This window comes from Acidobacteriota bacterium (assembly GCA_020853395.1).
Lineage (GTDB): Bacteria > Acidobacteriota > Vicinamibacteria > Vicinamibacterales > SCN-69-37 > JADYYY01.
Genome location: JADYYY010000019.1, coordinates 115,344 through 346,029, shown reverse-complemented (window position 1 = coordinate 346,029; position 230,686 = coordinate 115,344). Strand labels below are relative to the sequence as shown.

The following is a 230,686-nucleotide window of genomic DNA, read 5'->3' as shown; positions in this document are numbered from 1 at the left end:
TGTTCGGCACCACGGAGAACTGGCCCGCCGCGCAGCAATTGCCGGTGGACACGGGCCGGTTCTTCACCGCCGGTGAGGTCCAGCGGCGAGCTCGCGTGGCCGTGTTGGGACAGTCACCGGCCTCGGCGCTGTTTCCGAACGTGAATCCGCTCGGCAAGCCCGTGCGCATCGGGTTCGAGGCGTTCACGGTGGTCGGCATCATGGCCAAGCGGCCGAGCCCGGGCGGCTTCAACGTCGGCGCAGACGATTTCGTCGTCATTCCCGTGACGACGTACGCGAAGCAGTACGGCATTCGGCTGAACGATCTCGCGCGGGGCACGTCGCGCGGCACGATGATCGCCGCGATCCCCCGCGAGGGCGTCGGGGTCGAACAGGTGAAGCGCGAAGTCGAGGAGGTCATGCGCGCCCGGCACGCACTGCGGGTCGATCAGCCGAACGACTTCGATCTCGTGACACAGGACGCCTTCCTGGCCATCTGGGAACAGATCAGCCAGGCCACGTTGCTCGCGCTCGTCGTGCTCTCGTCCATCGCGTTGCTCGTTGGCGGCATCGGCGTCATGAGCATCATGACCATCAGCGTGACCGAGCGCACGCGGGAGATCGGCGTCCGCAAGGCGCTCGGCGCCAGACGCTCGGAAGTCCTGTTCCAGTTCCTGCTCGAAGCGGTGTTCCTGACGTCGGCGGGCGGGCTCATCGGCATCGTGTCCGGCGCGGCGGCCGGGTGGGCCGTGCACTATCTCAGCGGCTTCCCGATTTCGCTCCCGTGGTGGTCGTTCGCGATTGGGATTGGATTCTCGGCGGGTGTGGGCGTGCTCTTCGGCATGCTGCCTGCCGTGCGGGCGTCGCGAATGGATCCCATCGAGGCGCTCCGCTACGAATAGCATCCGTGAGGAGTCCCGGCATGGCGTTGATCGAAGTTCGCGACCTCTGGAAGACGTACCGCATGGGTGAGGAGGACGTGCACGCGCTCCGCGGCACGACCTTGTCGATTGAGCGCGGCGAGTACGTCGCCATCATGGGCCCGTCCGGCTCGGGCAAGTCCACGCTCATGAACCTCGTCGGGTGCTTGGATACGCCGACGAAGGGCAGCTATCTGCTCAACGGCGAGCAGGTGAGCCAGATGACCGACGATGAGCTCGCCCGGATTCGGAACGAGGAGATCGGGTTCGTCTTCCAGACGTTCAATCTCCTGCCCCGGGCCACGGCCCTGCACAACGTGGAGCTGCCGCTCGTGTACGCGGGCGTGCCGGCGCGCGTGAGGGCGACGCGTGCGGCCGAGGCGCTCGAGCGCGTCGAGCTGACGAACCGCCAGCATCACCGCCCGAACGAGATGTCGGGAGGCCAGCGGCAGCGCGTCGCCATCGCGCGCGCCCTCGTGAACACCCCGTCGATTCTGCTGGCGGACGAGCCGACGGGGAATCTCGACTCGAAGACGGGCGTCGAGATCATGGGCCTGTTCGCCAAGCTGCACCAGGCGGGGAACACGATCGTGCTCGTCACGCACGAGGCTGACGTGGCGGCCTACGCGCACCGCACCATTCACGTTCGCGACGGCCAAGTCGAGCGCGATATCCGGCAGGCGGCCTGACCGCTGGCGTGTCTTCACGAAAGTTGACCCGGCCCCCGCGCGGCTCGCGGCGACAGTCGCAAGGACGTAGAGGGACGTTCCCTCCCGTTCCAAGGAACGACATGATGGAACAGTGGCAACCGAGCGGGATCGTCACCCGTCACGAGACCGAATAGCGAGGGGCCGCTGCGTTCCCTGTACGTCCGGATTCTGATCGCGTCGTTCCTCACGGTCGTCGTCTCGCTGGCGGCGTTCGTCTGGATCACCCGCAACGTGATCTTCGGTGCGGTCGGCAACCTGTTCCGCGGCACCTACACGGTGCAGGTCAGTCAGGCGGCGAGCGTCTACGAACGTGACGGGAGGGAGGCGGCGAGCCGGTTTCTGGCGAGCCTGGACGCCGCCTTCGGCGCGGAGCATCACCTGACCGACAGCGCAGGACGCGACGTCACCACGGGCGACAATCGGCTCGAGGTCCTGGACGCGCTGCGGCGGGCCGGCGACGGGCCGGTGCCTCTCCGCGGCCGCTTCGCGTACGGGCGCGCGTCGCCCGACGGCCGCTACTGGCTGCTGGTCCTCGACGATCCGCCGTTCACGATGCGCAGTTTCGCTCCGTTCTACCTGCTGATCGTGTCGGCGGTGCTACTGATCTCGTGGCTGGTGACGATCGGGATCGCCTCGCCGCTCCGGACGCTCGCGTCGGCGGCGGACCGGTTCGGCCGCGGCGACCTCGACGTCAGGGTGCCGTACCGAGGACGGAGCGAGATCGGCACGCTGGCGTCGTCGTTCAATCAGATGGCCGATCGCATCCAGACGTTGCTGACCGCCGAACGACGGCTGCTGCAGGACATCTCGCACGAGCTGCGGTCGCCGCTCGCGCGGCTCAGCTTCGCCGCGGAGCTCGCCCGCACGGCACCGGACCGTCAGGCCGCGATCGATCGCCTCCAGCGCGACATCGACCGGCTGGCGGGTCTCGTCGGCGAGCTGGTCGAGATCACACGAGCGGAAGGCGACCCAGAGGCGCGCGACATGAGGCGGTTGGCGCTCGCGCCGCTCGTCACCGACGTCATCGACGCCTGCCGGCTGGATGCGGAGGCACGAGGTTGCAGCATCGTGTGGACCGGCCGCGCGGAACAACCGGTGATCGGCAATCCCGAGCTGCTGCGGCGGGCCGTCGAGAACGTCCTGCGCAACGCCATCCGGCATTCGCCCGCCGGTGCTCAGGTGCAGGTCGAGCTCGCAGAGAGCGACGCGTCGGCAACGGTGTCCGTGCGCGACGTCGGACCTGGCGTTCCTGAGAAGGACATCACGAACGTCTTTCGGCCGTTCTACCGCGTGGACGAGTCGAGACAGACGGACACCGGCGGCGTCGGGCTCGGCCTGGCGATCGTGCACCGGGCCATGCAACTGCACCACGGATCGGTCGCGGCCGAGAACGCGCATCCGGGCCTGCTCGTGAAGCTGACGCTGCCCGTGGCCCCCGAGCGCGAGGACGCGTGAGCATGCTCACTGGAGGTCAGACTCGTGCTGAGAATCGCGCTGCTCGTCTTCGGCGGCCTGCTCGTGCTCGTCGATGCTGTGTGGTTCCTGCAGGGCATCGGGGCGCTGCTGGGCAGCCCGATGACCGGCCAGACGCGATGGCAGATCAACGGCGCACTCGCCGCGCTCGGCGGGCTGCTCATCATCGGGGCAAACGTTCGGCGGCGCCGGCGCTGAGAGTCTGAACACTCGACGAGCGGTTCTTCACGGAGTCGGAAGGTCGGAGACGCCGGGACGCCGCTCTTCGGCGCCCGACGTCCCCGATGTGGTGGTTCAATCAGCGACGCGACGCGGCGTCCTCGAGCGGGTGGATGCCGCGACGTGTTCGCCGTGGAGAGCACGTCACGACGCCCTCCGCAGCAGGTCGTCCGGCCCCTCATCCGGCGCCGGCTTCTCTGCCGCTGCCGATGGCGCGTCGGACGTCTCGCTCGTGCTTCCCTCCGGCGCGACGGCCGGGAGAGCCGGCGGCCCGAGCGCCGGTTTCGGCTCGGCCCTCGATCGGCCGCCGACCACGCGGCGATCACGCTCCCACTTGGCCAGCAGCACCGGATCCTGCTCCAGCGCGTTGACGACGACGATGTCGAGGGTGCGGACAGCGTCGAGGCCGAGCGCCAGCGCCGAGGTGAAGCCGGCCTTCGCGGCGGCCAGGTCGGACCGGCCGGTGCGGCGCCCCCGCATCGCGCGTTCGAACGCGTCGGTGGCGTCGCGGAGCGAGGTGGTGACATCGGGCGGCAGGCCCAGGTACACGAGCCTGTCCCTGTTCGCCTCGACTTCACCGATGAACAGACGTGCGGCCGCGAGCAGCGCCACGTCGGACGAGCGCGTGGGCATCTCGAGGTTGTTCTCCTGGTCGGGCAACGTGCGCTTCAGTCCCCGGCCCGTGCGCACGATCCTGCGCATGATCCGGGTCAGGGCCGCGCGGGCAGCGGCTTTCGCCCTGCGGCCCTCCTTGGCGGCGAGCGCCTTCGACGTCAGGTGCGCGTCGATGCCGGCCACGGCCTGTGCCACGCTGGCGAAGGCCTGCCCGCCTGCGGACGACTCCGGGAACAGCGCACGGTGCACGTTCCAGAAGTCACGGACTCTCAACAGCATTTCGTAACGGACACGATCGATTCTCTTCATGACGACCTCCGACGCGCATCGTCTCGCGTCAGCCCTCGGGAAGTCGTTCGCGCCAATCTGAATTGTTCTGAAAGCTCTGAAAACCGGGTAGCGGCAACCCGTCCGGCTAGCCCGACGGACCCATCGGCAATCGAGATCTCACCGCATCGCGCCTGGCTGCTCACCCGTTTTTGCGGGCCGGCGCACCTATTCGCACGGCTGCGCTCCTCCGTCTACGGCCGCGCGCGCACCCGTCGTCATTGCCCGTCAGACCGATTCACTGGCGGCCGCACACCCACGCGCGATCGCCTTCACACCCCTGTGCCGGCGCGTTGTCCCCTGGTGCCGTTGCCGTCACACCCCTCCGCGACGTCGCGCTCACCCATCGCCCGCGATCCCCTCACGCACAGCCGCGGCTCGATCACCTTGATCGCTTTGAACTTAGCTGGTGCACGTGATCGGCGACCGAACGGGTCCGGCGCAGCAGATCGAAGACCGTGCGCGAATGCGCATCGTCACGACGCGGCGCCGCGATCGCACGGACGCGTCCCTTGATTCCCGGCGCGGTGAGGACGGTGTGGCGATGCGGGAGGAAGGGCACCGGCTCGCGGCCGCACCTGGGTGAGACGATGCACCGATGCGATGGCGGTAGGATTGAGGGCTGCATGCCGCCCAAATCCGCCCGCCACCTGATCCGTCCGCTCGTCCGGAAGCTCCACGCGTACGTGCCGGGCGAGCAGCCGAGGGTCAGGGGGCTGATCAAGCTCAACACCAACGAGAACCCGTATCCACCGTCACCACGAGTGCTCGAGGCCGTCAAGGCGGCCGCGGACGCCAGGCTCCGGCTGTACCCCAACCCGACGAGCGAGCGGCTGAGAGAGAAGCTCGCGCGGCTGCACGGGTGCACGCCGGCGCACGTGATCGTGGGCAACGGGTCGGACGAGCTCCTGGCCCTGGCCACGCGCGCGTTCGTCGAGCCGGCCGCGCGCGGCGTCGCGCGCGCGCGCTCGACCGTCCAGTACTTCACGCCGAGCTACTCGCTCTATCCGGTGCTCGCCGACATCCACGGCGCGCACAGGACCGCCGTGCCGCTCGAAAGCGATTTCGGCCTGCCGGGTTCCGCGGCACGAGCGCGGCGCGGCTGGAATCCGCGCGCGGCCCTGAGCTTCGTGACGACGCCGAACGCGCCGAGCGGGCGAGGGTACGCGACCGCCACGCTCGACGCCCTCTGCCGCACGCACACCGGCATCGTCGTGCTCGACGAGGCCTACGTGGACTTCGCGGACGACCACGCCATGGCGCTGGCGTTGACGCACCCGCACGTGCTCGTCGCGCGCACGTTCTCGAAGGCGTACTCGCTCTGCTTCCAGCGCGTCGGATACGTCGTCGGCCATCCCGATCTCGTCGCGGCGCTCGACAAGGTGCGCGACAGCTACAACGTCAACGGCCTCGGCCAGATCGCCGCGGAGGCAACGCTCGCCGACCTCGCCTACTACCGCCGCAACTTCCGCCGCATCGTCGCCACGCGCGCGCGGCTGTCGCACGCGCTCACGGCGCACGGCTTCCGCGTGCTGCCGAGCCAGACGAACTTCATCCTCGCCATGCCCCCGGGCCCGCCGGCCTCGGACTGGCTGCGGCGGCTGCGCGAACGGAAGATCCTGGTGCGCTGGTTCGACGCGCCCGAGGTGAGAGACGCGCTGCGCATCACGATCGGCACGGATGAAGAGGCCGACGCGCTCATCGATGCGGTGCGGAAGATCCTGGGCCTTCGGTAGACTACCGGGATGCCGCTCATCGAGCCGGGCCGCAAGGCCCCTGCGTTCACCCTGAAGGATCAGAACGGCCGCGCGCACTCGCTCTCGGACTACGCGGGCAAACCGGCCGTGCTGTACTTCTACCCCAAAGACGACACCCCGGGATGCACGGCGGAGTCGTGCGCGTTCCGGGACAACCTGCCGAAGTTCAAGGCCGGCAAGGCCGTCGTCCTCGGCGCGAGCATCCTGGACGAGAAGAGCAAGGCGAAGTTCGCCGAGAAGTACGCGCTCACGTTCCCGCTGCTCGCCGACGCGGATCACGAGGTCGCCGAGAAGTACGGCGTGTGGCAGGAGAAGTCGCGCTACGGCCGGAAGTACATGGGCATCGTGCGCACGACGTACTTGATCGGACCGGACGGCAAGGTCGCGAAGCGCTGGGACAACGTGAAGGTCGAAGGTCACGCCGAAGACGTGCTCGCGGAGGTCAAGGCGCTCGCGTAGCGCAAGGCCGTCCGGCGAACGAAGCTCCGGACCTCACGCGCGGAGCGAGCTCGCGTCATCCGGCCCGGTACCCCATTCGTGTCCAGTCACGGCAGGCGCGCGAGCTCGGCTCGCGCCTGTTCGACCAGGGGCAAACCGGGATCGGCGTCCTTCGCCAGGTCGAAGAACGACTGGTAGGACGCGCGAGCCTGGGCCAGGTCGCCGCTTGCGGCGTAGGCGCGGGCGAGCTGCACGCGCGCGAGCGCGCCGAGCGGATCGGCGAGCAGCAGGCCGCGTCGATCGAGCAGCTTGCGGAGCTCCTCGACCGCTTCGCGCTGCCGCCCGAGCGACGCGAGCGCGACGCCGCGAAGGTACAGCGGATACCGGCCGCCGAAGAACCAGTTGAAGGTGATCGCGGGCGTGGCCCCCTCGTAGGGCCGGTTCGCCTCGAGCGCCTCGAGCGCTCTTGCCGGCTCGTTCGCCGCGAGCGAACGGAATGCGCTCAACACCGGCAGGTAGTTCGTCTGCACGGACGTGTCCTCCGGAAACCGCGCCGCCAGGTCGCCGGCGAGCGGCTGAGCGCTCCGCGAGTCGCCCGAGAGCGCCAGGGCCACGGCCGCGCCGAACTGGACGTCCCGTCCTGTCGCCAGACCGAGCGCGAACCGAGCCCGCGCCCGGGCAGCGTCGGTCCGGCCCCAGACCGCTTCCCACACGGCCTCGCTCACCGCGAAGGTCGCGGCGCTCTCCGCACGGCCGTTCCGCTGCGCGATCTCCGTCGCCCGATGCGAGAGGGTCCGCGCGCGACCGAGCGCGCCGTGCAGCGCCGGCAGGAGCGACTGCACGTGCGCCATGAACGGCGCCGCGTCTCCGGCGGCGCTCGTCGCCGTTTGGTCCGATGCCACCTGGGTCCCTCGCAGGAACGCAATCCAGTGCCGCAGCACCGGGTACTCCGCCATCTGCAGCTTGCGGGCGTCGGCACGGGCCAGCGCGTCGCTCGCTGGTCCGGCCGATCCAGGAAGATGCTGGCGAGCGCGGTGTTGGCGTATCCATACCCGATGTCCGGATCGAGCGACAGGCACTTCGCGGACTCGTCGATCACCTGCTCCAGGCGGCCGGTTCCGTGCGTCGTGAAGCCCCCATAGAGGCAGTGCCCGACGGCATCGCGCGGATAGACTTGCAGCCAGGCGTCGAAGACCTGCCGCGCCCGTTCCAGGTTGCCCGTGACCTGCCGCTCGTACAGCACCGAGATGTAGAAGCGCTCGCGATCCGTCGCCCGGCCGCGCAGCTCGAACGCGCGCCTGGTGTGGAAGATCGAGGCTGCGCTCTCGCCCATCGCGCTGTAGGCCAGGCCAAGCCCGCCGTGCGCCACCGCGAATGCCGGATCGAGCTCGAGGGCTCGGCGGTACATCGGCACGGCCTCGAAGCCGCCCCTGCTCAGGTTGATGCGCTGCGCGGCGCTGTACGCTTTCAGCGCTTCGAGAGATGGGGTCGTCGCCTCGACCAGCGGCACCGAGTACTGCGTCACGGTGGCGAGCGACTCGCCGACGCGGGCGCGAAACGCCGTGGCCACGCGGCTGAGCGCATCCAGCACATCCTCTTTGCGAGCAGCCTGCGTCTGCTCTTCGGCCAGCAGGTCGCCCGTCGCGCAGGTGCGCGCGCGCAGCCCGATCACGTACTGGGTGCCGAGCGACGTGATGGAACCGTCGAGCACGGCCGTCGCGCCCACGCGTTCGCACACTTCGGCAGCCAACTGCGGCGTCACGCGCGCATCGGCCGGCTGCCCCATCTGACCCAACGTGCGACGGATGCGCGCCTCGGCCACCAGGCTGAGGAACGGCGACTGCTGGAGTTGCACCGACAGGCCCTGGCGCAGCGTGTCGTCGAACACCGCATCCCCCGTGGTGTTCGAGAAGTCGGCGAGGACGATGGTGTCGGTGTCCGAGAGCGCGGCGGCGCGCGAGGGTCTCGAGTAGACGAACCCGGCAGCCAGCGCGAGCGCCAACCCGATGCCTGCGGCCACGGCCGTCGTCCATCTCCTGGAAGTCGGCCCAGCGCTCGTCGACACCTCGGCCGAAGGCGCGGTGAGATCGCGTTCCAGCCGCAGCAGATCGCTCCGCAGCTCCGACGCGTGCTGGTAGCGGAGCGCTCGATCCTTCTCGAGCGCCTTGAAGACCACCGCCTCGAGCGCAGGGGGAACGTCGGGCCGGGCCGCACGAAGCGGTGCGGGTTGCCGGTGCAGGAGCGCCGCGGCCACCGCGACGCCGGTGTCACCCGTGAACGCCGGCCGTCGCGCGATCATCTCGTAGAGCACGAGGCCGAACGAGAACAGATCGGATCGCGCATCGACCGGCTCGCCGCGCAGTTGTTCCGGCGACATGTAGGCGAGCGTGCCGAGCGTGATGCCGGTCTCGGTGCGCCACGCGCCCTTCGTGGTCGCGCCGTCCGGCGACTGGTCCACCGGCGTCTTCGCGATGCCGAAGTCGAGGATCTTCGGTCCCCGCGGCGTCAGGACGATGTTGGCCGGCTTGATGTCGCGGTGGACGACGCCGGCAGCGTGAGCCGCCTCGAGCGCATCGGCGAGCGCGGCCGCGGTGTCGAGGACGTGGTCGAGCGGCGGGGGCGGCGAGGCGCGGGCGATCTGCTGCTGGAGCGTCTCGCCCTGGAGCAGCTCCATGACGAGATAGCCGTGGCCGTCTGGCGTGTCGCCGACGTCGTACACGCCGCAGATGTTGGGGTGCTGGAGCGCGGCCACCACGCGCGCCTCGCGCGCGAAGCGCTGGCGGGCCTCGGCCGACTGTGCCCCGGCCGGCAGCACCTTGACGGCGACGTCGCGTCCGAGCCGCGTATCGCGCGCGCGGTAGACCTCGCCCATCCCGCCCGCGCCCAGCAGAGCGGTCAGCTCGTACGGCCCGAAGCGCGAGCCTGGCGGCAACGCCATCGCTCGCGCGATTGTAGGGGATGCGGCCTCCCGGTAGAGCCGTTACCTCGCTACCGCCCGATCTCGAACTGCACGCCGACGGCGCCGGTGGGCCCGCGGAACGCCTCGTTCAGCCAGCCGTCGGCCGACGTCACGCGATAACCGGCGCCGAGGTTCACGCTGAGCGCGCCGGTCAGCCGCAGCGCCAGCCGCAGCTCTGGCTCCACGAGCGCGAACCGATCGCGATAGCCCACGCGAAACGTCGCGCCGCCGCTGGCAAGCGGTGACGGGCCGCTCCAGCGCCCGTGCGGCGGCCGGTCCGCGGTGAACTCGACCACCCGATATGCGGTGGCCGTGCCGAAGCCGGCGAGCGCGCGCGCCGAGACATCCACCCGATCGCTGCCCACGATCCGCGTCCCGAACAGCAACCCGCCGTAGAACATCCGCGCGTCGTCTCTCGGCTGGGTCAAGCCGTAAGCGGCGGCGGCTACCAGCACGCGGTTCTCGATGAGCCTGCCGACGTACGCACCGGCCAGGACCCCGGTCTTGTCGTCGATCGTCGTCACCTTGACGTCCGGTGCGAACACGATCGACGACGTGATGGGCTGAAGCGTCAGCGGCCCGGTGGATTGCGCGCCGGCAGCCGTGGCGGACGCGACTGCGCACGCCGCCGCGATCGCGGCGCCGCGCACGAAGGACGTGATTCTCATGACGCGCCCGCTCTTCACTGCCCGTCGCCGCGGAGCAGGCTGACGTTCAGCGTCAACGCGCGATCGCGGCGGATGAGCACGTCCTCGCGATACGAGGCGAACCCGGCCTTGCGGACTTCGATCTGATGGCGCCCTTCGGCCAACTGAATCGTCAGCCGATCCTGCGTGGCCGGCGCCGACCAGCGCTCGCCGTCGACGAGGATCTCGGCGTCAGCCGGCTGCACGCGCACCGACAGCGTGCCGAAGCGTGCCGGCGCCCGCGCCGCATCCGGCGGCGGCGCGCCCTGGCTCGGCGGCTGCGGCGGCTCCGGTCCGAACGGTTCGTCGAACGGGAAGCGCCCCTGCTCCTCGCGCGGCGTCGTCGGCTGAGGCGGCGCCTCGGACGTCTCGCCCGCGGCGAGCGGCTCCATGTCGAAGCGGATCTTCTGGTCGGACCGCGGCCCGACGTAGATGTTCTGCCTGATGGTTCTATAGCCAGGCTTGTAGAGCGTGACCTCGTGGTTGCCCGGCCTGAGGCGCAGCCGCTGGAAGACGCCGTCGAAGTCGTCGACGCGACCGGCGGAGTAGCCGTCGACGAACACCTCCGCATCGCGCGGCGTGACGTCGACCCGGACGGACGCCGTGAGCTGGTCCTGCATCGGGTAGCCGTAGTAGGGCGGCCCGCCCCACGGTCCCCACGGGTAGCCGAACTGCGGCCACATGCCGTAGTAGGGGTACCACGGGTAGCCGTAGCTGCCGCCGACGACGATGACGGAACGTGCGGGATAGCGGCGGCGCTGCGCTTCCGCCGTCGACGGCCACAGCGCGAGCATCGCCGCGAGAAGCAGCGGCACGGCGATCAGGTTCAAATGACGTCGGGGAATTCTGGACACGTGAAGCTCTCCAGCAGGCGCGCGCCCGTCGTTTGTGCAAGGCAAATGCCACGCAAGCGGCTCGTTGGCGTGAAGACACGAGAGCGCTGGCGCGCAGCGCTGTCGCCTCCTCAGGACGAAGCCTTCGGAGACGCGCATTAGAATTGGGGACTATGCCTTCTCCCCCAGCCCCGGCGTCGGGGACCCGGCAGGACTTCATCCGGGACCTCGTCGCCGCCGATGTCGCCGCCGGCAAGCACGGCGGCCGCGTTGCCACGCGCTTCCCGCCGGAACCGAACGGCTACCTGCACATCGGGCACGCCAAATCGATCTGCCTGAACTTCGGCGTCGCGGCCGACTTCGGGGGCACGTGCAACCTGCGGTTCGACGACACGAACCCGATCACCGAGGACGTCGAGTACGTCGAGTCCATCCAGGAAGACGTCCGCTGGCTGGGATTCTCGTGGGCCGACCGGCTCTTCTACGCCTCCGACTACTTCGAGAAGCTGTACGAGTGCGCCGAGACGCTCATCCGCGCGGGCAAGGCCTACGTGGACAGCCAGAGCGCCGACGACATCCGCGCCGGCCGCGGCACGCTGAAGGAGCCTGGCACCGACAGCGCGTTCCGGACGAGGCCGGCCGAGGAGAGCCTCGACCTCTTCCGCCGGATGCGCGCCGGCGAATTCGCCGACGGCGCGCACGTCCTGCGCGCCAAGATCGACATGGCGTCGCCGAACATGAACATGCGCGACCCGATCCTCTACCGGATCCGGCGCGCGCACCACCATCGGACGGGCGACGCGTGGTGCCTCTACCCGATGTACGACTACGCGCACCCGATCTCGGACGCGCTCGAAGGCATCACGCATTCGATCTGCACGCTCGAGTTCGAGGATCACCGCCCGCTCTACGACTGGCTGATCGAGAACCTGCCGCTCCCGGCCACGCCGCGGCAGATCGAGTTCGCGCGCCTGAACCTGACCTACACCGTGATGAGCAAGCGCCGGCTGCTGCAGCTCGTGAGCGAGCGGCTCGTGAACGGATGGGACGACCCGCGCATGCCGACGATCTCCGGCCTGCGGCGCCGCGGCTACACGCCCGAGGCGATCCGCCGGTTCGCCGACGAGATCGGCGTCGCCAAGCGCGAGAACGTCGTCGACGTCGGCCTGCTCGAGTTCTTCGTGCGCGAGGACCTGAACCGGCGCGCGCCGCGGGCGATGGCGGTGCTCCGGCCCCTCAAGGTCGTCATCGAGAACTACCCCGACGGCCAGGTCGAGGAGATGGACGTCGTCAACAACCCGGAGGATCCGTCCGCGGGCACGCGCCGGGTGCCGTTCTCGAAGGTGCTGTTCATCGAGCGCGAGGACTTCCGCCTCGACCCGCCGAGGAAGTTCTTCCGGCTCGCGCCCGGACGGGAGGTGCGGCTGCGCAACGCGTATCTCATCACCTGTCGCGAAGCCGTGCGGGACGCCTCGGGCGAGGTCGTCGAGCTCTGCTGCACCTACGATCCCGCCACGCGCGGCGGCGACGCGCCCGACGGCCGGAAGGTGAAGGCCACGCTCCACTGGGTGTCGGCCGCGCACGCGGTGGACGTCGAGGTCCGCCTGTACGATCGCCTCTTCCGCGTCGAGCATCCCGGCGCGCTCGATCACGTGGACTTCCGCGCCGAGCTGAACCCGAGCTCGCTCGAGGTGCTCACGGCCTGCAAGGCCGAGCCGTCGCTCGCCGCGGCCGCGCCAGGCAGCCGATTCCAATTCGAGCGTCTCGGCTACTTCGCCGCCGATCCGGATTCACGTCCCGGCAGGCCGGTTTTCAACCGCACCGTCACGCTCAAGGACACGTGGGCGAAGATCGAGAGCCGCGACGGATAGCGCGATGTCGTAGACGTACAGCGTCGACCGGTCGTCTTCCGGCAGGAAGTAGCCGCGAAGGCCGGTTGGCGTCACCTCGAACCAGGACGGGTTCTGGGTGAGAACCGCGCCCGACGCCGTTCGCAGCGCGACCGGCACCTGGTGCACGGGACGATGGTCGTCGAGGCTCACGAGATCGAGACCGCCGAGCCGGAACGAGCCGCCGCCCGCCGACGTCGCGACGTCGGCGACGCCGGTGCACAGCATCTGCCGCGCGCCGGCGTACTTGCAGTCCTGGTAGTCCACGTAGTGCGACGGGTTCGCGACGCGCGTCGCCGGCCGCGCTCCGTCGCGACGCCCGTCGCCCGTCAGCGGCCAGCCGTAGAAGCGCCGCGAGCCCCAGCTCACGCCGTGGAGCGTCCGGGCCTGCGGATCGTAGGCGACGCCGCCGATCGAATCGTCGACGCGCAGCACTTCGACCGCCCGCAGCGACCGCGGATCGACGCGATACAGAATCGAGCGGCTGTCGGGCCGATACTCGGTGAGCGGCACCCAGAGATTCGTCCCGTCGAAATCGAGCCCGCCCGGGTGGTAGATCGCGCCTTCGCCGATCGTGGTCTCCGCGAGCAGCGCGCCGCGCGCGTCGAACCGGAAGAGATGCCCGACGCCCTCGCCGGTGTCGCGGTCGTAGCCGTTCACCGGCTTGGGAAACCGCTTCGTCGGCACCTTGACCTCGACCGACGAGACGACGAACGTGTCGCCGATCTTCACGAGGCCCTGCGGGTGAAACGTCCGGAAGCCGAGCGGCACCGATGCCACGAGCGTCCAGGTGGATTCGCGCGTGAGCGCGCGGACGCGGTCGGCGAGCGGCGACGGGCTGGCAAGCTGCTGGCCTCCGGCGAGCACCACGCCGCCGGCGATCAGGACGACGGCCGACGCCATGAGCCGCGCGGCGCGTCCCATGCCGCTACCGCACGAACGTCGCGTCGTCGCTCGCCGCCTCACCGGAGAGCGACCGGACGGCCGCTCTCGCGGCGAACGCGGCCAGCCCCGCGCCGTGAACGCCGAGGCCGAGCGCGAAGAAGTGGAACGGGTAGTTGCGGTGCGGCCCGATCCACGGCAGGCCGTCGGCCGTCGCCGTGACGGTCTGCGGCCAGGCCTGCGCGATCGGCAACCCCGAGATCACCGGATAGCGAACCGACAGCTCGTACATGAGCTCGCTCGCATGAGCGACGAGCGCCTTGTCGATCTGCCGCGGGCCGATCGCCGGCACGGCGTGGCCGCTGAAGAGCGCGCGGTCCTCGGGCAGCCAGCGCAGCCAGTGCGGCGTGCTGCCCCACTCGGCGATGACGCTCGCGCGGCGGCCCGTCTCGCGGCGCATCGGAACCGTCAGCGGATCGGTGACGACCGCGAAGCGGGTCTGCTGCCGGAAGTGCCGCTCGAGCGGCCCGAAGAGCGCGCCGGGCGACGCCGTCGCGACGAACACCTGGCGCGCGACGATGCGCGCGCTGGCGAGCACGACCTCGGCGCGCCGGCGATCGAAGCAGGTGCGGCGCACGTCGGCGCGCTCGAAGATCCTCGCGCCTCGCCGCTCGGCGGCCTTCGCGAGGCCGAGCGCCGCGCGCACCGGATCGAACGTGAACACGTCGCGAACGCGCATGGCGCCCGACGACTCGGTGCCGGTTTCCGCGGCCGCCCTGGCGGGCGGCATCCACGCGGCATCGAATCCGGCGTCCCGGCGCGAGCCGTGCTCGCGCCTCAACGCGGCGGCATCCTCGGCGCTCCGGGCGTTGACGAGCAGCGACGTCGGGGCGAGATCGCAGCGCACCCTGGTTCGCCTCAGCACGGCGGCGAGATCGAGCGCGCCGTGGCGCGCCTGTCGCCACGCCGCTTTCGCGATCCGCAGCCCATGCGCGGCATCGGCCGATCGGAAGCTGTCGGCAGGCTCGGGCAGGATCACGCCGGCCGACGCCGCGGTCGCGCCGGACGCCAGCCTCCCCTGCTCGAGGAGCACGACGCGAAGCCCGGCGGTCGCGGCGATGCACGCGACCGTGCAGCCGGTGAGGCCGCCGCCGATGATCACGACGTCGGCGTCGTGCTCTCCGCGGCACGTGGGGTACGACTGCCGACGGTGCTGTGCGGTGCGCGCCGCCCAGTACTGCCTACCCTGACCCGACACCCTGTCCTCCGATCGCCTCGAAACCGGCACAGGATACCCGACCCGGTCAGCCGGCGTTCCGCTCGGTCTCGAGGAGGGCGTGTTTCACGTCGAGGCCCCAACGGAAGCCGTGGAGCTTGCCGTCGCTCCCGATGACGCGGTGGCACGGGACGACGAGCGCGATCGGGTTCGTGGCGCAGGCCCTGCCGACGGCCCGAACGGATGACGGCGAGCCGATCGACGCGGCCAGTGCGGCGTAGGTCACGGTGGTGCCGCGCGGGATCGCGGTCAACGCCCGCCACACGCGCCATTGGAAGGCGGTGCCCTGGATGTCCACCGGCACGTCCTGCCGCACATCGCGGCCGAGCGCCACGGCCAGCACCGCACCGGCGATGTCGTCGAGCCGATCCGATGGCGCGCCGGCGATCGCCGCGAGCGGAAACTCGCGGCGGAGCTCTGCCAGGAGCGGCTCGACCGATCGTCCGACTTCGACGAAGCACAGCCCGACATCGGTTGCCGCAGCGAGGATGAGGCCGAGCGGCGACGGCACCGTGGTCCAGGCGATGGACGCGCCGCGTCCGCCGCGTCCGTAGGTCGCCGGCCGCATGCCCGGCAGGCGCAGCGCGCCGTACATCCGGCTCGTCGATCCGAATCCCGCGTCGTACGTGGCGTCCGTCACGGTCTGCCCTTTCCGAAGCCCCTCGAGGAACCGCCGGCGCCGGCACGCCAGCACGTACTCGCGCGGCGAGACGCCGAGCACCGTGCGAAACGCGCGCTGCACCTGCGGCACCGTGCCGCCGCCCGCGCGCGCGATCGCGCCGGCCGTCCACCGGCGGTCCGGCTGGCGGCCCACGGCCTCACAGACGCGGCGCACCCGCGCCGCGGCATCGGACGATGCGCCGGCTGGAGAGCCGGGCCGGCAGCGCAGGCACGCGCGGTACCCGCTGGCCTCGGCGGCGGCCGCATCCGGAAAGAACTCGACGACGCCCGGCGCCGGCTTGCGGCTCGCGCACGACGGCCGGCAGTAGATGCGCGTCGACCGCACCGCGTAGACGAACCGGCCGTCGGCGGCGGCATCGCGCGCGACGACCGCCTGCCAGCGCCGATCCGAGCCGGAATCCTGATGCATGGCCGCATTGTGACGCACCGGCGCCGGCGCGGCTATCCGGTTTGCGACAGCAAAGTCCGGGCGAGCTGCGCGTAGAGATCGACGGCGCGCTCGAGCTCGGCGATCTCGACCGATTCGGCGTCCGTGTGCGCCTGCTCGATCGATCCCGGGCCGATGAGCAACGGCGAGCCCCAGCGGTCGAGGAACGGGATGTCGGTCGTGAACGCGAAGACCACCGGCTCGAAGCCGGCGACGGTCGTGAGCACGACCGGCGGAACGACGAGCACGTCCTCGACGTCCACCAGGGCGCCGAGATGGCGATCGAGCAAGGCCCGAATCGGCCGCCAGTCGCCCACCGTGCGGAACATCGCTTCGGCCACGGCATCGGGCGGCACCACGTTCGGTGCGACGCCTCCCTGCACCAGGCCCACCGTGTAGTGCGTGGCGCCGAGCTCGGGATCGGCGGGCCAACCGATGGCGCGGAGCGCGGCGATGGCGTCCACGATCTTCTCGATCGCGGACTCGCCGAGCTCGGGCAGGCTCGAGTGCGCCGCGCGGCCGTGCGCGCGAAGGCGGACGCGATAGACGCCGCGCGTCGCCTTCCCGAGCCGGTTGCCCGTGGGCTCGCCGTCGATCAGGAACCGCGACGGCCGCGCGATCGTGTTCGCGAGCTTCGCGCCGTCGCTGCCCCGCTCCTCGCCCACGACGTACACGAGACCCACGCGCGTCTCGCCCTCGGCGCGCAGCCGCTCGGCCGCCGCGATCTGCGCGGCGATCGCGCCCTTCGCGTCGGCGGTGCCTCGCCCGTACACCCGCCCGCCTTCCTCGCGGCTCGGAAAGAACGGCGGCACGCAGTCGATGTGCGTCGAGAAGACCACCTCCGGCTCGTCGAGCGAGGCGATCACGTTGAAGCGATCGTGCGACACCGGCTGCCGGAACACGGTGTAGCCGAGGCCGGCGAGCGTCCTCGCCAGCAGATCGGCGGCCTCGCCTTCGCGGCCCGTCGTCGAGTCGACGTCGACGAGCGCGCGGGTGAGGTCGATCTGCTCGCGGAACGTCACGGCGGATCAGGACCGGACGTCGGCGACGATCGGCAGCCCGAACTGCCTCATCACGGCGAGGATCCGCTCCTGCGCCGACGGCCGCGGCGGCACGAGCGGCAGGCGGAACACGTCCTCGCAGAGCCCCATGCGCGCGCACATGAACTTGACCGGGCCGGGATTCGACTCCACGAAGTTGACCTGCATGAGCGGCAGGAGCTTCTCGTGCCACCGCCGCGCTCCGGCGTAGTCGCCGCGCTCGGCCGCCTCGACGAGCTCGACCATCTCGGCCGGCACCTCGTTCGACGCGACCGAGATCACGCCGCGGCCGCCGATCGCCATGAGCGGCAGCGTCACCGCGTCGTCTCCGGACAACACGAGGAACTCCTTCGGCACGCTCGCGCAGATCTCCGCCATCTGCGTGATGTTGCCGGACGCTTCCTTGATGCCCACGATGTTCTGGACGGCGGCGAGACGCGCGACGGTAGCGGGCTCCAGATTGCAGCCGGTGCGGCCCGGCACGTTGTAGAGCACGATCGGCAGCTTCGTGCGGTCGGCAATCGCCGCGTAGTGCTGGTAGAGGCCTTCCTGGGTGGGCTTGTTGTAATACGGCGTGACCGACAGGATGCCCTGCGCGCCGATCTCCTCCAGCTCGGCGACGGCCTGGATCACCTCGCGCGTGTCGTAGCCGCCCGCGCCGGCCAGCACCATCGCGTGCCCTTCGGCTTCCTCGACGACGATTTCCACCACGCGCCGCTTCTCGGCGCTCGAGAGCGTGGGCGACTCGCCGGTGGTGCCGCAGGGCACCAGGAAGTGCACGCCCGCCTCGACTTGGCGCCGGGCGAGCCGCCGGACCGCCGCTTCGTCGAGCGCGCCCTGCGGCGTGAAAGGCGTGATGAGAGCCGTGCCGACGCCGGTGAATGAAAGACGCATCGTGACCTCGTGATCCGCACGGTCCGCGAAGCCGAAGCCTCACGGCGACGGTCGCTGCCCTGCCTAGCTTCCGATCATGTCCTGCATGGTGAACCAGCCCCGGCGGCCGTTCAGCCATTTTGCTGCTTCCAGCGCGCCGTGCGCGAACACCGCGCGGTCCCGCACGACGTGCGTGAGCGTCACGGTTTCCGACACGCCGTCGAAGCCGACCTCGTGCTGGCCCGGGATGTATCCGGCGCGCGTGGCCGACACGTCCACCGGCCGCGCATAGCCGCCGGCCTCCATCGCGGCCTTCAGGAGGAGCGCCGTGCCGGATGGCGCATCCTTCTTGCGATCGTGGTGCTTCTCGTGGATCCAGGCGCCGACGTCGAGCGGCGCGCACATCCGCGCGGCCTGCTCGACGAGCCGGCGGAACACCTGCATCCCGATCGAGAAGTTCGCCGAGGCGAGCACGCCGATGCCGGCCTCGTCCGCGATGCGGCGCAGCGCGGGCTCGTGCGCCTGCCACCCGGTCGTCCCGACGACGACGTTCACGCGCCGCGCGGCGAGCGCCGAGACGTTCGCGAACACCGCGTCGGGCTGCGAGAAGTCGATCGCCACGTCGACGCTGCCGGCCGTCGTCAGGGCCACCGGCAGCGACGGCTCCAGATCGGCGATGCCGGCGACCTCGCAGCCGTGCTCGCCCGCGAGCTTCTCGACGAGCTGGCCCATCCGGCCGTGCCCGATGACCAGGATCCTCACGCCGGCACTCCGAAGAACCGGTCGTGCACGCGGACGAGCGCCGTCTCCAGGTCGGCCTCGCGGATCACGAGCGTGACGTTCCGCCGCGCCGCCGCCTGCGACAGCATGCGGATCGGGACGCCGCCGATCGCGCCGAGCAGATCGCCCACGAACGCCGGGTCGCGCTGCAGGCCGTCGCCGACGGCGCACAGGATCGCCATGTGGTCCTCGCGGGTGACCTCGGCCACCTCGCCGAGCGAGGCCGCGATCTCGGTCAGCCGACGCGGATCGTCGACCGTGACCGAGACGCTCACCTCCGACGTGGTCACGACGTCGACCGACGTGCGGTGCTTCTCGAAGGCCTCGAAGATGCGCGCGAGGAAGCCGTGCGCCATGAGCATGCGCGTGGACGTGATGTCGACGACGGTGACGTTCTTCTTCGACGCGACGGCCGTGATCGGCCGGTCGGTGGCTGGGCGCTCCCGCGTGATGAGCGTACCGCGCGCGTCCTGCGGCCGGCGCGCGTTGAGGATCCGCACCGGGATGTTCCGGCCGACGGCGGGCTGGATCGTGGCGGGATGCAGCACCTTCGCGCCGAAGTAGGCCAGCTCCGACGCTTCGCCGAACGACAGGTGCGGCACGACCTGGACGTCGCGCACGATCCGCGGATCGGCGGTGAGCATGCCGTCCACGTCCGTCCAGATCTGGATCTCGGAGGCGCCGAGGCACGCGCCGACGATCGACGCCGAGTAGTCCGATCCGCCGCGGCCGAGCGTCGTCGTCACGCCGTCGGGGGTGGCGCCGACGAAGCCGCCGATCACCGGGATGCCGCGGTCGGCGAGCAGCGGCGTCATCGCGTCCACGAGCGCGGCGGCCGTCTCGGTCATCAGCGGCGGCGCGGCCGTGTGCTCCGGCCCGGTGACGATGGCCGTCCGCGCGTCGACCCAGGCGCCGGCCAGCCCGTGCGCGTTGAGCGCCGCGGCGACGATCCGGCTGCTCAGGATCTCGCCCGTCGCCGCGATCGCGTCGAGCCAGCGCGGCGTGACGTCGCGCAGCACGGACAGCGCGCCCGTGATCCGCTCCAGCTCGTCGAACTCGCGATTGATGATCGCGTCCACGTCGGCGCGCTCGCTGCTCGTCACGACGCTCGAGATGTCCAGGTGCCGGCGTCGCAGCGCGTCGAGCCCGGCGTGCGCCGCCTCGCCCTCGCCCGCGGCCGCATCGGCGGCGACCTTCAGGAGCTTGTCGGTGGCGCCGCCGAGCGCCGAGACGACGACGATCGGCCCGCGCCAGTCGGCGCTCTCGGGCTGGGTCGCCGTCTGCCGTGCCGCGCGCACGATGCCGATCAGGCGCTCGATGGCCGCCTGGTCCGCGACCGACGTGCCGCCGAACTTCATCACGATCATAGGAGCCCCTCGGCCTTCATCAGCTCCGCGTTGAGCACCGACGCGCCCGCCGCGCCGCGAATCGTATTGTGCCCGAGCGCGACGAGCTTGTGGGTCAGCACCGGACACGCGCGCACGCGGCCGATCGATACGGTCATGCCGGCGCCGAGATCGGCGTCGAGCCGCGGCTGCGGCCGGTTGATCTCGGACATGACGTTCAGCGCCGGCACGGGCGCCGTCGGCAGGCGCAGCTCCTGCGGCTTGCCGCGGAACGCCTTCATCGCGTGCACGACGTCGTCCACCGACGGACGGATCTCGAGCTCGGCCGAGATCGTCATCGTGTGACCGTCGATGACCGGCACGCGATTGACCTGCGCGCTCACCACCACCTGGTGCGGCCCGCGGCTGTCGTCGTCGCCCAGGATCTTGCGCGTCTCGGTTTCGATCTTCTCCTCCTCGCCGCCGCCGATGTACGGGATGAGATTCCCGAGGATGTCGAGGGACGGCACGCCCGGGTACCCCGCGCCCGACACCGCCTGCATCGTCGTCACCTGCACGCGCCGGAGACCGAACTGGCGCAGCGGCGCGAGCGCCATCGCGAGAACGACCGTGGCGCAGTTCGGGTTGGTCACGACGCCGCCCTTCCAGCCCTTCTCGCTGCGCTGGCGCGCCAGCAGCGCGAGGTGCGCCGCGTTGACTTCGGGAATGAGCAGCGGCACGAGCGGATCCATGCGGTGGCTGCGGGCGTTGCTGAGCACGATGTGCCCGGCTTCGGCGAAGACGTGCTCGATCTCGTCGGCGGCCTTGGCGTCGAGCGCCGAGAAGACGATGCGCGGGCCGCGGCCCGGCACGCAGCCGTCGACCTTCATGCCGCGGCAGAACTCGGGCATGGGCGTGGCGAGCCGCCATGGCGCGGCCTCGGCGTAGCCCTTGCCCTCGGACCGCTCGCTCGCGGCCAGCCAACTCACCTGGAACCACGGGTGATTGGCCAGCCGCGCGATGAACTGCTGACCGACCATCCCGGTCGCTCCGAGTACTCCGACGTCGATTCTCTGAGACATGTGCTTTTTCGTTTCTGATCCGAGGGGCTTTCGCCCCTGCGGGCTCCCCTACGGCGCCGCTTGCGGGGGCCCCTTCGCCCCGCGCCGCGACGCCGGCTCGCTTCGCTCGTTTCCTTGCTCCGAAGGCTTTCGCCCTGCGGACTCCCCTACGCCGCCAGACAACAAAAAACCCGCCGTGCGATGCGCATCGGCGGGTTCTGGAAGGCCGCGGTGGCCGGACCGTCAGGCCATCGTCACACGCGCACCGTCGTCACCGCCGCGGCGGAGATCCGCTTGGGATTGAATCGCTTTCGCGCGGAGACGAGAGAACGCATGACCACAGGAAGCATAGTCAAACGGCCGCCGGACGGTCAAGACCTCATGGAAGTAGGCGCCCGCCAAGTCGGCGATTGGAGCAAGAACGCGACGGCGTGATCCGCAGTGAGGTCGACGTCGACAACGTCGATCTGATCGCAGGGCCACCTGGCCGCCGGGTCTTTCAGGCCGCGTCGCGGGCCTCCATACGGCTCGAGAGCGTCGCGGAGTTCTCGGACACTTCCGTGATGGTCTTGCTGATGTCGGCCGTCGCGCGCACCTGCTCGTCGACCGACGACTCGATGACGAACGCGCTCGTGCCGATCTGCTCGATGGCCTGACTGATCGCCGCGAGCCGCATGGTCACGTCCTCGGTCGCGGCCAGCATCCGGACGATCTGATCCTCGATCTCCTGTGCGGCGCGCGCGGTGCTGGTGGAGAGGTCCTTGACCTCGGTAGCGACGACCGCGAAGCCGCGGCCGTGCTCGCCGGCACGTGCGGCCTCGATCGTCGCGTTGAGTGCGAGCAGCTTCGTCTGCCCCGCGACGCGTGTGATGAGCTTCAGGATCCCCTTGATGCGCGCCGCATCGTCGTTGAGCGCCGCGGCGGCCGCGGCGGTTGCGCGGACCTCGTCGACGACCGAGTGCGTCCGCTCCGCCGACTCGCCCACCTGCCGGCTGATCTCGGAGGCCGTGGCACGCAGCTCCTCGCACGCGGCCGCGGCCGACTGCACGCTGGCCGCGGTATCACGCGCGAGGTCCGCCGCCACACCCACTTGCGCGGCACGTTCACGCATCACCCGGCCCGCGCGGTTGATCGTCGCCGCGCCCTGCCGGTACGCGCCCGCCAGCCCGCGCTGCAGGATGGGACGATGGAACCGGTTGCGGCTGCAGTGATCCATGGCCGCGGCGGATTCGCGGACGAACGCGTCGGCCGTGTCGAGCATGCGGTTGACTGCACGGCTCACGGCCGCGTAGGCCGGGTCGGTCTCGAGCCCGAGCACGCGGGCCTCGAGGTCGCCTGCAGCGGCCCGTTCGCAGGCCTCCACGATGATCTGAATCCGGTCGTTCATGCGGACACCTCTTCGAGCGTCGTGTGACGAGACAGGCTGAACACGAACTGGCTGTAGTCCAAACCGGCGGCGCCGAGCTGTTGCACCAGCAGCGCCGTCGAGGCGCGGATCGCATCCTTGCGGTCCGCGTGTTTCCGTTCCTCCGCGCACAGCGCGGCGTAGATGGGCTTGATCTTCGCGATGGCGTCCCCGTGCGGAACGCGGCGATTCGAGTGGTACCCGACGTGGACGCCCCTCGGGTCGAACGACGGCGTCACGTGCGCGAACACCCAGTACTCGTCGCCGGACCGGGCGAGGTTCAGCACGTAGGCGAAGATCTCCTCGCCTTTGGCGATGGTGTCCCAGAGCAGGTGAAACACGCACCGCGGCATGGCGGGATGCCGGATGAGGTTGTGCGGCGCGCCGATCAGCTCCTCCGCCGTGTATCCGGATACGCGCTCGAACACGTCGTTGGCGTACGTGATCCGGCCTTTCAGATCGGTCTTGCTGACAATCAGCTCGTTCTCGCCGAAGCGCACTTCGCGCCCGGTCGGCGTCGGTCGGATGGGGACGATGGCCATGGACTGTCTCCTCTTGCGTGTCGAATCGCGGATGGCCCGGGCTCAGGCCAGTTCTGCCGGCCCGGCAACGAGCGTCACGATGGCCCGGTCGTCGCCGCTCTGGAACGCCACCCGCGTGACCACCTGCGCGGACGCCGGCATGCTCAATCGATGGTCGGTGCCCGCGACGACGGTGGGCAGCCCGAGGTGGCATCGGCCGTCGAGCAGGCCCTTCAGATTGCCGCCAGTCATGTTGGTGATCTCGCCGACGGCATCCTGCATGTCCTGCGTCGAGGCCGGCTGATCCTCCAGCGCGAACATCACCCGCGCGGCACGGTCGGCCAGTCCGATCGGCACCTGCACGACGACGGCGCCGAACCAGTCGCCCGTGATCGCGATGACCCCGTCGAGTGTCGGGACATCGGATGGCGACACGTCCGGCGCGACGACGGGATCGAGGTCGATCCCGAGCGCGGTCTGCCAGACGTCCTGCGTGATACTGACGACTTCCTGTCTCCCTGGCTGCATGTCAGGCTCCGTGCTTGGTGGCGGCACCGGCCGGGCGATAGAAGCCCGTCTTTCCCCACGTCTGCCGCTCGAATCCATCGTGAATCGCCATCGTCGTCTCCACCGACCCGAGGAACAGGTAGCCGTCGGGGGCAAGGATCCGGTGCACGCGATGGAGGATCTCCCGCTTGGTCTTCACGTCGAAATAGATCATCACGTTGCGCAACATGACGAGGTCGAACGGCCCCATCGCCGGCCACGGTTTGATGAGGTTGAGCGGCTGGAACGTAATGGCCTTGCGGAGCGGCTCCTTGATCACCCACTCCATCCCATCCTTGTCGAAGTACTTCGTCAGCATCGCGGCCGGCAAGCCACGGTTGACCTCGATTCGGCTGAACCGTCCCGCCATCGCCCGCTTCAGCACGTCCTGCGACAGGTCCGTCGCGAGCTGGCGCACGTCCCAGGTCGCCACGTCGGCGAAGTGCTCCTTCATGAGCATCGCGACCGAGTACGGTTCCTGGCCGGTCGACGACGCGCCATACCAGACGCGGAGCTGACGCGCGACTTTGCGGCGCTGGATCAGCGCCGGCAGGACGTGATGTCTCAGCGCCTCGAACGGCTCGACGTCCCGGAAGAACGAGGTTTCGTTGGTGGTCATCGCCTCGACGATCGAGGCGCGCAGGGCGCTCGTGGACGATCGCCGGGCGTGCTCCACGAGCTGATCCGTCGAGCCGAACCCTCCCACGCGCGCGACCGGCAGCAGCCGGCTTTCCACCAGATAGGCCTTCGCGTCGTCGAGCACGATGCCGGCTTGATCGCCGACGAGGTCGCGGACGTAGGTGAAGCTAGCGGTCGACAGCGACATGCGGCCTCCCGTTCATCGCGGGCGCCATCGAAACCTGGACGCGACGGTGCCCGAGACGGGCGGTGATTTCGGCAGCCAGACTCTCGAGCGGGAGAACGGCGCTGGCCAGCCCGTTCTGGACGACGAACCCCGGCATCCCCCAGACGACGCTCGTCGCTTCGTCCTGAGCGATGACAGAGCCGCCCGCTTCGGTGATGTGACGCGACCCGGCGAGGCCATCCTGGCCCATGCCCGTGAGCACGACTCCCAGCACGCGCGCGCCGTAGACCTGCGCGACCGAGCGGAACAACACGTCGACCGAGGGCCGGCAGGAGTTCTCGGGCGGGGCCTGCGTGAGCGCGAGGGTCACGCCGGTGCCCTGTCTCCGGACTTCCATGTGGAAGTCGCCCGGCGCGATGTAGCAGTGATCCGGCAGGACCTCCTGTCCAGCGGTTGCTTCGTGCACCGGGAACCCGCACTGCTGATCGAGCCGGTCGGCGAGCAGCTTCGTGAAGAACGGCGGCATGTGCTGCACGATGACGATCGGCACACCCAGCCCCTTCGGCAACGCCGGCAGCATGGCCGCCAGCGCGTTGGGACCGCCGGTCGACGTGCCAATGCAGAGCACGGCCGGCCCACCGGCGGTCGCCGATCGGGCGAACACCGCGGCCGGTGCCGGCGCTCCGGCGGAACGCGCAGGTGAGGGCGACGGCAGCTTCGCCGTTTGCGGATGCCGCCGGCGCGCGGTCAGTGCCCGCAGCTTCGGCACGAGATCCTGCCGGATGCGGTCCAGCGCGGCGGTCACGCTGCCCACGTTCGCCGGCTTGGTGACGTAGTCCGACGCGCCGGCGCTCAGCGCGTCCATCGTCGCGGCGGCGCCGCGTTCGGTCAGCGTGCTGAACATGACCACCGGCAGCGTCGGCCACTGGCGGCGGACTTCCCGGACGGTCGCGATGCCGTCCAGATCCGGCATCTCGACATCCATCGTGATGATGTCGGGGTTGCACTGCGGGATCTTCTGCAGCGCGATACGCCCGTTCGCCGCAACGCCGACGACCTCGATGTCGGCCTCGGCCGACAAGGCGTCGGTCAGCAGACGTCGGACAACGACGGCGTCGTCAACGGCGAGGACTCGGATCTTGGGCACGGATCACCTACACCGGCAACCCCATCACGCGCAGCTTGTCGGCAATCACCTCGCGCGTGAACGGCTTCATGACGTACTCCTGGGCGCCGGCTTCGAGTGCCGTCGACACCTGGGTCATCTCGGTTTCGGTGGTGACCATCATCACCTTGGTGGCCGCATACCGGTGGTCGCGACGCAGCGCCTGGATGAACTCGAGACCGTTCATCTCGGGCATGTTCCAGTCGACCAGCACCAGATCGGTGCTGGGCTGGAGGCGCGCGAGCGCGTCCTTTCCGTGGACGGCTTCGGTCACGCCGAACCCGAGCTCCGTGAGCATGCGGCCCAGGATGAGCCGCATGGCTCTGGAATCATCGACGACGAGAGCGGTCATGGGATTCGATCCTCCGTAGGCACCGGCCTACGCGCTGAGACGTGGCATCGCGCCGATCGCCCGCACGCGGGGACCGGCGGGCACGGGCTTCGCGGCGCCCGCCGACGACACACGGCCGATGACGGCCTGCAGTTCCGCCGCCATGCGTGCCAGCTCGCTCGACGCCCGCAGGGTATCGTTGGCGCCGGACGTCGTGCTGTTGGCCGCCTCGGCGACCGCTGTGATGTTCTGGGCGATTTCGGCGGTCCCCTTCGCCGCTTCGGTCACGTTGCGGCCGATCTCGTTGGTCGTCGCGGTCTGTTCCTCGACGGCGCTCGCGATCGTGTTGGAGATGTCGTTGATCTGGTTGATGATGGCGCCGATCTGGCCGATGGCGTCCACGGCGCTCTTCGTGTCGGCCTGAATGGCCTCGATCTTCTGGCCGATCTCCTCGGTCGCCTTCGCGGTCTCCTTCGCCAGTTCCTTGACTTCGTTGGCGACGACCGCAAAACCTTTCCCGGCCTCGCCCGCCCGCGCGGCTTCGATCGTCGCGTTGAGCGCCAGCAGGTTGGTCTGCTCGGCGATGGACGTGATCACCTTGATGACCTTGCCGATCTCGAGGCTGCTCGCGCCGAGCTTGTTGACGAGCTGGTTGGTCGTCTCCGCCATGCGAACCGCCGCCGTGGCGACCTTCGCCGCCTCGTTGGCGTTCTTCGCGATCTCGCGAATGCTCGCGTTCATCTCCTCGGTCGCGGTCGCCACGGTCTGGACGTTCTTGCTCACCTGCTCGGAGGCTGCCGACACCACGCCGGCCTGCGCCGACGTCTCGGTGGCGTTGCGGGCCATCTGCTGGCTCGACGCCATGAGCTCCTCGGACGCGGAGGCGAGCGTCATGGCGCTGTCGTTGACCTTGACGAGCACGCCCTCGAGCATCGGCGCTTCGTGGGGAGCAAAGGGGGACGCGGCATCGGCCACGGCGGCCGAGCCCTTCCGTCTGGCTGCGGACATGTCGGACTCCTTCTGACGCTGTTGAGATTTCGGGAGCGTGGCGCGCCGAGCCACAGCGGCCGGGCCGCTCCCGGACGTGACGATATCGGGCGCGACGGACGCGACGGTGTTCTTGCGGATTGCAGGCATCACGCGACCCGTTCCCGCGACAGTTCATCGTCCAAGCCGACCGTCCGCTCGACGTCGAGCACGAGCAGCAGACGGCCGTCGAGCTTGTAGACCCCCGTGACCACGTCGCGCACCGGCCGGCCCACCGTGTCCGGGATCCGCTCGAACTGCGATGGCCGAGGCGCCAGCACGTCGCCGATCCCGTCAACCAGCAGGCTGACCGCGCCACCACCCGTCCGCACGACGACGTTCATCGGCTGGGCATCGGCCGCGCGTGACGCCATGGCCAGCCGCTGACGCATGTCAATCGCCGTGACGATCTGGCCGCGCAGGTTGATCAGGCCGCGCACGGTGCGCGGTGCGAGGGGCACAGGCGTCATGGTCTGGAACCGGATGACCTCCTGCACCTGGAGGACGTCCACGCCGTACCAGAGATCGCCGAGCATGAAGGTCGCGAACTGGCGGGACGCCGGTTCGCCGTCGCGCGCCGGAAGACCGGACATGACGAGATTCCTCACGCAGCGGCACCGCCGGACGCCTCGACGAGTTGGTCGAGGTCGACCAGGTCGGTGACCCGCTGCTGAATGACGGCAGCGCCCCGAATGCCGGGACCGCTGAACGAAGGCTCGACCGTCACCGCGCCTGTCGCGATGTCGACGATGCGATCCACCACGAGCGCGAGGCGCCGGCCATCCTTCGAGAACACGATGGCGTGGCGCGACCCGCCGCCAGCCGGCGTGGCCGGGCTGCCGAAGTAGACGAGCGGCATGATCTCGTCGCGGTACTGCACGACGTCGCGGCCGCCAGACCGTTCCAAGACCTCCGGCGAGAACTCTTCGAGCCGGTCGATCCGATCCAGCGGAATCGCCAGCCGGTCGTGCCCCGCGGCGGCGAACAGCAGCCACGAGACGGCGTCCGGCGCCGCCAATGCCGCCGACGCATCGGCGGACGTCTCGCCCGCGCTCCGCGCCTCGGCCAGCACGCCGGCCTGTTGCGCCAGCCCGAACACGTCGAGGATCAGCGCGACGTGCCCGTCGCCCAGGATCGTGGCGCCGGCGAACACGGTGACGTCCTCGAGCAGCTTGCTCAACGGCTTCACCACGATCTCCTCGGTGTCGTTGATCGCGTCGACGATCAGGCCGAACTGACGCCCACCGGCGTTCAGCACCACCATGTTGATGACGTCGTCCGGCGCGCCCGATGCCAACGCGAGCTGGTCGTTGAGGACGACCACCGGCAGGAGATCGCCGCGAAGACGGTGGAAGAGCGAGTCCTGCACGCGCTCGATCCCGAGCCGCGCCTGCTCGCCTTCGAGCCGCACGAGCTCGACCAGGCTGACCTGCGGGATGGCGAAGCGCTCGCCACCCGTCGTGACCATCAGGGCTGGAATGATGGCCAGCGTCAGCGGGATCTTGATGCGGATGGTGGTGCCGTGCCCGACCTTCGTCTGAATGTCGACCGTGCCGCCAATCCGTTCGACGTTGGTCTTGACCACGTCCATGCCGACGCCACGGCCGGACACGTTGGAGATGGTCGCCGCCGTGGAGAAGCCGGGGGCGAAGATGTAGCGGACGATGTCGTGTTCGCTGAGACGGCCGGCCGCCTCGGGCGTCAGCATGCCGCGATCGACGACCTTCCGGCGGACCCGCTCCGGGTCGATGCCCGCACCATCGTCGGTGATCTCGATGTTGATCTGTCCGCCCTCGTGGAAGGCGCGCAGCGTCAACGCTCCTTCCGGGTTCTTGCCCCTGGACTGCCGCACGTCGGGCGCCTCGATGCCGTGGTCCACCGCGTTCCGGACCACGTGTGTCAACGGGTCCTTGATGGCCTCGATGATCGTCTTGTCGAGATCGGTGTCCTTGCCGATCATCTCGATCCGGACGCGCTTGCCACACGTCACCGCCAGGTCCCTGACGACGCGAGGGAACTTGCTCCAGACGTTGTCGATGGGCTGCATCCGCGTCTTCATGACGCCTTCCTGCAGCTCGGAGGTGACGAGATTCAGCCGCTGGGTGGCGCCGACGAAGTTCGAGTCGCGCTGCGTGGTGGTGAACTGGAGGATCTGGTTGCGGGCGAGCACCAGCTCGCCGACGAGCGTCATCAGCTTGTCGAGCAGGCCCACGTCGACGCGCAGCGACGTTTCGGCCACGGCGGATCGGCGGTCGTCGACCTGACGGCGGTCATCGCGGCTGGCGTCTGCCGGTGCCTCGATCTCGGAACTGTGCGCATGAACGGTGGCGGCCTCATGAGCGTCTACCACCGGCTCGGATCCGGGTCGCGTGGCGACCGGCAGCGGGACCGCCGCGGCTGACGGAACCGGCGCCGACGGCACGTCACCTGACGGCTGAGTGAGACGCGTCAGCTCGGCGACGAGCTCGCCGTAGTCCACGTCGTTCTCGGCTTCGGTCTGCTCGATCGAGGCCAGGAGCGAACGAATGGCGTCGACCAGCTTCAGCAGGCCCGTGGTGATCTCTTCGTTCAGGACGAGCACCCCGTCGCGCATCCGGCTCAAGAGGTTCTCGCCCACGTGCGTGATCGACTGGAGCTTGGAGAACCCGAGGAAGCCGCACGTCCCCTTGATGGTGTGAACAGTCCGGAAGATCGACGCAAGGATCTCGACGTCGCGAGGGTTCTTCTCGAGCTCGATCAGCGCCTGGTCCAGACGATCGAGGTTCTCGTAGCTCTCGACCAGGAACTCCTTGATCAAATCGTCGGACATTCGCGTTCATCTCCGAGACGCTGGCCGATGGGTATCGGTCGGGCTGGGGAGTGTGCGGCGGGCACCGGGCTGTTCGGGACCGTCGCGCGGCTGGACCGGTGTGTGACCGGTCATGTTCTGCCGGCGCTATCCCTCGAACTCACGAGGCATCGACGCTAGGAACGCAATCGACCTCGTGGCACGCTCCTTGAGCGGCGGACGCCCGACGCGATGAACACAGGCTAAAAGTTCGTCCCGTCGCTCCGATTCAGGGATGGAAAGAGGAACGAAGCGCGAGGAAGCACGAGAAAGAAGAAGACGGTATGTCCCGTCCACCAGCTTCCCGGCGAGAAGGCTCGGGAAGATTCGAGAGAACTCCGTTGACCATTCTCATCGTCGATGACAGCCGTGCCATGCGCATGATCGTGACGCGCACGCTGCGACAGGCTGGATTCAAGGCCCCCATCATCAAAGAGGCGGAAGACGGCGCCGTCGCCCTCGCCGCCATCCGCGCCGAGCCCCCCGATCTCGTGCTCTCGGACTGGAACATGCCCCACATGTCCGGCATCGAGCTGCTGACGCAGCTCAATGCCGAAGGCCTCAGGGTGAAATTCGGGTTCGTGACGTCGGAGAGCACGGCGGCCATGCGGGAACAGGCGGCCGCCGCCGGCGCGCTGTTCCTGATCGTGAAGCCGTTCACGGTCGAGGCGTTCCAGGACGCGCTCGGTGCGCTCGTCTAGAGGTCGCGATGACGACGACTTCGATGTCCGTGCCCGTCGCCAACGACCTCCGCCGGCTGATCGCCGGCATTCTCGGCGTGCAGGTCACCGTCCGCCAGGGCTCACCGGTCAATCCGCGTTCGTCCAAGCCGGCTGTTGCCGCGGTCTACCGGCGCGACGACGACGAGGTGGCGGCGGTGATGGCCTGCGACCTCGAGCTGGGCACCGCGATCGGCGCCGCCATGACCATGATCCCGGCGCGCGTCGCCGAGGAGATGGTCAACCGGAACACGATCGACGACATGATCTACGACAACCTGCGCGAGGTCATGAACGTGCTGGCGTCGAGCTTCAACAACCAGACCAACGCGGTGCACGTACGGCTGGTCGACCTGCGCCGCACGCCGGCAGAGCCGCTCGACGAGGCCGCCATCGTGGCCGTGCAGCAGCCCGCCGCGAAGGCCGACTTCGAGATCGACGTTCCGCGCTACGGCACGGGACGTCTTTCGTGCTACATGGCTTGAGACCGAGCCTCACGCCGGGAGCGGCACGGATGTCACCGCGCGCGGTTCGCCGCGGCGATTTGCGCTGATGCCTCGACCGTGCTCAGCGCACGAACGAGTTCGGCTCGAGACTCGGTCGCGAGAGCAGCTCGAGTCGACGGTGTCGGCCAAGCGCCGCGACGACGCTCGCCGGCGCGTCGACCGGCACGGTCGGCAGGCGCCGGATCACGGCTTCACCATCGCTCGAAGCTCGGGAAGGTTGGTGCGGGCGATCTCGCGGAGCTTCTCCATGCTCTCGAGATGACGAGCGCCGTTTCCCGTGCGGTTCAGAAAGGCCACGTCCTCACGCTTCACCCTGATCAGAATGTGCTGCGGCGCCGACTTCGGCACGCTGCGGTCGTAGTAGTCGGGGTTCACGGTGACGTAGACTCGGTTCGCCCTGTCCTCGAGCGACGTGAAGACATAGCCGCGCTCAGTGAGCCCGAGCACCTCGGCCTGTTTGATGAACGCGATTTCATCGGTGGCTTCGCCGAGCAGCCGCCGGTAGTACGCCAGCAGTCCGGGGCTGGGACTCGACCTGGATCCCACGATCTCGATCTGCCTGGTCAGGAACTCGCGCCTGGTGACGTAGCGAAACGGCAGGGCGCCTGCCCGGGTGAGCCACCAGACCGTCGTGCCGTCGACGAAGTTGAACTCCTGGATCCCGTCGGCCGTGGCCTGTGGCAGCGCGATCCTGTCCTTGAGCTGATAGTACCCGCGCGGCAGGTAGCTGAAGCCGGCGTACGAATCGCCTCGCTCGGCCTCGCCGACGAAGTGCATGTTCACCTGGACCGAGACGTTGCCGAGCGACACATCCAACGCAACCGGCTTGCCGTTGCGGCACTCGATCTTGTGATTGCTCAGCGTGAAGATGTAGGTGTTGCCATAGCGGTCCTTGTTCGTCACGGCCTGCGGCAGGATGTCGTAGTTCACTTCGTAGTAGCCGATGGCGCCCGTCGGCACGAACGTCGACCTGAACATCTGCACCACGCGCTGCATGATCTTCCGCTCGGCTGCGAGCTCACCGGCCGGAATCCCGCGGGTGTTCTGATCCGGCTCCGACTTCCACACGTTGGTGAGCCCGTCGAACTGGGACGCGTCGCAGTAGACGTTCTGCGCCCTGGCCAGCGCAGTGTTCCAGGTGACCAGCGCGATCAGGAGCAGCAGGGGGCCCAGGCTACTTCGGGCACGGGTTGTCAGCGAAGACCTTGGCACTGTTGTTCTGCTCCTGGGACTCGTGGACGCCGTTCATGGGATCGGCGAGGATCTCGAATCCGTAGCTGGACCCTGGGCCGGACCTGGACCGGGGCTCGGGCCACCAAGCGAGCCCGGCGCCGTCTGGCTCAAACAGTCACCGTCACCCACGAGATGCCCACCTCGCGCGCGACCTGCTGTTTAGGTCCTCAGGCGGCCTACTTCTCGAGCGGCGAACGGATCACTCTTCGAGCGGCGCGCCCAGGCGGTTTGCGCGGCTCCAGTCGGCGATCGAGTGATGGAAGTGTTCCATCCCCGCTGGCACTACGAGGACGAGCCGCGGTGGGGCGATCGCGGGCGCAACACGAGGCTCGGCGGCTGAGAACGTGTCGTTCCGTCTACCGTCGTCAGAGCCTCGTCCTCGAGGGCTTGATCCGACGACGAAGCAGGGCTGCGCCCATCGTCGCCACCAACAGAAGCGACGACGGCTCGGGCACGGGCGTGGTCGAGACGACGAGGTTGTCGATTGCGGAGAATGGGTAGTAGTTGGGCCCGCTGCCACCCGAAATGTCCGGCGTGTAGAAGGCGATCGAGACAATCGGCTGATCGGCGGTGAAGCCCATGAACGCCCGGCCGGGCATCGCCAGCGTGGTGATGGATTGCGTGACGGTCGTGGCGTCGAGCAGCGTGATCGTCGCGAACATCTGCTCGGCGACGCCGCCATTGTCGTAATCGACGATCATCACGTCCGCACCGACGGCGTTCTTGCCTGCCGGCAGCGCCGCACGTATCGGATCGGCATAGTAGTAGCCAATGGCCGTGGCGCCAGAGCCCCAGTCGTAGTAACTGGGGGCGAAGCCCGGATCGATGGCAACCAGAAGGCCCGAGTCGGTCGTGAAGGTCACGCCGCTGATCGTGTCGCCGAAGATGTCGGCGTACGAACCGGCGGGGGCGATGCCCTCGAAGTCGATGTTGGTCGCAGGCGCCACGGCGCTGAGGAACGAGGCGCGATCGGAATAGAAGATCGGTGACGCCTGAGCTGCGCGACCAACGCCGAGCACGATCATCGCCATCGCAACGCAAAGCGACAGTCGCGACAGGTTCTCATGCCGCGAAGAGCGTGGCCGGCAGACCGCGACACGGAAAGCATCAGCATCCCGCTCGTCATGAATCGAGATTGCTCCTGGAAACGAGACCGACATTCCGCGCCCCCCTTCGCTCGCAATGACCGAGCCCAAGCTCTTGCTGCCAGTGGACGAGCTCGCCTTGGCTCGTCTTCTCACCGAGGACAGCGACGATACCTGTCTGCCGGCGTGAAATCCAACAGAAAGACAATCCGACCAGCGCGCAAATCGACGATTCTTTCGGCTCTTCTTCAAGAGTCTGAGTCGCGGCAGACTTTCGCGAACTCGGGCTGACAAAGCTCTGCCGCCGGGCCGACTAGCCTTGCGTGGCGCGGTTCGATCCCGCCGCCGCCACCGTGCTCGACCAACGCGCGCCGGAGTGCTCGCGAACGACGAATCGAGCCGCCGCCTTTTCGACGGAAGCCATACGCCGTGCGCCCGCACTCGGCGGCGGTGCAGGCCGACGATGCTATCATTGCTAGCATGTCGCAGTTGATCGTGAGGAACGTCGCGCCCAGGCTCGTCCGCGCGCTGAAGCAGCGGGCGGCGAAGGCGGGGCGATCCGCGGAGGCGGAACACCGATCGATCCTGGAGTCGGCCCTGTCGCCAGAACGGACTGGCCGGGACTTCAAGGCGTTTCTCAAGCTCATGCCCGGCGCCGGGTCGTTGCGCCTTCGACGATTGCGAGATACCGGAAGGACGGTCGATCTGTGACGTTCCTGCTCGATACGACCATCCTGTCCGAGCTTCGCCGGCCTCGCCCGGCGGCCGGGCTGACCGCGTGGTTCGACCGGCAGGACGCCGATGACCTGTTCGTCAGCGTCCTGACGCTCGGCGAGATCCGCGAAGGCGTCGAACGCCTGCGCACGAAGGAGGCGGCGCGTGCCCGCACGCTCGACGCCTGGCTCACCACGCTGACGACCGTCTACTCGGATCGCCTGCTGCCGGTCGACGAGACGGTGGCCGAGGCCTGGGGACGGCTGCGAGCCGATGTCCGGCGGTCGGTTCCCGTCATCGACACGATGCTGGCCGCCACGGCCCGCGTACACGGCCTGACGATCGTGTCGAGAAATGAGCGCGACTTCGCCGGGCTCGGTGTTCCGGTCTTCAACCCGAAGTAGCCGCTCGCCAACGGCCAATCCAGACAGACGCCCGCCGCCAGCCTTCGGGCCGGCGGGATGCGGAGGCGCGGCCCCAAGCCTGCGCCGCTCTTCAGAAGCTCAGGTTGGTATTGAACGAGATCCGCCTCGTCCCGAACGCCGCGTTCGGCTTCAGGAAGCCGGGCGACGTGACGACCGCGCCGTAGCCGCTGTAGTTCGCGTGGTTGGTGATGTTGTTGATGCTGACGTTGACGTTCAGCCGATAGCGCGGCACTTCCTGCGACGCGATCTGCGTCACCGTGTAGCCGCCCGACGACGAGCCGGAGACGGAGATCCCGCCGCCGCTCTGCACGCGCTTCGTGCCGAGCGCGAAGGCGTAGCTGAAGCCGGCATCCGCGTTGAACGTGCCGGTCGTGCGCAGCGAGTTGCGCCCGTAGCCGTCCGGCCGATCGTTGAACACGAGATCGCCGTTGTCGTCCGTGCCCGTGCGCGCGGTGAGCGGCGGCGCCGAGCTCATCGACACGCCGAACCGCGCGGTGAAGTTCCTGATCGCGCCCGTGAGGATCGACAGGTTCAGTCGGTTCCGGACGTCGCCGAGGCCGGGACCCCATTCCTGCGACAGGTCATTGGTGGCGGGCGTCGAGAACGCGCCGTCGGTGTTGTTCCGAAGATACGCGTGCGTCCAGGTGCCGTTGAGCGTGAGCTGCCGGCGCCCCACGAAGAGCTTGCCGGTACCCGGCACCGGCGGTGGCCCCGGCGGCGCGAGGTTCACGTTGAAGTTCGTCGTCAGCGTGTGCTGGCGCGACCGCCCGAGATCCACGGCCTGGATCACGTTGGCGAACACCGGATCGGGACGAACGCCGTCGATCGGCGCGTTCAGGTTGGCGCCGACGAGCAGGTGCTCCGCGCGGATGTACGCGTAGGTGAAGTTGACCGTCAACGGCCGGCCGAAGCTCTGGGACACGCCCGTGCTGAACCGGTCGCTCCGCCCCATCGTGAGCGTGTCGGCGAGCACGTACCGGTTCATCGGCGGCGTCACGCCGGCGCCGGTTCCGGGATCCGGGTACGCCGGGTCGATGATGTTGATCTCCTGCTGCCGGAAGCCGTCGACCTGCAGCGTCTGGCGATACGTGTTCATGCTCAGCCAGTCGTAGAAGATCCCGGCGCTCGCGCGCAGCGTCGTGCGGCCGCTCGCGAACGGCGCCCAGGTCACGCCGAAGCGCGGGCCGAGGTTCAGGTAGTCCCCGAGATGCGCCTGCGCTTCGTACCGGATGCCCGGCGAGAGCGTGAGGTTCTTGCGCAGGCGGATGTCGTCCTGGATGTACACGCCGGCCTGCAGGCTCCGGTAGCTGACCTCTGGATCGCCGATGCGCCGCGTGTAGCTTCGCGGGCGGCCGGCGAGATAGGCGTCGAGGTTCTCGAACGTGTAGGTGCCGAGGTAGTTGGACGTCTGATCGCTGCGATAGCTCGACCCGTCGATCTGCACGCCGGTTCGGAAGGAATGGATGCCGCGGACGTAATCCAGATCCGATCCGAACGACATCGACAGCGTGCGCGTCCCGCCGCGCTGCTGCGCGCCGCCCATCGTCGTCGCTTCGGTGACGACGATCGTCGGCAGCTCGGCCGCCGACCGCGTCGTCTCGTCGGACCAGTTCATCGAGAGGCGGGTGTTCGTGGCGAACCGCCGGCCGAGCGGGCCCATCTCCTGCGCGTAGAACATGAAGTTGTCCACGTCGGTCGTGTAGGCGCGGCTCACCTCGTTGTAGGCGCCGATGCCGATGTTCTCGTTCTTGAACCCGTACCGGCCGGCCTGCACGCGCAGCAACTGATCCTTCGTCAGGGCGTACTCGAACCCGCCGAAGAACTGGTTGGATCGGTTGGGCGAGCGGACGCTCGAGAGCCGCGTCACGCGCCCCTCCGCCGTGTTCAGGTACTCGATCGGCGTCGAGTAGCTCGAGTTGCCGTAGAGCGAGAGGAAGTAACCGAGCTTCTCCGGCACGAGCGTGCCGCTGAGGTACGTGCTGTACTGCTTGTTCTGCGCCGGCCCCTTGCGCGCGACGAGCGGGTTCACGCCGTCGAGCGCGCTGTCGTAGAAGTTGAAGCTGACGCCGCCGCGGAACGGCCCGCCGCCCGGGTTGGTGACGACCTCGATCCGTGGAAAGCCCGCCTGGTGGATCTCGGCGGCGAACTGATCGCGCGAGATGCGGATGGACCGGATCTGCGACTTGTGAGGGAGCTGCTGCCCCTCGAAGCTATCGACGCTGATGACCGCGTCGGGCCCGGCCATGTCCTGCAACTGGCGGCGCAGCTCGTCCGGGTCCTCCGAGAGCGCGTCGATCTGCTCGCGCGTGAGCACGGTGCCGAACGTCGTCGCCCGCTCGGCGGCCGCTTCCTGGCGATCCAGCTCGACCGTCGCCGAGTCGGCCATGCGGCTGATCGGCAGCACGAGCGTCTGCCGGTTGTCGCCGGCGCGCACGCGCAGCTCCTTGAGGATCGCCTTCTCGAAGCCGGGGAACTCCGCGCTGAGCGTGTAGCGGCCCGGCAGGAGCGACTCGACCGTCGCGATCCCCTTGTCGTTCGCCTTGACGGGCGCCACCGCCGTGCGCTTCGTCGCGTCCTCGAGCCCGACCACCGTGACGTCAGCCCCGGCGAGCACGCCGCCGGTCTGATCGATCACGGTCACGATCAGCTTGCCGTTACGCGCCTGCGCCGCCACACCTCCGGGCACCGCGAGCGCGAGCCAGATCCCGACGACAGCGGTCCACCGGACCAAGGAATCCATGATGTGTTCCTTGGACGATCAATTCGCGATCCTGGTTGGCGCCTGCACCTTCACGTTCTTGCGCTTCGTCGTCACCTCGATGCGATCCGACGGATCGACGCCGTCCGGCAGCAGGTACGAGATCTCGTACTGCGACGTCAGCTCGCCGGCGACCTGCTCGGCGGCTTTGATCAGGGCCTGGCCGCTGAACTCTTCGTAGCGCCCGCCGGTGTCCTTCGACCCGTCGTTCAGCACGGTCTCCAGATCGCGCCCGCGCGTCGCCGCCTCCGAGTTCGCGAGATCCGATCGCGCCTGTCCCGCCGCGCCGCCGCCGCCACCGCCGCCGCTCGACGCCCCGGACGCACCGGTGTTGCGGGCCGCGATGACGTACATCCGGACCCCGCTCTTGCGGAGCGCCTCGCGGACGACGTCGGCGCGAATCGAGCTCGACGCCGAGGGCACCGCCCGGATCACGACGAGCGCCGGGCGCGTGCCCGGCTTCGGCAGCGTCTTGATCGTGTCGTTGATCGCCTCCATGAGCTGGCCGCTCAGCGGCTTGTTCGATCGCGGCGACAGCTTCTGGATGCCTTCGACCAGCTTGTCCACGTCGGTCGTGTAGTCGACGAGCAACTGCGGCTGTTCGACCACGGCCGTGATCGACGTCTCCGTGTTCTCCGGCATCTTCTGGAGGATCGACGCGAGCGCCGGCTGCATGCCGCCGATGCCGCCGTCGGCCACGATGAACGCGAGCCGCAACGGCGAGGCCGCCGGCTTCACGTCGCTGATCTCGCGGACCTTGCCGCCCTCCTTCACCTCGAAGTCGGCGGCCGTCAGGTCCTTCAGCGGCGCGCCGTCCTTGTCGGTCACCGACGCGTACACCGTCCGCATCATTGCTCTCACGTCGCGTGCCGCGCCGGGGGCCCTCACGTCGCGTGCCGCGCCGGGGGCTCTCACGTCGCGTCCGGCGACGGAAGCCGGCCCGTCACGCCCCGCGATCGGGATCGACGTCAGCACCATGCCGCAGACCGCCGCCACGAGAACTGCCAGGCCTTGCCGTACCTTCGTGCTGGATGCCATTGCCGTTGTCCTCCGAACTACTTGCTGGCCACTGCGAACTTGCGCGGATCGATGCGCGTGTTGAGGCGGAAGCGATCGAACGTGGTCTCTTCCGTGGTGTCGGCGCCGATCGCGCGGCGCAGGCGGAACGGGAACTTCACGCCGTCGACGTCCCGATAGTCGGCGTAGTACAGCCGGTGCTCCACCGGCGTGGCCTGCGCTTTCGCGCGCAGCGCCAGGATGTCCTTGGCGTACTTGTCCTTCTCTTCCTGCGTCGCGGTGGCCGGCGGCGCCGCGGGTGCCGTGACGACGACCGCGCCAGGCGCCACGGTCTGCGGCGGCGGCTGCCCCGGCGCCGTCACGACGACGTTCGTCGGCGGAAGCTGCCAGCTCACCATGATCGGCAGGTGCGTCTCGGCGTGGACGAAGAGCCGCATCACGAGGTTGCCGTCGCCGCGCGCCTCGAGCACGTCGGCCTTGCCCTGCGGCGCCTCCGCCTGGGCCACGTACCCGAACGTGAGCGGGTACGCCGGGAAGCTCGCGGCGAACAGGCCGAGCGCGAGGCGCGCGAAGTCCTGCTTGACGGCCGCGCCCGCGCCTCCCCCTGGAGGACCGCCGGGCCGGCCCGGCGCGGGTCCGCCAGGACGGGCCGCGGCTGGCGGCGGTCCGCCCGGTCGAGCCGCTGCGCCCGGCGGCGCAGCGGGAGACGGCGGCTGGATCAGAGTGGCGCCGTTGAAGCCGGTCGCGACCGGTTCGCTCTCCTCGGCGGGGAACTCGTCCTTGCGGAGGTACTTGTCCGGCAATTCGATCGAGATCTCGAACTCGATGGGCTGGATGTTGTTGCCCCGGAGCCGCCGCGTGCGCCCTTCGGCGACGACGGTCTTGACGTTGGCGAGCGCGGTGCCGCCGAGCGCCTCGCGCGCCGCCGCCAGCACGCGTTCGGCCCGCTCGATGGCGGCGGGCGACGGCGGCGGTGGCGGCGACGGTTTCGGCGCCGCCGCTGGCGCGCCTTCCGGCGCAGGGCCTGCTGCCGGTGGCGGCACCGACTGTCCGTGCGCCGTCAACACCAGCGCCACGACGAACGCACTCACCACGGCCGCGCCGTTGGCTCTTCGCATGCTCGTCACCCTCCGGAGCGCCCGACTGCACGCACGCGCCCCCGACCGGCCGCCCGGAGATCGCCCGGCGCCGCACGGCTTCACGACGAACGTGAGGTCGTGATGTGTGTCCTTAGACGTAATAAGACACCGTTCAGATGGTTGTTGCGCCGGGCCGCGCAAAAAACCTTCAGCCATCGCGATGCACGGTGTCGGGCGAGAACGCGGGCACGCACACGGCGACATACTCGGCGCCACCTTCGGCCGGGCTGCTGTAGCGCACCCACTCACCCGGCCGGGTGACGACGGCCTGCCCGGCGTGCACGTCGATCGCGCCGCGCTCGTGCTCCACCCGCAGCATCCCGCGCAGCACGATCGTCAGCTCCTCGAACTCGGGCCGCTGCCCCGGCTCCGTCCATCCGGCCGGCGACACCATGCGCGCGACGCTGACGCTCGCATGGCCCGAGTTCACGCGGCCGACGTACTCCTCGATCTGCTTCGGCTTCGTACCGACGGCCGGCACGACGGTGGGACGCTCGATCAGCACAGGCACGGACGTGGCTCCTTCCTCGCGGCGATCCGGCGATCGATGCGGGAAGCGGACTGGTGATTGTCGATCGGCCGTCCGGCGCTCCGCAACGGCATCCGGCCGTGCAGGCATTCGGCGCGCTCAAGACCTCTCGCCCGCGGCCCTTCCGATCCACACCGCCATCGAGACGGCGTACAGCCAGTAGAGCGCGACAACGGGCCAGCGGTAGGCAGGAAAGATGCTGGTCGGCGCCAGCGCCCAGCCGATCTCCGCGACCGCGAGCGATGCGGACGCGAGGAGCGCCGCGCGGGCGAGCACGGTCGCCGCGGGCCGGCCCTGCACGAGCCACACACCGCTCGTGAGGAGCGCCGCACCGACGAGCGCACGGCCGACGAGCAGCGCGATCGCCACCGGAGGGTAGATCGCGGCGATCGACACGAACCGCGCGAACCTGAAAGCCGACGAGAGACCTTCGACGACGAGCAGCACGCCGGCGAGAGCACGGAAGAGGGATCGGCGCGCGTCGGCACTCATCTGACCCGATCGGGATTCTGCGCTCACCCTACTACACGAGTTGCGCAGGCTCTTCGAACGATCGAACACAGGTCACGACTCGAGGGACCGAGGATCGGCATGCCGCGCACTTGACGGTTCGCAGGGATTGGACGACGTGACGCCACCGCACGACCTGTTGAACGCGCGCGGTGATCACGGTGCACGCCGTCTCCGCACCGAGGTACACGCGGATTCGACGAGCGGAGCACCCGCCATGTGAACGGCCCCACGCCGCCGCCTGACCTCCGATTCGGGCGACGCGACCGACACGCGCGATCCTTCGAGCCTGTCGTGCGGTGCCTTCCGATCGACCTGATCCAGCCGTCGCACGAGGTGTCAGCACCGGCCGGAGTCGCGTTCCGTCGATCTGCAATTGCAAGTGATTGCACCACGGCGGTTCACCTGGCCCGCGCAGGCTCCGTCCTCACTTTCGAAATGTAGTACCCGGGTGGCGGTTCAGCAGGCACGCCGCTCGGTTGCGGAGGTCCGCAGCCGGACAAGGGTGCCCTCAGGCCGGTGATCCGTTCGTCGCGCCGAGGGTTCGAGCGATCCGCGAAATGCTCCGGCAAGTACGTGCGGATCCTATTGCTGTGTACACATCGTCGCACGCCTTCCCCAAGACGTCGTCACCCTGGTGCGCTGGCACGTCAGGCCCTGCTGCAGGCGCGGGCACGGCACCTCCAGCAGATCGTCGGCGCCGACCTCCACGATTCGCTCAGAAGCGTTGGCCGAGCAGGTGTGCGGGTACGTTTGGCAACGAAGCGCCGCCGGCGGCGGGACGGCCTTCCTGCCGGCGTAGACTGATCTCGGCGACATGACTGGCAAGCAGTTCTTCGACTGGCAGACCGGCGGCGGTACCAACGACGTCATGCGGCTGGTGGACTCCCTCGAACGTGCCGACATCCCCTGATGCACGATCGGGGGCGTGGCGGTCAACCACTGGGCGCGCGAGCCGATGGTCACGCGTGACGTGGATTTCGTCGTGTCAACCCCGACGTCGAGCGGGCGGTCGCAACGCTGGAGCAGGCCGGCTTCGAATACGAGCGCTTCCCCTGGTCGGTCGACTTCAAGGGCCGGTCCACGGTCAGCCTGCAGCTCAGCACCGAGGACTTCTACCGCGAGTTCCCTGCCCGCGCCGTGGCCGCGGACGTGCACGGGATCCTGATGCGTGTCGCGTCGCTCGAGGACACGTTTCCGGGGAAGCTCAAAGCCTTGTCGGAGGCGGGCCGCCGGCCCAGCAGGCGCCTGAAGGATCTTGCCGACATCGCGCGGCTGGTCGAGGCGCACGAGGAACTGTGGCCGCACGTGCCGGGCGAGCTCAGGGCCGAGATCCGGAAGCCGTCGTAGCGCTGGATTCGTGCGAGCGACGCGCGGTGGTTCGAGGCCCGCCGCCTCCACTGCCGACCTTCACCTATCGGCGTCTCTCGAGCGCGATCTCGAACACGCGCGGCCAGTACTTGCCCGTGACGAAGAGCCGATCGGCCGCCGCGTCGTACGCGATGCCGTTGAGCACCGCATCGCTGCCGGCGCGCTGGGCGGCCGGGAGCAGGCCGCTGAGATCGATCCATCCCGTCACCCGTCCGGTCGCCGGATCGATCCGGCAGATCTCGTCGGTGTACCAGACGTTGGCGAACACTTCGCCGCGCACGAACTCCAGCTCGTTCAGCCGATCGACCGGCCGGCCCTGGTCGCGCACGGTGATGCGCCGCACCTCGGCGAGCGACGCCGGATCGAGGAACCGGAGCTGACCGGACGGCTGCCCGTCGCTCATGATGAGGTGCGTCCGACTGCGCGTCAGGCCCCAGCCCTCGCCCGCAAACGCAAACGTCTTCACCGGCCTGAACGACGCCAGGTCGTACACGAACCCGACGTTGTTCTTCCAGGTGAGCTGGACGAGCTGGCTGCCCCAGTCGGTGAGCCCTTCGCCGAAGTACTTCGGCTCGAGCTGGCGCTGCTGCACGACCTCGCCCGTCGCGATCCTCACCTTCCTGATCGTCGACTGGCCGTGCTGCCCGGTGCTCTCGTAGAAGTAGCCGTCCCGGACGATGAGCCCCTGGGTGAAGGCGCGGGAATCGTGGGGGTAGCTGTTGACGACGCGATAGCCGTATCGCGGCACGCCGCCCTGCGCGGCGACGCCGCCGCCGGCCGCGAGGCCCGTCGCCGCGACGCCGGCGGCCAACACTCCGAGGAAACAGAACACCCGCGCGCGGCGTCTCAAGAGGCGGTTCCCCATCCAATGATCACCGTATTGTCGCCGAACCGGCGGTTCGGCCCGTCGGGCGCCGGAATCTTGGCACCCTGGCGGCTTTTGCGCGAGGATTGTCCATGACCTCTGCCCGGCGCGCGCTCCTCCTGCTGATCACCGCGGCCTTCGTCGTCTCGAGCTGGCTCGTCGGCACCGCCCAGGCGCCGCCACCGGCCGCGAACCCGGCGGCCGCGGCCCTCACCGACACGATGCCGGTCGATACGCGGATCACGACGGGCCGCTTCCCCAACGGGCTGCGCTACTACGTCCGCGCGAACAAGAAGCCGGAAGGCCGCGCCGAGCTGCGGCTCGCCGTGAACGCGGGCTCGGTGCTCGAAGACGACGACCAGCGCGGCCTCGCGCACTTCGTCGAGCACATGGCCTTCAACGGCACGACCAACTTCCCGAAGCAGGACATCGTCAACTTCGTGCAGTCGATCGGCATGCGGTTCGGCAACGACCTGAACGCCTCGACCGGGTTCGACGAGACCGTGTACATGCTGCAGGTGCCGACGGACCGCGCGCCGGTGCTCGATCGCGCGATGCTGATCCTCCGCGACTGGGCGACGAACGTCACCTTCGATCCGGCCGAGATCGACAAAGAGCGGGGCGTCGTCCTGGAGGAATGGCGCCTCGGCCTCGGCGCGCAGGGGCGGCTGCGCGACAAGCAGTTCCCGGTGCTGCTGCAGGGCTCGCGCTACGCGACGCGCCTGCCGATCGGCACGCCCGAGACGCTCCGGACCTTCCCGCACGATCGTCTGCGCCAGTTCTACAATGACTGGTACCGGCCCGATCTCATGGCCGTGGTCGCCGTCGGCGACTTCGACGTCGCCCAGATCCAGGCGTTGATCAAGAAGCACTTCGAGCCGATTCCCGCGGCGGTCAACCCGCGGCCGCGGCCGGTCTACACGCTGCCCGATCATCCGGGCACGCGCTACGCCATCGCGACGGATCCGGAGCTCGGCGGCACGAGCGTGAGCGTCTACCACACGGTGCCGGCGCGCGATCAGTCCACGATCGCGGCCTACCGCCAGCAGCTCGTCGTCGAGCGGCTGTTCACCGGCATGCTCAACGCGCGGCTCAGCGAGCTGGCGGTGAAGCCCGGCGCGCCGTTCCTCGGCGCCGGCGCGGACATCGGGGCCTTCGTCCGCACGGTGAGCACCACGACGCTGGCCGCGAGCGTGCGCGAGACCGGCGTCGAGCCAGGGCTCGACGCGCTGTTCACCGAGGCGGCCCGCGTGGCGCGCTTCGGCTTCACGCCCTCCGAGTTCGAACGGCAGAAGACGACGATGCTGCGCAACCTGGAGCGCGCGATGGCCGAGTTCGACAACCAGCAGTCGGCGAGCCTCGCGGCGGAGTACATCCGCAACTTCACGACCGACGAGCCGATCCCCGGCCTCGCCTACGAGTACGAGCTGTACAAGCGCTTCCTGCCCGAGATCTCCCTCGACGAGATGAACGCGCTCGCCCGCACCTGGGCCCCCGACAACAACCGCATCGTCGTCGTGAGCGCGCCGGCCAAGGCGGCCGCCGCGCTGCCGACCGAGGCGCGGCTCGCCGCCGTGATGGCCTCCGCGTCGAAGAAGACGCTCACCGCGTACGAGGACACCGTCAGCGCGCAGCCGCTCGTGGCGAACGCGCCACGACCGGGCACCATCGCCAGCACGACGAGGAAGCCGGAGTTCGGCATCACGGAATGGAAGCTCTCGAACGGCGCGACCGTCGTGCTCAAGCCGACGACGTTCCGGCAGGACGAGGTGCTGATGCGGGCGTTCAGCCCGGGTGGCACGTCGCTCGTCCCCGACCAGGACTACATCCCCGCCGAAACGGCCGCGCACGTCGTGGCCGCCGGCGGCGTGGGCGCGTTCAACGCGGTCGACCTTCGCAAGGCGCTCACCGGGAAGGCCGCGGCCGCGGGGCCGTCGATCGGCGAGTACTTCGAGGAGCTGAACGGCACCGCGTCGCCGAAAGATCTCGAGACGCTCTTCCAGCTCGTGTACCTGCGGTTCACGCAGCCGCGGGCCGATCCGGCGATGTTCTCGGTCATCACCGACCAGACGCGCGTCGCGCTGGCCAACCAGCGCAATTCGCCGGAGTTCGCGTTCAACGAGGCGCTGACGAACGCGCTGTGGCAGGGGCACCCGCGGTCGAAGATCCTGTCGGCCGAGGACCTGGACCGCATGGACCTGCAGAAGTCGCTCGCGTTCTACAAGGAGCGGTTCGCCGACGCCGGCGGGTTCACGTTCGTGTTCGTCGGCAGCTTCGACCCGGCGGCGATCGAGCCGCTCGCCGAGCGATACCTGGCGTCGCTGCCGTCGAGCGGCCGGCAGGAGCAATGGCGTGACGTCGGGCTGCGGCGCGCGACCGGCGTCATCGAGCGCACCGTCCGCAAGGGCACCGAGCCCAAGGCGCAGACGAGCATCGTCTTCACCGGACCGTTCCAGTACGACCAGGCGCACCGCGTGACCCTCCGCGCGATGGCGATGGTGCTCGAGGGCGCGTTGCGCAACTCGCTCCGCGAGGATCTCGGCGGGACCTACGGCGTGGGCGTCTCGTCGAGCGCGGCCAAGGTGCCGGTGCCCGGCTACACGCTGTCGATCAGCTTCGGGTCCGATCCGGCGCGCACCGACGCGCTCATCCGCACGGTGTTCGACGACATCGACGCGCTCAAGACGAACGGCCCCGACGAGCGCGACGTCCGCAACATCCGCGAGATCCTGACGAGGGAGTACGAATCGAGCAGCCGGCAGAACGGCTTCCTGCTGCGCGAGATCACGGCGCGCTATCAGAACGGCGAGGACCTGGCCGATCTGTTCGCGCTGCCGAAGTTCTACGAGCAGATCAACGGGCCGGAGATCCAGGAAGCCGCGCGACGCTACTTCAACGCGAACAACGTGATCACGGTGAAGCTCGTGCCGGAGAAGTGACGGGGGCGCGAGCCGTACGCCATCAGAACGTCGTCATCTGCGAGCAACTGGCCTTCGGCGCGGATGCCTGCCCGGCCGACACCGCCGGGTAGGCGACCTCGGCCATCCGGGCGTAGCCCGTGTCGTTCGGATGGAACCCGTCGGCCGAGTACCGGCTCGACTGGTAGAACGACGCGTCGCACATGAGGTCCACGACGAGCGCACCCTGCGCCCCGAACGCGTTGACTTCGGCCGAGAAGCCGACCGCGATCTCCTGCACCACGCGTTTGTCGGTCAACGACAGCCCGGCCGAGTACGGCAGCGCCGCCAGGTTCGGCAGGTTGAACATGACGATGCGCGCCGACGGCGCGCGATCGCGGATGCCGCCGACGAGCGCCTTGAGATCGCGCGCGAAGCTCTGCCGCATCGTCCGGATGTAGCCGCTCACGTCCGATCCGCCGATGCCCGAGCGCGCCGCCCGCGCCACCGCGTTGACGTCGTTGCCTCCGGCGAAAACGGTGACGACGGTCGAATCGGTGGCGACGAAGGGGATCTCGTTGTCGAGGAAGTTCGTCAGGACGTCGATGCCGAACTGCTGGCCGAGCGTCTGGAACTCGCGGCTCACGGTGCTGCCCGGCACGCCGAGGTTCAGCACCTTGACGGTCTTGCCGTCGGCGCGCAGCCGCCCGGCAATGAGCTGGACGTAGCCCTTGCCATTGGGGCAGTCCGTGAACGGCACGCACGTGACGCTCGACCCGTAGCCGATCGCGTCGCTCGCGCCCACGGCCGTATAGCTCACGGCGCTGGTGCCGGGAGCGGTCGGCGTCTCGCCGGGCTGGGTCGGCAAGACGCTCGAGCAGGCGGCCGCCGCCAGCCCGAGGCAGAACAACACGGCGCGTCGAGACATGCGGTACACCACCTCGCCCTTATCGGCACGACCCGGCCGGAGGCTTATGCCCCGCAGTCGCCGGGCTTCACCCTTGTCATCACAGATCTGGCGGCAGCCGGCGAGGGCTACAGCAGGCGTTCCATCTCGTCCATCACGCGGTTCATCGCCGCGATCGTCAGTTCCAGCGGCTCGCCGGTGGTCATGTCGACGCCGGCGCGCGCGAGCAGCGCAATCGGATAGTCCGAGCCGCCCGACGACAGGAACTCGATCATCCGGCGCGTCGCGTCGGCGTCACCGGCCTTGACTTTCTGGGCGAGCGCCTGGGAGGCGGTGAACGACGTGGCGTACTGGAAGACGTAGAAGCTGCGGTAGAAGTGCGGGATGTAGCTCCACTCGTGCCGGATGTAGTCGTCGACGACGGCCACGCCCTGGGCATGGCCGTAGTAGCGACAGGTGATCTCGTAGTACAGCGCCGCCAGCGCCTCGCCGGTGACCGGCTCGCCGGCTTCGGCCAGCCGGTGCATGGCGAGCTCGAACTCGGCGAACTGCGTCTGCCGGAAGACCGTGCCCTTGATGCCTTCGAGGTAGCTGCCGAGGAGCGCCAGGCGCTGCGCCGGGTCGGCGATCGTCCCGAGCATGTGATCGTTCAGCAGCGACTCGTTGAACGTCGAGGCCACCTCGGCCACGAACGTGTGGTAGCCGGCCGTCGCGTACGGCTGCGTCCGGTTCGAGAAGTAGCTGTGCATCGTGTGGCCCAGCTCGTGCGCGAGCGTGCTCATGTCGTCGTACTTCCCGTTGTAGTTGAGCAGCATGTACGGGTGGACGTCGTACGCGCCGCCCTGCGAGTACGCGCCGGAGCGTTTGCCGGCGCTCGGGAAGAAGTCGATCCACCGCTCCGCAAAGGCCCGCCGCAGCACGTCCGTGTACTCGCGGCCGAGCGGCGCCATGGCGTCGACGATGTGCCGCTGGGACGCTTCGGGCGAGTAGGCGAGGTCGACGGACTCGACGAGCGGCGCGTACAGGTCGTAGTAGTGCAGCTCGTCGACGCCCAGCATCCGCCGGCGGAGCGCGAGATACCGGTGGAAGCTGGGCAGGTGCCGGTTGACGCCGTCGACGAGACGCGTGTAGACGGACACCGGGATGTTCGGGCCGTCGAGCGCCGCCTCGAGCGTGGACCCGTACTTCCGCGCCCGGGCGTAGAAGATCGCGCGCTGCAGGTTCGCGCTCATCGTCGAGCCGAACGTCCGGGCGAAGCGGCCGAGGCTGCCGAAGTACTGCTGCATCGCGAGCGCCCGATCGTCGCGATGCCGGCTCGCGCGATGGGCCGCGAACGCCGCCGGCGTCAGCGTGACCTCGCGCCCGTCGTGCAGGCGCACGGCGGGATACGGGAAGTCTGCGTTCGAGAGGATCGTGTAGACGGTCGCGGACGCGCCCGCGACCGGCGCGGCGTCGGCGAGCAGCTTCTCTTCGGCCGGCGAAAGCGTGTGCGCCGCCCGGCGCGCGATGTCCTGCAGCAGGAACCGATAGGGCGCGAGGCGCGCCTCGGCCTCGAGGAATCGGGCGACGGTGCCGTCGGGAAACCGCAGGATCTCCGGCTCGATGTAGGCTGCCTCGGCGGCGAGCGACGCCGCGAGCTGCACCATCTGCTGGCGCATGCCCTCGTGCGCCGCGTCGCGCGTGTCCTGATCGGCGAGCATGCTCGCGTAGACGAATAGCCGCGACAGCTCTTTCTCGAGGCCGTACAGCAGCTCGAGCGCGTCGGCGAGCGTCGCGGCGGACGCGGCCAGCGTGCCGGCGTGCTGGCGCAGGTGCGGGAGCCCCGCCGCGACCTCATCCTTGGCGGTGCGCCATGCCTCGCTCGACGCATAGACGTCGTCGAGCTTCCAGGTGTACTGCTCGGGGATTTCCGATCGCGGGCGGTCGACGGTGGTGGACATCTGATGATTATGGAGGCTTACGACGTGCGGCGTGCGGCAGGGTCACGCAGCCGGCCGCGCTTCGGTCCTTCCATCCGCCAAGGTGCAACGGCAGCCCGTCGTCGCGCGATCACAACGTGCTGACTGGCCGGATCGCTCGTCGTATCCGAATACCGTTTTCGTGAACGCGCAGGCGACGAACCGCCGCTCGCGGCCTCAGCGTTCTTCAGCGCGGAGATTCAGAACGCGCGCCGGGACATTGCTTGGATTGCCACGGGTACGGGCCGCGGCTCGATCACGGGCTTGCAGCCGCACGCTGCCGCAGACGACCGCCGATCCACCCCGCGATGAACTGAGGCAGCGAACAGACGGTCATGAAGACGAGCGCCAGAGGCCAGAGCGAGAGGCCGCTGCCGCCAAGGGCTAGCGCGGTGGCCTGGCCGGCCGCCATGCTCAGAGTCCACCGCCACGGACGGTGCGGATGCCGGTAGGCGAGTGCCAGCACGGCGACGCACATGATCGGGATGCCGACCACGTAGTACGCCGGGTCGTCGATCGCCTCGTTGCGGCGGCTGAGCACGCCGATCGCGCCGACGACCAGGAAGCCGGTGACGGCGCTCACGACGAACGGATTCAGACTCGCGACCGATGTGCCTGTCGCGGAAGTCTCCCCTGGCGCCCACCGCCCGTCTGCCATATGGAGGGTATCGGGCTGAGGGGGCGTTTGGCTTATCGCTGGCTGGGGGCGGGCTTAGACGTACGGCTTAGGGCTCACGCAGGGACTGCCGCCGCTCCGTCCTCGTAGGCGACGGCTTCAGCCTGCTGAATCGACGAAGCGTCGATGGACTCCGCAAGCCTGAAGGCCTGCGGCTACGACGGTTTCCCGTAGGCCGTACGCCGTGAGCCGTGAGCCTCACGCGCGGGTTTGTTGACAGAGCAGATCCGAGGCCGCCACCATGAGCTCGTGCGCAGGGCCGGTGGCGCTTGCCTGATTTCCGTCGCGCTTTCTCTCGTGATCGGGGCCGGACGACCGGTCCCGGCGCAGACGCTGCCGTGGCTCCGCCTGACGGTCTCGGTGCCGGATGCCGACGGGCGGCCGACCCCAATCGCACGACTCGCGCTGCTCGTGAGCCAGATGCCCCCCTCGGCGCCGCCAGCGCGCGTCGTCACGTCGCCGGACGGCGTGGCCCAGCTTCGCGTCCAGCCGGGTACGTACGTGGTCGAGTCCGAACGGCCGATCGTCGTGAATGGACGCGCCTACGAATGGACCGCGACGATCGACGTCGCCGCCGGGCACGACACGACGCTGGAGCTGACGCCGGCGAACGCGAGCACCAGCGCGCTGACGCCGGAGCTCGCGCGCGAGGCGGCGGCCGACAGCCGCGCACGCGTGCCGGTTGCCGCCGCCATCCTCTCCGCCTGGCAGGCGAGCGCGTTCGAGCTGTGGACGCCCGATCGACACGGAGCCGGCTTCCTCGTGGACGGTCGCGGGCTCGTCGCGACGAGCGCGCGCTCGGTCGGCGACGCGACTGCGATGGAAGTCCAGGTCTCTCCGTCCCTGAAGGTGGCCGGCGCAGTGATCGCCGCCGACGCGGCGAGCGACGTCGCCGTCGTGCGCGTGCATCCGTCCGCAATCGACGGCATCGTCCCCGTTGTCGTCGCCTGCGGCGCGGCCGCGGTGCCGACGGCCGAGGGCGACCGCTACGTGATGTCCGTGCCGCTCTTCGGCCCGAAAGACGTCGATACGTTCCCCGACGTCCCGGCCGGTGCTGCCGGTGGGCCCGTGTTCACGGCCGGTGGCGATCTGGTCGGTCTCGCGTCGCCGGTCGAGCCGGACGCCATTCACGGACGCACCGACATTCGCGTCATCGGCCTCGAGAGCCTCTGCCGCGCGCTGGCCTCGGCGAGCGCCACGCTCGCCTCCACGCCGCCGCCGGCGGCCACGCGCCTTCCGGTGGAACGGGCTCGAGGAGCTCAGGCGCGCGCGATCGCCACGCCGGTCCGCGGCACGTTCACGCTCGACGCCTACCAGATCTCGTCTTCCGACTTCGACGTCACCTTCGTGACACCCGAAGTGCTGCGGGCCCTGCGCGGAAAGGACGGGTGGACTGGGGGCCGGGAGGCGGGACTGAGCGGCCGCCGCGTCGCCACGGACTTCGGCGGCTGGAGCCGGTACGTGGCGGATGCGCCGCCGCTGCTGTTCGTGCGCGCCACGCCCAGGTTGGCGGAGGCGTTCTGGACGAAAGTCGCGCGAGCCGCGGCGTCCACACAAGGCGCGACGTTTCCGCCGATCGAGCGGCTGCGCCCCGATTTCTCGCGCATGCGGCTCGTGTGCGGCGACCGTGAGGTGACGCCGATCCATCCGTTCCGCATCCGTACGCGCGTCACCGAGGCGGACGCCATCGACGAGGGGTTCTACGTGTTCGATCCGCTCGCCATCGGACCCGGCTGCGGCACCGTGTCGATCGTCCTCTCGTCGGTGAAGGATCCCGGCAGGAGCGAGACGCGCACGATCCCGTCCGCGATCGTCCAACGCGTCACGGAGGACTTCGCCGGCGTTCGTGCACCGCTCCAACGCTAACGCGTCGAGCCTCGATCGAGCCGCCACCCTCCGTCTGTATGGTAGTATTCCCTCGTTATGCCACGGGCGACGTTCTCGCTCGATGAAGAGACCATCCTCGAGATCAAGCGGACGGCCGCGCGGCTGCGCAAGCCGCAGAGTCACGTCGTCCGCGAGGCGATCGCCGACTACGCGGCGCGGACCGACCGCCTCAGCGAACGGGAACGGCTGCACGTGATCGATGTGCTCGCGCGGCTGCGCGGGACCAAACCCTCGCGCTCCGCGGCCGACGTCGATCGGGAACTGGCCGAGATCCGCGCCGCGCGGCGCGGGGGCGGCCGGCGGCATCGCTCCCCGTGACCGTCCACGTCGACACGTCGGCGCTCGTGGACGCGCTCACCGGCCCACGCCGGTCGCTCGGCGCCCTGATGGACCTCACCGAGCAGGGACACCGCCTCGCGATTTCGACGATCGTCCTCTACGAGTGGCTGCGCGGGCCGCGCACACGGGCCGAACGCGCCGCGCAGGAAGCCCTGTTTCCTTCAGAGCAATCGGCGGTCTTCGGGGCCGCCGAAGCGGCGATGGCCGCGCGTCTGTACGGCGCGCTCGCCCGGCCACGCGGACGTGAGGTCGATCTGGCGATCGCCGCATGCGCGATCGTCGCGGGTGCTTCGCTCTTGACGCTGAATCCCACCGATTTCAAGGACGTCCCGGGCTTGCGGCTGGTGTAGCGCACGGCTTGGGCGCGAGGCTTGGAGCGCGTTTCAGAACTCCCGCGGCGCGGGTGGCGCCGGACGGGGCCGCCCTGCGCGCCGGCGACGTCCGTGATCACGCGCGTTGTGCCGAGCACCACGTGGGGGCTGTCCGGCGACAGGACCCGCGCTCGCAGGGCTTACGGCATGGGCTTACGGCTTACGCACGTTCCACGCGCAGGAGCGCGACGCCGTCGTGCCCTTTGCCGCTCACCGTCTGGAGCGCGATCGCCGTCACGCGCGGCTCCTGAGCGATGGCCTCGAGGAATCGTCGTACGCCCTGCGCGCCGGCGTCGCTCGTGTCTGGATCCGCCACCGCGCCCGCGCGAACGACGTTGTCGGCGACGATGAGCGTGCCGGGACGGCACAACCGAAGCATCGAGCGGAAGAGCTCGGCGTAGTGCGGCCGGTCGGCATCGAGGAACATCAGATCGAACGGCCCGGCCCCTTCGGCCACCAGCCCATCGAGCGCGTCGGACGCAGGGCCGACGCGGAGCTCGATGACGGCCGACATGCCCGCGCGCGCGAAGTTCTCGCGCGCGACTCGAGCGCGCCCCTCGTCGAGCTCCAGCGTCACGACGCGTCCGCCGGGCGCGACGCCGCGCGCCAGCCAGATCGTGCTGTAGCCGCCGAGCGTGCCGATTTCGAGAATCCGGCGCGCGCCCACGATCTGCGCGAGGAGCATCAGCAACTTGCCCTCCATCGCGGGCACGTGGATCGACGGCAGCCCCGCGGCATCGCTCGCGGCACGCACGGCGTCGAGCGACGGATCCGGGCCGATCAGCAGCTCGGCGAGGTAACGATCGACGGCCGCCCAGGTCTCTGCAGGCATGTGCTTCGGCTTCGCGATGAGGGCGTACGGTTCAGGCACGGCCGCCGACGGCTGGCCTGCGCCGCGTCACACCGGAAACGGGTTGCGTTCCGGGAAGTCGCTCTGATGCCAGTACGGATACGGCTTGGTCACCGCGCTCGCCGCGTCGAGCGCCGCGACGTGCTCGCGCGACAGTTGCCAGCCGACCGCCCCGAGATTGTCGACGAGCTGCTGCCGGTTGCGCGCGCCGAGGATGACCGTCGACACCGTCGGCCGCTGCAGCAGCCAGTTCAGCGCGATCTGCGGCACGGTGCGGCCCGTGTCCTTCGCGACGAGATCGATGGCGTCCACGACGCGATACAGGTACTCCTGGTCGACCGGCGGTCCCTTGTCGACGACGATGGGCGTGTGGAGCCGGCTGAGGTCGGGCGGTGGCTGCCCACGCCGGTGCTTGCCGGTGAGCCGCCCCCACCCGAGCGGGCTCCAGACGACGGTGCCGACCTTCTGATCGAGCGCGAGCGGCATCAGCTCCCACTCGTAGTCGCGGCCGACGAGCGAGTAGTACGCCTGGTGCGCGGCGTAGCGCGGCCAGCCGTACCGCTCCGACACGGCGAGCGACTTCATGAGATGCCAGCCCGAGAAATTCGAGCAGCCGATGTAGCGGATCTTGCCCGCACGCACGAGATCGGCCAGCGTGCCGAGCACCTCCTCGACCGGCGTCAGCGCGTCGAACGCGTGCAGTTGGTACAGGTCGATGTAGTCGGTCTGCAGCCGGCGGAGGCTGGCGTTCACGGCCTCGATCAGGTGATGGCGCGACGATCCGACGTCGTTCGGCGACGTGCCGAGGCGGAAGGTGCCTTTCGTCGAGAGGATCGCGCCGTGGCGCCGGCCCTCGAGCGCCCTGCCGAGGATCTCCTCCGATCGGCCGGCGGAATAGACGTCCGCCGTGTCGAACATCGTCACGCCGGCGTCGAGGCAGATGCTGACGAGCTCGCGTGCCTCGTCCGCGTCCGTCGTGCCCCAGGCGGAGAAGAACTCGTTGCCGCCGCCGAACGTCACGGCGCCGAGGCTCAGCACCGGCACCTTCAGCCCCGAACCACCCAGCAGTCGATGCTCCATGGTCACGCGCCGCAGGACTCCAACAAACGGTTTCTTATAAACTGTCCATTTGCCCATGGCAAGCGCCCCGGCCCCCAGCAGCGTTCCCCGCGACATCGTCGTGCCCGGCTCGGTCAGCAACCTCGGCCCTGGTTTCGACGCCTTGTCGGTGGCGGTTCAGGTGTACCTGCGGCTCACGATCGTGCGCGTCAACCGTGACGCGCCGGACGCGCGCGGCTGCCTCGCGTTCAGGTTCGTGGAGGGTCCGCCGCTCGTCGGCGAGAACCGCATCGAGCGGGCGGTGCGGCTCGCGATCGAGCGGTTCGGCGGGGACCTTCCGGGCCTCGAGATCGAGGTGCGAAGCGACATCCCGATGCGCGCCGGTCTCGGCAGCAGCGCCGCCGCGACGATCGCCGGCCTGCGCCTGTACGAAGCGTTCACCGAGCCCCGGCCCGCGTCGGACTGGCTCGCCCTCGCGAGCGAGATCGAGGGCCATCCCGACAACGCGGCGGCCGCGCTGCTCGGCGGCTTGACGGTCAGTTGTCAGTACGAGGACGGACGGGTCGATGCACGGGCCTGGCCCTGGCCGGCGGACCTCAGGCTCCTCATCGTCACGCCGGCGGCCGAGGTCGAGACGGCGGCCGCGCGCAAGGTGCTGCCCGAGACGCTGCCGCTGCGCGACGCGATCTTCAATCTGCAGCGCGCCCTGCTCTTCGTGCGCGCCCTCGAGACGGGCCGCTACGAGGACCTGCGCGAGTCGCTCAAGGACCGCTGGCATCAGCCGACGCGCCAGGCGTTCGTCCCGGGCCTGCGCGAGGCGCTCGCGATCGATCATCCGGCCGTGCTGGGCGTCTGCCTCAGCGGGTCCGGGCCGTCGGTGGCCGTGCTGGCCACGGAGCGAGGCGAAGGCGAGGCCGCTGCCGCCATCACCGACGTCTACGAACGGCTCGGCCTCCCGTATACGATCAGAACGCTCTCCGCCCATCAGCCCAGGTAATCCTCATGACGTTCCGCCTTCGTTGTCATCTCTGCCACACCGAGTACCCTGCGGGTCCGCTCTGGGTCTGCAGCGGCTGTCTCGGCCCGCTGGAAATCGCCTTCGACTACGCGGCGATCAAGGGCAGCATCACGCGGGAGATCGTCGCGTCGCGGGAGAAGAACCTCTGGCGCTATCGCGAGCTGCTCCCGATCGAGGGAGCACCGCGCACCGGGCTGCACTCGGGCTGCACGCCGCTCGTCAAGGCGGATCGGCTCGCGGCCCGGCTCGGCGTGCGTGAGCTGTACGTCAAGGACGACTCGGTGAACCACCCGACCTGCTCCTACAAGGACCGGGTCGTCTCGGTGGCGGCGACGCGCGCCGTCGAGCTCGGCTTCACCACGTTCGCCTGCGCGTCCACGGGCAATCTCGCCGGCAGCGTCGCCTCGCACGCCGCACGGCTCGGGCTCGAGTGCTCGGTGTTCATCCCCGACGATCTCGAGATCGGCAAGATCACCGGCGCCAGCGTCTACCGGCCGAGGCTCATCGCGGTGCGCGGCAACTACGACGACGTGAACCGGCTGTGCACGCAGGTGGCGGATCAGTACGGCTGGGGCTTCGCGAACATCAACCTCCGGGCGTACTACGCCGAAGGCGCCAAGACGTACGGATTCGAGATCGCCGAGCAGCTCGGCTGGCGTCTGCCGAAGCACGTGGTCTCGCCGGTGGCGGGCGGCACGCTGCTGCCGCGCATCCTCAAGGGCTTCGACGAGTTCGTGCAGATGGGGCTCGTGGACGGCCCGCTGCCGGCGATCCACGCCGCGCAAGCCGCCGGCTGTGCACCGGTCGTCAACGCGCTCGCCGACGGCCTCGAGTTCCCCGATCCGGTGAAGCCGAAGACGCTCGCGAAGTCGATCGCGATCGGCAACCCTGCCGACGGCTTCCAGGTGGTGCGCGCCGTGCGCTCGACGGGCGGATCGGGCGCGAAGGTCGAGGAAGACGACATCATCCGCGGCATCCAGCTCCTCGCGGAAACCGAGGGGATCTTCACGGAGGGCGCCGGCGGCGTGACGGTGGCGGCCACCAAGCAGCTCATCGAGCGCGGCGCGATTCCGCGCGACGAGTCGATCGTCATCTGCATCACCGGCAACGGCTACAAGACCGTGGAGATCCTGCAGGGCAAGGGCGTCGCGCCCATTCACATCGGCCGCTCGCTGGCCGACTTCGAGGCCGCGGTCGGCACGACGACGACCGCGCCGGGAGTACCGTCGTGAGCAGCTATCGCGCCGTCTTCCGCTGCTCGGCCGGGTGCCCGGGCGAGTACTCCATCTGGCGGCCGATCTATCACTGCCCGACCTGCGGCGATCTGCTGCAGGTCGAGCACGACCTCGCGGCGCTCCGCGATCGCTCGCCGGCGACGTGGATGCGGCTCTTCGACGATCGCTACAAGCGCACCTCCTGGCCCTACGGCTCGGGCGTCTGGGGCAAGAAGGAATGGGTCTGTCCGGAGTTGCGCGACGACAACGTCGTGTCGATGGACGAGGGCGGGACGAACCTCTTCTGGGCGGAGCGGCTCGGCGAGCAGTACGGGCTCGACGATCTGTGGGTCAAGATGTGCGGCAACTCGCACACCGGATCCTTCAAGGATCTCGGCATGACGGTGCTGGCCTCGGTCGTCAAGCAGATGATGGCGGACGGCGCCGGCATCCGCGCGGTGGCGTGCGCGTCGACCGGCGACACGTCCGCCTCGCTCGCCGCGTACGCGGCGGCGGCCGGCATCCCGGCGATCGTGATCCTGCCGCGCGGCCTCGTGACGCCGGCGCAGCTCGTCCAGCCGATCGCCAACGGCGCCAAGGTGCTCGCGCTCGACACCGACTTCGACGGCTGCATGAAGATCGTCACGCGGCTGGCCGAGGAGGAAGGCGTCTACCTCGCCAACTCGATGAACAGCCTGCGGCTCGAAGGCCAGAAGACGCTGTCGTTCGAGATCGTCCAGCAGTTCGACTGGCAGGTGCCGGACCTGATCGTCATCCCCGGCGGCAACCTCGGCAACGTCAGCGCGCTCGGCGCCGGCTTCGACATGCTGATCGATCTCGGCGTGACGACGAAGCGGCCGCGGATCGTGGTGGCACAGGCGGAGGCGGCCAACCCGCTCTACCTGGCGTACAAGAACAACTGGGAGTTCACGCCGATCGTCGCCGCGCCGACGATGGCCTCGGCGATCCGCATCGGCAACCCGGTCTCGATCCGCAAGGCGATCCGCACGCTCCGCCGGTACGACGGCATCGTCGAGCAGGCGAGCGAGACGGAGCTGGCCGACGCGGCGGCGCGCGGGGACCTCACCGGCCTGTTCAACTGCCCGCACACCGGCGTGGCGCTCGCTGCGCTCGAGAAGCTGCTCGCACGCGGCGAGGTGAAGTCGACCGATCGGGTCATCGTGATCTCGACGGCGAACGGGCTGAAGTTCACCGACTTCAAGGTGGAGTACCACACGGGCCTGCCGCCCGGGCGCTTCGCCAACCCGCCGCTCGAGCTGCCGAACGACTACGACCGCGTGCGGCACGCCGTCGACATGCTGACGGGCGCGGCGGCCGCCGCGCGATCATGACGGCGCGGACGAAACGCGCGCCCCTGCAGGTCTGGAAGTTCGGTGGCGCGTCGCTTGCGGACGCCGACGGCATCCGCCGCGCGGTGTCGCTCGTCTCGGCGCACCACGGCCCGCTCGTCGTCGTCGCGTCGGCGCTCGGCGGCGTGACGGACCTGCTGCTCGAGGGCGCCGGCCACGCGGTCGACGGGCGGCCCAAGCTGGCGGCGCGCCTCGCCGCCGAGTTCCTGCGGCGGCACCGGACGCTCGTCCACGATCTCGTGCCGGCCGGCGCGGCGCGGCGCGCGCTGCTCGCCGACCTCGACGCCTCGGCGCGCGAGTACCGGGACCTCTGCACGGCCATCGGCGTGCTCGGCGTCGTCGAGCCGAGGGCGAGCGATCGGCTGGTCTCCCGCGGCGAGCGGATGTCGGCCGCCATCCTCGCGGCGGCCCTGAAGGCGGGCGGGCACGACGCGCGGATCGTCGACGCGGCCGAGCTCATCCGCACGGACGGACAGCACGGCGGCGCGGCACCGCATCTGACCGAGACGAGACGCCTCGCGCGCCGCGTGCTGCGGCCGCTCGTCGCCGTCGGCGTCACGCCCGTGGTGCCGGGCTTCATCGGCGCGGCGCCGGACGGCAGCGTGACGACGCTCGGGCGCGGCGGATCGGATCTCACCGCGACGCTCGTGGCCAACGCGCTCGGGGCGACCGAAGCCGTCCTGTGGAAGGACGTGCCCGGCATCCTCACCGCGGATCCCAGGCTCGTGCCGGACGCACGCCTGATCCCGCAGCTCCATCACCGCGAGGCCGCGGAGGTCGCGCACTACGGCGCGAAGGTCCTGCACCCGCGCGCGCTCATCCCGATCGCGGGCAGCCGGATCGTCCTGCGCGTGCGGTCGTTTCTCACGCCCGAGAACCCCGGCACCGAGGTGTCGGCGCGGCGCTCCGATCTGACGCACCCGGTGAAGGCGATCGCGATCGTCCGCGGCCAGGCGGTCGTCACCGTGGCCGGCAAGGGCATGGCGGGCGTGCACGGCATCGCGGCACGGACGTTCGTCGCCGTGGACGCGGAACGCCTCTCGGTGTCGACGATCTTCCAGGCCTCGTCGGAGAGCTCGATCGGGTTCACGCTTCCGGCAGGCGAAGCCGACCGCGCGGTGTCCGCCGTCCGGCGCGCGTTCCAGGGAGAGCTGGCGAGCGGGCTCATCGATCAGGTGACCTCGCGTCCCGGCATGGCGGTCGTCGCGGTCGTCGGAGACGGCATGGTGGGGACGCCCGGCGTCGCCGCCCGGGTGTTCTCGGCGCTCGCCTCGGCGGGCGTGAACGTCATCGCAATTGCGCAGGGATCGTCCGAGCGGAACATCTCGTTCGTCGTCAACGACGCCGAGGTCGCCGAAGCGGTGCGCCGCGTGCACGCCGCGTTTCAGTTGTCGAAGATCGGCGGCGGCCGGCCCATCACGATTCCCTACGTGGATGTCGTCCTCCTCGGCTTCGGGCGCGTGGGGCGCGCGCTGGCCGACCAGATCGCCGGCGCGAGCGCCGACGCGCCGCCCGTGCGCGTGGTCGGCGTGCTCGACCGCTCCGGATACCTGTTCGAACCCAAGGGCTTCTCCGCGCGGCGCCTGCTCGAGCTGGCGCGCGAGAAGGATCGCGGCGCGCTCGTGTCGGCGCTCGGCGGCGTCGAGGCCAGGGCCCCGGAGGCGCTGGCGCACATCGCCAGCCACGCGGTGTCACACCCGGTCGTCGTCGACGTCACCAGCGAGGAGAATGGCCCGCTGCTGACCGCCGCGTTCGGTCAGGGGTTCGACGTCGTCCTCGCGAACAAGAAGCCCGTGGCCGGCACGTGGGAGTCCTACGCCGCCCTGATGACCGCGGCCGCACGAGGCGGCCGGCGGATCAAGTACGAAGCGACGGTCGGCGCCGGGCTGCCGATCATCGACACCTACGCCAAGCTCGCCGAAACCGGCGACCGCGTGCTCCGCATCGAGGGCGCGGTCAGCGGCACGCTCATGTTCGTCGTCTCGGCCGTGTCGTCGGGCATGCCGTTCTCGGAGGCCGTCCGCCTGGCGGTCGAACGAGGCTATGCGGAGCCGGATCCGCGCGACGATCTGAACGGACGCGATGCGGCGCGCAAGGTGCTGATCCTGGCGCGCCTCATGGGCTATCGCGGCCCGGCGCCGATGCCGGACGATCTCGTCCCGCGCGCGCTCGCGAAACTGCCGCTCCCAGAGTTCATGAGGCAACTGCCCTCGGTCGACGACGAGTGGCGGACGCGTACCGAGCAGGAAGCCGCGCGCGGACGGGTGCTGCGCTACGTCGTCGCGGCGACGCCGCGGAGCGTGTCCGCGAGGCTCGTGGCCGTCGCGAAGGACAGCCCGATCGGCGCGCTGCAGGGCACGCGCAATCTCGTGGCCTTCACGACGCGGCGCTACCGCACCGAGCCGCTCGTCGTCAGCGGCCCGGGCGCCGGCGCGGCGGTCACGGCCGCAGGCATCCTCAACGACATCTACGCGCTCGGCAGCAAGTAGCAGCGCCGCAGGCGCTCAGCGAGACTCCTGCATCCGATCGGCTCGCTCGCCGCATCTCTTCTCACAGGAGGTCGTATGGGGGAATCGCTGTTCGCCGGAGGCATGCTGTGGCTGTTCCTGGCCCTCGTGATCGTCGCCAACGTCTGGCGGGAAATCGCCGCGCGCCGTGAGGCGCAGCAGACGGTTCGCCTGGCCATCGAGAAGAACTACCCGATCGACAGCGCGCTGATCGAGAAGATGCTGCGCACGCCGGCGCGCAAGAGCAAAACGGACCTGCTGGCCGGCGGCGCCGTCCTCGTGGCGATCGGCCTGGGTCTGCCGCTCATGGGCGTCTTCATCTACCTGGGCGGATCGCGCGACGCGCTGCTGCCGCTCGTCGGGGTCGGATCGATGCTGCTGCTGATGGGCCTGGCTCTGCTGATCGTGGCGCACGTCGTCCGCCCGCGGCAGGCCGCGGACACCGACGCTCCTCGTCTCTGACGTGACCGATGGAGCACGTTCGGCGAGCACGGAGGCGGCGCTCGTGATGCTCGCTCGTGAGGGCGACGATCGCGCCTTCGGCGAGCTGGTGCGGCGGCGGCAGGCGCAGGTCCGGATGCTGCTCCGGCGGCTCTGCGGCGAGCCGGCGCTCGGCGACGATCTCGCGCAGGATGCGTTCGTGCGAGCCTGGCAGTCGTTGCGCCAGTTGCGGGAAGCCGCGGCCTTCGGCCCGTGGTTGCGCCGGATCGCGGTGTCGGTCTGGTTGCAGCACGCCCGCCGCAAACAGGTGGCGATCGAAGCCCTCGACGACCACGACCTACCGGCCGACAGCTCCGCGCCGCCGATCGGCCAGCACCTCGAAGTTCACGAGGCCCTCGCCCGCCTTCGGCCTGCCGAACGGCTCTGCCTCGTGCTGGCTTACAGTGAAGGCTTGAGCCAGACTGAAATCGCGGAAGCCACTGGCCTGCCGCTCGGCACGGTGAAGTCGCACATGACGCGCGGGATGGGCCGGCTGCGACAGCTCTTCGCCTCACCGATCCTGAAAGGAGCGGAGTCGTGACCGACGAGCTCGAGCGTCAGCTCAGGCGACGGCTCGCGCAGGAGGAGGTCCAGCTCGACGATGACGGGTTCGTCGATGAGGTCGCGCGGCGGATCTCGACGACCCGCCAGCGCGCCGGCTGGCTTGCTCTGGAGCGCGCGCTGAACCTCGTCGTCCTGCCGGCGATGATGGTGTTCGCCCTCTGGATCCTCGTGCCGGCGCTCATCGTCGCTCTGGCGCCGGCGATGACGGCCGTCGGCGTCCCGGCTGCCGGCGCGGCGCTGCCGCTGGCCATCGCGGCAGGCACAACGATGTACACGTGGCTGCGATCGTGAGCGACGCGACGCGCTCGTCGTGCCCCGCCGATCAGCCGGCCGAAGGTTTCTGCGGCACGAGCCCCACGAGCATGACGTCGCCGGCCGGCACACGGATCTCCCATCGCTCGAACGCCGGCCCGTCGAACGACAGCACGGTTTCCCCGTTCGCGCCGATCGGGTCCACCACCGTGGCGATGTAAGGCCCGGGCGGGCGCAGGACGACGACCGCGTCGGACTTGATTTCCTGGAGCACGAGGATCGTGCCGGACGGTCCCTGCAGCGACTCGACGCTCGCGCCGACCACCTGCCGCACCATCGGGGCCAGCTCGAGGCCAGCGCGAAGCGTCCACCAGGACATGCGGTTGTAGAACTCGCGAACCCTCGGTTCAGCCGCGGGCGGCCAGGCCGTGTGCTCGAGCGGGTTGCCGGGGCCGCGATCCCGTCCCGGCGCATGGCTGAACACGTACTTTCCGTTCACGAGGTTGGCGTAGCAGAGGTTGCTCACGCACCAATCGGGCAGCGGCTCCGGGTAGCACGGCATGGGCCAGATGTTCATCTTGCGCCGGCCGTTGATCAGGATCTTCTCGCACCCGGACGTCGCCACCGGCACGTTCAGGTCCTCGGTCTTCTGCTGGGATTCGACGAACGTCTGTGGCAACGGGTCGTTCCAGAGTGGGTGCTTCGTCCACAGATAGTCGGCCGCCCAGGTCGGCTCCCGGCTGTTCTGCACGACAACGGGATGGAAGGCGTAGATCGACACGACGGCCGAGGTCACCGCCAGCCCCCACGAACTCCGGCGCCACCACGCGCCGCCGATCCGCGCCGCGCCGCCGACCAGCGGGATCGTCAGCGGTATCAACCACAGGCCGTAGCGGCTGACGCTCGGCGTGCCGCCGTGGTGGTAGTTCACGTTGCGCGCGAATCCCAGCAGGAAGACGACGGCGGCGGCGCCGGCGACCAGCACGTCCGGCTGAACGAGCGCGCGCGGCCGGCGCCAGGCCAGCAGGGCGGCCGCGGCCGCAACGGCGATCGCCAGCGCCGGGAAGTTCGGCAACAGGCCGAGGTTCGGATCGAGCAGCGGCACGAGCGTCTCGGCCATGTCGGGCATGCCGGGCTGCGTCGTGTCGACGAGAGGAAACGGCGTGCGGTATCGCGTCCAGAAGTAGATCACGTGCACCGACGCGAGCGCGATCGCCGCGAGCGCCGCCGCGATCCAGCGGCGATCGAGGAACACGCGACGCCCCTGCAGCACGCCGCCCGCCAGCGTGAGCCCGAGAAACGCGTACGCGACCGGGTTCTGCACCGCTGCGGCGCCGGCGGCGAGGACGGCCCACCACGGCCGTTCCTCGAAGAGCACCATCGCGATCGTCAACATCGCGAACGTGTAGGGCTCGGTGTGGGGCTTGTCGATCCACCAGACGATCGGGCTCGCGAACAGCAGCACCGACACGGGCGTGCCCAGCCGCGGCAGGGCCACCGCGAGCGCCCCCAGCAGGAGCGCGGCGTTGAGCAGGGCGAACCCGTACACGGGCGACGCGCCGACGAGCCGTGTCAGCCAGACACCCGGCACGGCCAAGAGCGAGTAGAACCAGAAGTGCAGGTAGTCGAGCGATCCGCGCGCGCGGCGCATGAACGGGCTCGGATCGAACGACACGATGTCCGGGCGGATCTTCGCGAGCTCCTGCATGTAGCCGGGCAGGTCCCCGGCGGCGATCGACGGCCCCTTCAGCTCGGCGAAGTTGAGCGCGAGCACGACGTACTCGCCGCCGTCGCCCGGGATGCTCGGCGGCGACGGCGCGACGAGACACACGATGAGCGCCAGCGCGACGAGGAGAGGCTTCAGACGATCCACGCGGTCAGGCGATGATAGTCGATAGCCCGGCGGCGCAGATATACTCTCGCCGCTTGCGCTCTGCCTGCGATCTGTCGATCGTGATGCCCGTCTACAACGAGGAGCTCGGCATCGACGCCGTCGTGGACTCGTGGGTCGCGTCGCTCGATCGCCTTCACCTCCGCTACGAGCTCCTGCTCTACGACGACGGGTCGAAGGACGGCACGGGATCCCGGCTCGACGCCATCGCGCTCCGCCACCCCGCCGTGCGCGTCACGCACCAGCGCAATCAGGGACACGGGCCGACGGTCCTGCGCGGCTACCACGAAGCGCAGGGCGAGTGGGTCTTTCAGACCGATAGCGACGACGAGATCCCTGCGTCGGCGTTCGAGCCGTTGTGGCGCGCCCGCCAGGACGCCGACGCCGTGTTCGGCATCCGCACCGGCCGGCCCTCCGGACCGGCGCGGCGCCTGCTCACCGCTGGGGCGTCGTGGTGCGTGCGTCTGCTCTTCGGCCGCGGTCCGACGGACGTGAACGTGCCCTTCCGCCTGATCCGGCGCGCCGTGCTCGAGCGGCTCCTGCCGCGCATTCCGCCGGAGACCTTCGCGCCGAACGTCGTGCTCTCGGGCCTGGTCGCGCGCGATCGGGTGCGGTTCGTCGAGGTGCCGGTGCCGGCCGTCGCGCGGCGTCTCGGAGAGACGACGATCGTCGGCATCAAGACGCTGAAGCTCGGCACGCGCGCCGCGCGCGAGACGGTCGCCGCCGCGCTGGCCGATCGCCGGCGCGGACGATCGCGATGACGACGCCGCGCGCCGACCCCGGCCGCGTGCTCATCGTCGGCGCCGGCCCCACCGGGCTGGGCGCGGCGCATCGGCTCGTCGAGCTCGGGCACGACGACTTCGTCGTGCTCGACCGCGCCGCCGGCCCCGGCGGGCTCGCGGCGAGCGTCGTCGATCCGCAGGGCTTCACGTGGGACATCGGCGGCCACGTACAGTTCAGCCACTACGCGTACTACGACGAGGCGGTGGACCGCGCCGTCGGCGGTCAGTGGCTGACGCACGAACGCGAGTCATGGGTGTGGATTCGCGGCCGGTTCGTCCCGTACCCGTTTCAGAACAACCTGCACCGGCTCGACGCGGCCGACCGCGATCGCGCGCTCGCCGGGCTGGAGCAGGCCCACGCGAGGACACAGACTTCGAAAGCGGCCAACTTCGGCGAGTGGATCGATCGCACGTTCGGCCCGGGACTGGCGGATCTCTTCATGCGCCCCTACAACTTCAAGGTGTGGGGCTATCCGCTCGAGGAAATGGACACCGGCTGGATGGGCGAGCGCGTCGCGGTTCCCGATCTCACGCGCATCAGGGAGCAGGTCGCCGCCGGCAAAGACGACGTGTCTTGGGGTCCGAACAGGACGTTCCGCTTTCCGCGATTCGGCGGCACCGGCGCGATGTGGACCGGCATGGCGCGCCTGCTCCCACGCGAGCGGCTCCGGTACGGCGCCGACGTGGCGGCCATCGACACGCACGCTCGCACGGTGAAGCTCCACGGCGGCGACACGCTCCGCTACGACACGATCGTGACGACGATGCCGCTCGATCGGTGCTGCGCGATCGCGACGCCGATCGATGCGGACGTCCGGCGCGCGGCCGCGCAGCTTCGCCACAGCGCGGTGCACGTGATCGGCATCGGTCTGCGAGGTCCACGGCCAGAGACGCTCGCCCGCAAGTGCTGGATGTACTTTCCAGAGCCCAACAGCCCGTACTACCGCGTGACGGTGTTCTCGAACTACTCGCCCAATCACGTGCCGGACGGGCCCGACTACTGGTCGCTCATGGCCGAGGTGTGTGAATCCCCGGCCAGGCCGGTCGCCCTCGCGTCGCTCGTCGACGACACCGTCGCCGCGATGCGCCACGACCGGCTCATTCCTGAAGGCGCGCAGGTCGTCAGCCGATGGCATCGCCGCGAGGAGCATGGCTATCCCACGCCGTTCCTCGGCCGCGACGACGTCCTGCGCGCCATCGGGCCGGCGCTGGAGGCGCAGCGGGTGTTCAGCCGCGGGCGCTTCGGCGCCTGGAAGTACGAGGTGGCGAACCAGGACCACAGCTTCATGCAGGGCGTCGAGCTCGTCGACCGGCTCGTCTTCGGAGAGCCGGAAACCACGCTCGAGTCGCCCGGCCTGGCCAACTCGGGCGCGTTCCTCACGGCAAACCCTTGGGTGTCCCGACGTGGATGAAGAACGGCCAGATTCCCTGAGCGCCATGCTGCGGCTCATCCTCACGAGCCGCGTGTACGACGTCGCCGTCGAGACGCCGCTCGAACCGGCGCCGCGGCTGTCGCACCGGCTGGGCCGCGAGATCCGCCTCAAGCGCGAGGACCTCCAGCGCACGTTCAGCTTCAAGCTGCGCGGCGCCTACAACCGCATCGCCCATCTCACGGCCGCCGAGCGCGCGCGCGGCGTCATCACCGCGAGCGCCGGCAACCACGCGCAGGGTGTCGCGTACGCGGCCCGCCATCTCGGTCTCAGCGCCGTCATCGTGATGCCGCAGACGACGCCCGACATCAAGATCGACGCGGTCCGCGACCTCGGCGCGGAGGTGGTGCTCGCCGGCGACAGCTACTCGGACGCCCGAGAGCGCTGCGACGTGCTCGCCGCCGAGACCGGCCGCGTCTTCGTTCCGCCCTTCGACGACCCGCTCGTCGTCGCCGGCCAGGGCACGATCGCGAGCGAGATCCTGCGTCATCGCCTCGGCGACGTCGCGGCCGTGTTCGTCCCGATCGGCGGCGGTGGGCTCATCGCGGGCATCGGCAGCTACATCAAGGCGCTGCAGCCGGCCATCCGCGTGATCGGCGTCGAGCCGTTCGAGGCCGACGCCATGTACCGATCGCTACAGGAGGGCCGCCGCGTGGCGCTCGATCGCGTCGGGATCTTCGCCGACGGCGTGGCGGTGCGCGAGGTCGGCGCGCTGACGTTCGCGCTCGCCCGCCAGACGGTGGACGAGGTCGTGCGCGTCACGAACGACGAAATCTGCGGCGCGATCAAGGACGTGTTCGACGACACGCGATCGATCCTCGAGCCGGCCGGTGCGCTGGCTGTCGCGGGCCTGCGCCGCTGGCTCGCGGAAGACGGACGCGCCGACGGCGCCCTGCTCGCGGTGCTGAGCGGCGCCAACATGAACTTCGACCGGCTGCGGTTCGTCGCGGAGCGCGCCGAGCTCGGCGAAGCGCGCGAGGCGCTGTTCGGCGTCACGATCCCCGAGCGGCCCGGCGCGTTTCGCGAGTTCTGCGCCGCGATCGGCCGCCGAATCGTGACGGAGTTCAACTACCGGCTCAGCGGGCGGACGGCGGCGCACATCTTCGTCGGCGTCGCCACCTCGTCGCGCCAGGATGCCGACGCCGTCGCCGAGACGCTCACGCGCGCCGGCTATCAGACCGTCGTGCTCACCGACAACGAGCTGGCGAAGCTGCACGTGCGGCACATGGTGGGCGGCCGCAGCGCCGAGGTCGCGAACGAGCAGCTCTGCCGCTTCGAGTTTCCCGAGCGGCCCGGCGCGCTCATGACGTTCCTCGATCGGCTGAGCGGCCGCTGGAACATCAGCCTCTTCCACTATCGCAATCACGGCGCGGACTTCGGCCGCGTGCTGGCGGGATTCGAGGTCCCGCCGGACGACACGCCGCGCTTCGAGCGCTTCCTCGACGATCTCGGCTACCGATACCAGCGCGAGCGGGAGAACGCGGCGTACGAGATGTTCTTGAAGTAGCGCTCACCGCCTCGGCAACGCCCACGCGATGTGGCCGATGGGCGTGCCGGGCGGCAGCTCCTGCACGGCCGGCTGGCCCGGCGCCGCCGGCGCGCCGCCCGCGACCGCCGCGATCACCAGGTACTGCCGCCCCTTGGACTCGTACATGACGGGCACGCCGCGCGACTGTCCCGCGAAGTCGCCCATCCACAGAATCTTGCCGGTGTCCTCGTCGTAGGCGCGGAGCTTGCCGTCGCCGCCCGCCTCGAACACGATGCCGGCCTTCGTCGGCATGATGCCGGTGCGCAGCGCGAGCCCGCCGGTGTTGCGCGGACCGCCGGCGGCGATCGTCGGCGGATGATCGCCGGTCGGCACCTGCCACTTGATCTCGCCGGTGTTGAGGTCGTAGGCCGTCAGGGTCGTGTACGGCGGCTTCGTCGCGGCCGACATGACCGCGTACTCGCTCATGTAGCGATCCTGCGGCACGATGTCTCTCACCTCGTCTGGATACGGCAGGTTGCCGGCGTTGCCGCCGACGCCCGGAAAGAACGGCCCGACGCCGCGAGCGGGCAGCGGCGGCTGCGGGGCGCCGCCGCGGGCGACGATCGGTCCGGGCGGGAAACCCGGCGCGGCGCTGGCCGCGCCGATGCCTCGGCCCATCGGGTTCGTGCTCGCGAGGTACGCGATCACCTGCGTGAGCTGGTCCGCGGTGACGTCCGACACCGGCCGCATCAGCCCGCGGCCCCCGGTCACGACGGCGCGGATCGCGTCGTCGCTCAGGCGCGACGTGACGCCGACGAGCGACGGCGCGCCCGGCACGGCCCCCTGCAGGTTCGCGCCGTGACACACCTGGCAGTTCTGCATGTAGACGGCACGTCCCTGCGGCACGGCGCCCTGGTTCGCGGCGTTGCCGCTGAGCGCGACACCGCGCGTCTTCACGTCCTCCAGCCTGAGGATCGAGACCGCCTCCATGTTCAGCACGAACACGAGCCCCTTCTCCGGATTCGCGGCGGTCGTGCCCCAGTTCGATCCGCCCATGTTGCCGGGCATGGAGATCGAGTCCTCGCCGACGCGGGTCGGGATGAAGAGACCGCCCTGCGGACCGGGACCGACATGGGCCTTGGCCACGCGCGCCTTGATCTCCTCGTACGCCTGCGGCGTGAGCAGCCAGGGGTTCACGTCGTCGACCGTGAAGGTCTGACGCGCGAACGGCGCGGGCTTCGTCACGTAGGGCTGGGTCGGCCAGGTCATCTCGCCCGGCACGTCGGTCTGGGGCACCGGCCGCTCCTCGATCGGCCAGATCGGCTGGCCGGTCACGCGATCGAAGACGTACAGAAACCCCGTCTTGCCCGCGAGCGCGACGACGTCCACGCGCCGGCCGTTGTTGCGGATCGTGACGAGCTGCGGCGCCGAGACGTTGTCGAGATCCCAGATGTCGTGGTGAATCGTCTGGAAGTGCCACAGCCGGCGGCCGGTCCGCGTGTCGAGCGCGAGCAGGCAGTTCGAGAAGAGGTTGGCGCCGTGGCGATCGGCACCGTAGAAATCGTACGTCGCCGAGCCGGTCGGGATGTAGACGATGCCCCGCTCGTCGTCCACCGACATCGAGCCCCAGTTGTTCGATCCGCCGACGTACTTGTACGCGTCCTTCGGCCAGGTCTCGTAGCCGAACTCACCCGGCTGCGGCACCGTGTGGAACTGCCAGACCTTGCGGCCCGTGACGACGTCGTAGGCCCGGATGTCGCCGGGCGGCGAGATGAACCCTTCTCCCGGCGCGGATCCGAGGATCAACAGGTTGCGCCACACCTTGCCGGGACTGCCCGACTGCACGTTGATGCCGGTCCCCTCGGCTCGCAGCAACCCCTCGCGGAGATCGACGATGCCGTTGTTGCCGAAGGTGAGGATGGACTTCCCGGTCTTCGCGTCGATCGCCTGGAGAAAGCTGTTCACCGAGAAGAGGAGCCGCTTGTCCTTGCCATCGCTGCTCTGCCAGTAGTTGATGCCGCGCGCGTTGATGCCCGGCAGCCCTTCGTGAATCCAGATCTCCTTACCGGTCGTCGCGTCGAGCGCGATCAGCGAGCTGCCCCGCCCGTACGTGTAGATCACGTCGTCGACGGCGACCGGGTTGAACACGGTGGTCGCGTGCGGGTAGAACCAGGCGACCTCGAGGCGGGCGACGTTCGACTTGTTGATCTGGTCCAGCTTCATGAAGTTGGAGCTGTCAGGTCCGCCGAGGTTGTCCCACCACCACTTGTCGCTGCGCGCGGCGCGGCCGACGCTGTGCCCGGCCACCCCGACGAGCGCCACGGTCACGGCTGCGAACACGACACCCGGCAGCCGGCGACGCCAGCGGGAAGGACCCGATCGTACGGACAGAGAGGCAGACAACGACATGGCACGCTCCATCTCGTCCCGGACGCACGTCACGACGTGGCCGGCGACGCGTTCCGTCTTGCTGACAAAGGTGGCGGAGAGTACCACGCCGCGGCGCGGAGTGTCGAGGAGGTTCAGCGACGGCGCAGCTCGGTTCGATTGAGATCGATCTGCAGGCCGATAGCCGTGCCGGACGCCGGCGTGCCGTGGACAGCCACGCCCGGTGCTGACCGCGAGCCCGAATGGTGACCCAGCGAGATTGCGGGCGCCGACGGCGACAACGTGGAGGTGGAGGCCACGTAGATCGTCGCGCCCCGCCACACGCTGCCGATCGACCAGCCCACGACGAAGCCCGCAGCACCGAACTCGGTCGGCGCAGCGAGCCAGGCCAGCAGCGCGCCTTCCTTCTTCAGCGGCGTGTCCGCGTGCGCCGTCGCCACGGCCGCAACGGTTACGCCGGCCGCGAGCCCGATCAGGGTCCCGAGACCGGCGCAGAGGTCGGTGTGATCTCGATGCCTGACCTTGGTCACGGTCGACACGGGGAACCGGCGGTACGCACCGTGCCTCACGATGGAGACCGACTCACGATCGAAGTCGACGAGCGCGCCGAGAAGCGATTCGCGGGCTGTCGCGACGACGACCTCGTCGCCCCGCCGTGCGCGGTCGAGCAGGCGCGCGTAGAGCACGCTGCCTGGACCGCTCGGCTGAACGGCGGACGCCGCCGCGTCGCCGCCGGGCCTCCGTCTCTCGACAATCGCCAACACCGTCGGCTCTCTGGGATCGGACTGCCCGGCGAAGCCGAGCAGCGATCGGCGACCGACGCCTTGAACGACGGCCTGCCCCTCGGCAGGGCCCACGATGGAGTACTCGACGGCGTCGACCGGCTCGGGCGACGACACGAGAAACGCGTAGGTCCGGCCCTCGGCGATCGTCGGCGGGCGCCAGAGACGGAGGCCGTCGGCCGTGCGCGGATTGATCGCGGCGATCAACTGGTCCAGATCCGGCGCCAGTTGCAGCTCGATTCGCGAAGGTTCGTTCCGGACAGACGTCGCGAGGACGACCAGCATCTCGCCCTTGCGAGCGCCAGCCGCGACCATCCGGTATCGGAGCCGCGCCATCTGGCGGACGTCTTCGACTGCGCGCTCGAACGTGCCCCGGATCAGCAGCGACGTTCCCGTGGCGCTGTCGCCCGCTTGCGGGTCGTGCTCGAGCAGCAGGCGCCCGCTCACGATCGCGACCGGCCGGAAGCCCTGCCGCGCCCAACCGTCGATCTCCGGCATGCCGACGGCGGACTTCCCGAACGCGTCGACGACCCGATGACGAACCGGCGGCGCGCCGGGCGACCTGACCATGAGCAGCAGCGCTTCGCTCGGACGGCGCGTTCCCCACAGCGTCGTGTCGCGGTCGCAGGTCTCGGTCGGCGAAATCCCGCCGTCGATCCGGAAACCTTCCGAGCCTGCCGGCTCGAGCGCAGCGGCCAGACGGTCGGGACGGGCGCGCACGATGCGATAGTCGCGCGCGGCCGGCTCCGGCGACTGCTGGGTCACCAGCACGAACCCGCGACAGTCCGTTTCCAGGCTCACGACGCGACGACCGCTGGCTGTCACGGTGTCGAGACCGCTCGCCAGATCCTGTTCTGAAGCGAACCACTCGGCTGGACCCGGCTCCGCCGCCACCGGCTGCGCGGCCGCGGGCGCGACAGCGCACAGGCTGGAGAGGCACAGGGTAATCGCGAGCCGTTCGAATCGCACGGCGTTCCGATGCGACGGGCTGCAATCGACGTACCGCGGTGCAGCACGCCCGTACCTGCCAGCGGGGTACGCGGATTGCTCTCCTACACAGCGGCAGCCGGAGGCACCATGCGTCGTGCGAGATCTTCCAGGGTCGATCGTCTCTGTCGCTGGCTCGTCGTAGCGGCCTGCGTTCTCGCGCACCCGTGGATGGCCGGAGCCGACGAGCGTGTCGGATGGCACTACGGCCTGTTGGTCGGCGGTGCGACGATGCCGGCGAGCGCCGGCGACTTTCGGCTGACGGCCTTCGGCGCCTCAGCGGGCAAGATGCTCGGTCCGAACACCTTGGCGCAGGTCGCGCTGACGAGGGACGAATCGCGCGAGCCCGTCGCGCTGACGGGCGTCATCTTCCTCACGGGCGCCATCCAGCGATGGCTGTCACCGCGCACGTGGGTACGCGGCGGGGTCGGTATCGGCAGCATCGACACGAGCGAGCTCACCGAGGCAGGCCTCGTCACACTCCCCCGCACGCGCGGCGGCTTCGTCGTCTTGGGCGCCGCCGGCGTCGAGCTGGCGGCTTACGAGTTCTCGCCCCAGAACACGCACGGCACCAACCTCATGCTCGACATCCAGTACGAGCACAGGACGCTGCCTTTCACTGAAGGCGCCCCAGCGGTCGGCGCGATCATGATCGGGATCAACTTCTATCGCCGTTGAGCGAACGCCGGTGCTCTAGAGTCCGAGGCTTTCGTCGATGCCCAGGTGTACGTTCATGCACTGGACCGCGGCGCCCGCCGCGCCCTTGCCGAGGTTGTCGAGGCGCGACATGAGGACGACCTGCGATGCCGATCCGAACACGAAGAGGTCGGCGCGGTTGGTGTCGTTGCACCCCTGCACGTCGAAGTACCCGGCCTCGAGCGTCGCCGGGTCGTTGAGCGGCATCACGCGGATGAACCGCTCGTTCGCGTAGCGCCGCTCGAGCGCGGCGTGGAGCGCCTCGGCGGTGGCGCCGGGCGCGAGCTGCGACAGGTGCAGCGGCACGCTCACCGTCAACCCCTTGTAGAAGCTCGCCACCACCGGCTGGAAGATCGGCGCGGCCTCGAGGCCGGAATGGACGTGCATCTCCGGCAGGTGCTTGTGCGCCAGCGTCAGCGCATACGGACGCGGCGACCGCAAGCGCGCATCGTCTCCTGATTCGTACTGCGCGATCATCTTCCGTCCGCCTCCCGAATAGCCGGTGAGGGAGGTCGCCGAGATCGGCAGCGCGCGCGGGATGAGGCCGGCATCCACGAGAGGCCTGACGATCAGCAGGAATGCCGACGAATGGCAGCCCGGGTTCGCGATGCGCTTCGACGCGTGGATGCGCTCGCGCTGCCCGGACATGAGCTCCGGCAGGCCGAAGGCCCAGCCCGGATCCGTCCGGAACGCGGTGCTCGCGTCGATGAGGCACGTCTTCGGATTCGTGAGCAAGCCGGCGGCTTCCCGCGACGCGGCATCTGGCAGGCACAAGAACGCGACGTCGGCCGCATTCAACAGCCGCGCGCGCTCGTGCGGATCCTTCCGCTTGTCGGCGTCGATGCGGAGCAGCTCGACGTCGGGCCGGCTCGCGAGCACTTCGCGAATCCGCAGCCCCGTCGTGCCCTCCTGCCCGTCAACGTAGACGACGAACGTCATTCCAAGAGCATAAAGGAGTTGCTGGAATAAGATGGGGCACGGTCCCTGGTCCGTGGTGCCGGGTCCCGAGTTCGACGAACCCGTCTGGACCGGCGCCATCGTCACTCACTCGTGAGACCAGGACGGAGAAAGCTGGCGCGTGTCTTCCACTTCTTCCACGAACCTGGGACCCAGGACCAGGGACCCGGAACCGTGTTCTCGCGTCCAGCTCCTCGTCACGTGTCTCATCGACCGCGTGGCTCCCGACACCGGCATGTCCGTCGTCCGCGTGCTCGAACGTCTCGGGCTGCAGGTCGAGTGCCCGGCCGGGCAGACCTGCTGCGGTCAACCGGCCTTCAACGCGGGCTACCTCGACGAAGCGCGCGCGCTCGCTCGACATACCATCGACGTCCTCTCGCGCTCCGACGCCCCCATCGTCGTGCCCTCGGGCTCGTGCGCCGACATGGTGATTCACCAGTACGCCAGCCTGCTTCGCGACGATGGCGTCTATGCGCGGAAGGCCGAGGCCGTCGCCGGACGGACGTACGAGCTCACGCAGTTCCTCGTGGACGTGATGGGGACGGCCGACGTGGGCGCGGCCTGCCACGGGCGGCTCGCGTATCACGCGTGCTGTCATGGGCTGCGCGGGCTGAACGTCAGGCGCGAACCCGAAGCGCTGCTCGACGCCGTGACACACGCGACGATCTGCCCGCTCGCCGAGAGCGACGTGTGCTGCGGGTTCGGCGGCCTCTTCTCGGTGAAGCTGCCCGACATCTCGGCCGCGATGCTCGATCGCAAGCTCGATCGGATCGAGGAGAGCGGCGCCGACACCGTGGTCGTCACGGACGTGAGCTGCGCCCTGCACATTGAGGGCGGCCTTCGCCGGCGCGGCAGCACCGTTCGCGTCCGTCACATCGCCGACGTGCTCGCCGAAACGGGGGCGGCCCGATGAACGTCGACGAGCGCCCGTTCGCGCAGCGCACCGCCGAGGCGCTCGCCGACGCCCACCTGCGGCACACGCTTCGCACCGTCACGACCGCCATCCTGGGCTATCGTCGCGCCGGCCTGGGCCGCCTTCCGGCGTCGGACGGCTGGCGGGATCACGCGCGCCGCATCCGCGCGCACACGCTCGCGAACCTCGACCGCTACCTCGACCAGTTCGCCGGCGCGGTCGAAGCGCGCGGCGGTCACGTGCACTACGCCGCCACGGCGGCCGAGGCCGTCGCGTACGTGCGCGATCTCGCGATCGCACGCGGCGTGCGCCTGGCCGTCAAGGGCAAGTCGATGGTGACCGAGGAGATTGACCTCAACGGCCACCTCGAGCGCGCCGGCATCCGCGTCGTCGAAACCGATCTGGGCGAGTACATCGTGCAGCTCGCCGACGATCGCCCATCGCACATCGTGATGCCGATCATGCACATGACCCGGCATCAGGTGGCGGACCTCTTCAAGCGGAAGATCGGCGCGACCGAGGAGGACGTCGCCGACATCGCGTCGATGACGCAGCTCGCGCGGCGCGTGCTCCGCGAGGAGTTCGTCAACGCGGACATGGGCATCAGCGGCTGCAACTTCGCCGTCGCGGAGACCGGCAGCATCACGACCTGCACGAACGAAGGCAACGGCCGCCTGACGACGACGATGCCGCGCATTCACGTGGCGATGATGGGGATGGAGCGCATCGTCCCCACCGTGGCGGATCTCGGCGTCATGCTGCAGGTCCTGGCGCGCAGCGCGACGGGACAGAACCTCACGGTGTACACGAACGTCGTCAACGGGCCGCGCCCGCGCGAGGGCGATCGCGCCGAGGGCGACGGTCCGGACGAGTTCCACGTCGTGATCGTGGACAACGGACGAAGCCGCGTGCTCGCGTCCGGACAGGCCGAGATCCTCTACTGCATCCGGTGCGGGGCGTGCCTGAACACCTGCCCGGTCTTCCACCAGATCGGCGGGCACGCGTACGGCAGCGTGTATCCCGGCCCGATCGGATCCGTCCTCACGCCCGCCATGCACGGCATGGAGAAGTTCGACGATCTGCCGCAGGCCAGCACGCTGTGCGGCGCGTGCCGCGACGTCTGTCCCGTGCGGATCGACATCCCGCGCATGCTGCTCGAGCTGCGCGCGAAGGGCGTCGCGCAGGGCAAGTCGCCGCTCTGGGTGACGGCGGGCATCAGGGCGTTCGTCTTCGCGGGCGTCCGCCCAGGCCTGTTTCGCACGGCTGGCGCCTTGGCGGCGCGCGCCTCGCGGATGCTGGCGCGCGGCGGATGGATCCGCCGGCTGCCCGGGCACCTGTCGGCGTGGACGCGATCGCGCGACTTCCCGGCCCTGGCCGCGACGTCGTTTCAGGAACGGTGGGAGGACGCCAAGACGGCCGGCGTTCGTGACAATCGGGAGAACCCGGCTCGATGACGAATCGCGCGCGCATGATCGAGACCGTGCGAGCCGCCGTCCGGCAAGGACATCTGCCGGACGCGGAGGCGCGACATCCCGGCCGTTTCGACCCGCCGCCGTTCGACGGCGATCTCGAGCAGCGGTTTCGAACGGAGTTCGCCGCGCTCGGCGGCGTCGTGCACGACGCTGCCGGCCGCGACGACGTCACGGCGGTCGTGTTGCAGGTACTGGCCGGCGAGCCGACTCGCACGGTGCTGGCGTGGGACGCTCGATGGTTGCCCGTGCCGGGCGTCCTCGAGGCGCTCGCGGCGCAAGGTGTCGGCGTCCTTCACCAGCGGCCCGACCATGCGAGATCGCAGCCGCATCGTGTCGAGCTCGCGGCTGCGTCCGTGGGCCTCACGGGTGCGGACGCAGGGCTGGCCGAAACCGGATCGATCGTCGTGGCGTCGGGGCCAGGCCGGGGCCGGCTGGCGTCGCTGCTGCCCCGCGTCCACATCGCGATCCTGCGCCGCCGCGACATCGTGGCGTCGCTGCCCGCGGTGATGACCTCGCGCCCCGACCTCGTCACGTCCGGAGCCAACTTCGTCTGCATCACGGGCCCAAGCCGCACCGCCGATATCGAACACGTGCTCGCTCGCGGCGTCCACGGCCCCGGCGACATCCACGTGATTCTCGCCGAAGGATGAGACGCTCGCCGAAGGACCGCCGGACCGCTGGACCGGACCCCGGACCGAGGGACCGCATCGTCGGACCCGGGACCCCTGGACCGAGGGACCGAATCGTCGAACCCGGGACCCCGGACCTGGCACCAGAGGACCGTTCTTTGATATCTAAGAAGGGTATGATTCCCCGTCTGGCCGGCTGTACGACCCCATGTAGCCCCGGCAAGGGCCGGCCTCACGCGCGCGGATCCACGACGATCGAGTAGCACCGGTTCGGATCGCACGCCGCCAGGCCCTGAACGATTCTCGTTCCGGGCCTTTTTCGTGTTGTGAGCCGGAACCGGTGCGCGTCGTATGTGTCGACCGTGGCTGCGGCGCTATCGGCCACGTCGTGTCGAGCGTGTTGAGAGCGTGTAGAGAAGGACAACTGAGATGCCGACGACCGTGTTCATCCCCACCCCCCTTCGTCCGTTCACCGATCAACAGGCGTCCGTGCAGGTGGCCGGCGCGACGGTGGGCGAGGTGCTGCAGAACCTCGTGAAAGCCCACGCCGAGCTGCGGAATCACCTCTACAACGCGGACGGCAAGCTGCGCAGCTTCGTCAACATCTACGTCAACGACGAGGACATCCGGTACCTGAGCAAGGAACAGACGACCGTCGGCGAGAAGGACACGGTCAGCATCGTGCCGTCGGTCGCCGGCGGCACGTCGGCCGTCGACGCGCCGGCGATGCCCGACCTGACGGGCGACGAGGTCCGGCGCTACAGCCGGCACCTGATCATGCCGGAGGTGGGCGTCGACGGGCAGAAGAAGCTCAAGGCGGCGAAGGTCCTGTGCGTAGGTGCGGGCGGCCTCGGATCACCCGCGGCGCTGTACCTCGCCGCGGCCGGCGTCGGCACCCTCGGGCTGATCGATTTCGACACGGTGGACTTCAGCAACCTGCAGCGGCAGATCCTCTACAGCTCGGACGACGTCGGCCGTCCCAAGCTGAAGGCGGCCTACGATCGGCTGCACGGCCTGAACCCGAACATCCGCGTCATCGGACACGAGGTGGCGCTCAATTCGTCCAACGCCCTGGAGATCTTCCGGAACTACGACGTGATCGTCGACGGCGCCGACAACTTCCCCACGCGCTATCTCGTCAACGACGCGTGCGTGCTGCTCGGCAAGCCGAACGTCTACGGCAGCATCTTCCGCTTCGACGGTCAGGTGTCGATCTTCGCGACGAAGGCGGGCCCGTGCTATCGCTGCCTGTATCCCGAACCGCCGCCGCCCGGCCTCGTCCCGAGCTGCGCCGAGGGCGGCGTCCTCGGCGTGCTGCCTGGCGTGGTCGGCACGATCCAGGCGACCGAGGCGCTCAAGCTGATCATCGGCGCGGGGGATCCGCTCATCGGCCGCCTGCTGCTGTTCGACGCGCTGCAGATGAAGTTCCGCACGCTCAAGCTGCAGAAGGACCGCGAGTGCCCGGTCTGCGGCGATCACCCGACCGTCAAGACGCTCATCGACTACGAGCAGTTCTGCGGCATCACGCCTCAAGTGAAGGCGGCCGACAAGGGCACGCTGCCCGCCGAGCTCGAGACGAGCGTCGAGGAGCTGAAGGCGCGGCTCGATCGCGGCGACGTGTTCCTGCTCGACGTCCGCGAGCCGCGCGAGTGGGACATCGCCCACATCGAGGGTGCCACGCTCATCCCGCTCGGCGAGCTGCCGAAGCGTCTCGACGAGCTGCCGCAGGGCCCCGGCGCGCCCGACATCATCGTGCAGTGCAAGTCGGGCGTGCGCAGCGCGAAGGCGGTGAACCTGCTGCGCGACGAAGGCTTCGACCGCGTGAAGAACCTGAAGGGCGGCATCCTCGCCTGGATCTCGCGGATCGATCCGACGCTGCACGGGTATTAGACGGTCCGCTGGTTCCGGGTTCCGGGTCCCGGGTCCAGGGTTCGCGCGCGTCGGTTCCGGGTCCGTCGGTCGCGGGCTGTGGTCCGCGGTTCCGCGGTCCGGTCGACGGGTTCACATTTTCGAGCGCGCGCGTTGGATGACGCCGCACGTGAGATCGGCGGCGATGCGCGAGGGGACTGCGGCCGGCGCGACTTCTCGTCTAGAGCGGCTCGAGCGATTCGAATATCTGGACCGCTCGCTCCTTGGTCAGCGATCGCCCGAAGATCGAGTAGCTGACGCCGTCGGCTTCCCAGTGGAGCGACGAGGTCAGCGGCATCCTCCCTGTCGGATCTGGATCCCAGACCAGGTCCTGCCCATCGGCCGTCACCGTCTCCGTGCGCAGCTCCGGGCTGACGGACCCTTCCGGACCGACGATGACTCGCGAGAACCCCACGGAGAGGCCGTTGCCAACGGGCGCTTCGATCATGAGGACCTCGTTGTCGCCCTCACCGAAGAACGCCATGACCATGCCGTCGGGCGCGACGAAGGCATACGTGAACTCCGCGGGAAGACCGATCGAACCCACTCTGGGTGCGTGGATGTGCACGTCGGACACCCTCGTCAGCTCAGCCACGGTCTCGATGCGCACGGCCTGCGAAGACTTGCCCGGTGGGACGTTGCCTCCCATCCCGACATAGCCGGTGTGCACGAACCAGTGGCTTCCGGCAGCGAGGTCTGAACGAAACCTGCCCAACGTCCTGTCGACCTCTCCGGCATCCTGCGGCCCGAACTGCGAGAGCTCCGTGTGTCCGCCGACGAGCACGGACTGCAGGATCTGCACGAGCGGACGGGCGAACGTCTTGCCGGCACCGGGGATCGCCGTCATCAGCGACACGAGCAGCAGGACGACCCCAGGTGTCGCGATGAGGGCACGATGCCAGAAGAAGGGAACCGCGGGCGGCGCCATGCTCGGGATGGCCTGTCGATGCGCGATGACGAACGTGCCCGCAGCAGCGGGCACATCCGAGGCCCACGCGGCGCTGGCGGCCCTGAGCTCGGCGGCGATTTCGAGACGGCCTGCAAGTCCTGGCGGGCCGCCCACGGGGCCGGCCGCGCCATTCGACAGCGCTTCCTCGAGCAGACGAGCCGCATCGGCATCACGCATGACGCACCCCTTGTCGTTGTTCCAGACGTTGACGGAGCTTTCCGAGAGCACGGTAGACGACCACGGCGACGTGGCTCTCGGAGAGACCCATCAGCGACGCGATCGCGCGATTCGTGAGGCTGCCACCGAACTTCAGCCCGAGCACGTCACGTTCGCGGTCCGACAGCGTCGCGAGCGCTTCGGCGAGGTGCCGATGCTGCTCGCCGTCGATGGCCGTCCGCTCGGGATCGGGGCCGGTGCTCGCTCGATGGCTCAGCCACTCGACGGGCAGCCATCGCCAGCGGCGGCCGGCGCGGAGGTGATCCCGGACGACGTTCCTGGCGATGCCGAAGACCCACGTCTGCATGTCGCCTTTGGCCGAGTCGAAGCTGTCGAGACGATCCAAGGCTTTCAGGAACACCTGCGCGGCGAGATCGTCCGCCGCGCCGCGGCCGACTCGATACCGCACGTAGAGGTGGACAGGCGGCAGCAGCGTGTCGCACGCGTCGCGGAACACGCGCTCGACGTCCGGGCGCGCGGCGGGCGCGCTCCGTGACGTCAGCCCGAGAGAGGGCCCCGCGGTGATGTCTCGACTGAACACGACGTCTCCTCGGACAGATACGTCCGAGGCGGCGAGCTATTACGACGCGTCGAGTGCTGGCCGGTTCGGTTGGCGAACCGATTGGCGGCGAACGGCCGTAGAGAGACGATGCGCGCGCCGGGCACGCGCGGCCGGAGTCGCGCCGCCAGGATGCCCTCCTGGCGTTGTCGCTACGACGCGTCCTCCGCCTGGCCTCTCGGCATCGTCCTCGCCGGGTACGACCCGAAGATCTTGAGCGACAGCGTCAGCTCGGCGAGCTCGTTCATCGCCTGCTGCACGGGCGGCTCGGCGACGTTGCCCTCGAACTCGACGTAGAACAGGTACTCGAACGGCCGCCCCGGACGCGGCCGCGACTCGAGCTTCGTGAGATTCAGGCCGTGGCCGGCGAGCACGTTCAGGCAGGCGAGCAGCGCGCCTTCGCGGTGCTGGATGACGAACATCACCGACGTCTTGCACGGCACGCGCGGATCCCACGGCTCGGGCTCGCGCGCGATCACGAGGAAGCGCGTGTAGTTCTCGCGATGGTTCGCGATGTCGCGCCGCAGGATGTGCAGGCCGTGGAGCGCGGCGGCTTCCGCGCTGGCGATGGCCGCGTGCGTCGGGTCGTGCTCCTGCTTCACCCGCTCGACGCTCATGGCCGTGTCGATGAACGACTCGACGGCGGCCTGCGGCAGCGAGGCGAGAAACGCGGTGCACTGGTAGATCGCCTGCGGGTGCGAGTAGACCTGCCGGATGCTCTCGAGCGGGACGTCGGCCACGCCGATCAGGCAGAGCTCGATCCGCAGCACCTCCTCGCCGACGATGGCGAGGTCGGTGTGCGACAGCGCGTCGTACGCGTCGTGCACCGAGCCCGACGTCGTGTTCTCGATCGGCAGCATCGCGTAGTCGGCCGCCCCGGATCGCACCTCTTCGAGCATGCCGCGAAACGTCTGCACGCCGCGGTACGTCACCGGGCCCGGACGAGGCCCGAAGAACCGGCGCGCCGCGATGTGGCTGAACGCGCCTTCGGCGCCCTGGTAGACGACGGTGATCGGCCTGGCCGGCACGCCGCCCGGGTGCACGCCGCCGAGGTGCAGCTCCTGCGTCCGCACCGACAGGTCCACGATCTCGCGGAACAGCCGGACGACGAACATCTCGTCGAGGCCGTGGGCTCGGGCACGCTCGACGAGCCGGGCCATCTGCTGCGACTCGCGCTCGACGTCGCGGAGCGGCGCCTCGGTCCTGGACTTGACGGCCGCCACGCGCTTGATCGCCTGCTGGCGCCGGGCCAGCAGGTCGACGAACGCGTCGTCGATGCCGTCGATTTCCTGGCGCAGCGTATCGAGCCGGTCGGCCGCCGGCATCTGCCCGTCCTCGTGTGCGTCCATGTCTCTCCGGCGCGTCCTGGCGGCTCAGAATGATTTCAGGCCGGGGTCGGCTTGGCTACATAAATATAAGTGATTCAGATTCCAACATTATTTGATTGTCAAATAGATAGCCGCCCGATATCGTGGACGGAACGGCGGCCGTTGCGTGCCGCAGGAGATCCGATCCGGCATGAGCGAGTCGACGAAGCGCAGTTCGCAACTGGTCGAGGGTCCGCATCGGGCGCCGGCGCGCGCGATGCTCAAGGCGGTCGGGTTCACCGACAGCGACTTGCAGCGCCCGCTCATCGGCGTCGCCAACACCTGGATCGAGATCGGCCCCTGCACGTATCACCTCCGCCATCTCGCCGAGTACGTGCGCGAAGGGATCAAGGCCGCCGGCGGCACGCCGATGGAGTTCAACACCGTGTCGATCTCGGACGGCATCACGATGGGGACGAGCGGCATGCGCATGTCGCTCGTCAGCCGTGAGCTCATCGCCGACTCGATCGAGATGGTGGTCGACGGCAACGAGCTCGACGGCGTGATCGCGCTCGTCGGCTGCGACAAGACGATTCCCGGCGCCGCGATGGCGCTCGCGCGGGTGAACGTGCCCGGGCTCGTGCTCTACGGCGGCTCGATCGCGCCGGGCCACTACGGCGGCCGGAGCGTGACGATTCAGGACGTCTTCGAGGCCGTCGGTGCCCAGGCCGCCGGCCGCATCACGATGGATCAGCTCGTCTCGCTCGAGAACGTCGCCTGCCCGGGCGCCGGGGCGTGCGGCGGCCAGTTCACGGCGAACACGATGGCGGGCGTCTGCGAGTTCCTCGGCATCTCGCCGCTCGGGGCGAACAACGTGCCCGCGGTGGACCCGGCGAAGCCCGACGTCGCGCGGGCCGCGGGCCGGCTCGTCGTCGACCTCGTGCGGCGGGGCCTGACGCCGAAAGCGATCATGACGCCCGCCGCGTTTCAGAACGCGATCGCGTCGGTCGTCGCAACGGGCGGGTCGACGAACGCGGTGCTGCACCTGCTCGCCATCGCGCGCGAGGCGGGCGTGGATCTCGACATCGAGGCGTTCAACCGGGTCAGCGCGGCCGTGCCCTGGCTGGCGGACTTGAAGCCGGCCGGCCGGTTCGTCGCGACGGATCTGCACGAGGTGGGCGGCACGAAGCTCGTCGCCGATCGGCTGTTGAAGCTCGGCGCCATCGACGGCGGCGCCATCACGGTCACGGGGCGCACGCTCGCCGACGAAGCGGCGGGCGCGGCCGAAGCGCCCGGGCAGGAGGTCGTGCGGCCGCTCGACCGGCCGCTGGCGCCGACTGGCGGGCTCGTGATCCTGCGCGGCAGCCTCGCGCCCGAGGGTGCGGTCATGAAGGTCGCCGGCCACAAGCGGCACAGCCATCGGGGCCCGGCGCGCGTTTTCGACAGCGAGGAGGCGACGTTCGACGCCGTCCGCGCCGGGCGGATCCGGCCAGGCGACGTGGTCGTCATCCGCTACGAAGGGCCTCGCGGCGGGCCCGGCATGCGCGAGATGCTCGCCGTGACGGGCGCGATCATGGGCGCCGGGCTCGGCGACACCGTGGCCCTCGTCACCGACGGCCGCTTCTCCGGCGCGACGCACGGATACATGGTCGGCCACGTCGCACCGGAAGCCGCCTCGGGCGGCCCGATCGCGGTCGTGCGCGACGGCGACGTCATCACGATCGACGAGGATGCCCATACGATCGAGCTCGAAATCCCGGCGGCGGAGCTCCAGGCGCGGCTCGCGGCCTGGACGGCCCCGCCTCCACGCGCCACGCGCGGCGTGCTGGCGAAGTACGCGAAGCTGGTCTCGTCCGCCGCGCTCGGCGCGGTGACGGGATGACAAGGGGCGTACGGCTCGAGCCTGGCTTGGGGCTTGAGGCGTAGGACCTGGGCCGACGTACGCCGCTTGCCGTAAGTCGTAAGTCGTAAGCCGTTCTCGAGGAGTTGACATGCCACGTCTGACAGGAGCCGAGATTCTCTGGGATTGCCTGGTGCGCGAAGGCGTCACCGACGTCTTCGGCTATCCCGGCGGCGCGATTCTGCCTGCGTACGACGCGATGCTCAAGTACCCGATCCGGCACGTGCTGGTGCGTCACGAACAGGGCGCGACGCACATGGCGGACGGCTACGCGAGGGCGAGCGGCAAGGTCGGCGTCGCCGTCGCGACGAGCGGACCTGGCGCGACGAACATGGTCACCGGCATCGCCACGGCGATGCTCGACTCGTCGCCGATCGTCTGCATCACGGGCCAGGTCGGCAGCCGCCTGATCGGTTCCGACGCGTTCCAGGAGACCGACATCACGGGCGTCACGCTGCCGGTGACCAAGCACAACTACCTCGTCACCCGGGCCGACGAGGTCGCGCACGCGGTCCGCGAAGCGTTCCTCGTGGCGAAGTCCGGCCGCCCCGGCCCGGTCCTGATCGACATCACGAAGGACGCCCAGCAGTCGTCGTGCGAGTACGACTGGGACGCCGCCGCGCCCGATCCCGACATCGTCCGCAGCCCGGCACATCCGGGCGACGCGCAGATCCAGCAGGCGCTCGAGCTGATCAAGTCCGCGCGCCGGCCGCTCGTGCTCGCCGGCCACGGCCTCATGCTCGGCGGCGCCACCGAGGAGTTCCGCGCCTTCATCGATCGGAGCGGCATTCCGGCGGCCATCACGCTGCTCGGCATCGGCGCCCTGCCGGCCTCGCACCCGCTCAACCTCGGCATGATGGGCATGCACGGCGAGGCCTGGGTCAACACCGCGATCCAGGAGGCCGACCTGCTGATCGCGCTCGGCATGCGGTTCGACGATCGGGTCACCGGCAACCTCAAGACCTACGCGCAGAACGCGCGCAAGATCCACGTGGACATCGACCCGGCGGAAATCGGCAAGAACGTCCCGGTGGACATCGGCATCGTCGCCGACGTGCGCGACGTGCTCCGCTCGTGGCAGCCCTCGCTGACCCGGCTCGACCTGGGCGACTGGATCGCGCGCATCGACGCGCTCAAGGGCGATTCGGCCGTCCGCGACATCCAGAACATGCCCGACGACGGGCACCTGTACGCCGCGCACGTCATCCACGACATCTGGCGCGCCACGCACGGCAAGGCGATCGTCGTCACCGACGTCGGCCAGCACCAGATGTGGGAGGCGCAGTACTACCACCACGACGAGCCGCGCACGCTCATCACCTCCGGCGGGCTCGGCACGATGGGCTTCGCGCTGCCGGCCGCGATCGGCGCCAAGATGGCGTGTCCCGACGCGGAGGTCTGGGTGGTCGTCGGCGACGGCGGCTTCCAGATGACGATGTGCGAGCTGGCGACGATGCAGCAGGAGAACCTCAAGGTGAACGTCGCCATCATCAACAACGGCTATCTCGGCATGGTGCGCCAGTGGCAGGAGTTCTTCTACGACCGCCGCTACGCCGCGACGCCGCTCTCGAGCCCGGACTTCGTCACGCTCGCGAGCGCCTACGGCATCGAGGCGCGGGCGGTCAACACGCGGCATGCCGTCATCCCGGCCGTCGAGCAGGCGCGGGCCCACCGTGGCGCCGTTGTGCTCGACTTCCAGGTCGAGCAGGAGGACTCGGTGTACCCGATGGTGCCGGCCGGCGCCGACCTCCACAAGATGATTCGCCGCCCCACGCCGCTCGCCGAAACGGGCGCGGACCGGTAGGAGCCTCTATGTCCATCACGTACGTCGTCCAGGTCGCCGACAAACCCGGCGTGCTCAACCGCGTGGTGTCGCTCGTGCGGCGCCGCGGCTACAACATCGAATCGCTGACGGTCGGCCACGCCAGCACGCCGGGCATGTCGCGCATCACGCTCGTCGTCGAGGCGAACCCCGACGCGGCGGCGCGGATCGAAGCGAACCTCTACAAGCTCGTGCACGTGCGCAGCGTCCAGAACGTCACGGACGTGCCGACCGTGTTCCGCCACCTGGCCCTCATCAAGGTGGCGGCGACGGCACAGTCGCGCAGCCAGGTCATCCAGCTCGTGGACGTGTTCCGCGCGCGGGTCGTGGACGTGGCGTCCGACTCGCTCATCGTGGAAGCCACGGGCGCCGACGACAAGATCGACAGCCTGCTCGAGGCGCTCCGGCCGTTCGGCGTGCTCGAGCTCGCGAAGACCGGCTGCCTCGCGATGACGCGCGGATCGTCGGCCAAGACCGGCGCGGCCGCCGGCGCGGCCGACAAGACGGTCGAGCTCGACGCCGGCGTGTCGTTCTCGGTGTGATTGGTGATTCGTGGCGTTATGAGTTATGAACTCAGGAGACCTCGTCCTCAAGGAACCCATGGCCAAGATTTACTACGACCGCGACGCTGATCTGTCTCTCATCCGTGCACGGAAGGTAGCCGTCCTCGGCTACGGTTCGCAGGGTCACGCCCATGCGCTGAATCTCCGCGACAGCGGCGTGACCGTCTGCGTCGGCCTGCCGGCCGAGAGCCGGTCCCGCGCGGCGGCCGAGAAGGAAGGGCTGAAGGTCATGACGCCCGCCGAGGCCACGCGGTGGGCCGACGTGATCATGGTCCTCGTGCCCGACACCGCGGCGGCCCAGTTGTACAAGGAAGCGATCGGCCCCAACCTGAGCGCCGGCAAGATGCTGATGTTCGCGCACGGGTTCAACATCCGCTTCGGCACCGTCACGCCGCCGAAAGACGTGGACGTCGCGATGATCGCGCCCAAGTCGCCCGGGCACCGCGTGCGCGAGCTGTACGTCGAAGGCGGCGGCACGCCCGCGCTCGTCGCCGTCCACCAGGACGCCACCGGACAGGCGAAGGCGATCGCGCTGTCGTACGGCAGCGCCATCGGCGTCGGCCGCGCCGGCATCGTGGAGACGACGTTCGCAGAGGAAACGGAGACGGACCTCTTCGGCGAGCAGGCGGTGCTGTGCGGCGGCACGAGCGCGCTCGTCAAGGCCGGGTTCGAGACGCTCGTCGAGGCCGGCTATCAGCCCGAGGTCGCCTACTTCGAGTGCCTTCACGAGCTGAAACTGATCGTCGACCTGATGTACCGTGGCGGCCTGAACTTCATGCGCTACTCGATCAGCGACACGGCCGAGCACGGCGACTACACCGCGGGACCCCGCATCGTCACCGACGACACCCGGCGAGCCATGAAGCAGATCCTGACGGACATCCAGACCGGCGAGTACGCGCGCCAGTGGGTCGCCGAGCACGAGGCTGGCCGTCCGACGTTCAACGCCACCCGCGCGGCGGAGCGCCACCAACTGCTCGAGAAGGTGGGCGCGGACCTGCGCGCGATGATGCCGTTCGTCAACCCGGTCACGGCGCCGGACCAGACGGCCTCACAGACCCCAGCCGCCTCGGGCAAGAAATCGTAGAGAGCGCATCGTGTTCAAGATCCTGACCCTCAACAACATCTCGAAGATCGGCCTCACCAGACTCCCGGCCAGCAGCTACGCCGTCGGCAACGACGTCAAGGATCCCGACGCGATCCTCGTCCGGTCGGCGAACATGCACAGCGGCGACATCCCGGCGACCCTCAAGGCCGTCGGACGAGCCGGCGCCGGCGTGAACAACATCCCCGTCACGCGGATGACCGAGCGCGGCATCCCGGTGTTCAACGCGCCGGGCGCGAACTCCAACGCGGTGAAGGAGCTCGTCGTCGCCGGGCTGATCCTCGGCTGCCGCCAGATCTGCGAGGCCTGGGATTTCGCCCGCAACCTCGAGGGCTCGGACGACGAGCTGAGCAAGGCGGTCGAGGCGGGGAAGAAGAACTTCGCCGGGTACGAGCTGCCCGGGCGCACGCTCGGCGTCGTCGGCCTGGGCGCCATCGGCCGGCTGGTGGCGAACACCGCCGTCTCGCTCGGCATGAACGTCGTCGGCTTCGATCCAGGGCTGACGGTCGAAGGGGCCTGGCAGCTCTCGTCGGCGGTCAAGAAGGCGCGCTCGCTCGACGAGGTGTTCCGGACGGCCGAGTTCCTCACCGTGCACGTGCCGCTCAGCGACGCCACGCGGAAGCTCGTGAGCGCCGAGCGGCTCGCGCTGATGAAGAAGGGGGCCGTGATCCTCAACTTCGCGCGCGAAGGCATCATCGACGATCAGGCCGTGGTGGACGCGATCGACGCCGGCCGGGTCCACGCGTACATCAGCGACTTCCCGACGAACCTCACGAAGAACCACCGGCGCTGCGTGACGCTGCCGCACCTCGGCGCCTCCACCGAGGAGGCGGAGGACAACTGCGCGATCATGGTCGTCGACCAGGTGCGGGACTTCCTCGAGAACGGCAACATCCGCAACGCGGTCAACTTCCCCGAGGTCGTGGTCGCACGGCGGACGGCGCACCGGCTCATTTGCGCGAATGCGAACGTGCCCAACATGCTCGGCAAGATCTCCGAGGTCTTCGGCAAGGCCGGGCTGAACATCCACGACATGGTCAACTCGTCGCGGGGCGAGGTCGCCTACACGGTGGTCGATCTCGACGAGCCGGTGCCGGGCGAGGTCGTCACGGCCGTGGCCGGCATCAAGGGCGTGCTGATGGCCCGCCTCGTGGCGCCGCCGGCGCAGCCGTGACGCCGGAGGATCGGGTCGTCGCGCTCCGCACGAGCGGGGTGCTCGCCGGCCCGATCGCGCGCTGACGGTACCGCAACGATCGCGTGGCCGTGCCACGAGTGTTTGCGGTCGCCGTCGCACGGCCGCCGTGCCGGCGCGACGGGTTGGCTGGCCAGGTCACGTGGCATTCCGTGCAGGACGCGGCGGACGTGCCCGCAGCGCATCCAGCACGTCGTTCACGTCGGGATGGCCCTCCATCCCATACACCTTCGCCCAGCGGACCACGCCGTCCTTGTCCACCAGGAACACGGATCGCTCGGCCAGCCCGTCGTCGCGCAGCACGCCGTAGCGGGCCGCGACGGCGCCCTGGGGATGGAAGTCGCTCAGCGCGTCGTACGAGAGCCCGATCGAGTCGGCCCAGGCTTTCTTCGACGGTCCGGCATCGCTGCTGATCACGAGCACGTGGGCGTCGAGCGCGTCGAACGCCGCGCGCTCCCGCTCGTAGGACTGCCCCTGCGCGTTGCAGATGGGCGTGAACGCCAGCGGGTGAAAGGCGACGACGACGTGGCGGCGGCCGCGAAAGCTCGACAAGGTCACGTTCTGACGATGTTGATTGGGCAGCGTGAAATCTGGCGCGACGGATCCGACGGCAAGCACGATGCGTCCTCCTCCGAGCGGCGCCATCGTCGCACGGCGGGCCGCCCGAACCCACATGATAAGGTTGTGGGATCTGTGAGGAGGCCGTCATGAGGCTGCGGGGCCTGCCGGGATTCCTGCTGCTGATCGTCGTCGCTCTGCTGGTGGTGCCGTCGGCCACCGGCTACTACACGGATTGGCTGTGGTTCCGGGAGCTCGGCTACGAGCAGATCTTCACGCGGACGCTCCGGGCCCAGACGTTCGTCTTCGCCGCCACGTTCGCGGTGGCCTTCTCCATCCTCTCGTTCAACCTGCAACTCGCGCGGCGGCGGGCGGGCTCGCGCCCGCGCATGATCATCGACGTCGGCGGACGGCCCGTCACTTTGGGTAGCCAGGACGTGGGCGGGCTGGCCGTTCCGATCGCCGCGGGCGTGGCTCTGCTGCTCGGCATCGCCGGGGCGTCGAACTGGCTGCGCTGGCTGTCGTTCTTCCACGCGGCGCCGTTCGGCGATCGCGACCCGCTCTTCGGGCGCGATGTCGGCTTCTACGTGTTCCGGCTGCCGGTCTACCAGACGCTACAGCAGCAGTTGCTGTTCCTCTTCATCCTGGCGCTCGTCGGCTGTCTCGCCTCCTACGTGCTGAGCGGCAACTTCGTCCTCGAGTCGCGGCCGGGAGCCGCCTCGTGGCCGCGCGTGCGGCTCGCCCCGTCGGCGCGCCGCCACCTGGCGGCGTTGCTCGCGCTGGTCTTCCTGCTGATGGCCTGGGGCAGTTGGCTGGACATCCCGGCGATGCTCTTGACGCCCACCGACTCGGCCGTGGCGTTCGGCGCCTCGTACGCGGACGTGCACGCCACGATGCCCTTCCTCTGGGCGTCGGTGGCCGTCCTCGTCGTGGGCGCCGGACTGGCCGTGTGGCACGGCGTCGGCGGCCGAGGCTGGCTGGTGCCGCTCGCTCTCAGCCTCTACCTCCTCGTCTCGATTGCCGGCGGCGTCTACGCCAGCATCGTCCAGCGCCTGATCGTCCGGCCGAACGAGCAGAACGTGGAGCGGCCGTTCATCGAGCACAACATCGCGGCAACGCGCCGGGCCTATGCGATCGACCGCGTGGAGGAGCGCGAGCTGTCGGGCGACGCCGAGCTGACGGCGGCCGACATCGTCGAGAACGCCGGCACGATCGAGAACGTGCGGCTCTGGGATCACGGCCCGCTGCTGCAGACCTTCGGCCAGATCCAGGAGATCCGGACGTACTACGACTTCGTGAACGTGGACAACGACCGCTACACGATCGACGGCAAGCTGCGCCAGGTGATGCTGTCGGTGCGCGAGCTGAACACCGAGAGCATGCCGAACCCGTCGTTCGTCAACGAGCGGCTGACGTTCACGCACGGCTACGGCCTGACGCTCGGGCCGGTCAACCAGGTGACCGCGCCGGAAGGGCTGCCCGTGCTGTTCATCCGCGACATTCCGCCGGTGTCGACGGTGGATCTGCGGGTCGATCGCCCGGGCGTGTACTACGGCGAGCTGACGGCGGGCTACGTGCTCGTGAACACGCGGCAGCCGGAGTTCGACTACCCGCGCGGTGAGGGCGGCGCGTCGGCGGACGTGGGCTACGCGACGACGACGTACGAGGGGACGGGCGGCGTCCCGGTGGGCTCGCTGGCGCGCCGGATGCTCTTCGCGATCCGCTTCGGCAGCACCGACATCCTCGTGAGCAACCAGATCACCCGCGAGAGCCGCATCATGTTCCACCGGCAGATCGCCGAGCGGGTGAAGGTGCTCGCGCCGTTCCTGTCGTACGACTTCGATCCCTACCCGGTGCTGAGCGGCGGCCGGATCTTCTGGATCCAGGACGCGTACACGACGACGTCGAACTACCCGTACTCGACGCCGCGGCAGCGTCCGGCGTCCGAGCTCAACTACATCCGCAACTCCGTCAAGATCGTCACCGACGCGTACAACGGCACGGTGGCGTTCTACCTGTCGGATCCGGACGATCCGCTGGCGCAGACGATCGACCGCATCTTCCCGGGCGTGCTCGAGCCGCTGTCGGCCATGCCGCCGGAGCTGCGGCGCCACGTGCGGTACCCCGAGGAGCTGTTCCGGACGCAGGCGCAGGTCTACCAGACGTACCACATGACCAACCCGACGGTCTTCTACAACAAGGAAGACCAGTGGCAGTGGCCCGTGCTCGACGCCGCGCAGCAGGGCAGCACGCCGATGCAGCCGTACTACACGGTGATGACGCTGCCGGGCGGCAAGAGCACGGAGTTCATCCAGATGCTGCCGTTCACGCCGCGGGCGAAGGACAACCTCGCCGCGTGGATGGTGGCGCGGAGCGACGGCGAGCACTACGGCCGCCTCCAGGTGTTCCAGTTCCCGAAGCAGAAGATCGTCTATGGCCCGCGCCAGGTCGTGGGCCGCATCAAGCAGGACCAGGTGATCTCGCCGCAGATCACGCTGTGGAACCAGCAGGGCTCCGAGGTGATCTGGGGCAACCTGCTCGTCATCCCGATCAAGGAGTCGCTGCTCTACGTGCAGCCGCTCTACCTGCGGTCCCCGCAGAGCAGCATTCCCGAGCTCAAGCGCGTGATCGTCGCCTATCAGAGCCGGATCGTCATGGACGTCACGTTGACGCAGGCGCTCTCACAGATCTTCGGCCGCAGCGTGGCGGCCGCGCTGGCGCCGGATCTGCTGTCGAGCACGGCCACGTCGGTGATCGAAGCACCCGACGTCGGTCCCGAGGTCGAGGGCGTCGTCCGGCCGCCGGGCCAGGCGGCGAGCACGCTCGGCGCGCTGGCGGCAGAGGCCAAGCAGCACTACGAGAACGCCGTGAAGGCGCAGCGCGAAGGCGACTGGAGCACGTACGGCGAGCAGTTGCGGCAACTGGAGCGCGTGCTGGAGAAGATGCAGAGCACGCCATGACCGAGACCGGCGACGCCGTCAAGGAGCGCATCAAGACCGAGAAGCGCGAGCCGCTCCTCTACAAGGTCGTGCTGCTCAACGACGACTACACGACGATGGAGTTCGTGGTGGAAGTGCTGATGTCGGTCTTCCAGAAGACGCCGGCCGAAGCCTACCGCATCATGATGCTCGTCCACACGACGGGCCGCGGCATCGCCGGGCTCTATCCGTGGGAGGTCGCCGAGACGAAGGCGGAGACCGTCGTCTCGCTGGCGCGGACCGCCGGCTACCCGCTGAAGGCCGTCACCGAAGAAGCGTAGCGTTCCGTATAATCGGACGAGGGCCTCGTGTTCTCCGCTTCGCTCGAAATCGTGCTCACCATCGCGTACCGCGAGGCGGTCGCGCGCCGGCATGCGTATCTGACGCTCGAGCACCTGCTCTACGCGCTCGCGCACGATCCGGAGGGCGAGCGGATTCTCGAGGCGTGCGGCGCCGACCTGCCGCGCCTCCGCCGCGAGCTCAACGACTACCTCGACTCGTCCGTCGAGCAACTGCGCCGCGGCCAGGAGCGCGAACCGGACCAGACCGCAGCCTTCAAGCGCGTGCTGTCCACCGCCGTGCTCCACGTGCAGAGCGCGCAGCGGGCCGAGGTCAACGCCGGCGACATCCTCGCGGCCATTCTGCTCCAGCCGAAGTCGCAGGCCGCGCGCGTGCTCGAGGCGGAAGGCGTCACGCGGCTGCGCATCCTCGAGTACATCTCGCACGGGATCACGCACGCGGCCTCCGCGGATGCCGCCGGCGCCCGCTCCGGCGAGACGCCCTCGCCCGATGCCGACGGCGGCGCCTCGCCGCGCGATCCGCTCGCGGCGTACTGCCAGAACCTCACCGACCGCGCGCGGATGGGTCTGCTCGATCCGCTCATCGGGCGGACCGAGGAGCTGCAGCGCACAATCGAAGTTCTCTGCCGCCGCCGCAAGAACAACCCGGTGTTCGTCGGCGAAGCCGGCGTCGGCAAGACCGCCATGGCCGAAGGCCTGGCGGCGAAGCTGCTGTCCGAGGACGTGCCGGAGCCGCTGAAGGACGCCGAGGTGTTCTCGCTGGATTCGAGCGCGCTGCTCGCCGGCACGCGGTTCCGCGGCGACTTCGAGGAGCGGTTCAAGGCCATCATCCGCGCGCTCGGCGCGCGGCCTCGCGCCATCCTGTTCATCGACGAGATCCACTCGACCGTCGGCGCCGGCGCCACGGCCGGCGGCACGATGGACCTGGCGACGATGATCAAGCCGATCCTCACGGCGGGCGATCTGCGGATCATCGGGTCGACGACGTTCGAAGAGTTCAAGCAGATCGAGAAGGACCGCGCGCTCGCCCGCCGGCTGCAGCGGATCGTGATCGACGAGCCGTCGATCGAGGAAACCGTCAGGATCCTCACCGGCCTCCGCAGCCGCTACGAGGAGCACCACGACGTCACCTACACCGAGGCGGCGCTCGAGGCGGCCGCGCGGCTCGCCGCCAGGCACCTGCGCGACTACCGGTTGCCCGACAGCGCGATCGATCTGATGGACGAAGCCGGCGCGGTGGCGCGCTTGTCGAAGGCGTCCGTCGTGGACGCGCCAGAGATCGAGGTCACGGTCGCCCGCGTGGCGCGCATCCCGGCCCGCCAGGCGTCATCGTCCGATCGCGAGCGACTTCGGACGCTCGAGGAGTCGCTCGAGCGGGTGGTGTTCGGTCAGAAGGAAGCGGTCCACCTGGTGGCCCAGGCCATCAAGCGGTCGCGCGCGGGGCTCGGCGCGCCGGAGCGCCCGGCCGGCTCGTTCCTCTTCACCGGGCCGACGGGCGTGGGCAAGACGGAGCTCGCAAAGCAGCTCGCGATCCAGCTCGGCAACGAGTTCATCCGGTACGACATGAGCGAGTACATGGAGAAGCACGCCGTGGCCAGGCTCATCGGCGCGCCGCCGGGCTACGTCGGCTTCGAGCAAGGCGGCCTGCTCGTCGACGCCGTGCGCACGCACCCGTACAGCGTCGTGCTGCTCGACGAGATCGAGAAGGCGCACCCGGACATCTACAACATCCTGCTCCAGGTGATGGACCACGCGACGCTCACCGACAACACCGGCCGGAAAGCCGACTTCCGGAACGTCGTGCTCATCCTCACGTCCAATGCCGGCTCCCGCGAGCTGAGCGCGCAGAGCATCGGGTTCTCCGAGCGCGTCTCGGGCGGCGACGAGGGCGCGCGCCGGGCGGCGGAGGGCAAATCGCGCGCGGCGCTCGAGCGGGTGTTCTCACCTGAGTTCCGCAACCGGCTCGACGCGATCGTCACCTTCGGCCGCCTCTCGCCCGACGTGATGGAGACCATCGTCGAGAAGTTCATCCTGCAGCTCGAGGCGCAGCTCTCCGAGAAGCACGTGGCGATCACGCTCACGCCGGAGGCGCGGACCTGGCTCGCCGCGAAAGGCTACGACCCGGTCTACGGCGCGCGCCCGCTCGCCCGCGTCGTCCAGCGCGAGGTCCGCGATCCGCTCACCGACGAGCTGCTCTTCGGCAAGCTCGAGCACGGCGGCACCGTCACGATCGGCGTCGCCGACGACAGGCTGACCTTCGACTACCAGGCCAGGTAGCAAACCGCCGTTTGGGGCGCAGATTGCCAGATGTCGATGTCTGAGTTGAAGGTCACCGATCGCCGGTTCTGGGTACGTGGCGAGGAGGCGGGCGGCGACACCGCCCCCGGCAGCCTGAAGCCCACCTACGTCGAGGAGCTGGAGGCCCGGCTCGCGGCCAAGGACAGCGAGCTGCAGCAGTTGCTGGCGCGATATCGGAGCGCGACCGACGAGTTCGAGCAGGCGCGCGCCAGGCTCCGGAAAGAGGTCGCGAAGGACGTCGAGCGCGGCCGCCGGGCGATGCTCGGCGGCTTCCTGGAGGTGCTCGACAACCTCGATCGTGCGCTCGCCGCGGCCTCCGGCCGCACCGACGAGCCCTTCGTCCAGGGGGTCTCCCTCGTCCGGCAGCAGTTCCTGAACGTGCTCGACGGCCTCGGGATCGCGAGGATCGATCCGATCGGCCAGCCGTTCGATCCGGCCGTGCACGAGGCGGTGGCCAGCACGCCCGCGGATGACTCGGCACCGCCCGGCCGAATCACCGGCGTGATCCGGCCGGGCTACCTGATCGGCGGCGAGGTCCTCCGGCCGGCGATGGTCGCGGTCGCGTCCTGACCGCTGGCCCGTACCACCCCGACTCCTCCTCGCACGTCCGAGACCGTCAGACGCCGAGCACGGCGGTCATTCGATCGGTCTCATGACCCGACGGTCGATGTCCAGTTCGCAGACATCGGTCAGCCGTTGCTGCTCGATCCAGTCGCTGACGTGCGCGAGGTAGCCAGGTTGCTGCGGATTCGCGAGGTTCCAGCCGGTCGGCTGCCATGCGCTGTAGCCGTTCAAGGTGGGCAGCCCGGACCGTAGCGCGATGAAGCCCGCGTCGATCGCGTACTGACCCCACCTGTTGTCGAATCGCGCCATGTACTCCGGCGAGGCGCCCTTCACGTAGAAACTGCGGCACGACGACGAAATCGCGATGGGGGCCTCGACCCATCGCTCGAACACGTCGGCACGCCGATCGAACGGAAGCTGACGTGCGTTCCAGCCCGTCACGACCATCACCAGCGCCACCGCGGTGACGCCGAAGCGCACCAGCCGCCGTGACTCACGTGACAGGAGCACGCCGGCGACGAGCACGGCCATCAGCTCGTACAGGTAGATGATTCGCGTCGGGTCGCGGATGATCGAGAGCCCGGGCATCCATCCGAACAAGACCTGCCACACCGACACGCCGCCGACGGCCAGCGGCGCGGCAGCGGCGATCGCCGACACGCCGACGAACCACCACGCGATGAACCGGCTGAATCGGCTGGTGCCGGGCAGCGAGACCATCGCCGCGAGCACGACGGCGAGCCCGAACGTCCGCGCGCTCTCGTACACGATGAACGTGCGGAGCAAGGCCGGCGGATCCAGCCAAGGAATCCTTTCGACGCGCGTGAGCATCGCCCAGAGATGCTCGTCTGGAAACGCCCGGTGCTCCCGGTAGGTCGGAAGGTAGATCCAGGCGAAGATCGCCGAGCCGACCGCGACGCCTACCACGATGGCCGCGAGGCGGCGGAGTGGTATTCGGTAGGAGACGGCCAGCAACTGCACCGTCGCCCTGACGGCGTTCCGGATGGGGTATCGCAGCGCCACGGCAGCGAACAGCACGGCGAGCTGCACGGCGCGGATCGGGTTCCTGGCCGACAGCCGAAACGGCCCGATCAGCGTGCGATCGAGCGGCGCGACCGCGACGATGAGCGCGGCCGCGGCGCAGGCGAGCGCCGCCATGAGCCAGCGCCGGTCGGCACGCGTGGCCGGACGTGCGTGCAGGCCGCGGCGCACTTCCCGCCACACGCCGCCGATGTCCGCCGACATCGTCGATCGCTCATGGACCGCGACGCCGGCGAGCATCAGCCCGCCCAGCAGGGCCGCGAACGCGGCGGTGTAGAAGTCCTGGACGAACAGCAGCACCGCCGCACAGGCGGAGAGGAACGCCAGGGCATCGCCGGTGCGGCCGGGATGCCGCGTCGCTTCGATCGCCATCCACACGACAGGCGGCACGAGGTACACCGACGCGCGCTGGTTCCACAACGCCAGCGTGTGGTTGACGATGTTCTGCGACGTGATGAACAGCATCGAGAGCGCCGCAGCGCTCACGACGCCGAGCTTCAGGTGCCGGCGCAGCACGCCGTAGAGGCACAGCGCGCCGATTTCGAGCACCAGCAGGAGCATCAGCGTGTTGGCTTGAAACGGCTCGTACCACAGGCGCGCCAGGCTGTAGAACGGCACGAAGAGAATCAGCCCGTGTGAGTACCCCAGCGTGCCCTGCACCGGGAAGTACATCGGCGGCGAGGCCGCGGTCCACGGGTGCGGGAGGCTCAGGTACCAGTGCTCCAGCAGGAAGTTGATGAAGTAGGAGTCCAGCCAGGTGCCGAGGCCGTCCACCGGCAGCCTCCATGAGGACACACGACAGATGTGCTGGAAGTACGCGAGCGATGCGGCGGCGATCAAGACGTTGCGGAGAATGCTCATCGCGCAAAAGACGAAACGCTACGATGGCGTCCACCTCGCATAGCGCAACAAGGTCCAGACGGCCTGCACGGCGTCCTTGAACCCGATCTTCTTGCCTTCCGCGTACGTCCGGCCGTGATAGGAGATCGGCACTTCGTAGATGCGCACGCCGAGCCGGCTGACCTTGCAGGTGATCTCCGGCTCCACACCGAAGCGCTGCGACTGCAGGTCGAGCTTCTTCGCGACCTCGCCCGTCATCGCCTTGTAGCAGGTCTCCATGTCGGTGAGGTTGAGGTCCGTGATCATGTTCGACAAGAGCGTCAGCAGCCAGTTGCCGACGGAGTGCCAGAAGTACAGCACCCGATGACCGCTCGCCGTGCCGAGGAACCTCGACCCGTAGACGACGTCGGCCTTTCGATCGAGGATCGGCTTCAGCAGGACGGGGTACTCGCCGGGATCGTACTCGAGGTCGGCGTCCTGGATCAGGACGATGTCGCCGGTCGCCTCGCGGAACCCGCGGCCGACCGCAGCGCCTTTCCCGAAGTTCTGCGGCTGGAGCAGCACGCGGACGCCGTTGCGGCCGTCCAGCTCACGCAGGATGTCCCGCGTGCCATCCACCGACCCGTCGTCGACGATGATGAGCTCCTTCTCGATGTGCTCGAGCTTCACCGCCAGGACGGCGTCCACGATCTCGCGGATGGTGGCCCGCTCGTTGTAGGCGGGCATCACGATCGACAGCTTCACGGCCGATGATCGTATACCAATGGGCTCGGGCGGCCGGCCTACTGGGGGGTGCCGAACGCGCGAAGCTCCGCGATCGACCAGGCGTAGTCGGCGCCCTGCCGGAGCGTGAACGTGAACCGCCGGCCGCGCGCCGACACGGGGATCGCCATCGTCATCCGCGCCTGGTCGTTCAGCGCGCCCAGGATCGCGAGACCGGCAGTGCGTCCGTCCCAGAGCCGGACGGGGGGATGCCCAGGCTCGGCGAGATCGACTTCGAGCTCGCGCGGGTACTCCAACCTGGACCCGCCGAGATCCAGCTCGAACCGCGCGACGGTCATCGGCCGGTCCAACACGACGATCACCTGGTCGCCGGCGCGCTGTGGGCCGCCGGTCTGCCAGATCGTGCGCAGATCGCGATCGAGCATCGCCTCGAGGCGCAGGTAGTTCGACGCATCCACGTACGAGATCGGCAGCTCGAAGACGCCCGTCTCGGCGGGCGGCTCGGCGACGGCCGGCAGACGGAACAGCGGGCCCAGCGGGGTGCGCGCCACCTCGCGCACCCCCGGCACTTCCTCGACGAATCGGACGAAGCGGCCCGCGGGATCGCGCGAGCGATCCACGGCGACGAGCAACGGACCGCCGCGCTGGAACGCCTCCAGAGCGGCGTCATCGCCCACGGTGAGCGCGTGCTGCAGCACACCGTAGTGCGCGGGGGCGTAGCCGCTGAACCCGTTGATCAACGGATGCCGGTGCATCGTCGATCGAAGCATCGCCGCCGTGTCGCTGAACACGTTCTCCATCGGCAGCTCGAGCAGCGGCAGGCCGCGGTCTTCTCCGGGCGCGGTCACCGTCGCGGGGGACAGTGGCGCGATCGTGAAGTCCGGCATCCAGCCGTCGGCCAGGATCGCCAGGCCGATCGCCGCGGCGATCGGCCTCGCCGCGCGCGTGCGGGCGACGCGGCTGAAGCCAACGGCGGCGGCAGTGGAGAGACAGAGCGCGCACAGCATGCCGAACCTCGCCGGCACGCGGAGCGCGTTGCCGCCCGGCAGCGCCATGAGCCACGAGTACGGCGCGTCGTGCAGCCACAAGGTCCCGAACGCATGGGCCGACGGGCCGAGCGCGAAGACGCCCATCACGAGGGTTGCAGCGGCATAGAAGACGAGAGGCGATCGGCGCCGCCACGCCGCCCGAAGCCGGGGATCGACGAGTGCAGCGAAGACGAGCAGGCAGATGGCGATGCCGAACGTTCTGACGGGACGCGTCAGCGAGATTGCGACGCCGGCGATGGACGTCCTCCATCCGCCGTTCCACGCCGACGCGGCGGCGGCCGCCAGCACGAGGCCGGCGATTGCGGGCACGAGCGCCGGCCAGCGGCGGCCTGCCGTCCGATGCCGATGCCACGAGACCAGCGCGCCGATCACGGTGAGCAGCACGATGACGACGCCGAGATAGAGCTCGGCTTCCGGCCGGGGCGTCCAGGTCCAGTGCGCCGGCAGCCACACCTTCTCGTGAGCGGCCCAGAACGCCGAGACGTCGGCACTGAACGATTGGATCTCTTCGACGGGACGGGAGACGCCGAGTGCGCGCTGATACCGCCGGTAGCCCCACAGCAGAGGCGCGAGCCACAGCGACGCACATGCGAGCGCGCCGCCCACCGCCTGCCAGTCGCGCCGCGTGCGAGCGAACCACAGCATCCAGCACGCCACGAGCACCGCGAAGTAGGCGAGGTAGTAGCCGCAGGTCAGCCCGTTCAAGAGCCAGGCACCACCCGCCATCGCGAGCGCCCGCCAACGCCGCGTGTCGAGATAGCCGTGCAGCGCCCAGAGGCAGAGCGGCATCCAGAACGCCCAGAGCATCTGCAGGTGCGGAATCTGCGAGACGCGGTACGGGTGGAATCCGTAGGCGAGGCCGGCGAGCAGCGCGGCGTCGTGCCGGCCGGTCAGCCGGTAGGCGAGCGCGTGCATCGCCAGGGCGCTCGCGGGATACGAGATCAGGAACGCGATGTTGTACGTCGTGACCGGGCTCGCCCCCAGCCACAGCAGCGGCGTGGTCAGCGGGGTCAAGCCGAGCAGCGTCTCCGAGAGCGCGAGCGCGCCTCGAATCGGAAAGAAGATCGGCGCGTTCCACCAGCCGTCCGTCAGCGGGACGGCCTGCGAGTTCCACCAGAGAATCCACGCGTTGAGAGCGGGATCGCCGGGGTCCTTCGGCAGCGCCGCGGAGATCTCGGGGAGCAGCGGCCACGCGTACACCAGCACGATCGCGGTGTAGAGCGCCGCGAATGCCGCCCAGGGGCGCCGCCGGTCAGCGGCGGTCATCGAGGATCGACAGACGGGGCGCTGGAACGGGCGGGTCGGTCCAGACGGACGGATCCACGCCCGTGAGGCGACGAGGGATGTGATCGGGCCCGGGCGGAGAGGACACGTCGAACACGTAGAACTCGCCCGGGTCCAGGTAGATGGCGAGCGGCGACTGCCCCAGCGCGTCGGCCGCGCGCGTGCCGGCGAACGTCTCGAGGAACTTGTCGCGCTCCCACGACTCGCCGGCGAACACGACGCGGCAGCCGCGCGCGGTCAACCACTCGACGGCGCGATCGATCCACTCGCGTGGCACGTTGTCGTACCGCATCGTCATCCGCCCCCCATAGTAGCGAAGGCTTCCGCTGTGCTGCATCGCGAGCACGACGCTGTTCTGATCCGTCAGGCTGCGGACGAGCGACGCGGCGCGGATGTACCGCCGCTCCCCTTCCCACAGGTTGAAGGCCTCCTCCGTGTGGAACGTGTGGTACTGCGCCACGCCGGCGCCGAGCAGCACGACGACGGCGACGCGACGTCCCCACGGCTCGAACGTCCGCGCGGCCAGCGCGGCGACCGTGCCGATGCCGAGCACGATCGGCGGCCACGATGCGAGCAGGAACCGCACGTACCACCACGCCTCGAACACGAGGTAGAGGCAGTAGAACGCCCACAGGCTCGCCACCATGAGCGCGATGAGCACGAGCACGTGCCGCTCACGGGCGCCCGCCCAGAGCGCCCGCGATGGAAGGAACACGGCCGCGAGCCCGATGAGCGACAGCACCGTCTGCGACTCCACCATCCACGACAGGTAGAGCTCGAGATTGGGAAGGAAGTGGGCCGCCGCGAGCGAATCGGTCAGCCGTCCGTATCCCGATACGAGCGGTGAGCCGAAGAGATGGGCATTGACGATCGCGACGGCCGCGACGAACGGCGCCACCCCCGACGCGAACAGCACCGCGTCGCGGACGGCCTGCCTGCGCCGGTCCCGCTCGATGCCCCGAATCACGTAGTGCAGCCCGGCGATCGCCGCGAGGAACACGAGGTTCGGCCGGATGACGACGGCGGCGCCGAACAGCAGGCCGGCGCCCATCGCACGCCACCCGGACCTGCCGAGCATCGCCCACACGCCGGCCGTGATGAACGCCGCCACGGGGATGTCGGTCATCGTGGCGACGACCCAGAAGATGATCGCCGGGCTCGTCGCGAGGAGCCACGCGCCCGCCAGCCCGGCAAACGGCGAGGCGACCGCCCGGCCGATGCCGTAGGTGGACACGATGAGCAGCATGCCGAGCAACGGCACGACGAGGAACATCGCGTCGTGTCCGCCGATGCGCTTCGCCCCGGCGAGCAGCAGCGGCAGGCCGATCGAGTAGCCGGGCACGAGCGTGCCGTCGGGAGCGCCCTCCTGAGGACGGTACCCGAGCGGCGAGAAGCTCCAGGCCCGGTTGGGCCACGGCATGCCGCCGACGAACGGCTGCTCGACGACGAGATCGCCCTGCAGCCACAGCTCGGCCTGGCTGAGATAGCCGTAGGAGTCGGCGCCGCCCGCGACCTTGGCGCCGTTGACGACGCCAACCGCGCCGACGTAGAGCGCCATCACGCCGACGAGCACCGCGTTGGACGGCCAGAAACGCCCGTCACCCAACCGCTCGACGGCGGCGAAGAGCCGCCTGATGGTTCCCGAGAGATCGCCGCCGAGCAGCCGGAAGATCAGCAACAGCAGGACGCCGGCGATCAGCGGCCGCCGCGGCTCGTTCGTGGTGAAGACGAGATGGCCGACGATCGACACGTCGATGCCGTGGCCGACGGCGAAGAGCACTGCTGCCCAGCCGAAGGCGGCGATGCCGAGCACGAACGACAGTTGCTTCGCCCGCGCGCGCAGGCTCGAGAATGGCGTCATCGATCAATTCTCCGGCGACCGGCCGATCGCTCGTACTTCCGCCATCGACCACATCGAATCCACCGTCGCGCCGGTCAACGTCAGATAGAGGTGACGAGCCCGCACCGGCGCCGGCAGATCGACGCCGACGGTCGTCCGGCGGCGGTCTTCGTACGTCGCGAGCAGGGTGGGACCGGCCAACCCTCCGCTCCAGATTTCGCGTGGCGTCTCGTCACCTTCCGCCACCCCGACCTGCAGGCGTCGCGGATACTCGTGCGCGCGCGCCGCGAAGTCCATCTCGACACGGGTCACCTCCTGCGGCGGGTCGAACGTGAGGACGACGCGATTGCCCGGCTGTTGCGCGCGTTTGCTCTCCCAGTACGTATCCAGACGGCCGTCGATCGCTCGCTCGATCTCGCTCGCGTTCTCCGTCGCGCTGATGGCGGCGATGGGCATCACGGGCGTTCGCTGCACCGGCTGCCACGCCGGAACCCGCTGTGGCGACAACAGGAACACGGGACCGACCGCGCTCGGACGTCCGGCCTGAACTCCAGGCAGCCGTTCGACCAGCTCGACCCACCGCCGATTCTCGTCGCGCCGGGCGTCCACCACCACGAGCAGCGGTCCGAACTGCCTCATCGCCTGCAGGGCGGTCTCGTCGCCGGCGACGAGACCCGCCTGCAGCGGCCAGTAGTGGGACGGGTAGTAGCCGCTGAACCCGTTCACGAGCGGATGCCCGTGCACCATGGCGCGCAGCATCGCGGTCGTGTCGTCGTACAGGTCCCGCGTCGGCAGTTCGATCACCGGAACCGATCGCTCCACGGCCGACAACATGTAGGCGTCGGGCACGGCAGCCGTCGGCAGACGCGGCGCCCACCCGTCTGCCGCCACGACGAACGCGATACCGGCCACCTGCCAGGCGCGCGCGCCGGCCGGCGTGAACCGCGCGAGTGCGAGCGCCGCCGCCTGGGAGGCACACAGCACGAAGAGCATGCCGAAGCGGGCGGGCACCCGTAGCGCATCGCCGCCGGGCAACTGCATGAGCCAGAAGTACGGCGCCTTGTCCATGAATCGCGCGCCGAACACGTGGCCGACCGGCCCGATCGCGAAGGCGATCGTGACAGCGGCGGCGGCGACGTAGAACAGAAACGCCGATCGGCGCCTCCATCCGTCGCGCCAGCGGCGATCGCGCATCACCGCCGCGGCGAGCAGCCAGAGGCCCGCGCCCACGAGGCGATGCGGTTTCGTCACCGACACGGGCACGCCGAGCAGCCTGAACTGCACGCCGCCGGTCAGCCAGACGAGCGCCGCGGCCAGCAGGATGGCCACACCGAACGCCATCAGCCCGCGTCCCACGTGCGGCGCCCAGCGTCCATGGCGCCGCCACGCGAGGATGCCCGCGACCACGACGAGCGCGGCGACCGCAATCCCCGGGTAGAGCTCGCCTTCGGGTCGAGGCAGCACGGTCCAGTGATGCGGCACCCAACTGTGTGACGACGTCGCCCAGATCGCGGTGAGGTCCGCGCTGAACGACTCGATCTCGCCGCGTGTCCGTTCGAGCCCCATGCCGCGCTGGATGCCGGTATAGCCAGCGAGCAGCGGCACCCACGGCAGCGACGCCGCCATCGCCGCGATCCCGACCTCGATCCACTGCCGCCGCGTGCGCAGGAACCAGAGAGACCAGAGACCCGCCAGCACGGCGAAGTACATGAGGAAGTAGCCGTTCGTCAGCCCGTTGAGCATCCAGCACACGCCGAAGACCACGAGCGAGAGACGCCTGCCCCGCTCGGCATAGCGGTGCAGCGACGCCAGGGCGAGCGGCATCCACCAGGACGCGAGAACCTGGAGGTGTGCGATCTGCGCTGTCCGGTAGGGGCTGAACCCGTAGGCGAGGCCGGCGACGAGCGCCACGTCGTGGCGGCGGGTGATCTGCCAGGCGAGCAGGTGGGCACCCATCGCGGCCGCGAAGTAGGAGAACAGGAACATCGCGTCGTAGGTCGCAACCGGATCGAGACCCATCCACTGCAGGGGCGTCGTCAGCGGCGCGAGCCCAAGGAGCGTCTCGGACAACGCCAGAGCCCCGGAGATCGGGTAGAACATCGGCGCGTTCCACCACCGTTCGGTGAGCGGCACGGCCTGCGCGTTCCACCAGATCGTCCACGTCAGCAGCGCGGGATCGCCGAGATCGTTCGGCAGCATCGTGCCGAAGCCCCGGATCACCGGCCAGCCGTACGCGCCAGCCACGAGCGCGTAGAAGGCCGCGACGATCGCCCAGCGCCCCACATTCGATCGACGATGATCCAACGTCATGGCTGGAAGACGAGCCTCGGATCCGGCGCTTTGCCGACCGCCCAGAGATCCCGGTACGTGCCCGTGATCACCTCTGTGTCCGCGTGGCTCGCCCCGGGATCGAGATCGAACAGGTACAACGAGCCGGGATCACGATAGACCGCGAGCGGGTTGCGGAGCGCAGCCTCGGCACGATGGCCGCGAAACCTCTGCTGCACGACGTCCAGCTCCCACGGCTCGAGCAGTAGATACGGGTGCGCGCCGTGCCGCAGCAGCCAGTCGATCGCGCCGTCCACGTCCGGCGGAAACGCGTCGAAGTGCATCGACATCCGGCTGCCGTAGAACCGCACGGGCCCGCTGTGCTGCCCCGAGACAATCACGCTGTTGCGATCGGTGAGCCGCCTGACCATCTGCGCAGCGACGACGTACCGGCGCTCGCCTTCCCAGAGGTCGAACGTGCTGCGCGACTCCGCCACCGAGACCTGCCACACGCCGAGCCCGAACACGCCGGCGACGATGAGCGGCGTCGTCAGCGCCGGCCGCCATCGCATGAATCCCACGAGCAGCGCGCCGGTGCCGACCATGATCATCGGCCACGAGGCGATCAGGAAGCGCAGGTACCACCACGCATCCCACACCGCATACAGCAGGTAGTGCCCCCACAGCGCGCCCACGAAGAGCGCGAGCGTCGTCACCGCGCGCCACGACGTGCGCGGCCACACGCGCAGCACCGGCAGACACAAGGCGAGCAGGCCAGCGACCGGCAGCCAGGTCTGGGTCTCGACGAGCCAGCCCACGTAGTTCCTCGCGTTCGGCCACACGAACGCCGCCGAGAAGAGCCCGTCCAGGTTGCCATATCCGGACCGTCCCGGGCTGCCGTACAGCGCGGTGTTGATCGCGGCAACGGCCACGACGCCGGGGAGCATTCCCGCCGAGAACAGCGCCCCGCGCCGCAGGCTCGCCGCGCGCGTCCGTCGATCGGCGAGCCCGAGCGCGTAGAACATCCCGAGGGCCGGGACCAGCACGACGTGATTCGGCCGGATCAACACGGCGACCGCCGACGCGAGCCCCGCGCCGAACGCGGACGCGCCGGTATCTCTGACGACGAGCCACGAGGCCAGTGCCCAGACCCCCGCCACCGGCACGTCCGTCATCGTCGTCATCATCATGAACAACACGGCCGGGCTCGTGGCGACGAGCCACGCGGCGATGAGCCCCGCGGCGTCGGAGACGATCGCGCGGCCGAGGTGGAACGTGAGGAGCACGAGCACGCCGGTGAGCACCGGCACGACCATGAACATCGCCTGCGTTCCGCCCATCAGCTTGGCGGCAGCGAGAATCAGCGGGAGGCCGGCGGAGTAGATGGGCACGAGCGTCCAGGCCCAACTGCCGTCGCCGGGCGGCGAGTCGGGTGCGGGGCGATAGGCCAGCGGCGTGAACGTATCGAGCGCGTCGGGCCACGGCACGTCGCGAACGAACGGCTGTTCCACTCTGGGAAGACCGTGCAGCCACAGCTCGGCCTGGCTCAGATACCCGTACGAATCCGCGCCGCCCACGGCTTTCGTGCCCCAGATCCAGGCCACGGCCGTGACCGCCGCCGCGAGCACGGCCGCCGCGGCAGCGGGACGAATCGCGCGCAGCCGGCGTCTCGCGCCGCCGAGCGCCGCGCGGACGAATCTCGTTCCACCGGCCACCGCGAGCCCGATGCTTCCGCCGGCCAGGAAGTACACGAGCAGGGCCGCGGCTGCGACGTAGAGCGGACGCACCGGGTCGCGCGCCGTGATGCGGATGCCGAGCGGCGAGACCGCAATGCCGCCGGTTGCGGCGATGACGATCGCGGCGACTCCTGCGAGGGCGGCGGCGATGAGGCTGGCTCGTCGGATGGAAGCGCGCCGGGACATCACCCGCAGCGGATTCGCTTACCGCTCGCTCGGGTCTTCGAGGTACGTGTAGCCGTGGAGGCCGTCTTCGTAGAAGCGGAGTAGCCGCCCCGACTCCTCGTAGTCCATGCGTCCCTCGCGGACCGCGGCCTCCACGCCGTCGCGCAGCTTCTGCACGAGCGTGTCGGCGTCGAACTCCACGTAGTCGAGCACCTCTCGGACCGTGTCGCCCTTGATGACCGATTCGAGGACGACGTTGCCGCCGGCGTCGAGGCTGACGTGCACGGCGTGGGTGTCGCCGAAGAGGTTGTGCAGGTCGCCGAGGATCTCCTGGTACGCGCCGACCAGGAACACGCCCATGTAGTACGGCTCGCCCGTGAACGGGTGGAGCGCGAGCGTGCGCTTCACGTCGCGCCGATCGATGAACTGGTCGAGCTTCCCGTCCGAGTCGCAGGTGATGTCGCCGAGGATGGCCTGGCGGGTGGGCGCCTCGTTCAGCCGGTGGATCGGCATCACCGGAAAGAGCTGCTTGATGGCCCACGAATCCGGGATCGACTGGAACAGCGAGAAGTTGCAGAAGTACGTGTCGGCGAGCGTGTCGTCGAGGCCCTGCAGGTCCTCGGGCACGTCCTCCATCTGCTGCACGAGGCGCTTGAGCTTGGCCGAGATGGCCCAGTAGAGCGTCTCGGCCTGGCAGCGCTGCCCGAGCGGCAGGTAGCCGCCGTTGAACAGGTTGAGCGCCATGTCGAGCGCCTGCTGTGCGTCGTGGTAGCTCTCGAGCGCGTTCCGCGCGGTGAGGTTCTGGTAGGTCTCCTTGAGATCGACGAGCGGCTGCTCGAGGTCCTCGCCCGTGCCGTTCGGCGGGATCTCGGCCTCGCCGAAACCCGACACGCCGAGCACGTTGAAGACGAGCACGCTGTGGTAGGCCACGACCGCGCGGCCGCTCTCCGACACGATCGTCGGATGCTTCACGCCGGCATCGTCGCACACCGATTGGATGTGGTAGACGACGTCGTTCGCGTACTCCTCGAGCGTGTAGTTCACGCTCGATTCGAAGTTCGTCTGCGAGCCGTCGTAGTCCACGCCGAGCCCGCCGCCGACGTCGAGGTACTCGAGGCCGGCGCCTTCGCGCACGAGCTCGGTGTAGATGCGCGCGGCCTCGTTGAGCGCGCCCTTGACGATGCGGATGTTCGGGATCTGGCTGCCGAGGTGGAAGTGCAGGAGCTTGAAGCAGTCCTGCATGCCGTACGATTTCAGCTCCTCGAGGCCCTGCCGGACCTCCGCCACCGTCAGCCCGAACTTCGACCGGTAGCCGCCGGAGGACTGCCAGCGGCCGCCGCCGCGCGCGGCGAGCTTCACGCGCATGCCGATCTGCGGCCGCACGCCGACCTTGCGGGCGTACTCGAGGATCAGGCCGAGCTCGGTGTACTTCTCGACCACCGGGATGATGCGCCGCCCCATCTTGTGGGCGAGCATCGCCGTCTCGATGAACTCCGCGTCCTTGAACCCGTTGCAGATGATCGGCGTGTCATTGCCCGCCATCGCCACCACCGCGAGCAGCTCGGGCTTGGAGCCGGCCTCCAGGCCGAACTCGTACGGACGCCCGAAGTCGAGCACTTCCTCGACGACCTGCCGCTGCTGGTTGACCTTGATCGGGTAGACGCAGAAGTACCGGCCTTCGTACTGGTGCTGCGCGATCGCCGCCTGGAACGCGCCGTGGATGTCGGCGAGCCGCTGTCGCAGGATGTCGCGGAACCGGATCAGGATCGGCAGGCCGATGCCGCGCAACTGGAGATGATCGACGAGCTGCTTGAGATCGATCGCGCGCTCGGGATCCCGCGTCGCGTGGACGCGGACGTGCCCGTTGGGACCGATCGAGAAGAACCCTTTCCCCCAGCGATCGATCTCGTACAGCTCCGACGCGTCGGTTACCGTCCAGGGATCGCCAGGGCGCCACGTGCGCGTAACACGGCTGCTCGTGCTCAAGGTCGCGCCTCAATCATAAGAGAAATTCTCGTTCACGCGCGCCCTTTCTTGACGATCGACGCGCCGCGGCGCGCGCGCGTGCCTCGTCGTGCGCACGAGGAGGCGAGTCGGCACGGCTGCCGCGCGATCCGACGGGCGGTCGCCGGACGAACAGCCGTCTTCGAGCGGCGCGACGGCGGTCGCGATCGCGTGACGCGGCGTGGCGCCGGGAATCAGAAGCGGAGGCTCGCACCGAACGTCGCGCGCGTGCCGCCGCCGACGGCGTGGGCGACGCCGACGCCGGCCTGGATGGCCGTGACGCTGAACCACACGGCGCCGCCGACGCCGGTGTGGAGCGGCTGATCGAACAGGCGGTCGCCGTAGCGCGACGTCGTGCCCGCATCCACGAACGCGCTCACGCCGAGCCGGCCCAGACGCAACGGCGACGAGAGCGGCACGCGCAGTTCCAGCGAGCCGGCCACCAGGCGATCGCCCACGAACGATCCCGGCGTGAACCCGCGCAGGCTGGACCAGCCGCCGAGCAGCGGCTGAAGATACGGCGGCAGCGGCCCGCTGGCGTCGTCGTGCAGCAGGCGCGACACGAGGACAGCCTGCCGCATGAGCCCGAGATAGCCTCGGGCGTCGAGGCTCGTCCGCCACACGGGCTCACGCGCGCTCACGCTCAGGCGCTCGAGCGTGAACGACGCGTACGCCGCATCGCGGGGCAGCACGGGATCGATCCGCGTGTCGAGCACCACTTCCATGCCGCCGGATCGAACCCGATCGTCCAGCTCGGCGAACCGGACACGCCGCCATCCGGCCAGCGCCGCCACCCTGACGGGCCCCGCCCGGCGCTCGATCCGCGCCCAGCCTCCCGATGCGTCGGCCGGCTCGTCGAACGCCGGATTCCGCCGGCTGTCGACGCCGGCGCCGATCTGCACTCTCGTCAGCGGCCCGGCCTCGAACGTCCGGTCGTACTCGAGGCCGGCCCGTTTCCATCCACCCCACGCGAGCGGCACCGAGAGCCGGCCGCGCTCGCCGCCGAGGCCGATCCACGCCAGCCGGACGCCGTACGTCAGGCCGTAGCCTTCTTCTCCGTCGAGAATCGGCGCAATCAGCAGGTTGGCGAACCGGCGGCGCGCGATCCGGACCGTGCCGTCCGAGTCATCATCCGCCACGACGCTCAACGGCCCCTCGTCCACGACGATGACGACGAGCACCTGGGATGGATCGTCGATGGAGGCGAAGCGCTCGAGCACCTGCACCCTGCGGAATCGCCCGGCCGACTCGAGACGCTCGCGGGTGCGGTCGATCGTGTCGGCGCGGAAAGGCGCGCCGATCGCCAGGCCGGCGAGCGCGACCACCTCGCTCTCGGTCGTCAGTTGATTGCCGTGGACGCGAACGCCGGCGACGATCTTTCCGGCGCCGGACGGCGCGGACGGCTGCGCGAGCGCAGCCGCGCTCGCCGCAAGGCAGACGAAGAGCGCGGCCACTGCCGTCCCCGGCCGCGTCATGGCGCCGACAACGGCATCAGCCGCCCGCTGCCGCGCGCCTCGCGATAGTTGCCGTACTCGACGTGGTACCGCAGATCGATCGGGCCGAGCGCCAGCAGAACACCGAGCCGCAGGTAGATCTCGTGCGGCAGCCAGACCCCCGCGAACGCCTCGGTCATCGTCATGCCCGCCTGGAGGTTCGTCACGCGCAGCAGCCACGACGCCGGGAGGAAGTCGAGCGCGACGTTGTCGAACGTGTACTTGACGATCTGGCGCGACGCCGGAATCACCCAGAGCGTCACGAGCGATGCCTTGTTCATCATCCGCTCGCGCGCGGCTTCCACGTCTTCGCCGGCGTCGCGCCGGCCCTCCGCGCGTCGCCGGTCCTGCGAGTCCTGCTCGTGCGAGAACAGCCGGCGGGGGTAGTACTCGATCCGGAGCACCTCGGAGCCGCCGAGCGTCTCGCGCCCGGCGAACGCGTAGGTGCCGGCCTCGAACTTGAACCGCAGGAAGTAGGCGTTGTCCACGAACTGCGGCGCCCGCGACTGCGAAAGCAACCCGCCGAGGCCTGCCGGCGTGTCACCGGACGCGGCCGGCGGCCCGCTCTCGAACGCCCGCGGCGGCGGTATCTCCGGCAAGCCGCCCCGCTCCCTGGCTCTCGATCGTCTCAGGTCGTCGTCCTCGGCTTTTCGGCGATCGGCCTCGGCAATACCCACCCCGTTGGCGGTGAGCGGACTGCGAACGAAGAACCCGTCGCGGATGAACCAGGTGAAGGTGCGTTCGTCCCCCCAGAGCGGCACGCCCGTTGGACCGACCAGTTGGATGCGAGCGCGTTCGTCGAGCAGGTACTGCTGCAGCTTCTTCCAGTTCTCGTCGCGGCGCGCGAGCACCTCGCTCATGAAGCGATCGAGATCGGTCGGCGCCTGCGGCCGCACGGCGCCCAGCCCGGCGAAAGCCGCCACCGCGAGGCCGATCGCCATGAGCGCACGCGGACGATCTCGCATTGGTGGTCTCCAGGCCCGCGTGCTCCAGGCACGTCCCGCGGATCGCAGGACATGACCCGGAAGCGATGAACCGTTTCCTCCATATCATCGTGCCACGGTGCCGCACCTTCCGCTGCTGGCGAACATCGGCGTCGCGCTCGCAACGCGCTCGGGGAGGCCTGGTCGACGCGCTGCGCGGGTGGGCCGCGTCGGCTGGCTCGTCGTCGAGCGCCCTGCGAGCATCGCCAGCCGCGCAGATCCGCGGCCTGAGAATCGGCGACAATCTGCCCGTGTCCTCGTCGGACCTCGCGATCGTCCTGCTCAGCCTCAAAGTCGCGCTCGTCGCCACCGTCGTCAGCCTCCCGGTGGCCATCGCGGTGGCGCTGCTGCTCGCCCGCGTCCGGTTCTGGGGGCGGAGCCTCTTGAACGCGCTCGTGCACCTGCCGCTCGTCCTCCCTCCCGTCGTCACGGGCTATCTGCTGCTCGTGCTGTTCGGTCGTGAAGGCGCGATCGGTGCCGTGCTCGAGCGGACGCTGGGGCTGGTAGTGGCGTTCCGCTGGACCGGCGCGGCGCTCGCGGCCGGCGTCATGGGTTTTCCGCTGATGGTCCGCGCGATCCGCCTGGCCATCGAGCACGTCGATCCGCATCTCGAGGACGCCGCCGCGTCGCTCGGCGCGAGCCGCGCATGGACGATCGCCACCGTCACGCTGCCGCTCGCATTGCCCGGCGTGCTGGCCGGGGCGATCCTCGCCTTCGCGAAGTCGCTCGGCGAGTTCGGCGCCACGATCACGTTCGTGTCCAACATCCCGGGCGAGACGCGCACGCTCGCGCTGGCCATCTACACCTTCATCCAGACGCCCGGCAGCGAGCCTCACGTCTGGCGTCTGGTCGCCCTGTCGATGGCGGTGTCGTTCGGGGCGGTCCTCGTCTCCGAGGCGCTGGCCCGCCGCATGGAGTCCACACGGCGGTGAAGATCCGCGTCGACATCCGTCATCCGCTCGATCGGATCACGCTCGACGTCCGGCTGGACCTGGACGGCGGGCTCATCGCGCTGCTCGGTCCGTCCGGCGCGGGCAAGACCCGCACGCTCGACGTCATCGCGGGCCTGTTCCGGCCGGCCGACGGCTTCGTCGCGGTCGACGAGGCCGTGCTCACCGACACCGCGCGGCGCGTGTGGGTGCCGCCGCATCGGCGTCGCATTGGCTACGTCTTCCAGGACTCGCGTCTCTTCCCGCACATGACCGTCCGGCGCAACCTCGTCTACGGCCAGTGGTTCACCGGGCGCCTGGGTCATCCCATCGCGACGCTCGACGACGTCGTCGGGCTGCTCGATCTCGAGCCGCTGCTCTCGCGCCTGCCGGGACGGCTGTCGGGGGGCGAACGGCGCCGCGTGGCGCTGGGGCGCGCGCTGCTCTCCCATCCCCGGCTGCTGCTCCTCGACGAGCCGCTCGGCTCACTCGACGTGCCGCGGCGCCAGGAGATCCTGCCGTATCTCGATCGCCTGCTGTCCGAGCTGCGGCTCCCGATGATCTACGTCACGCACGACTGGGAGGAGATTCGCAATCGCGCGACGACGGTCGTGCACATCGCCGACGGCAGGGCGAGGACGGTGGAGAAACCGTGAAGGCGGGTCCGCTGCTCAGAGGAGCAGCGTCTCCACGCGGTGCGCATGGACGACCTCGTCGGCCGACGACCACTGGAAGATCGTGAACCGGCCATCTTGTGAGGCGACGAGGGCGGTGGCGTCCGGCTGATCGAAGACGAACTGGGCCGCGGAGAAATGACGCGTGCCGCCGAGCTGCGACGGGGTGAGCACCGTCTTGGCGCCGCCCTCGACGGGCTCGGTGACCAGCACGCGCTCGACGGTCGGGCTTCCGCGCCGCCGCGCGATCTTCGCGCCGAAGGCGAGCAGCTCATAGCGGTCGCTGATGATCGTCGCGCCGTCCACGGCGGTCAGGCCGGCGAGCGCGTCGATCGCGCGCCGGAAATCCTCCTGCCACTCGTGGCCGTCGCGCGATCGCGCCGTGTCCTCGACGAGCAGCGCCAGCTCGGCGTACGGCGGCGAGACCGCGTAGAGCACGGGCCGGACGATCGAGTCGGCCCACGCCTGATCGCCGGAGGGCACGACGAGGAGCGCGCCCCCGCGTCCGTGCGCGCGCATCGACGCGGCGAGCTCCACGAGCACGTTGACCGAGCCGGCCGGCACCCGCGCGATCTCGACGCCGAGCAGCGAGGCGACGAGGCTGGGACAGCCGGGGACGTGCGCGCCGGCCTGATCGACGACCTTGACGGAGTCGCCTTCGAGCGCCGCGACGTTGACGAACTTGCCGAACGACTCGCTGCGGTGCTTGATGACGAGCAGCCCGGACGTCACGACCTCGAGGACGAAGCAGAGCGGCGGCAGCCCGCGCGTCGTGCCCCACACGCCGAGCTCCCCGCGCTCGTCACGCCAGAGGCCGAGATGGATGCCGGGCCGCTCGACCGCCGGCGCCAGCTTCGCGAGGCTCGCCGCCGTCAGCGGCAGCCACGACTCGAACGTCAGCGGATCGTGCGCGGCGGCAGGCGGCAACAGCGCCAGCGAGATCCTCGGCGTGCGCCCCTCCTCGCGCCGGAGGCTCGCCCAGAACGCGACGTCGATGATCGCCTCGATCGACCCCAGATCCGGCTCCGGCGCCAGCCCCGCGCCGCGCCCCGCCGCCAGGATCGGCTGCCGATGCTCGACGAAGTGCCGCTGCACCCGCGCCGCGACGACGCGTGCCGCCGGATAGCCGGACTCGGACATGACGTAAGAGTAGCAACCCTTTCCCCTTCCCTTTTCCCTTTCCCCTCTTTCCTTTGCCCTTTGCCCTCTGCCCTTTGCCCTTGATAAGGTTCGTCCCTCCATGAACCCGACGCCGGCGCTCAACGGCCTGGACTGGCTCACCATCGTCGTGTACTTCGGCGTGCTGCTGGGCGTGGCCTGGTGGGTCATCACGCGCAGCAAGGACACGGCCGCCGACTACTTCCTGGCCGGCCGGCATCTCGGCTGGGGCATCGTGGGCGCGTCGATCTTCGCGTCGAACATCGGATCGGAGCACGTCGTCGGGCTCGCCGGATCGGGCGCGACCGACGGCGTCGCGCTGGCCCACTACGAGCTGCACGCGTGGTGTCTGCTCGTGCTCGGCTGGGTGATGGTCCCGTTCTACATGCGATCGATGGTCTTCACGATGCCGGAGTTCCTCGAGAAGCGGTTCTCGCCGGCCGCGCGCTACGTGCTGACCGTCGTCTCGCTCATCTCCTTCGTCGTGTCGAAGATCGCGGTGGGCATCTTCGCGGGCGGCGTCGTCTTCAGCACGCTGATGCCCGAGCTGCAGGTGGCGATCGGCCCGCTGCACCTCGACAGCTTCTGGACCGGCTCGCTGCTCGTCATCGTGCTGACCGGCGTGTACACCATGCTGGGCGGCATGCGGGCCGTGGCCTACAACGACGCCGTGCAGGTGGTGATCATCGTGATCGGATCGGCGGCGCTGACGTTCTATGGCCTCGACCGGCTGGGCGGCTGGCAGGCGTTGCGCGACGCGCTGCCGTCGGAGATGTTCAACCTGTGGAAGCCGCTCGTGCCTCCCGGCGTCGACGGCACGTGGGCGCCCGTCATCGAAACCGACGCCGGTGGACGGCTGCTGCGGCAGGCGTGGTACTTCAACGGCAACTTCCCGTGGGTCGGGATGCTGTTCTGCGCGCCGATCATCGGGCTCTGGTACTGGTGCACCGATCAGTACATCGTGCAGCGCGTGCTCGGCGCGCCGAACGAGCAGGTGGCGCGCCGGGGCACGATCTTCGGCGCGTTCCTGAAGCTGCTGCCGGTCTATCTGTTCATCGTGCCCGGCCTGGTGGGCTTCGCGCTCGCGAAGACCGGCACGGTTCCGGAGCTGGCCTCGATGGTCGGCCCCGACGGCCAGCCCGTCCGCTCGGTGGCCCAGGCCGCCTTTCCGATGATGGTCGAGTCGGTCCTGCCGATGGGCCTCCGCGGGCTGGTGATCGCCGGGCTGCTCTCGGCGCTGATGAGCTCGCTCGCCGGCGTCTTCAACGCCTCGGCCACGCTCTTCACGGTCGACCTCTACTCGAAGTGGCGTCCCCGCGCGACGCAGCACCAGATGGTGCGCGTCGGCCGGCTCGCGACGATCGGCATGGTGATCATCGGCATCGCGTGGATCCCGGTGATTCGCGGCGCGTCCGGCCTCTACAACTACCTGCAGGCCGTGCAGGGCTATCTCGCGCCTCCGATCTTCGTGGTCTTCTTCCTCGGCATCCTGTGGAAGCGGATGAACGCCCAGGGCTGCCTGGCCGCACTCGTGGTCGGGTTCGTCATCGGGCTCTTCCGCATGCTCGTGGACACGCCGATCACGCTCGGCCTGCCGGGCTACGCCGGCGGATACCCCGAGGGCTCCTGGCTCTGGATCGTCAACAACATCTACTTCCAATACTGGAGCGTGCTGATCACCGTCATCTCCGCGGTGGTGATGATCGGCGTGAGCCTGGCCACGGCCGCGCCGCACGACGCCAAGCTCGAGGGTCTGACGTTCGAGACCGTGAGCGCCCGCGAGCGGCGCGAGTCGCGCGCGAGCTGGGACTGGCGCGACGTGGCCACGTCGGCGATCGTCCTCGCCTGCATCGCGGGCGCTTATCTGTACTTCACGGGATAGCAGCGGTGCGGCCGGTTGTCGGCCTGCGACGCGCGGCATCGTGATGGCGGAACAGCCGGCTGCTGTTCCGCGCATCGCCAATGTCGGCCCTGGAACTGGTGCGGTCTGAAGAGCAGCTAGTCAGCGGATGATGGCAGGCAGCCGGACGAACTCGTGAGGTGCCTAACGTGTGAAGTCGGTTCCAGAGCCATCGCACCCTCAATCTCTGCAAACCGAAGGCCGCAGCCGATATCGAACTCGCGACGCCCGCCGTGCCCATGAAACTGACTGATTGACCGCCAGTTAGCGGTACCACGCCGCGCGGAAGCAGCCGGAAGCCGTGCCGCGCGGCGTCGACAGCCTTGTAGATTCGACGCGCGCCGGTCCACGGCTTTGTCGAAATGGCCGCCTCGCCAGACGAAGGCCGGCTCGTCTCCTCACGCTGAACGTCGCGACGCCGGACACGATTGTCCGTGTCGAGCGTCGACGGACAGGAATGTCCAGACCGCTCCGGTGCGCGTCACTCCGCCCGTGCGGCGAGGTGTTGCGCCAGGCCGGGCGTCTCGCCGGGCGCCACGCGCTCGACGTCGGGCTCGTCCGGGCTGATCCGGATGCAGGCCGCGCGATGTCCGGGGAGGACCTCGACGAGCACCGGATCGACCTCGCGGCACGCCGGCACGACGTGCGGGCAGCGCGGGTGGAACCGGCACCCGGACGGCGGGTTGATCGGCGACGGCACGTCGCCCTGCAGGATGATCCGCCGCCGCCTCGACTCGAGCTCCGGATCGGGGATCGGCACGGCCGAGATCAGCGCCTTCGAGTACGGCATCAGCGGCCGGCGGTACACCGCGTCGGCCGGCGCGAGCTCCACGATCCGCCCGACGTACATGACCGCCACCCTCGTCGACGTGTGGCGCACCGCGCGCAGGTCGTGCGAGATGAACAGGTACGTGAGGCGCCGCTCCCGCTGCAGCCGTTCGATCAGGTTGATGATCTGCGCCTGGATCGACACGTCGAGCGCGGAGATTGGCTCGTCGGCGACGATGAAGTCGGGGTCGGCGGCGAGGGCGCGCGCGATGCCGATGCGCTGCTGCTGGCCCCCCGAGAACTCGTGCGGATACCGGTTGACGAAGCGCGCGCTCAGGCCGACCGTCGCCATCAGCCCGCGCACCCGGTCGGCGCGTTCGGCGCCGCGTGCGATGCCGAACGTCTGCAGCGGCTCGGCGATGATCTGCCCGACGGTCATCCGCGGGTCCAGCGACGCGTAGGGATCCTGGAAGATCATCTGCACGTGGCGCCGCATGCGGCGCAGCTCGCGGCCGCGAAGCGCCGCGAGATCGACGCCGCGGATCGATATGCGCCCCCGCGTCGGCTCGACGAGCCGCAGGATCGCCCGCCCGAGCGTGGTCTTGCCGCAGCCCGATTCGCCGACGAGACCGAGCGTCTCGCCCTGCCGGATCTCGAGCGAGACATCGTCCACCGCGCGCACGACGCGCCGGCGCCCGCCGCCGATCAGCCGGCCGAGCGCGGTGCCGCCGGCCAGATCGAAATGCACCTCGAGGTGGTCGACCTCCACGAGCGGCGTCTCCGCCTGCGACGAGATTGCGGGCGATGCGGACACCGGCGACGCGCTCATGCAGAGGCCGCCTCATGGCGCACCAGCGGCGTCCGGTACACGTCCTCCGCGAAATGGCACAGCGACTGGTGATCGGGTGCGAGCGCGATCATGGGCGGGAACTGCTCGCGGCAGATCGCCTCCGCCCGCGCGCACCGCGGTGCGAACGGGCATCCGGGCGGCAGGTGCGCGACGTCGGGCGGCAACCCGGGAATCTGGTACAGCTCGCTCCGGCGATCGCTCGTCAGATCGGGCACCGAGAGCAGCAGCCCGCGCGTATACGGGTTGCCCGATCGCGCGAAGAGCGCCGGCGTGGGACCGCTCTCGAAGACCCGGCCCGCGTACATGACGAGCAGCCGATCGGTCATGCCCGCCACGACGCCGAGGTCGTGCGTGATCAGCACGACGCTCGTGCCGGTGGAGGTCTTCAGATCGCGGATGAGGCCGAGGATCTGCGCCTGGATCGTCACGTCGAGCGCGGTCGTCGGCTCGTCCGCGATGAGCAGCTCGGGCTCGCAGGACAGCGCCATCGCGATCATCACGCGCTGCCGCATGCCGCCGGAGAACTCGTGCGGGTAGCAGTCCACCCGGCTGCGCGCATCGGGGATGCCGACCATCTCGAGCATCTGGATGGCGTGCTCGTACGCCTGGCGGCGCGTGTGCCCGAGGTGCAGCTCGGTGACCTCCATCAACTGCGTCGAGATCCGCAGGAACGGATTCAGCGACGTCATCGGGTCCTGGAAGATCATCGCGATCCGTTTGCCGCGGACGTTCCGCATCGCCTCGGCCGGGAGGGCCATCAGGTCGTCGCCATCCAGCCGGATCTCGCCCGAGACAATCCGGCCCGGCGGCGAGGGGATGAGCCGCAGGATCGACAGGTTCGTCACCGACTTGCCCGATCCCGATTCGCCGACGATCCCCAGCGTCTCGCCCCGCCCGACGTCGAAGCTGACGTCGTCGACGGCCCGGACGACGCGCCCGTCCTCGTCGAAGTAGGTGCGCAGGTGTCGGACGGAGAGCAGCGGCCCGGCCATCGCTCAGCTCTTCCGCATCTGCGGGTCGAGCGCGTCGCGCAGACCGTCGCCCACGAAGTTCAAGGACAGGAGCGTCAGGGCCATCGTCGCGCCCGGCCAGATGAGCTGCCACGGGAACACCGCGATGTTCTGGATGCCGTCGGCTGCCAGGCTGCCCCACGAGGCGAGCGGCGCCTGCACGCCGATGCCGAGGAACGAGAGGAACGCCTCGAGCAGCATCACCGACGGGATCGTCAGCGTCGCGTACACGATCACGGGCCCGAGCGTGTTCGGCACGAGGTGCCTGGCGACGATCCGCACCGGCGACACGCCGGTGGCGCGCGCGGCCAGCACGAACTCCTGCGCCTTCAACGAGAGCACCTGTCCGCGGACGATGCGCGCCATCGTGAGCCAGGAGACGGCGCCGAGCGACACGAACAGCAGCACGAGCTGCTCGAACGGCGACTGCCCGCCGAACAGCGCGAGCAGGACGATGACCAGCATCATGTACGGCAGCGCATACAGCACGTCCACGAGCCGCATCATCACGTCGTCCACGCGCCCACCGGCGTAGCCGGCGGCCGCGCCGTACGTGATCCCGATGACGAGCGACACGAACGTGGAGATCAGCCCCACCATCAGCGAGATGCGGCCGCCGATCAGCACGCGCGCGAGCAGATCGCGGCCGGCGTTGTCGGTGCCCATGGGATGCGCCCAGGAGAACGACCCGTCGGGCGCGCGAAAGGGCGGCAGCGCCGCGATGAGCGCCGGATCCGCCGGGATGTAGTCGTACGTGTAGCCGGTCGTCCTCTCGATGACGGGCGGCCCGACGATCGACGCCGCGATGATGATGCCGACGACGGCGAGGCCGAGCATGGCGAGACGGTTCTTGCGGAGCCGCCGCCACGCGTCCTGCCAGAGGGACGTGCCCGTCACCGCGGGCGCCGACGTCTCGATGGGCGCGGCCGGCGCGGCCATCAGTAGCGGACCCTCGGATCGAGGAACCCGTAGACGAGGTCGACGACGAGATTGAACAGGAGCACCGCGATGGACGTGAAAGCGACGATGCCGATGATGAGCGGCTCGTCGCGGTTGAGGTTCGCGTTGATGAAGTAGTTGCCGAGGCCCGGCAGCGCGAAGATGCGCTCGACGACGACCGTGCCGGTGATGAGCAGCGCGAGCGCCGGCCCGGAGAACGACACGACCGGCAGCAGCCCGCCGCGAAGGGCGTGGCGAAACAGCACCGTGCGCTCCGGCAGGCCCTTCGCCCGCGCCGTCCGCACGTAGTTGGAACGCAGCACCTCGAGCATGCCGGCGCGCGTGAGCCTGGCGATGTACGCCATGTAGGCGGCCGACAGCGTGAGCACCGGCATGATCAGGTTCACGCTGAAGCCCTCCCAGCGCGCCGGCGGCAGCCAGAACACGGTGAGCGACAGCACGAGCACGAGCACCGGCCCGATGACGAAGTTCGGAACGGAGATGCCGCCGATCGCGAACGCCATGGACCAGTAGTCGAGCGCCGAGTTCTGCCGGAGCGCGGCGAGGCTGCCGAACACCGTGCCGGCGACGAGCGCGAGCAGGTACGCGAGCCCTCCGAGCGCGGCCGAGACCGGCAGCGCCTGCGACAGGATCTCGTTGACCGGCTGCCCGAGATAGCGCAGCGACGATCCGAAATCGCCCCGCGCCGTGTTCGCCAGCATCTTGCCGTACTGCACGTACCACGGCCGGTCCAGCCCGTACTTCTGCCGGAGGTTCTGCTCGATGGCCGGCGGCATCGCGCGCTCGGTGGTGTAGAAGTTCCCGGGCGCGAGCCGCACCAGCGCCCAGGTCAGCGACACGACGACGAACACGGTCGGGATCGTGATGAGGAGACGACGGACGATGAAGCGCAGCATGAGGCGTCAGGGCACGATCGTGACGGGATCGTCCCACTTCGAGGCGTCGTGCTCGATGTAGACGAACTTCCAGGCGTGCAGCGTCTGCGGGTTCGCGAACATGCCCTTCACGTACGGCTTCTTCATCCAGTTCGTGGCGGGCGTCGTGAGCGGGATCACCGGCTGCACGTCGAGCAGCCGCTTCTCGGCCTCGGCGAGCTGACGGTAGCGCTCGTGCGGGTCGGGCTCGCCGTTGGCACGGACCAGCATCGCGGCATAGCGCGGATCGAACCAGCCCGTGCCGTTGTCGCCGCCGACCGTGCTGAAGAGCGCGAGAAACGTGTAGGGGTCCATGTAGTCGCCCACCCAGCCCGCGCGGGACACGCCTTCGTACTCGAGCGCCGCCCGCGTCGACAGGAACGTCTTCCACTCCATGTTCTTGATCGGCACCGTCAGTCCCAGGTTCTGCTTCCACTGCGCCTGGACGAACTCCGCGGTCTGGCGGTTGCTCTCCGACGTGTTGTACGTCAGCTCGACCTCGCCGATCGGGAACCGGGACGAATCGTACTCGCCCGACGGCGTGCGATAGCCGGCCTCGGCGAGCAGCCGCCGCGCACGCTCCGGGTCGAACGGGTCGCCCTCCGGCGCAGGATAGCCGGGGAAGATCGCGGCAGGCACGAACCCGGTCAGCGGCTTGGCCGTGCGCCGATACGCCGCGAGCGCGGCCTTGTCGATCGCCATGTTGAGCGCTTTCCGGACGCGGACGTCGTTCATGGGCGGCCGCGTCGTGTTGAACATGTAGTACTCGATCGTGACCTCGGGCTCGTCCATGTAGTCCTTCTTGCCGCGCAGGCTGTCGATCCACGCGGCCGGCGGCACGTGGTTGTAGACGGCGTCCACCTCCCCCGCCTTGTACAAGTTCATCATCGTCGTCGCATCCTCGAGCGGATAGAACGTGATGCGATCGAGCCTGACGCGGCCGGCATCCCAGTAGCGCGGGTTCCGCACGAGGATGATGCGGTCGTACGGCTTCCAGGTGTCGAGCGTGAACGCGCCGCTCGTCACGATGTGCTCGGGACGCGTCCAGGCGTCGCCGAATCGCTCGACGGCCTCGCGAGGCACGGGACGGAAGAACTGGTGCGCGACGAGCCCGGCGAGAAACGGAATCGCCCGGGCGAGCCGGAAGCGCAGGGTGCGCGCGTCGACGGCTTCGACGCCGATGTCCTCGGCCGTGACCGGCACGAGCTCCTGGCCCACCGCCGCCGCGAGCGCGGGCGCCTTCAGCGCGTCGGCTCTGGCGCGCTCGTCGCCCGGCAGCACCAGCCGGTGCGTCGGGCTGGCCGGATCGGCGAGGAACGCACCGGTCCGGCGGTCGCGCACGAACAGGCCGCCCTCGTTGTACGCCTGCGCGTACTCGATGTCGTACGCCATGTAGGCCGCGCGCGCGGCGAGCCCAGGCGACAGCCCGCGACGCAGGCTGTAGACGAAGTCCTCCGCGGTGATCGGACGGCCATTGGACCATTGCAGCCCGTCGCGCAGATGGAAGACGAACTCGGTGTTGCTGTGGAGGCTCTCCCATCGCTCCGCCATCGACGGGATCGGCTCCGACGTTTCCGGATGCGCCTCGGTCAGCCCGTCGAACAAGCCATACTGGATCCGAGCTTCAGGCTGACCGGTGCTGATGTGCGGATCCAGCGACTCTGGCTCGGATCCCGAGATGTAGCGGAGCACCTGCCCGTCTGGTGGCCGGACCTCGCCGAAGTACGGTGAGGTCGACGATGCGACGGCACACCCCGCCGATGCGAGCAGCGCGATCGCGGCGAGCCGCGTCCACGAAGAGCGAAATGCGTGCCTCACGAGCAGGTTCCTTCAGTTGATGGCCGGCGAACGGTAAAGACGCGCGTGGCGAAGCCGATATCCGGTCCGTGGGTGCCCTCGTAGAGCTCGATCTGCGCAAGCCAGTCGACAGTTCCGACAGCGGCGTATCGGTTTGGAAATCGCTCGCCCAGAACGTGCTCAGGCTCGTCATCGACGGCACGGTCGTGTCCGACAACAAGGACACGGCCGCGCTGCGCAGCGAGCTCGCGGCGTTCCGGGAGACGTTCTCGCGACACCTTCACCCCCAGGAGGAACGCGCCGCCGCCGCCGAGTGCGTGAAGACCTGCGAGCGGTACCTCCACTCGCTGGATCACGACCGGAAGACGCGGGAATCAGAGCTCATGGACATGGTGGCCATCCTCCGGGAAGCCGCCGCCCGGATGCTCGGGGACTCGTCCGATTTTAATTCCAGGCTGGAATCGAGCGCCGACCGGTTCCGCATGATGACGCGGCTCGAGGACATCCGCGACCTCAAGAGCCAGCTCACCTTCGAGGTGGACGCCCTCAACCGTCTCGTCGAGGAGAAGAAGCAGCGCGACACCGAAACCCTGACGAACCTGTCGAAGCGCGTCGTCGTGCTGGAAGCGGACCTCATGAAAGCCGAGGCCGAGGCGTCGACCGACGCGCTGACGCGGCTCGCCAATCGCGGCGCGTTCGATCGCACGCTGGCCGAGCTAGTGGAGCGCTGCCACAAGGACGAGACGCCGCTCGCGCTCGCCATGGTCGACGTGGATCACTTCAAGCAGATCAACGATACGCACGGACATCCGATCGGCGATCGGGTGCTGTTCTGCACGGCCGACTGGCTGCGCAACAGCGTGCGCAGCAGCGACTTCGTCGCCCGCTACGGCGGCGAGGAGTTCGCCGTCATCCTCAAGGGCGCCGATCTGCGGCAGGCCGAGACGCGGCTGACCCAGGTCCTGCGGGAGATCGCGTCCAGAAGCTACGAGTACGAGGTCGACGGCGACGCGCGCTCGGTGCGGTTCACCGTCAGTTGCGGCGTCACGCAGCTCACCGCCAACGACTCGGCCGCCGTGCTGATCCAGCGCGCCGATCAGGCCCTCTACGAGGCCAAGCAGAAGGGGCGCAACCGCGTCGTCGCCCGCAAACCGTCCCGGTTCGCGCGGCTCCTGTCGATGAAGTAGGTCCGACCGCCGGGCGGGCCACGCCCCGCTCGCGCCTCCCCCCTGACCGATCCGCGATCACCGCCCTGCGGACGCAGGCGGATCGAAGACCGTCCGCTCCTTGACGGGCGGCGGGGCCGGCGTCTGTCCTTCGCGCACGGCGGTCTCGAGCGCGGCCGCGACCTGGCTGCGGACGACGATCGAGACCCGGCGGTTGCGCGCGTCGAGCGGCTGGTCCTTGAACCGAAGGTCCGTGTCGGCGAAGCCGCGCACGGCCTTGGTCTGGCCGGCGTGGAGCCCCTGCGTTTCCATGACCCGTCTCGCCGCGTTCGCGCGATCGGCCGACAGTTCCCAGTTGCCGTACTTCTCGCCGCGCGTGTAGGGCGCGCTGTCGGTATGCCCTTCGATCACCACGTCGTTCGGCAGCCCGCCGATCTCGTGCGCGATGATCGAGAGGATCCTGACGCTCTCCCCGCGGAGCACCGCGCTCCCGCTGTCGAAGAAGCTGGATCCGTTGCGTTCGACGAGCTCGATGCGCAGCCCTTCGGCCGTGACCGACAGCTCGATCTGCTCGCGCAGCGCGGTGAACTCCCCCGTGCCCAGCACGGTGCGGATGTGCTCGGCGGCCGACGTCAGCGCGGCCTGCTCGGCCTCCACCGTGCCGGACGGCATCCGCTGGAGCACGCCGGCGCCCTGCGCGTCGATGCCGCCGCGGCCGCTCTCCATGATGCCGTTCGACTGCTCGTGCGGCAGCAGCCCGGGCTGCTGGAAGTACCCGGCGACGGCCGACCGGATCCGGCTGTCCTGCGCGGCCAGCCACATGACGAGGAAGAACGCCATCATCGCCGTGACGAAGTCGGCGTAGGCGACCTTCCACGCGCCGCCATGATGTTTGTGCGCGGCCTTCTTGCGGCGAACGACGATGATGGGCTGCGCGGCGGCTTTCATGGCTAGGCGGCCGCCGCGTGCGCATCGGAGGAGCGGGCCTCGCGGCACAACTGCTCGGTCTCCTCGAACGTCGGCCGCACTTCGTCCGGCACGACCCGCCGCGCGAACTCCACGGCGATGGCCGGCGCGAAGCCCTTGTGCGTGGCCAGCAGCGCCGCCTTGATCGCCTGCTCCATGTGCAGCTCCTCTTTGACGCGATGCTCGAGGTTCGCGGCGAGCGGCTGCACGAAGCCGTACGACAGGAGGATGCCGAGGAACGTGCCGACCAGCGCGGCGCCGACCTTGTGTCCGATCTCGGTGACCGGCCCGTCGATCGCCTGCATCGTGATGACGACGCCCAGCACGGCCGCGACGATGCCGAGGCCGGGCAGCGCGTCGCCGACCTTCGTCAGCGTGTCGGCCGGCAGCAGTTGCTCGTGCTGCCGCAGCTCGAGATCCTCGTACATCAGGCTCTCGAAGTCGTGCGGCGAGATGCCGCCCACGATGATGACGCGCGCCGAGTCGGAGAGGAACGACACCGCGCTCTTGCGGGCCAGGAACTTCGGGTACTTCGAGAAGACCGAGCTCTCGGCGGGGTTGTCGAGATGCGGCTCGAGCGCCATCACCCCGGTGGACTGCGCCACCCGGAAGAGCTGGTAGAGCATGACGAGCAGATCCGCGTACTCCTTGCGCGTGGGCGGCGCCGTGAGCATCCGCTTGAGCTGATGGCTGAGCTCGTGGAGCACCGCCATCGGCGTGCCGATCACGAGCACGCCCAGCGCGGCGCCGCCGATGATGACGAACTCGGCCGGCTGGTTGAGCAGGTGCAGCGACCCGCCCTCCCACAAGTAGCCGCCTGCGACGCCAGCGATGACAACGAGGAACCCGACTGGGACCAGCATGGTGGTCCGGACGGGTCACACGACGCCCGGACAGTCAGAGAATCGGCCATTTCAGGAGCCGCTTGAGCGACAGGGCGCCCGATCCTGCGGCGTGCCCGCGTGGGATCTACGCGGCCCTCGAGCCTCGAGGCCGCTGGAGCTTGTGACCACGGAAGCCATGGACACGGCCGCCCTCGACGTCCGGCGGCACCACGGCGGAGAACCCACGGCGCTTCGTCTTACCGCGGCCCGACGCGCCCGCGTGAGACGACGCGATGCCGGCGGCGCGCGCCTGCACGCTCGGCTCGAAGCCTGGCAGCACGGCGGCGATCACCTCGAGGACGTCGCGATCGCTCGCGCGCGCGGCCGCTCGCGCGAGCCGCGTGACGACGCCGGCGATCGCGCGGGCATGCCCCGTGTCGCGCGCCGCCAGGATCCGGCGATCGATCGTCCGATGGAACGTCAGGCCGGGATCGGCCAGCGTTTCGTTCCGTTTCTCACCTGGACGCAAGCCGATGATCTCGATCCCGGCCGGCGTGTGACCCGAACGGCGCTCGAGCGCGATCAGCCGATCGGCCAGGTCGCCGAGCCGCACGGGCGCACCCATGTCGAGCCAGAAGATCTCCGGCGCGCGCGCCAGCAGGTCCGCGCGGATCACGAGCGAGACGGCCTCGTCGGCGGACATGAAGTAGCGGGTCGCGTCCGGATCGGTCAGCCGCAGCGGCTCGCCGCGGCGGATCGCCTGCCGCATGAGCGGCACCACGCTGCCGCTGCTGCCGATGACGTTGCCGAACCGGACGACGATCGGCCGGAACCGCGCCGTGGCACGGGCCAAGGTCGCCATCTCGGCCAGGCGCTTCGTGGCGCCCATCACGCTCCGAGGATCCGCGGCCTTGTCCGACGAGATCAGCACGAACCGCGCGCCGACCGCCGCCGCGGCCTCGGCCACGGCGATCGATCCGAGCACGTTCACCCGCGCCGCCACCGCCGGCGACCGCTCGGCCATCGTCACGTGCTTGTACGCCGCGGCGTGGTACACCACGTCCGGCCGGCACTCGCGGCACGCGCGGCGCATGGTGGCGGCGTGCGTCACGTCGCCGAGACAGGCGACGAGCGGCACGCCGGGCCAGCGCGCGAGCAGCTCGCGCTCCAGCATGAAGAGGCCGAGCTCGTGGTGGTCGACGATCATGAGCCGGCGCGGCGCGCACGCGGCGACCTCGCGCGCCAGCTCCGACCCGATCGATCCGGCCGCGCCGGTGACGGCGATGCGCTGCCCGGCAATCGCCGCGCGCAGGTCGGCATCGAGGCGAGCCCGCGCCGGCCGGCCGAGCAGCTCCGTGAGCTCGGCGGGCGTGAACGTCGTGTCCATCATCGCGTGGCCTCGTCTGGCCCCCTGCCGACGTCGAGCACGACGACGTCGACCCGGCGGTTGCGCGCACGGGCCTGCGGCGAATCGTTGGGCGTGCGCGGGCGGAACTCGGCATAGCCGGCGGCCGACAGGCGGCTCGGCTCGAGCCCGACGTCCTCGACGAGGAACCGGAGCACGTGCGTGGCGCGCGCCGTGGACAGCTCCCAGTTCGATCGGAACAGCCCGTTCTGCACCGGGTCGTCGTCGGTGTGCCCTTCCACGCGCACGCCGTTCGGGACGCGGCGGAGCGCCTCGCCGACGATCCGCATCACGCGGCGGGCCGCCGGCGTGAGCTCGGCACGGCCGGGCGGAAACGATCCGGCCTCCACGAGCGACAGCACCACGCCGCCGTCGCGCGCGGCGACCTCGAGCCTGGTGTCGCCGACCGCGCCGGCCGCGACGGCCTGCAGCTCGCGCTCGAGCGGCGACGTCGCCGGCGGCGGTGCCGGCGCGGCCTCGAACGGCAGGTGCACGTCCGGCCGCGCGTTCGCGGGGTGCACGGCCTCGGCCGCGTACAGGCTCGCGAAGCAGGCGAAGAGCAGCGTGACGACGTCGGCGTATCCGAACAGCCAGCGATCGTTCGACGCCCGCAGCGCGCGCGGCGCACGCGAGACCGTGTGCCGGTTCATGCGGCCCCCGCGAGCCGCTGCTCGCGCTGCCGCAGGTAGCCCGACAGCCGTTCCTCGACGGCCGTCGGCGACGCGCCATCGCTCAGCGCGAGCACGCCGTCGATCACGAGGTCGCGCCGCAGGGCCTCGATGCGCGCGCGGCTGCGCACGCGGGTGGCCAGCGGCAGGAAGATCAGGTTCGCCGCGCCCACGCCGTAGATCGTCGCGACGAACGCCGCCGCGATGCCGCTGCCCACGCTGTCGGACGAGAACTGCTGCATCACGCGCATCAGCCCCAGCACCGCGCCGACGATGCCGAGCGTTGGCGCGTAGCCCGCGGCCGCCTCGAGGACGGTCGCCCCCTCTTCTTCACGTTCGGCGCACACGCGGGCTTCCAGGACGAGCGCCTCGCGGACGAGCGCCACCGGCAGCCCGCTCGCCAGCAGCCCCAACGCGCGCGACAGGAATCCGTCTTCGGCGCGCGCGGCGTCGTGCTCGATGGCCATCAGCCCGTGCCGGCGCGCTTTGCGCGCGTAACCGATGAACGCCGGCACGAGCGTCTCGATGGGCGTCGGCCGGCTGGTCATCAGATCGCCGGTCGCCCGCACCGCCATGCCGAGCGCGGCGGCCGGAAAGCTGACGAGCAACGCAGCGCAGGTGCCGCCGAACACGACGGCCGATGCTTCCGGCTGCAGGAACGTGCCGAGCGATCCGCCGAGCGACACGTGCGCCCACAACACGACGCCCACGCCGAGCGCCAGCCCGGCGACGCTCAGCCCCATGGTCCCCCGTCGCATCTCATGCCCCCCGTCGAAGCAGGTGCCGGCCGGCCGCCTGCACGAGCAGCGCGTCGGCCGCACGGATCACCGCGGCGAGCGGCGGCGTTCGGCGGCCCCCACCGAGCGCCTCGTGCACGCGCCTGGCGAACGCGAGATCGTCCTCGGTGTCCACGGTCAGGCGCAGGCCAGGCCGGCGCAGCGTCCGCGGCGCCATGGCCCGCAATGCATGGAAGCGGGAATCGCGGCGGATCAGGGACGTCACGTGCTCCCGGTCATAGGCCTCGGTCGCGAGCGCGCCGGCCCGTTCGAGCGCCTCCGCGCTGACCACCTCGACCGCGGCCCCGACCGGCAGCCCGAACTCGACGACGTGGTCCGCGTGGATCCGCTCGGCCAGCGCGAGCGTGCGGCCCGCGCTCTCGCCGTCGACGAATGGATTGTCGGCCGTGGCCCGCACGACGGTCGTGAGACCGAACGCCCGAGCCGCGCCGAGGTATCGCGACAGCACGTCCACCGGATGTCCCCGAAACACCCCGGCGTCGAGCGCCGCCGCCTCGTCCGCGATGACGTCGTCTTCGGCGAGATCCGTCGTGGCGACGATCAACGGCAGCCGCGCGGCGCCGAGCCGGACGATCGCGTGCTCGAGCAGCGTCCGCGTGCCGATCGTCATCAACGACTTGCCCGGCAGCCGCCGGGATCCCATGCGCGCCTGGATCACGATGGCCGTCTGCGACATCAGGCCACCTCCGCGATCGGGCGCGCACCGCTCGAGAACGCGATGCGATCGGCCGCGACGAACACGGACGACTCGTAGTTCGTCATCCAGAGGTCGGCGCGATACCGGCCGATCGCCGGGCGCACGTGGCGGCCGCGCACGAGCTCGACGAGCGTGCGCGGGAAGTCGGCGCCGGCCTCGATCGTCAGCGGGATCCCGCCGGAGAACCGCGCGTTCACCTCGAAGACGACCGGCTGGCCCGAGACCATGCGGCACTGCAGGTTGACGGCGCCGCGGAACGACAGCGCCTCGGCGCAGCGCAGCCCCAGGTGCAGCAACGCCGCGTCGTCGACCGTGCGGCCCCGATCGACGACGCCGGCCCGGATCACGACGCGTTCGCGCGGCACGATCGAGAGCGGCTGTCCGTCGAAGTCGCAGAGGACGTCGATCGTGAACTCCGGCCCGTCGAGGTAGGTCTGCACGACGGGATCCGGCACGTAGCCGAGGAAGAACTCGAGCTCGCGCGCCGTGCGCACGGGATACGCGGCCACGCCGCCGCGGCCGGTCCGCGGCTTGATGAAGAGCGGAAAGGAGAGCGCCGGTGGCAGCTCGCCCGGCAGGTACGTCGACGCCGCGGCAATGCCGTGCGCCGCCAGCACGCGGCACGTGGCCAGCTTGTCGTTGCAGATGCGCGTCGTCTCCGGCGTCGACACGGCGACCTCGACGCCGGCCGCGCGGAACCGTCCCGCGGCTTCCGCGAAGATCGTCAGCTCGTCGTCGATCGTCGGCACGATCAGGCGGATCTGCTCGAGCCGGCAGATCGCGTCGATGGCGTCGAGATACGCCGGGTCGGTGGAGAGCGGCACGGGATACGCGCGGTCCGCGAGGTACACGGTCGGCGACAGCGCGTTCACGTCCGAGACGACGACTCGGCCGCCCCCGGTGGCGCTGACCGCACGCTGAAAGGCGCGGACGAGCGGCACTCGCCGCGATCCGGCCGTGATGAGCACGTTAAGCGACACGGCTGTTCTCCATGAGCGCGTGGCGCTCGAAGTGGGCGGCGACGATGGGCGTGCCGCGCGGCACGGGCCGCGCGAGCGACAGGCCGCACAGCGCGAGCAGCAGTGCGGGGGCATAGCCGGTCGCCGGCCGAAGCGCGACGAGGTCGTCGGGCGTCAGCACGGTGCCGGCCGGGAGATCGCGCGCGGCGCAGAGCGACCGCCGGCTCGCGACGAGGTTGGGCGCCTCCGCCGGGAGGCAGGTCTTCCGTCCGTCGCCGCGGGCGGCCCAGGCACGGCGGCCGTCGGCGATCGCCCGCTCGAGCGCGGCCGGCGTGCTCGACACCGCCGCGTCGGCGGCCTCGTCGTCGCCCTCGAGGACGAGGTGCCGCTCGTAGAGCGATGCCCCGAGCGCCACCGCCAGCGGATACGAGAACGCGTCGCGGCCGTGATCCGACAGGCCGACCGGCACGGCGCACGCGTCGGCCAGCGTCTCGATCGCGCGCAGGTTCTCGCTGCCGGCCGGTACTGGGTACGCCGAGACGCAGTGCAGGAGCGCGACGTCGCGGGCGCCGGCCAGGTGCGCGACGTCGAGCGCCCGCTGCACTTCGCCGAGCGAGGCCATCCCGGTCGACATCACGAGCGGCTTGCCGGTGGCGGCGCAACGCGCGATGAGCTGGTCCCACGTGAGGTCGCCGCTCGCGATCTTGTACGCGTCGACGCCGACGCGTTCGAGCAGGTCGACGGCGCGCTCGGAGAACGGCGACGACATCACCGCCAGCCCGTGCGCTCGCGCGCGCGCGGCGACGGACCGGTGCGCCGCTTCGTCCAGCTCGTAGCGTTCGAAGAACGCGACCATCGAGGCGGCGCCGACGTGCGCGGGGGCGGGACACGCCGGCCCCACGAGATCTCGCGCGACGATGGTCTGCAGCTTGACGGCGTGTGCGCCGGCAGCCGCGGCTGCATCGACGAGCGCGAGGGCCCGCTCGAGCGATCCGCCGTGGTTGATGCCGATCTCGGCGATCACGAACGGCGGCATGTCGGACGCCACCCGGCGTCCTGCGATGGCGATGGCTGGAGAGTTATGCGGCATGGGCACGTCTCGCTCCGAGGACCTGTGCGGCGGCGCCGGGAATCTGCGGCCAACGGCCGACCGTGGCGTGGGCCGCGCTGCGCGCGCTCGAGGCGCGCCAGCGCGTGAAATGGATCGCGCCGAGCCCGGCGGCCAGCGCGCCGCGGACGTCGCACGTCTCGTCGTCACCCACGAAGACGGCGCCGCGCGCGGCGACGTCGAGCTGGCGGAGGATCTCGGCGAACGCGCCGGGATCGGGCTTGCCCGGCCCGTGCTCGGTCGCGAAGACGATGCCGTCCACGCGCGAGCGCAAGCCGAGCGCGTCGACTTTCCGCGCCTGCACCTCGGGCCATCCGTTCGTGAGCACGCCGAGGCGCCAGCCGGACGAGCGGAGCGCCGCCAGCGTGGCGGCGACGTGGGCCGGAAGCGTCAGGCGGGGCCGATGACCTCTGAAGATGGCGAGCAGCGCCGGCAGGCGGCTGAGCTCCAGCCCGTACGCGCAGAGGCACGCCTGCAGCTCCGCGCCGCGGTCGCCCTGGCGCGACGCCCGCATCAGCGTGGCGAAGACGTCGCGGACGTCGAGCTGCGCTGCCGTCGCGAGATGGCGCGCCACGGCGGCGAACCCGCTCCGCACGAAGCGGCGATACGGGTAGACCGTGTCGTCGAGATCGAAGACGAGCGCCCGCGGCTCACGCGGCATGACGTCCTCGTCGTCCGGCGTGCCGGTGACGGAGCGCCGTGATGTGCTGCACGACGCGCGCGACGCCGCGGCCGTCCACGACCTGCTGCGCCGCGGTGGCGAGCGCTGCGGCGCGCGCGGGCGCTGCCAGGAGCGCGGCGACCTCCCCGGCGAGACGGGCCGGCGCGCCGGCGTCGAGCCGGCCGCCGTCGATGGCCGCGCCGCGGGCCGCGGCGCGCCGCGTCGTGACGTGCTGCGCTTCGTTCAGCGCGAGCGTGACGGCCGGCGTGCCGAGGGCCATCGCCTCGAAGAGCGTCATGCCGCCGGCGACGATCACGACCGACGCGACGGCGAGCGATCGCCGCAGCGTGTGCGCCTCGATCCACCGGCAGCCGGCCGGGAGCGCCGGCAGCGTGCCGCCCGTGAACCCCGGCGCGAGATCGACGTGCACGTACGGCGCGGCGCTTCGAAGCCGCTCGGCGATCGCCACGCCGGTGCTGCGGACGTAGGCACCGCCGCCGAGCGCGACGAGCACGCGGTGCGGGTGCCTCACGAGCGGATGGCGCCGCAGGTCGGCGATGACGGGATCGAGGATCGCGAAGGAGGGGCCGCGCAGCTCGGTGCCGTCGGCGCGCGGCGTCACGAACGTGCCGTCGACGGTGAGATCCGCGCCGCCGCCGCTCGCGCCCAGATCGCGGACGGAGACGACCGCGACGCCCTCGGCGCGGGCCCGGCGAACCCAGGCCTCGACCTCGGCGGTGGAGGGATCGTCGACGATGAGCAGGTCGAGCCCGTGGGGACCGAGCCCTCGCAGCACCGACGAGAACGGCCGGAAGACCTGCCAGCCGATCGCGCGCGCATCGCGGCGGGTCGAAGCCGATCCGCGAAGGATCACGCGCGGGCGCACGCGCAGGGCGCCTGCCAGCACGCCGCAGCGCGCCAGGTGCCCGAACCCCAGGCGAGGGCCAGCGGCCGCCGCGAACAGCACCTGAGTCGACGACAAGAGGCGCGCGCTACGCATCGAGCACCTCGCGCGCCGTGCTGATCATGTTGTTCGGCTGGAGGTCTGCGGGCACTGCCGATCGCAGCCGCGCGCGGCGCCGCGCGTTTGCGACGCGACGAGCGCACCGCTGCGGGTATGTCTCGCTGGCGATCGCGTCCGCGATAACGAACGAAGAGACGAAGGACACGGCGGGCGACCAGGCCGTCGCGTTCATGCGGCCCACCCGCCAGGATCCGGATCGCACTGTGGATCCAGGAATGCTTCGAACACGGCACGCCATGCGCGCAGCGCGGGCAGAAGGGCGCGCTCCAGCACGTCGGCGAGCGCGGTCCAGTCGTCGGTGGCCTGGCGTGCGATCAGCTCGTGCACGGCTCGCCGCGTGAGCTCGCCGGCCGCATAGCCCTCGGACTCGTTCAAGAGATCGAAGTCGTCGCCGCGCGCGTCCGCGGCGGTCGTGGCGAGCGCCACCAGCGCCTGAACGCCGTGGATCAGCTCCAGCAGGCCCGTGCGCGCACTCGCGGCATGGCGCCACCGCAAGTCGTGCGCGACGTCGCGCCCGCGCCGCTCCAGGACGGCCAGCGCCTCGAGGCCGGCCACGGCGGTCTCGTAGAACACGGGATCGCTGGCGAGCCGAGGGGTGGACGACAGGCCGGCCGGCGAACCGACACGGCGCGTCCGGTGAGCCGTCACCGCCGGGACGGTGGCGGCGAGCTGACGCGGCGGGAACGCGATCGGAACTGCACGGCGTTGCGCAGGGCCGCGCTTGCGATCGCGGGACGGGACGAACAGCGCGAGCGACATCGCTCCTCCTTGACCGGGACGAAGGGCGAAAACGCTGCCAGCCGCGGCGCACGCTCAAGAAACGTGTCGGGCCCCCGATTACTGGGCTGCGTCCTGGCCCTGGATTCGGCCAGGCCGGCCGGCAAGGACGCCGGTGTGAACCCTTCAGGGAGGACAGTGACATGGCTTCGTTTTCAGTGGTTTCGAACGTCTCGGCGATCAACGCCCAGGCGAACCTGAGCACGACGAACATCGGTCTGCAGAAGGCGCTCGAGCGCCTCTCGAGCGGCTATCGCATCAACCGATCGGGCGACGACGCGGCCGGCCTGGTCGTGGCGAACGCGTACCGGTCGGAGCAGGCGGTGTTGCAGCAGGGCATCCGCAACGCGGGCGACGGCCTCTCGAACCTGCAGATCAAGGACGGCGCGCTCAACAACATCTCCACGCTGCTCGATCGTCTCTCCACGCTGGCCACCCAGTCGGCGTCGGGATCCTCGTCGGTGGACCGCACGGTCCTCGACGCGGAGTTCCAGGACGTCATCGCGGAAATCGACCGCGAGGCGGCCGTGGCCGGGCTCGACACGAGCCAGGGCTTCTCGGTGTTCGTGAGCAACAGCGGTGGCGACGGCGTGATCGGCGGCACCATCGCGGCCGCGAACGCGTCCGCGCTCGGGATCGGGAGCCTGGCGGTCGACACCGCGGCCAACGCGGCGACGGCCGTCGCGACGATCGCCAGCGCCGTGTCGAGCCTCGGGTCCGCCCAGGCGACCGTCGGCACGATCCAGAACCGGCTGCAGTTCGCCATCTCGCTGGCGCAGTCGCAGATCGTCAACAACAAGGCCGCCGAGAGCCGGATCCGCGATGCCAACATCGCGGAGGAGTCGGCCAACATGACGCGCTACAGCATCCTGACGCAGGCCGGCATCGCCGCCCTCGCGCAGGCGAACTCGCAGAGTGGCGCGGTGCTCTCGTTGCTCCGATAAGCACCAGTACGACCGGTGCGATAGGCACGACAGGTCCCGAGTGGACGTCGTCCTTCACTGAACTGCACATGCCGGCGGCGGGCCCTCGGGGCCTGCCGCCGTTCTTCTGCACACCGGCGGAGGAAAGGAACGGCGCGTGAGCTCACCGATCACCTTCAGCGGCTTCAACAACATCGACTTCAACCTCGTGTTGAACGCGCTGATGCAGCAGGCCAGCCAGCCGCTGACGGCGCTGCAGGACCGGCAGAAGGCGCTCCGCTCGCAGGTCTCGAGCTTCGAGACGCTCGACGCGAACGTCTCGACCCTGCAGTCGGCCGCGAGCTCGCTGAGCAGCCTCTCCTCGATTTCGACCCTGGCCGGCCTCTCGTCGGACGCCGCGGTCTCGGCCACGGTGACCGGCGGCGCGACGCCGGGCCAATACAGCATCGTCGTGCACGAGCTGGCGCGGGCGCAGGTGACGGCCTCCGCCACGGCCGCGCCGGATGCCGGCACGACCATCGTGGCGTCCGGCGGCACGCTGACGATTGGCGGCGTCGACGTGGCGATCGCCGGCGACGTCACGCTCTCGCAGCTCGCGCAGGCGATCAACGGCACGGCCGACATCCCCGTGACGGCCGCCGTGATTCGGACCGGCCCCAACGCCTATCGGCTGACGCTCACGAGCAACCTGACGGGCGCGGCGAACGGGTTCACGATCACCAACGCGCTCACGGGCGGCACGGGCCTCACGTTCGGCGACGCCGACCAGGACGGCGTGTCGGGCGATTCGCCGGCGGACAACGCGGTCGGCGCCAGCGACGCGGCCATCACGATCAACAACATCGAGGTCACGAGCACCTCGAACAGCTTCGAGGAGCTCCTGCCCGGCGTCACGGTCACGGTCTCGAAGAAGGATCCGGCCACGACCGTCGACCTGACGATCGCGCCGGACAGCGACGCGCTCGCCTCGCGGCTCGACAACTTCGTGTCTGGATTCAACACCGTCATCAAGTTCCTCGAGACCCAGCGCGTCTCGGCCGGCCAGGGCGACGCGGGCAGCATCGGCCGCGATCCGCTGTCGCGCCAGCTCCGGAACACGCTCCGCGCCGCCGTGACGGGCGCGTACGGCAGCGGCACGTTCACGCGGCTCGCCGAGGTCGGCGTGGAGTTCACGACGAACGGCACGCTCCAGTTGAACCGGTCGCGGTTCCAGGAGGCGTTCGATCAGGATCCCGACGCGGTGCGCTCGCTGTTCGCCGGCAGCGGCGGCGCGTTCCAGGCCGTGCAGTCGGCGCTCGACGACTACTCGGCGACGACGGGGCTGATCTCCGGCATGAAGGATCGGCTCACGCGCCAGATCACGGCGATGGACGACCAGATCGCCGCGCTCCAGTCGCGGCTCGCCCTTCAACGCGCGAGCCTGCAGCAGCAGTTCACGGAAGCCGACGCGGCCATGTCGCGGCTGAGCAGCCAGTCCGGATCGCTCGCCAGCCTCTCCTCGTCGCTCGGAGGACTCTGATCGTGGCCGTGACGACCACGCCCGTCGATCAGGCGGCGCAGCGCTACCTCGCGACGCACGTGCGGTCGCGCACGCCGCTCGAGCTGACCGCCATGCTCTACGACGCCGCGGTCCGCCACGCCGCGGTCGCCGCGGAGGCGGCCGCGCGCCGCGACATCGCCGCGCGCCGGAACGCCGTGTCGCGAACGCTGGCGATCATCGACGAGCTGCAGGGCACGCTGAACCTCGAGGCGGGCGGCGCCATCGCGGCCGAGCTGGATCGTCTCTATTCCTGGATGACCCTGCGGCTCACCGACGCCACCGTGCGGCAGGAAGCGGCGCCCATCGCCGAAGTGCACCGCGTGCTCGAGATCCTGCGCGACGGCTGGCGTCAGATCGCCGCAGGGCCGGCGCCGCGGGGCGAGGCGTGACGGCCGACGAGCTGGCCCGGCTGCTGCAGGAGTATCGCGCCGGCATCGAGGCCGAACTGACGCTGCTCCGCGAGCTCGCGACGATCGCGCAGGATCAGCAGACCGTCTCGCGCGCCGGCAACTTCCCCGCGTTCTCGGAGGCCGCCGACGCGCGGGATCGCATCATGCGCAGCCTGGTGACGATCGAAACGCACCTGCGCAACGTGCGGCAGGTGCTGGTCGACGCCCGCGACGTGGCCAAGACGCTCGCCGGCTACGACGAGGTCGCGGAGCGGCATCGCGAGGCGACGCAGCTCGTCGAGGCCATCCTCGCGACCGATCAGCAGTCGATGGCCGACCTGGCCAATGCCGAGCTGGCACGCCGGAGCGCGGTGGCGGGGCTCGATCGCGGCGAGACCACGCTCGCCGCCTACCGGCGCGTGCTGGCGCCGCCCATCGGCAGCGCCAAGCTGGTCGACAAGCTGGGCTGACGCGTCGCGACGACGAACGACGCGCGGTCGCGAAACCCACGCGCTTCGTACAGCCGCGCCGCGGGAACGTTCGACGCGGCGACGAGCAGCGTGAGGGCGTGCGCGCCGGCCGCCGCGCCGCGGCGCTCGACCGCGCCGACGAGCGCGCGCCCGATTCCGCGGCCTTGCGCGACCGGATCGACGGCGAGCTGCGCGATGTGGATCGTGCCGGGCCCGAGGCGCGTGACCAGCACGGCCGCGTCGAGCTCGCCGTCCTCTCGGGCCACGACGTCGCTGAGGTCTCGCGCGAACCGGCCGCAACCGTCGGTCGTCACGAGCCCGTGAACGTACTCGTCCCACGATTCGGGCGTGTCCTCCATCGCGAACGCCCTCACGCCGGGCGCGGCGCGATAGGCTCGCGCGCACAAACGCGCCATCGGCCCGGTGCCGGCGATCCATCGGCCCGCCGCAGGCGCGGGCCCGCCGGCATCCGCGAGCGGTTTCATCAGGTACCGATAGCGCTCCACGCGGTAGCCGCGCGACGCGAGCACCGGGGCGAGCGCCGGCGTCGAGTCGCGGACGGAGAAGACGATGCGCGCGGCGCCGGCCAGGCCGGCCGCGACGGCGATCGCGTCGACGAGCAGCGTCGCGGCCTCGCGCTCCGCTGCCGACAACGCGAAGACGTGCCACGCCCGCGCCACCATCGTGCAGGCAGCCCACGCCACCGGCCGGCCATGGCGATCGCGCACGACGAAGCCCGGCAACTGGCCCGCGCGGCGCGCCGGCTCGATCACGCGCCAGGACTCGCGGACGTCCCAGCTCAGCTCGGCGAGCCACGCCGCGATCTCGGCATCGACGAGCGCACGGGCTTCGGTGACCGTGCAGTTCGTCCAGTCATGGCATGTCACGGATCGCCGCTCCCGGCGGATGACCAGGGCGGCAGACCGGCGCGGAGCCTGGCGATGAGCTCGCTCGCCGCGCTCGCATCCGACGCTGCCGCCGCGTTCGCCGCCCGGATCTGATCGTAGACCTCGCGGCGGTGCACCTGCACGTCACGCGGCGCGGCGATGCCGAGCCGCACGCCGTCGCGGCCGACCCGCAGAACCGTCACCTCGATGCCGTCGCCGATGATGATCGCTTCGCCGCGCTTCCGTGTGACGACGAGCACCGGTCACATCCCCGGCAGCGGATGGTCGAGCCGGTAGGGGCTGTCGGCCGGCAGCACCTGCAGCCCCTGCATCGACGCCGGGTTGATCACGAGCGGCGCCTTCAGGTTGACCGTCGCGTGTCCGCCAGCGGTCGCGGTGACGAGGGCGAGCCAGAGCAGCGTCTGGCCCGGCTCGGCGGCGAGCCGATCGCGATCGTCGTCTTCGAGGTCCGTGCGGTAGCCCGGATCGACGAGACGCGGATCGATCGCGACGAAGGCCGGCGCGGCCTCGCCCTCGCCCTGGATCAGCGTGAACGGCGAGAAGGCCGGCGCGGTGACGATGACGAAGTGCCGGCTGTGCTCGAATCCGGGCAGGCCGTTCGGGAACGTGACCGTCCGCTCGGCGCCGGCTGCGATCATCGCAGGTAGTCCAGCAGCGACTGGCGCTCGGCGGTGCTGACGGCCCCGAGCGCCGCGCGATACGCGGCATCCGCCTGGGTGAGCCGGGTCACCGCCGCCGCCATGTCGGCGTCCTCGAGCTTGGACCGCCGCGTCTCGCCCGCGAGGCGCAGCGCGGCGAGCCGCGTGGTCGCCTCGTCGAGGCCGCGCTCGTCGCCGCCGAGCCGTCCCTGCGCGTCGAGCGCGCGGTCGAACGCGCGATCCAGCGCCGACAGCGCCGTGCCCATCGCCGCATCGTCGCCGGCCGCGATCGCCGCCTCGAGATCGTCGAGCGCGGTGAAGAGATCGGTGCCGTCGGTGCCCTTCGCGATCCGGCCACCGTCGAACGTCGTCGAGACCAGATGGCCGCGTTCGATCTCGATCTGCGTGGTGTCAGTGGTGCCCTGGTAGGTCCAGACGCCGGCGACCTGCGCGTAGGCCGGCGCGTCGGTGGCGGTTCCGGAGAAGAGATAGGTGCCGTTGAACGTCGTGTTGAAGTCGCCGACGAGCGACTCGCGCAGGCTGCGCACCGTCTGCGCCGCCGCATCGCGGACCGCCGGCTTGACGCCCGAGCCGCGGGCGCTCGTGCCGGAGACGATCGCCGCCGTGATCTTGTCGACGACTCCCGCGAGCACGTTGTCGGCGGCGGCGAGCCGGGCGGACGCCGCGTCGCGCGAGCGCGTGTACGCGTCGATGCCCGCGATGCCGGCGCGCTCGCGGATGGCCAGCTCGGCGGCGAGCGGGTCGTCGCCGGCCGACGCGAGCCGGCGGCCGGTCGCGACCTGCTGGCGCGCCTGCGTCAACTGCTCGGCCGCGGCGTTGATGGCCGAGAGCCCGTCTCGAACGATGTCGTAGATGACGCGCATCAGGGCACCATGTTCAGCAGCACGTCGAGCGTGTCGACGATGGCCGTGAAGTAGCGCGCGTTGGCCTGGTAGGCGCGCTGGAAGCGGATCAGGTTGGCCGCCTCCTCGTCGAGCGACACGCCCGAGGCCTGATCGCGAATCCGCTCCAACTGGGTCCGCAGATCGTCGTGCCGATCGACGGCGGTGCGCTGCGCCGAGACGCTGGCGCCGATGCGGTAAACGAAGTTCGCCCAGCCGCCCGCCGGCGTGGCGGTATCGCCGAGCGTGACGTTCGCGTCGCGCAGGCCCGCAATCGCCCGCGCGATTTGGTTGTCGCCCGCCATGCCGGTGCCGGACGCGCCGACGAGCGCCTGGTCGGCCGCGAGCGTCGAGTCCACCACGATCGACGCAGCCGCGCCGGCCACGCCCGCCAGCGGCGAGAAGAACGCGCCCGCCGCGGCGCCGGTCGCATCGTAGCCGGTCTGGTGGATCGCGTTCACCTCCGACGCGATGTCGTACGCGAGCTGATCGAGACGCGAGGCGTATTCGGGGATGACCGTGTCACGGAGCTGGAGCAGCCCGCCGAGGGTGCCGGACGGAAGCTCCGCCGTGATGTCGAAGCCACCCGACACGATGTTGCTGTACCCAGCAGCGCCTCCCGGCACCGCGGTCAGCGCATACGCCGTGACGCCGATGACGAGCGGACGTCCGGCGCCGACCACGAGATCGACGTTGCCGTTGGACGTGCGCACGAGCGACACGCCGGCGAGCTCGCTCAGCCGCGACACCGCCACGTCGCGCCGGTCGCGCAGCGTCTCGACGTCGCTGCCGTTGGCGAGGATGGCTTCGTTCAGCTCGGCCACTTCCGCCGCCAGCCTGTTGACCTCGTCGATCCCGGAGACGACGGCGGCGTCGGCGTTGGCCGCGGCCGCGTCGATTCGCGCCGACAGCGCCTGGAAATCGCGCGCGAGCGTCTGCCCCTGCAGGATCACGCCCTGGCGCGCGGTGGCCGACGTGGGATCGTCGGCGAGCGTCGCGAAGCTGTCGAAGAACGCGGCCAGGCTGGCGTCGAGCGATTCGCCCGGCAGGCCCACCGCCGTTTCGATCTCCTCGAGCCCCTGCAGCATCGCGGCGTCGTACCCGCTGCCCTGCAGCTCGCTCCACAGACGCCGCGCCACGAACTGATCGCGGGCGGCGAGGATTCCCGTGACCGACACGCCGTTGCCGCCGCTGAGCGCGTCGGTCGGCGCGTTCTCCCCGAGCGCCACCGTCCGCCGCGTGTAGCCGGGCGTGTTGACGTTGGCGATGTTCTGGCCGGTGACGTCGAGGCCGAGCTGCGCCGCCGCGAGCGAGCGGGAGGCCAAACCGAGGCTGGCGAAGAGACCGGACATGATCAGCTCGCGGGGAGCGCGCGACGCATGCCGGTGGCCGGCACGAGCTGCAGCCCGCGCCGGCTGTACGGCTCGTCAACCGACGCCGCGCGGCCCAGCGCCTCTGCCGTGGTGCCAAGGGTCTCACAGCGCGAGAGCGCCGCGCGCACCGCGGCGATGGCCTGGCGCACCTCCGCCGGGTCGGCGTCGGCCACGTCGGATCGACGCAGGCGGCCCATGGCGCTGACCGCGGTCGCCAGCGGCGCCTCGGCATCGAGCACCGACTCGGCGCTGGCCGATTTCAACGAGCCGGCGAGTTGATCGAGGGCGGCCTGCAGCCGCGTGAGCGTCTCAAGCAGGGTCGTCGTCATAGGGAATGGTCAGCGCGGCCAGCATGGCGTCGGCCAGACGGTCGACGTCGTGGCCCAGCTCGTCGCGCTCGAGCAGCGCTTTCGCGCGGTTCACGGCATCCTGGCGGATCTCGGGTTGCGTGTTGGCCGCCTGCACGGCGGCCTTGGCCAGGCGCAGGTCACCGGAGAGCTGGACGCGATCGGGTCCCGCCGTCACGACGGCCTTTGGGGCCGTGCGTCGCGCCGAGTCCTGACCGACGAGGTCAACGGGCGAACCGGGCGTGGTGTACGGATTGTCGACCTTCATGAGCTCACTCCGGGTGTGCCGGGAAACCTTTCCCTGCGCAGTTAATCGGCCACTCGCCGCCGGACTTTAATCGCGGACGGCTCCACGGGCCGTCCGTCTTCGAGCACTTCGACGTGCAGGTGCGGCCCGGTGGCCCGGCCGCTCGCGCCGGACCGGGCAATCGTGGCGCCCGCCTCGACGGCGTCGCCCGTCCGAACCAGGATCTCCGACAGGTGCGCGTACCGCGTCGACGTCCGCGCGTCGTGCTTGACGACGACGGTCAGACCGTAGCCGGGCTGTTCGCCGGCGAACTCCACCTCGCCCGTGCGGGCGGCCGGCACGTCCTCCCCGATGCGCATCGCGAGATCGAGACCGCGATGGAACCGCATCTGGCCGTCGATGGGATCGCGGCGCCATCCGTACCCGGACGTCAGGCGGCCGGGCATGGACGCGGCCGCGTCGGCATCCGCCGGCTGCGCGAGCGACGCCCCCGCGAGCGAGGTCGCTGCAAGCGGCGCCGTCGCCGCCGACGCGGCATCGGCAACACCAGCCTGCCTCGTGAGCGGCTCGATGAGCGAGGTGCCAAGGCCCAGACCGCCGCTCCGGCTCAGGGCCAGGCTGACCTCGGCGAAGAGCGTGTCGGCGAGCGGTCCGCTGCTCATGCCGGATGACTCGCCGCCGTCCTCTTCGAACATCGACTGCTGCATCTCGCGCAGCAACTGTCCCATCAGCAGCGCCTCGAACTGGGCCGCGAGCGCCTTCAACTGCGCCGGCGAGGCCGCCGCGTCCGGGTTCAGGCCGCCGGCCGCCGCAGCCGCGGCGACGGCCCCCACGTTCGGCGTCGTGAAGAGGTCGGCCATCGCTAGAGCGTCACGATCTCGGCGTGCAGCGCGCCGGCCGCCTTGAGCGCCTGGAGGATGGCGATGATGTCGCGGGGCGACGCGCCCAGCGAGTTCAACGCGTTCGTCACCGCCTCGAGCGTCACGCCTTCTTCCAGCGCGACGATCTTCGCGCGGCCTTCCTGCAGCTCGACTTTCTCGTTCGGCACGACGACCGTATCGCCGCTCGAGAAGGCCGACGGCTGGCTGACCTGGTACCGCGTGGTGATGCGCACCGACAGATTGCCGTGCGCCACGGCCGCGGCGCCGAGCCGCACGTTGCCGCCGACCACCACGGTGCCGGTGCGCTCGTTGATGACGACCCGCGCGACGACCTCCGTGCGCACCGGCAGCACTTCCAGCTCGGCGACGAACTCGGGCAGGGCCTGCCGGAACCGGTCCGGCACGGCCACGCGAATCGTCCCCGGATCGAGCGGCCGCGCGATCACGCTCCCGACGTGCGCGTTGATCGCCTGCGCGACGTAGGTCGCCGTCGTGAAATCGGGATCCCGCAGCGAGAAGGTGAGCACGTCGGCCACCATGGCCGTCGGCACCGCGGCGGTCTGGACGATCGCGCCGCCGGGAATGCGCCCGACCGTCAGATGGTTGACCTGCACGCTCGAGCCGCCCGTGCCTCCGCCGAACCCGCCGATCGACAGCGGCCCCTGCGCGAGCGCGACCGGCGCGCCCGAGCGATCCCTCAGCGCGGTCGGCAGCAACGTGCCGCCCTGCAGGCTGCGCGCGTCGCCGATCGACGAGGCGACGACGTCGACGCGCGCGCCGGTGCGCTGGTACGACGACAGCTCGCCCGTCACGACGACCGCGGCGATGTTCTCCACTTTCAACTGATCGCCCGGCACCTCGATGCCGAACCGCGACAGCATGTTGGCGAGCGACTGCGTCGAGAACAGGGTCTGCCGCTTGTCGCCCGTCTTGTTCAGCCCGACCACCAGGCCGTAGCCGACGAGCGGCTCGGTCGTGACGCCCTGCAGCGTCGCGACGTCCTTCAACCGCGATTCCCCCGCGGCCACGATCGCTTCGCCGAGCGCCATCCCGATCACGGCGGCCGCCAGCACGGCGACGCGCGTTGTCTTTGTCACGGCCATCCCTTTCCCCTTTCCCCTTTTCCCTTCGCCCTTCCTCTTCCCTTCACCCTTTACCTTTGCCCTTTGCCCTCTGCCCTTTGCCCTTCTCAGATGGCCTCTTCAGAAGATCCGATTCAGGATCCTGATGAGCCACCCGGGCTCGAGGCTGTCGTGGATCAGCCCCTGGCTGAGCGATCGAATGCGCAACTGGCCGATGTGCGTCGAGAGCACGACGTTGCCGGGCTGGATGTCGGCCGTGCGGATCACGCCGGTCAACACGACGAGATTGCGATCGCCGTTGATGTCCACCTCCCGGATGCCTTCGATCACGAGATCGCCGCTCGGCAGCACTTCCGTCACGCGCGCGGTGAGCGCCGCGGTCAGCTCCGTGGTCCGCGTCGTCCCCCCGGCGCCGTTGAACTTCGTGGACGACGAGGTCGGCAGGATCTTCGAGAACGCCTTGCTCGCCGGGCTCGGCAGCCCCACCGAGGCATCCGATCCCTTGGCCACGGTCGAGTCGGCGGCGCCGGTCGCCGTCAGGCTCTCGAGCACGCGCACCGTGACGAGATCGTTGATCTGCTGCGCGCGCCGGTCGCTCGTGAGATCGCCCATCCACGTCGACGCCGCCGGCGGCGTCTTGCGCGCCGAGTTCAAGAATCGGAAATACACGTCGTCGTAGTCGGTCGACTGCTGCGCGCCGGCCTGTCCGGCGCCGATGAGGACGGCGGCGGCGCACAACGCGACGGACACGGCGCCGTGGCGCCGGCGACACACGACCAGATCAGCGGCCATTGATCACCTCGACCAGTCCTTTGCGGACGATGCGCGCGCGGAGGTAGCGCTTCGTCTCGGGATTCACCACGCGGATCACGTCGCCGGCCCGTCCGCCGTCCGCGGCGGCGAGCGTGGCGGTCACCTCGATCGCGACGCCGGCCGCGATGGCGACGACCGGATCGCCGCGTTCGACCTCCCGCCGCAGCAGCACGGTGCCGGGCAACACCACGGCGCCGGCGGCGATCGGCTGCAGGACGCGCGCGCCGACCAGCTCGTGCGCCGCCGGCAGCGGTTTCAGCGGCACGTCGACCAGCTCGCCGACCGTCTCCGTCACGTCGTCGCCGGTCAGCCGATCCCCGCGCGCGAGCGCGCGCCGGGCGATCGTCCGCGTGCCGAGGACGCGCACCTCTGCCGATCCCGGCAGGAGCGCGCCGTCGACCGTGACGAACGTGAATCGCAGCGGACGCCCGAGGCGCGCGGACGGATCCGGCCGCGCCTCGCGGAAGATGGCCGCGTCGCCGCTGAGGCCGGCAATCGTCACCGTCACGTCGACGTCGCGGCCGAGCCGCGCGCGAACGGCCGCCTCGACCGCGGCAGCGGCCGAGACCGGCGGCAGCGGCGCGGTACGAACGGTCGCGTGCAGCCCTGCGGCCATCAGCAGGAACCACGCGCACCAGCGGGCGAGATCGACGGTTCTCATCGGCGTCATCGCACCAGGTTGTTCACCTGGCTCAGCATCTCGTCGGCGGCCTTGACGACGCGCGAGTTCGCCTCGTACGCGCGCTGGCCGATGATCATGTTGACCATCTCCTCGACGACGCTGACGTTCGAGTCCTCGAGGAAGCCCTGCGCCAGCGTGCCGCGCGCGTCGGTGCCGGGCGCGCCCGACTCGGCTTCGCCCGACGCCGTGGTCGGCTCGAACAGGTTGCCGCCGAGCGGCCGGAGCCCGCCCTGGTTCGGGAAGGTTGCGACTTCGAGCGTGCCGAGCTGCTGCGCGGCGCCCTGCCCGGGAATCGTCGCCGACACGACGCCGTCCTTCGACACGCTCACGGACGTCGCGTTGGTCGGCACGCTGATCTGCGGATCGAGCGGGTAGCCCTCCGCCGTGACGATCGCGCCCTGGGCATCGAGGTGGAACGTGCCGGCGCGCGTGTAGGCCGTCGTCCCGTTCGGCAGCGAGACTTTGAAGAAGCCGTCGCCCTGGATCGCGAGATCGAGCGGCGCGCCCGTCGATCGCAGGTTGCCCGCGCCGAAGTTGCGCGCGGTCGCCACCGCGCGCGTGCCGAGCCCGAGCTCCATGCCGATCGGCGCCTCGGTCGTCGCCGATGCCGAGGCTCCGGCGCCGCGGACTTCCTGGTAGACGAGATCCTCGAACTCCACGCGCGCTTTCTTGAAGCCGGTGGTGTTGACGTTCGACAGGTTGTGCGCGACGTTGTCGATGTTCGTCTGCTGAGCGGTCATGCCGCTCGCCGCCGTGTAGAGTGCCCGGATCATTTTGCCTTCTTTCTTCTCCGAGGGGCGTCGCCCCTCGGACTCCCCTACGGCGTCGCTTGCGGGGGCCCCTGCGCCCCGCGCCGCGACGCCGGGCTCGCTCGTGCCCTCGCTCGCTCCGCTTTCTTCTCCGAGGGGCGTCGCCCCTCGGGCTCCCCTACGGCGTCGCTTGCGGGGGCCCCTCTCGCCCCGCGCCGCAACGCCGGCTCGCTCGTGCCCTCGCTCGCGCCGGCTTTCTTCCCCGAGGGGCGTCGCCCCTCGGACTCCCCTACGGCGTCGCTTACGGGGGCCCCTCTCGCCCCGCGCCGCGACGCCGGCTCGCTCGTGCCCTCGCTCGCTCCGCCTTTCTTCCCCGAGGGGCGTCGCCCTCGGACTTCCCAACCGCGCCGCGCTATCCGCGTCGGCCCAGGTGTTCGATGGCGCGGCCGTCGACGTCGTTCATCACCGTGGAGATCGCGCGCTGGAGCGCCTCGAACCCGCGCGAGACGGTCGTGAGCTCCGCGAGCCGCGCCGCCACCGAGACGTTCGACTGTTCGAGCGAGCCCGGCCGCACGAGAGGCGTCGCGGCTGGCGTCGCCGTTTGCCCCTCGGCGCGAAGGCGGCTCGCGCTCTCCATCACGAGCCCGCGTGGATCGGCGAACTCGAACACGCCGATCCGGCCCGCCTGCGCGGTGCCGGCCCAGACGCTGCCGTCCTGATCGATGCGCACGTCCCCTGATCCCAGCGTGATCGGTGCGCCGTCGGCTCCCTGCACGAGCGCGCCGTCGGCGGTGACGAGCTGCCGCTCGGCGTTGAGCGCGAAATGCCCGTTGCGCGTGTAGCGCGTGCCGCCGGGCGTGCTGATCGCGAAGAACCCCTTGCCCTCGACCGCGACGTCGAGCTCGCGGCCGGTCGTCGCGATGCTGCCGGACGTCATGTCCAGGCGGCGTCCGCCGAACGTCGTGTCGATCGCCGTCTGCAGCGTGGCGTCGAACGTCTCGCGCGGCGCCACCGCCCGGGCTTCGCGTTCGCCCTTGTAGCCGGCCGTGCCGACGTTCGAGATGTCGGCCGCGAGCCGGTCGAGCTCGTCGATGCGGGCGCGCAGGCCGCTCAGCGCGATGTACTGGGAGCCCGACATGTCGTCCTCAGACCCGCGCGTCGCCGCGCAGGTTCGGCTTCAGATCTCGCCGCGCCGCTTCTGCGAGCGACAGGTGCAGCCGCACCTCGCTCTCGGACAGCGACTCGGCATCCGCGATCTCCGAAATCCGCTCGCCGTTGCGGTGCGCAGCCACGACGCGCTTGGCGACCGCGGCGCGGGCGGCCGGTCTCGGCGCCGCAGCGGTCCGGCGCCGGCCGAGCTGCTCGACCTCGCGGATGAGCGTGGCCATCCCGGCTTCCGTGGTGTCGGTGAGCAGCGCCAGGCCGTCGGCCAGCCGGCTCATGCGCTCGCGGATGTGCGACAGCTCCGCCAGCCGGCGGGCCGTCCACAGCAGCAGCACGAGCTGGAACAGCGCGAGGCTGCCGCCCGCCGCCGCCACGCGCACGACGTCACGATGCGCCCAGTACCAGTCCTTGATCCACAGCAGTTCGTTCGTCACGACGCCCTCGCTTCCGGGCTGGCCGGACGCCCTTCGGCGCCGACGAGCTCGGTGATGCGCACTCCGTAGTTGCCACCGACGATCACCACTTCGCCGCGCGCGACCAGACGATCGCCGACCAGCAGATCGACCGCTTCGTCCGGCGAGCGCCCCATGTCGACGACCGATCCCGGCCCGAGATCCGCCAGCGCGCGCAGCGGCATCACCGCGCGGCCGAATCGCACGACGAGCGGCAGGTCCACGTCGAGCACGGCGTCGAGCCGTGCGTTCGGCCGGACCGGCGCGTCGGGCTCAGGGTGCTGCTCCATCTCAGGCGGCTCCTTCCAGCGCGGCGTCGGCGCCGTCGCAGCGGGATTCGATGACGACCATCAGCCGGCCGCGATCGGCCGCGAGCCGTCCGGTGAACTTCCGGACGCCGCCGGCGTACACGTCCAGCGGCTGATCGGCCGGGAGCGGCAGGGCGATCACCTCGCCGTGCGTCAGCGCGAGCACGGTGCCGGCGTTCAGCCGCGTGCGGATTTCCGGCACGACCGGCACCGGCACACGGCCGAGGTTCTCGTCGAGGTTCGTGCGTTCGGCGGCCGTCAGCTCCCGGCGCTGCCGCTGCCAGGCGTGGGCGAAGTGGTCGCCCGCGATCTCGGCCACGTTGGTCGGCAGGCACAGGTTGACGCGGCCGCGCACGTCGCCGACCTTCACGTCGAAGACCACCGTGACGACGATCTCGTTGGGCGCGGCGACCTGCAGCATCTGCGGCCGCGTCTCGCGCGCCCGGATGCCGAAGCCGAGGTTCGTGACGGCCTTCCACGCGTCGCCGAGCGCCGCGAGCACGTGCCGCACGACGGCGTCGACGACGTTCTGCTCGATCTCGGTGAGCGCACGGTTGGCGGCGATCGGCTGGCCGCTGCCGCCGAGCATGCGATCGAGCATCGCGAAGGCGACCGCCGGGTTGATCTCGATCGCGCCCGGCTCGTCGAACGGCGTGATCGTCAGCGCGTAGAACGCCGTCGGATCGGTGAGCGAGCCGAGGAACTCCGAGTAGGAGCACTGGTCGAGCGCCTCGACCGACATCGTGATGGTCGTCCGCAGGTACGCGGACAGCGACGTGGACAGGTTGCGCGCGCAGCGCTCGTGCAGGAACTGGAGCGCGTGGATCTGGTCCTTCGACACGCGGTCGGGGCGCCGGAAGTTGTAGCGCACCACCGCATCGTCGGCGGGCGCGCGGCGCCGGCGAGGCGCGTCCGCGGCCGCGTCGAGCAGCGCGTCGATCTCTTCCTGTGACAGCACCTTGGTCATGGCCGGCTCACGCGGCGTGCGAGACCTGGATCCACTCGCGCAGCTTGGTGCGCAGCCGGGCCACCGCCTGGGTGCGAAGCTGGGAGACGCGCGACTCGCTGACGCCGAACACCTGGCCGATCTCGGCGAGCGTCAGCTCTTCCTGGTACGACAGCGCGAGGATCTGGCGCTCCCGATCGGGCAGCTCGCTGAGCGCCTGGGCGAGCCTGGCGCGCAGGGCGCGGCGCTCGAGCTGCGCGTACGGGCCGTCCTCGCCGTCGATCGCGACGTCGAGCAGGTCGCCGGCATCCTCGTCCGATCCGCGGCTGCGGACGACCGCGACGTCGGCCCAGCGCAGCTCCTCGAGCACGGCGTCGTAGGCCTCCGGCGCGAGGCCGAGCGCCTCGGCGATTTCGTCGCGCTCGGGCTCGCGGCCCAGCCGGTGCCGCAGATCGGCGAGCGCCGCATCGATACGCCGCTGCGTGCGGCGGACCGAGCGCGGCACGCGATCGAGCCGCCGCAACGAGTCGAGCATCGCGCCGTGGATGCGCCGCCGGGCGAACGCCTCGAACGGCACGCCGAGCGAGGAATCGAATCGGCGCGCCGCGTCGATCAGGCCGAGCACGCCGACGCTGACGAGCTCCGACAGCTCGACGTGCGACGGCACGCGCCGCCCGAGCCGGCTGGCCAGCGACCGCACGAGATCGATGTGCCCCATCACGAGCGCGTCGCGCTCCTGCAGGGCTTCCGGGCTGGGTGAGGTCGTCAGGCGCATCGCGGGGTCTCCGATCCCGGCCGCGGGCCGTCGGGCGTGCGGCGCACGGGCCAGGGCCCGGCGCCGGACGATCGCGCCGCCGTCAGCCGGCACGCCAGCCGGCGGATGTCCCGGCTCGCCGGGCTCGCGGCGTCTCCGCCGACGAGCGGGACCTGCGCGAGCGTGGCGTCCTTCACCGACCGGTCCTCGAGCACGTGCCCGTCGTATCGAAGCCGCCGGCCGAGGAACCGCTCGGCGGCGACGGAGATCTGGTGGAAGACGAGGTGGCCTTCGTCGACGTCGCGGGCCGTGTTCACCACGACGCCGATCGGCTTCGCGGCGTCGGCCGCCGTGACGAGCTTGATCACCGCGTACGCGTCGACCACCGCGGCCGGCTCGAACGAGGTGACGACCAGCACGTAGTCGGCCAGGCCGAGCACGTCGATGACGTTGTCGCTGACGCCGCTGGCCGTGTCGAAGAGCAGGAAGTCGAGGTCGCGGCCCACCTCGCCGATCGCCTGCACCAGCCGGGCCCAGCGCGCATCGTCGAGCGTCGTGAGGTCGCGGACGCCGCTGCCGGCGGGAATGATCCGCACGCCGTTCGGGCCCTCGATCGTGACGTCGCCGATCGATCGCGTGCCGTCGAGCACGGCGCCGAGGTGGGCGGCGGGCGCCAGGCCGAGCAGCACGTCGATGTTGCCCAGGGCGAAGTCGGCGTCGAGCACGCCGACCCGATGTCCGAGCCGCGCCATGGCGACCGCCAGGTTGAGCGTCAGGCTGGTCTTGCCGACGCCTCCCTTGCCGCTCGTCACGGCGATTCTCGTGGCCGGCGGCCGCGAGCTTCCGATCGCGGTCAGTGACACGTCTGTTCCTCCAGAGCGGATTCGCGCAGCAGCGCCGCGGCCAGATGGGCCGGCGTGGCGCGCCACAGGTCCTCGGGCACGCGCTGCCCGGCCGCCAGATACGAGACGGGCAGGCCGCGTTCGCGCACCGCGTCGAAGAGCGGCATCATCGACTCGCACTCGTCGAGCTTCGTGATGACGACGCGCGACGGATGGAGCGGCTGGTAGCGATCGAGCACGCGGCGCGCCGTGGCCGCCGACGTGTCGGCCGGCAGCACCAGGTGCGTGCGCACGCCGCGCTTGCGGCGGAGCACGTCGAACAGCGCGGCGATGCTGTCGTCGGATGGCGATCGGCCGGCCGTGTCGACGAGCGTCGCCGGCCGCGTGGTGGCCAGCGCGTCCTCGAGCTCGTCCGTGCTGCGAGCGAGGCGCAGCGGCAAACCCATCACCGCCGCGTAGCTGCGAAGCTGCTCGATGGCGCCGGGGCGGAACGCGTCGGCCGCGACGAGGCCGAGCGGCGCGCGCCGCGCCGCGCAGTTCTGCGCCGCAATCTTTGCGATCGTCGTGGTCTTGCCGACGCCCGCCGGGCCGACGAACACCTCGAACCGCGCGTGCTCCTCGTCGACAGCCGAGCAGGCCGTGAGCTCTGCGCCGAGCGCGCGGCGCAGCGCATCGTCCGATCCGCCGCGGCAGTCGGCCTCGCTCATGCGATCGACGACGGCGGCCGCGAGCGTGGCGGCGACGCCGCTCGCCTCGAGCCTGGCGCGTACGCCGGCGCGCACATCGGGCCGGCCGCCAGGACGGCCGGCCGACACGAGCTGACGGTCGGCCGACACCAGCGCCGCGGGGATCGCATCGTCGCCAGCCCGGTCGGCGAGCGGGAGCGTGTCGAGCTCGATGCCGCGTTCGGCCGCGGCGGTCAGGCGCACGATGCGTCCGCCGATCCAGCCGCGCCAGCCCGGCGCCGGCACGAGCTCGGTGGACAGCACGAGCGCGTCGTCGCCCAGTTGGGCGCGGACGGCCGCGAGGGCTTCACGAACGGAGGGCGCGAAGACGCGCTTCACGTACATGTCAGTCGAGGGTGGCGACGGCGGCGATCCGCACCTGCGGGGGCACCTCGCCATGCGACAGCACGGCGAGGTGTGGCAGCACGCGAGAGAACAGGCGCCACAGATGCGGCCGCAATGTCGGCGTGCACAAAAGCACAGGTTGTGCCAGGTCACCCGTGGCCAGCACCTCCCCGAGCCGCGCGGCGAGCGCCTGCGCGCGCGCCGGCTCGATCGCGAGCACCGCGCCACGATCCGTCCTGGTGAGCGATGCCGCGAGCGCGTCCTCGAGCGACGGGCTGAGCGCGATCACCCGCAGCTCGCCGCCGTCGCCCTGATACGGGCGGCACACCGATCGGCCGAGCGCCGCGCGCACGGCCTCGACGATGACGTCGGGATCCTTCGACACGGCGGTGACGTCCGCCATCGCCTCGAGGATCGTCGTGAGATCGCGCACGGGCACGCGCTCGCGCAGCAACTGCCGCAGCACGCGCTGCACGTCGCCGATCGTGGCCTGCTTCGGGATCAGCTCCTCGACGAGCTTCGGCGACGTCTCCGCCACGCGGTCGACCAGCTCCTTCGTGTGCTGCCGCGTGAGCAGCTCGGGCAGGAAGGTCCGGATCACCTCGGACAGGTGCGTCGAGATCGCCGTCGTCGGATCGACCACGGTGTAGCCGGCGCTGATCGCCGCGTCGCGTCGATCCTGGGCGATCCAGACGGCCGGCAGGCCGAACGCCGGCTCCTTCGTGGAGATGCCGTCGATCGCGGCGCTCACGGTGCCGGGGTTGATGGCGAGCAGCCGATCGACGAACAGATCGCCGCGCGCGACCTCGACGCCCTTGACGAGGATCGCGTAGGTGCGCGGCGGCAACTGGAGGTTGTCGGCAACGTGAACGGGCGGAACGACGAGACCCGTCTCCGACGCGATCTGCCGCCGGATCGACCGCACGCGCGTGAGCAGCGTGCCGCCCTGCGTTTCGTCCACGATCGTGACGAGCGCGTAGCCCACCTCGATCCCGAGCGGATCGACGGCGACCACGGCCTCGACCGACTCGGCCTTCTCGGGGCCGGGCTCCGCCTCGGCCGGCGCCTCGGCCTGACGGCGATTGGCGTAGGCCGTGCCGCCGAGCACGGCGGCGACGAACAGGAACGCGAACTTGGGCAGCCCCGGAATCAGCGCCAGGCCGACGAGCACCGAGGACGCCACGGCGAGCGGCCGCGATCGGGCGAGCAACTGCACGGCGACTTCCTCGCCGAGGTGCGATTCGGACGACGCGCGGGTCGTGATCAGGCCGCCCGACATCGAGACGAGCAGCGCCGGGATCGACGTGACGAGCCCTTCACCGACGGTGAGGATCGTGTAGGTCTCGGCCGCGGTCGACAGGTCCAGCCCGTGCTGGACGACGCCGATGATCAGCCCCGCGACGATGTTGACGCCCGTGATGAGCACGGCGGCGAGCGCATCGCGCTGCGTGAACCGGATCGCGCCGTCCATCGCGCCGTAGAAATCCGCCTCGCGCCGCACGCGATCCCGGCGGACCCGCGCCTCCTGCTCGTTGATCACGCCGGCGTTCAGATCCGCGTCGATCGCCATCTGCCGGCCGGGCATGGCATCGAGGGTGAACCGGGCCGTCACCTCCGAGATGCGTACCGCGCCGTGGTTGATGACCACGAACTGGATCACGACGAGCACGAGGAACACGACGATGCCGACGACGAAATTGCCGCCGACGACGAACTGGCCGAACGCCATGATCACGTGGCCGGCCGCGCTCACGCCCTCGGCGCCGTTCAGCAGCACCAGGCGGGTGGAGGCGACGTTGAGCGACAGGCGGATCAACGTGAGCAGCAGGAGCAGCGACGGGAAGACGGAGAACTCGACCGGCGTCTTCACGTAGATCGCCGTGAGCAGCAGCGTCACGGCGAGGCCGATGTCCACCGAGAGCAGCAGGTCGAGCAAGAGCGGCGGCAGCGGCACGATCATCAGGAGCACGACCGAGATGATCGCGATCGGCGTGATCAGATGGGACGCGTGGAACCGGGCGGGTGCGGCAGCCATAGGCCTAGAGGGTCAACTGTTTGAGGCGGACGAGATACGCCAGCACCTCGGCGACCGCCCCGAAGAGGTCCGCGGGGATCGCGTCGCCGATGTCGGCGGTCTTGTAGAGCGCGCGCGCGAGCGGCACGTTCTCGACGATCGGCACGCCGTGCTCGCGCGCGACGGCGCGGATGCGCGCCGCGACGGCGTCCTGGCCCTTGGCGACGACGATCGGCGCGGCCATCCGGTCGCGGCGGTACTCGAGCGCGACGGCGAAGTGGGTCGGGTTGGTGACGACGACCGTCGCGGTCTTCACGGCGTGCAGCATCCGGCGGCGCGCCATCTCGCGCTGCACGCGGCGCACGCGCGCCTTGATCTCGGGGTTGCCGTCCTGCAGCTTCTGCTCGTCCTTGACTTCCTGCCGCGTCATCTTCAGCGACGAGAGCCATTGCCACCGCTGCACGCCGTAATCGGCGCTGGCGAGCACGACGAGCACGAGGCCGGACTGCCACAGCAGGCGCAGCCCGAGGTCCCAGGCGTACGAGCCGGACTCGACCGGCATCATCGCCATGAGCATCGGCGCGCGAACGTAGAAGTCCTTGACGAGCACGTAGCAGAGCGCGCCGATCGCGCTGAGGCCGAGCATCGCCTTGGCCAGCTCCGGCACGCTCTGCTTCGGCGCGAGCCGGCGGATGCCGTTGGCCGGGTTGATGGCGCCCCAGTTGAGCTTCAGCGCCTTCGGCGCGTAGCCGAATCCCACCTGGGCCACGCTCGCGGCGATCGACGCGCCGGCCGCGACGAGCGCGGGCGGACCGGCCAGGCGGGCCACGAGGTGCAGATCGCTCCAGAGCGCGGCCGAGAGCGCGCCCGCGTCGAGCGTGACGTGCGCCTGATCGCTCAGCACGGCGAACGTGCTGACGAGCCGGTCGCGAACGGCGGCGATCATCCGGACGCCGAACCAGCCGAGCGCCATCGCCACGGCGATCAACGAGAGCGCGCCGGACAGATCGCGGCTGCGCGCGACCTGGCCCCGCTCGCGGGCTTCGCGCCGGCGTTTCGGTGTGGGTTTCTCGGTGCGCTCGCCGGTCTGACTCGCCATCGCGATCTACCGGAAGGCCGCGGCGGTGCTCGCCGCGAGCTGGAAGAGCGAGGACTGGTGGCGCGAGATGAGCCCGGGCAGCACGGTGAGCGACGCGGCCAGCACGAGCAGCCCCGCCACGACGCGCACCGGCGCGCCGGCGGTGACGACGTTGAGCGACGGCGCCACGCGGCCCAGCAGGCCGAGCGCGAGCTCGACCACGAGCAGCACGACGACCACCGGCATCGCGATCCGCACGCCGAGCACGAACACCATGCCGACGAGCTCCGCGACGTGCGTGGCGAGCGACGCGTCGACCCCGCCGATCCCGACCGGCAGCGCGCGATACGAATCGCCGAGCGCCTGGAAGAGCGCGTGGTGCAGGTTCAACGAGAGGCAGATCACGGCCGACAGGTTGGCGTAGAGGATCGCGAGCACGTTGTTGCGGACGCCGCTCAGCGGATCGATCAAGGACCCCATCGAGAGGCCGATTTGGTACCCGGCGAAATGACCGGCGAGCTCCGCGGCCGCGAGCACGATCCGGATCGCCAGGCCGAGCGCGAGCCCGATGGCGAGCTCCCGCGCGATCACGATCGTCAGGTCCGGCAGCGCCAGGCCCACCGGCATCGCGACGAACGGGGCGAGCGCCAGCGCCACGAGCACGGTGAGGCCGATGCGGACCATCGGCGGCACGTGCGGCCCGCCGAGCACGGCCGTGCCCATGACGAGCATGCCCGGCCGCACGAGCAGCAGCCCGAACGCGGCCACCGCGCTGAACGGGTTCATCGCACCAGTTCGGGCAGCCGCCGGATCAGCGCGCCGGCGAAGCCGGTCACGACCCGCAGCATCCACGGAAACGTGAGGCCGAACACGACGAAGATCGCCGCCGCGCGCGGGATGAACGCGAGGATGTTGTCCTGGATCGACGTCACGGTCTGGAGCACGCTGACGAGCACGCCGACGATGAGCCCGACGACGAGCATCGGCAGCGAGATGACGAGCGCGGTCTGGATCGCTTCACGCACGACGGACAGGACGAGCGCTTCAGACATGACAGAACGGTCCTCGGCACCGGGCCTCGACTCTCGGGCCCGGCGACATCAGAGAAAGCTCCGCACGAGCGATCCCACGAGCAGGTTCCAGCCGTCGATCATCACGAACAGCAGCACCTTGAACGGGAGCGAGATCATCATGGGCGGCAGTTGCAGCATGCCCATCGACAAGAGCGTCGTGGACACGACGAGGTCGACGAGCAGGAACGGCACGAACAGGAAGAAGCCCATCTGGAAGCCGGTCTTGAGCTCCGAGATCGCGAACGCAGGGATCACCACCCGCATCGGCAGATCGACCGGCCGCTCCGGCCGGGGCAGCCGCGCGAGATCCAGGAAGAGCGCGAGGTCCGCCTGGCGCGTCTGCTTGAGCATGAAGTCGCGCAGCGGCGGCGCGCCGCGCTCCATCGCCGTCGTGAGGTCGATGCTGCCGTCGATCGCCGGCGCGATCGCGGCCTCGTGAATCCGCGAGGCCGTGGGCGCCATGATGAACGCGGTGAGGAACAGCGTGAGGCCGATCACCATCTGGTTCGACGGCATCTCCTGCGTGCCGATCGCCTGACGGAGGAAGTGGAAGACGATCGCGATGCGCGTGAACGAGGTCATCATGACGAGCGCCGCGGGCACGAAGCTCAGCAGCGTCAGCAGCACCACGATCTGCAGCGGCGCCGACACGGCGCCCAGCCCGTTGACCTGCAGCGACAGGTTCTGCGCCGGCGCCGCCGCCGCGGCCCGCGCGGCGGCCTGCGCGCCGGCGAGGCTCGGCAGCAGTACCAGCGCGCTCACGCCGATCCACGCGGCGAGGAGCCGCCGGCTCATGCCGTGCCCTCCCGGCCGAGCGCGCGCGACACGGCCGCGTCGAACGGCCGCGACGCGCCGAGCTCGGTCACGAGCGAGACGTGATTCGGCGCCAGCCCGAGGAGCAGCCGCCGGCCCTCGACCGTGACGACGACGAGCGACCGGCGATCGCCGAGCGGCAGCGCCGACTCGATGCCGAAGCCGGTCGCCGCGCGCTTCTTGCCGAGCCCGCGGCGCATCAGCCAGGCCAGACCGCCGAGCAGCGACAGGACGACCGCGAGCGCAATCAACATCCGCCAGAGCGACGGCAGCAGATCCGGCGTGGCCGATCCGACGACGTCCGCCTGCGCGATGAGCAGGCCGATCACAGATCCCCCAACCGGCCCGGCGCCAGGATGCGGCCGACGCGCAAGCCGACGTTCTCGTCGACGATCACGACCTCGCCGGTGGCGATCGCGACGCCGGCCACCCGCACCTCGAGATCGGATCCGGCGGCTTCACGCAGCCGCAGCACGGTGCCGGGCTCGAACTGCGCGCACTCGCGCACCTTCACCGTCGTCGTGCCGAGCACGAAGTCCACGGGGCACGGCACGTCCATGAGCCACGACAGGGCATGCCGGCGCGCGGCGGCGTCAGAACTGGACGACGAATTCGGCGAAGAGGACATCGAGCACCTTCCCGTCCCCGAGCACGGGGCCGGTCCGTTCCTTGAGCGCGCGCTTGAGCGACTCCTTGCCCTCGGCCGTCACGAGGCTCGTGGCCGTCTGCTGCGTGAGCAGCTCGAGAATCGCGGATCGCAGGTGGCTCGCGAGCACCGGCGTCTCCTCGACGTGCTTGGCCTCTTCGGCCGATTCGACGACGAGCTGCACGTTCGCCTTGAGGAAGCGGTTGGCGCCCTGATCGGCGAGGTTCACGAGGAACGGCTCGAACGTGACGAGGCCGCGCTCGGCGAGCGGCGGCTCGGGCTTGGCCTTGGCCTCCGCCGCGCCGCCGCGCAGGAAGTACCAGGCGGCGCCGCCGCCGATGCCGCCGAGCACCAGCACGGCGATCATCGCCTTGAGCATCCAGCCCGACTTCTTCTTCGGCGCGGGCGCCGCCGGGGTCTCTGCCGCGTCAGCCATGGCTCACCTCGAGATGCCGGCGACGCGCGCCGCGCCCGTGCTGGCCGGCGCAACGCGATCCGGCACGGCAGGCGACGCCGACGCTGGCGGGGCCACGCGTCGATCGCCGGCGTTCGCGTCGCCAATCTTCGCGAGCACGTCGGTGAGGAAGCGATCGAATCCCTGCGCGGGATCGGACGCGCCGTGCTGGTTGATGCCCTTCGCCACCTGCCTGACGGACGATGGCTGCTGCGCGGTTCCCGCGATGCTCGTGTGTACGTTGTTGATCACGTCTGCTCCTGCTACGCGACGACCTCGAACCGCGCGCCGGTGTCGGCCTGCCGCGCGCGACGCTGGCGCCGTTGGTCGTCCTGATGACGGCGGCCGTCGGGGCCGCTGCCGGTCTCCTGGGCATCGGCGGGCTCACGGACGTCGAGACGATCGAGCGTGAGCTGCTGCTCGGCGAGCTGCGTGCGCAGCCAGCCCTGGTTGCTCTGCAGCCAGTCGCGCACGGCCGTCGACTCGGCGACGACGCGCGCGACGACCTGACCGTCTTCCACGCGAACCGAGATCGTCACTTCGCCGAAGTGCTGCGGCTCCAGCCGGATGTGCGCCTCGCCGCCACCCTGCAGCGTGCGAAGCCGAATCGACTGGACGAGATCGGCGATCGTCGTCTCCGGCAAGGTGCCTCCACCCGGCAGCGGCGCGGACGACGCCGTTGCGACGGCCGCCGCCGCGACGGCTGGCGCGGACGCCATGCCGTGAGACAGCAGCCCGGCCGATGCGACGACAGCGTGCGCGGGTCCTCTCGTGCCGGCGGCATGCTCGACGCGGGAGAGCAACGCCTCCGCTCGGGATGCGCTCTTCGCCTGGCCGCTCCGATCGCCTTCCGCGAGCGCGGCGTTCGCCGCGGTGGACCGCGTCGCGCGCGCCGTTGCACGCGCCTGCTGAGCGGACGCCGCGGGATCCGGCTGTTGTCCGGTTTCCGTTGCAGCGGTGTCGGGCGCGGACGGCGTGTACTCATCGCCGCGTGGCGGCACGGCGCCGCCGGTCGGGCCCGCGTCTCTCGCAGCCGCGGCGGGATCCATCTCCGACGACGGCGCCTGGCCGGCCGCCGCCGCCGGCGCCAGCGCCGCCGGCGCCGCACCGTGAGCAACGTTCGGTTCATGCGCCGTGGCCGCGGGCGTGCTCTTGCCGGGCGTCATCGCCGGATCCGGCATCGCGCTGCGGCCGCTCGTCGCGGAATCCGACGAGGATCCGTCGGACGCCGCCGGTGGCGGCGCGGCTGGCGCGGCCGGTGCGAGCCAGACGGGCACGCCCTGGTCATGCGGCGCCGCATCGAGTGCCGCGCTGGCGGCCCGTGAACTGTCGTCATCCGCTCCCGTTGGATCGTTGGCGCGGCCGATTCCGGTCTGCCCTTCGGCCTTCGCGTCCTCCTCCGGCGCGCCGCCCGCGATGGCGGCGAAGGCCGCCGCCCAGCCGGCCGCATCGGCCGGCTGGACGAACGGGAGGAAGGCGCTGAAGGCGGGCACGTTCTGGGCGGGATCGATCGAGGAGGCGTCGTCGGCCGGCGGCACGCCGGCCTCGGTCGCCGCGGGCGTGCCGGCGTCCATCTGTGCCGGCCCACCGGAGTGTTCGTCGCCGGCCGCGCCGGCTAGCGCGCCGACGATGGCGTCGAAGCTGCCGGCCGTGCCGGTCTGGCCGTGCGCGGCGCGCGGCGGCGCCGGCGCGCTCGCCGCGCGCGCGGGCGCGGCCGCGGGGAGCATCTGGCTCACGTTCATCGCGTTGCGCCTTCAGCGGTCAGCGCTTGAGGTTGAGCGTGTCGACGAGCAGCTCGTCGGCCACCGTGATGCTCTTCGAGTTCGCCTGATAGCCGCGCTGCGCGAGGATCATCTGCGTGAACTCGGTCGCGATGTCGACGTTCGACTGCTCGAGCGCGCTGCCGATCAGCGTGCCGCGGCCGCCGCTGGCCGCCACGCCCACGCTCGGGATGCCGGACGCCTCGCTCTCGCTGTAGAGGTTGGTGCCGAGCTTCACCAGGCCCTGCGGGTTGTTGAAGCTCGCCATCGCGAGCTGCGCGACGGTCACGGTGCGGCCGATGCCGAACGACGCCACCAGACGGCCCTCGGCGTCGATGCTGATGATGCTCGACACGGCGCCGGTCGGCGATCCGTTCTGCGTGACCGACGACGTCGCGGACGGCGCGGCGTAGCTCGTGATCGTGCCAGTGCCGTTGACGTCGACGAGATCCCACGCGAAGTTGACGGCCGCGGCGCCGTTCGCCCACGCCGGGCTCGTGATCGTCACGTCGGCCGCGGCGCCGCCGTTGACCGCCGTCAGCTTGCCGAGGCTGTTGAACCCGAGCGTGCCCGTGCCGATGCTGAACGGCGTGCCGGCCGTGCCGCCGGTGACCTCGGCGCCCGGCACGGTGACGTCGTAGCTCCAGGCGCCCACGCCGGTCTTGGTCAGGTTGATCGTCGCGACGTGCGACACGCCGAGCGAGTCGTACATCTGCACGGACGAGGTGAACGCCGCGCCCACGGCGGCGTTCGCATCGAGATTCAGCGTGGTGCCGAAGAGCGTGGTCGCGATGGGTGCGCGCAGCACGCCCGGCGGAATCACGATGTCGCTCGGCTGGCCGGTGGCCGTGACCTGGCCGGTGACCGGATCGACGGCGGTGTAGCCCTGCACGGGCTGCCCGTCGGGCGTCGTCAGCACGCCGTTGGCGTCGAAGGCGAAGTTGCCGGCGCGCGTGTACGCGCGGTGGGCGGAATCGCCGACGAGGAAGAAGCCGTTGCCCTGGATGGCGACGTTGGTCGAGATGCCGGTGTTCTCGATCCCGCCCTGCGTGAAGTTGGGGCTGACCGATCCCATGGCGACGCCCAGGCCGATCTGCATCGGGTTGAGGCTGTTGCCGCCGACCGACTGGCTCACGAGGTCGGCGAAGTTGACGACGCTGGACTTGAACGCGACCGTGTTCAGGTTCGCCAGGTTGTTGCCGATGACGGTGAGCTTCTGCTGGTTGACGTTCAACCCGGAGAGGCTCGGCGAGAAAGAGTTCGCGGACATCTACACTCCTCCAGTGGTGGCGGGCGCGGTGGACGTCTGGCTGGCGGCGCCGGCCTCGAGCAGCGCGCGCAGCGCCGCGATGTCGTCCTTGATGGTTTGCAGGCTCTCGAGCGAGGTGAACTGCGCGAGCTGCGCGAGGAACTCGCTGTTGTCCTGCGGCTGCAGCGGGTCCTGATGCTGCAACTGGGTGACGAGCAGCGACAGGAAGGCGTTCTTGCCGAGCGCGTCGTCTTTCGGCGCGGCGGCGGCGGTGCGGTCGTGCGTGGGCCAGGCGGCGTTGTCGGCCGCCGACGTCTGTTCGTTCGATACGGGTGTCGTCACGGGTCGTGCCTCCACTGGTCCGACGCGACGAAGCGCAGTCGGGCGAGCTCGTCGAGTTCTTTCGCGGTCTGCCGTTGTTCGGCGAGCTGGAACCGGCGCCAGGCGCGCTCCTTCATGCGCTCGAGCGCGAGCCGCCGGCGCCGCGCCTCCATCCAGGCGGCGCGCGCCCGTTCCACGTCGGCGGCGCACGCGTCGCGTTCCTGTCGCAGCCGCTCGACGGCCGATGCCAGACGCAGAATCCAATTCCGGTGCCACAGGAGCGTCTCGGCGTCGCACCCGCGCCGCTGGACGACGGCCGCGTCGGCTTCGGCGCGCGCGCGGCGCGCCACCTCCGCCTCCACCGACGTGCTCGCCTCGTGAAATCTGGCCTGAACGCGCGCGAGATCGGCGAGCGCCTGCGTCTCGTCCTCGCGGCGCCGCTCGAGCGCCGCGGCCGCGCGGAAGCGGAACGTCGCCACGTCAGAGCGCCATCAGCGCGCCGACGGCGTCGGCCAGCCGGACGCTCGTGTCGGCCGGCTGACACAGGAAGCGGCCGACGAACTCGCGGCGGGCGAGCGCGGTGTCGATTCGCGCGTTGCTGCCCGGCACGTACGCGCCGACGCTGATGAGGTCCTCGTTGTCGCGGAGCGTCGCCAGCCACTCGCGCAACTGGCCGGCCCGCACGCGGTGCTCCACGCTCGTCACGTCCGGCATCGTCCGGCTGACGCTGTGGAGCACGTCGATCGCGGGATAGTGATTGCGCGCGGCGAGATCCCGCGAGAGCACGATGTGGCCGTCGAGGATGGCGCGCACGGCGTCGGCGACCGGCTCGTTGTGATCGTCGCCGTCCACGAGCACGGTGTAGAACCCGGTGATGCTGCCGCGGCCGCGGACGGCGCCGGCGCGCTCCAGCAGGCCGGGCAGCCTGGCGAACACCGACGGCGGATAGCCCTTCGCCGTCGGCGGCTCGCCCGCGGCGAGCCCGATCTCCCGCTGCGCCATCGCGAAGCGCGTGATCGAGTCCATCATCAGCAGCACGTGCCGGCCGGCGTCGCGGAACGACTCGGCGATCGTCGTCGCCGCGTAGGCCGCGCGCTGGCGCGCCAGGGCCGGATCGTCCGAGGTGGACACGACGACGACCGAGCGGGCGAGGCCGCGGGGGCCGAGGTCGTGCTCGAGGAAGCTCCGCACCTCGCGGCCGCGCTCGCCGACCAGACAGAGCACGACGACATCGGCCTCCGTGCCGCGCGCCATCATGCCGAGGAGGGTGCTCTTGCCGACGCCGCTGCCGCCGAAGACGCCGATGCGCTGGCCGCGGCCGCAGGTGAGCAGCGCGTCGATGGCGCGCACGCCGGTGCCGATCGGCAGCGAGATCGGCTCGCGATCGAGCGGATTGAGGTGCGGGGCGTACAACGGCGCGTGGCGGCAGGCGGCGATCTCGCCGCGCCCGTCGAGCGGCCGGCCGAATCCGTCGATCACGCGGCCGAGCAGCTCGTCGCCGACCGGCACGCTCGGCGTCTCGCCGCGGAAGACGACGCGATCGTTGGGCCGGACGCCGGTGGTCTCGGCGAGCGGCACCGCGAGCAGCCGGCCGTCGCGAAACCCGACGACCTCGACCGGCACCGTCCGGCGATCGCTCGTTCGCACCTGACAGACGTCGCCCACGCCGACTTCCAGGCCGATGGCTTCGACGAGCAGGCCCACGACCCGCACGACGCGGCCGGCGACGGGCATCGGATCGATGCGCGGAAGGCGCGCGAGGTACGGCGCGAGCGAGATCGACGGGTCAGCGAGCGGCGACGACATCGCGCGGCGCCTCGTCGCCGTCGCCCCCGATCAGCTCGCGCGAGATCTCGCGGACCTGCGCCTCGATGCCGGCGTTGATCTCGCCCGACGGGGACACGACGAGGCATCCGCCGGCCGGCACGTCCGGATCGGCCACGAGGTCGATGCCGCCGAGCGCGTCGCCGGCCGAGAGCCGGCGATGATCGGCCGGGTTCAAGTGCACGACCGCGCTGGCTCGCTCGCCGAGCCGATCGATCGCGACTCGCGCGATGAGCTGCAACAGATCGGGATCGATCTCGAGCTCGCGGCGGATGACGCGCTCGGCGATCGCGACGGCGAGCTCGACGAGCTCGCGCTCCGCGCGGCGCATGAGGCCGACCCGCAGGCCGGCGAGGTCCTCGAGCGCGGCGGCGAGGCGCGCGCGCGCTTCGTCGTGCGCCCGCGCCGCGTCGGTCTCGGCAGCCTCGAGGCCGCGCGCGTGGCCTCTGGCGTACGCCTCTTCTTCGACCGCGCGCAGATGCTCCGTGCTGACCGAGGGCAACTGGATCTCGCGCGCTTCGGTCTCGTGCCGTGGGTCGGCGACCGCATCGGCGGCCACACCCGGCGACGCGAAGGCGACGGCGATGAGCGTCGGCGCGGCCTTGGGCGCCGGCTGCGCGGGCGGCCGCCACTCGAAGCTGGCGACGGCCGACGCCGCCCCGGCACGCCGCGCCCTAGGTGACATACGGCTCGCCGGCGCCGGCGCCGGTGGTGATGAGGCCTTCCTCCTCGAGCTTGCGCGCGATGCCGACCACCTCGTGCTGCGCCTTCTCCACTTCGCGCAGCCGCACGGCGCCCAGCATCTCCATCTCCTCCTTCATGAGGTCGACGGCGCGCTTGGACATGTTCGAGAAGAACCGCTGGCGGATGGCTTCGCTCGCGCCCTTGAGCGCGACCGTGAGCGTCTTCTTGTCGGCGCGGCTCGCGATCTCGCGGATGCCGCTCTCCTCGACGTTGACGAGGTCCTCGAAGACGAACATCAGGTTGCGGACCGCCACCGCCGTGTCGGGCGAGATCGCCTCGAGGCGCTGGAGCGCCGGCCGGCTCACGCTGCGGTCGAGACAGTTGAACAGCTCCGCGACGGCGCGCACGCCGCCGCGCTGCTCGCGGCGCTGGCCGCCGAGCCCGCGCAGGCGCTGCTCGATCACGCTCGACACGCGCGAGATCACGTCGGGCGGGATGTCCCCGAGGTTCGACATGCGCAGCACGACCTCGGTGCGCATCTCGTCCGGCAACTGCTCGAGCAGTTGGGCGGCGCTGTTGGGATTGAGGTGCGCGAGGATGAGCGCGGTCGTCTGCGGGTGCTCGCCCAGGAAGAACTTCGACAACTGCTCGGGGTTCGCGCGTTCGATCGACGCGAAGCCCGCCGCCGTGTGCAGCGAGTCCACCACGCGATCGATGACGCGGCGCGACTGGTCGGGCCCGAGCGCCTTGTTCAGCAGCCGCCGGGCCTGCTCCACGCCGCCGGCGGGAATCGGCGATCCGCTCGCCGAGGCGTTCAGCTCGGTCAGCACCTGCTCGCCGACTTCCGGCGGCACCGCGCCCATGCCGGCGATGACGCGCGCGACCTTCTCGACCTCGTCCTCGGCCAGGTACCGGAAGAGCGACGCCGCGCCGTCTTCGCTCAGCGCCATCAGCGCGATGGCCGCCTTCTCGGGGCCGCTCAAGGGAACGGACTGCGACGCCATCAGCGCTCGTCCTCCGCGATCCAGCCGCGCACGATCCGGGCGAGCTGTTCAGGTTCCTCGTTGGCGAGCTTCGCCACGCGCTTGGTCAGCACCGGCAGCCGCCGGCCCTGGCCGTTCGCGGCACCGTCCAGCTCCGCCTCGATCTGGCCTTCCATCTCCTTGACGGTCGGCAACCGTGCCGACGCGCCCGCCGGCGCCGGCAACGCCGCCGGCGTGACCGTGGAGGTCATCGCGCGGGTGAGCGGCCGGATCACGCCGAACAGCGCCACGAAGGCGATGCCGACGACGCCGACCAGGCGCAGCGCGGCCGGCCAGTAGAGCTTGACCTGCTGGAGCACCTGCTGCCCGATCGTCGGCTCGGCCGGTGCCGCCTCGAGCGGCGTCGCGTCGAACGCGATGTTCTCGACGGTGAGCTGGTCGCCGCGGTCCTGGTTGAACCCTACCGCGGCCGACACGAGCCCCTGGATGCGCTGCAGCCCCTGAGGATCCCAGGGGCGCGTCGTCGTCTTCGTGGCGCCGTCCGCCGTGGACGTGACGCGCTCGTCGTCGAGGATGACGGCCACCGAGAGACGGGCGAGCGCGCCCTGCGGGCTGACGGTGTGCCGCGTCACGCGGCCGACCTCGTAGTTGGCGGTCTCCGAGACGCGCCCCGGACCGGAGAGGGCGGCGACCGGCGCTGCGGCGGCGGGCGCCGGGGCCGCGGCGGTGGACAAGGCGGGCGGCTGGTTCGCGCGCGCGCCGGCCACACCGGCGGCCGATGCGGCGGCCGCCGTGCCTTCGCTCGACGACTGCCGGCTGCGGAGCACGGTCGTCGGATCCCAGTGCTCCTCGGTCTGCTCGACGGAGTCCGGATTCAACTGGGCCGAGACGTTCACGCGCACGCGGCCGGCGCCGACGACCGGCTCGAGCAGCGAGACGACCTTGGCGGTCAGGTCGCGCTCGATCTGCTGCTGCCGATCCCCCTGCGCGCTCGACGCGAGCGCATCGTCGGATTCCTGCGGGCGCGTGAGCGGCCGGCCGAACGTGTCGAGGATGACGACCGACTCGGGCCGCAGCGCTTCGACGCTGCCGGAGACGAGGTTCTGAATGCCTTTGACCGTGCTGGCCGCGAGCGGGCGGTTGCCGCGCAGCTTCAGCACGACCGACGCCTTCGCCGGCTGCTCCTGATCGACGAAGAGCGATTCCTTCGCCATCGCGATGTGCACGCGCGCGCTCGAGACCTCGGCGAGCGTGCCGATCGTGCGGGCGAGCTCCCCTTCGAGCGCGCGCCGGTAGTTGACGTGCTCGAGGAACTCGGTCGTGCCGAACGCCGGCCGATCGAAGATCTCGAAGCCGATGCGGCCGGCCGACGGCAGCCCGCCGGACGCGAGGTCGAGGCGCAGCTCGTCGACGCGCTCGGCCGGCACGCTCACGGTGCGGCCGCCGTCGCCGAGCTCGTACGGAATGCGGCCCGCCTTGAGCTTCGACACGACGGCCGTCGCCGTCTCGGCATCCATGTCGGCGACGAGCAGCGTGTAGGACGGCTGGTTGATCCAGTACGCCGATCCGACGACCACCGCGACGACGGCCACGAAGGCCGAGGCCAGGCCGAGGATCTGCTTCGCCGACAGGGTCGTCGCGAGCTTCTTGAGGTGCGCGAGGAGCTGATCCGGGTTCACGATCTACTCGCCTAGACGGGCATGCGCATGACGTCCTGATACGCCTGCACGAGCTTGTTGCGGATCTGCACGGTGAGCTGCAGCAGCGTGTCGGCGCGCTGCAGCGCGATCATCGCCTCGTGGACGTCGCCGGTGCCGTCGACCATCCGGCCGATCGCCTGGTTGGCCTCGCCGGCCGAGCCGTCCACGGCGGCGACCACGCGTTCGAGCGCCGACCCGAAGTCCACGGCGGTCGTGCGCGGCGCCGACGACGAGTCGATGCCGGACGCGATGGAGGAGGAGATGCGGTCGATCGCCATGATTACTTCGCGAGCTCCAGCGCCTTCTGGATCGTTTCGCGGATGAGGCCGATCGCGTTGAGATTGGCCTGGTAGGCGCGCGCGGCGCCGAGCATGTCCACCATCTCCTCCGGGACGTCGACGTTCGGCACGGCGACGAAGCCGTCGGCGTCGGCGTCCGGGTGCGAGGGCTCGTACCGCCGGCGGAACGGCGTCTGGTCTTCGATCACGGCGGCCACTTCCACGCCCGACGCTTCGACGCGGCCGGCCAGCGGGTCGGCCGGCTTCTCGGCGAGGACGACCTCGCGCCGCCGGTACGGCACGCCGCCGGGACCGCGCGTCGACTCGGCGTTCGCCAGATTCGAAATGGCGACTTCCATCCGGGCGCGCTGCGCATCGAGCGCGCTCGCCCCGGCGTTGATGGCTCCAATCAAGGTCGACATCAGCTAGCGCCCTTCGTTGATCGCGTAGCGCACGAGCCGGAACTTGGCGGCGAGCACGGTCTGGGCCGCGCTGAAGTCGCCGGCCGCCCGGCTCAAGCTCAGCAGCTCGCGGTCGAGTTGTACGTTGTTGCCGTCGCGCCGCGGGGCGAGCCCGGGCGCCTCGGTCTGTTCGCCGCCGCCGCGCGCCGCTTCGGCGCCGAGGTGACGCGCGTTGGTGGTGCGCAGGCCGCCCAACTGATCGTCGAGCGCCTCGGTGAACCGCACGTCCTTGGTTCGATAGCCCGGCGTGTCGAGGTTCGCGAGGTTGCCGGCCGCGACCGCCTGCCGCTGCACGGCCTTCGTCATCTGACGACCGAGCGCGGCGGTGATCGCCGCATCCGAGTACGTGTCCGCCATCCGACCCTCCGTGCGCGCCGGCCCAGCCCGACAACAGGCGGTCCGCGCACGCCGCGCTTGTGCAAGCGCAGTGCCGCTGCACGGTCGTGCACGCCGTGTCGCCCCACTGCACGGTCGAGCGGCGGATCGGGCGTCGGGCGGCCGGCCGTATTCGTGCGTCGTGCCGCCGACACCTGGTCGCCAGGCCGACAGCGTGCAGCGGCAGGCAGCCGCGTGCACACGGCCGTCGCGATCGTCAGCGAGGCGTCATGGCGCTGTCGGTTTTCCGGCCAGAAACTCAGAAATCGACCCGAAAGCCAATTGCTTGACAGTGCGGCCGAGGCTCCGCGTGCACATTGGTCGGGACAAGACGAAATCCGTCATTCATCCCGTGGCACCGCGTTTGCTCTTGAGTGCGCGCCGTGACGAGTTGCACCAGAGGGGTGCTCCTCCTGCCTCCCCAGGGAGAGTTCCGTGTCCGACCGTACGCGTTCGACCGTCCTCATCGCAGATCACGAATCAGACTCACGCCGATCGCTCGCACTCGCCCTTGAAGCCGCCGGCTTCACCGCCGCGGAATGCTCGACGATGGCGGACGCCATGTCGCGGCTGGAGGGCTTCGCCTACGACGGGCTGGTCGTCGACGTCCGGCTGGCGGACGGCGATGGCCTCGACGTGCTCGACGAGGCGCTCACCCGCTATCCCGACATGCGCGCGGTCGTCACGGCGCGGTTCGGCAGCGTGCACCACGCGGTCCGCGCACTGAAGCGCGGCGCGGCCGACTTCCTGATCAAGCCGATCCAGCCCGCCCAGATCGTCGACCTGCTGCGGCCCGCCGCCGTCGAGCGCCGCCACCCGGCCCGCATCGTGCCCGTGCGCCCGGTCGTGCCGGCCGAGGCCCCCTGCTTCGATCAAATCGTGGGCTCGAGCCCGGCCATGAAGCGCCTCTTCCACACGCTCTCGCTCGTCTCGCCGATGAACAGCACGATCCTGCTGCAGGGCGAGACCGGCACGGGCAAGGAGCTCGTCGCGCGGACGATCCACCGCAACAGCCCGCGGCGCGATCAGCCGTTCGTCGCCTTCAACGCGGCCGCGATCCCCGAGGGGCTCGCGGAGGCCGAGCTCTTCGGCCACGTGAAGGGCGCGTTCACGGGCGCGATCCAGCAGCGGATCGGACGGTTCGAAGCCGCGAACGGCGGCACGCTCTTCATCGACGAGGTGTCGTCGATGCCGCTCTCGCTCCAGAGCAAGCTGCTGCGCGCGCTGCAGGAGCGCGAGGTCGAGCGCATCGGCAGCTCCCGCCCCGTCAAGATCGACGTCCGCGTCGTCGCCGCCACCAACGTGGACCTGCGGCAGATGGTCAAGGAGGGGACGTTCCGCGAGGACCTCTTCTATCGCCTGAGCGTCGTGCGCGTCGAGCTCCCGCCGCTGCGGGCGCGGCTCGACGACGTCCCCGCGCTGGCGCACCACTTCGTGCTGCAGTCGTGCCGATCGAACAACCTGGCCGAGAAGGTGCTGAGCCAGGACGCGCTCCGCGTGCTCATGGAGTTCTCGTGGCCGGGCAACATCCGGCACCTGCAGAACGCCGTCGAGTACGCCGTCGCGATGAGCGGCCACGCTCCGGAGATCCCCGCCGCGGCGCTGCCCGAGGAGCTGTCGCACCGGCTGTTCGGAACGTCCGAAACCGGCTGCGAGCCGGCCGCGCCCGTGATCGTGCCGCACACGCCCGAAGAGGGCATCAACTTCTCGTCGACGATGTCGCAGGTCGAGCGGGAGCTGATCCTGCGGTACCTGCAGAAGGCCGGCGGCAACAAGCGCCGCGCCGCGCGGCTGCTCAGCCTGAGCCGCACCACGCTCATCGACAAGCTCCAGCGGCTCGGCGTCACCGAGCCGGCGATTGCCACGACAGCCGCGTAGCGGCTGGCGATTTCACACGACAGCCGCGTAGCGGCTGGCGATTTCACACGACAGCCGCGTAGCGGCTGACGATCAAGAACGACGGCCGCATAGCGGCCGGCGATCGAGCACGACAGCCGCGCAACGCCTCGCCGCGGTGATTGCGATCCGGAGGCCCGACGGCCTCCGGCTCCGACCACCTCGCGGCTCGCGGCGATCCGCTCACTCCGCAGCACCCTCGACATCGTCACCAGTACCGTGGGGCTCGACGCCGCGGTCCGAGCGCGCGTGCATTACGATGGGCGACGCGCTCGATGGTCCTCCACACCTTTCTGTTCGATCGGCTCAGGGATGCCGACGTGCGCCACGTCTTCGGGCTGCCCGGCGACTTCGCGCTGAACCTCTTCCAGGCGCTCGAGGCCGACGGCCGGTTCACGCTCGTGCGGCTCAGCCACGAGCCGGCGGTCGGCTTCGCCGCGGACGGCTGCGCGCGCGCGACGGGCGGGCTCGGCGTCTGCTGCGTGACCTACGGCGCCGGCGGCCTGAACATGGTGAACGCCGTCGCCTGCGCGTATGCCGAGGAGTCGCCGCTCGTGGTGCTGTCGGGCGGGCCGGGACGCGCCGAGCGCCGTCGCGGCCTGCTCGTCCACCACGAGGTCAAGTCGTTCGAGTCGCAGTTGAACGTCTACCGCGAGGTCACCGAGCACGCGGCGATCCTGGACGATCCGGCGCGCGCCGCCACCGAGATCGTCCTGGCGATCGAGGTCGCGCGCAAGCGGAAGCGGCCCGTGTACCTGGAGATCCCGCGCGACATGGTCGCCGCCGAGATCGAGGATCCGGGCGACGGCCCGTCCGTCGCGCTGCCGGCCGACGAGGGTGCGATCGCCGAGGCGGTGACGGAGATCGCCGCGCGGCTCCGCGCGGCCCGTCACCCCGTGCTCATCGTCGGCGTCGAGGTCCACCGTCTTCAGATCCGCGACGCGGTCGTCGCGCTCGCCGAGCGTCTCGGCGTGCCGGTGGCCTCGTCCTTTCTCGGCCGCGGCGTCTTTCCGACGCGCCATCCGCAGTTCGCCGGCACCTACCTCGGCGTCGTGTCGCCGGCGGCGCTGCGCGAGACGGTCGAATCGTCCGACTGCGTCCTGCTCGTCGGCGAGCACATCAGCGACACGAGCCTCGGCATCTCGGCCAACAGGCTCGACGAGACCAACCTCCTTCGAGCGGTCGCCGACGACGTGTTCGTGGGCCACCATCGATATCAACGCGCGCCCCTGGAGCGCGTCGTCGCCGGCTTGCTCGCGTCGCCGGATCTGCCCGCGGCCAGGCGCCTGCCGGCGATCGAACAGGCTCTGCCCGACGAGCCGCCGGCGCCGGACGCCCCGATCTCGATGCGCGGCGTCATCCACGCGCTCAACGCGTTCGTCGACGAGCACCCGGAGATGCCGCTCGTGGCCGACACGGGCGACGCGCTGTTCGCGTCGGTCGAGATCCGCTCGAACGAGTGCATCGCGCCGGCCTACTACGCCACGATGGGCTTCGCCGTGCCGGCCGCGCTCGGCATCGAGACCACGACGCGGCGCCGGCCGATCGTGCTCGTCGGCGACGGCGCGTTCCAGATGACCGGGCCGGAGATCGCGCACGCCGCGGCGCTCGACTGCCGGCCGATCGTCGTGCTGCTGAACAACAGCCGCTGGGAGATGCTGCAGGCGTTCTTCCCCGACGCGCGGTACAACACGACGCCGCCGTGGCCGTTCGCCGCGCTGGCCGATCTGTGGGGCGGCCGGGGCGTGCGCGTGCGCACGCAGGGCGAGCTGCGGCGGGCGCTCGACCACGCGTGGCACACGCCCACCTTCACGCTCGTCGAGGTGCCGCTCGCGCCGGGCGACATCTCGCCCGTCCTCCGGCGGTTCGTGGACGAGTTCAAGCGTCGCGTGTACTGACGTGCCTGGCGTCGGCCGGAGCGAGACGACGCGGCGCATCGCGGAGAGGGAATGGCGAAGAGGAGCGTTCTGACACGTGTGCTGATCTACGGTGGCGTCGGCCTGCTCATCGTCGCCGCCGCGGGCTTCGTGACGATCGTGCTGGTGTCGCGCGCCAAGCTCGGCGCGACGTTCGAGCAGCCGGTGAAGGCGTTGCCGCTCCAGACCGGCCAGCCGGACGCGATCGCGCGCGGCGAGTACCTCGTCGAGAACCTGCTCTCCTGCGGCCATGCCGAGTGCCATCGGCCCGACTTCGGCGGCGGCGCGGTGATCGACGCGCAGCCGATGGGCCTGGTCTACGCGCCGAACCTGACCGCGGGCCGCGGGAGCGTCACGCGCGGCTACACCGCGGAGGACTGGGCGCGGACGATCCGGCACGGGCTCACCCGATCGGGTCGCCGGGCGCTCGTCATGCCGTCCGAGGACTACGTCCGGTTCTCGGACGCCGATCTGGCGGCGGCCGTCGCTTACATCGAGAGCCTGCCGCCGGTCGATCGCGAGACGCCGCCGCACCGCCCCGGCCCGCTGCTGCGGTTCCTGCTGACGATCGGTGCCGTGCAGTTCGCCTACGACAAGATCGATCACGCGGCCGCGCCGCCCGACGCCACGCCCGGCGCCACGCGCGAATGGGGCGCCGTGCTGATCGGCACGTGCATCGGCTGCCACGGCGAAGGCCTGTCCGGCGGGCCGATCCCGGGCGGCGATCCGACCTGGCCGCCCGCCCGCAACATCTCGCCCGATCAGGCGACCGGCATCGGCGCCTGGTCGTTCGGCGACTTCGAGAACGCGCTTCGCCGAGGCAAGCGGCCGGACGGCACCGACGTCCGCTCTCCGATGCCCTGGCAGATCTACTCGGGGATGTCGGATCAGGATCTGCGTGCGCTGTGGGAGTACATCCGTGCGGCGCCGCCGAAGCCCGAAGGCGGGCGCTGACCTGTCCCGCGGCGGCGGCGCGCTCGTCGCCGCGCAGCCGCACAGCCCGATGAGCCCGGCGGCTGGCGCCGCGAGCTGCCATGGCGCCTGACGCCGCAGGCGATCCCGAGCGGCGCCGCTGGCTCTGGGTCACGACCGTAGCCGACGTCGACGGCCCGGGCCGCGCGCTGTCCGCGCTGCTCTCCTGCTGGCCGGCCTCGGACGATCCGATGGCGGTGTGCGCCCTCCGCGGCGTGTCGTCCGCCTTCCGCCATGCCGTTCCCTCCTCGATCGAGTGCCGCGATCTCGGCATGCGCCATCTGCTCGACGCGCGGGCGGTCGCGCGCCTGGCCCGATTCTGCCGCGCGTGGAAACCGGACGTCGTGCACACGCAGCTCTCGCGCGCCGACTGGCTGGGGCGCACGGCCGGACGCGCCCTCGGCATCCCGGTCGTGTCGACGCTGCACAACCTGCACTCGCGGATGTACGGCGCGGAATTCCCCGCGGCGTTCGCGCACGTCGCGGCCGCGCTCGATCGCTGGACGATGCGCTGTGCCGACCGTCTGGTGGCCGTCTCGGACGGCGTGCGCGACGACGTCCGTCGTCATCACCACCGGCCCGAGGTCGTCGTGATCCCCAACGGGTTCGACCTCTCGCGCGCGTCGAGCCTGCGTGCGAAAGGCGCGGTGCGGCGCGACTGGGGCATCCCCGACAATGCGCTCGTCGCCGGCACCGTCGCGCGCTTGAAGACGCAGAAGGGCCTGCCGTATTTGATCGAGGCGGCGAGGATGGTGTGCGAGCGCATCCCGTCCGCGCACTTCCTCGTCATCGGCGACGGCCCGCTCGCCCCCGATCTCGCGAGGCGCGTGGCGGGCGCCGGGCTCGAGCGCCGATTCGTGCTGGCGGGCCACGTGGACGATCCCATGGCGTGCCTTCCGGCGCTCGACCTGTTCGTGCTGCCGTCGCTGTGGGAGGGCATGCCGATCGCGCTGCTCGAGGCGATGGCGGCCGGCATCGCCTCGGTCGGCACGCAGGTCAGCGGCATCGTGGACCTCGTCACCGCCGACACCGGCATCCTCGTGCCGCCCGCCGACCCGGCGGCGCTCGCCGCCGCGATCGCGGCGCTCCTCACCGATCGGGAGCGGCGCGAGCGCCTGGCCCGTGCCGCCCGCGCGCGAGCGCAGACGTTCGACGCAGCCGGGCCGGCGAAGGCGTATCGGAAGCTCTTCCTGGACCTGGCGCGGCAGCCGGCGTCGAGCCGGCCGGTGCCTACTCGATGACGAGCAGCAGCTCCTTCGTCTCCACGTTCTGACCGGCCGACACGAGCTTGCGCGCGACGCGCCCGGCGATCGGCGCGTACACCGTGCTCTGCATCTTCATCGCCTCGAGGATCAGCAGCTTCTGCCCCTGCTCCACCACCTGGCCCTGCTCGACCGCCACGGCGGTGACGATGCCGGGCGTGGGCGCGCCGATGTGGCCGGCGTGGGCGGGATCGGCCATCTCCTTGGCGGAGGCGGTTTCCTTGCGCGATCGATCGCGCACCGTCACCTCGCGCGGCTGGCCGTTCAGCTCGAAGAACACCGTGCGCTGGCCGTCGGGGTGGAGATCGCCGATCGTCAGGAACTTCACGACGAGCGTCTTGCCCGGCTCGAGATCGATCGAGATCTCCTCGCCGGTCTTCATGCCGTAGAGGAACACGCTCGTCGGCACGACGCCGGGATCGCCGAAGCGCTCCTGCGCCCGCGCGAACTTCATGAACACGTCGGGGTACATGACGTAGCTCAGCACCTCGTCGTGCGAGGGCCGGCGCCGGATGAGGCGCTCGAGCGTCGCCGCGGTCTGCTCGAAGTCGATCGGCGCGAGGCTCTCGCCGGGCCGTCCGGCGATCGGCGCCTGGTTCCTGAGCACCTGCGCCGACAGCCCGGCCGGCCACCCGCCGTCCGGCTGCCCGAGCGAGCCGGCGAACATGTCGACGACGGAGTTGGGCAAGGTCAGCGTGTGGTTCGGCCCCAGCGCCTCGAACTCGGCCATCGTCAGGCCGTGCGTCACGAGGAAGATCGCCATGTCGCCCACGACCTTGCTCGAGGGCGTCACCTTGACGATGTCGCCGAAGGCCCGGTTGACGTCGGCGTAGGTGCGCGCGATCTCCGGCCAGCGCTCGCCGAGCCCCATGGCGTCGGCCTGCTCGCGCAGGTTGGTGTACTGGCCGCCCGGCATCTCGTGGAGGTACACCTCGGCCGTGCCGGAGAGCGGCGCGTTGTCGAACGGCTCGTAGAGCCCGCGCACGACCTCCCAGTAGTCCGAGTACTGGTTCAGCGCGGCCAGGTCGAGGCCGGTGGCGCGCGGCGTGTGCGCGAGCGCCGCCACGATCGAGTTCATGTTCGGCTGGCTGGTCGTGCCGCTCATCGACGCGGCGGCCGCATCGGCCACGTCCACGCCCGCCTCCGAGGCCTTGAGGATCGACGCCGAGTTCACCCCGCTCGTGTCGTGCGTGTGGAAGTGGATCGGGATGCCGATCTCGTCCTTCAGCGTGCGCACCAGCTTCTCGGCGGCGTACGGCCGGCACAGGCCGGCCATGTCCTTGATGCCGAGCACGTGCGCGCCCATGCGCTCGAGCTCCCTCGCCATCCGGACGTAGTACTGCAGCGGGTACTTGTCGCGCGCCGGGTCGAGGATGTCGCCCGTGTAGCAGACGGCGGCTTCGCAGACGCGGCCGCTCTTCAGCACCGCCTCGATCGCCACCTGCATGTTCGGCAGCCAGTTCAGCGAGTCGAAGATGCGGAAGATGTCGATGCCCTGCGCGGCCGCCTCGATCACGAACTCGCGCACGGCGTTGTCGGGGTAGGCGGTGTAGCCCACCGCGTTCGACGCGCGGAACAGCATCTGGAAGCAGATGTTGGGAACGAGCTCGCGCAGCCGGCGCAGGCGGCGCCACGGGTCCTCGAGCAGGAACCGCATCGAGACGTCGAACGTCGCGCCGCCCCACATCTCGAGACTGTAGAGGCCCGACAGCCGGTGCGCGATGAAGTTGGCGATCGCGGCCATGTCGTGCGTGCGCACGCGCGTCGCCATCAGCGACTGGTGCGCGTCGCGCAGCGTCGTGTCGGTGAGGAGCAGCCCCGTCTGGCGGGCGGTCCACCCGGCGAACTCGATCGGCCCCAGCTCGTCGAGCAACTGCCGCGTGCCGCGCGGCGGCTCGCCCGTCAGGTGCGCCGGCACGGGCGCCGTGCGGAACTTCGCGGGCACCGGCTTGCCGGCCACCTCCGGGTTGCCGTTCACCAGCACCTCGGCAACGTAGGTGAGCAGCTTGGTGGCGCGATCCTGCCGCGGCACGAACCGGAACAGCTCCGGCGTCTGGTCGAGGAACCGCGTCGTGACGTTGCCGGCGCGGAACCCCGGGTGGTTGACCACGTTCTCGAGGAACGGGATGTTCGTCTTGACGCCGCGAATCCGGAACTCGCGCAGCGCCCGGTCCATGCGCCGGCAGGCGATCGGGAACTCGCGGTCCCACGCCGTCATCTTCACGAGCAGCGAGTCGTAGTACGGGCTGATCGTGGCGCCGCTGTAGGCCGATCCGCCGTCCAGGCGCACGCCGAATCCGGCCGGCGATCGATAGGTGTGGATCTTCCCGTAGTCGGGGACGAAGTTGTTCTGCGGATCCTCCGTCGTGACGCGGCACTGCAGGGCGTACCCGTTCAGGGGAATCCGGTCCTGGGCCGGCAGGTTCAACGGCGCGCGGTGCAGCTCGTGCCCCTGGGCGACCAGGATCTGCGACCGCACCAGGTCGATGCCGGTGACCATCTCGGTCACGGTGTGCTCGACCTGGATGCGCGGGTTGACCTCGATGAAGAACCACTCGTTCGTGTCGGTGTCGAGCAGGAACTCGACGGTGCCGGCGTTCTCGTACGCCGCGGTCCGCATCAGCCGCACGGCCGCGTCGCAGATCGCATCGCGGATCGCCGGATCGAGGCCGACGGCCGGCGCGACCTCGACGACCTTCTGGTGCCGCCGCTGCACCGAGCAGTCGCGCTCGTACAGGTGCAGCACGTTGCCGTGCCGGTCCGCGAGGATCTGCACCTCGATGTGCCTCGGGTTGCGGATGAACCGCTCGAGGAACACCGCGCCGTTGCCGAACGCGGCGGCCGCTTCCCGGCTCGCCTCTTCGTAGCGCGCGACGAGGTCGGCCGCCGAGTCGACGACGCGCATGCCGCGCCCGCCGCCGCCGAACGCCGCCTTGATGATCAGCGGGTAGCCGATCGCGCGCGCCGCGGCCTCGACCTCCGCCGCCGTCGCCAGCGCGCGGTCCGTGCCCGGAACGATCGGCACCGCGGCGCGCTCGGCCAGACCGCGCGCGGCCGTCTTGTCGCCGAGCAGCTCGAGCAGCGCCGCGCTCGGACCGACGAACGTGATGCCCGCCGCCGCGCACGCCCGCGGCAGCGCCGGGTTCTCCGACAGGAACCCGTAGCCGGGGTGGATGGCATCGACGCCCTTCTCGCGGGCGAGCGCGACGATGCCGTCGACGTCGAGATAGGCGGCCACGGGCCCCCGGTCTTCGCCAATCGGATAGGCCTCGTCCGCCTTGAACCGGTGCAGGCTGAGCGCGTCCTCGCGGGCGAACACCGCCACGGTGCGGAGCCCCAATTCCGTGGCGGCCCGCATGATGCGGATGGCGATTTCCCCACGGTTGAGCGCGAGCAGCTTGCGCATAACCTTTGAAAAATATCACGCGCGTTGCCGCCGGTTACAATCGGCGCCGTGGACACGACCTTCGCCCCGCCCGCGCTGCCGCTGACCGAGACGGAAATCGCCACGAGGTTCGACGCGCTCCAGCAGAAGCTGGTGCCGCTCTGGCGCTCCATCCAGCAGTTCACCGACGACGAACAGACGGTCGTCGTCGTGCCGTCGCTCAGCCTGGAGTCGGCGGCGCGCGGCGTGCGCCAGCAGGCGCTCGAGGAGCGCTTCCTGTTCCTGCTGCTCCTGCTGCGGCAGCCGCGGGCGCGGCTGATCTACGTGACGTCGCAAGCGATCCATCCCGACGTCGTGGACTACTACCTCGATCTGCTGCCCGGCGTGTTCGCCGGCCACGCGCGCAAACGGCTGTTCCTCGTGTCGCCGCTCGACGGATCGGCGCAGCCGCTCACCGACAAGCTGCTCGAGCGCCCGAGGCTCCTCGAGCACATCCGGTCGCTCATCCCGAATCCCGAGCGCGCGCACCTCGTGCCCTACAACACGACCGAGCGCGAACGGGAGCTGGCGCTGCGGCTGGGCATCCCGATGTACGGCGCCGACCCGAAGCACTTCCCGCTCGGCACGAAGAGCGGCGCGCGCAAGATCTTCGCGGAGGAAGGCGTGTCGCACCCGCTCGGCGTCGAGGACCTGCACACGCCGGAGGCGATGGCGCAGGCCATCGCCCGCATGCGACGGACGAAGCCGGCCATCCGCAAGATCGTCGCGAAGCTGAACGAAGGCGTGTCGGGCGCGGGCAACGCCAACATCGATCTGTCGGGGCTCCCGGAGCCGGGCGATGCGGCCGAGGCCACCGCCATCGCGGCGCGGATCGAGGCGATGCAGTTCGAGTCGCCGAAGATGACCTACGCGCGGTTCGTCTCCACGCTCGCCGATCACGGCGGCATCGTCGAAGAGCTGATCGCGGGGCGCGACTTCCGGAGCCCGAGCGCGCAGCTCCGGATCACGCCGCTCGGGGACGTCGAGCCGCTCTCCACGCACGACCAGATGCTCGGCGGGCCGAGCGGCCAGGCCTATCTCGGATGCCGGTTCCCCGCGAGCCCCGACTACGCCGTCGCGATCATGCGCGAGGCCATGAAGGTCGGCACGCGGCTCGAGCGCGAGGGCGTCCTCGGCCGGTTCGCGCTCGACTTCGTCACGGTGCTGAACGATCGCGACGAGTGGGAGGTCTACGCGATCGAGATCAACCTGCGCAAAGGCGGGACGACGCATCCGTTCCTGACGCTGCAGTTCCTCACGGACGGCCGCTACGACGCGGATGCCGGCGTGTTCCGCACGCCGGCCGGCGCGGCGAAGTGCTTCGTCGCGAGCGACCACGTCCACTCGCCGGCGTACCGCGCCTTCACGCACGACGACCTCTTCGACATCGTCGCGCGCCACGGCCTCCACTACGACCAGACGCGGCAGCACGGGATCGTGCTGCACATGGTCAACGGCGTCGGCGAGCAGGGCGCGCTCGGCCTGACGGCCGTCGCCGACACGCGCGACGAGGCCGACGCGCTCTATCGCCGCATGGTGCAGGTGCTCGACGAGGAGGCGGCGACGGCGACCAAGGCGGGCGCGCTGCCGTGATCGCCCCGGGTGGCTCTGCCGTGCGCCCTCGATAGCGCGTGCGTCTTCGTTCGTATTTGCCGCTGGCCGGACGACGGGCCGTCGGGCCCCTCGCCGCAGCCGACGTGCGTGTGCCCGCCCGACGCGATCGCGATGACGCGCGGCGTCCTCATCGCTTCGCGAGCGGTCTCGCGCCACCGCAGTTGGATCGCCACCCCGTCGCAGTTGCCGCACGGCGATTCGCACCACCCGTAGCTCGACCCGGTGACGGCATTCGCGAACGTCACATCCACGTGAGCAAGCGCCACACGTCCGAACACCAGCACCGCATGTCGCGAAACCGATCGATGAAGTAGACGGAGCGCGACCCTGAGACCACCGGATCCATCGTCGCAGCACCGAGACGTTGTGTCAGACGGCGCGGTACCGATCGCTGAGGTACCGGATCGCCGACCACGAGCACGCGGATCGCGGCGGCGCACCGCCGGCACGATGCCGGCGTACCGACCGGAGCGGCGGCCGCATCCCCCGTGCGTCGCCGCACGCATCCCGATCCCAATCGCTGCAGTCACGAACGCGAAGATGATCGCTTCTCCGAATGCGGCCTCTAAATCACTGACGCCTCGCGACTTACGATCTGCAGGCTCGCGTGCGGTGACTGCAGCGCCCCGAAGGGGTTACTGCAACGCCTCGACACGGTTGCCATAGTGCGCCGAAACGATGTCTACAGCCCCTCGACACCGTTGCTGCAGCGCCTCGACACGGTGGCTGCAGCGCCCCGAAGCGGTAGCCGCAGCGCCTCGACGCGGTTGCCACAGTGCGCCGACACGATGTCTGCAGCCTCGACACCGTTGCTGCGGCGCCTCCACACGGTGGCTGCCGTGCACCGGCACCCGGGGTGCCGCCTGGCGCGGCGCCTGCGGCATCAGCCACGAACGGTGACTTGCGAGCAGCGCAACTCTCAGATCAATTCAGCGAAACCGTCACTACTTCGCCCCCGCAACCTTGCGACGATGCCGTCGCCCCGCAGGAGGGGGCTCCGATGACATGCCTCCAACGGTACGAGCACGAGATGTTGGTGAGGGTGAGAGACTTCGGGATCGCCCATCGCGATCGGTTTCCCGGGTCGAGCACGGGCGGGGAGTTGTTCGATCGGGTCGCGGCGGCGGTGCAGACCATCGAGGCGCACCTGCGAGGACGGCTCCTCGGCGAGATCGGGAGGGCGACGGCTCTCGCCCCGCACCCCCGCCCTCGTCCGCGCCAGGAAGACGATCGCCCGGGCGGGACGGCGGGAACCCGGTGTGCAACCCGAGGTCGCGACGAACCGAGCCGCAGCAAGAGCAGGACGAACGGTCGTCCTCTTACGGCGACTTACGGCTCACGTCGGCTTACGGCTCACGCCTCGAGTCTCGAGCCCTGAGCCTCGAGCCGTGAGCCTGACCCGGCATCATCCTTGCTGCCCTGGTTGCCAAGAGCCCATCGCTCGATCCACGAGGGAGCCGCAATGCCTGCAGCCCGATCGCTCGCCCTGTCTCTCGCCGCCGTTCTCGTCGCCGTCACGCTCTCGGCGTGCGCCACCACGATCAACCACGTGCTCGCCGATCCGGGCCGCTACCGCGATCGAACCGTCACGGTTTCGGGCCGCGTGGCGGACAGCGTGTCGGTGGGCGGGCACGGCGCGTATCGGCTGGAGGATCGCAGCGGCTCGTTGTGGGTGGTCTCGGCCGCCGGCGTGCCGCGGACCGGCGCGCACGTGAAGGTGAAAGGGCGCGTGCACGACGCGTTCAACGTGGGCCTGCTCGGCGGCCGGCTGCGGCTGCCCGAGCACATCGCCTCCGGCGTCGTGCTCGAGGAGCGATCGCACAAGGCGGACTGACCGCCGGCGCATCGCCTGGCGCGCCGTCAGGCGATGCGCGGCCGCGCTCGCCCGCGCACCCGAAGCCGCCACAGCACTCCGAGCACGCCCAATCCCGACAGCAACCCGATCCATCGTCCGCGCGCCGGCGGTGTCGGCGCGGCGCGCGCGAACCGCAGTGTGAGCTCCCGCTGCCAGACGTCGCGGCGCTGCCCGGTGATGACGATGCCGCCGGCCGGCATGAGGGCGTTGATCAGGTACACGCTCATCTCCGGCGCGTGCGCGTTCGCGAAGCGGAGCTCGTGCGCGCCGGCGCCGCCGGCCGCCGGTGCCGTGGCGCGCAGGCGCACCGTGCCGGTGCCGGCGCGGAGAGAGTCGATCGACGGGAACTCGCAGCTCGAGAGCGTCAGCGGCAGGCGCGCGCCGTCGACGTCCAAGCGCGCGTCGGCGAGCACGGCCAACGCGTAGCGGCGCTGCTCGGCGTCCGACACGACGGCGTCGGCATCCCGATCGACGAGCGACAGGACGCGGCCGGCGACGTCCACGCCCGGCGTGAGATCGATCTCCACCACGACCGCATCGGCGCCGAGCGCGATGCGCGCCGCCTGCAGGTACTCGTCGAGCCGATGCGCGCGCGGGGCCGCCGAGAAGGCGAGCCACAGGCCGGCGGCGGCCGCGATCGCCTGGCGCGTCATCGCGAGACGAGCCTCGCGCCGTAGTCGTTCGTCGGATCCCGGTAGATCGTGTGGATGTGATCTGGGTCGTTCTGCTGCGGCGCGTACTCGATGTGCAGCGTCGGCCCCTGGATCCGGAAGTACGCGAGGCTGCCGGGCTCGGTCGGCCCGCTCCACGCGAAGTACGTGCGCGCGAGGTTCGATCGGATTTCCGCCATCTTCGCCGCCGCGCCCTCGTCGTTCAGGATCCCGACCCACTCGTGCGCGAGATCCAGCAGCATCTCCTGCTGGGCCGGCGTGAGCGCGGAGGCGGGGATTCCTTCCGGCGCGATCGTCTTGCCGTCCTGTCCGGCACCGAGCACGAGATCGGCCACGCGGTAGTCGAGCACGGCCTTCGATCGCGCGGCCGCGTCGAGCGCACCGATGAGCCTGACGCTCTTGTCGTGCTCGTCGCCGAGCGGGCGGATCGATCGCCCGTTCAGCGTGTAGGTCGCCGGCTGCGCTGCCGGCAGGCTCGGCGTCAGCACGCTCGCGCGCCCGGCGATCGTGACGTTGATCGCGAGATGGTGCCCGCCGAACTGCACCATCCACGGCGAGGTCGTGGACGGCGTGCCGAGAATGCCGATGTAGTACTCGGCCAGCCCGAACCGCACGCCGCCGCCCCGCCCGCCGCCGCCGGGACGCCCGCCCGTCCGCCCGCCGCCGCGGCTCTGCAGCACCTCGTCGCCGTTCATGATGTCGGTGACCTTCTGGTAGCCCTCGCGGCTGAGAACGGTGGAGACGAGCGCCATCGCGGCCTCGTGCTGCGCGGGCGTGAGGTCGCCGAGCCGCAGGCTGTGCCGTTCGAAGATGCCCGACGGCAGGTTGGACCAGTTCGTCTTCTGCGGGCCGTCGAACGGAAAGAGCGCCCGCGCGCGCTCCGAGTCGCCGACCGTCGCGAGGAAGCGCTGCGCGGCCTCGACCGATCGCGCGGTCGCCGACTGCGCGGCCGGCGGGCTCGCCACGGCGGCGTTGCGGCCGGATCCAGCCAGAAGAGGCAGAGCGAGCACGGCCACGGCGCCGGCAGAGAAGAGGACGTTCCGCATGCGGCGCAGTCTACGCCCGTCCAGGCAGCGGCGATCCGGGATCTTCGCGGCCGCAGGCAGGCGGATAATGGCCCACGATGTCCCACACCGGCCGTCACTTCCTCCAGATTCCCGGGCCGACCAACGTGCCCGACCGCGTGCTCCGCGCCATGGCGGCGCCGGTCATCGACCATCGCGGCCCCGAGTTCGCCGCGCTCACCGCGGACGTGCTCGAGGGCCTTCGTCACGTGTTCGGCACACGCGGGCCGGTCGTCATCTACACGGCGTCGGGCACCGGCGCGATCGAGGCCGCGTTCGCCAACACGCTGTCTGCCGGCGATCGCGTGCTCGTCTTCGAGACCGGCTACTTCTCCGGCCTCTGGCGTCAGGTCGCCGAATCGTTCGGGCTCGGTGTGCAGGAGGTGCCGGGCGACTGGCGGCGCGGCGCCTCGCCCGCCGATCTCGAGCGGCACCTCGCCGCCGATCCCCAGCACGCGATCAAAGCCGTCGTCGTCGTCCACAACGAGACGTCGACCGGCGTCAGGAGCGACGTGGCCGGCCTGCGCGCGGCGATGAACCGCGTCGGGCACCCCGCGCTGCTGATGGTCGACACCGTGTCGTCGCTGGCGTCGATGGAGTACCGGCACGACGAGTGGGAGGTGGACGTGTCGGTCTGCGGATCGCAGAAGGGGCTCATGGTGCCGCCCGGCCTGAGCGTTCACGCGATCTCCGCGAAAGCGATCGCCGCCGGACGCCACGCCGGGCTGCCGCGCCGCTACTGGGACTGGGCGGACATGATCCGGCAGCACGAACGCGGGTTCTTCGCCTACACGCCCGCGACCAACCTGCTCTTCGGCCTGCGGGAAGCGCTCGCCATGCTGCGCGAGGAAGGGCTGCCTCAGGTGTTCGCGCGCCACGATCGGCACGCCGAGGCGACGCGCGCGGCCGTGCGCGCGTGGGGACTCGACCTCGTCTGCGCCGATCCGCTGGCGTACTCCAGCTCGCTCACGGCGGTGTTCACGCCGGAGGGGCACGACGCGGACGAGCTGCGCCGCGTCATCCTCGATCGTTTCGACATGTCGCTCGGGACGGGCCTCGGCCGCCTGGCGGGCCGCGCGTTCCGCATCGGCCACCTCGGCCATTTCAACGATCTGATGCTCGCCGGCACGCTCGCGGGCGTCGAGATGGGGCTGCGCGCGGCCGGCGTGCCTCACGCGCCGGGCGGCGTCGCCGCCGCGCTCGACGTGCTCGCATCGGGCGCGCCGCAGCCCAGTGCCAGCGCGCCCGCGCCGGCCGGCTGATCGATCCGGCGGGTACGCGCGACGTGCAGCCCATTCAGGACGTCCTCCACCGGATCCGCTGGGACGCCGAATTCGGCCGAGGTGCGTTCGCGATCGCCTACTGGGATCGCGTGGCCAGCCGCGAAGAGCACGTGCCGCTGGCCTCGGTGGCGTTCGACGCCGCCGACCCGCGCGCGCTGCGCGTGACCGACGCCGACGGCTCGTCCATCCGCCTTCCGCTCCATCGCGTGCGGGCGGTGTACCGCGACGACGTCGAGATCTGGCGTCGTCCGCCCCGCGACCCGCGCCGCGCCGGGCACGGCTGACCCGGCGCAATCGCGCATACACTAGCCGGCGTGTCGACCCGCAACGACGCGATGGCGATCTCGACGCGGCTCTAGCGCGATCCTCGATGGCCGCCGCGCACGCCTTCGATCCCGACGCCCTCCGGCGAGCGCTGACGACGCGTGTGGCGGGCGAGATCCGCTTCGACGCGGTGTCGCGCGCGCTGTACTCGACGGACGCGAGCGTCTATCAGATCCAGCCGGCCGGCGTCGCGATCCCCCGCACCCGCGACGACCTCGCCGCCATCCTCGACGCCTGCCGCGAGGCCGGCTGCCCGATCACGATGCGCGGCGGCGGCACGTCGCAGGCCGGCCAGGCGATCGGCCGCGGGCTGATCGTGGACACGTCCAAGTACCTCAACCGCGTGCTCGACGTGCACCCCGAAGAACGCTGGGCGCGCGTCGAGCCCGGCGTCGTGCTCGACGAGCTGAACGCCGCGCTGAAGCCGCACGGCCTGCGCTTCGCCCCCGACGTCTCCACCGCCAGCCGCGCCACGATCGGCGGCATGATGGCGAACAACTCGAGCGGCGCCCGTTCGATCCTGTACGGCAAGACCATCGATCACGTGCTCGAGCAGGACGTGCTGCTCTCGGACGGATCGGTCGTGCGCGCGCGAGCGTGGACGGACGACGAGGCTCGGGCGGCGTGCGCGGGTGAGAGCGTGCTGGCGCGCGGCTGCCGGCTCCTGCGGCAGCTCGGCCGCGAGCACGCGGCGGAAATCGATCGCCGGTTCCCCAACGTGCTGCGCCGCGTCGGCGGCTACAACCTCGACGCGTTCGTCCCCGGCCGTCCGTTCGACCTCACGAAGCTGATGGTCGGCTCGGAAGGCACGCTCGGCATCGTGCTCGAGGCCCGGCTCGGGCTCGTGCCGCTGCCGGCCGCCAAGGCCGTGCTGTCGGTGCAGTTCGACAGCCTGCTCGACTCGCTCGAGGCGACGCCGCTCATCCTGCGCCACCGGCCGTCGGCCGTCGAGGTGATGGATCGCTTCATCCTCGATCACACGAAGAAGAGCCCGGCGCTCGACGCGCTCCGGCGGAGCTTCGTCGAGGGCGATCCCGCGTCGCTGCTGTGCGTCGAGCTCTACGCCGACCGCGCCGCCGATCTCCCGCCCATGCTGGACGCCCTCGAAGCGGATCTTCGCGCGGCGGGATGGGGATCGCACGTCCATCGCGCGCTCGCCGCCGACGCGCAGGCGAGGATCTGGAGCCTGCGCGAAGCGGCGCTCGGGCTGTCGATGGCGATGAAGACCGACGAGAAAGCGATCTCGTTCGTCGAGGACACCGCGGTGCCGCCGGAACGGCTGCGCGACTACATCGCGCGTTTCCTCGAGATCGTCCGGAGGCACGGCACGACCGCCGGCATCTACGCGCACGCGTCGGTCGGCTGCCTCCATGTGCGACCGGTCATCGACCTCAAGACCGCCGACGGCGTCTCGCGGTTCGAGGCGATCGCCCGCGAGGTCGCCGAGCTCGTGCTCGAGTTCGGCGGGGCGCTCTCGGGCGAGCACGGCGACGGGCTCGTCCGCAGCCCGTTCATGCGGCGGATGTACGGGCCGGTGCTGTACGACGCCTTCGAATCCATCAAACGGACGTTCGATCCGGCGGGCCTCTTCAATCCCGGCAAGATCGTGGACGCCGAGCCGCTCACCGCGAACCTGCGGTACGGCGCCGGCTACGAGACGCCGCGGCCGGCCACCCGCTTCGACTACTCGGCGTACGGGGGCATGGCCGGCGCGGTCGAGATGTGCAGCGGCCTCGGCGCCTGCCGCAAGACGCTCGACGGCACGATGTGCCCGTCGTTCATGGCCACACGCGAGGAGATGCACTCGACGCGCGGCCGCGCCAACGCGCTTCGCCTGGCGATGGCCGGGCGCCTCGGCGAGGCCGGGCTCGGCGACGAGGGGATGTACCGGACGCTCGACTGGTGCCTCGAGTGCCGCGCCTGCAAGGCCGAGTGCCCGGTGGGCGTCGACGTGGCGCGGTTCAAGAGCGAGTTCCTCGCCGACTACTGGACGCGGCACGCCATGCCGCGCCGCGCGCGGCTGCTCGCCGAGGTCCATGCGCTCGGCCGGATCGGCAGCCGGCTGGCGCCGGTCTCGAACTGGATCGCCGGCGCGCCGCTCGTGCGGCAGGCACGCGCGCTGGCGCTCGGCATCGACGGCCGGCGCCGGCTGCCCCGCTTCGCCCGCCGCCGGCTCGAGGACCGGCTGCCGGCGGTCGAACATGCCGACGCCGTGATCTTCGCCGACACGTTCAGCAACTACTACGATCCGGACGTCGGCCTCGCCGCGGCCGCGGTGCTCGAGGCCGGCGGCCTTCGCGTGGGGCTCGCTGGCAACGTCTGCTGCGGCCGGCCGAAGATCTCCAAGGGCCTGCTGCGCGACGCCGCCGCGCTCGCGGCCGCCAACACCGATCGCCTCCACCGGCACGCCGCGGCGGGACGGCCGATCGTCTTCTGCGAGCCGAGCTGCCTCTCGGCCGTCCGCGAAGATGCGCCGGATCTGTTGCGCGGCGATCTGGCCCGCAAAGCCCGCGAGGTCGCCGAGGCCTGCGTGCCGTTCGAGCAGCTCGCCGGCAACCTCGCGGACCGCCTGCGCTTCAGGCCCGGCCCGGCCGCGATCCTGCTCCACGCGCACTGTCATCAGAAGTCGATGGGGCTCGCCGGGCCGACGCACGCGCTGCTCGCGCGATTGCCCGGCTCGACGGTCACCGACACCCACGCCGGCTGCTGCGGCATGGCCGGCTCGTTCGGCTACGAGCACGTCGAGCTGTCGCGCGCGATCGCCGATCACCGGCTGCTGCCCGCCATCCGCGCCCGCGCCCCCGGCACCGTCATCGTCGCCACCGGCACGTCGTGCCGGCAGCAGGTGGCGGATCTCACCGGCGAGACGGCGGTCCATCCGGCCGTGCTCGTCGCGTCCTGTCTCGAGGCGCGCGGATGAGCCCCGCCGGCCTGTCGCTCGCGGCGCTCCTCGTCGCCATCGTCGCCAGCTCGGTCACGTCCTGGAACGTCGGCGTGCTGGCGATCGCGCTCGCCTGGCTCGTGGCGTGGTACGGCGGCATCGCGCTGAACGACGTGCTCGCGGGCTTTCCCGTGTCGCTCTTCCTCACGCTCACGGGCGTGACGATGCTCTTCTCGCAGGCGCAGCAGAACGGCACCCTCGAGAAGGTCGCCGAGCGCGCGCTTCGGCTGTGCCGCGGCAACGCCGGGCTCGTGCCGATGATGTTCTTCGCCCTGTGCTGCCTGCTCGCGTCGCTCGGGCCCGGGCACATCGCGACGACGGCGCTCGTCGCGCCGATGGCGATGTCGGTCGCGGCGCGCGCGCGGATTCCGGCGTTCCTCATGGCGATCATGGTCGGGCACGGCGCGACGGCGGGCTCGCTCTCGCCCGTCGCGCCGACGGGCATCATCGTGAGCGGCATCATGACGCGCATCGGCCTGCCCGGCTACGAGTGGCCGACCTATCTCAACAACCTCGCGGCCCAGACGCTCGTCGCCTTCGCGGGCTACTTCGCGTTCGGCGGCTGGCGGCTGTTCGGGTTCTCCTATGCGGGCACCGACGAGGCGGCGGCGCCGCCGGCGCGCGCGCGTCTCGACCGGGCGAACTGGCTCACGCTCGGCGTCATCGCCGCGCTGCTCGTCGGCGTGCTCGCCCTCGGCATGAACGTCGGCATGGCGGCGTTCGCCGGCGCGGTGCTGCTCGCCGCGCTCCGCGTCGCCGATCACGACGCGGCGATTCGCCGCATGCCGTGGAACGTGATCCTCATGGTCTCGGGCGTCACGGTGCTGATCGCGCTGCTGGAGAAGACGCAGGGTCTGGATCTCTTCACTGCGCTGCTCGCCCGCTGGGCCACGCCCGACACCATCACGGGCTTCATCGCGTTCGTCACCGGTCTCGTCTCGGTGTACAGCAGCACGTCGGGCGTCGTGCTGCCGGCGTTCCTCCCGACCATTCCCGGCCTCGTCGCGCGGCTCGGCGGCGGCGATCCGGTGGCCATCGCCTCGGCGATCAACGTGGGCGGCCACCTCGTGGACGTGTCGCCGCTCTCGACGATCGGCGCGCTCTGCATCGCCGGCCTCGTGCCCGGCACCGAGGACGCCCGCGTCCTCTTCAACCGGCTGCTCGCCTGGGGGCTGTCGATGACGGCCGTCGGCGCGCTCGCCTGCGCGCTCATGTTCTGATCGCGGCCGCCGCGCGCGCCTGACGGCGAAGGCGACGCGACCGTATAATCGGTGGCTCGTCTCGTACCGGCATGCCGATCGTCGAACACACCTCGCTCCCGACGTTCAGGGACCTGCGGCGGCAGGGGCACACCGTGCTGACGGTGCCGGAAGCGCAGCACCAGGACATCCGCGCGCTGCACGTCGGGCTGCTGAACATGATGCCGGACGCGGCGTTTCGCGTGACCGAGCAGCAGTTCATGCGGCTCGTCGGCAGCTCGAACCACATCGCGCAGTTCTTCGTGCACTGCTTCACCGTGCCGGGGCTGCCGCGCGGCGGGGCCACGCAGTCCTACATCGATCGCCACTACGAGGACCTCGCCACCATCTACGCCGACGGGCTCGACGCGCTCATCATCACCGGCGCGAACGTCGCGAACCCGCGGCTGGACCTCGAGCCGTTCTACGGGCCGCTCACCGAGGTGATCGGCTGGGCGGCCGAGAACGTCACGTCCGTGCTCTGCTCGTGCCTGTCGACGCACGCGCTGATGAAGTTCCTCCACGGCATCGATCGCGTGCCGCTCCCCCGCAAGCAGTGGGGCGTCTACGCGCACCGCGTCGTCGCCGCCGGGCACCCGCTCCTGCGCGACATCAACACCCGCTTCGACGTGCCGCACTCGCGCTACAACGCGATCACGCGGGAGCAGTTCGTCGGTGCGGGCCTCCAGATCCTGATCGAGAGCGCCGAGGCGGGCGTCCACGCGGCCGTCAGCGAGGACGGCCTGCGGCGCGTCTACTTCCAGGGGCACCCGGAGTACGACGCGAACAGCCTGCTCAAGGAGTACAAGCGCGAGGTGCTGCGGCACTTCGACGGCGAGCGCGATCTGCCGCCGTTCCCGGAGCACTACGTCGCCGGCGGTGCGCCGGCGATCATCGACCGCTACCTCGAGGACGCGCACGCGGCGCGCGCGGCGGGCCGCGCGCTGCCGGAGTTCCCGGAGCCGCGCGTCGCCCCGTGGCTCGACAACACCTGGCGCGACACCGCGCGCGCGGTGTTCGACAACTGGTTCGGCCTCGTCTACCAGCTCACGAACCTGGATCGCCGCCTGCCGTTCATGGACGGCATCGATCCGCGCCATCCGCTCGAGGGCCTCATGCGGCACGACGCCCCCCACACCGACGACCAACGAGGACACGACCGATGAAGGACGAGACGCTCGCGATTCACGCAGGCTACAAGACCGATCCGACCACCAAGGCGGTGGCGGTGCCGATCTACCAGACGGTGGCGTACGAGTTCGACAACGCGCAGCACGGCGCGGATCTGTTCAACCTGGTCGTGCCGGGCAACATCTACACGCGGATCATGAACCCGACGCAGGACGTGCTCGAGCAGCGCGTGACCGCGCTCGAGGGCGGCATCGCCAGCCTCGCGCTCAGCTCGGGGCAGGCGGCCATCACCTACGCGATCCTCACCATCGCCCGCGCCGGCGCCAACATCGTGTCGGTGCCCCAGTTGTACGGCGGCACCTACACGCTCTTCGCGCACCAGCTTCCCGCGATGGGCATCGAGGTGCGGTTCGCGAAGGACGACCAGGCGGCGTCGCTCGAGGCGCTCGTCGACGGCCGGACGGCCGCCGTCTACTGCGAGACCATCGGCAACCCGGCCGGCAACATCCCGGATCTCGAGACCATCACGGCGATGGCGCACCGGCACGGCGTGCCCGCGATCGTGGACAACACGGTGCCGACGCCCGTGCTGATGAAACCCATCGAGTTCGGCGCCGACATCGTCGTGCACTCGCTGACGAAGTACATGGGCGGCCACGGCACGTCGATCGGCGGCATCATCGTCGACTCGGGCAAGTTCCCGTGGGCGGAACACCAGGATCGGTTCCCGATGCTGAGCACGCCGGAACCGGCGTACCACGGCGTGGTCTACACGGAAGCCCTGGGGCCCGCGGCGTTCATCGGCCGGGCGAGGACGGTGCCGCTGCGCAACATGGGATCGGCCATCAGCCCGTTCAACGCCTTCCTCTTCCTCCAAGGGATCGAGACGCTCTCGCTGCGCATGGAACGGCACGTCGCCAACGCGATGGTCGTCGCCCGCCATCTGGAGCGGCATCCGTCGGTCTCGTGGGTGAGCTACGCGGGGCTGGAGTCGTCGCCGTACTACGCGCTGGCGCAGAAGTACACGAACGGCCGGCCGTCGGCGCTGCTGACGTTCGGCATCAAGGGCGGATTCGACGCGGGCGTGAAGTTCTACGACTCGCTCCAGATCTTCAAGCGGCTCGTGAACATCGGCGACGTGAAGTCGCTCGCCGCGCACCCGGCGTCCACGACGCACCGTCAGCTCGGCGAGGCCGAGCTGGCGAGCGCGGGCGTGACGCCGGACATGATCCGCCTGTGCGTCGGGATCGAGGCGGTCGAGGACATCCTCGGGGACATCGACCAGGCGCTGGCCGTCGCGACGGCCTGACGCGCGCCGCGCGCGTCTCGGGCCGCGCGAACGATCCCGCGGCGTCGTTTCGGAATGCCTCGGCCAGGGCTCGCGCGGCCGGGCCGACCGCCGCCGGAGTGCGCGAGCGGGCCGGGCACATCAGTTGCACTCCGGCACAGGCAGAACGATCCATGCCGGTGCCGGACGTCGCTCCGTCGATCGATTCCGCCGAGGCGCGGGTGCTGAACCGCGCGATCGCCGCGAAGCTCGACGAGATCGCCGCGCTGCTCGCCAGCCAGCACGCCAACGCGTTCCGCGTGCGCGCGTACCGGCGAGCGGCCGCCGCGCTCCGCCGGCTCGAGACGCCGATCTCCGACGTGCTCGCCCGGGGCGGCGTCGAGGCGCTCGAGGCGCTGCCAGGCATCGGCGAGAGCCTGGCCCGCACGATCCGCGACCTCGCGCGGTTCGGCTATTCGCCGATGCTCGACCGGCTGCGCGGCGACGCGGACCCCATCCGCCTGCTCTCGACAGTGCCGGGCATCGGCCGCCGGCTGGCGACGCGGCTCCACGAAGACCTTCACATCGAAACGCTGGAGACGCTCGAAGCGGCCGCGCACGACGGCCGGCTGACGACGCTCGCGGGCATCGGGCCGAAGCGGCTCGCCGGCATCCGGGCGGTGCTGGCCGAACGGCTCGGCCGGGTCCGGCCGCCAGCCGCGCCCGCCGGCAGCGGGCCCAACGTGGAAGAGATCCTGGACGTCGACCGCGAGTACCGCGATGCCGCCGCGTCAGGCCGGCTCCCGACGATCGCGCCGAGACGCTTCAACCCGGACCACGAGCCGTGGCTCCCCATCCTCCACACGCGCCGCGGCACCCGCGAGTACACCGCGGTGTTCTCCAACACGGCGCGGGCGCACCGGCTCGACCGCACGCGCGACTGGGTGGTGATCCATTGGGACGATGGCGGGAGCCAGGGACAGTGCACGGTCGTCACCGAGCGTGCCGGCCCGCAGAGCGGGCAGCGCGTCGTTCGCGGCCGCGAGCAGGACGGCGCGGTGCACGACGCCCACGCGATCGCGGACCGCGGCAATTGATCGGATCGCAGGCCACACGCGACACGTGCGGGCGCTGCGCCGCGCGCTGCCAGGCGACCACGCTTCCGCGGCTGACAGCGCTGGCGCCGGGCCGTGCGCAGGAAAACACGCCGCCGATATTCGACGACGGATGCTCCGCCAGGCCGTGCGCGGCCGTCCGCATTGATGGCACCGCCTCGCACGCTCATTTGCAGCCCAGATTTGCGGCCGCCACCCGTCGAGCGCATACTCTGCGACCATGATCGCCGCCCTCCCGCTCGGCGTCTTCGTCGTCATGCTGCTGTTCTTGGCCGCGATGTCGGCCGTCGCCGTGTTCGCCGGCGTGCACGCGAGGCGGCAGGCGAGCCTCGTCAAGAGCACGCCGACGACGCCGATTGCGCTCGCCGCCGACGGCTTCTGCGAGCTCGAGGGCGTCGTCGACGCGATCGCGGGCCGTCCGGTGACGGCGCCGCTCACGGGTTGGCCCTGCTGCTGGTATCACGCGCGACTCGAGCGCTACGTCTCGCGGCCGACGAGCGGCGGCGGGGGCGGCTGGCAGCTCGCGCGGGAGTGGACGAGCGGCGCCCCCTTCTTCGTGCGCGACGGCACCGGCGTCTGCATCGTCGATCCGTTCCGCGCCGAGGTGACGCCGACCGACCGCAGCCGCTGGTACGGCGACCGCGAACAGCCGAGCGATCGAAATCCGCCGAAAGTCCCGCCCACCGAGTCGCTCGACCGGATCGTCGAAGTCGCCGGCGCGAAGCGGTACCGCTACACCGAGGAACGGATCTACGCCGGCGATCCGCTGCTCGTGCTCGGGGAGTTCTCGAAGGGCATCGCCGAATCCGTCGATGACGACGATGATGATGATCAGGATGACGACGATGACGAGATGGCCGACGCCGAGGCGGCGGCCGAAACAGGGAGCGAGGAAGAAGACGAGAGCGCCACCGCCGATCTAGAGCGCGACGATGCGCTCTTCGACGCGGCACGGGCGATCACGCGCCGTACGATCGCGCGCGGGACCGGCGCCAAGCCGTTCATCGTCACGACCACGCCACAGGCGCAGCACCTCGCGCTGACGGCCACCGGATCGTTGGCCGCCTTCGGCGTCGCGCTCGTGCCGCTGGCGATCGCGCTGCTGCTCATCTGGGCCCGCACGGGACGCTGACGCGCGGCGCGATCCGCCGATCGCGGGATCCGCGCGCCGACCTCCGGTATCCTGAAAGCGCCCTCCGCGCCGCGGTTCCGCCGCAGCCGGATCGCGTCGTCTCCATGATGCTCGGACCCGGCCTCGACTGCGTCGACCTCGAGTTCCTCGGCACGCCCGAGGTCATCGCCACGGTGCTCGTCCATGGACGGCAGGGCGTTGCCGTGATCGATCCCGGGCCGTCCACGACGCTCACGACGCTGCGGGCGGCGCTGGCGCGGCGCGGATTCGCCTCTGCCGACGTGCGCGCCGTCCTGCTCACGCACATCCACCTCGATCACGCGGGCGCGGCGGGCACGCTCCTCGCCGAGTGTCCGAACGCCGTCGTCTACGTGCACGAGCGCGGCGCCGCGCACCTCGTCGATCCCCGCAAGCTCATCGCGAGCGCGACGCGGCTCTACGGCGACGACATGGATCGGCTGTGGGGTGAGATCCGTCCGGTGCCATCGGACCGCCTGCGCGTGCTGTCGGGAGAGCCGGCCGAGCGCCTGGCGATCGTCGGCCACGACGTCGAGTGGGCCTACACGCCGGGCCACGCGTCGCATCACGTCAGCTACTTCCTGCCGGCCGGACGCATCGCGTTCGTCGGCGACACGGCGGGCCTCGCCCGCCCGCGAAGCCGCGTGGTGCTGCCCGCCACGCCGCCGCCCGACATCGACCTCGAGGCGTGGCGCGTCTCCACGGATCGCATCCTCGACTGGGATCCCGAGCAGATCGTGCTCACGCACTTCGGCCCGCAGGCCGCGCCGCGCGTGCACTTCGGCGAGCTGTGGCGGCAGATCGGGGACTGGAGCGCGCGCGTGCGGATGCTGCTCGAGGCGCCCGGCACCGACGAGATGCGGGCGCGCGCGTTCTCGGACGCCGTCTCGCGCGACCTGGCGCGCTCGACCACGGCGGCCGATGCGCTCGGCTACGAGCGTGCGGGCCGGTTCGACTTCTCGTGGAACGGGCTGGCGCGCTACTGGCGCGGACGTGCGTCGTGACGTGGCTCAGTCGGTCGTGACGATGCGGCTGCGCTCGGCTTCGATCTGGCGGCGGATGTCGTCCATGTCGAGCGCGCGGACCTTGGCGATGAGGTCTTCGAGGTCGGCAGCCGGCAGCATGCCCGGTTGTGCCGCGAGCAGCACGCCGTCGCGGAAGACCATCACGGTCGGGATCGACCGGATGCCGAACGCGCCGGCGAGCCCTTCCTGATCCTCGGTGTCGATCTTCCCGAAGGTGATGTCCGGATGGTGCTCGGCCGCGGCCGCGAAGATCGGGGCGAACGTCCGGCAGGGTCCGCACCAGCTCGCCCACCAGTCGAGCAGCACGATGCCGTCCTCGACCGTCTCCTCGAAGTTCTCCGCCGTCACGTCCACGAGCGCCATCCGGATCTCCCTGCTCCCGCCTACTTCATCGTCGGCATGATGAACTCGGCCCCGGCGCGGATGCCCGTGGGCCACCGCGACGTGATCGTCTTCATCCGCGTGTAGAAGCGCACGCCCTCCGGGCCGTGCATGTGGTGGTCGCCGTAGAGCGAGTGCTTCCACCCGCCGAAGCTGTGGAACGCCATCGGCACCGGGATCGGCACGTTGATGCCGACCATGCCGACCTGGATCTCGTGGGCGAACGCGCGCGCGCTGTCGCCGTCGCGGGTGAAGATCGCCGTGCCGTTGCCGAACTCGTGCGCGTTGACGAGCTCCACGGCCTCGCGATAGTTCTTCGCGCGCACGACGCTCAGCACCGGCCCGAAGATCTCTTCCTTGTAGATGCGCATGGCCGGCGTGACGTGATCGAAGAGACAGCCGCCGATGAAGAAGCCGTTCGGCGACACGTCGTTGCGGTAGCCGCGGCCGTCCACGACGAGCGTGGCGCCTTCCTCGACGCCGAGGTCCACGTAGCCCTTCACGCGGTTGTAGTGGTCGCGCGTGACGAGCGGGCCCATCTCGTTCTTCCTGTCGGCGCCCGGGCCGATCCGCAGCGTGTCGAGCCGCGTCTTCAGCCGGCCGACGAGCGCGTCGGCCAGCGCGTCGGTGACCGCGACGGCCACCGAGATCGCCATGCAGCGTTCGCCGGCCGATCCGTACGCGGCACCCATCAGCGCGTCGATGGTCTTGTCGAGATCCGCGTCCGGCATCACGACCATGTGGTTCTTCGCGCCGCCGAGCGCCTGCACGCGTTTGCCGTGCGCCGCGCCGGTCGAGTAGATGTACTGCGCGATCGGCGTCGAGCCGACGAAGCTCACCGCCTGCACGTCCGGGTGCGTGAGCAGCGCGTCCACGGCTTCCTTGTCGCCGTTCACCACGTTGAACACGCCGTCGGGCAGGCCGGCCTGCTTGAACAGGTCCGCGACGAACAGCGACGCCGACGGGTCGCGCTCCGAGGGCTTGAGCACGAACGTGTTGCCGCAGGCGATCGCCACGGGGAACATCCACATCGGCACCATCACGGGGAAGTTGAACGGCGTGATGCCGGCGACGACGCCGAGCGGCTGGCGGATGGAGTGGCTGTCGATGTTGCTGCCGACGTTCTCGGTGAACTCGCCCTTGAGCAGGTGCGGGATGCCGCAGGCGAACTCGACGACCTCGAGCCCCCGCGTCACCTCGCCCATCGCATCGTCGTGCACCTTGCCGTGCTCGGCCGTGATGAGGGCCGCGAGCGGCTCCATGTTGGCCTCGAGCAGCTCCTTGAACTTGAACATCACACGTGCGCGGCGCAGCGGCGTCGTGTTCGCCCAGGCCGGCAAGGCCGCCTTGGCCGCCGCGATCGCCTTGCCGACCTCGTCCTTGGTCGCGAGGGGCACGCGCGCCTTGACCGCGCCGAGCGCGGGGTTGTACACGTCGCCGAACCGCCCGCTCGTGCCGTCCACGCGCTCCCCGTGGATGAAGTGCTGCAGCGTCTCGACGCCGGCCGGCGCCTTGTTCACGTCCTTCTCTTCCAACAACATACGGGTGATCCTTTCCGTGCTCGTATCGGGCGCAGGATTGGTGCGCGACGGACGGCCAGGGGGCGCCGCCGCGAGCGCGAGCGCCGGCAAGACCGAAAGCGGTTCTCCGCATTATACCGGCCCGGCCGCGAGCCGGCGCCATCGCCGGGTCGTCGCGAACGGCCGGGGCGTGCCGAAGCGGCGCCCCGTCGTTCTATAGAATGTCAAGGCTGTGGCCGCCCTCATCGAAGCGATCGACATCAAGCGGAAGACGTTCTTCGAGTTCGAGAACGCCCCCTACCACTGCCTGGACGTGGAGGTCTCGAAGCCCACGGCCCGCGGCGGGCAGACGCTCGTGCGCCTCAAGATGCGCAACCTGCTCACGCGCGCGGTGTTCGACCGCACGTTCAAGGCGGGCGAGAAGTTCGCCGAGCCCGACCTGGACGTGGTCCCCGCCGCGTTCCTCTACCGCGACGCCGAGGGGTCGCACTTCATGGATCAGGAGAGCTACGAGACGCTCACGCTCGGCGACGAGACGATCGGCGACGATCGGCTGCTGCTCGCCGACAACGTGCTCGTGCAGATCCAGCGGTACAACGGCCGGCCGATCGGGCTGCAATTGCCGCCCCACGTGGAACTGCGCGTGGACCGGACCGAGCCCGGCGTGAGGGGCGACACGGCGAGCGGCGGCGTCACCAAGCCGGCCACCCTCGAGACCGGCCTCGAGATCCGCGTGCCGCTCTTCATCAAGGAAGGCGAGAAGGTGAAGGTGCACACCGAGACGCGCGAGTTCGCGGGAAGGGCCTGAGGCATCGGGACATCGATCATCGGGGCGTCGGGACATCAGATATCCCGATGGCCCGATGATCGATGCCCCGATGCCCTAAATCATCTTCGTCGTCCGTGAGACGAACTGGATGGCGAAGCCCCAGGGGTCGCGCAGCATCGCGAGCTCGTCGCCGACGTCGTTCGTCGTGACCTCGCCGACCGGCGTCGCGCCCGCGTCGATCAGCCGCGCCCGCGTTCCGGCGACGTCGTCCGTGTAGAACGCCAGGTGCAGCAGCAGCGGGTCGAGGCTGCGGTAGTCGGGCACGGAGGCCTTGGGGTTGTTGTAGATCTCGATCATCACCCCGTCGCCGTCGTCGGCCAGGAAGTACCCCCACGGCCGATCCCTCTGCGAGCGCTTCACGCGCAGGCCGAGGTGCTCCACGTACCACTCGGCCACGGCGACCGGATCCTGGACTTGATAGGCAGCATGTTCGATCTTCACTCGTCGTCTCCTGGTTGCACGATCACGCGGTCAGTTTCCAAGTAGATCAGTTTCCAGACAATCGCCCAGATGTCCCCATGCCCAGACGTCGGCTGTCCAGCCGTCATTTGCGCCAACGGTCGAGCGACGCCGCCGCGAGGAAGACGGCGCCCTTGACCATCATCTGATCGTAGGGGCTGACGTTGTACAGGTTGAGGCCGTTGTTGAGGATCCCGATGAAGAACGCGCCGGCCAGCGTGCCCCAGATCGATCCGCGGCCGCCCATCAGGCTCGTGCCGCCGACGACGACGGCGGCGATCGCGTCGAGCTCGTACAGCTCGCCGGCGCGCGGGTAGCCGGCGCTGAGCCGCGACGCGACCAGCACGCCCGCCAGCCCGGCGCCGAGGCCGCACAGCACGTAAACCTTGACGAGCACGCGGTCGACCCGCACGCCCGACAGCCAGGCCGCCTCGCGGTTGCCGCCCGTGGCGTACACGTGGCGGCCGAACGGCGTGCGCATCAGGAGCAGCCAGCTCGCCGCGAACACGGCCGCGAGCACGATCGCCATCGACCAGCTCTGGCTGACCGTCGAGAACGCCGGCGGCAGTCCCGAGATCGTCCGCGCGTCCGTGTACTTGAACGCCGCCCCGCGCACGATCAGCATCGTCGCCAACGTGACGACGAACGGGGGCACGCGAAGGCGGGTGACGACCACGCCGTTGAGCAGCCCGACGAGCACGCCGACGCCGATCCCGATGGCGACGGCCGTGCCGAGCCCGAGGTCGCGGACGATGGCGTCGGCGCAGAGGACGCCCGACAGCGCGACGACCGAGCCGACGGACAGATCGATGCCGCCCGTGAGGATGACGAACGTCATGCCCGCAGCGATGACGGCGGGAAACGCGTTCTGCCGCAGCACGTTCGACAGGTTGTCGGCCGTGAAGAACGCGTCGGTCGCGACCGCGAGCACCACGCACTCGACCGCGAGCGCGACGAAGATTGCGTAGTCCGAGAGCGCGCGCCGGCGGATCATGCGCCCGTCGCCATCGCCATCACGGCGTCGGGCGTCGCCGCCCCGCGCGCGAGCTCGCCCACCGTTCGCCCCTGCCGCATCACGACGACACGGTCCGCCATGCCGATGAGCTCGGGCAGGTCGGACGAGATCATCAGGATGCCGAGCCCTTCGGTCGTGAGCTGGTTCATCAGGGTGTAGATCTCGGCGCGCGCGCCCACGTCCACGCCGCGCGTCGGCTCGTCGAGAACGACGACGCGCCGCGGCAGCAGCAGGAAGCGCCCGAGCAGCGCTTTCTGCTGGTTGCCGCCCGAGAGCGTGCCGGCCGGCTGGTCCAGCCCCGCGCTCCGCACGTGGAATCGCGACGCCGTGCTCGACGCGGCGGCGCGCTCGGCCGCAATCGACAGGAACCCGGCCCGCGTGAAGTGCCGGAGATACGTGAGCGTCAGGTTCGCGGCCGTGCTCATCTGCGGCAGGATGCCGCGGGCCTTGCGGTCCTCGGTCACGTACGCGATACCGTGCGCGATCGCGTCGGCCGGCGATCCGACCGTCGCCGCGAGCCCGCCAATCGCGACGCGCCCGCGTGCCGGCAGCGCGCCGACCAGCGCGAGCGCGGCCGACGTGCGTCCCGCGCCCACGAGGCCCGCGAGGCCGACGATCTCGCCCGCCCGCACGCACAGGCTCACGTCGTGGAACCGCGGCGGCGCCGCGAGGTTCGCCACGTCGAGCACGGTCTCGCGCGGCGACGCCGTCCGCGGCGGGAACTCCTCGGACACCTCGCGCCCGACCATCCAGCGGATGAGCTGCGGCCGGCTCGCGCCGGCGGCATCCGTCACCGCGACCACCCGGCCGTCGCGCAGCACCGTGATGCGGTCGGCGATCGCGAAGATCTCCTCGAAGCGGTGCGAAACGTAGACGATGCCGAGGCCGCGCGCGCGGAGGCGGCGCACGACCTCCAGCAGCCGGTCGACCTCGCGGCCCGAGAGCGACGCGGTCGGCTCGTCGAGCACGAGCGCGCGCGCGTCGGTGAGCAACCCGCGCGCGATCTCCACGAGCTGCTGCCGCGCGACGCTCAGGTCGCCGACGCGCGTGGCGGGATCGACGTCGAGGTCGAGATCCTGGAGCACCGTGCGCACGCGCGGCACGTCGCCCGCCCGGCGGAGCACGGGCCCGCGCTCGCGCCCGAGCTCCAGGTTGTCGAACACGCTCATCTCGGGAACGAGCGTGAACTCCTGGTACACGATGCTCAGGCCCTGACGGCGAACGGCGCGCGGATCGCCGGGCTCGAGCGGCCGGCCGCCGAGCCGCACCACGCCGGCATCGGGCACGACGGCGCCGCCGAGGATCTTGATCAACGTGGACTTGCCGGCGCCGTTCTCGCCGACCAGGACGTGCACCTGCCCGGCGTCGACGCCGAAGTCCACGCCGTCGAGCACGCGGACGCTGCCGTAGCTCTTGGAGACGCCCGCGGCGGAGAGCAGGCTCACTTCGCCGCGAGCGTGGATTCGTCGACGACCTCCACCTCGACCGCCACCACGGCCGGCACGGCTTCGCCGGACAGATGGCGGGCGATGATGTCGATCGCCGTCTCGCCGATCCTGCGCGGGTGCTGCGCGATGTCGGCCTCGAGCGGGCTGCCGCGCCGGATCGCCGCCTGCGCTTCCTCCGTCGCGTCGAAACCGACGACGACGATGTCGCGGCGGCCAGCGGCTTCGATGACGTTCGCCGCGCCGAGCGCCGAATCGTCGTTGATGCCGAAAACGCCCTTGAGATCACGGTGCGCCTGCAGCATGTCCTCCATGATCTGCGTCGCGCGGGCACGCTGCCCGTCGGCCGACGGCCTGGCCACGATCGTGATGTCCGGATACCTCGCCATCACCTCTTCGAAGCCCTTGACGCGATCCTGCACCGAGGCCACCGTCGGATGGTCGATGATCACCACCTTGCCCTTGCCGCCGATGCGCGTCGCGAGCGCCTCGGCCGCGAGCCGCCCGCCGGCGAGGTTGTCGCTCGCGACGTGCGACACGATCTTGCCGCCGTGAGCCGCGATGTCGACGGTGAAGATCGGGATGCCGGCGCGCTCGGGCGCCCCGAGCGCCGGCACGACCGCGCTCGAGTCGCACGGCGCGACGATCAGCGCGCGGACGCGCCGCGCGACGAGGTCCTCGATCTGCGACGCCTGCTTCGCCGGATCCATCTCGCACGCGACGACCGTGAGATCGAACCCCTTCGCGGCGGCGGCCTCGCGCATCCCGGCCTCGAGATCCTTGTAGAACGCGTGCGTGCCGGTGAGGAGCGTGGCCCCGATCACCGGACGCGACGAGGCCGGTGACCCGGTGCCGCCGCAGCTCACGACGGCGAGCAGCGGGATCAGAACCGTCAGAAGGCGACGCATGGGGAGAGAGGATAGCGCAGGAGGGCCGGTCCGGGGTCCCGAGTCCCGGGTCCCGGGTTCGCAGGGTCCTGGGTCTCCCGGTCCTGGGTCCTGGGTCCCGGGTCCTGGGTCCCGGGTCCTGAGCCCAAGTCGTAAACCGCAAGCCCTATTCGGTCCGCGTACCTTGGTGCTCGGGATCGACGATCGTGAAGCCGTGGCGAAGGAAGACGGCGATGGCGTCGGCGGAGTGGAGGTAGTCGAGGACGCGGGCGCTGTGGGGCGATGCGGTCACGGTGAGGGCGGCCGGGTAGACGATGGGCGGGTGGGTGCCGGCCGGGAAGACGTCGACGATCGCGACGCGCGGTTCGGCGATCGCGTCGGTACGGTACACGATGCCGAGCGGCGCTTCGCCGCGGGCGACGAAGAGCAGCGCCGCGCGCACGTTGTCGGCCGGCGCGAGCCGATCGGCTACGTCCTGCCACACGCCCAGGCGCGTCAGCGCCGCGCGAGCGTATCTTCCGGCCGGCACGGTGTCGGGATCCGCGACGGCCAGCCGGCCGCCGGCGAGCGCCGCGGCGATCGGCGCGCCAGCCGTGAGCGTCAGCGAGATCGGCCGGGCCGCCGGCGCGATGAGGACGAGCGCATTGCCCACGAGATCGACGCGCGACCCGGCCTGAATCCGCCCGTGCGCCGCCGCATCGTCCATCCAGGCCTGATCGGCGGAGATGAAGAGATCCGCCGGCGCGCCGTGCTCGATCTGCCGGGCGAGCACCGAGCTGGCGGCGTAGGACGGGTGCACGTCGACGCCGATGTCGCGGGCGATCCGCGGCGCGAGATCGTCGAGCACCGATTGCAGGGAGGCGGCGGCGAAGACGGTCGCGGACGGACGCGGCCGATCGGCCGGCGCCCTGCCGGCGCAGCCGACGGACACGATGGCGACGACCGCCGCCGCCAGCGAGAGCACGCCGGCGGCGATCCACGTCGGGCCGACTCGACGACGGGTCGAGACCACGTCGTCGAGGGTAGCCCGCACCGAATCGTCGATCAAAACGTACGAAATCGCCGCGAATCGGATCGCGCTATATTGGGCGCATGACACGACGCCTCGCCCCGAGTGCCCACGACCTGCCAGCCGTGCCGGCAGATCGCAGTTCCCTCCTGACCGCGAGCACGGCCGCCGAGCGGCTCGGCGTGAGCTACTCGACGCTCAAGCAATGGATCTACCAGGGCGGCATCCGCACCGTGCGCACGCGCGGCGGCCACCACCGGGTGCCGGTCTCGGAGGTCGAGCGCCTCCTGGCCGGCCAGGGCCGGCTGCCCGATCACCGGCGCGCCCCGGCGCGATCGGCCGCGGCACCGTCGGTGATCGCGTTGAGCACGCGCAACCAACTGCGCGGCGTCATCGAGGAAGTGCGGAGCGACGGCCTGCTCGCGCAGGTGCGCCTCCGCATCGGCAGCGAGATCTTGACGGCCGTCATCACGCGCGACGCGGTCGCTGCCCTCGGCCTGCGGCGCGGCCAGCCCGCGATCGCGCTGATCAAGGCGACCGAGGTGATGATCGGCTGCGAACCGACAACCAAAGGGCAAAGGGCAGAGGGTAAAGGGCAAAGGAAAGAGGGGAGAAGGTAAAAGGGGGGGGGAGGGGGCGGGCCAACGGTGGCCGATCGGACGGCAACGAAGAGGCCGATCCGCCAAGAGCGGCACTCGCGGCGCCACCTTTGCCCTGCGCCAGAGCATCGGGAAACGGCACATTCGCGTGTGGCGCTGTGCCCGTGGCGGAACGTGGGCTGCCGTGTTCGACGTACAGCGTCTCGCTCCGAGTGCTCACGACAGGCCCGCGATTTCCGGCACGTCGCGACCGAGCCGGCGGCTTGGGCCGCGGTTCCTCGAGATCCGCGTCGGTCGCCCCGCCGCACACGGCGCCCGCATGACCCTGACGCGCGTGCGGCCACGCGTGACGTCGCGCGGCGGCACACGACGTAGAATGTCGGCCCTATGAGCGTTCGCCGTTCCGACGTCGTCGCCAGGCTGCGCGAGCAGGTGGCCCGTGGGGTGCCGATCATCGGCGCCGGAGCCGGCACCGGCCTGTCGGGCAAGACCGCCGAAGCGGGCGGTGCGGACCTGATCGTGATCTACAACTCCGGCCGGTTCCGCATGGCCGGGCACGGCTCGCTCTCCGGCCTCATGCCCTACGGCGACGCCAACGCCATCGTCATGGAGATGGCGCGCGAGGTGCTGCCGGTCGTCAGGCAGATCCCCGTGCTCGCCGGCGTGTGCGGCACGGATCCGTTCCGCCTGATGCCGGTGTTCCTCGAGGAGGTGAAGCGCGCGGGGTTCGCCGGCGTGCAGAACTTCCCGACCGTCGGGCTCATCGACGGCGTCTTCCGCGAGAACCTCGAGGAGACGGGGATGAGCTACGCGAAGGAAGTCGAGATGATCGCGCTCGCGCGCCGGATGGATCTGCTGACCACGCCGTACGTGTTCAACGATCAGGACGCCATCGCGATGGCGCGCGCCGGCGCCGACGTCCTCGTGGCGCACATGGGGCTCACGACCAAGGGCATGATCGGCGCGAAGACGGCGCTCACGCTCGACGAGTGCGTCGATCGCATCCAGCGGATCCGCGACGCGGCGGTCGCCACGCGCCCGGACGCGCTCGTCATCTGTCACGGCGGGCCGATCAGCGAGCCGGAGGATTTCGAGTACATCCTGGGCCGCACGCGCGGCATCGCCGGCTTCTACGGCGCGAGCAGCATGGAGCGGCTGCCGGTGGAGGTCGCCATCACGGAGCGCGTCGCCGAGTTCAAGAAGACGTCGCTCGGGTCAGCGTAGCAGGACGACCTTCCCGATCGCGTCCCCGCTCTCCAGCCGGCGATGGGCGTCGGCCGCGTCCGCGAGCGGATAGGTACGGTCGATCACGGGCCGCACGCGGCCAACCTCGACGAGCGGCCAGATCTCGCGTTCGACCGCGGCCGCGATGGCGCCCTTCTCCGCGGGCGTGCGCGGGCGCAGCGTCGATCCGGTGAGCGTGAGCCGCCGCCGCATGATCGTGAAGAGCGGCACGGCCGCGACCACACCGCCCATCACCGCGATCTGCACCAGCCGCCCGTCCATCGCGAGACAGCTCAGGTTGCGTGGCGTGTAGTCGCCGCCGACGATGTCCAGCACGACGTCCACGCCGCGCCCGCCGGTGGCATCGGCGACGGCGGCCACGAAGTCCTCGGAGCGGTAGTTCACCACGCGCGCCGCGCCGAGGCGCTCGCACGCGCGGCACTTCGCGTCAGTCCCGGCCGTCGCGATCACCGACGCGCCGCGCGCCACGGCCATCTGGATCGCGGTCGTGCCGATGCCGCCCGCGCCGCCGTGCACGAGCAGCCGCTCGCCCGGGCGCAGCCGCCCGAGCTCGAAGACGTTCGTCCACACGGTGAAGTACGTCTCCGGCATCGCGGCCGCCTCGATCGTCGACAGGCCAGCCGGGATCGGCAGGCACTGCACCGCCGGCGCCGCGACGAGCTCGGCATAGCCGCCTCCAGCGACGAGCGCCATCACCACGTCACCCACCTGCCATTCGCGACGCGGCCGATCGCCGGCGCTCGCCGCGCCCGCCGCAGTGCCCTCCGCCTCCGCGTCCACCTCGGACGATCCGATCGCGACGATGCGGCCGGCGACTTCGAGACCGGGGATGTCGGTGACGCCGGGCGGCGGCGGATACCGGCCCTCGCGCTGCATCAGGTCGGGCCGGTTCACGCCGGCGGCGTGAACGTCGATCAAGACCTCGCCGGGACCGGGATGCGGATCCGGGCGCTCGACCGGCACCAGCACCTCGGGGCCGCCGGCGCCGGCGATCTCGATTGCCCGCATGCGTGCTACGCGATGACGGCCGTGCCGGCCGCCGCGTCGTGCGCGCGCCGGGGATGGCGATGCTGGCGCTCCCGGCCCCGGTGCGCGCGCCAGCGGCGCCACGTCTCCCACACGTTGCCGACGAGCACGCCAGCCAGGAGGTAGTACACGACGCCGAGCGCTTCGAAGAAGACGACGCTCGTCACGGCGACGAGCACGCCGCAGATCACCTGGTGCCGGTACTTCGTGGGCGACGTCGGCGGATCGGTGAGGATGAAGAACGCGAAGTACAGCACGGCCTGCACGTCCGGCGTGCGGTAGATCTCGGCGACCCATCGCGGGTCGCCGGCGAACGCCATGCCGGTGAAGAGCCCGTAGTAGGCGCCGAGGAACGCGAGGACCATCGGCATCTTGTTGACGCGGTCCGTGATGAAGAGGCCGGCCACGAAGAGCAGGATCAGGAACGGCGGCGCCACGTCGGGCAGCGCGCCCCACCAACTGTGCCCGGTGTCGAACAGGTAGAACGTCGCGACCATCGCGAGCGCGGCCGGATTGAACACGTTGGCCGTGCGATAGCGACACACGTACTTGGAGACGATCGCGAGCACGGCCGTCGCGGCGGTGACGTGCCATGGCTCGCGCGAGCTGAGCACCATCGCGACGATCAGCGCCGTGAGGACGGCGCCGCTCGGGAACGCCCAGCCGCCGTCGCGAACGCGGAGGATGGCGGCGTCGAGCAGGCCGGCGAGCACGACGGCCGCGGCGAGCCCGGGCACGACGACGGCGAGGCCTTCGTGCGGGGCCGCGATCGCGACGAGCCCGACGAGCACGATGAGCAGCAGCCCCTTGGGCGTCCGGAAGAACTTACGCATGGCGATCGAATCCTGCGGTGACGTGACGCGTGAGATCGGAGGCGACGATGAGCCCGTCGACGCCGTGGCGTTCGAGCAGGGCGATCCCGCCGGCGGGGCCGAGCACGAACGCTGCGGTCGCGAGCGCGTCGGCCGCCAGCGCCGTCGGCGCGATCGTCGTCGCGCTGACGGCCGCGAGCGCGGTGCGGCGCGTGCGGCCGTCCACGACGTGGTGACCCTCGGAGCCGCCGGGCCGCTCGTAGTCGCCCGACGTGCACACGGCCGCGTTCGACACGCGCACGACGCCGAGCAGGTCGTCGTGCCGCGGGTGCCGGATGCCGACCGACCACGGGCGGCCGTCGGGACCGTGGCCGGCGACGAACACGTCGCCGCCCGCGTCGATCGCGAAGTGTTCGAACGCCTCGAGCTCGCGCGCGGCCATGTCGATCGCGAGCCCTTTCGCCACGGCGCCGAGGTCCAGCAGGAGCGGCCGCTCGAGCCGCACCGTGCCGCGCCCGGCGCCGAGCGTCACGTCGCGGTACGTCGCCCCCGCCGCGTCGACCGTCGTCGGCGCGGCGGTGCGCGTCCGGTAGTCGGTGTCGAAGCCGCGTTGTTCCAGATCGCGGCCGACGGTCGGATCGAACGCGCCGTCGGTCTCGGCGGCGACGGCGACGGCGAACTCGACAGCGGCGAAGAGCATCGGGCTGACCGCGACGGCCTCGCCCACGCGCGCGGTCAGCGCACGCAGCTCGCTCGCCGGATCGAACCGGCTGCAGCGGCGCTCGACCTCGACGAACCAGGAGAACGCCGCGTCGAGGGCCGCCTCGCGGCCGCGTCCGCTCGGGTCGCGCGCCGGCCCGTGATGGGCGATCCGCATCGTGACGATCGTGCCCATCGCCACGCCGGCGCGGGTCGTCGAATCGAGGGCGCGATCGTGGCTCAGCGGCGCCGCGCTCACTTCGCTTTCAGGAGCGCGTCGAGCACGGCGTAGTAGAACGCGTCGGTGCTCTGCGTCGCGCCCGACACGTAGTCGACGGCCGGGCTCTGGCGCTGCACGACCTGCGGCACGACCGGATCCAGCCAGTTGCAGGTGTAGCGCGTCCAGCACTGCGAGATGCGCGCCGACGTGATGCGGCCGCCGGCGATCACCACCTCGGCCTGGACGTCGCCGTGCCGGCAGGTGCCCCAGCCGGTGTAGGTGCCGTCCTTCAGGCCCGGTGCCTGCGGCTTCGGCGCCGGAGCCGCGGGCGTCTCGATGGCCGCCGCGGCCGGCACCGGTGCTGCCGATGCCGTCGACGTCGTCCCGCCGGTCTCGTGGCTATCGGACGTGCCCGAGGGAACGTGAACGTCCGGAGCGGGCGCCGCGTCCGCCGGCACGGTGGCAGTGGCCGGCACCGCTGCGGTCGCGGCCGTCTTCGCCTGCGCCGCGGCCACGCGCGCTTCACCTGGCGCCCCGCCCTGACCCTGGGCCGGCGCCGTTACCGTCTCAACCGCACCCGGCGCCGCGGCAGGGGCCGCGGCGGAAGGCGCCGGCGCCGATTTCGAGGGATCGTCTGTCGGCAGAGCGGCCGCAGGCTGCGGGGAGGGCGCCGCGGAGGGCGCCGGGCCCATGGACGCCGCCCGCCCGCGGCCGAACTCCGCCTCGCCGGGCATGGACCGGCGGGCGCTCGCGTCCGCGATCCGATCCGCCGAGGCTTTCGTGCGCGCGAACCCGGCCGCGTACACGCTCAGGACCGCCGCCGAGCTCAGCGCCACGAGCCCCGACGACATCCGCGCCGGCCGCGCCTTCGTCGTCTTCTTCGGACCGCCAGGGCTGGGTGGCGCGGGCGAACGATCGGGCGGGCGGCGGGTCGGCATCAGCGATTCCTCACGGCAATACGACGGCGGCGCGGTCAGCGTGTCGGATAGGGAGTCTGCAGCCTGAATCTCGGGTTCTTCGCCAGATAGGCGGCCACGCGGTCGGTCCGCGACAGGGCTGCCGGAAGGAAGGCGAGCGCCTGCTGCAGCCGCTCGTTCGGCTCCGCGCAACTGAACCGCAGGAACCCGGCGCCGGCATCGCCGAAACACTCGCCGCCCAGGCACGCCACGCCGAAGCGGTCGTCCGCGCCCTCGAGCAGGTAGAGCGCCAACCCATGGCTCGTGATGCCGAGCCGATTGCAGATCGGCGCCACGTTCGGGAACACGTAGAACGTCGCCGTCGGATCCAGCGTGCGGATGCCGTCGATCCGGTTCAGCCCTTCGGTGAGCAGCACGACCTTCTCGCGGAACCGCTGCATGTCGCGGTCGCGCGCGGCCGCGTCCTGCCCGAGCGCCGCCGCGCCGGCGAGCTGCACGATCGGCGGCACGCACGACAGGCACGTGTTGATCATCTTCGCGATCGCCTCGGCGATCCGGGCCGATGAGACGGCGAATCCGAGGCGCCAGCCGCTCATGCTGTAGGACTTGCTGAACGTGTACGCGGCAACGCACTGCTCCAGCATGTCGGGCTGCTCGAGCAGCGACCGGTGCCGCCCTTTCCAGACCATGTGGCAGTAGGGCTCGTCGCTGAACACGGCGACGTTCGTGCCGCGGACGACGTCCGCGATGCGGCGCAGATCGTCCTCGGTCGCGACGCCGCCGGTCGGGTTGTGCGGGGAGTTCAGGAAGATCGCCTTCGGGGACGGATCCTCCCGGAGGAAGCGCTCGATCGCGCCGACGTCGGGCCGGAACTCCTGTTCCTGTCGCAGCGGGACGAACACGGCGCGCGCCTGCCGGCGCTCGATGTTGGGCACGAACGTCGGGAAGTGCGGGCTGAACACGAGCGCGCCGTCGCCGGCGTCGAGAAACGCCTCGCAGAAGAACTGCTGGAAGATCTTGGCGCCCGGTCCCGCCACCACGTGCTCCGCCGCGGCAGGAATGCCGAACTCCTCGCGCACGAACCGGGCGGCCGCCTCCCTGAACGCCGGCAGGCCGGGCGACGGGCAGTAGTGCGACTGGTTCTCCTCGATCGCCTGCGTGCCGGCGGCCTTGGCCGACGGCGTGCTCTCGAACGGGCTGTCGCCGATTTCCAGCTCGACGACATCCTTGCCCTGCGCCTTCAGGGACCGAGCGACGGCGAGCACGGTGAACGCGGTCTCGACGTTGAGGTGCTTCGCGAACTCGCTGAGCGTGGCTGACACGACGGTCCTTTCGACGGACGTTCCGGCGCCCCGATCCGGCAGGATCGCGAGGCGCTCGCGGCGACAGGTAATCTTACCCGGGAGCGCTGGCGCGTCGTTGTCCGGCCATCGCCGCGGCGCTCGCGCGCCGCCCTGTAGAATTCACTCCTCCGAGGTCATGCCTACACGTGTCCTCCGTTGACCGCCGGCCCGCGCCACACGGCACGGCATTCGTGCTCGGCCTCTACACGCTGACGATCTTCCTCAGCGCCGCGCTGCTCTTTCTCGTGCAGCCGATGTTCGCGCGCATGGTGCTGCCGCGGCTCGGCGGCTCGCCGGCCGTGTGGAACACGGCGGTCGTCTTCTACCAGGCCGCGCTGCTCGCCGGCTACGCGTACGCCTACTTCTCGAGCCGCGCGCTCTCGCCGCGCGCGCAGGTGCTCGTCCACTTCCTGCTGCTCGCCATCCCCTTCGCGGTGCTGCCGCTCGGCATCCCCGACGCCTGGACGCCGAATCCCGATCACCCCGCGGCGTCGCTGCTCGCCGTGCTCGCCGTCGCCGTCGGCCTGCCGTTCGTGGTCGTCTCGACGACGGCGCCGCTGCTGCAGCGATGGTTCTCGGCGAGCGGGCATCCGCACGGCCGCGACCCGTACTTCCTGTACGCGTCCAGCAACGCCGGCAGCCTGCTCGCGCTGCTCGGCTACCCCGTGGCGATGGAGCGCTGGCTCCCGCTCGGAGAGCAGGCCCGCTGGTGGACGTTCGGCTACGCCGCCTTCGTCGTCCTCTGCGCCGGCTGCGGCGTGCTGATTCTGAAAGCGCGCGGCGCGAACATGGGCGGCGCACCGGACGCGTCGCCGGCGGTCGTGCCCGACGATCCGCCGGCCGGCCGCCCGGCGCTCGCGCGTCAGATGCGCTGGCTGGCGCTCGCCGCCGTGCCGGTCAGCCTGATGCTCAGCGTCACGACGTACCTCACGACGGACCTGTCCGCGGTGCCGCTGCTCTGGGTCATCCCGCTCGCCGTGTACCTCGTGACGTTCGTGCTCACGTTCGCGCGACGGCCGCCCGTGCCGCCGCGAGCCGTGTCGGCCGTGGTGCCGTTCGTGCTCGCCGGCCTGATGTTCCTCATCGCGGCGAAGGAGGAGTCGACGGACTGGTGGCTCGTGGCGTCGCACGTGGCGGCGTTCTTCGTGATCGCGCTGGCGTGCCACGGCCGGCTGGCCTCGCTGCGGCCGGGGCCGGGCGAGCTGACGCGCTTCTATTTGATCGTGTCGCTCGGCGGCGCGCTCGGCGGCATGTTCAACGCGCTCGCGGCGCCGCTGCTCTTCGAGCACGTCTACGAGTACCCGCTCAGCCTGATCCTCGCCGCCGCGCTCTTGATGCCTGCGAAGCCCGCGGCAGCGCCGGAGAAGGGCACGCCGCGCCGCGAGGGGCGGGCGGTGCCGAAGGCGGACGGTCGCGGGCGCTCGAAGGACGTGCCGGCGGCACCAGCCACGGCATCGCGGCGTGGATGGATCGATCTCGTCGTGCCGGCCGCCGCCGGCGCGGTCTCGGCGATCGTCGTGCTCACGCTCCAGGCACCGGACCATCCGTCGAGCTGGCTCGCGCGCGGCCTGATGTTCGGCGCGCCGCTCGCCGCGGGCCTGGCGTTCGGGCGGCGCCGCGCGGCGTTCGCGCTCACGCTCGGCGCGGTGTTCGCCGCGAGCACGCTCTACGGCGCCGGCCGCGGCACGCTGCTGCTCGTCGACCGCACCTTCTACGGCATCAACCGGGTGGTGCTCCAGCCGTCGGGCCGCTACCGCGTGCTCGGCCACGGCAACACGACGCACGGCGCGCAGAGCCTCGACCCGGCGCGCGAGCGCGAGCCGCTCACCTACTTCCATCCGAACGGGCCGCTCGGCCAGATCTTCGCCGTGTTCAACACGGCCCATCCGCAGGGCCGGGTCGGCGTCGTCGGGCTCGGCACGGGGTCGATCGCGTGCTATCGAACGCCGGCGCAGCGGTGGACGTTCTACGAGCTCGACCCGGCGGTCGTCGAGATCGCGCGCGACACGGGGTTGTTCACGTTCCTGCGCCTCTGCGCGCCGGATGCGCGCATCGTCACCGGCGACGCGCGGCTGTCGCTGCAATCGGCCGCGGCGGGCGAGTACGACCTGCTCGTGCTCGACGCCTACAGCTCGGATGCGATCCCGATCCACCTCATCACGCGCGAGGCGATCGCGCTCTACATGGAGAAGCTCGCGCCGGGCGGCCTGCTCGCGTTCAACATCAGCAACCGCCATCTCGATCTCGGCCGCGTGCTCGCCGGCATCTCCGCCGAGCTGGGGCTCGCCTACCGCAAGAAGGACGACCTGCACATCGATCCGCGGCTGGCGGGCCGCGGGATGATGCCGTCGCAGTGGGCGGTGATCGCCCGCGACGCCGGTGCCGTCGGCGCGATCGCCGACGATGCCACGTGGACGACGCCCGCGGCGGATCCGCTCGCGCCGGTGTGGACCGACGACTTCAACAACCTGCTGAGCGTGTTTCGCTGGTGAGGAGGGCGGTACTATGTGCAGGTGCCGCCGGCGATGGGCCGGGGGCCGCTGCCGGCCGCCGGCGAGCTCGTCGCCGCGATCGGCGATCGTCATCGACGGAACGTCGCGAGACCTGACGTCGCATCGGCACGCCCCGGAGCAGCACCGCGGCGCGGTCGAGCGCCGGCGGCGTCGGCTCGCGGGCGTTCCGGCATCAGGAGCGCGCGATGCGGACATCCTCCCCAGACCGCACCCGCCGGCCGAGACTCGGCGTCTTCGGCGTGGGCCGCATGGGACTGGTACATGTAGAGACGCTCATCCGGCTCGCCTGCGAGCGGCGGATCGAGTTCGTGGCCATCGGCGACCGCCGTGAGGCGTCGCGCACCGAGACCGCCGAACGCGTCGCGGTCCTCGACCGCAGCATCAGCGGCGATCTGAAGACGTACTCGCAGCCGGAGGACATGGCCGAGGGCGGGCTCGACGCCGCGATCGTCGCGTCGCGCACCGAGGACCACGCGCGCGACGCGCTCGCGTTCACCTCGCGCGGCATCCCCGTGCTCGTCGAGAAGCCGCTCGCCGGATCGATCGCGGAGGCGGCCGCCTTCTGCGCCGCGCTCGGGCCGAGCGGCGACTCGCTCGTGCAGGTCGGCTTCCAGCGCGGCTACGACGCGGCCACGCGCGCCGCGTCCCGATGGGTCGCCGAGGGGCTCATCGGCGACCTGCAGCAGACGTCGCACGTGCTGCAGGACAAGAACCCCACGCCTGCCGGCTACCAGAGCTGCGGGATCACCGCCGACATGGCGATCCACCTGGTCTACGAGGCCATGAGCTTCCGCGGCTTCACGCTGCCGCGCCGCGTCCAGGCCATCCAGTTCCTCGCGCCGCACTACGAGGATCGCGCGGGCGAGGGGGCCAACATCGTGCACGCCTTCTGCACCTGGGACGACGGCTCGCTCGCGCACCTCTGGGGGTCGCGCATCAACCGCACCGGCTACGACAACCGCTTCACGCTCGTCGGCACGCGCGGCCGGATCGACGTCGGCGAGTTCGTCGGCGATTTCGGCATCGTCCACGCCAACCTGTGGTGCGGCGCAGACGACGGGCCGGTGCCGCGCGGGATGCTGCTCGAGGCGCTCGACTTCCCGATGACGCGGCCCAACTCGCACCAGCCCGACTTCTACGCGCGCTTCGCCCGCGCCTACGAGCAGGAAGTGCGCGCGTTCGCCGCCAACGTCGCGGCCGGCCAGCCGCTCGAGCCGAGCCTCGAGATCGGGTGGAAGACGCTCCTCGTCGCCAACCTCGCGGAAGCGAGCTCGCGGCGCGGCGGCCAGGTGTTCGACCTCGGCGACCATCGCGGCACTCCCGTGGCGACGGCGGCAGACGCCGCGCGCTACGCGGCGGAGCTGGGCGTGGACTGACGGACCATCGGACCCGGAACTCCGGACCATCGGACCCGGGACCCAGGACCATCGGACCCGGGACCCAGGACCCGGGACCGTCACGTGATCTCGACCTGGATTCCGCGCCAGCGCTGGCTGCGGAAGATCGCGATGCTGAGCAGGCAGCGCGTGATGTGGCCGAGGACGATCGCGAGCCAGATGCGGCCCGGCTCGAGCGCCCCCGTCATCTGCCACCACTGGCAGAGCCCGAGCGGGACGACGATCTGCGACACGATCGAGACGTACAGCGGGCTGCGCGTGTCGCCGGTGCCCTGGAGCGCGCCCGTGACGGAGAGGGCGACCGTGATGAACAGGCCGGAGACGGCGAGGTACCGCAGCAGTTGCCGGCCGATCGAGAGCACGGCCGGCTCGGTCATGCCGAACACGCCGAGCAGCATCGTCGGCGCGAGCAGGAACAGCGCGCCGACGACCGCGGCCAGCATCAGCCCGATGCGCGAGGCCACCGACACGCCCTCGATCACCCGCTCGGGCCGGCCCGCGCCGAGGTTCTGCCCGGCGATCGTCGCCGCGGCGCCCATGAGCCCGACCGACGTCCAGGTGATCAGCGAGAACAGCTCCGTGTAGCCGACCGCGTAGGCGGCCTGCGCCGCGGCGCTCTCCTCGAGCGATCCGATGAACCGGAGCAGCAGCACGCCCGCGACGTTCATCGCGATGCCCTGCACGCCGGTCGGCAGGCCGAAGCGGAAGAGCGCGCGGATGATCGACGGATCGGGCGCACGGCGCATGCCGGGATCGAAGTGGATCACCGAGTCGGGACGCCGCATGCGCCACACGCCGAACGCCGAGACGAGCGAGCTGCTGGCGATCGTGCCGAACGCGGCGCCGACCGTGCCGAACATCGGGATCAGCACGAGGTTGAACGCGACGGTGAGCACCGTCATCATCACGCCGAGCCGCAGCGGCGTCTGCGAGTCGCCGGCCGATCGGAACGCGCCGCTCAGCATGAAGAACATCATCATGCCCATCATGCCGAGCAGCATCGTGCGCAGGAACGGCATGGCCTCGGCGCGCACGGCTGGCGCCGCGTTGACGAGGTCGAGCAGGCTCGGCGCGGCGATCCATCCGAACACGGCGAGCAGCACCGACAGGCCGGCCGCCGTGAGGAACGCCTGGTAGACGACGCGGTTCACCTTTTCGGGCTCGTCGGCGCCGGCGAAGCGCGCGACGAGCACGCCCATGCCGCTGAACACCGAGCTGCCGAACACGATGACGACGAGGACGATCTGCCAACTGACGCCGATGGCCGCGTTGCCGACGTAGCCGACGAAGTGCCCGACCATGACGTGGTCGATGATGCCCTGCAGCCCCGCGATGATGTTCTGGAGCATCGTCGGCCAGGCGATCTTCCACACGGCCTTGCCAATCGGGCCTTCCACGAGCGAGCGATCGAAGGGCCTCGTCCGGACGGGTCGGGTACTCACGCGCGTCAGAGAAGGTCGAGTGTACCCGCAAACCGCGTCGGGCGGCCGCGGAGGGGACTGCCATAATGGAGAGGACCCGCCCGCACGCGGTCATGCAGACGAAGCGCCCGTCACATCCCCCTCTCTTCAACTCGTTCTGGATCGCCGGCTTCGAGTCGGCGTGTCACGTGAACCGCGCCGGCACCCGGCTCGACATGCTCGAGGCGACGCAGCACGATCGGTTCGTCTCGGAGGACTACGCGCGCCTGCGGTCGGTAGGGATCGCGACCGCCCGCGACACGGCGCGCTGGCACCGGATCGAGGTCGAGGCCGGGCGGTACGACTTCAGCTCGCTGGAGCCGTACGCGGCGGCCGCGCGCGCGCACGGCATCCAGGTGATCTGGGACCTGCTGCACTACGGCTGGCCGGACGGCCTCGACCTCTTCGCGCCGGCGTTCGTCGATCGCTTCGCGCGCTTCGCGGCCGCGACGGCGCGCCATCTCCGTGAACGGACCACGGGGCCGCTCTTCGTGACGCCGATCAACGAGCTGTCGTTCTTCGCGTGGGCGGCCGGCGCGGTGGGGTGGTTCAGGCCGTTCCTCCACGGCCGCGGCGACGACGTGAAGCGTCAACTGGTGCGCGCGTGGATCGCGTCGGTCGATGCGATCCGCGAGGTGGACCCGCGCGCGCGCATCGTCTCCGTGGAACCGCTCATCCACACCGTGCCGCCGCGGGGCAAGCCCGACCACGGCGGCCGCGCCGCCGGCCAGCGGAACAGCCAGTGGGAGGCGTGGGACATGATCGCGGGACGCGTCGCGCCCGATCTCGGCGGCCACGATCGGTACCTCGACGTCGTGGGCGTGAACGTCTACCACGACAACCAGTGGGAGGTGCCGGGCGGCCGGAAGATCCACTGGCACGTCCATCCGCGCGATCCGCGGTGGATGCCGTTTCACGCGCTCGTCGAAGAGGCCCATCAGCGTTGTCGGAGGCCGATCTTCGTCGGCGAGACCAGCCACGTCGGCGTCGGACGCGCCGAGTGGCTGCGCGAGCTGACCGACGAGATCGTCCTCGCGATCGAGCGCGGCGTGCCGCTCGAGGGCGTGTGCCTGTACCCGATCGTCGACCGGTTCGAATGGGACGACCCGTCGCACTGGCACAACAGCGGCCTCTGGGACTTCGTCCACGAGCCCGACGGCAGCTACCGGCGCGTGATCAACGAGCCGTATGCCGCCGAGCTGATCCGATCGCAGCTCCGCCTCGCGTCGATGGGACTTGGATCGGTGCCGACGCCGCCCGAGGCGGCACAGCTTTCGATTCCGCTTTGATGGGAACGGCGCCGCAGCGCCGACACGCCGCACGCCACGCCGCGCCACGCCGCCGCGGCTTTGACACGACACGTCGCCGCAGCCACGCCGCCGCGGCTTGACAGCGAGCTCTCGCGCCACTGCAGTCCGCTGCAATCGACAAACCGAACCTCACGCACTGCCGACGGGTAGTCACAGGGAGGCGCAGCATGGTCGTTCCTTTCCGAACGGTGCGGAACTGCCGCCTGTCTGTGCTCGCGCTCGTCGCCGCCTGCAGCGCGACTGCTCACGCGCAGGATCCTGTCTACGACGTCGTCTCGCGCGCATGAGCACGAGCTTCCGCTGTCGGCTCGTCCTCGTCGTGTCGATCGGGCTCTTGTCGACCGCCTCCGATGCGCTGGCCCAGAACGACGACCTCCGGGGCGGGTCGCCTCAGCGCGCCATCGCGTTCCTCCGCGCGAATCTCGCCGAAGTCGAAGGCGCGATGTACGCGTACTCGACGTGGGAACCGCTGGATCCGCTGGGCCGATTCCAGCAGCGTTCGGTGCTCGTCCTGCAGCCGGCGCGGCGCAAGGGGTTCCTGATTCAACTGTTTCGCATCTGCGAGCAGTGTCCGGCGTTTCTCACCGGCCTGCTCGAGGAAGTGGCGGTGGAGAACACGACGGTGCGCCTGGTGCGATCGGTCGATCCGGCCATCGAGGCACGAACCGCGTGCCTCGGCCGGGGGCCCTTCGAGTCCACCCAGACGTTCGACGTCGTCGTTCGCGGCGACGAGGCACGCGCGGTGAACTGCGCGGCGCCCCGGGAAGTGCCGCCGGAGGGCCCGAACGTCGTGGTGGGCATTCGGGTGCTGCACAACGGCGAGGAGAAGGCGCCGCCGGAGGAGATCGTCATCACCTCCGGCGAGCGGTCGCTGCGCCTGCCGGTTCGGAACGGCATCTGGGAGGTGCCACGAGAGGTGGCGGCCGTGGAACGGTTCACGCTCGAGGCCGATGTCGACGACAGTCACGTCAGGATGCCCAACCTGTTCGGTTGAATGTTGACGTGGCCGAGCTGGACGATCCGGTTGGCCGAACGTGTGAGCCTCCAGGATTACTCGTGGGGAGACGCGCCGAATGCCAACATCGCGGCTTCCTGCATCCGGGTGATCGAGTCGCCGGTCGCGGATCCGGGCCGTGTGAGGTTCGTCGAGAACTGCCGGACTCCGAAACGGTGACGTGTCCGCTGCCCAAGCCGGCGATCGGGTTGGCGTCTCCGAGCCGACCTGAGCGCGCGAACTGCGAGAACTGTCCGGCCGACGAGTTCGAGCCTAACGACAGAACGAACGGACCTGACGATCGAGCGCGACCGGAGTCATTGACGATGGCACAGCGTCCCGCGCGCGTGAGCATGACGTCCGGCTTGGCACCTGAGACGATTCAGAGCTCACACCTCACGTCGATCCAGGAACGCCCGCGCCCTGATCCCTACGCGGCGTTCAGGACGCGGTCGTCGACGGCGACGCGCGGCGCGATCGGCGCGACCGGGAACCCGTGCGCCCGCCACGCGACGAGGCCGCCCTCGAGCGGCACGACGCGCCGGAAGCCGCGCGCCCGCAGCCGCAGCGCCTCGGCCGCGCTCGTCGCCTCGTCGGGACAGGAGCAATAGAGCACGATGACGCCGTCGCGCGAGAGCTCCGCCTCGCGCGACGGCAGCTCTTCGGCCGGGATCGGCCGCGCTCCGGGGATGCCGTCGGGATCGCTCTCGACCGCGATCGGATGCCGGAGGTCGACGACCGTCACGGGCTCGCCCGCGTCGAGCTTCCGCCGCAGTTCCGCGACGGGCATGCGCGGGGTCGCCAGCGCACGCGCGGCACGACGCCGCCGCACGGACCTCCACAGCGCGTAGGCGCCAAGCGCCGCCGCGGCTGCCGCCACGATCCGCCATCGCCGCCCCGGCGCGCCGACGATCTCCATGACCGAATCGGACGCGAGGTAGCCGACGACGACGTACGTCGAGCTCCAGAGGGCGACGCCGGACACGTCGAACGCGACGAACCGGCGCGGGCGCATGCCGAACGCGCCGGCCAGCGGCAGCGCCACCGTGCTCAGGCCGGGCACGAACTTGGAGACGACGAGCGCGCGCGCGCCGTACCGCGCGAAGAGCTGCTCGACGCGCCGCACGCACGTGTTCGGCTCGCCGGCCAGCCGGCACACGCGCCGGACGAGCGATCCGCCGCGATGGCGCCCCAGCACGAACCAGAGCCAGTCGCCGGCGGCCACGCCGATCACGAGCGCGACGACCGCCCCGCCCACGCGCAGCTCACCGCCGGCCGCGAGGACGCCCGTGCCGACGAGGAGCGGAACGATCGGCACGAACAGCAGCGCCTGTCCCGCGAAGGCGCTCATCGAGAGCATCAGGTAGGCGACCACGCGTCCACTCGCTACTGCAACTCATGTGCCTCTCGCAGCGTTGCCGGCCCGTGCGCGACCGGCGCGCGCGGACGTGGCGCGCGCGATCACCGCGGGCGGCGGCTTCTCTGCTGGGACTCGACGACGCCGCGGAAGCTGGCCACGGCGGCGAGCAGTTCGGCCGCTTCGACCGGCTTGGCCAGGTGGCCCTGGAATCCCGCCCGCAGCGCCCGCATCCGATCCTCGGTCCGCGCGTAGGCAGTGAGGGCGATGGCGGGCAGGCTGCTGGCGTCGCCGGCGTCGCCGCGCCGGATGCGGCGGATGAGATCGTAGCCGTCGATCTCCGGCAGGCCGATGTCGCTCACGAGCAGATCGGGCCGCGTGAGGCGGAAGATCTCGAGCGCCTCGGCGGCCGACTTGGCCAGGAGCACGACGGCATCGTGCGCCTCGAGCAGCCGGCTGAGGTACTCGCGCGTGTCCGGCTCGTCCTCGACGACGAGAATCCGCATCCCGCCGAGCGACATGCCGTCGTCGACCGCCAGGAGCGGCGACGCGTCGTCTTCGGCCGGCGTGGCGACGACGGCCGTGCTCGTCGGCAGCAGGACGGTGAAGGTCGAGCCCCTGCCTTCGCCGGCGCTCTCGGCGCGGACCGTGCCGCCGTGCAGGTCCACGAGGTGCTTGACGATCGCGAGGCCCAGCCCGAGGCCGCCGAACCGCCGCGTGATCGATCGATCGGCCTGGTGGAAGCGGTCGAAGATGTACGGCAGGGTTTCCGGCCGCATGCCCGCGCCGCTGTCCGAGACGACGATCTCCGCCTTGCCGGGCCGCGCGCGGAGCGCGATCGACACCGTGCCGCCGGCGGGCGTGAACTTGACGGCGTTGGACACGAGGTTCCAGACGATCTGCTGCAGCCGTGCCGAGTCGCCCGCCACCGAGCCGGCGTTCGGGTCGAGCTCGCGCCGGATCCGCACGTCCTTCGCGTCGGCCTCGCGCTGGATGGTCTCGATCGCGTCGTTGATGATCGGCTCGAGCTCCACCCGCTGGATCTCGAGCTGGAGCTTGCCCGCGACGATCCGGCTGATGTCGAGCAGGTCGGAGATGAGCTGCGCCTGGATGCGCGTGTTGCGCGCCACGACCTCGAGCCCTTTGTCGATGACGGCGCGATCCTGGCCGCTCTGCATCATGAGCTGCGTCCAGCCGAGGATCGCGTTGAGCGGCGTGCGCAGCTCGTGCGAGACCATCGCGACGAAGTCGTCCTTCACCCGGCTGGCGCGCTCGGCCTCGCCGCGCGCCGTCCGCTCGGCCTCGAGCAGGCGCTCGCGCTCGACGGACGCCGCGGCCCGCTCGACGTCCAGGCGATGGCGCTCGGTGATGTCGCGGAACACGAGCACGACGCCGGTGACGCGCCCGTCGGGATCGCGGATCGGCGCGCCGCTGTCGTCGATCGGCCGCTCGGTGCCGTCAGCCGCGATGAGCAGCGTGTGGTTCGCGAGCCCGACCACCTTCCCTTCCTCCAGCACGCGGTCCACCGGGCTCTCCACCTGCCGGCGCGACTGCTCGTTCACGATCCGGAAGATGTCGCGACACTCCCGGCCGGCGGCCGCCGTGGCCGGCCAGCCGGTCAGCTCCTCCGCGACGGCGTTCATGAACACGATGCGGCCGCGGTCGTCGGTCGCGATGACGGCGTCGCCGATGCTCCGCAGCGTCGTCTCCAGCCACTCGCGCTGCTCGGCGAGCCTCGCCTCGGCGCGCCGCTCCTCGGTCACGTCGCGGAACACGAACACGACGCCGAGCCGTTCGCCTTCGGGCGTCGCGATCGGCGCCGCGCTGTGCGCGATCGGACTCGAGGTCCCGCGCCGGCCGAGCAGCAGCGCGTGGTTGCCGCCGACCGTCGTGCCGATGCGCAACACCTGCTCGACCGGGCTCGCGATCGGCCGCCGCGTCTTCTCGTCGACGATGCGGACCACCTCGTCGATCGGCCGCCCGGCGGCCTCCGCCATCGGCCACTGGCTGATCCGTTCGGCCATCGCGTTGAGGTACGTGACGCGGCCCTCGGGATCGGTCGCGATGACGGCGTCGCCGATGCTGCCGAGCGTCGTGCGGAACCAGGCCTGCTGCGCGGCCAGATCGGCCGCGACGCGCTTCTGCGCCGTGATGTCGCGCGCGACCTTCGACACGCCGATGATCGCGCCCGTGAAGTCGCGCACGGGCGAGACGCTGAGCGAGATGTCGATCAGGCTGCCGTCCTTGCGCACCCGCACCGTCTCGAAGTGATCGATCGATTCGCCGCGGCGCATCCGCGCGAGGATGTCGTCCTCCTCGAACTGCCGCTCGGCCGGGATGAGGATGCGGACCGGACGGCCGACGAGCTCCGCCGCGGTGTAGCCGAAGAGCCGTTCCGCGCTCGCGTTGCAGGACTGGATGATGCCGTTCAAATCCTTCGCGATGATCGCGTCGTCGGACGATTCGACGATGGCCGCGAGGTAGGCCTGCGCGCGGCCGGCCTGCATCTGATCGGTGATGTCCACGCACGAGCCGGTGAAGCCCGCGAACGCTCCCTCGGCGTCGACGAACGGCGTGCCCTGATCGAGCAGCCAGCGGTAGACGCCATCGTGGCGGCGGATGCGGTACTGGAGATCGAAGGGCGCGCGCGCGGCGACCGCGTCGCCGTACGTCCGCAGGACGCGGACGATGTCGTCGGGGTGGACGTGCTCGGTCCAGCCCTCGCCGACCTCCTGGTCCATGCGCCGGTCCACGAACGCGAGCCACTGCTGGTTGAACCAGGTGCAGCGGCCGTCGGGGCCGCTGATCCAGATGAGCGCCGGCAGCGCGTCCGCCAACTGGCGGAAGCCGGCATCGGCGTCATCCGGCCGCGCGCGCCGTGCGCCGGCAGGCACGGCGTCGTTCTCCGTCCGATGATTCATGCGGCCCGTGACCCCATGGCGCACCGCTCACCGTCCCGGCCGCTGTCGGGTGCGCACCTCGACGATGAACAGCACATAGGAACCGTTGCCGCGTCGCGGCAACTGCAGAACGTACGCGGGGAGTCGGCCCATTCTACCGTGGATGCCGGGCGGGCGCGCGGCATCCGGTTTCGCGCGGCGGAGGACGTCGCGCGGGTCCCGAGAGGCTCGGACATCGCACGCGTGGCCGCGGCCGAAGCCGCGGCGCGTGCGTCAGACGGTCGGCGCCTGGAAGACACCCCCGTCCTGCTCGTGAAGCCGGTCCAGGTACTTGCGGGCGCGGTCGGCGTCCTGCAGCCAGAGCGACCAGAACGCGAACATCGCCGGCCCGGACATGACGTTGACGCCCAGACGCTCGAGAAGGGCGAGCGCATCGGCATCGACCGGATCGGGACGATCGGTCGGCCGGCGCTCGGCGTCGCTCGTCGCCACCAGCACGACGCGATCGTTGTGGCCGGCCACTTCCTGAACGAGCTGGAACACGCGTGCGACTGCCGGGCTCTTCTTCTGGATCCTGCCGTCGGCGTCGGCGACCTCGACGAGCAGGCGGCGCCCGTGCTTCAGGCGGACGGCCACGCGCCGCGTCCCCGGCGGCGGGACGGGATCGATCTCCAGCTTCATGGCGGCGAACGCGTCGCGCACGGCGTCCTCGAGCGGGCCGCCGACTTCCCACAGCAGCCGGGCGAACCGGTCCATCTCGCGCAGCTCGCCGGCGAGCCGCTCGATCTCCGACAGCCGGGTCCGATAGCCCGGCGGCATCTGATCGACGACCCAGGCCGGCGGAGCGGCCAGCCGATCGACCGTGAGCGTACTCATGACGACGTCCTCCTGCCTGCCGCGCGCGATGAGGCGCGGCCGCGACTCGCGCGTCCGGCCGAGCGCCACACGCGACACCGGCCGCGATCGACGGGAGAATCGGCCGCCCGAGCGTGGACTGAACCCCTCCGGCGCACCTTTTTGGCGGTAGGATTCGCTCAACGCCCCATGGCTTCCATCGTCCAGACCTCCACCTGCCTCGTGGTGCTCGGCGCCGCGCTGTCTCTCTCGGCCGCCGGCGTCCTGCCCTGGACCGCGGTGCGCACGGCCGCGCAGATCGAGCGCATCGGCGCGTCGAACGACGGCGGCAAGCCGGACGACAACCGGTTCACGCCGGTTCAGCTCATCCCGCACGGCGAGCTGGACGAGCCGATGATGTTCGCGGTCCTCTCCGACGAGCGCGTGCTCGTCATCGAACGCAAGGGCGCGCTGAAGGTGTACGACCCGGCCACGCGCGCCACGTCGCTCGTCGCGACGATTCCGGTGAACACGAAGTACTACAGCCCGGCGGGCCGGGTCAGCGAAGCGGAAGAGGGCCTGATCAGCCTCGCGATCGATCCCGACTTCGATCGCAACCGGTGGGTGTACATGAAGTACGCCGATCCGCAGGCGGCCAAGCACGTGCTCGCGCGCTGGGAGCTGCGCGACGTCGAGATCGGCGGCGCGCGCACGCTGACGCTGGTCGAGTCGTCGAAGAAGATCCTGCTCGAGAACCCGGCGCAGCGCGAGCGGTGCTGCCACACGGGCGGCGGCACGGCCTGGGACGCACAGGGCAACCTCTACATCACGGTCGGCAACAACACGGGCGGCGGCATGACCGACGAGCGCCCCGGCATGCAGTCGTCCGACGACCAGGCCACGTCCGGCAACACGAACGACCTGCGCGGCAAGATCCTGCGGATCCATCCGGAGCCCGACGGCACCTACACGATTCCGCCCGGCAACCTCTTTCCGCCCGGCACGCCGGGCACGCGGCCCGAGATCTACACGATGGGCCATCGCAACCCGTGGCGCGTGTCGGTGGACAGCCGCACGGGCTACATCTACTGGGGCGAGGTCGGGCCGCCGGATCAGCGCGCCAGCGGCGGCTCCGAGCCGTGGGACGAGCTGAACCAGGCGCGCGGTCCGGGCTTCTTCGGGTTTCCGTACTTCGTCGGCGAGAACGTGCCGATCCCGGTCCGGGACTTCGTCAACACCCGGATCAAGCCCGCCCAGGATGCGGCGCGCCCGGTCAACGAGTCGGTCAACAACACGGGCCTGCGCGTGCTGCCGCCCGCGCAGCCGGCCTTCATCGCGTATTCGTACGATCCGTCCGACAAGTACCCGCTCGTCGGCTCCGGCGCGCAGAGCGCCGTCGGCGGCCCGGTCTACCACCGCGCGGACTTCAAGCCCGACGCCACGCGGTTGTTCCCGCGCTATTACGAAGGCAAGTGGCTCGCGGCCGATTTCGAGCGCGGCTGGATCATGTCGGTGCGCATGGACGATGACAGCCGGTACGTGGCGATGGAGCGCTTCCTGCCGGGCTATCGGCCGATCGGCGTCATCGACCTCAAGTTCGGCCCGGAGGGCGATCTCTACGTGCTCGACTACGGCAGCACCTGGTTCGCCAAGAGCCCGAACAGCTCGCTCGTCCGCATCGAGTACAACGGCGGCAACCGCGCGCCGATGGCGCGTGCGCAGGCCAGCGCCGCGGGCGGCGCGCCGCCGTTCCAGGTGCAGTTGTCGGCCGCCGACACGCGCGATCCCGACGGCGATCCGCTGAAGTACCAGTGGCGCGTCGCGTCGGGCGGCGACACCCCTCGCACGTTCTCGGCGCCCTCGCCGCGGGTCGCGTTCAACGCTCCCGGTCTCTACACCGCGACGCTCACCGTGACCGATTCCCACGGTGCCACCAGCACCGCCTCGCTCGACATCGTCGCCGGCAACACGCCGCCGTCGGTGAGCATCGAGGCGATGGGCGTGAACCGGACGTTCTTCGAGCCGGGCCAGCCGGTCGCCTACACGGTGACGATTGCGGATCGCGACGACGCCGCGGCGGATCCGGCGCGCGCGGCCGTGAGCGCCGACGCGGTCGCCGAGGACTTCGACCTTTCCGCGCTGATCCACGGGCAGGCGCCGGTGGACGCGTCCACGCGGTTCGCCGTTGCGAAGACGTACCTCGCGAAGACGGATTGCCTCGGCTGCCATCAGCCCGACACGCCGTCGGTCGGGCCGTCGTTCCAGATGCTGGCCAGCCGCTACCGGCCCGAGACCGCGACGATCGCCGCGCTCGCCGCGAAGGCCCGCGCCGGCGGCGCCGGTGTCTGGGGCGACACGGCGATGCCGGCGCACCCGACGCTCGCGCCAGCCGACGCGATGGCCATCGTCACCTACATGCTCCGCGCGCACGACGCGAGCTCCGCGCTGCCGCTCGCCGGCCGCGTGACGCCGGACGCGCCGCCGGGCGGCCGAGGCAAGCTCGTGCTGCGAGCGGTCTATGCGGACGCGCCGGTCCGCGGCCTGCCGTCCCGGTCCGGCGAGGCCATGACGGTGCTGCGATCCACCGTCCTCTCGCCCGCGGCGGCCGACGTCGTCAGCAACGTGAGCTTCGGGACGCGGACGTCAGGCGAAGGGCAGGCGACCCGCAACACGGCGGTGACGGCGCTGCGCAACGGCTACGTGGGGTTCAAGCGTCTCGATCTCGGCGGGGTGAGGCAACTGCGGCTCTCGACCACGACGGGCGGCGGCATGGGCGCGGCGGGCGGCACGATCGAGGTGCGGCTCGGTGGTCCGGACGGGACGCTCGTCGGCCAGGCGACGGTGGTGCCCGCCGCTCCGCGCGGACGCGGCGCTGGCGCCGGCGCGGCAGCCGCGGCCGGCGCGGCGGCACCCGCTCGAGGCGGCGTTCGCGGCGACGGCCCCGCCACCGCGAGCGTGCAGGAGATCACGGCGCCGGGACCGACGATCGATCTGACGCCGGCGACCGGCATGCAGGACGTCTACTTCGTGTTCCGCAACGACCGCGCGTCGGCGACGCAGCCGCTCTTCGCGGTATCGGCCATCAGAGTGGTGTTCTGAACGCACGTCGCGCGCGGCCGCCACGAGGCGCGCGGGCGGCGTAGAGACGTGCGCGTCGGACGACGCGTTCAGCGGCGCGCGCTCACTCGTGCAGCGCGCGCCGCCCTTGACGATCGTCGACCGCGTCGCCGCGTCAGCCGATGGTGAACGCTGCCGTCGCGCGCGTCGTGCCCCACTCGAGCCGAAACGCCGCGCCCGACGGCGTGTCGTCGATCGCGATGATCAACTGCTCGACCGGCGCGCTCGTCTTCGAGACCGTCATGGGCGCTCGTCCGATCTCAAGCGTCGCGTTGTACGGCACGCCCCACTGCCCCGGCTTCGACAGCTTGCCGAGAACGATCTGCCACTGCGTGCCGGGCTGGACGTTGATCGTGTAGGTACCGGGCGCGAGCGAGAGCGCCCCGAACTTCAGCGGCTTGTCGGTCGTGAGGAGGGTCGCTTCGTCCGCACCGGCGCGCCACGGCTGACCGGCCGGCATCAGCGTCGCCTCGGGACGTCCCTTGAGGGAGGGGCGTCCGTATTCGATCGACAGCGCCGCGCCGTCGATCGTGTAGCTCGTCCGGACGTGCGGGCTGCCGCCCGTGCCCGGGTGGACCTGCACGGTGTTCTGTGCCGCCACCCCGACGCCGAAAATGCCTGCGATTGCCAGTGTTGCTCCCGCACGAACCAGTCGAGTCATGGATCCTCCTGAGCGGATTGTTGTGCCGTACCCGTTACGATACGAACAATCGCGGCCCGAAGGTTCGATGCGGCCTTGCGATCCGGACGCGGCGCTCCGGCAGCCGTGCCGGCTCAGCGCCCGATAGACCGCTAGCGCTTCTTCAGCGCGTAGGCGACGAGACCGGTCGGTCCCGTTGGATACACCGCCTCCTTGACGGCCGGCGTCTGGCCCGACGCGGTGACGAGCAGGTACTGCCGGCCGCCGTGCTCGTACATCGACGGCGAGCCGCTCGTCGGCGCGCCGAGCGGCAACTGGTGCAGCTCCTTGCCGCTGTCCGCGTCGTACACGTGGACCTTCTGGTCCGCGGCGTTGACGAACAGCAGGCCGTTCGCGGTGACGACCACCGATCCCTTGACGCCGAGGTTGGCCGCTCCGGTGCCGCGGATGCCGCGCGCGACGAGCCGCGGCTCGTCGCCGAGCCCGATCTGCCACTTGATCGTGCCGGTGTTGAGGTCGTACCCGGTGAGCGTCGTGTAGGGCGGATTGATCAGATCGGGATGGAGCCCGTAGCCATCCATCACGAGCCGCGCCGGCGCGGACACACCGTCCGGGTAGTCGCCCGCGCCCATCAGGCCCCCACCTCCGCCGCCTCCCCGCCCGCCCGACGACGGCCGCACGGCAGCCGGACCGGACTCGACGAGCACGCCGGCCGCCGGCGGATCGGCCGCCGGACCGCCGGCCGTCGCGCCGCCGCTCGCCAACGCGAGCAGCGACATCAACGCGTTCACGTCCTCGTCGCTCAACTGGTGGTTCGCGGGCATCTGGTTGCGGCCGTTGACGATGACGGCACGGAGATCGGCGGCCGGAACGCGCGACGCGACGCCGATGAGCGACGGCACGCTGCCGCTGCCCTGCAGCATCGGACCGTGGCAGGCCTGGCAGTGCGTCTGGTACTGAGTGAACCCCGGAATCGACGCGCCGGCGCCGGCGGCGCTCGGCTGCTCGCCCGTCCTGAGCAGCCGCATGAGCGCCGGCACGTTGAACGTGATCACGTAGACGCGGCCGTTCCGCGGATCCGCCGACGTGCTGCCGTAGTTGGACCCGCCGTGATTGCCCGGCATGTGCACGACTTCGTCGAAGCCGATCGGCGTGAACTGGCCGTCGTTGCGCGCCTTCGCGACGCGCTGGCGATAGCTCGCGCGCTGCTCGTCGGTCAGCAGGTACGGGTTGATGTCGTCGAGCCCGAACGTCTGCCGGCCGAACGGCGGCGGGTTCGTCGGGATCGGCTGCGTCGGCCAGAGCACCTCGCCCGGCACGTCGGTCTTCGTCGGCACCGGCCGCTCCTCGATCGGCCAGATCGGCTGCCCGCTGACGCGGTCGAAGACGTAGAGGTACCCGGTCTTGCCCGCCATCGCGACGACGTCCACCGTGCGGCCGTCGTGACGGATCGTCGTCAACTGCGGCGCCGAGACGTTGTCGAAGTCCCAGAGATCGTGGTGGACGTTCTGGAAGTGCCAGAGGCGCCTGCCCGTCCTGGCGTCGAGCGCGATGAGGCAGTTGGCGAAGAGATTCTGGCCGACGCGGTCGCCGCCGTAGTAGTCGAACGTCGCCGATCCGGTCGGGAAGTACGCGATGCCGCGCGCCGCGTCGATCGAGACCTCGCCCCACGTGTTCGCACCGCCGATGTACTTCCACGCGTCCTTGGGCCACGTCTCGTACCCGAACTCGCCCGGGTGCGGCACGGTGTGGAACTGCCACACGAGCTTGCCGGTGACGACGTCGAAGGCGCGCAGGTCGCCCGGCGCGGAGAAGTACGCCTCGCCCGGCGCGGACCCGAGAAGGATCAGGTTCTGCCACACCTTGCCGGGCGTGCCGGACTGCACGCGCCCGAGCGTCGACGGATCGCGCCCGAGGCCCTCGCGCAGATCCACGGCGCCGTTGACGCCGAACGTGCGGACGAGCCGGCCGGTCTTCGCGTCGATCTCCTGCAAGTAGTCGTTGATCGTGAAGATCAGCCGTCGATCGCTGCCGTCCGCGTTCTCCCAGTAGTTGATGCCGCGCGGCGCGATGCCGCCCACCTGGTCGTGCACCCACAGCTCGCGGCCCGTCGCCGCGTCCAGCGCGACGAGCGCGTTGCCGCGCCCGCGCGCGTAGATGACGCCACGCGCCATCACGGGATTGAACCCGGTCTGCCCGTGCGGGTACGTCCAGGCCACCTCGAGGTCCGCGACGTTCGACCGCGTGATCTGGGTCAGCTCGACGAACCGCGACGAGGCGGGGCCGCCGCCGTAGTCGCGCCACTCGCGGCGCGGCTGCTGGCCCGACACGATCCATGCTGACGAGACGACGACCACCGCGACGACGAGCGCGCGGAACGGCAAGAGCTGGCGGCGCTGGGACATGAGGCCTCGAAGATGACGGGGCTGACGCGGTGACGACGCGGACGCGCGGCGCGTTCCCTGACGAACCGTTGCCAATGGTATGCGAGAACCACCCGCGGCGCTCAGTCCCGGCACGCTACGATCGCGACATGCGGTTCGCGGAGGTGGCCGGCGTATCAGACGCCGTGGCGGCGACGTCGAGCCGCCTCGACAAGATCGGCCGGATGGCGGAGCTCGTTCGTCGCCTCGCCCCTGACGACGTCGTGCCCGTCGTCGCCTGGCTGTCGGGCGCGCCGCGCCAGGGACGGATTGGCATCGGCCACGCCGCGATTTCCGCCGCCGCGGGGACGAGGCCGGCCGAGGCGCCCGAGCTGACCGTCGCGGACGTGGACGCGCGGCTCGACGAGTTGGCGCGCGTGGCCGGATCCGGCGCCGCGCGCGAGCGCGCCCGGCAGCTCACGGCGCTGTTCGAGAAGGCGACGCGGCCCGAACAGGACTTCCTGCGGCGGCTGCTCTACGGCGAGCTGCGGCAGGGCGCGCTCGAAGGCGTCGTGCTCGAGGCCGTCGCGCGCGCCGCCGGCGTGTCGGCGGCGCGGCTCAGGCGCGCCGTGCTCATGGCGGGCGACCTGCCGGCGGCGGCGCACGCGGCGCTCGCCGGCGGCGAGCGCGCGCTCGACGCCATCGCCGTTCGCGTCATGCAACCGATCCGGCCGATGCTCGCCGACTCGGCCGAGGGACTCGATGCCGCGCTCGACGATCTCTCCGACGCCGGCGCCGCCCTCGAGTACAAGCTCGACGGCGCGCGCGTGCAGCTCCACAAGGCGGGAGACGACGTCCGCGTCTTCTCGCGCACGCTGAACGACGTCACGGCGTCGGTGCCGGAGATCGCCGCGGTCGTCGCGGCCCTGCCCGCGCGCAGCCTGATCCTCGACGGCGAGGTCATCGCGCTCGGCCCCGGCGGCACGCCGCGGCCGTTTCAAACGACCATGCGGCGCTTCGGACGCACGCGCGGCGTCGACGACCTGCGCCTCGACCTGCCGCTCACGCTCTTCGCCTTCGACTGCCTGCTCGTCGACGACGCGCCGCTCGTGGACGAGCCGCTCGAGCGCCGCGTGGCCGTGCTGCAGGATGCGGCCGACGCCCTGTCGGTGCCACGCGTCGTTCGGCCGACCCGTGCGGAGGCCGCCGCGTTCGCGCGCGACGCGGCGGACCGCGGGCACGAGGGCGTGATGGCCAAGTCGCTCGCGGCACCGTACGCCGCCGGACGCCGCGGCGCCGCGTGGCTCAAGGTCAAGCAGGCGCGGACGCTCGACCTGGTCGTGCTCGCCGCCGAATGGGGGCACGGCCGCCGGCGCGGCTGGCTCAGCAACCTGCACCTCGGCGCACGCGACCCGGCGACGCGCACGTTCGTCATGCTCGGCAAGACCTTCAAGGGCATGACCGACGAGATGCTCGCCTGGCAGACGGAGCGCCTGCTGTCGCTCGAAGTGGCGCGCGACGGGATCGTCGTCTTCGTCCGGCCCGAGCTCGTCGTGGAGGTGGCCTTCAACGAGATCCAGGACAGCCGGGTGTACGCCGGCGGGCTCGCGCTCCGATTCGCGCGCGTGAAGCGCTACCGCACCGACAAGACGGCCGAGGACGCGAACACGATCGACGACGTGCGGCGGCTGGCCGGGCCGCGCGAGCCAGGGTAGTCGACGAAGCGCTGGCGGCGCCGCGCACGCGGGCGCGGCCGGCGGGCCGCGGGAGGCAACCTGGCTCAGGCTCGTCGAGGCGCGCCTTCAGCGGCCACGAAGCGGCCGCATTCCGCGCGCGGCCGCGCCACGGTGCGGCCCGGACGAGCGACGGGATCACGACGGATCCGGCGACGAGCTCGTCAACCCGGGAGCGGGACCATTGCGTGGGACAACTCCGATCAGGCGCCCGCGCGGCCCACGAGGCCGGCTTCGTGCTGCTCCCACCACTCGCGCGCGCGGCGCTGATCCCATGGCGTACCGGCCGACAGCCGATCGAGGCGCTCCCAGAGGACCTCGGCCGTGGCAGGCCGCTTGGCGGGATCCTTCGCGAGACAGTCGAGCACGAGCGCGTCCATCTCCGGCGAGACCGCACCGGGCCGCCGGCTCGACGGCGGCCCGGGCGTCGTCCTCGCGTGGTGCATCAGGAGCGCCATCGCGTCGGGCGCTTCGAACGGCGGATGCCCGGTGAGCAACCAGCACGCGACGCAGCCGAGCGCGTAGATGTCCGCGCGGCCGTCGAAGCCGTCGCGCCCGGACACGAGCTCCGGCGCCAGGAACGCCGGCGTCCCGAGGATCAGGCCCGAGACGGTCATCGGCTCCGCCGATCGCCGGCCGTGCCGTGAGACCACGCCGAAGTCGAGCACTTTGAGGAAATCGTACTCCCGGCCCAATCGGCAGACGAAGAGGTTGGCCGGCTTGACGTCGCGATGCACGAGGCCCAGGCCGTGCGCCTCGGCGAGCGACAGGCACGCCTGCTTCAGCAGCGCGACGGCGCGCTCCTCGGGCATCGGACCGTAGCGCTCGATCAACCGCTGGAGGTCGAGGCCGCGGAGCCGCTCCATCACGTAGTAGAAGCTGCCGGTGTCGGTCATGCCGAAGTCGAAGAGCTGCACGGTGTGCGGCGATTGCAGCTCGGCGGTCGCGTGCGCCTCGCGGGCGAAGCGCTGGCGCACGCCCTGGCCGTCCTCGTCGAGCGCGATGACCGAATCGCGGACGAGCTTGACGGCCGCCGGACGCGCGAGCAGCCGATGCCGCGCCAGCCACACTTCGCCCATCCCGCCCGATCCGAGCTTCTCGATCAGCGTGTAGCTGCCGACGCGGATGCCGTTGTCGAGCAGGTGCTCGCCGATGTCGAGGGTCGGCCCCTGGCTCGCAGCGAGCGCCGCGCCCAGCACGTTGCGCAGCTCGCGCAGGTTGCCCGGCCAGCGGTAGCGCTTCAGCCGCTGCATCGATTCGCCGGAGATGATCGGCACGGTCCGGCCGGCCTGGTCGGCCTGGCGCCGGAGGATGTGGCCGGCGAGCGCCGGCAGATCGTCGAGCCGCGCGCGCAGCGGCGCGAGATCCAGCGTCGCCGGCAGCGCGCGGTGCAGCTCGGGCGAGAGGCGCCCGGCGTCCAGCTCGTCGTCCACGCTCCGCGTCGTCGACGCGATCACGCGAACGTCGGGATCCGGCGTGCGGCCCTGGCGTCGCGCCTCGTCCATCGTCCGGATGTGCTCGGCGAGCAGGCGCTGCGCCTCGTGCGGCAGGTGCTGGATGCCCTCGAGGTAGAGCGTGCCGCCGTCGGCCAGGCGCAGCTTGTCGAAGACGCTCACGTCGACGCCGGTCTCGGCGAGCGACGGCGATGCGTGCGACGCGACCGACAGGCCGTTGAGGCAGATGATGGCGCGCCCGCCGCGGCGCGACTGATGGTGCACGACGCGCGCGACGGCCTCGTGGTCGCTGCCCGGCGGCCCGCTGATGAGCAGCGCGTCGTCGGAGGCCGCGACCGCCTCGATGTCGCGGCGCAGCCGCACGGCCGCTTCGCTGTCGCCGAGCAGCACGCCGTCGCTGCGGTCGCGCGCCTCGCGCAGCAGCTCCTGCGCGACGGTCAGCTCGTGCTCGAGCTGCTCGTTGCGCCGGCGGAGCTGCTGCTGGAGATCGCGAATCGTCAGGTGCGTCCTGACGCGCGCGAGCACTTCCTCGGCCTGGAACGGCTTGTTGATGAAATCGACGGCGCCGAGCTCCAGGCCGCGGACCTTCTCGCTCGCCTCGGTCACGGCCGACAGAAAGATGATCGCGGCCTCGCGTGTGGCGTCGCCGGCCTTGAGACGCCGGCACGTCTCGAAGCCGTCCATCTCCGGCATCATGACGTCGAGGAGGATCAGATCGGCACGCGCACGGCCGGCGATCGCGATCGCATCCTTGCCGCTGCGCGCGGCGAGCAGCCGATACCCTCTCCCGTCGAGCGTCTGGTAGAGCACCTGCAGGTTGGTGGCGTTGTCGTCCACCAGCAGGATCTGCGGGCCTGGCGGTGTCGCGGGCGTCGTCACGTGCTCGAACCTGTCGGCGGAAGCGACGCAGAGCGTCGTGGGATCTCGGGCCTCATGGTGCCAGCGAGTCGGCGAGCGCGCCGAGGCCGCTGAAGTCGAACTCGCCGGCGAGGCGGCCGATGCGCTCGCCCAGGCGGGCCTCGGCCATCGTGCCGCTCGTCAGCTCGCGGGCGAGCGCCTGGATGCCGCCGACGTCGCCGAGCGCGATCGCACTCCGGAGCCTGGCGGCGATCTCCGCGCCGCGGGCGATCTCGCCGGTGCCGCCCGACGCCGGGATCACCGGTCGATCGCTGCCGCTGATCCAGCGCACGCCCAAATGCGTCTGCAGCATCCCGAAGAGCAACGGCGCGCGGATCGGCTTCGACAGGTAGTCGATGCAGCCGGCGTCGCGCGCCGCCTGTCGCACGTTGCCGATGGCGCTCGCCGTCACGGCGATCACCGGGATCGCGGCCGTCGCCGGGTCCCGCGCGAGCTGGCGGGTCGCCTCCAGCCCGTCGAGGTCCTCCATCTTCAGGTCCATGAAGACGATGTCGGGCAGCTCCTTGCGCGCGATCGCGAGCGCCTCCCGGCCGCCGGCTGCCGTGAGCACCTGCACGCCCGCGCTCTCGAGCAGGCTCGCGAGGATCCGGCGGTTGGCCGTGCTGTCGTCCACGACGAGCGCCGTGACGCGCTGGCCGGGCGCGAGCCGCGCGTCGAGCGGCGCGATCGCGCCGGCCGGGTCGGCCGGCCGCGGCCGCACGTTCTCGCGGTCCTGCGTCAGCGGCAGCGTGAACCAGAAGCGGCTGCCCGTGCCGAGCGTGCTCTCGACGGCGAGCGCGCCGCCCATCCGCCGGATCAGGTGATCGGAGATCGCCAGCCCCAGGCCCGTGCCGCCCGCCGCCGCGCCGGTCTTCGTCTGCGCGAAGGCCGCGAAGATCGCCGTGAGCGCGTCCGGCTCGATGCCGACGCCGGTGTCGACGACCTCGAACCGCAGCCGGTCGTCCGCGCACGCGATGCCCAGCCGCACGTCGCCCGAGGACGTGAACTTGACCGCGTTGCCGAGCAGGTTGAGGAGCGCCTGCCGCAGGTGACGGCCGTCGAGCACCACGACCGCCGGCACGCCGGCGTCGACCGTCATCGTCAGCCGGAGGCCCTTGCGCTCGGCCGCCTCGGCGACGACGGCCCGGAGATCGGCGACGAGACCGGCGAGATCGGTGGGCGCCTCCTCGATGTCGAGCCGGCCCGCTTCGATCTTCGAGAGGTCCAGCACGTCGTTGATCAGGTCGAGCAACTGCGATCCGCACTTCGCGATCGCGTCGAGCGCGTCGCGCTGGCTTCCGCCGAGCGCGCGATCACGCTGCAGCAGTTGCGCGTACCCGATCACGCCGTTGAGCGGCGTCCGCAGCTCGTGGCTCATGTTCGCGAGGAACTCGCTCTTGGCGCGCGTCGCGGCCTCGGCCGACTCCTTGGCGCGCCGCAGCTCCGCGTCGCGCTCGCGGCGATCCGAGATGTCGCGGAGGAACGCGCCGAAGAAGTAGCCGCGATCCACTTTCATCGGCGACGTGATCATCAGCTCGACGGGGAACTCGCGGCCCGTGCGGTGGATGGCCGACAGCTCGACGCGCTGGTTGACGACGGGCGCGTCGCCGGTCTCGTGGAACCGGCGCATGCCGCTCGTGTGCGCGTCGCGGTAGGCGGGCGGAATGATCGTCTCGGCCAGGTTGCGGCCGACGGCCTCGTCGCGCGTCCACCCGAACGTGCGCTCGGCCTGCGCGTTCCACTCGGCGATGACGCCGGCCGAGTCGATGCCGATGAACGCGTCGTGCGCGGTGTTGATGACGAGCCGCGCGCGCGTCTCGCTGTCGGCCAGCCGCGCCAGCGCGCGCCGCCGATCCTCCTCGGCGCCGGCCGCCGCCACCAGGTTGGCCACCGCGATCGCGAAGTTCTGCTCGTCGACCGGCCAGGCCCTCGCCCCGCCGACGTGCTCGGCGCACAGCACTCCGACCGTCCGGTTGTCGTGCCGCAGCGGCACGTCGAGCATCGCCCCGATCCGGTTGGGATCGAGATAGCCGCGCAGGAACTCCGCCGTGCGCGGATCGGTCCGCGCGTCGGCGGCGGCGATCACGCGCTCGCCGTCGAGCGCGTCGAAGTACGCCGGCGCGTTCTCGCGCTGCAGCACGGCCCCCTGGTCGTACCCTTTCTCGGACCGCCGGTACAGGCCCAGGCACCGGATGGTGCCGCGCGTCTCGTCGAAGCGCCACATGCTCAGCCGCTCCACCTGCAGCGCCTCCGACGCGATCTCGAGGATGCTGCGCAGGCGTTCGTCGAACCGATCGCTGCCCGTGTAGCGCGCCGTCAGCGTCGTGAGCGCGTCGCTCTGCGCCGTCAGCCGGTGCTCGTTGGCCTTGAGCGCCACCTCGGCCTCGACCTGCGCGGTGATGTCGTGGAAGACGGTCAGCGCGGCCGGCTCGCCCCGCCAAGTGATGAGCCGCGACGAGCACATCGCCCAGAACGGCTCGCCGCTGTGCCGCTTGATGTGCAGGCGAAGCGAATCGGCCCGGCCGTCGCGACGGAGCTGCTCGGCGAGCTGGATCCGCTGCGCCGGATCCACGTAGTAGTCGCTGACCGACGCGCCGATCGCCTCGGCCTGCGGCACGCCGATCACCTCGGACGTCCGCGCGTTCACCGCGAGCACCGTGTGGTCGGCGAGCCGGCTCACGACGGCGGGGAACGGGCTGACGTCGAAGAGGTACGAGTACGTCCGCTCCGTCTCCGCCGGAGCGACAGGCGATGCAGACGAGGCAGCAGCAATCGGCTCGTTCACGGGTGAACGGCCTATCATACAGAACGCTCCATGGGATCCGGCCCGCTGCCGGCGTTGCATCTGACCAGGTGACTTCGCCGCGGTCGGCGCGCCAGTATGTTCGGTGGAGGACGCGATGCTCGGACGATCGGTCGTGGT

204 protein-coding genes (2 of these 204 only partly in view) are annotated in these 230,686 nt (G+C 70.6%); 73 read left to right on the top strand and 131 right to left on the bottom strand.

The window, feature by feature from the left end:
- The 4 genes from IT184_18060 to IT184_18045 all read left to right on the top strand — a co-directional run.
- A protein-coding gene (locus IT184_18060; protein ID MCC7010721.1) for an ABC transporter permease crosses the window boundary here: on the top strand, window positions 1-881 show its 3' portion. The gene continues 403 nt to the left of window position 1, outside the view; 881 of the gene's 1,284 nt are visible here — the last part of the coding sequence; the start codon falls outside the window, past its left edge; the stop codon is at window positions 879-881.
- A 26-nt stretch (window positions 882-907) separates the two neighbouring features.
- Window positions 908-1,588 carry an ABC transporter ATP-binding protein gene (locus IT184_18055; protein MCC7010720.1) on the top strand — a complete coding sequence of 227 codons (681 nt, stop codon included), beginning with the start codon at window positions 908-910 and terminating at the stop codon, window positions 1,586-1,588.
- 252 nt (window positions 1,589-1,840) lie between these two features.
- Window positions 1,841-3,064 (top strand): HAMP domain-containing protein, encoded by a 1,224-nt coding sequence (locus IT184_18050; GenBank protein ID MCC7010719.1) that lies wholly within the window; start codon window positions 1,841-1,843, stop codon window positions 3,062-3,064.
- 24 nt (window positions 3,065-3,088) lie between these two features.
- Complete coding sequence (locus IT184_18045) at window positions 3,089-3,280, top strand: hypothetical protein (GenBank protein MCC7010718.1); 192 nt, start codon at window positions 3,089-3,091, stop codon at window positions 3,278-3,280.
- 165 nt (window positions 3,281-3,445) lie between these two features.
- On the opposite strand, the gene IT184_18040 is transcribed toward IT184_18045, so the two are convergent.
- Window positions 3,446-4,225 carry a hypothetical protein gene (locus IT184_18040; GenBank protein MCC7010717.1) on the bottom strand — a complete coding sequence of 260 codons (780 nt, stop codon included), beginning with the start codon at window positions 4,223-4,225 and terminating at the stop codon, window positions 3,446-3,448.
- A gap of 644 nt (window positions 4,226-4,869) precedes the next feature.
- On the opposite strand from IT184_18040, the gene hisC reads away from it, so the two are divergent.
- Together hisC and bcp are read left to right on the top strand one after the other, a co-directional pair.
- On the top strand, window positions 4,870-5,979 hold the full coding sequence (hisC, locus tag IT184_18035) for a histidinol-phosphate transaminase (protein MCC7010716.1): 1,110 nt from the start codon (window positions 4,870-4,872) through the stop codon (window positions 5,977-5,979).
- A gap of 9 nt (window positions 5,980-5,988) precedes the next feature.
- Window positions 5,989-6,459, top strand: a complete 471-nt coding sequence (bcp, locus tag IT184_18030) for a thioredoxin-dependent thiol peroxidase (protein MCC7010715.1) — start codon at window positions 5,989-5,991, stop codon at window positions 6,457-6,459.
- Window positions 6,460-6,545: 86 nt separating this feature from the next.
- Here the strand turns inward: bcp and IT184_18025 are convergent, their stop codons facing one another.
- The 4 genes from IT184_18025 to IT184_18010 are packed head-to-tail and all read right to left on the bottom strand — an operon-like array spanning window position 6,546 to window position 10,937.
- Window positions 6,546-7,163, bottom strand: coding sequence for a hypothetical protein (locus tag IT184_18025; GenBank protein MCC7010714.1), 618 nt, complete (start codon window positions 7,161-7,163; stop codon window positions 6,546-6,548).
- Entirely contained in the window at window positions 7,160-9,376 is a 2,217-nt protein-coding gene (locus tag IT184_18020) for a protein kinase (protein ID MCC7010713.1), read from the bottom strand. Before IT184_18020 ends, IT184_18025 begins: the two co-directional genes overlap by 4 nt.
- Window positions 9,377-9,426: 50 nt before the next feature.
- The gene (locus IT184_18015) at window positions 9,427-10,065 is read right to left on the bottom strand and encodes a hypothetical protein (protein MCC7010712.1); all 639 of its coding nucleotides are present in this window, start codon (window positions 10,063-10,065) and stop codon (window positions 9,427-9,429) included.
- Between the two features lie 14 nt (window positions 10,066-10,079).
- Window positions 10,080-10,937: a PEGA domain-containing protein gene (locus IT184_18010; GenBank protein MCC7010711.1), complete on the bottom strand. Its 858-nt coding sequence runs from the start codon at window positions 10,935-10,937 to the stop codon at window positions 10,080-10,082.
- Between the two features lie 152 nt (window positions 10,938-11,089).
- Here IT184_18010 and IT184_18005 point away from each other — a divergent pair, with 152 nt between their 5' ends.
- Window positions 11,090-12,787 (top strand): glutamine--tRNA ligase/YqeY domain fusion protein, encoded by a 1,698-nt coding sequence (locus IT184_18005; protein MCC7010710.1) that lies wholly within the window; start codon window positions 11,090-11,092, stop codon window positions 12,785-12,787.
- Here IT184_18005 and IT184_18000 read toward each other — a convergent pair.
- The 17 genes from IT184_18000 to IT184_17920 all read right to left on the bottom strand — a co-directional run bounded on the left by IT184_18000 (window position 12,707) and on the right by IT184_17920 (window position 29,758).
- Window positions 12,707-13,729, bottom strand: a complete 1,023-nt coding sequence (locus tag IT184_18000; GenBank protein MCC7010709.1) for a hypothetical protein — start codon at window positions 13,727-13,729, stop codon at window positions 12,707-12,709. The genes IT184_18005 and IT184_18000 overlap by 81 nt on opposite strands.
- 4 nt (window positions 13,730-13,733) lie before the next feature.
- A complete protein-coding gene (locus IT184_17995; GenBank protein ID MCC7010708.1) occupies window positions 13,734-14,945 on the bottom strand; it encodes an FAD-binding oxidoreductase in 1,212 nt (403 codons plus the stop codon).
- Window positions 14,946-14,991: 46 nt separating this feature from the next.
- Window positions 14,992-16,053, bottom strand: a complete 1,062-nt coding sequence (locus tag IT184_17990) for a methylated-DNA--[protein]-cysteine S-methyltransferase (protein ID MCC7010707.1) — start codon at window positions 16,051-16,053, stop codon at window positions 14,992-14,994.
- Window positions 16,054-16,085: 32 nt separating this feature from the next.
- Window positions 16,086-17,093, bottom strand: a complete 1,008-nt coding sequence (locus IT184_17985) for a M20/M25/M40 family metallo-hydrolase (GenBank protein ID MCC7010706.1) — start codon at window positions 17,091-17,093, stop codon at window positions 16,086-16,088.
- Window positions 17,094-17,099: 6 nt separating this feature from the next.
- Complete coding sequence (locus tag IT184_17980) at window positions 17,100-18,005, bottom strand: 4-hydroxy-tetrahydrodipicolinate synthase (GenBank protein MCC7010705.1); 906 nt, start codon at window positions 18,003-18,005, stop codon at window positions 17,100-17,102.
- A 63-nt stretch (window positions 18,006-18,068) separates the two neighbouring features.
- Window positions 18,069-18,746: a dihydrodipicolinate reductase gene (locus IT184_17975; protein ID MCC7010704.1), complete on the bottom strand. Its 678-nt coding sequence runs from the start codon at window positions 18,744-18,746 to the stop codon at window positions 18,069-18,071.
- Window positions 18,743-20,131: an aspartate kinase gene (locus tag IT184_17970; GenBank protein ID MCC7010703.1), complete on the bottom strand. Its 1,389-nt coding sequence runs from the start codon at window positions 20,129-20,131 to the stop codon at window positions 18,743-18,745. The genes IT184_17975 and IT184_17970 overlap by 4 nt, the downstream gene beginning before the upstream one ends.
- Entirely contained in the window at window positions 20,128-21,171 is a 1,044-nt protein-coding gene (gene asd, locus IT184_17965) for an aspartate-semialdehyde dehydrogenase (protein ID MCC7010702.1), read from the bottom strand. Before asd ends, IT184_17970 begins: the two co-directional genes overlap by 4 nt.
- A gap of 478 nt (window positions 21,172-21,649) precedes the next feature.
- Window positions 21,650-22,537, bottom strand: coding sequence for a methyl-accepting chemotaxis protein (locus IT184_17960; protein MCC7010701.1), 888 nt, complete (start codon window positions 22,535-22,537; stop codon window positions 21,650-21,652).
- Window positions 22,534-23,097: a PAS domain S-box protein gene (locus tag IT184_17955; protein MCC7010700.1), complete on the bottom strand. Its 564-nt coding sequence runs from the start codon at window positions 23,095-23,097 to the stop codon at window positions 22,534-22,536. Before IT184_17955 ends, IT184_17960 begins: the two co-directional genes overlap by 4 nt.
- Before the next feature lie 42 nt (window positions 23,098-23,139).
- Window positions 23,140-23,604, bottom strand: a complete 465-nt coding sequence (locus IT184_17950) for a chemotaxis protein CheX (protein ID MCC7010699.1) — start codon at window positions 23,602-23,604, stop codon at window positions 23,140-23,142.
- Between the two features lies 1 nt (window position 23,605).
- Window positions 23,606-24,448, bottom strand: a complete 843-nt coding sequence (locus tag IT184_17945; GenBank protein ID MCC7010698.1) for a protein-glutamate O-methyltransferase CheR — start codon at window positions 24,446-24,448, stop codon at window positions 23,606-23,608.
- Window positions 24,429-25,574, bottom strand: a complete 1,146-nt coding sequence (locus tag IT184_17940) for a chemotaxis response regulator protein-glutamate methylesterase (GenBank protein MCC7010697.1) — start codon at window positions 25,572-25,574, stop codon at window positions 24,429-24,431. The genes IT184_17945 and IT184_17940 overlap by 20 nt, the downstream gene beginning before the upstream one ends.
- Window positions 25,575-25,581: 7 nt before the next feature.
- Entirely contained in the window at window positions 25,582-25,944 is a 363-nt protein-coding gene (locus IT184_17935; GenBank protein ID MCC7010696.1) for a response regulator, read from the bottom strand.
- A 27-nt stretch (window positions 25,945-25,971) separates the two neighbouring features.
- The gene (locus tag IT184_17930; protein ID MCC7010695.1) at window positions 25,972-27,060 is read right to left on the bottom strand and encodes a hypothetical protein; all 1,089 of its coding nucleotides are present in this window, start codon (window positions 27,058-27,060) and stop codon (window positions 25,972-25,974) included.
- Window positions 27,060-27,542 carry a chemotaxis protein CheW gene (locus tag IT184_17925; protein ID MCC7010694.1) on the bottom strand — a complete coding sequence of 161 codons (483 nt, stop codon included), beginning with the start codon at window positions 27,540-27,542 and terminating at the stop codon, window positions 27,060-27,062. The genes IT184_17930 and IT184_17925 overlap by 1 nt, the downstream gene beginning before the upstream one ends.
- A gap of 11 nt (window positions 27,543-27,553) precedes the next feature.
- On the bottom strand, window positions 27,554-29,758 hold the full coding sequence (locus IT184_17920; protein MCC7010693.1) for a chemotaxis protein CheA: 2,205 nt from the start codon (window positions 29,756-29,758) through the stop codon (window positions 27,554-27,556).
- A gap of 359 nt (window positions 29,759-30,117) precedes the next feature.
- Here IT184_17920 and IT184_17915 point away from each other — a divergent pair, with 359 nt between their 5' ends.
- Together IT184_17915 and IT184_17910 are read left to right on the top strand one after the other, a co-directional pair.
- Window positions 30,118-30,477, top strand: coding sequence for a response regulator (locus tag IT184_17915; GenBank protein ID MCC7010692.1), 360 nt, complete (start codon window positions 30,118-30,120; stop codon window positions 30,475-30,477).
- A gap of 8 nt (window positions 30,478-30,485) precedes the next feature.
- Window positions 30,486-30,980 carry a hypothetical protein gene (locus IT184_17910; GenBank protein MCC7010691.1) on the top strand — a complete coding sequence of 165 codons (495 nt, stop codon included), beginning with the start codon at window positions 30,486-30,488 and terminating at the stop codon, window positions 30,978-30,980.
- Window positions 30,981-31,184: 204 nt separating this feature from the next.
- Here the strand turns inward: IT184_17910 and IT184_17905 are convergent, their stop codons facing one another.
- Together IT184_17905 and IT184_17900 are read right to left on the bottom strand one after the other, a co-directional pair.
- The gene (locus IT184_17905; GenBank protein ID MCC7010690.1) at window positions 31,185-32,213 is read right to left on the bottom strand and encodes a hypothetical protein; all 1,029 of its coding nucleotides are present in this window, start codon (window positions 32,211-32,213) and stop codon (window positions 31,185-31,187) included.
- A gap of 386 nt (window positions 32,214-32,599) precedes the next feature.
- A complete protein-coding gene (locus IT184_17900; GenBank protein ID MCC7010689.1) occupies window positions 32,600-33,394 on the bottom strand; it encodes a PEP-CTERM sorting domain-containing protein in 795 nt (264 codons plus the stop codon).
- Window positions 33,395-33,799: 405 nt separating this feature from the next.
- On the opposite strand from IT184_17900, the gene IT184_17895 reads away from it, so the two are divergent.
- Window positions 33,800-34,030: a hypothetical protein gene (locus IT184_17895; protein ID MCC7010688.1), complete on the top strand. Its 231-nt coding sequence runs from the start codon at window positions 33,800-33,802 to the stop codon at window positions 34,028-34,030.
- A complete protein-coding gene (locus tag IT184_17890) occupies window positions 34,027-34,437 on the top strand; it encodes a type II toxin-antitoxin system VapC family toxin (protein MCC7010687.1) in 411 nt (136 codons plus the stop codon). The genes IT184_17895 and IT184_17890 overlap by 4 nt, the downstream gene beginning before the upstream one ends.
- A gap of 91 nt (window positions 34,438-34,528) precedes the next feature.
- Here IT184_17890 and IT184_17885 read toward each other — a convergent pair whose 3' ends face one another.
- From IT184_17885 to IT184_17865, 5 genes are all read right to left on the bottom strand, one after another.
- Window positions 34,529-37,198, bottom strand: a complete 2,670-nt coding sequence (locus IT184_17885; GenBank protein MCC7010686.1) for a carboxypeptidase regulatory-like domain-containing protein — start codon at window positions 37,196-37,198, stop codon at window positions 34,529-34,531.
- 18 nt (window positions 37,199-37,216) lie between these two features.
- Window positions 37,217-38,254, bottom strand: a complete 1,038-nt coding sequence (locus IT184_17880) for a VWA domain-containing protein (GenBank protein ID MCC7010685.1) — start codon at window positions 38,252-38,254, stop codon at window positions 37,217-37,219.
- A gap of 17 nt (window positions 38,255-38,271) precedes the next feature.
- Window positions 38,272-39,351 carry a hypothetical protein gene (locus IT184_17875; protein ID MCC7010684.1) on the bottom strand — a complete coding sequence of 360 codons (1,080 nt, stop codon included), beginning with the start codon at window positions 39,349-39,351 and terminating at the stop codon, window positions 38,272-38,274.
- A 169-nt stretch (window positions 39,352-39,520) separates the two neighbouring features.
- A complete protein-coding gene (locus tag IT184_17870; protein MCC7010683.1) occupies window positions 39,521-39,883 on the bottom strand; it encodes an AraC family ligand binding domain-containing protein in 363 nt (120 codons plus the stop codon).
- Between the two features lie 117 nt (window positions 39,884-40,000).
- Window positions 40,001-40,393 carry a hypothetical protein gene (locus tag IT184_17865; GenBank protein MCC7010682.1) on the bottom strand — a complete coding sequence of 131 codons (393 nt, stop codon included), beginning with the start codon at window positions 40,391-40,393 and terminating at the stop codon, window positions 40,001-40,003.
- A 1,038-nt stretch (window positions 40,394-41,431) separates the two neighbouring features.
- On the opposite strand from IT184_17865, the gene IT184_17860 reads away from it, so the two are divergent.
- Window positions 41,432-41,761, top strand: coding sequence for a nucleotidyl transferase AbiEii/AbiGii toxin family protein (locus tag IT184_17860; protein ID MCC7010681.1), 330 nt, complete (start codon window positions 41,432-41,434; stop codon window positions 41,759-41,761).
- A gap of 64 nt (window positions 41,762-41,825) precedes the next feature.
- Here the strand turns inward: IT184_17860 and IT184_17855 are convergent, their stop codons facing one another.
- A complete protein-coding gene (locus IT184_17855; protein MCC7010680.1) occupies window positions 41,826-42,647 on the bottom strand; it encodes a glutaminyl-peptide cyclotransferase in 822 nt (273 codons plus the stop codon).
- Between the two features lie 92 nt (window positions 42,648-42,739).
- Between IT184_17855 and IT184_17850 the strand changes: the two genes are divergently transcribed.
- A complete protein-coding gene (locus IT184_17850; protein MCC7010679.1) occupies window positions 42,740-45,586 on the top strand; it encodes an insulinase family protein in 2,847 nt (948 codons plus the stop codon).
- 22 nt (window positions 45,587-45,608) lie between these two features.
- Here the strand turns inward: IT184_17850 and IT184_17845 are convergent, their stop codons facing one another.
- The 3 genes from IT184_17845 to IT184_17835 all read right to left on the bottom strand — a co-directional run bounded on the left by IT184_17845 (window position 45,609) and on the right by IT184_17835 (window position 48,992).
- Window positions 45,609-46,472, bottom strand: coding sequence for an SGNH/GDSL hydrolase family protein (locus IT184_17845; GenBank protein MCC7010678.1), 864 nt, complete (start codon window positions 46,470-46,472; stop codon window positions 45,609-45,611).
- A gap of 107 nt (window positions 46,473-46,579) precedes the next feature.
- A complete protein-coding gene (pepF, locus tag IT184_17840; GenBank protein ID MCC7010677.1) occupies window positions 46,580-48,391 on the bottom strand; it encodes an oligoendopeptidase F in 1,812 nt (603 codons plus the stop codon).
- A gap of 274 nt (window positions 48,392-48,665) precedes the next feature.
- Window positions 48,666-48,992 carry a hypothetical protein gene (locus IT184_17835; protein ID MCC7010676.1) on the bottom strand — a complete coding sequence of 109 codons (327 nt, stop codon included), beginning with the start codon at window positions 48,990-48,992 and terminating at the stop codon, window positions 48,666-48,668.
- A gap of 504 nt (window positions 48,993-49,496) precedes the next feature.
- On the opposite strand from IT184_17835, the gene IT184_17830 reads away from it, so the two are divergent.
- The 3 genes from IT184_17830 to IT184_17820 are packed head-to-tail and all read left to right on the top strand — an operon-like array spanning window position 49,497 to window position 51,661.
- Window positions 49,497-50,951, top strand: a complete 1,455-nt coding sequence (locus IT184_17830) for a hypothetical protein (protein ID MCC7010675.1) — start codon at window positions 49,497-49,499, stop codon at window positions 50,949-50,951.
- Window positions 50,952-51,008: 57 nt separating this feature from the next.
- On the top strand, window positions 51,009-51,290 hold the full coding sequence (locus tag IT184_17825) for a ribbon-helix-helix protein, CopG family (protein MCC7010674.1): 282 nt from the start codon (window positions 51,009-51,011) through the stop codon (window positions 51,288-51,290).
- Entirely contained in the window at window positions 51,287-51,661 is a 375-nt protein-coding gene (locus IT184_17820) for a type II toxin-antitoxin system VapC family toxin (protein ID MCC7010673.1), read from the top strand. Before IT184_17825 ends, IT184_17820 begins: the two co-directional genes overlap by 4 nt.
- A 181-nt stretch (window positions 51,662-51,842) precedes the next feature.
- Here IT184_17820 and IT184_17815 read toward each other — a convergent pair whose 3' ends face one another.
- Together IT184_17815 and IT184_17810 are read right to left on the bottom strand one after the other, a co-directional pair.
- Complete coding sequence (locus tag IT184_17815; protein ID MCC7010672.1) at window positions 51,843-52,514, bottom strand: O-methyltransferase; 672 nt, start codon at window positions 52,512-52,514, stop codon at window positions 51,843-51,845.
- 66 nt (window positions 52,515-52,580) lie between these two features.
- Window positions 52,581-53,612 (bottom strand): aldo/keto reductase, encoded by a 1,032-nt coding sequence (locus IT184_17810; GenBank protein MCC7010671.1) that lies wholly within the window; start codon window positions 53,610-53,612, stop codon window positions 52,581-52,583.
- A gap of 55 nt (window positions 53,613-53,667) precedes the next feature.
- Here IT184_17810 and thrB point away from each other — a divergent pair, with 55 nt between their 5' ends.
- The 7 genes from thrB to IT184_17775 all read left to right on the top strand — a co-directional run bounded on the left by thrB (window position 53,668) and on the right by IT184_17775 (window position 61,035).
- Window positions 53,668-54,588 (top strand): homoserine kinase, encoded by a 921-nt coding sequence (gene thrB / locus IT184_17805; GenBank protein MCC7010670.1) that lies wholly within the window; start codon window positions 53,668-53,670, stop codon window positions 54,586-54,588.
- A gap of 5 nt (window positions 54,589-54,593) precedes the next feature.
- Complete coding sequence (locus IT184_17800; protein MCC7010669.1) at window positions 54,594-55,841, top strand: threonine synthase; 1,248 nt, start codon at window positions 54,594-54,596, stop codon at window positions 55,839-55,841.
- A complete protein-coding gene (gene thrC / locus IT184_17795) occupies window positions 55,838-57,175 on the top strand; it encodes a threonine synthase (protein MCC7010668.1) in 1,338 nt (445 codons plus the stop codon). Before IT184_17800 ends, thrC begins: the two co-directional genes overlap by 4 nt.
- Complete coding sequence (locus IT184_17790; GenBank protein ID MCC7010667.1) at window positions 57,172-59,682, top strand: aspartate kinase; 2,511 nt, start codon at window positions 57,172-57,174, stop codon at window positions 59,680-59,682. Before thrC ends, IT184_17790 begins: the two co-directional genes overlap by 4 nt.
- Before the next feature lie 75 nt (window positions 59,683-59,757).
- A complete protein-coding gene (locus tag IT184_17785) occupies window positions 59,758-60,162 on the top strand; it encodes a hypothetical protein (protein ID MCC7010666.1) in 405 nt (134 codons plus the stop codon).
- 1 nt (window position 60,163) lies between these two features.
- Window positions 60,164-60,721: an RNA polymerase sigma factor gene (locus IT184_17780; protein ID MCC7010665.1), complete on the top strand. Its 558-nt coding sequence runs from the start codon at window positions 60,164-60,166 to the stop codon at window positions 60,719-60,721.
- Window positions 60,718-61,035, top strand: a complete 318-nt coding sequence (locus tag IT184_17775; GenBank protein MCC7010664.1) for a hypothetical protein — start codon at window positions 60,718-60,720, stop codon at window positions 61,033-61,035. The genes IT184_17780 and IT184_17775 overlap by 4 nt, the downstream gene beginning before the upstream one ends.
- A 31-nt stretch (window positions 61,036-61,066) precedes the next feature.
- Here IT184_17775 and IT184_17770 read toward each other — a convergent pair whose 3' ends face one another.
- Complete coding sequence (locus IT184_17770; protein MCC7010663.1) at window positions 61,067-62,869, bottom strand: hypothetical protein; 1,803 nt, start codon at window positions 62,867-62,869, stop codon at window positions 61,067-61,069.
- Between the two features lie 53 nt (window positions 62,870-62,922).
- Here IT184_17770 and IT184_17765 point away from each other — a divergent pair, with 53 nt between their 5' ends.
- The 3 genes from IT184_17765 to ilvA are packed head-to-tail and all read left to right on the top strand — an operon-like array spanning window position 62,923 to window position 66,606.
- Entirely contained in the window at window positions 62,923-63,648 is a 726-nt protein-coding gene (locus IT184_17765; GenBank protein MCC7010662.1) for a glycosyltransferase family 2 protein, read from the top strand.
- A complete protein-coding gene (locus IT184_17760; protein ID MCC7010661.1) occupies window positions 63,645-65,081 on the top strand; it encodes an FAD-dependent oxidoreductase in 1,437 nt (478 codons plus the stop codon). Before IT184_17765 ends, IT184_17760 begins: the two co-directional genes overlap by 4 nt.
- A gap of 16 nt (window positions 65,082-65,097) precedes the next feature.
- The gene (gene ilvA, locus IT184_17755) at window positions 65,098-66,606 is read left to right on the top strand and encodes a threonine ammonia-lyase, biosynthetic (GenBank protein MCC7010660.1); all 1,509 of its coding nucleotides are present in this window, start codon (window positions 65,098-65,100) and stop codon (window positions 66,604-66,606) included.
- A gap of 3 nt (window positions 66,607-66,609) precedes the next feature.
- Here the strand turns inward: ilvA and IT184_17750 are convergent, their stop codons facing one another.
- Window positions 66,610-68,895, bottom strand: coding sequence for a PQQ-binding-like beta-propeller repeat protein (locus IT184_17750; protein ID MCC7010659.1), 2,286 nt, complete (start codon window positions 68,893-68,895; stop codon window positions 66,610-66,612).
- Between the two features lie 194 nt (window positions 68,896-69,089).
- Window positions 69,090-70,706 (bottom strand): hypothetical protein, encoded by a 1,617-nt coding sequence (locus IT184_17745; protein ID MCC7010658.1) that lies wholly within the window; start codon window positions 70,704-70,706, stop codon window positions 69,090-69,092.
- A gap of 189 nt (window positions 70,707-70,895) precedes the next feature.
- Here IT184_17745 and IT184_17740 point away from each other — a divergent pair, with 189 nt between their 5' ends.
- The gene (locus tag IT184_17740) at window positions 70,896-71,402 is read left to right on the top strand and encodes a hypothetical protein (protein MCC7010657.1); all 507 of its coding nucleotides are present in this window, start codon (window positions 70,896-70,898) and stop codon (window positions 71,400-71,402) included.
- Window positions 71,403-71,417: 15 nt separating this feature from the next.
- Here the strand turns inward: IT184_17740 and argC are convergent, their stop codons facing one another.
- The gene (gene argC / locus IT184_17735) at window positions 71,418-72,359 is read right to left on the bottom strand and encodes an N-acetyl-gamma-glutamyl-phosphate reductase (protein ID MCC7010656.1); all 942 of its coding nucleotides are present in this window, start codon (window positions 72,357-72,359) and stop codon (window positions 71,418-71,420) included.
- 253 nt (window positions 72,360-72,612) lie between these two features.
- Between argC and IT184_17730 the strand changes: the two genes are divergently transcribed.
- The 4 genes from IT184_17730 to moeB all read left to right on the top strand — a co-directional run bounded on the left by IT184_17730 (window position 72,613) and on the right by moeB (window position 77,281).
- The gene (locus tag IT184_17730) at window positions 72,613-73,290 is read left to right on the top strand and encodes a (Fe-S)-binding protein (protein MCC7010655.1); all 678 of its coding nucleotides are present in this window, start codon (window positions 72,613-72,615) and stop codon (window positions 73,288-73,290) included.
- Complete coding sequence (locus IT184_17725) at window positions 73,287-74,744, top strand: iron-sulfur cluster-binding protein (protein ID MCC7010654.1); 1,458 nt, start codon at window positions 73,287-73,289, stop codon at window positions 74,742-74,744. Before IT184_17730 ends, IT184_17725 begins: the two co-directional genes overlap by 4 nt.
- Window positions 74,741-75,412: a lactate utilization protein gene (locus IT184_17720; protein MCC7010653.1), complete on the top strand. Its 672-nt coding sequence runs from the start codon at window positions 74,741-74,743 to the stop codon at window positions 75,410-75,412. The genes IT184_17725 and IT184_17720 overlap by 4 nt, the downstream gene beginning before the upstream one ends.
- A 408-nt stretch (window positions 75,413-75,820) precedes the next feature.
- Window positions 75,821-77,281: a molybdopterin-synthase adenylyltransferase MoeB gene (gene moeB / locus IT184_17715; protein MCC7010652.1), complete on the top strand. Its 1,461-nt coding sequence runs from the start codon at window positions 75,821-75,823 to the stop codon at window positions 77,279-77,281.
- Between the two features lie 199 nt (window positions 77,282-77,480).
- On the opposite strand, the gene IT184_17710 is transcribed toward moeB, so the two are convergent.
- The 3 genes from IT184_17710 to pheA all read right to left on the bottom strand — a co-directional run bounded on the left by IT184_17710 (window position 77,481) and on the right by pheA (window position 80,372).
- Complete coding sequence (locus tag IT184_17710; GenBank protein ID MCC7010651.1) at window positions 77,481-78,425, bottom strand: hypothetical protein; 945 nt, start codon at window positions 78,423-78,425, stop codon at window positions 77,481-77,483.
- Window positions 78,418-79,005, bottom strand: a complete 588-nt coding sequence (locus tag IT184_17705; GenBank protein MCC7010650.1) for a sigma-70 family RNA polymerase sigma factor — start codon at window positions 79,003-79,005, stop codon at window positions 78,418-78,420. Before IT184_17705 ends, IT184_17710 begins: the two co-directional genes overlap by 8 nt.
- Before the next feature lie 170 nt (window positions 79,006-79,175).
- Window positions 79,176-80,372: a prephenate dehydratase gene (gene pheA, locus IT184_17700; GenBank protein MCC7010649.1), complete on the bottom strand. Its 1,197-nt coding sequence runs from the start codon at window positions 80,370-80,372 to the stop codon at window positions 79,176-79,178.
- 169 nt (window positions 80,373-80,541) lie between these two features.
- On the opposite strand from pheA, the gene ilvD reads away from it, so the two are divergent.
- The 5 genes from ilvD (at window position 80,542) to IT184_17675 (ending at window position 86,894) form a co-directional block, all read left to right on the top strand.
- Window positions 80,542-82,212, top strand: coding sequence for a dihydroxy-acid dehydratase (gene ilvD / locus IT184_17695; GenBank protein ID MCC7010648.1), 1,671 nt, complete (start codon window positions 80,542-80,544; stop codon window positions 82,210-82,212).
- Window positions 82,213-82,321: 109 nt separating this feature from the next.
- Window positions 82,322-84,034 (top strand): biosynthetic-type acetolactate synthase large subunit, encoded by a 1,713-nt coding sequence (gene ilvB / locus IT184_17690; GenBank protein MCC7010647.1) that lies wholly within the window; start codon window positions 82,322-82,324, stop codon window positions 84,032-84,034.
- Between the two features lie 8 nt (window positions 84,035-84,042).
- A complete protein-coding gene (gene ilvN, locus IT184_17685; GenBank protein MCC7010646.1) occupies window positions 84,043-84,594 on the top strand; it encodes an acetolactate synthase small subunit in 552 nt (183 codons plus the stop codon).
- Window positions 84,595-84,652: 58 nt separating this feature from the next.
- Window positions 84,653-85,702, top strand: a complete 1,050-nt coding sequence (ilvC, locus tag IT184_17680) for a ketol-acid reductoisomerase (GenBank protein MCC7010645.1) — start codon at window positions 84,653-84,655, stop codon at window positions 85,700-85,702.
- 10 nt (window positions 85,703-85,712) lie between these two features.
- Complete coding sequence (locus IT184_17675) at window positions 85,713-86,894, top strand: phosphoglycerate dehydrogenase (protein ID MCC7010644.1); 1,182 nt, start codon at window positions 85,713-85,715, stop codon at window positions 86,892-86,894.
- Window positions 86,895-87,050: 156 nt separating this feature from the next.
- On the opposite strand, the gene IT184_17670 is transcribed toward IT184_17675, so the two are convergent.
- On the bottom strand, window positions 87,051-87,530 hold the full coding sequence (locus tag IT184_17670) for a redoxin domain-containing protein (GenBank protein MCC7010643.1): 480 nt from the start codon (window positions 87,528-87,530) through the stop codon (window positions 87,051-87,053).
- Window positions 87,531-87,619: 89 nt separating this feature from the next.
- On the opposite strand from IT184_17670, the gene IT184_17665 reads away from it, so the two are divergent.
- Genes IT184_17665 through IT184_17650 form a run of 4 tightly spaced genes read left to right on the top strand, consistent with a single transcriptional unit; the run spans window position 87,620 to window position 93,615 of the window.
- Window positions 87,620-90,430 carry a UPF0182 family protein gene (locus IT184_17665; protein MCC7010642.1) on the top strand — a complete coding sequence of 937 codons (2,811 nt, stop codon included), beginning with the start codon at window positions 87,620-87,622 and terminating at the stop codon, window positions 90,428-90,430.
- On the top strand, window positions 90,427-90,729 hold the full coding sequence (locus tag IT184_17660) for an ATP-dependent Clp protease adaptor ClpS (GenBank protein ID MCC7010641.1): 303 nt from the start codon (window positions 90,427-90,429) through the stop codon (window positions 90,727-90,729). The genes IT184_17665 and IT184_17660 overlap by 4 nt, the downstream gene beginning before the upstream one ends.
- Before the next feature lie 27 nt (window positions 90,730-90,756).
- Window positions 90,757-93,024 (top strand): ATP-dependent Clp protease ATP-binding subunit ClpA, encoded by a 2,268-nt coding sequence (gene clpA / locus IT184_17655; GenBank protein MCC7010640.1) that lies wholly within the window; start codon window positions 90,757-90,759, stop codon window positions 93,022-93,024.
- Window positions 93,025-93,054: 30 nt separating this feature from the next.
- On the top strand, window positions 93,055-93,615 hold the full coding sequence (locus IT184_17650; protein MCC7010639.1) for a nucleotide exchange factor GrpE: 561 nt from the start codon (window positions 93,055-93,057) through the stop codon (window positions 93,613-93,615).
- Window positions 93,616-93,681: 66 nt separating this feature from the next.
- Here IT184_17650 and IT184_17645 read toward each other — a convergent pair whose 3' ends face one another.
- The 9 genes from IT184_17645 to IT184_17605 all read right to left on the bottom strand — a co-directional run bounded on the left by IT184_17645 (window position 93,682) and on the right by IT184_17605 (window position 109,017).
- A complete protein-coding gene (locus tag IT184_17645) occupies window positions 93,682-95,511 on the bottom strand; it encodes a hypothetical protein (GenBank protein ID MCC7010638.1) in 1,830 nt (609 codons plus the stop codon).
- Window positions 95,512-95,529: 18 nt separating this feature from the next.
- Window positions 95,530-96,216, bottom strand: coding sequence for a glycosyltransferase family 2 protein (locus IT184_17640; GenBank protein ID MCC7010637.1), 687 nt, complete (start codon window positions 96,214-96,216; stop codon window positions 95,530-95,532).
- Between the two features lie 56 nt (window positions 96,217-96,272).
- Entirely contained in the window at window positions 96,273-98,528 is a 2,256-nt protein-coding gene (locus IT184_17635; protein ID MCC7010636.1) for a hypothetical protein, read from the bottom strand.
- A complete protein-coding gene (locus IT184_17630; protein ID MCC7010635.1) occupies window positions 98,515-100,407 on the bottom strand; it encodes a glycosyltransferase family 39 protein in 1,893 nt (630 codons plus the stop codon). The genes IT184_17635 and IT184_17630 overlap by 14 nt, the downstream gene beginning before the upstream one ends.
- 3 nt (window positions 100,408-100,410) lie before the next feature.
- On the bottom strand, window positions 100,411-102,696 hold the full coding sequence (locus tag IT184_17625; protein ID MCC7010634.1) for a hypothetical protein: 2,286 nt from the start codon (window positions 102,694-102,696) through the stop codon (window positions 100,411-100,413).
- Complete coding sequence (locus IT184_17620) at window positions 102,693-104,576, bottom strand: glycosyltransferase family 39 protein (protein ID MCC7010633.1); 1,884 nt, start codon at window positions 104,574-104,576, stop codon at window positions 102,693-102,695. The genes IT184_17625 and IT184_17620 overlap by 4 nt, the downstream gene beginning before the upstream one ends.
- 18 nt (window positions 104,577-104,594) lie before the next feature.
- A complete protein-coding gene (gene speA, locus IT184_17615) occupies window positions 104,595-106,541 on the bottom strand; it encodes a biosynthetic arginine decarboxylase (GenBank protein ID MCC7010632.1) in 1,947 nt (648 codons plus the stop codon).
- Window positions 106,542-106,753: 212 nt separating this feature from the next.
- A complete protein-coding gene (locus tag IT184_17610; protein ID MCC7010631.1) occupies window positions 106,754-108,034 on the bottom strand; it encodes a BamA/TamA family outer membrane protein in 1,281 nt (426 codons plus the stop codon).
- Entirely contained in the window at window positions 108,031-109,017 is a 987-nt protein-coding gene (locus IT184_17605; protein MCC7010630.1) for a hypothetical protein, read from the bottom strand. Before IT184_17605 ends, IT184_17610 begins: the two co-directional genes overlap by 4 nt.
- Window positions 109,018-109,082: 65 nt before the next feature.
- Between IT184_17605 and modB the strand changes: the two genes are divergently transcribed.
- Both modB and IT184_17595 read left to right on the top strand, forming a co-directional pair.
- A complete protein-coding gene (gene modB, locus IT184_17600) occupies window positions 109,083-109,967 on the top strand; it encodes a molybdate ABC transporter permease subunit (protein ID MCC7010629.1) in 885 nt (294 codons plus the stop codon).
- The gene (locus IT184_17595; protein ID MCC7010628.1) at window positions 109,964-110,620 is read left to right on the top strand and encodes an ATP-binding cassette domain-containing protein; all 657 of its coding nucleotides are present in this window, start codon (window positions 109,964-109,966) and stop codon (window positions 110,618-110,620) included. The genes modB and IT184_17595 overlap by 4 nt, the downstream gene beginning before the upstream one ends.
- Window positions 110,621-110,635: 15 nt before the next feature.
- On the opposite strand, the gene IT184_17590 is transcribed toward IT184_17595, so the two are convergent.
- Entirely contained in the window at window positions 110,636-111,778 is a 1,143-nt protein-coding gene (locus tag IT184_17590) for a hypothetical protein (protein MCC7010627.1), read from the bottom strand.
- Between the two features lie 100 nt (window positions 111,779-111,878).
- On the opposite strand from IT184_17590, the gene IT184_17585 reads away from it, so the two are divergent.
- Complete coding sequence (locus IT184_17585; GenBank protein ID MCC7010626.1) at window positions 111,879-113,678, top strand: sodium:solute symporter; 1,800 nt, start codon at window positions 111,879-111,881, stop codon at window positions 113,676-113,678.
- A 499-nt stretch (window positions 113,679-114,177) separates the two neighbouring features.
- Here the strand turns inward: IT184_17585 and IT184_17580 are convergent, their stop codons facing one another.
- The 5 genes from IT184_17580 to IT184_17560 are packed head-to-tail and all read right to left on the bottom strand — an operon-like array spanning window position 114,178 to window position 120,016.
- Window positions 114,178-115,293, bottom strand: coding sequence for an ATP-binding cassette domain-containing protein (locus IT184_17580; GenBank protein MCC7010625.1), 1,116 nt, complete (start codon window positions 115,291-115,293; stop codon window positions 114,178-114,180).
- Complete coding sequence (locus IT184_17575) at window positions 115,290-116,306, bottom strand: ABC transporter ATP-binding protein (GenBank protein ID MCC7010624.1); 1,017 nt, start codon at window positions 116,304-116,306, stop codon at window positions 115,290-115,292. Before IT184_17575 ends, IT184_17580 begins: the two co-directional genes overlap by 4 nt.
- Before the next feature lie 3 nt (window positions 116,307-116,309).
- On the bottom strand, window positions 116,310-117,263 hold the full coding sequence (locus IT184_17570; GenBank protein ID MCC7010623.1) for an ABC transporter permease: 954 nt from the start codon (window positions 117,261-117,263) through the stop codon (window positions 116,310-116,312).
- Window positions 117,263-118,180 carry an ABC transporter permease gene (locus IT184_17565; GenBank protein ID MCC7010622.1) on the bottom strand — a complete coding sequence of 306 codons (918 nt, stop codon included), beginning with the start codon at window positions 118,178-118,180 and terminating at the stop codon, window positions 117,263-117,265. The genes IT184_17570 and IT184_17565 overlap by 1 nt, the downstream gene beginning before the upstream one ends.
- 6 nt (window positions 118,181-118,186) lie before the next feature.
- Window positions 118,187-120,016: a peptide ABC transporter substrate-binding protein gene (locus IT184_17560; GenBank protein ID MCC7010621.1), complete on the bottom strand. Its 1,830-nt coding sequence runs from the start codon at window positions 120,014-120,016 to the stop codon at window positions 118,187-118,189.
- Window positions 120,017-120,084: 68 nt separating this feature from the next.
- On the opposite strand from IT184_17560, the gene IT184_17555 reads away from it, so the two are divergent.
- A complete protein-coding gene (locus tag IT184_17555; GenBank protein ID MCC7010620.1) occupies window positions 120,085-121,182 on the top strand; it encodes a GGDEF domain-containing protein in 1,098 nt (365 codons plus the stop codon).
- 57 nt (window positions 121,183-121,239) lie between these two features.
- Here the strand turns inward: IT184_17555 and IT184_17550 are convergent, their stop codons facing one another.
- The 11 genes from IT184_17550 to IT184_17500 all read right to left on the bottom strand — a co-directional run bounded on the left by IT184_17550 (window position 121,240) and on the right by IT184_17500 (window position 131,029).
- Entirely contained in the window at window positions 121,240-122,109 is an 870-nt protein-coding gene (locus tag IT184_17550) for an OmpA family protein (GenBank protein ID MCC7010619.1), read from the bottom strand.
- A gap of 2 nt (window positions 122,110-122,111) precedes the next feature.
- Window positions 122,112-122,990: a flagellar motor stator protein MotA gene (motA, locus tag IT184_17545; protein ID MCC7010618.1), complete on the bottom strand. Its 879-nt coding sequence runs from the start codon at window positions 122,988-122,990 to the stop codon at window positions 122,112-122,114.
- A 106-nt stretch (window positions 122,991-123,096) separates the two neighbouring features.
- A complete protein-coding gene (locus IT184_17540; GenBank protein MCC7010617.1) occupies window positions 123,097-124,341 on the bottom strand; it encodes a polysaccharide biosynthesis protein in 1,245 nt (414 codons plus the stop codon).
- The gene (locus IT184_17535; GenBank protein ID MCC7010616.1) at window positions 124,338-125,006 is read right to left on the bottom strand and encodes an OmpA family protein; all 669 of its coding nucleotides are present in this window, start codon (window positions 125,004-125,006) and stop codon (window positions 124,338-124,340) included. The genes IT184_17540 and IT184_17535 overlap by 4 nt, the downstream gene beginning before the upstream one ends.
- Window positions 125,003-125,782 (bottom strand): MotA/TolQ/ExbB proton channel family protein, encoded by a 780-nt coding sequence (locus IT184_17530; protein MCC7010615.1) that lies wholly within the window; start codon window positions 125,780-125,782, stop codon window positions 125,003-125,005. Before IT184_17530 ends, IT184_17535 begins: the two co-directional genes overlap by 4 nt.
- Before the next feature lies 1 nt (window position 125,783).
- A complete protein-coding gene (locus IT184_17525; protein ID MCC7010614.1) occupies window positions 125,784-126,497 on the bottom strand; it encodes an acylneuraminate cytidylyltransferase in 714 nt (237 codons plus the stop codon).
- Window positions 126,497-127,498, bottom strand: a complete 1,002-nt coding sequence (locus IT184_17520) for an ATP-grasp domain-containing protein (GenBank protein ID MCC7010613.1) — start codon at window positions 127,496-127,498, stop codon at window positions 126,497-126,499. The genes IT184_17525 and IT184_17520 overlap by 1 nt, the downstream gene beginning before the upstream one ends.
- The gene (locus IT184_17515; GenBank protein ID MCC7010612.1) at window positions 127,488-128,567 is read right to left on the bottom strand and encodes an N-acetylneuraminate synthase family protein; all 1,080 of its coding nucleotides are present in this window, start codon (window positions 128,565-128,567) and stop codon (window positions 127,488-127,490) included. The genes IT184_17520 and IT184_17515 overlap by 11 nt, the downstream gene beginning before the upstream one ends.
- A complete protein-coding gene (locus IT184_17510; protein ID MCC7010611.1) occupies window positions 128,557-129,246 on the bottom strand; it encodes an HAD family hydrolase in 690 nt (229 codons plus the stop codon). Before IT184_17510 ends, IT184_17515 begins: the two co-directional genes overlap by 11 nt.
- Window positions 129,236-130,246: a hypothetical protein gene (locus IT184_17505; GenBank protein ID MCC7010610.1), complete on the bottom strand. Its 1,011-nt coding sequence runs from the start codon at window positions 130,244-130,246 to the stop codon at window positions 129,236-129,238. Before IT184_17505 ends, IT184_17510 begins: the two co-directional genes overlap by 11 nt.
- Before the next feature lie 192 nt (window positions 130,247-130,438).
- Window positions 130,439-131,029, bottom strand: coding sequence for a hypothetical protein (locus tag IT184_17500; GenBank protein MCC7010609.1), 591 nt, complete (start codon window positions 131,027-131,029; stop codon window positions 130,439-130,441).
- A gap of 161 nt (window positions 131,030-131,190) precedes the next feature.
- On the opposite strand from IT184_17500, the gene IT184_17495 reads away from it, so the two are divergent.
- The 4 genes from IT184_17495 (at window position 131,191) to IT184_17480 (ending at window position 134,369) form a co-directional block, all read left to right on the top strand.
- A complete protein-coding gene (locus IT184_17495; protein MCC7010608.1) occupies window positions 131,191-131,991 on the top strand; it encodes a flagellin FliC in 801 nt (266 codons plus the stop codon).
- Window positions 131,992-132,127: 136 nt separating this feature from the next.
- Complete coding sequence (fliD, locus tag IT184_17490) at window positions 132,128-133,489, top strand: flagellar filament capping protein FliD (GenBank protein ID MCC7010607.1); 1,362 nt, start codon at window positions 132,128-132,130, stop codon at window positions 133,487-133,489.
- 2 nt (window positions 133,490-133,491) lie between these two features.
- A complete protein-coding gene (gene fliS / locus IT184_17485) occupies window positions 133,492-133,899 on the top strand; it encodes a flagellar export chaperone FliS (GenBank protein MCC7010606.1) in 408 nt (135 codons plus the stop codon).
- Window positions 133,896-134,369 (top strand): hypothetical protein, encoded by a 474-nt coding sequence (locus tag IT184_17480; GenBank protein ID MCC7010605.1) that lies wholly within the window; start codon window positions 133,896-133,898, stop codon window positions 134,367-134,369. Before fliS ends, IT184_17480 begins: the two co-directional genes overlap by 4 nt.
- Here the strand turns inward: IT184_17480 and IT184_17475 are convergent.
- From IT184_17475 to flgB, 39 genes are all read right to left on the bottom strand, one after another.
- The gene (locus IT184_17475) at window positions 134,309-135,256 is read right to left on the bottom strand and encodes a GNAT family N-acetyltransferase (protein MCC7010604.1); all 948 of its coding nucleotides are present in this window, start codon (window positions 135,254-135,256) and stop codon (window positions 134,309-134,311) included. The two genes, IT184_17480 and IT184_17475, sit on opposite strands and share 61 nt — an antisense overlap.
- On the bottom strand, window positions 135,253-135,516 hold the full coding sequence (csrA, locus tag IT184_17470) for a carbon storage regulator CsrA (GenBank protein ID MCC7010603.1): 264 nt from the start codon (window positions 135,514-135,516) through the stop codon (window positions 135,253-135,255). Before csrA ends, IT184_17475 begins: the two co-directional genes overlap by 4 nt.
- A gap of 3 nt (window positions 135,517-135,519) precedes the next feature.
- Entirely contained in the window at window positions 135,520-135,915 is a 396-nt protein-coding gene (locus IT184_17465) for a flagellar assembly protein FliW (protein ID MCC7010602.1), read from the bottom strand.
- A complete protein-coding gene (locus IT184_17460) occupies window positions 135,912-136,799 on the bottom strand; it encodes a hypothetical protein (protein ID MCC7010601.1) in 888 nt (295 codons plus the stop codon). Before IT184_17460 ends, IT184_17465 begins: the two co-directional genes overlap by 4 nt.
- Window positions 136,799-138,169 carry a flagellar hook-associated protein FlgK gene (gene flgK, locus IT184_17455; GenBank protein ID MCC7010600.1) on the bottom strand — a complete coding sequence of 457 codons (1,371 nt, stop codon included), beginning with the start codon at window positions 138,167-138,169 and terminating at the stop codon, window positions 136,799-136,801. Before flgK ends, IT184_17460 begins: the two co-directional genes overlap by 1 nt.
- Before the next feature lie 2 nt (window positions 138,170-138,171).
- Complete coding sequence (locus IT184_17450) at window positions 138,172-138,519, bottom strand: hypothetical protein (protein MCC7010599.1); 348 nt, start codon at window positions 138,517-138,519, stop codon at window positions 138,172-138,174.
- Window positions 138,500-138,805 carry a flagellar biosynthesis anti-sigma factor FlgM gene (locus IT184_17445; GenBank protein MCC7010598.1) on the bottom strand — a complete coding sequence of 102 codons (306 nt, stop codon included), beginning with the start codon at window positions 138,803-138,805 and terminating at the stop codon, window positions 138,500-138,502. Before IT184_17445 ends, IT184_17450 begins: the two co-directional genes overlap by 20 nt.
- Before the next feature lie 41 nt (window positions 138,806-138,846).
- Window positions 138,847-139,644 carry a peptidoglycan DD-metalloendopeptidase family protein gene (locus IT184_17440; GenBank protein ID MCC7010597.1) on the bottom strand — a complete coding sequence of 266 codons (798 nt, stop codon included), beginning with the start codon at window positions 139,642-139,644 and terminating at the stop codon, window positions 138,847-138,849.
- A gap of 2 nt (window positions 139,645-139,646) precedes the next feature.
- On the bottom strand, window positions 139,647-140,762 hold the full coding sequence (locus IT184_17435; protein ID MCC7010596.1) for a flagellar basal body P-ring protein FlgI: 1,116 nt from the start codon (window positions 140,760-140,762) through the stop codon (window positions 139,647-139,649).
- A gap of 105 nt (window positions 140,763-140,867) precedes the next feature.
- Window positions 140,868-141,539: a flagellar basal body L-ring protein FlgH gene (locus tag IT184_17430; protein MCC7010595.1), complete on the bottom strand. Its 672-nt coding sequence runs from the start codon at window positions 141,537-141,539 to the stop codon at window positions 140,868-140,870.
- Window positions 141,529-142,221: a flagellar basal body P-ring formation protein FlgA gene (flgA, locus tag IT184_17425; protein MCC7010594.1), complete on the bottom strand. Its 693-nt coding sequence runs from the start codon at window positions 142,219-142,221 to the stop codon at window positions 141,529-141,531. Before flgA ends, IT184_17430 begins: the two co-directional genes overlap by 11 nt.
- 5 nt (window positions 142,222-142,226) lie before the next feature.
- Window positions 142,227-143,015: a flagellar basal-body rod protein FlgG gene (gene flgG, locus IT184_17420; GenBank protein ID MCC7010593.1), complete on the bottom strand. Its 789-nt coding sequence runs from the start codon at window positions 143,013-143,015 to the stop codon at window positions 142,227-142,229.
- A 388-nt stretch (window positions 143,016-143,403) separates the two neighbouring features.
- Complete coding sequence (locus IT184_17415; GenBank protein ID MCC7010592.1) at window positions 143,404-144,129, bottom strand: flagellar hook basal-body protein; 726 nt, start codon at window positions 144,127-144,129, stop codon at window positions 143,404-143,406.
- A 7-nt stretch (window positions 144,130-144,136) separates the two neighbouring features.
- Window positions 144,137-144,589: a hypothetical protein gene (locus tag IT184_17410; protein MCC7010591.1), complete on the bottom strand. Its 453-nt coding sequence runs from the start codon at window positions 144,587-144,589 to the stop codon at window positions 144,137-144,139.
- Window positions 144,586-144,897: a FliM/FliN family flagellar motor switch protein gene (locus IT184_17405; protein ID MCC7010590.1), complete on the bottom strand. Its 312-nt coding sequence runs from the start codon at window positions 144,895-144,897 to the stop codon at window positions 144,586-144,588. The genes IT184_17410 and IT184_17405 overlap by 4 nt, the downstream gene beginning before the upstream one ends.
- Window position 144,898: 1 nt before the next feature.
- Window positions 144,899-145,882 carry a flagellar motor switch protein FliM gene (gene fliM, locus IT184_17400; protein ID MCC7010589.1) on the bottom strand — a complete coding sequence of 328 codons (984 nt, stop codon included), beginning with the start codon at window positions 145,880-145,882 and terminating at the stop codon, window positions 144,899-144,901.
- Between the two features lie 7 nt (window positions 145,883-145,889).
- Entirely contained in the window at window positions 145,890-146,636 is a 747-nt protein-coding gene (locus IT184_17395) for a FliA/WhiG family RNA polymerase sigma factor (protein ID MCC7010588.1), read from the bottom strand.
- Window positions 146,627-147,478 (bottom strand): MinD/ParA family protein, encoded by an 852-nt coding sequence (locus IT184_17390; GenBank protein ID MCC7010587.1) that lies wholly within the window; start codon window positions 147,476-147,478, stop codon window positions 146,627-146,629. The genes IT184_17395 and IT184_17390 overlap by 10 nt, the downstream gene beginning before the upstream one ends.
- Window positions 147,469-148,527, bottom strand: coding sequence for a hypothetical protein (locus IT184_17385; GenBank protein MCC7010586.1), 1,059 nt, complete (start codon window positions 148,525-148,527; stop codon window positions 147,469-147,471). The genes IT184_17390 and IT184_17385 overlap by 10 nt, the downstream gene beginning before the upstream one ends.
- Window position 148,528: 1 nt before the next feature.
- On the bottom strand, window positions 148,529-150,562 hold the full coding sequence (gene flhA, locus IT184_17380) for a flagellar biosynthesis protein FlhA (protein ID MCC7010585.1): 2,034 nt from the start codon (window positions 150,560-150,562) through the stop codon (window positions 148,529-148,531).
- A 4-nt stretch (window positions 150,563-150,566) separates the two neighbouring features.
- Window positions 150,567-151,640 carry a flagellar biosynthesis protein FlhB gene (flhB, locus tag IT184_17375; protein MCC7010584.1) on the bottom strand — a complete coding sequence of 358 codons (1,074 nt, stop codon included), beginning with the start codon at window positions 151,638-151,640 and terminating at the stop codon, window positions 150,567-150,569.
- Window positions 151,641-151,646: 6 nt separating this feature from the next.
- Window positions 151,647-152,405 carry a flagellar biosynthetic protein FliR gene (locus IT184_17370; GenBank protein ID MCC7010583.1) on the bottom strand — a complete coding sequence of 253 codons (759 nt, stop codon included), beginning with the start codon at window positions 152,403-152,405 and terminating at the stop codon, window positions 151,647-151,649.
- Window positions 152,402-152,671 carry a flagellar biosynthetic protein FliQ gene (locus tag IT184_17365; GenBank protein MCC7010582.1) on the bottom strand — a complete coding sequence of 90 codons (270 nt, stop codon included), beginning with the start codon at window positions 152,669-152,671 and terminating at the stop codon, window positions 152,402-152,404. The genes IT184_17370 and IT184_17365 overlap by 4 nt, the downstream gene beginning before the upstream one ends.
- Before the next feature lie 48 nt (window positions 152,672-152,719).
- Complete coding sequence (gene fliP, locus IT184_17360) at window positions 152,720-153,487, bottom strand: flagellar type III secretion system pore protein FliP (protein ID MCC7010581.1); 768 nt, start codon at window positions 153,485-153,487, stop codon at window positions 152,720-152,722.
- Window positions 153,484-153,834 (bottom strand): flagellar biosynthetic protein FliO, encoded by a 351-nt coding sequence (locus IT184_17355; protein MCC7010580.1) that lies wholly within the window; start codon window positions 153,832-153,834, stop codon window positions 153,484-153,486. Before IT184_17355 ends, fliP begins: the two co-directional genes overlap by 4 nt.
- Window positions 153,831-154,064 carry a FliM/FliN family flagellar motor switch protein gene (locus tag IT184_17350; protein ID MCC7010579.1) on the bottom strand — a complete coding sequence of 78 codons (234 nt, stop codon included), beginning with the start codon at window positions 154,062-154,064 and terminating at the stop codon, window positions 153,831-153,833. The genes IT184_17355 and IT184_17350 overlap by 4 nt, the downstream gene beginning before the upstream one ends.
- A gap of 34 nt (window positions 154,065-154,098) precedes the next feature.
- The gene (locus IT184_17345; protein ID MCC7010578.1) at window positions 154,099-154,587 is read right to left on the bottom strand and encodes a flagellar basal body-associated FliL family protein; all 489 of its coding nucleotides are present in this window, start codon (window positions 154,585-154,587) and stop codon (window positions 154,099-154,101) included.
- A gap of 3 nt (window positions 154,588-154,590) precedes the next feature.
- Window positions 154,591-154,857, bottom strand: a complete 267-nt coding sequence (locus IT184_17340) for a hypothetical protein (GenBank protein ID MCC7010577.1) — start codon at window positions 154,855-154,857, stop codon at window positions 154,591-154,593.
- 11 nt (window positions 154,858-154,868) lie between these two features.
- Window positions 154,869-156,341: a flagellar hook-length control protein FliK gene (locus IT184_17335; protein ID MCC7010576.1), complete on the bottom strand. Its 1,473-nt coding sequence runs from the start codon at window positions 156,339-156,341 to the stop codon at window positions 154,869-154,871.
- A 25-nt stretch (window positions 156,342-156,366) separates the two neighbouring features.
- Window positions 156,367-157,635, bottom strand: a complete 1,269-nt coding sequence (locus IT184_17330) for a flagellar hook protein FlgE (GenBank protein MCC7010575.1) — start codon at window positions 157,633-157,635, stop codon at window positions 156,367-156,369.
- Window positions 157,636-157,971, bottom strand: coding sequence for a hypothetical protein (locus tag IT184_17325; GenBank protein MCC7010574.1), 336 nt, complete (start codon window positions 157,969-157,971; stop codon window positions 157,636-157,638). It abuts the gene before it with no gap.
- The gene (fliJ, locus tag IT184_17320; protein MCC7010573.1) at window positions 157,953-158,414 is read right to left on the bottom strand and encodes a flagellar export protein FliJ; all 462 of its coding nucleotides are present in this window, start codon (window positions 158,412-158,414) and stop codon (window positions 157,953-157,955) included. The genes IT184_17325 and fliJ overlap by 19 nt, the downstream gene beginning before the upstream one ends.
- Before the next feature lies 1 nt (window position 158,415).
- Entirely contained in the window at window positions 158,416-159,741 is a 1,326-nt protein-coding gene (locus IT184_17315; GenBank protein ID MCC7010572.1) for a FliI/YscN family ATPase, read from the bottom strand.
- A complete protein-coding gene (locus IT184_17310) occupies window positions 159,722-160,444 on the bottom strand; it encodes a hypothetical protein (GenBank protein ID MCC7010571.1) in 723 nt (240 codons plus the stop codon). The genes IT184_17315 and IT184_17310 overlap by 20 nt, the downstream gene beginning before the upstream one ends.
- The gene (gene fliG / locus IT184_17305; GenBank protein MCC7010570.1) at window positions 160,434-161,447 is read right to left on the bottom strand and encodes a flagellar motor switch protein FliG; all 1,014 of its coding nucleotides are present in this window, start codon (window positions 161,445-161,447) and stop codon (window positions 160,434-160,436) included. The genes IT184_17310 and fliG overlap by 11 nt, the downstream gene beginning before the upstream one ends.
- The gene (fliF, locus tag IT184_17300; GenBank protein MCC7010569.1) at window positions 161,447-163,105 is read right to left on the bottom strand and encodes a flagellar M-ring protein FliF; all 1,659 of its coding nucleotides are present in this window, start codon (window positions 163,103-163,105) and stop codon (window positions 161,447-161,449) included. Before fliF ends, fliG begins: the two co-directional genes overlap by 1 nt.
- A gap of 11 nt (window positions 163,106-163,116) precedes the next feature.
- A complete protein-coding gene (fliE, locus tag IT184_17295) occupies window positions 163,117-163,404 on the bottom strand; it encodes a flagellar hook-basal body complex protein FliE (GenBank protein MCC7010568.1) in 288 nt (95 codons plus the stop codon).
- Between the two features lie 2 nt (window positions 163,405-163,406).
- On the bottom strand, window positions 163,407-163,826 hold the full coding sequence (gene flgC, locus IT184_17290; GenBank protein MCC7010567.1) for a flagellar basal body rod protein FlgC: 420 nt from the start codon (window positions 163,824-163,826) through the stop codon (window positions 163,407-163,409).
- Between the two features lie 3 nt (window positions 163,827-163,829).
- Entirely contained in the window at window positions 163,830-164,222 is a 393-nt protein-coding gene (gene flgB / locus IT184_17285; GenBank protein MCC7010566.1) for a flagellar basal body rod protein FlgB, read from the bottom strand.
- A gap of 453 nt (window positions 164,223-164,675) precedes the next feature.
- On the opposite strand from flgB, the gene IT184_17280 reads away from it, so the two are divergent.
- The 4 genes from IT184_17280 to IT184_17265 all read left to right on the top strand — a co-directional run bounded on the left by IT184_17280 (window position 164,676) and on the right by IT184_17265 (window position 170,265).
- A complete protein-coding gene (locus tag IT184_17280; protein MCC7010565.1) occupies window positions 164,676-166,118 on the top strand; it encodes a sigma-54-dependent Fis family transcriptional regulator in 1,443 nt (480 codons plus the stop codon).
- Window positions 166,119-166,411: 293 nt separating this feature from the next.
- Window positions 166,412-168,034 (top strand): indolepyruvate/phenylpyruvate decarboxylase, encoded by a 1,623-nt coding sequence (ipdC, locus tag IT184_17275; protein MCC7010564.1) that lies wholly within the window; start codon window positions 166,412-166,414, stop codon window positions 168,032-168,034.
- A gap of 78 nt (window positions 168,035-168,112) precedes the next feature.
- Window positions 168,113-169,006, top strand: a complete 894-nt coding sequence (locus tag IT184_17270) for a c-type cytochrome (GenBank protein ID MCC7010563.1) — start codon at window positions 168,113-168,115, stop codon at window positions 169,004-169,006.
- Window positions 169,007-169,086: 80 nt separating this feature from the next.
- Window positions 169,087-170,265, top strand: a complete 1,179-nt coding sequence (locus IT184_17265; protein ID MCC7010562.1) for a glycosyltransferase — start codon at window positions 169,087-169,089, stop codon at window positions 170,263-170,265.
- Here the strand turns inward: IT184_17265 and IT184_17260 are convergent.
- Window positions 170,255-173,692 (bottom strand): pyruvate carboxylase, encoded by a 3,438-nt coding sequence (locus IT184_17260; protein MCC7010561.1) that lies wholly within the window; start codon window positions 173,690-173,692, stop codon window positions 170,255-170,257. The two genes, IT184_17265 and IT184_17260, sit on opposite strands and share 11 nt — an antisense overlap.
- A gap of 75 nt (window positions 173,693-173,767) precedes the next feature.
- On the opposite strand from IT184_17260, the gene IT184_17255 reads away from it, so the two are divergent.
- Together IT184_17255 and IT184_17250 are read left to right on the top strand one after the other, a co-directional pair.
- Window positions 173,768-175,303: a hypothetical protein gene (locus tag IT184_17255; protein ID MCC7010560.1), complete on the top strand. Its 1,536-nt coding sequence runs from the start codon at window positions 173,768-173,770 to the stop codon at window positions 175,301-175,303.
- 1,483 nt (window positions 175,304-176,786) lie between these two features.
- On the top strand, window positions 176,787-177,158 hold the full coding sequence (locus IT184_17250) for a hypothetical protein (GenBank protein ID MCC7010559.1): 372 nt from the start codon (window positions 176,787-176,789) through the stop codon (window positions 177,156-177,158).
- Between the two features lie 26 nt (window positions 177,159-177,184).
- Here IT184_17250 and IT184_17245 read toward each other — a convergent pair whose 3' ends face one another.
- Complete coding sequence (locus tag IT184_17245; protein ID MCC7010558.1) at window positions 177,185-177,832, bottom strand: hypothetical protein; 648 nt, start codon at window positions 177,830-177,832, stop codon at window positions 177,185-177,187.
- Window positions 177,829-178,896 (bottom strand): DUF3500 domain-containing protein, encoded by a 1,068-nt coding sequence (locus tag IT184_17240; GenBank protein MCC7010557.1) that lies wholly within the window; start codon window positions 178,894-178,896, stop codon window positions 177,829-177,831. Before IT184_17240 ends, IT184_17245 begins: the two co-directional genes overlap by 4 nt.
- Before the next feature lie 77 nt (window positions 178,897-178,973).
- Here IT184_17240 and IT184_17235 point away from each other — a divergent pair, with 77 nt between their 5' ends.
- The 9 genes from IT184_17235 to IT184_17195 all read left to right on the top strand — a co-directional run bounded on the left by IT184_17235 (window position 178,974) and on the right by IT184_17195 (window position 190,367).
- Window positions 178,974-180,176, top strand: a complete 1,203-nt coding sequence (locus tag IT184_17235; protein ID MCC7010556.1) for an aminotransferase class V-fold PLP-dependent enzyme — start codon at window positions 178,974-178,976, stop codon at window positions 180,174-180,176.
- Window positions 180,177-180,199: 23 nt separating this feature from the next.
- Window positions 180,200-180,481 carry a DUF504 domain-containing protein gene (locus tag IT184_17230; protein MCC7010555.1) on the top strand — a complete coding sequence of 94 codons (282 nt, stop codon included), beginning with the start codon at window positions 180,200-180,202 and terminating at the stop codon, window positions 180,479-180,481.
- 86 nt (window positions 180,482-180,567) lie between these two features.
- Window positions 180,568-183,441 carry an FAD-binding protein gene (locus IT184_17225; GenBank protein MCC7010554.1) on the top strand — a complete coding sequence of 958 codons (2,874 nt, stop codon included), beginning with the start codon at window positions 180,568-180,570 and terminating at the stop codon, window positions 183,439-183,441.
- Complete coding sequence (locus IT184_17220) at window positions 183,438-184,682, top strand: C4-dicarboxylate ABC transporter (GenBank protein MCC7010553.1); 1,245 nt, start codon at window positions 183,438-183,440, stop codon at window positions 184,680-184,682. The genes IT184_17225 and IT184_17220 overlap by 4 nt, the downstream gene beginning before the upstream one ends.
- Before the next feature lie 71 nt (window positions 184,683-184,753).
- On the top strand, window positions 184,754-185,866 hold the full coding sequence (locus IT184_17215) for a homoserine O-succinyltransferase (protein MCC7010552.1): 1,113 nt from the start codon (window positions 184,754-184,756) through the stop codon (window positions 185,864-185,866).
- Window positions 185,863-187,140: an O-acetylhomoserine aminocarboxypropyltransferase/cysteine synthase gene (locus tag IT184_17210; protein MCC7010551.1), complete on the top strand. Its 1,278-nt coding sequence runs from the start codon at window positions 185,863-185,865 to the stop codon at window positions 187,138-187,140. The genes IT184_17215 and IT184_17210 overlap by 4 nt, the downstream gene beginning before the upstream one ends.
- 152 nt (window positions 187,141-187,292) lie before the next feature.
- A complete protein-coding gene (locus IT184_17205; GenBank protein ID MCC7010550.1) occupies window positions 187,293-188,195 on the top strand; it encodes a DNA-binding protein in 903 nt (300 codons plus the stop codon).
- A 238-nt stretch (window positions 188,196-188,433) separates the two neighbouring features.
- Window positions 188,434-189,345, top strand: a complete 912-nt coding sequence (locus IT184_17200; GenBank protein MCC7010549.1) for a hypothetical protein — start codon at window positions 188,434-188,436, stop codon at window positions 189,343-189,345.
- 104 nt (window positions 189,346-189,449) lie between these two features.
- Window positions 189,450-190,367, top strand: coding sequence for an MBL fold metallo-hydrolase (locus IT184_17195; protein MCC7010548.1), 918 nt, complete (start codon window positions 189,450-189,452; stop codon window positions 190,365-190,367).
- A gap of 6 nt (window positions 190,368-190,373) precedes the next feature.
- Here the strand turns inward: IT184_17195 and trxA are convergent, their stop codons facing one another.
- Window positions 190,374-190,751: a thioredoxin gene (gene trxA, locus IT184_17190; GenBank protein MCC7010547.1), complete on the bottom strand. Its 378-nt coding sequence runs from the start codon at window positions 190,749-190,751 to the stop codon at window positions 190,374-190,376.
- Window positions 190,752-190,771: 20 nt separating this feature from the next.
- The gene (locus tag IT184_17185) at window positions 190,772-192,310 is read right to left on the bottom strand and encodes a CoA-acylating methylmalonate-semialdehyde dehydrogenase (GenBank protein ID MCC7010546.1); all 1,539 of its coding nucleotides are present in this window, start codon (window positions 192,308-192,310) and stop codon (window positions 190,772-190,774) included.
- Window positions 192,311-192,521: 211 nt separating this feature from the next.
- On the opposite strand from IT184_17185, the gene efp reads away from it, so the two are divergent.
- Complete coding sequence (gene efp / locus IT184_17180; GenBank protein ID MCC7010545.1) at window positions 192,522-193,097, top strand: elongation factor P; 576 nt, start codon at window positions 192,522-192,524, stop codon at window positions 193,095-193,097.
- A gap of 75 nt (window positions 193,098-193,172) precedes the next feature.
- Here the strand turns inward: efp and IT184_17175 are convergent, their stop codons facing one another.
- From IT184_17175 to modA, 5 genes are all read right to left on the bottom strand, one after another.
- Complete coding sequence (locus IT184_17175) at window positions 193,173-193,559, bottom strand: VOC family protein (GenBank protein MCC7010544.1); 387 nt, start codon at window positions 193,557-193,559, stop codon at window positions 193,173-193,175.
- Between the two features lie 103 nt (window positions 193,560-193,662).
- Window positions 193,663-194,571, bottom strand: a complete 909-nt coding sequence (locus IT184_17170) for an ABC transporter permease (protein ID MCC7010543.1) — start codon at window positions 194,569-194,571, stop codon at window positions 193,663-193,665.
- A complete protein-coding gene (locus tag IT184_17165; protein MCC7010542.1) occupies window positions 194,568-196,037 on the bottom strand; it encodes a sugar ABC transporter ATP-binding protein in 1,470 nt (489 codons plus the stop codon). The genes IT184_17170 and IT184_17165 overlap by 4 nt, the downstream gene beginning before the upstream one ends.
- Window positions 196,034-196,945: a substrate-binding domain-containing protein gene (locus IT184_17160; protein MCC7010541.1), complete on the bottom strand. Its 912-nt coding sequence runs from the start codon at window positions 196,943-196,945 to the stop codon at window positions 196,034-196,036. The genes IT184_17165 and IT184_17160 overlap by 4 nt, the downstream gene beginning before the upstream one ends.
- Before the next feature lie 145 nt (window positions 196,946-197,090).
- Complete coding sequence (modA, locus tag IT184_17155; GenBank protein ID MCC7010540.1) at window positions 197,091-197,900, bottom strand: molybdate ABC transporter substrate-binding protein; 810 nt, start codon at window positions 197,898-197,900, stop codon at window positions 197,091-197,093.
- 116 nt (window positions 197,901-198,016) lie between these two features.
- Here modA and IT184_17150 point away from each other — a divergent pair, with 116 nt between their 5' ends.
- Window positions 198,017-198,553 carry a helix-turn-helix transcriptional regulator gene (locus IT184_17150; GenBank protein MCC7010539.1) on the top strand — a complete coding sequence of 179 codons (537 nt, stop codon included), beginning with the start codon at window positions 198,017-198,019 and terminating at the stop codon, window positions 198,551-198,553.
- 366 nt (window positions 198,554-198,919) lie between these two features.
- The gene (locus IT184_17145) at window positions 198,920-199,756 is read left to right on the top strand and encodes a phosphoenolpyruvate hydrolase family protein (protein ID MCC7010538.1); all 837 of its coding nucleotides are present in this window, start codon (window positions 198,920-198,922) and stop codon (window positions 199,754-199,756) included.
- Here IT184_17145 and IT184_17140 read toward each other — a convergent pair.
- Genes IT184_17140 through IT184_17120 form a run of 5 tightly spaced genes read right to left on the bottom strand, consistent with a single transcriptional unit; the run spans window position 199,748 to window position 204,773 of the window.
- Window positions 199,748-200,785, bottom strand: coding sequence for an NAD(P)H-quinone oxidoreductase (locus IT184_17140; protein MCC7010537.1), 1,038 nt, complete (start codon window positions 200,783-200,785; stop codon window positions 199,748-199,750). The two genes, IT184_17145 and IT184_17140, sit on opposite strands and share 9 nt — an antisense overlap.
- Before the next feature lie 5 nt (window positions 200,786-200,790).
- The gene (locus IT184_17135; GenBank protein ID MCC7010536.1) at window positions 200,791-201,636 is read right to left on the bottom strand and encodes an RnfABCDGE type electron transport complex subunit D; all 846 of its coding nucleotides are present in this window, start codon (window positions 201,634-201,636) and stop codon (window positions 200,791-200,793) included.
- On the bottom strand, window positions 201,629-202,573 hold the full coding sequence (locus IT184_17130; protein MCC7010535.1) for an FAD:protein FMN transferase: 945 nt from the start codon (window positions 202,571-202,573) through the stop codon (window positions 201,629-201,631). The genes IT184_17135 and IT184_17130 overlap by 8 nt, the downstream gene beginning before the upstream one ends.
- Window positions 202,570-203,472, bottom strand: a complete 903-nt coding sequence (locus IT184_17125) for a hypothetical protein (GenBank protein ID MCC7010534.1) — start codon at window positions 203,470-203,472, stop codon at window positions 202,570-202,572. The genes IT184_17130 and IT184_17125 overlap by 4 nt, the downstream gene beginning before the upstream one ends.
- Before the next feature lie 35 nt (window positions 203,473-203,507).
- Window positions 203,508-204,773, bottom strand: a complete 1,266-nt coding sequence (locus IT184_17120) for an aminotransferase class I/II-fold pyridoxal phosphate-dependent enzyme (protein MCC7010533.1) — start codon at window positions 204,771-204,773, stop codon at window positions 203,508-203,510.
- 167 nt (window positions 204,774-204,940) lie between these two features.
- On the opposite strand from IT184_17120, the gene IT184_17115 reads away from it, so the two are divergent.
- Both IT184_17115 and IT184_17110 read left to right on the top strand, forming a co-directional pair.
- Window positions 204,941-207,286 (top strand): fused MFS/spermidine synthase, encoded by a 2,346-nt coding sequence (locus IT184_17115; protein ID MCC7010532.1) that lies wholly within the window; start codon window positions 204,941-204,943, stop codon window positions 207,284-207,286.
- A 206-nt stretch (window positions 207,287-207,492) separates the two neighbouring features.
- Window positions 207,493-208,683 (top strand): Gfo/Idh/MocA family oxidoreductase, encoded by a 1,191-nt coding sequence (locus IT184_17110; protein MCC7010531.1) that lies wholly within the window; start codon window positions 207,493-207,495, stop codon window positions 208,681-208,683.
- An 80-nt stretch (window positions 208,684-208,763) separates the two neighbouring features.
- Here IT184_17110 and IT184_17105 read toward each other — a convergent pair whose 3' ends face one another.
- The gene (locus IT184_17105) at window positions 208,764-210,146 is read right to left on the bottom strand and encodes an MATE family efflux transporter (GenBank protein MCC7010530.1); all 1,383 of its coding nucleotides are present in this window, start codon (window positions 210,144-210,146) and stop codon (window positions 208,764-208,766) included.
- 65 nt (window positions 210,147-210,211) lie between these two features.
- Here IT184_17105 and IT184_17100 point away from each other — a divergent pair, with 65 nt between their 5' ends.
- Together IT184_17100 and IT184_17095 are read left to right on the top strand one after the other, a co-directional pair.
- Window positions 210,212-211,453: a beta-glucosidase gene (locus IT184_17100; GenBank protein MCC7010529.1), complete on the top strand. Its 1,242-nt coding sequence runs from the start codon at window positions 210,212-210,214 to the stop codon at window positions 211,451-211,453.
- Window positions 211,454-211,757: 304 nt separating this feature from the next.
- Complete coding sequence (locus IT184_17095) at window positions 211,758-212,468, top strand: hypothetical protein (protein ID MCC7010528.1); 711 nt, start codon at window positions 211,758-211,760, stop codon at window positions 212,466-212,468.
- A 430-nt stretch (window positions 212,469-212,898) separates the two neighbouring features.
- On the opposite strand, the gene IT184_17090 is transcribed toward IT184_17095, so the two are convergent.
- The 3 genes from IT184_17090 to IT184_17080 all read right to left on the bottom strand — a co-directional run bounded on the left by IT184_17090 (window position 212,899) and on the right by IT184_17080 (window position 217,601).
- Entirely contained in the window at window positions 212,899-213,843 is a 945-nt protein-coding gene (locus tag IT184_17090; protein MCC7010527.1) for a VTT domain-containing protein, read from the bottom strand.
- A gap of 86 nt (window positions 213,844-213,929) precedes the next feature.
- Complete coding sequence (locus IT184_17085) at window positions 213,930-216,746, bottom strand: PAS domain S-box protein (protein ID MCC7010526.1); 2,817 nt, start codon at window positions 216,744-216,746, stop codon at window positions 213,930-213,932.
- Between the two features lie 252 nt (window positions 216,747-216,998).
- On the bottom strand, window positions 216,999-217,601 hold the full coding sequence (locus IT184_17080) for a hypothetical protein (GenBank protein ID MCC7010525.1): 603 nt from the start codon (window positions 217,599-217,601) through the stop codon (window positions 216,999-217,001).
- A 168-nt stretch (window positions 217,602-217,769) separates the two neighbouring features.
- On the opposite strand from IT184_17080, the gene IT184_17075 reads away from it, so the two are divergent.
- The gene (locus IT184_17075; protein ID MCC7010524.1) at window positions 217,770-220,658 is read left to right on the top strand and encodes a PQQ-dependent sugar dehydrogenase; all 2,889 of its coding nucleotides are present in this window, start codon (window positions 217,770-217,772) and stop codon (window positions 220,656-220,658) included.
- A 133-nt stretch (window positions 220,659-220,791) separates the two neighbouring features.
- Here the strand turns inward: IT184_17075 and IT184_17070 are convergent, their stop codons facing one another.
- Both IT184_17070 and IT184_17065 read right to left on the bottom strand, forming a co-directional pair.
- Complete coding sequence (locus IT184_17070; GenBank protein ID MCC7010523.1) at window positions 220,792-221,337, bottom strand: DUF2911 domain-containing protein; 546 nt, start codon at window positions 221,335-221,337, stop codon at window positions 220,792-220,794.
- A gap of 131 nt (window positions 221,338-221,468) precedes the next feature.
- Window positions 221,469-223,721 carry a PQQ-binding-like beta-propeller repeat protein gene (locus IT184_17065; GenBank protein ID MCC7010522.1) on the bottom strand — a complete coding sequence of 751 codons (2,253 nt, stop codon included), beginning with the start codon at window positions 223,719-223,721 and terminating at the stop codon, window positions 221,469-221,471.
- Window positions 223,722-223,849: 128 nt separating this feature from the next.
- On the opposite strand from IT184_17065, the gene IT184_17060 reads away from it, so the two are divergent.
- A complete protein-coding gene (locus IT184_17060) occupies window positions 223,850-225,394 on the top strand; it encodes an ATP-dependent DNA ligase (protein ID MCC7010521.1) in 1,545 nt (514 codons plus the stop codon).
- A gap of 221 nt (window positions 225,395-225,615) precedes the next feature.
- Here the strand turns inward: IT184_17060 and IT184_17055 are convergent, their stop codons facing one another.
- Together IT184_17055 and IT184_17050 are read right to left on the bottom strand one after the other, a co-directional pair.
- Window positions 225,616-227,745 (bottom strand): response regulator, encoded by a 2,130-nt coding sequence (locus IT184_17055; protein MCC7010520.1) that lies wholly within the window; start codon window positions 227,743-227,745, stop codon window positions 225,616-225,618.
- Window positions 227,746-227,797: 52 nt separating this feature from the next.
- Window positions 227,798-230,548: a PAS domain S-box protein gene (locus IT184_17050; protein MCC7010519.1), complete on the bottom strand. Its 2,751-nt coding sequence runs from the start codon at window positions 230,546-230,548 to the stop codon at window positions 227,798-227,800.
- 115 nt (window positions 230,549-230,663) lie between these two features.
- On the opposite strand from IT184_17050, the gene IT184_17045 reads away from it, so the two are divergent.
- Window positions 230,664-230,686, top strand: partial view of a hypothetical protein gene (locus tag IT184_17045; protein MCC7010518.1) — the start only. 382 nt of this gene lie beyond the right edge of the window; 23 of the gene's 405 nt are visible here — the first part of the coding sequence; it begins with the start codon at window positions 230,664-230,666; its stop codon lies beyond the right edge, outside the window.

What these genes read in the sequence shown, in the direction of transcription:
- IT184_18040 (MCC7010717.1), bottom strand. Translation starts at nt 4,225, where the DNA reads ATGAAGAGAATCGATCGTGTCCGTTACGAAATGCTGTTGAGAGTCCGT.
- hisC (MCC7010716.1), top strand. Translation starts at nt 4,870, where the DNA reads ATGCCGCCCAAATCCGCCCGCCACCTGATCCGTCCGCTCGTCCGGAAG.
- bcp (MCC7010715.1), top strand. Translation starts at nt 5,989, where the DNA reads ATGCCGCTCATCGAGCCGGGCCGCAAGGCCCCTGCGTTCACCCTGAAG.
- IT184_18020 (MCC7010713.1), bottom strand. Translation starts at nt 9,376, where the DNA reads ATGGCGTTGCCGCCAGGCTCGCGCTTCGGGCCGTACGAGCTGACCGCT.
- IT184_18015 (MCC7010712.1), bottom strand. Translation starts at nt 10,065, where the DNA reads ATGAGAATCACGTCCTTCGTGCGCGGCGCCGCGATCGCGGCGGCGTGC.
- IT184_18005 (MCC7010710.1), top strand. Translation starts at nt 11,090, where the DNA reads ATGCCTTCTCCCCCAGCCCCGGCGTCGGGGACCCGGCAGGACTTCATC.
- IT184_18000 (MCC7010709.1), bottom strand. Translation starts at nt 13,729, where the DNA reads ATGGGACGCGCCGCGCGGCTCATGGCGTCGGCCGTCGTCCTGATCGCC.
- IT184_17990 (MCC7010707.1), bottom strand. Translation starts at nt 16,053, where the DNA reads ATGCATCAGGATTCCGGCTCGGATCGGCGCTGGCAGGCGGTCGTCGCG.
- IT184_17980 (MCC7010705.1), bottom strand. Translation starts at nt 18,005, where the DNA reads ATGCGTCTTTCATTCACCGGCGTCGGCACGGCTCTCATCACGCCTTTC.
- IT184_17970 (MCC7010703.1), bottom strand. Translation starts at nt 20,131, where the DNA reads ATGATCGTGATGAAGTTCGGCGGCACGTCGGTCGCGGACCAGGCGGCC.
- asd (MCC7010702.1), bottom strand. Translation starts at nt 21,171, where the DNA reads ATGTCTCAGAGAATCGACGTCGGAGTACTCGGAGCGACCGGGATGGTC.
- IT184_17960 (MCC7010701.1), bottom strand. Translation starts at nt 22,537, where the DNA reads ATGAACGACCGGATTCAGATCATCGTGGAGGCCTGCGAACGGGCCGCT.
- IT184_17955 (MCC7010700.1), bottom strand. Translation starts at nt 23,097, where the DNA reads ATGGCCATCGTCCCCATCCGACCGACGCCGACCGGGCGCGAAGTGCGC.
- IT184_17950 (MCC7010699.1), bottom strand. Translation starts at nt 23,604, where the DNA reads ATGCAGCCAGGGAGACAGGAAGTCGTCAGTATCACGCAGGACGTCTGG.
- IT184_17945 (MCC7010698.1), bottom strand. Translation starts at nt 24,448, where the DNA reads ATGTCGCTGTCGACCGCTAGCTTCACCTACGTCCGCGACCTCGTCGGC.
- IT184_17935 (MCC7010696.1), bottom strand. Translation starts at nt 25,944, where the DNA reads ATGACCGCTCTCGTCGTCGATGATTCCAGAGCCATGCGGCTCATCCTG.
- IT184_17930 (MCC7010695.1), bottom strand. Translation starts at nt 27,060, where the DNA reads ATGCCTGCAATCCGCAAGAACACCGTCGCGTCCGTCGCGCCCGATATC.
- IT184_17925 (MCC7010694.1), bottom strand. Translation starts at nt 27,542, where the DNA reads ATGTCCGGTCTTCCGGCGCGCGACGGCGAACCGGCGTCCCGCCAGTTC.
- IT184_17920 (MCC7010693.1), bottom strand. Translation starts at nt 29,758, where the DNA reads ATGTCCGACGATTTGATCAAGGAGTTCCTGGTCGAGAGCTACGAGAAC.
- IT184_17910 (MCC7010691.1), top strand. Translation starts at nt 30,486, where the DNA reads ATGACGACGACTTCGATGTCCGTGCCCGTCGCCAACGACCTCCGCCGG.
- IT184_17900 (MCC7010689.1), bottom strand. Translation starts at nt 33,394, where the DNA reads ATGTCGGTCTCGTTTCCAGGAGCAATCTCGATTCATGACGAGCGGGAT.
- IT184_17895 (MCC7010688.1), top strand. Translation starts at nt 33,800, where the DNA reads ATGTCGCAGTTGATCGTGAGGAACGTCGCGCCCAGGCTCGTCCGCGCG.
- IT184_17885 (MCC7010686.1), bottom strand. Translation starts at nt 37,198, where the DNA reads ATGGATTCCTTGGTCCGGTGGACCGCTGTCGTCGGGATCTGGCTCGCG.
- IT184_17880 (MCC7010685.1), bottom strand. Translation starts at nt 38,254, where the DNA reads ATGGCATCCAGCACGAAGGTACGGCAAGGCCTGGCAGTTCTCGTGGCG.
- IT184_17875 (MCC7010684.1), bottom strand. Translation starts at nt 39,351, where the DNA reads ATGCGAAGAGCCAACGGCGCGGCCGTGGTGAGTGCGTTCGTCGTGGCG.
- IT184_17865 (MCC7010682.1), bottom strand. Translation starts at nt 40,393, where the DNA reads ATGAGTGCCGACGCGCGCCGATCCCTCTTCCGTGCTCTCGCCGGCGTG.
- IT184_17855 (MCC7010680.1), bottom strand. Translation starts at nt 42,647, where the DNA reads ATGGGGAACCGCCTCTTGAGACGCCGCGCGCGGGTGTTCTGTTTCCTC.
- IT184_17850 (MCC7010679.1), top strand. Translation starts at nt 42,740, where the DNA reads ATGACCTCTGCCCGGCGCGCGCTCCTCCTGCTGATCACCGCGGCCTTC.
- IT184_17845 (MCC7010678.1), bottom strand. Translation starts at nt 46,472, where the DNA reads ATGTCTCGACGCGCCGTGTTGTTCTGCCTCGGGCTGGCGGCGGCCGCC.
- pepF (MCC7010677.1), bottom strand. Translation starts at nt 48,391, where the DNA reads ATGTCCACCACCGTCGACCGCCCGCGATCGGAAATCCCCGAGCAGTAC.
- IT184_17825 (MCC7010674.1), top strand. Translation starts at nt 51,009, where the DNA reads ATGCCACGGGCGACGTTCTCGCTCGATGAAGAGACCATCCTCGAGATC.
- IT184_17815 (MCC7010672.1), bottom strand. Translation starts at nt 52,514, where the DNA reads ATGCCTGCAGAGACCTGGGCGGCCGTCGATCGTTACCTCGCCGAGCTG.
- IT184_17810 (MCC7010671.1), bottom strand. Translation starts at nt 53,612, where the DNA reads ATGGAGCATCGACTGCTGGGTGGTTCGGGGCTGAAGGTGCCGGTGCTG.
- thrB (MCC7010670.1), top strand. Translation starts at nt 53,668, where the DNA reads ATGGCAAGCGCCCCGGCCCCCAGCAGCGTTCCCCGCGACATCGTCGTG.
- IT184_17800 (MCC7010669.1), top strand. Translation starts at nt 54,594, where the DNA reads ATGACGTTCCGCCTTCGTTGTCATCTCTGCCACACCGAGTACCCTGCG.
- IT184_17790 (MCC7010667.1), top strand. Translation starts at nt 57,172, where the DNA reads ATGACGGCGCGGACGAAACGCGCGCCCCTGCAGGTCTGGAAGTTCGGT.
- IT184_17785 (MCC7010666.1), top strand. Translation starts at nt 59,758, where the DNA reads ATGGGGGAATCGCTGTTCGCCGGAGGCATGCTGTGGCTGTTCCTGGCC.
- IT184_17760 (MCC7010661.1), top strand. Translation starts at nt 63,645, where the DNA reads ATGACGACGCCGCGCGCCGACCCCGGCCGCGTGCTCATCGTCGGCGCC.
- IT184_17740 (MCC7010657.1), top strand. Translation starts at nt 70,896, where the DNA reads ATGGCCGGAGCCGACGAGCGTGTCGGATGGCACTACGGCCTGTTGGTC.
- argC (MCC7010656.1), bottom strand. Translation starts at nt 72,359, where the DNA reads ATGACGTTCGTCGTCTACGTTGACGGGCAGGAGGGCACGACGGGGCTG.
- IT184_17730 (MCC7010655.1), top strand. Translation starts at nt 72,613, where the DNA reads ATGTCCGTCGTCCGCGTGCTCGAACGTCTCGGGCTGCAGGTCGAGTGC.
- IT184_17725 (MCC7010654.1), top strand. Translation starts at nt 73,287, where the DNA reads ATGAACGTCGACGAGCGCCCGTTCGCGCAGCGCACCGCCGAGGCGCTC.
- IT184_17720 (MCC7010653.1), top strand. Translation starts at nt 74,741, where the DNA reads ATGACGAATCGCGCGCGCATGATCGAGACCGTGCGAGCCGCCGTCCGG.
- moeB (MCC7010652.1), top strand. Translation starts at nt 75,821, where the DNA reads ATGCCGACGACCGTGTTCATCCCCACCCCCCTTCGTCCGTTCACCGAT.
- IT184_17710 (MCC7010651.1), bottom strand. Translation starts at nt 78,425, where the DNA reads ATGCGTGATGCCGATGCGGCTCGTCTGCTCGAGGAAGCGCTGTCGAAT.
- pheA (MCC7010649.1), bottom strand. Translation starts at nt 80,372, where the DNA reads ATGGACGCACACGAGGACGGGCAGATGCCGGCGGCCGACCGGCTCGAT.
- ilvD (MCC7010648.1), top strand. Translation starts at nt 80,542, where the DNA reads ATGAGCGAGTCGACGAAGCGCAGTTCGCAACTGGTCGAGGGTCCGCAT.
- ilvB (MCC7010647.1), top strand. Translation starts at nt 82,322, where the DNA reads ATGCCACGTCTGACAGGAGCCGAGATTCTCTGGGATTGCCTGGTGCGC.
- ilvN (MCC7010646.1), top strand. Translation starts at nt 84,043, where the DNA reads ATGTCCATCACGTACGTCGTCCAGGTCGCCGACAAACCCGGCGTGCTC.
- ilvC (MCC7010645.1), top strand. Translation starts at nt 84,653, where the DNA reads ATGGCCAAGATTTACTACGACCGCGACGCTGATCTGTCTCTCATCCGT.
- IT184_17665 (MCC7010642.1), top strand. Translation starts at nt 87,620, where the DNA reads ATGAGGCTGCGGGGCCTGCCGGGATTCCTGCTGCTGATCGTCGTCGCT.
- IT184_17660 (MCC7010641.1), top strand. Translation starts at nt 90,427, where the DNA reads ATGACCGAGACCGGCGACGCCGTCAAGGAGCGCATCAAGACCGAGAAG.
- IT184_17650 (MCC7010639.1), top strand. Translation starts at nt 93,055, where the DNA reads ATGTCGATGTCTGAGTTGAAGGTCACCGATCGCCGGTTCTGGGTACGT.
- IT184_17645 (MCC7010638.1), bottom strand. Translation starts at nt 95,511, where the DNA reads ATGAGCATTCTCCGCAACGTCTTGATCGCCGCCGCATCGCTCGCGTAC.
- IT184_17640 (MCC7010637.1), bottom strand. Translation starts at nt 96,216, where the DNA reads ATGCCCGCCTACAACGAGCGGGCCACCATCCGCGAGATCGTGGACGCC.
- IT184_17635 (MCC7010636.1), bottom strand. Translation starts at nt 98,528, where the DNA reads ATGACCGCCGCTGACCGGCGGCGCCCCTGGGCGGCATTCGCGGCGCTC.
- IT184_17630 (MCC7010635.1), bottom strand. Translation starts at nt 100,407, where the DNA reads ATGACGCCATTCTCGAGCCTGCGCGCGCGGGCGAAGCAACTGTCGTTC.
- IT184_17625 (MCC7010634.1), bottom strand. Translation starts at nt 102,696, where the DNA reads ATGACGTTGGATCATCGTCGATCGAATGTGGGGCGCTGGGCGATCGTC.
- IT184_17620 (MCC7010633.1), bottom strand. Translation starts at nt 104,576, where the DNA reads ATGTCCCGGCGCGCTTCCATCCGACGAGCCAGCCTCATCGCCGCCGCC.
- IT184_17610 (MCC7010631.1), bottom strand. Translation starts at nt 108,034, where the DNA reads ATGACGCGGCCGGGGACGGCAGTGGCCGCGCTCTTCGTCTGCCTTGCG.
- IT184_17605 (MCC7010630.1), bottom strand. Translation starts at nt 109,017, where the DNA reads ATGCGAGATCGTCCGCGTGCGCTCATGGCGATCGGCCTCGCGGTGGCG.
- modB (MCC7010629.1), top strand. Translation starts at nt 109,083, where the DNA reads ATGAACCGTTTCCTCCATATCATCGTGCCACGGTGCCGCACCTTCCGC.
- IT184_17590 (MCC7010627.1), bottom strand. Translation starts at nt 111,778, where the DNA reads ATGTCCGAGTCCGGCTATCCGGCGGCACGCGTCGTCGCGGCGCGGGTG.
- IT184_17585 (MCC7010626.1), top strand. Translation starts at nt 111,879, where the DNA reads ATGAACCCGACGCCGGCGCTCAACGGCCTGGACTGGCTCACCATCGTC.
- IT184_17580 (MCC7010625.1), bottom strand. Translation starts at nt 115,293, where the DNA reads ATGAGCGCGTCGCCGGTGTCCGCATCGCCCGCAATCTCGTCGCAGGCG.
- IT184_17575 (MCC7010624.1), bottom strand. Translation starts at nt 116,306, where the DNA reads ATGGCCGGGCCGCTGCTCTCCGTCCGACACCTGCGCACCTACTTCGAC.
- IT184_17570 (MCC7010623.1), bottom strand. Translation starts at nt 117,263, where the DNA reads ATGGCCGCGCCGGCCGCGCCCATCGAGACGTCGGCGCCCGCGGTGACG.
- IT184_17565 (MCC7010622.1), bottom strand. Translation starts at nt 118,180, where the DNA reads ATGCTGCGCTTCATCGTCCGTCGTCTCCTCATCACGATCCCGACCGTG.
- IT184_17550 (MCC7010619.1), bottom strand. Translation starts at nt 122,109, where the DNA reads ATGAAAGCCGCCGCGCAGCCCATCATCGTCGTTCGCCGCAAGAAGGCC.
- motA (MCC7010618.1), bottom strand. Translation starts at nt 122,990, where the DNA reads ATGCTGGTCCCAGTCGGGTTCCTCGTTGTCATCGCTGGCGTCGCAGGC.
- IT184_17540 (MCC7010617.1), bottom strand. Translation starts at nt 124,341, where the DNA reads ATGATGGACACGACGTTCACGCCCGCCGAGCTCACGGAGCTGCTCGGC.
- IT184_17535 (MCC7010616.1), bottom strand. Translation starts at nt 125,006, where the DNA reads ATGAACCGGCACACGGTCTCGCGTGCGCCGCGCGCGCTGCGGGCGTCG.
- IT184_17530 (MCC7010615.1), bottom strand. Translation starts at nt 125,782, where the DNA reads ATGCGACGGGGGACCATGGGGCTGAGCGTCGCCGGGCTGGCGCTCGGC.
- IT184_17525 (MCC7010614.1), bottom strand. Translation starts at nt 126,497, where the DNA reads ATGTCGCAGACGGCCATCGTGATCCAGGCGCGCATGGGATCCCGGCGG.
- IT184_17515 (MCC7010612.1), bottom strand. Translation starts at nt 128,567, where the DNA reads ATGCCGCATAACTCTCCAGCCATCGCCATCGCAGGACGCCGGGTGGCG.
- IT184_17510 (MCC7010611.1), bottom strand. Translation starts at nt 129,246, where the DNA reads ATGCCGCGTGAGCCGCGGGCGCTCGTCTTCGATCTCGACGACACGGTC.
- IT184_17505 (MCC7010610.1), bottom strand. Translation starts at nt 130,246, where the DNA reads ATGCGTAGCGCGCGCCTCTTGTCGTCGACTCAGGTGCTGTTCGCGGCG.
- IT184_17500 (MCC7010609.1), bottom strand. Translation starts at nt 131,029, where the DNA reads ATGTCGCTCGCGCTGTTCGTCCCGTCCCGCGATCGCAAGCGCGGCCCT.
- IT184_17495 (MCC7010608.1), top strand. Translation starts at nt 131,191, where the DNA reads ATGGCTTCGTTTTCAGTGGTTTCGAACGTCTCGGCGATCAACGCCCAG.
- IT184_17465 (MCC7010602.1), bottom strand. Translation starts at nt 135,915, where the DNA reads ATGATCGCAGCCGGCGCCGAGCGGACGGTCACGTTCCCGAACGGCCTG.
- IT184_17460 (MCC7010601.1), bottom strand. Translation starts at nt 136,799, where the DNA reads ATGCGCGTCATCTACGACATCGTTCGAGACGGGCTCTCGGCCATCAAC.
- flgK (MCC7010600.1), bottom strand. Translation starts at nt 138,169, where the DNA reads ATGTCCGGTCTCTTCGCCAGCCTCGGTTTGGCCTCCCGCTCGCTCGCG.
- IT184_17450 (MCC7010599.1), bottom strand. Translation starts at nt 138,519, where the DNA reads ATGACGACGACCCTGCTTGAGACGCTCACGCGGCTGCAGGCCGCCCTC.
- IT184_17445 (MCC7010598.1), bottom strand. Translation starts at nt 138,805, where the DNA reads ATGAAGGTCGACAATCCGTACACCACGCCCGGTTCGCCCGTTGACCTC.
- IT184_17440 (MCC7010597.1), bottom strand. Translation starts at nt 139,644, where the DNA reads ATGGCCGACCTCTTCACGACGCCGAACGTGGGGGCCGTCGCCGCGGCT.
- IT184_17430 (MCC7010595.1), bottom strand. Translation starts at nt 141,539, where the DNA reads ATGGCCGCTGATCTGGTCGTGTGTCGCCGGCGCCACGGCGCCGTGTCC.
- flgA (MCC7010594.1), bottom strand. Translation starts at nt 142,221, where the DNA reads ATGAGAACCGTCGATCTCGCCCGCTGGTGCGCGTGGTTCCTGCTGATG.
- flgG (MCC7010593.1), bottom strand. Translation starts at nt 143,015, where the DNA reads ATGATCCGGGCACTCTACACGGCGGCGAGCGGCATGACCGCTCAGCAG.
- IT184_17415 (MCC7010592.1), bottom strand. Translation starts at nt 144,129, where the DNA reads ATGTCGGGCTCCCAGTACATCGCGCTGAGCGGCCTGCGCGCCCGCATC.
- IT184_17405 (MCC7010590.1), bottom strand. Translation starts at nt 144,897, where the DNA reads ATGGAGCAGCACCCTGAGCCCGACGCGCCGGTCCGGCCGAACGCACGG.
- fliM (MCC7010589.1), bottom strand. Translation starts at nt 145,882, where the DNA reads ATGACCAAGGTGCTGTCACAGGAAGAGATCGACGCGCTGCTCGACGCG.
- IT184_17395 (MCC7010588.1), bottom strand. Translation starts at nt 146,636, where the DNA reads ATGCGCCTGACGACCTCACCCAGCCCGGAAGCCCTGCAGGAGCGCGAC.
- IT184_17385 (MCC7010586.1), bottom strand. Translation starts at nt 148,527, where the DNA reads ATGTACGTGAAGCGCGTCTTCGCGCCCTCCGTTCGTGAAGCCCTCGCG.
- flhA (MCC7010585.1), bottom strand. Translation starts at nt 150,562, where the DNA reads ATGGCTGCCGCACCCGCCCGGTTCCACGCGTCCCATCTGATCACGCCG.
- flhB (MCC7010584.1), bottom strand. Translation starts at nt 151,640, where the DNA reads ATGGCGAGTCAGACCGGCGAGCGCACCGAGAAACCCACACCGAAACGC.
- IT184_17370 (MCC7010583.1), bottom strand. Translation starts at nt 152,405, where the DNA reads ATGAACCCGTTCAGCGCGGTGGCCGCGTTCGGGCTGCTGCTCGTGCGG.
- IT184_17365 (MCC7010582.1), bottom strand. Translation starts at nt 152,671, where the DNA reads ATGTCTGAAGCGCTCGTCCTGTCCGTCGTGCGTGAAGCGATCCAGACC.
- fliP (MCC7010581.1), bottom strand. Translation starts at nt 153,487, where the DNA reads ATGAGCCGGCGGCTCCTCGCCGCGTGGATCGGCGTGAGCGCGCTGGTA.
- IT184_17350 (MCC7010579.1), bottom strand. Translation starts at nt 154,064, where the DNA reads ATGGACGTGCCGTGCCCCGTGGACTTCGTGCTCGGCACGACGACGGTG.
- IT184_17345 (MCC7010578.1), bottom strand. Translation starts at nt 154,587, where the DNA reads ATGGCTGACGCGGCAGAGACCCCGGCGGCGCCCGCGCCGAAGAAGAAG.
- IT184_17330 (MCC7010575.1), bottom strand. Translation starts at nt 157,635, where the DNA reads ATGTCCGCGAACTCTTTCTCGCCGAGCCTCTCCGGGTTGAACGTCAAC.
- IT184_17315 (MCC7010572.1), bottom strand. Translation starts at nt 159,741, where the DNA reads ATGTCGTCGCCGCTCGCTGACCCGTCGATCTCGCTCGCGCCGTACCTC.
- IT184_17310 (MCC7010571.1), bottom strand. Translation starts at nt 160,444, where the DNA reads ATGTCACCTAGGGCGCGGCGTGCCGGGGCGGCGTCGGCCGTCGCCAGC.
- fliG (MCC7010570.1), bottom strand. Translation starts at nt 161,447, where the DNA reads ATGGCGTCGCAGTCCGTTCCCTTGAGCGGCCCCGAGAAGGCGGCCATC.
- fliE (MCC7010568.1), bottom strand. Translation starts at nt 163,404, where the DNA reads ATGGCGATCGACCGCATCTCCTCCTCCATCGCGTCCGGCATCGACTCG.
- flgC (MCC7010567.1), bottom strand. Translation starts at nt 163,826, where the DNA reads ATGTCGACCTTGATTGGAGCCATCAACGCCGGGGCGAGCGCGCTCGAT.
- flgB (MCC7010566.1), bottom strand. Translation starts at nt 164,222, where the DNA reads ATGGCGGACACGTACTCGGATGCGGCGATCACCGCCGCGCTCGGTCGT.
- ipdC (MCC7010564.1), top strand. Translation starts at nt 166,412, where the DNA reads ATGGTCCTCCACACCTTTCTGTTCGATCGGCTCAGGGATGCCGACGTG.
- IT184_17265 (MCC7010562.1), top strand. Translation starts at nt 169,087, where the DNA reads ATGGCGCCTGACGCCGCAGGCGATCCCGAGCGGCGCCGCTGGCTCTGG.
- IT184_17260 (MCC7010561.1), bottom strand. Translation starts at nt 173,692, where the DNA reads ATGCGCAAGCTGCTCGCGCTCAACCGTGGGGAAATCGCCATCCGCATC.
- IT184_17250 (MCC7010559.1), top strand. Translation starts at nt 176,787, where the DNA reads ATGCCTGCAGCCCGATCGCTCGCCCTGTCTCTCGCCGCCGTTCTCGTC.
- IT184_17245 (MCC7010558.1), bottom strand. Translation starts at nt 177,832, where the DNA reads ATGACGCGCCAGGCGATCGCGGCCGCCGCCGGCCTGTGGCTCGCCTTC.
- IT184_17240 (MCC7010557.1), bottom strand. Translation starts at nt 178,896, where the DNA reads ATGCGGAACGTCCTCTTCTCTGCCGGCGCCGTGGCCGTGCTCGCTCTG.
- IT184_17235 (MCC7010556.1), top strand. Translation starts at nt 178,974, where the DNA reads ATGTCCCACACCGGCCGTCACTTCCTCCAGATTCCCGGGCCGACCAAC.
- IT184_17225 (MCC7010554.1), top strand. Translation starts at nt 180,568, where the DNA reads ATGGCCGCCGCGCACGCCTTCGATCCCGACGCCCTCCGGCGAGCGCTG.
- IT184_17220 (MCC7010553.1), top strand. Translation starts at nt 183,438, where the DNA reads ATGAGCCCCGCCGGCCTGTCGCTCGCGGCGCTCCTCGTCGCCATCGTC.
- IT184_17215 (MCC7010552.1), top strand. Translation starts at nt 184,754, where the DNA reads ATGCCGATCGTCGAACACACCTCGCTCCCGACGTTCAGGGACCTGCGG.
- IT184_17210 (MCC7010551.1), top strand. Translation starts at nt 185,863, where the DNA reads ATGAAGGACGAGACGCTCGCGATTCACGCAGGCTACAAGACCGATCCG.
- IT184_17205 (MCC7010550.1), top strand. Translation starts at nt 187,293, where the DNA reads ATGCCGGTGCCGGACGTCGCTCCGTCGATCGATTCCGCCGAGGCGCGG.
- IT184_17200 (MCC7010549.1), top strand. Translation starts at nt 188,434, where the DNA reads ATGATCGCCGCCCTCCCGCTCGGCGTCTTCGTCGTCATGCTGCTGTTC.
- IT184_17195 (MCC7010548.1), top strand. Translation starts at nt 189,450, where the DNA reads ATGATGCTCGGACCCGGCCTCGACTGCGTCGACCTCGAGTTCCTCGGC.
- trxA (MCC7010547.1), bottom strand. Translation starts at nt 190,751, where the DNA reads ATGGCGCTCGTGGACGTGACGGCGGAGAACTTCGAGGAGACGGTCGAG.
- IT184_17185 (MCC7010546.1), bottom strand. Translation starts at nt 192,310, where the DNA reads ATGTTGTTGGAAGAGAAGGACGTGAACAAGGCGCCGGCCGGCGTCGAG.
- IT184_17170 (MCC7010543.1), bottom strand. Translation starts at nt 194,571, where the DNA reads ATGATCCGCCGGCGCGCGCTCTCGGACTACGCAATCTTCGTCGCGCTC.
- IT184_17160 (MCC7010541.1), bottom strand. Translation starts at nt 196,945, where the DNA reads ATGCGTCGCCTTCTGACGGTTCTGATCCCGCTGCTCGCCGTCGTGAGC.
- IT184_17150 (MCC7010539.1), top strand. Translation starts at nt 198,017, where the DNA reads ATGACACGACGCCTCGCCCCGAGTGCCCACGACCTGCCAGCCGTGCCG.
- IT184_17145 (MCC7010538.1), top strand. Translation starts at nt 198,920, where the DNA reads ATGAGCGTTCGCCGTTCCGACGTCGTCGCCAGGCTGCGCGAGCAGGTG.
- IT184_17140 (MCC7010537.1), bottom strand. Translation starts at nt 200,785, where the DNA reads ATGCGGGCAATCGAGATCGCCGGCGCCGGCGGCCCCGAGGTGCTGGTG.
- IT184_17135 (MCC7010536.1), bottom strand. Translation starts at nt 201,636, where the DNA reads ATGCGTAAGTTCTTCCGGACGCCCAAGGGGCTGCTGCTCATCGTGCTC.
- IT184_17125 (MCC7010534.1), bottom strand. Translation starts at nt 203,472, where the DNA reads ATGCCGACCCGCCGCCCGCCCGATCGTTCGCCCGCGCCACCCAGCCCT.
- IT184_17110 (MCC7010531.1), top strand. Translation starts at nt 207,493, where the DNA reads ATGCGGACATCCTCCCCAGACCGCACCCGCCGGCCGAGACTCGGCGTC.
- IT184_17100 (MCC7010529.1), top strand. Translation starts at nt 210,212, where the DNA reads ATGGAGAGGACCCGCCCGCACGCGGTCATGCAGACGAAGCGCCCGTCA.
- IT184_17095 (MCC7010528.1), top strand. Translation starts at nt 211,758, where the DNA reads ATGAGCACGAGCTTCCGCTGTCGGCTCGTCCTCGTCGTGTCGATCGGG.
- IT184_17085 (MCC7010526.1), bottom strand. Translation starts at nt 216,746, where the DNA reads ATGAATCATCGGACGGAGAACGACGCCGTGCCTGCCGGCGCACGGCGC.
- IT184_17080 (MCC7010525.1), bottom strand. Translation starts at nt 217,601, where the DNA reads ATGAGTACGCTCACGGTCGATCGGCTGGCCGCTCCGCCGGCCTGGGTC.
- IT184_17075 (MCC7010524.1), top strand. Translation starts at nt 217,770, where the DNA reads ATGGCTTCCATCGTCCAGACCTCCACCTGCCTCGTGGTGCTCGGCGCC.
- IT184_17070 (MCC7010523.1), bottom strand. Translation starts at nt 221,337, where the DNA reads ATGACTCGACTGGTTCGTGCGGGAGCAACACTGGCAATCGCAGGCATT.
- IT184_17065 (MCC7010522.1), bottom strand. Translation starts at nt 223,721, where the DNA reads ATGTCCCAGCGCCGCCAGCTCTTGCCGTTCCGCGCGCTCGTCGTCGCG.
- IT184_17060 (MCC7010521.1), top strand. Translation starts at nt 223,850, where the DNA reads ATGCGGTTCGCGGAGGTGGCCGGCGTATCAGACGCCGTGGCGGCGACG.